Source organism: Streptomyces graminofaciens, from assembly GCF_030294945.1.
GTDB lineage: Bacteria > Actinomycetota > Actinomycetes > Streptomycetales > Streptomycetaceae > Streptomyces > Streptomyces graminofaciens.
The window spans coordinates 1,368,547-1,599,232 of sequence record NZ_AP018448.1 but is presented as its reverse complement, the minus strand read 5'-3'; the positions used below and the strand labels follow the sequence as shown (position 1 = coordinate 1,599,232).

Below are 230,686 nucleotides of genomic sequence, written 5' to 3'. Positions count from 1 at the left end.
TGGCCGGGTGAAGATCGCGCTCATGGACTCCGGTATCGGACTGCTTCCCGCCGCCGCCGCGGTACGCCGTCTGCGGCCCGACGCGCATCTCGTGATCTCCTCGGACCCCGACGGCATGCCCTGGGGACCGCGTACACCGCAGGACCTGACACAGCGTGCCCTGGCCGTCGCCGAGGCCGCCGCCGCGCACCGCCCCGACGCCCTCATCGTCGGCTGCAACACCGCCTCCGTGCACGCCCTGCCCGCCCTGCGGGCCCTCCTGGAACCCGTCCTGCCGGTCATCGGCACCGTCCCGGCGATCAAACCGGCCGCGGCCGGCGGCGGCCCCTTCACCATCTGGGCGACGCCCGCCACCACCGGCAGCCCCTACCAGCGCGGTCTCATCGAGGAGTTCGCCGGCGGCGTGGCGGTCACCGAGGTGCCCTGCTGGGGACTGGCCGAGGCGGTGGAGCACGCCGACGACGCCGCGATCGACGCCGCGATCGCCGCGGCCGCCGCGTTGACCCCCGACGATGTGACGACCGTCGTCCTGGGCTGCACCCACTACGAACTCGTAGCCGAACGCATCCGCGCGGCCGTGCAGAAGCCCGGACGCCCGCCGCTCGTGCTGCACGGCTCGGCGGGCGCGGTGGCCGCCCAGGCGCTGCGCCGCCTCGGTGAGAGCCCCGCCCCCGGCGCCCCGGCCGACGGTGCCCTGACCGTGCTGCTCAGCGGACGCGAGGGTTCCCTGCCCGCCGCCGCCCTGGCCTACGAGGAAGGCAAGCAGCTGGGGGAGGTCGGCCCGGCGCTGGTCGCGCGGCCGGAGCAGTAACGTTCCGCGACCTGGTGCTCGCGCTGCGGAACCTGAGTAGTCTCAAGACATGAGGGAGTATCCCCACGGCGAAGAGGGCAGCCCCGAGGCCCCCACGGACCCCGAGATCTGGACCGGCCGCGCCACCAACCGCGCCCAGTGGCTGCTGGCGCTGGGCGGCGCCGCCTTTATGGCCCTCGGTATCGAGCTGGCCGTCGACTCCGCGTGGGCGTCCGGCGTCGCCCCGCTCGTCATGTCGGTCGTCGGCTGTATCGCGGCCGGACTGCTCGTCCTGTTCGGCACACTGGCGTTCGTGCATGTGGCCGTGAAGGTCGACCACGACTCCCTCGAAGTGCGCTGCGGCCACATCGGTGTGCCGCGCCGCCGCATTCTCCTCTCCCAGGTCGCCGGCGCCGACTTCGCGCCGCGTGTCACCCCGCGTCAGTGGGGCGGCTGGGGCTACCGCTGGCGGCCCGAGAAGGGCACCGCCGTGATCGTCCGACGCGGCGAGGGCCTGGTGCTGCGGCTGTGGGACGGCCACACGTTCACGATCACCGTGGACAACGCGGAGGCCGCCGTACGCGTCATCCGCGAGCGGCTCAGCCCGGCGCCCTCCCGCGCCGCGCCCTGACGCTCAGGACCCCTCCGGCTCCTCCTCGTCCAGCAGCGGCCGTGCCGTCGCCGTCCCCGCCAGCAGTCCCGCACCCACCGTCACCGTCGTGAAGCTCAGCGCGTTGCCGACCGCTGCGATCGCCGCCAGGGCGGTCAGGGTCGCGGCCGCCGTGAGCACCACCGGAGTGGGACGCGGGGCGCGCCACAGGACGTACAGCACCCAGCAGAACACCGCGCCGAGCAGTACGACGCCCACCAGGCCAAGCTCGGCCGCCACCTGCAGCGGCGCCGAGTGCGGCTTGCCGTCGATCGGCAGCGACTGTGCGACCGTCGGGCTGAGCTCCCCGAAACGGCCCGGACCGGCGCCCAGCAGAGGGTCACCGTGGGCCAGGGCGAGCGCGTCGCGCCACAGCAGGACCCGGTGCTGGGTGAGCCGGCCCTCCAGCGCATAGGCCAGGCCCTCCGGCAGCGAGTTGTCGGCGACCGCCCAGGCCGCGCCCGTCATCAGCGCGGTGACCAGTGCGAGCCCCACCAGGCCCGGGCCGCGGCGGCGTGTCCGGGCCGCGGCCAGTGAGCACAGCAGGACCCCGGCACACGCGACGAAGCCGGTGGTCGAGCCGAGCACGGCCGCGGTCACCGTGATCCCGACGGCGAGGAGGCACAGGGCGAGCCGAGGCCCCGGCACCCGTGCCGCCCAGGCGGCGCAGCAGGCGGCCCCCGTGGACAGGGCGAGCAGCGCGGCCGTCGCCCCCGAGTGGCCGATCGGGGCGGTGAGCGGTGAGCCGTGCGGGGCGGTGACCGCGAGGCCCAGCCCGGCGAAGGCCCCCACGCAGGGCGCCGCGACCGGCAGCAGGGCCCCGCAGATCCGGCCCGCCGCGTAGCCGGCGGCCACGGCGAGCACCGCGAGCAGCACACCCTCCGGGCGGCCGCCCGTTGCGGCCGCCGTGATCAACGACCAGGCCGCGAACGCCCCGAGCGCGATTGCACCCGTGGCATCCGAAACGTTTCGTCTGACGTATGTGGCCGACGCTCCGGCCGCGGACCGCGTCCCCGTGGACCCCACCCCTAGCCCCCCGATTGCGACGGGCCCCGACCGCCCGGCCGCATCCGGCCGCACGTCAGAGGCTCGCGCACACCGTAACGGGTGATGCGCCGGTTTGTGGACGAGTTGCGCAGGAACGTTGTGGCAGATGTGAGAGGGAAGGCCCGGACGGGCCGGGCGGACCGTCCTGTCGGCGCCGGTGCGCCGCGCCGTACACTCGCCGGGTGACCGTCACCGCGACTCCCGTAGACGAGCCGGAACAGCTCGAACCCCAGGCCACGCCCGTCTCCCGTGGGGCCCGATGGGTGAACCGGCTCGTGCCGGCCGCCGCCGCGGCGCTCTCCGGGGTGCTGCTCTACGTCAGCTTCCCACCACGCACCCTGTGGTGGCTGGCCCTGCCGGCCTTCGCGGTCTTCGGCTGGGTCCTGCGCGGGCGCAGCTGGAAGGAGGGCCTCGGGCTCGGCTATCTCTTCGGCCTCGGATTCCTGCTGCCGCTGCTCGTCTGGACCGGTGTCGAGGTCGGCCCCGGACCGTGGATCGCACTGGTGGTCATCGAAGCCGTGTTCGTGGCGCTCGTCGGCGCGGGTGTCACCGTCGTGTCGAAGCTGCCCGGCTGGCCCCTCTGGGCAGCCGCGCTGTGGATCGCCGGCGAGGCGGCACGCGCGCGTGCGCCCTTCAACGGCTTCCCCTGGGGCAAGATCGCCTTCGGCCAGGCCGACGGGGTCTTCCTGCCGCTGGCCGCGCTCGGCGGCACCCCGGTGCTCGGCTTCGCGGTCGTGCTGTGCGGTTTCGGGCTCTACGAGGTCGTACGTCTGGTCGTCGAGGGGCGGCGCACCGGCGCCGCCGTGCGCCGGGGGACCGCGGCCGTCGCGGCGCTCAGTGTGGCCGTGCCCGTGGTGGGCGCGCTCGCGTCCCGCTCCCTGGTGAGCGACAAGGCCGAGGACGGCACCGCGACCGTCGCCGTCATCCAGGGCAACGTGCCGCGCCTGGGTCTCGACTTCAACGCCCAGCGGCGGGCTGTGCTCGACTACCACGCCAAGGAGACCGAGCGCCTGGCCGCCGAGGTCAAGGCGGGCAAGGCCGACCAGCCGGACTTCGTGCTGTGGCCGGAGAACTCCTCCGACATCGACCCCTTCGTCAACGCCGACGCGCGCGCGGTGATCGACAAGGCCGCCAAGGCCATCGACGCCCCCATCTCCGTCGGCGGGGTCGTCGAGCGCGACGGCAAGCTCTACAACGAGCAGATCCTGTGGGACCCGGAGAAGGGCCCCACCGAGACCTACGACAAGCGCCAGATCCAGCCGTTCGGCGAGTACCTTCCGCTGCGGTCGCTCATCGGCGCCATCAACAGCGAGTGGACGTCGATGGTCCGCCAGGACTTCAGCCGGGGCACGAAGCCCGGCGTGTTCACCATGGACGGCGCCAAGGTCGGCCTCGCCACCTGCTACGAGGCCGCGTTCGACTGGGCTGTGCGCGACAACGTCGTGGACGGCGCCCAGCTGATCTCGGTGCCGAGCAACAACGCGACCTTCGACCGCAGCGAGATGACCTACCAGCAGCTTGCCATGTCCCGGGTCCGCGCCGTCGAACACAGCCGTACCGTCACCGTCCCGGTGACCAGCGGCGTCAGCGCGATCATCATGCCGGACGGGAAGATCACGCAGAAGACCGGCATGTTCGTCCCGGACTCCCTGGTGCAGAAGGTGCCGCTGCGTTCCTCGGAGACGCCTGCCACGAAGCTCGGCATCCTGCCCGAGATGCTTCTCGTGCTGGTCGCGGCGGGTGGGCTCGGCTGGGCGATCGGGGCCGGCGTGCGCGGGAGGCGCGCCGGTGGCGTGTAGCCGTACGCCTCTCGTGCGCGTCCTCCAAGCGCGGGGGTGAGGGGACCGGCCCGTTAGGGTCGGTGCCATGCCTACGCCTGATTTCATCCGCGAGCTGCGGGTTTCCGCCGGTCATCAGCTTCTCTGGCTTCCGGGAGTCACTGCCGTCGTCTTCGACGACGACGGCAGGGTGTTGCTCAACCGCCGCTCGGACACCGGGAAATGGTCGCTGATCGGCGGCATCCCGGAGCCCGGGGAGCAGCCCGCCGCCTGCGCCGTGCGGGAGGTGTTCGAGGAGACGGCCGTCAAGTGCGTACCCGAGCGGATCGTTCTCGTCCAGGCGCTGGATCAGGTGCGCTACGACAACGAGGACGTCTGTCAGTACATGGACACCACGTTCCGCTGCCGGGCCGTCGGCGGCGAGGCCCGCGTCAACGACGACGAGTCGCTGGACGTCGGCTGGTACGCCCTGGACGCCCTGCCGGACCTCAACGAGTTCGGGCTGTTCCGGATCAAGCAGGCGATGTCCGACGCGCCGACATGGTTCGACCCCATGCTCTGACGCCGATGTGCGGGCACCTGCCCGGGATGCGTGGCGGGTCCCGAGGCGGGAACAGCCGCCCGGGCAGCGGTAACCGGTAATAGGGGTTACGGAAGCGGGGTACCGCCGAGGGGCGGCCCCCGCCATGGGCTGTCGTGCGGCCGGTCAGACCGATCCGACGGCCAGGGTCTGGAATTCGCTGGGGAGATCCGCGCGGCAGCTGACGTTGAGTTTGCGGTAGACGCGGGTCAGATGCTGTTCCACCGTGCTGATGGTGATGCACAGCTGGTCGGCGATCTCGCGGTTGGAGTTGCCCAGGGCGGCCAGGGAGGCGACCCGGCGCTCCGCCGCGCTGAGGGGGTCCTTGGGAACGACGGCCGTGTCGGCCGGTGTCTCCTCCCTGCTGCGGTGCAACAGGGAACGCTGGAGCCGCTCGGCGCCGCACAGATCGGCCAGTTGCAGCGCCTGGTACAGCGCCCGCCGTGCCTGTCCGGCCTCGCCGTTGGAGCGCTGCGCGCAGCTCAGCGCGGCGAGCGCTCTGGCCAGTTCCAGTCTGTCCCCGGCGAGCCGCAGGACGCTGACGGCCTCCAGCAGCAGGCTCGTCCGGCGGCGCGGCTCGGCGATCTCGGCGAGCAGACACATGGCGACGCCGCGACTGCGGGACTTGGCGCTGCCGGGGCGGGCGAGCTCCGCCTCCGCGAGCCGGCGGACCTGGTCGCGCTGCCCGAGGCGCAGATGGGCGGCCGCCGCGCCGCTGCGCCAGGGCAGGAACGCGGGCAGGTCCATGTCCCAGGCGCGGGCCTGTTCGCCGCAGCGCAGGAAGTCGTCCAGGGCCGCGTGCACCCGGCCCGCGGCCAGGTGGTGATGGCCCCGGGCGTACAGATACTGCAGGCCGTACCGCGACTGGAAGATCGCGTCGGGTACCGAGTGACGCAGATGCTCCTCGGCGACGTCGTCCGCGCCCATGGCGGTCGCGGCCAGGACGAGGGTGCTCAGCGGCGCCCCGACGGCGACTCCCCAACTCCGGGGTGAGAGATGGGTCAGGGCGGCATGGGCGAGGGCGTACGCCTCGCTCAGGTCGCCCTGCCGCAGGGCCAGTTCGGCGCGGATCCCGGTGAGCTTGGCCTGCCAGGTGGGCACCCGCCGGACGGTGGCCTCCTGCAGCAGCTTGCCCGACCACACGGACGCCCGGTCGAGCCGGTCCGCGTAGACGAGTGCGAGGAGCGCCGACTCCAGCGCGTACAGGTTGGTGTCGTCCAGGCGACAGGAGCGCAGCACCTGTTCGGCGCTCCAGGCGCTGGACTCGTCGCCGCCGTTGCGCAGGGTCGAGCCGAAGACGGTCTCGGCGAGCAGCAGGGGCCTGTTGGCCGCCGGTTCCCTGCCCTCGCGGGTGCCCGGGCCGTCCGGGACGGTGGCCAGGAGGGGCATCATCGCGGGGTAGCGGTTCCGCAGCCATTCATGGGCTTCCGAGAGCAGGCCGTGGGAGCCGGGGGCGTCCGGGCCGAGCGCGCGGATCACCTCGGCGGCCTCGTCGGGACGACCGTGCCACAGCAGGGCCCGGGAGAGCGGGACGGCGAGCTGGACGGGCAGGACGCCGGTCAGTAGCGCGTCGGACAGATGAGCCAGTCGGGGGGCCACGGTGGAGGGATTGAGCTGCCACTCCAGCCGGGTGAGCATCATCGTCATGAGAGCCCGCGCGGGCGCGTCGTCGGATTCGGCCAACGCCAGCTCCAGACACTGCAGGGCGAAGGTCAGGTCGCCGCACTGGCGGGCGTGCTCGGAGGCGTCCACCAGCACGGGGACGGCCCAGCACTTCGGTATGTGTCCCACCGCGACGAGGTGCCGGGCGACCGTGGGCGTCGGAACCCCTTCGTGGTGGAGCAACTCCGCCGCGTCGAGCCGCAGTTGCCCGAGGGTGTCGCAGGGTATGTCGTTCAGCACGGCCGAGCGTCCCGCCGGATGACGGAAGCCGTGGCCCGCGACGAGCCCGGCGGACTCCAGGTGTCGCAGCGCGTTGGCCACCGAGGAGGGGCTGATGCGCAGCAGTCGGCCGATACGGTCGGGGGAGGCGCAGTCGTCGAGCACCGCCATCGTGCGGGCCACGTCGAGGATCTGTGGCTCACCGCCGCGCAGACAGGCGAGCACCGCCTGCCCGAACTCCTCTCCCACGAACGGGACTTCGGAATCCGCGCTGTCCGCCGACCGGTCGCACCGGTCCCCGAGCAGCGCGCGGATCAGCAGGGGATTGCCTCCGCTGATGGAGTGGTAGACCGGGCCGAGGGCCTGTGCCTCCTCGGCGCCCAGGACCTTCGCCGTCAGCTCGGTCGTCCCCTCCGGCGTCAGCGGAGCCAGCCGGACGCGCCGGTAACGAGGGTGGCGGAGCAACTCGGCGCTCAACTGCGGAGGGCAGTGGCGGGCACTGTCCGGCCGGCTGAACACCAGCATCACGGGGGCGGACCTGCTGTGCGGGAGCAGTTGCAGCAGACAGCTCAGCGAGACGGCGTCCGCGTGATGAATGTCGTCGACGCAGAGCATCAGGCCGCCCGACCCGGCCGCACGCAGCAGCGCACGGCACAGGCCATGGGCGACACGGGCCTGTAGGGCGAGCGTCTCATGGCGGACGGGCGGACCTGCCGCGAGGCTGTTCTCCAACAGGTTCATCTGCGTACGGAGCGGCACGGGCAGCGAAAGATCCCGGACGAGTTGATGGACGAGACCGAGCGGGACGTCGCGTTCCTCTTCCCGGCCGGCAGCTCTCAGGACGAGGGAACCGGCCGCGGACACCGCCTCGGCAAGGGTGTACAGCAGCTCCGACTTGCCGCTGCCGGCGGCGCCGCTGACAAGTACGACGTGTCCATTGCCGTGGCGGCTTTCCGCGTGGAGGTCGTGTAACGCGGACAGCTCTTCTTCACGCTCGATCAGCATCATGCTTGTACTCATTTGCGGCACGACAGAATTCTATTCGTAAACTCATGAGTAGATCGCCGGGGGCCGTCAATACGCCGTTAAAATCCGGTCAATAGAGTCCCTCGGGGGACGACGACGTGGTTTGCAGCGGAGTTACGTTGGCCACTCCGTCGGATGGCCATTTTTCGCCGGTGTCGTAACGTAGCGCCTGGTCGCGTTCGAGGATGTTGGGGAGGAATAGGTCTTCGTGCAGCACGGTCAGTCGAACCTGTCCTACAGTGCCGTATTCCACGGTGGTTGACCAGTCTTCTTTGCGCACGACTGTCATTGTCACCTGGGGATAGTTCGGCACATAGGGCATCAGCTCGGCGTTCTGTTCGACGGGCAGCCCCGCCGCGTTGCCGAAGGTGTTGCCGTAGCTGCGGCCGCAGATCCCGTCGTCCATCGCGGCCACGAAGTCCCGGTACATGTCCGGGCTCATCTGGGTGCCGCTCAGTCGTACTCCCCGCAGTGGTGCGACCAGTTCGGGGCAGCGGCGCACCAGGGCCTGGAAGAGCGCGGGAGTGGTGTTGACGTAGTCGATCCGGCCGTGGACGAGCACGTCCGTGATCTGTTCCAGCAGGTGGGTGGTGTACTCGCCCGCGTCGGCCAGTCGTCCGGCCCGGATGAGCCGCTTGACCCAGCGCGGGTCCATGTCGATTGTGTACACCTGCCCGGCGTACAGCTCCGACACCTCCCACACGCCGTTGCCGATCAGATGCGGGCCCGTGGGGGTCGCCTGGAGCCAGGTACGTCCCGGGGTGAAGCCCTCGGTGACGAAGGACCAGCGGCGCCAGGCGCCCCGGTGCAGCAGCATGGCCGGCGTGTAGAAGAGCCGGCACGGCGTGCCGGTCGTGCCGCCGGTGTCCCAGACGCGGCCGGTCAACGGGCGCGGCACGTCCAGCGGCACCAGGTCGGCCGGGTCCTGGGAACGCAGGATCTCCACCGGAAACGGGCCGAACGCCGTGAGCTGCTCATAGCGGGTGATGTCCCGCGCGTCGAAGTCGAGCTCGGTGGCGCGCCGCAGCCAGTACGGGCTGCCCGTCTCGGGGTGGAAATGCCGCGCGACCACCTTCCGCGTCCATGCGTCGAGGTCGGTTTCGAGCCAGCCGTCGATCAGCGTGTCGTACTCCGTGCCCTGCGCGGCGGGCGGCACGGTGGCCGGGGGCGCGCTCATCGGGTCCGTGCCGGGGTGAGGTCTATGCCGAACTCGAACACGCTGGTCAGCACCTGCTGGATGTGCTCCGGCTTGTCGACGTGCACCATGGGGAACGGGAACCTCAGGATCCCGTCCGGGATGGAGCCGCCCATGATGAGGCCCAGGCGCACCCCCTGGTCCTTCATCTCGTCGCAGACGTCGACCAGGCTGATCGAATCCGTGGAGTTCCGGTCGAACAGGTCCCGTACGTCGTCGGCCGTGGTCAGTGTCCGGCGCTCCAGACAGGACACCAGGGGCAGCTCGGGTGCCTTGAAGGGCATCGCGTCGATGTACGGCGCCATGAACTCGCGGAAGTGACCGCGCAGCGGCGAGTGCACGGCGATGGGCCGGTCGGGCAGGGGGGCGACGGTGCCCGGGGGCAGGTCGGCAGCCAGCGCGTCCAGCGCCTTCCGCTCGCCCGACAGCATCAGGATCCGCATGGCCCCATCGGCCGTCGGACCGAAGTCGCCGGACAGATACACCCCGGCCCGGCCCTCACCCCGGTACGCCGCCGCCAGGTCGCCCTCGGTCGGCGCGAACGCCAGCGCGAGGCCCTGCTCCGGCTCCTCGGCGGGCAGTTCGGGCGTGTGGCGGGCGTGCGCCAGCATCTCGAACAACTCCCGCCGGCCGATCGAACCGGCGAGACAGCTCGCCGTCATGGCGCCGAGGCTCAGCCCGCCGAGAACCGCCGGACTCAGGCCCTGTTCCACCAGCACGTCATGGATCCCGAGGGCGAGTGCGGTCTCCCGGATCGTCCCGGCGCTCTGCCGCTCCTCCTGGGGCTCGGGCAGTTCCTCCTCCAGGATCTGCCCCACCGTGAGACCGGTCCAGGCCGATACCTGCTCATACAGATCCCGCATCACGGGATGGGCCCGGTACATCTCCAAGCCGTGCACTTCGGTGCCGACACCGCCGCCGAACAGAAAGCCCAATGCCATCACTGTCTCCCGTGTATCTCGAGTGAAAAAGGTATGAACAGGCCATGGTGCTCTAGGTTCGTCAACTGCATTCCACGACCGACGAGACCGCTGATGCGCAGCAACCGTACCGACGACCCGGCCTTGCGGAAAGGGTCACTTGCCACTGGTTTCCGGCCACCGTCGAGTGTCGCGGGCGGCGCTATCGAAACGATATGCCGGGCTGCGAGAGTTCCTCCGTGGCCCGAGTAATTCCCATTGCCCGGACGGCCGGGAAGCCGGAAGTGGAAGAAATGTCTAATCAGGACGAGGTCGATCCGCACACGGCGATAGCGGTCATCGGATACTCCTGCCGACTGCCCGGCGCACCCGACCCGGAGACCTTCTGGCGGTTGCTCGCCGCGGGTCGGCACGCCATCACCGAGGCGCCCTCCGAGCGCTGGGACGCGGACGCGATCGCCGCGGCCGCGGCCGCGCCGGACGCCGAACGCGTGCGCTGGGGCGGTTTCCTCGACCGGGCCGACCTCTTCGACGCCGCCTTCTTCGGCATCTCCCCGCGCGAAGCCACCGCCATGGACCCCCAGCAGCGCCTCGTACTGGAACTCGGCTGGGAGGCCCTGGAACACGCCGGCACCGTCCCCGGCACCCTGGCCGACAGCCCGACCGCCGTGTTCGTCGGAGCCACCGCCGACGACTACGCCACCCTGCGCGCACGCCTCGGCGCCGCCGGCATCACCCGGCACACGGCCGTCGGCACCCAGCGCACCATGATCGCCAACCGGCTCTCCCACACCCTCGCCCTACGGGGACCCAGCCAGACCGTCGACTGCGGGCAGTCCTCTTCCCTGGTCGCTGTCCAACTGGCCTGCGAGAGCCTGCGCGCGGGCGACTGCACGGCCGCCCTCGCCGGCGGCGTCAACCTCAACCTCGCCCTGGACGGCGCGCTCGTCGCCGCCAGTTCGGGCGCGCTCTCGCCCGACGGGCGGTGCCACACCTTCGACGAGCGGGCCAACGGTTATGTACGCGGCGAGGGCGGCGCCCTGGTCGTCCTCAAGACCCTCGACCGGGCGATCGCCGACGGCGACTCGATCCGCTGCCTGATCCTCGGCGGCGCCGTGAACAACGCCGGCAACGCCTCCTCCGGGCTCACCGTGCCCGACGAGAGTGCCCAGCGCGAGGTGATCCGGCTCGCCCACCGCCGCGCCCGGACGCGCCCCGACCAGGTGCAGTACGTCGAGCTGCACGGCACCGGCACGAAGGCCGGCGACCCCGTCGAGGCTGCGGCACTCGGCGCGGCGCTCGGCACCGAGAGGACACCCGGCCGCCCGCTGGCCGTCGGATCCGCCAAGACCAACGTCGGTCATCTGGAGGCCGCCGCCGGAGTCGTGGGCCTGCTCAAGGTCATCCTGTCCATCGAGTACCAGGCCCTTCCGCCCAGCCTCAACTTCACCACCCCGCCCCCCGCGCTGCCGCTGGACCGCCTCAACCTCACGGTGCAGCGGGAACTCGCCCCTTGGCCGTACGACGACCTGCCGAGGACCGCCGGGGTGAGTTCGTTCGGCATGGGCGGCACCAACTGCCATCTGGTGCTGTCGGACTGGCGCGGCCGGGGCACGCCCGCGGCGGAACCCGAGCCGTCCGTCGCCCTGTTGCCCGTCCCCGTCACCCTCTCCGGCCGTGACGAGCCCGCCCTGCGCGCCCAGGCGGCCCGGCTGCTCGGCCATCTCGCCGACCGCCCCGAACTCGCGCCCGACGAGATCGCGTACTCCGGCGCCACGACCCGCACCCACTTCGCACGACGCGCCGTCGTCCTCGCCACCGATCGCGACGACCTCCTCGAGTCGATCGCGGCACTAGCCGAAGGACGCCCCGCCCCGCGCGTGGTGGAGGGCACAGCACGCGAGGGCGGCCTCGCGTTCCTGTTCACCGGGCAGGGCAGCCAGCGGCCCGGTATGGGCGCCGCACTGTACGCCACGTACCCCGTGTTCGCGGACGCCTTCGACGAGGCGTGCGAGCACCTGGGCCGGTTCCTCGACCGGCCGTTGCGGGACCTGGTCCTCGACAGCGGGGGCACCCCCGACGCGGCCCTGCTCGACCGGACCCGCTACACCCAGCCCGCGCTTTTCGCCTTCGAGACCGCGCTGTACCGGCTGCTCGAACACTGGGGACTGACCCCGGACGCCGTACTGGGCCACTCCGTCGGCGAGCTGGTCGCGGCGCACGCGGCCGGCGTGCTGGACCTGCCCGACGCCTGCGCGCTCGTGACGGCCCGCGGCCGGCTGATGGAGCGGCTGCCCGAAGGCGGCGCCATGGTGTCGGTCCAGGCCTCCGAGGAGGAACTCCGTCCCGACCTGGCCGGCCACGAGGGCCGGGTCGCCGTCGCCGCGGTCAACGGACCCGCCTCGACCGTGCTCTCCGGCGACGAGGACGCCGTGCTCCGCCTCGCCCGACGCTGGCGCGGCCGGGGCCGCAAGACCAGGCGACTGCGGGTGAGCCACGCCTTCCACTCACCGCACATGGACGGCATGCTCGACGAGTTCCGCCAAGTCGCAGAGAACCTCACCTACCGGGCGCCGAGCATCCCCGTCGTCTCCAACCTGACCGGCCGGACCGCCACCGACGACGAACTCCGTTCGCCGGACCACTGGGTCCGCCACGCCCGCGACGCGGTCCGCTTCCTCGACGGCGTCAGGACTCTGCACGCCCGCGGCATCACCTTCCACCTGGAGATCGGGCCGGACGCGGTGCTCTCCTCCATGGCCCGCGACTGCGCGCCCGACGGTGCCGACCAGGTCTTCGTACCCGCCGTCCGGGAGGACCGCGACGAGGTGTCGACCCTGGTCACGGCACTCGCGGAGCTGCACGTCAACGGAGTCCCCGCAGCCCTGAGCCGAGTACTCTCCTGTCCGCGTGCCCGCCGTGTCGCCCTGCCCACCTACGCCTTCCAGCGGCAGCGGTACTGGCTCGACTCACCGCAAGGCGCTGCCGCACCGGAACTTCCGGCTGCAGAGCCCGACATGGACAGCCCTGCCGTTCGGACGCCGACCGGTGGCGGCCGCCTCGAACCGGCCGAGCTGGTGCGCACGCACGTCGCCCGCGTCCTCGGCCACCTCTCGGCCGACGCGGTCCCGCTCGGCACCTCCTTCAAGGAACTCGGCTTCAGCTCCCTGATGGGCGTCGAACTGAGCGACCTCCTCAGCCGGTCCACGGGCGCCCGCCTGCCCAGCACCCTGATCTACGACCACCCGACACCCGAGGCCCTGATCCGGTATGTGCGGAACACGGCGGAGGACGACGCGGCGGAGGGCGTGGAGGCTCTCACCTCGGCCGGTGTGGGGGAGCCGGTGGCGGTGGTGGGGATGGCGTGCCGGTTGCCGGGTGGGGTGGGTTCGCCTGCGGAGTTGTGGGAGTTGGTGGCGTCGGGGCGGGAGGGTGTGTCGGAGTTTCCGGTGGACCGGGGCTGGGACGTGGAGGGGTTGTACGACCCTGATCCGGATCGGCCGGGGACGTCGTACACGCGTCATGGTGGGTTTTTGCATGAGGCGGCGGAGTTCGATGCGGAGTTCTTCGGGATTTCGCCGCGTGAGGCGTTGGCGATGGATCCGCAGCAGCGGTTGTTGTTGGAGGCGTCGTGGGAGGCGGTGGAGCGGGCGGGTATCGATCCGCACGCGTTGCGCGGCAGCCGCACCGGCGTCTTCGCCGGCACCTTCACGTTCCGCGACTCCGACACCGGCGCCACACTGCCCGATTCCTCCGAGGGGCGACGCCTGACCGGTGGCGCGGCAAGCGTGCTGTCGGGTCGGGTGGCGTTTTCGTTGGGGCTTGAGGGTCCTGCGGTGACGGTGGACACGGCGTGTTCGTCGTCGTTGGTGGCTATCCATCTGGCTGCGTCGTCGTTGCGGGCGGGGGAGTGTTCGCTGGCGTTGGCGGGTGGGGTGACGGTGATGTCGTCGCCTGGGACGTTCGTGGAGTTCTCGCGGCAGCGGGGGCTGTCGGCGGACGGTCGCTGCCGGTCCTTCGCGGCGTCGGCTGAGGGCACGGGCTGGGCGGAAGGCGTGGGGCTGCTCGTGCTGGAGCGGTTGTCCGATGCCCGGCGCCATGGTCATCGGGTGTTGGCGGTGGTGCGCGGCAGCGCGGTGAACCAGGACGGGGCCAGCAATGGGCTGACCGCGCCGAGTGGGCCGGCGCAGGAGGGGGTGATCCGGGCGGCGCTGTCTGCGGCCGGGGTGACTGCGGGTGACGTCGATGTCGTGGAGGCGCATGGCACGGGGACCCGGCTCGGGGACCCGATCGAGGCGCAGGCGCTGCTGGCCACCTACGGGCAGGGCCGGGACGATGAACGGCCGTTGTGGCTGGGGTCGTTGAAGTCCAACATCGGGCATGTGCAGGCGGCTGCGGGTGTGGCCGGTGTGATCAAGATGGTGATGGCTCTTCAGGAAGGTGCGCTGCCGCGGACCTTGCACGTGGATGAGCCGACGCCGCTCGTCGACTGGGACTCGGGTGGGGTTGAGCTGCTGACGGAGCAGCGGGAGTGGGAGGCGGTCGAGGGGCGTCCTCGGCGGGCCGGGGTGTCGTCGTTCGGGATCAGTGGGACCAATGCCCACCTCATTCTGGAGGAGGCGCCGCCCGCTCAGTCGGTCGACTCCGCCCCCGTCCCTTCCCCCGGAACCGTCCTGTGGCCGTTGTCCGGCCGGACCGAGCCGGCTCTGCGGGCGCAGGCACAGCGGTTGCGTGCGCAGCTGAGCGCGGAGCCACGGGCCCGGCTCGCCGATGTCGGCTTCTCGCTGGCCACCACGCGTGCGGCGCTGGAGCACCGGGCGGTGCTGGTCGGCGACGAACCGGACCGGCTGCTCGCGGATCTGGCGGCGCTGGCGGACGGCGACCTGCCGTCGCGCGTCCCGTACGGCGTGCCGAGTGGCGGGAAGACGGCGTTCCTCTTCACCGGGCAGGGCAGTCAGCGCGTCGGCATGGGGCGTGCACTCCACGCGCGTTTCCCGGTGTTCGCCGAGGCGCTGGACGAGATCTTCGAGGAGTTCGACGACCTCCTCGGGCGGCCCCTGCGCGAAGTCGTCTTCGCCGAGGCGGACTCCCCGGAGGCCGCCCTGCTGGACCGGACCGTGTTCACCCAGGCCGGATTGTTCGCCGTGGAGGTGGCCCTCTTCCGGCTCGTCGAGCACTTCGGCATACGCCCGGACCGGGTGGCCGGACACTCGGTCGGCGAACTGGCGGCTGCCCACGCCGTCGGGATGATGTCGTTGCCGGACGCCGTGACGCTCGTCGCCGAGCGAGGCCGCCTGATGGAGGCGCTGCCCGAAGGCGGTGCGATGGTCTCGGTCCAGGCGCCCGAGGCGGAGGTCGCCGAACTGCTGCGCGGGCGCGAGGCGCGGGTGGCGCTCGCCGCCGTCAACGGCCCCCTCTCCTGCGTGCTCTCCGGCGACGAGGACGCCGTCATGGAGATCGCCGGTGCGCTGTCGGCGCGCGGACGCAGGACCAGGCGGCTGCGGGTCAGCCATGCCTTCCACTCGCCCCGCATGGACCCCATGCTGGACGAATTCCGCCGGGTGGCCAGGGGCCTCGACCTGTCGGCTCCCGCCGTACCACTGCTGTCGGACATGACGGGTCGGCCGGTCGCCGGGCCGGACGACGTCCCCCTGGATGCTGCGGACCAGGCGGTCTACTGGGCCCGGCACGTCCGGGAGACCGTGCGATTCGCCGACGTCGTACGGGCTCTTCGGGCGGACGGGGTGACGACGTTCCTGGAGATCGGGCCGGACGCCGTACTGACCGCCATGGGACGCGACTGCCTCCCCGAGGACGACGAGGCGCAGGCGGAGTTCGTCCCCCTGTTGCGGCGTGAGCACCCTGAGGACCGGACGCTCGCGGAGGGCCTGGCCCGGCTCCATGTGCGAGGCGCCGACGTCGACTGGACGGCCGTGTTCGCCGGTACGGGTGCCCGCCGCGTCGACCTGCCCACGTACGCATTCCAGCACAGGCGTTACTGGCCGGCCGTCAGCCCGCGCACCGCCGTGGACGCGCCCGCGCTGGGGCTCGGTACCGGCGGTCATCCCCTGCTCGGTGCCGCTGTGCGACCCGCGGACTCCGACACCCTCGTGCTCACCGGGCGGCTGTCCCTGGACACCCAACCCTGGCTCGCCGACCACACCGTCCTCGACACCGTGCTCTTCCCCGGCGCCGGGCTCGTGGAGCTGGCCCTGCACGCGGCCCGCCGTACCGGCTGCGAACTGCTGGAGGAGCTGACTCTGCAGGCGCCGCTGCGACTCCCGGACGAGGGCGCCGTCGAGCTCCAGGTCCAGGTGGCGGGGGCCGAGGACGATGGCCGACGGTCCGTCACCGTGCACACCCGGCCTGCGGCGACAACGGCTCGTGGCAGGGACAACGGCGAGGCTGACGCCGGAGACTGGACGCTGCACGCCGTCGGGGTGCTCGCCCCGGCCGCCGGAGCCGTCACCGATGCCGGTGCCTTCACGAACTGGCCGCCCGAGGACGCCGAGGAGGTGGACCTGACCGGGTGGTACGAGTCGCTCGCCGCCCAGGGCTTCGGTTACGGTCCCGCCTTCCGGGGGCTGCGTGCCGCGTGGCGTCGCGGTACGGAGGTCTTCGCGGAGCTGGCCCTTCCCGAGGAGCAGGCCGCCGACGCGGCCGGGTACGGACTGCACCCCGCGCTGCTCGACGCCGCCCTGCACGCCATCGAACTGGGCGCGCTGCCCGGCGGAGACGGCGCCCGTCTGCCCTTCGCGTGGAGCGCGGTACGCCTGGACACCGCCGGGGCCACCGCGGCCCGCGTCCGGCTGGCGCCCGCCGGCCCCGACGCGGTCACCCTCACCTTCGCCGACGCGGCCGGCCGTACGGTGGCGTCGGTCGGCACGCTGTCCCGGCGGCCGGTCTCCGCCGAGCAGCTCCGGACGGCCGGGGGCGGCGGGCGCGAACCGCTGTTCCGGGTGGAGTGGATTCCGCTGCCCGGCTCCGTCGGCGGCTCCGGTTCCGATGTGCTCCCCGGTCGGTGGGCGGTCGTCGGTGACACCGCCGACACGGCCGACCTGGCCGACCTGGCCGACCTGGCCGAATCGCCGACGGTGGCCGGTACCCACGCGGACCTCGCCGCGCCGGCCGAAAGCGGTGGCAGCGAGGCTGACGTCCCGGACGTCGTCCTGGCCCCGCTGACCGGCCCCGCCTCGGACGGTACGGACGCGGTGCACGCCGCCGGACGTGCGCTGGCCCTGGTTCAGGGCTGGCTGGCCGACGGGCGTTTCGCCGCCTCCCGCCTGGTCGTCGTCACCCGGGGCGCCATCGCCACGGGGCCGGACGAGGACGTGCCCGACCTGGCGCACAGCTCTGTCTGGGGTCTCATCCGCTCGGCACAGACCGAGCACCCCGACCGGATCACCCTGCTGGACCTCGACGACGAACCCGCCTCGCGGCAGACTCTCACGGCGGCCCTCGCCGCTGCGGAGGCCTCGGGCGAAGCCCAACTCGCCCTCCGTGCCGGGCGCGTACTCGTCCCCCGGCTGACCCGCTCCACGTCACCGGTGTCCGGCGAGGCACCGTGGCGGGCCGACGGCACCGTACTGATCACGGGCGCGACCGGCGCACTCGGCGCCGCCGTGGCCCGTCACCTGGTCACCGAGCACGGCGTACGCGATCTGCTGCTCGCCGGCCGACGGGGCGATGCGGCTCCCGGCGTCACCGAACTGCGTGCGGAGCTGGCCGAGTCGGGCGCCAGGGTCACCGTCGCCGCCTGTGACGTCGCCGACCGTGCGGCTCTGGCGGCACTGCTCGACAGCGTGCCCGCAGACCGTCCGCTGACGGCCGTGGTGCACGCCGCCGGTGTCCTCGACGACCGGGTGTTCGACGCCCTCACCCCCGAGAGCCTCGAAGCGGTCCTCCGACCGAAGGCGGACGCCGCCCGGCACCTGCACGACCTCACCCGCGAGCTCGACCTGAGCGCCTTCGTCCTCTTCTCCTCCGTACAGGGGCTCCTCGGGGGCGCGGGACAGGCCAACTACGCGGCGGCCAACACCTTCCTGGACGCCCTGGCACGCCGTCGGCGGACCAGTGGCCTCGCGGCCACCTCGCTCGCCTGGGGCCCGTGGGCGGAGGGCGGCATGGCAGCCGGGCTCGGCGACGCCGACCGCCGCCGGTTCGCCCGTGTGGGCATCCACGCGCTCACCCCCGATCAGGGCCTGCGGCTCCTCGACGCCGCGCTGGCCTCCGGCGACGCCTGCCCCGTGCCGCTGGCCCTCGACACCGCCGCACTACGGGCCGCGGGACCGGGCGTCCCCGCGTTGTTGCGCGGGCTGGCCCCGGTGTCCACCCGGGGTACGACGGGGCAGGGCACGCCCGCCGGAGCCCCCGGCGACCGTCTTGTGGCCCGGCTCGTGGAACTCGACGCGACCGCCCAGGAGAAGCAACTGCTCGCCCTGGTGCGGACCGAGGCCGCCGCCGTCCTGAACTACGACCGTGCCGAGACGGTCGACGCGCGCCGGAGCTTCAAGGAACTCGGCGCCGACTCGCTCAGCGCCGTCGAACTGCGCAACCGGCTCGGCAAGGCCACCGGCCTGCGGCTGTCCGCGACCGTCGTGTTCGACCACCCGACGCCCATCGCGCTGGCCGGACGGCTGCGGTCCGAACTCTTCCCCGCCGCCGGCACCGACACGGCTACGGACACGGCTTCGGACACGGAGGACGGGGGAGCAGGGGCCCACGCGGAGGCACTGGCCGCCGAGGAGGAACTGATCGACGCCATGGACGTGGCGGAGCTGGTCCGTATGGCCCGCGAAGGCATCGAGTCCTGAACAGCACCGGGAGAAGGAAGCTCATGACCCGAACGCCGTCTTCTTCATCACCGTCCTCACCTTCCTCGTCGTCCCCTTCGCCCGCCCCCGACGCGACCGTCGTGGCGGCACTCAGGGACGCCCTCAAGGAAACCGCCCGGCTGCGCCGCGAGAACCGGCAACTCCAGGCCGGTGTGGGGGAGCCGGTGGCGGTGGTGGGGATGGCGTGCCGGTTGCCGGGTGGGGTGGGTTCGCCTGCGGAGTTGTGGGAGTTGGTGGCGTCGGGGCGGGAGGGTGTGTCGGAGTTTCCGGTGGACCGGGGCTGGGACGTGGAGGGGTTGTACGACCCTGATCCGGATCGGCCGGGGACGTCGTACACGCGTCATGGTGGGTTTTTGCATGAGGCGGCGGAGTTCGATGCGGAGTTCTTCGGGATTTCGCCGCGTGAGGCGTTGGCGATGGATCCGCAGCAGCGGTTGTTGTTGGAGGCGTCGTGGGAGGCGGTGGAGCGGGCGGGTATCGATCCGCACGCGTTGCGCGGCAGCCGCACCGGCGTCTTCGCCGGAATCATGTACCACGACTACGGACCCGCACTGCACATACCCGCCGGAGGCGTCGACGGCCAGCGGCTGACGGGCGGCGCGGGAAGCGTGTTGTCGGGTCGGGTGGCGTTTTCGTTGGGGCTTGAGGGTCCTGCGGTGACGGTGGATACGGCGTGTTCGTCGTCGTTGGTGGCTATCCATCTGGCTGCGTCGTCGTTGCGGGCGGGGGAGTGTTCGCTGGCGTTGGCGGGTGGGGTGACGGTGATGTCGTCGCCTGGGACGTTCGTGGAGTTCTCGCGGCAGCGGGGGCTGTCGGCGGACGGTCGCTGCCGGTCCTTCGCGGCGTCGGCTGAGGGCACGGGCTGGGCCGAGGGGGTCGGGCTCCTGGTCCTGGAGCGGTTGTCCGATGCCCGGCGCAATGGTCATCGGGTGCTGGCGGTGGTGCGCGGCAGCGCGGTGAACCAGGACGGGGCCAGCAATGGGCTGACCGCGCCGAGTGGGCCGGCGCAGGAGAGGGTGATCCGGGCGGCGCTGTCGTCGGCCGGGGTGACTACGGGTGACGTCGATGTCGTGGAGGCGCATGGCACGGGGACCCGGCTCGGGGACCCGATCGAGGCGCAGGCGCTGCTGGCCACCTACGGGCAGGGCCGGGACGATGAACGGCCGTTGTGGCTGGGGTCGTTGAAGTCCAACATCGGGCATGTGCAGGCGGCTGCGGGTGTGGCCGGTGTGATCAAGATGGTGATGGCTCTTCAGGAAGGTGCGCTGCCGCGGACCTTGCACGTGGATGAGCCGACGCCGCTCGTCGACTGGGACTCGGGTGGGGTTGAGCTGCTGACGGAGCAGCGGGAGTGGGAGGCGGTCGAGGGGCGTCCTCGGCGGGCCGGGGTGTCGTCGTTCGGGATCAGTGGGACCAATGCCCACCTCATCCTGGAGGAGGCACCGCCCGCCGCGCCCGTCGACTCCGTCCCCGACACGTTCCCCGTGCCGCTGGTGCTCTCCGCCCGCACCCCGGACGCGCTGCGCGACCAGGCACGCCGTCTGCTGCCGCTCCTTCGGGACGCCGACGGGCCCGCCGCCCGCGACCTCGGCTACTCCCTCCTCACGTCCCGTTCGCTGTTCGACCACCGTGCGGTCGTCGGCGGGGACCGGCGGACGGTGGAGGAGGGGCTCGCGGCGCTGGCAGCCGGTGCGCCCGGCGCGGACGTGGCGGAGGGCGAGGCTTCCGCCACCGGACCGGTCGTGTTCGTCTTCCCCGGGCAGGGCTCGCAATGGGCGGGTATGGCGCGGGAGTTGCTGGACGAGTCGCCGGTGTTCGCGGCGCGGATGGAGGAGTGCGAGCGGGCACTGGCTCCCTTCGTGGACTGGTCGTTGCTCGACGCCGTGCGGTCGGGCAGTGCCTGGGATCGCGTGGACGTGGTGCAGCCGGCGCTGTTCGCGGTGATGGTGTCGCTGGCGGAGGTCTGGCGGTCGTTCGGCGTCGTGCCGGACGCCGTCGTGGGGCACTCGCAGGGGGAGATCGCCGCCGCCGTGGTGGCGGGTGCGCTGTCCCTGGAGGACGGGGCCAAGGTCGTGGCCCTGCGCAGCCAGGCGCTGGGGGTCCTCGCAGGACGCGGCGGCATGGTCTCCGTGGCCCTCCCGCACGACCGTCTGACGGACCTCCTCGCCGACCGCCCAGGGCTGTCGATCGCCGCCGTCAACGCCCCTTCCGCCGCGGTGGTGTCCGGCGACCCCGACGCTCTGGCCGCGTTGCTGACGGACTGTGAGGCCGAGGGCGTACGGGCCCGGCGCATCGACGTGGACTACGCCTCGCACTCCGCCCATGTGGAGGAGATACGCGGGGCGCTCCTGGAAGCCCTGGCCGGACTCCGGCCGACCGCCGCCCAAGTGCCGCTGTACTCCACGGTGGAGGGCGGCGGCTGGCTGGACACCGCGACCATGGACGCCGAGTACTGGTACCGCAACCTGCGGGCCACCGTGGCGTTCGCGCCGTCCGTCCGCGCGCTCGCGGAGTCCGGCTACACCGGGTTCATCGAGGTCAGCCCGCACCCGGTGCTCACCATGGGCATCGAGGAGACCGTCCAGGAGACGGGACACGACGCCGTCGTACTCGGTACGCTCCGGCGCGGCGAGGGGGGCCTGCGGCGCCTGCACCACGCGCTCGGCGAGGCCTTCGTACGCGGACTCCCCGTCGACTGGAAGCCGGCCTTCGCTGACACCGGCGCCCGGCTGGTGGACCTGCCCACCTATCCGTTCCAGCGCCGCCGCTACTGGCTGGAGACGCCGCAGGCGTCGGACTCCGCCGCCCCGGCCGACGACACGCTGTGGCAGGAGATCGAGAACCAGGACTCCGCTGCCCTCGCCGACGCCCTGGGCGTCGACCCGGACGCGGTGGGCGAGGTACTGCCCGCCCTGACCGCGTGGCGCTCCGAGCGGATACGGGGGCAGCGAGCCGACAGCTGGCGCCACCGGGTGGGCTGGCGCCCGCTGACGCCGGCCCACCCGGTGGCGCTGTCCGGGCGGTGGCTCGTCGCGCTTCCGGCGCCGGACAGCGGTGGCGGCGCCGACGTACTGGCCGCGCTGACGGCGGCCGGGGCGGAAGCGGTGCCCGTCGTCGTCTCCGCCCCCGACCAGGACCGGGAATCGCTCGCCGCCGCCCTGCGTGCCGCGTCGGCCGAGGAGCCCGTGGCCGGCGTGCTCTCGCTGCTGGCCGAGGAGGTCCGCCCGCACCCCGCCCACCCCGACGTGCCCGCCGGGCTCTCCCTGACCCTCGCCCTGGTCCAGGCGCTCGGCGACACCGGGACGGACGCCCCGCTGTGGTGCGCCACCCGTGGCCTGGCCGCCGTGGGCGGTGGCGAGCGGCCGGGAGCGAGCGTGCAGGCCGCGGTCGCCGGACTGGGCCGGACGGTCGCGCTGGAACGGCCCGACAGCTGGGGCGGCCTCGTCGACCTGCCCGACGTACTGGACGAGCGGGCGGGGGGCCGGCTCTGCGCGGTCCTCGCCGCCGTCGCCGACGAGGACCAGGTCGCCGTGCGTTCCGCCGGTGTGTACGGCCGCCGTCTGCTGCCGGTGAAGCCCGGTGGTCGGGCGGCCGACCGAGTCCCCGGCGGCACCGTACTGATCACCGGCGGCACCGGCGGCGTCGGCGCCCAGGTCGCCCGGGAGCTGGCCGGACAGGGAGCGGCCCACCTGTTGCTGCTCAGCCGTCGCGGACCGGCGGCCCCCGGCGCGGACGACCTGCGCGCCGAACTCACCGCGCTCGGCGCGCGGGTGACCATCGCCGCCTGCGACGCCGCCGACCGCGCGGAACTGGCGGCCGTCGTCGCCGCGATCCCCGCAGAGGAGCCGCTCACCACGGTCGTCCACGCCGCCGGCGTCCTCGACGACGGCACCCTCGACGCCCTCGACCCGACACGGCTCGCCACCCTGATGCGCGTCAAGGTCACCGCCGCCCGCGCACTGCACGAGGTCACCGACGGCCTCGGCCTGACCGACTTCGTCGTGTTCTCCTCCTTCATGGGCGTCCTCGGCAGCGCGGGCCAGGGCAACTACGCCGCCGCCAACGCAGCGCTCGACGCCCTCGTCGCCGAACGCCGGGCCGCCGGACTGCCGGGCACCTCCGTCGCCTGGGGCGCCTGGGCGGGCGGCGGCATGGTCGACGACGGGATCGCCGACCGGCTGCGCCGCCTCGGCATCAGCCCCATGGAACCCCGGGCGGCCGTGCGCGCCATGACCGCCGCCCTCGCGGACCGCGACGAACTCTGCGTCGTCGCCGACGTGGACTGGCAGCGCTACCGCGAGGCCGTAGGCCTGCGCTCCACGGCACTGCTGAGCGGCCTGCCGGGCGCCGTCGCTCCCGACGCGCGCATACCGGAGCGGGCCGAACAGGAAGGACAGGTGGGTGGGCAGCTCGCCGCGCTTCCGGCCGCCGAGCGGTCCCGCCACATCACCGACCTCGTCCGCACCCACGCCGCGACGGTGCTGCGCCACCGGTCCGCCACCGACATCGCCCCCGGCCGCGCCTTCGCCGAACTCGGCTTCGACTCCCTCACCGCGGTGGAACTCCGCAACCGCCTCGGCACGGCCACCGGACTGAGGCTGCCCACCACCCTGCTCTTCGACCACCCGACACCGCAGGCACTCGCCGCCCACCTCCTCGCCGAACTCGCCCCGTCCGGCCCGGACACACAGCCTTCCCAGGGCCCCGCCGCCCTCCCCGCGAGGCCGGCCGACGACGACCCGATCGCCATCATCGGCATCGGCTGCCGCTTCCCCGGCGCCGTGCACGGCCCGGACGCCTACTGGCAGCTGCTCTCCGAGGGACGGGACGTCATCGCGGACTGGCCACTGGACCGGGGCTGGGACACCGAGGGCCTCTACGACCCTGACCCGGACCGGCCCGGCACCACATACAGCCGACGCGGCGGATTCCTGCACGACGCAGGGGGCTTCGACGCCGCCTTCTTCGGGATCTCGCCCCGCGAGGCACTGGCCATGGACCCGCAGCAGCGGCTCCTCCTGGAGACCTGCTGGGAGACCGTCGAACACGCTGGCATCGACCCGACCGCACTGCGCGGACGCCCGGTCGGCGTGTTCGTCGGCACCAACGGCCAGGACTACCCCGGCGTCCTCGACGGCGCGCCCGGTGTGTCCGAGGGACACGTCATGACCGGCAACACCGCCAGCGTCATGTCCGGCCGGATCTCCTACGAACTGGGCCTCGACGGCCCCGCCCTGACCGTGGACACCGCGTGCTCCTCGTCGCTGGTGACCCTGCACCTGGCCGCGCAGGCGCTGCGCCGCGGCGAATGCGCGCAGGCCCTCGCCGGGGGCGTCACCCTCATGACCACACCCAAGCTGTTCGTCGAGTTCAGCCGCCAGCGTGGATTGGCCCCGGACGGCCGCTGCAAGGCGTTCGCCGCCTCCGCCGACGGCACCGGCTGGGCCGAGGGCGTCGGCATGCTCCTCCTGGAGCGACTCTCGGACGCCCGCCGCCAGGGCCACCGGGTGCTCGCGGTGCTCAGCGGCACCGCCGTCAACCAGGACGGCGCCAGCAACGGCCTCACCGCACCCAACGGACCCGCACAGCAGCGGGTCATCCGGGCCGCGCTCACCGACGCCCGGGTCACGGCCGCCGAGATCGACGCCGTCGAGGCCCACGGCACCGGCACCCGGCTCGGCGACCCCATCGAGGCCCAGGCCCTCCAGGCCGTGTACGGCACCGGGCGGTCGGCCGAGGGGCCGCTGTGGCTGGGGTCGGTCAAGTCCAACATCGGCCACACCCAGGCGGCCGCCGGCGTCGCGGGCGTCATCAAGATGGTGCTCGCCATCCGCCACGCCGAACTGCCCCGCACCCTGCACGCCGACGAACCCAGCACGCACATCGACTGGGACACCGCGGGTCTGCGGCTGCTCACCGAGCCCACCCCGTGGCCGGAGACGCGCCGGCCGCGCCGGGCCGGAGTCTCGTCGTTCGGCATCAGCGGGACCAACGCACACGTGATCGTGGAGCAGGCGCCTGTCTCCGGTGAGGATCAGCGGGAGGCCTCGGACCCGTCCGCGGGCGGTGCGGAGGCCGGCACGCACACGCCTCCGGCCAGGACACTGCCACTGCTCCTCTCCGCCCGTACCCCCGCCGCGCTCCGCGCCCAGGCCGCCCGGCTGCTCGACCACCTCGACACGCACCCCGGCACCCCGCTGCCCGACGTCGCCCTGGCCCTCGCCCGTGGCCGGGCCGCGCTGGAGCACCGGGCAGCCGTGCCAGGGCACGACGAGACGGCCGCGCGCCGTGCCCTGGCGGCGCTGGCCACCGGAACACCCGCGCCGGAACTGGTCACCGGGCTCGCGGCGCCCGGACGCACCGTGCTGCTCTTCCCCGGGCAGGGCAGCCAGCGGGCCGCCGCCGGAGCCGCGCTGTACCGCGACGAGCCGGTGTTCGCCGACGCCCTGGACGACGTACTGACCCACCTCGCCCCGCACCTCGACCTCCCGCTGCGCGACCTCCTGTTCGCCGCCGAGGGCACCGAGCAGGCCCTGCTGCTGAACCGTACCCGGTACACCCAGCCCGCGCTGTTCGCCCTGGAAGTGGCGCTGTTCCGGCTGCTGGGCCACTGGGGGGTCGCCCCGGACGTCCTGATCGGCCACTCGGTCGGCGAACTGGCCGCCGCGCACGTCGCCGGCGTGCTGGACCTGCCCGACGCCTGCGCCCTGGTCGCCGCCCGCGGCCGTCTGATGGACGAACTGCCCGAAGGCGGCGCCATGGTGGCGGTCGAGGCCGGTGAGGACGAGGTGCTCCGCGTCCTCGGCGCCCTCGCCGACGACGGCACGGTCGGCATCGCGGCCGTCAACGGCCCGACGGCCACCGTGATCAGCGGCGACGAGGACGCCGTACTCGGCGCGGCCGAGGAGTTCCGCCGCCAGGGGCGCCGGACCCGGCGGCTCACCGTGAGCCACGCGTTCCACTCCGCCCGGATGGACGGCATGCTCGACGCCTTCCGGGAGGTGGCCGAGGGCCTGTCGTACGCCGAGCCCCGGATCCCCGTGATCTCCGACCTGACCGGTGAGCCCGCCTCCGCCGCCGAGTTGTGCTCCCCGGAGTACTGGGTGCGGCACGTGCGCGGCACCGTGCGGTTCATGGACGGCGTACGGCATCTGGTGGCCGAGGGCGCGACGACCTTCCTGGAGGCCGGGCCGGGCGGGGTGCTCTCCGCCCTGGTACCGGCCTGCCTCCCGGAGGACACCCCCGGGGCGCCCGGCGTGGCGGCGATCCCCCTGCTGCCCAAGCAGCAACCGGAGGCGGCATCGGTCGTCGCGGCCCTGGCCCGGCTCCACGTCCGCGCGGTCCCCGTCGACTGGTCCGCCGGTCGCGGGGACGCGCCGGACCGCCATGTCGACCTGCCCACCTACCCCTTCCAGCACGAGCGGTTCTGGCCGCGCCCGGCCGAAGGCAGGAGCACGAGCGGTACGGACGGCTCCGACGCCTTCTGGGACCTCGTCGGCACGGCCGACGTCCCGTCGGTCGCCTCGCTGCTGGGCCTCGACGAAGAGGCGCCGCTGGGTGACGTACTGCCCGCGCTGTCCGCCTGGCGCTCGCGCCGGGACGACGAGTCCGCCGCCGCCCGGCACCGGTACCGCGTCGACTGGCAGCCCCTGGCGGTGCCCGCCCGCACCCGGTTGTCCGGCACATGGCTCCTCGCGGTGCCGGACGACCCCGCCGTCACGGAGACTTCCGACGCCGTCGAGCGGGCCCTCGCGGAGCATGGCGCCGAGACGTCCGTCATCCGGGTCGGCGTCGGCGTCGGGCGCGCGGAGCTGGCCGGGATGCTCCCGGCCGGGGCCACCGGAGTGCTCTCCCTGCTTGCCCTGACCGACCGCCCCGACCCGGACCACGCGCCGCTCGGCGCGGGGCTCGCCCTCACCCTGACCCTCCTCCAGGCCCTCGGGGACACCGGCAGCCGGGCCCGCCTGTGGTGCGTGACCTCCGGCGCGGTCCGGGCGGGCGGCGGCATGGACACGCCGCCGTCACCCGCCCAGGCCCGCGTGTGGGGACTGGGCAGGGTCGCCGCCCTGGAACACCCCGACCGCTGGGGCGGACTGATCGACCTGCCCGAGCGGCTCGACCCCGCGGCACTGCGCGGGCTGTGCGCGTGCCTGGGGGCTGCGGGCGACGCCGACACCACCACCGGGCTCGCGGGAGAGGACCAGATCGCCGTCCGCCCGTCCGGCCTGCTCGGTCGGCGGCTGGTCCCGGCTCCTCGCGTCACGGAGGGCACCCAGGCTGCCGGCGCGGGCGCACCCGCTGTCGAGGAGGACGCACCGGCCCCTGCGGAAGGCGCCCCCGCTGTGAAAGGCCGCGTCGCCTCCGACGACGCCGTACCGTCCCCCACCGGCTGGCGCCCCCACGGAACCGTCCTGGTCACCGGAGGCACCGGCGGAATCGGTCGGCACGTCGCCCGCTGGCTGGCCCGGGAAGGGGCCGGGCATCTGGTGCTGGCCGGGCGGCAGGGGCCCGCCGCGCCCGGGGCGGCGACGCTCATCGCCGAGCTGGAACAGTCCGGTGCCCGGGTCACCGTGGCCGCCTGCGACATCGCCGACCGTGCCGAAGCCACCGCGCTCGTCGAGCGGCTCCGGGCGGCCGGGGACACCCCGCGCGCGGTCTTCCACGCTGCGGGCACCGTCTCCGACACCCGCACCGAGCACTGCACACCCGAACGGCTCCACGCGGAACTGGCCGCCAAGGCCGACGGCGCCGACCACCTCGACGAACTCCTCGCCGACGAACCGCTCGACGCCTTCGTCCTGTTCTCCTCCATCGCTGGCACCTGGGGCAGCGGCGGCCAGGCCGCGTACGCCGCCGCCAACGCGCACCTGGACGCCCTCGCCGCCCGGCGCAGGGCCCTCGGGCGCACCGCGGTCTCCGTCGCCTGGGGCCCCTGGGAGGGCACCGGCATGGCCGACGGCGACGCCGGCGCCGGGCTGCGCCGCCACGGCCTCGTCGGCCTGCGGCCCGAGGAGGCGCTGACCGCGCTCCGCCAGGCGCTGGACGCGGGGGACACCCATGTGGTCGTCGCCGACGTGGACTGGGGGCGGTTCGTCCCGGTCTTCACCTCCGGGCGCCCCAGCAGGCTGCTACAGACGCTGCCCGAAGCCGCCGAGGCGTTCGCGGCGGCGCCGTCCGAGAACACCTCGGCCGCACCGACGGACCAGGCCGGCCAGTGGCGCGACCGGCTCACGGCCCTGCCCGAGGCCGAAGGCAACCGGCTCCTCGTCGAACTGATCACCACCGAGGCGGCGGCGATCCTCGGCCACACCTCGGCCGAGCGGGTCGACCCCGACCGCCCGCTGCGCGACATCGGCTTCGACTCCATCACGGCCGTCGAACTGCGCAACCGCCTCGTCACCGGCACCGGATTCGGCCTGCCCGTCACCGCGCTCTTCGACCACCCCACGGCGACCGACCTCGCCCGGCACATCCGTGACGGCCTCGCGGGCACCGCACAGCCCGCCACCGGCCCGGACACCCCCGCGCCTCTGCCCACGACCGCCGACGATCCCCTCGCCGTGGTCGCGATGGCCTGCCGCTTCCCCGCCGGGGTGCGCACCCCGGAGGACCTGTGGCGGCTGGTCGCCGACGAGGTGGACGCCATCGGCGCCTTCCCTGCCGACCGCGGCTGGGACCTGGACGCGCTGTACGACCCCGACCCTGGCCGGCCCGGCACCTTCTACACCTCCGGCGGCGGATTCCTCGACGGGGCGGGCGACTTCGACGCCGGCTTCTTCGGGATCTCGCCCCGTGAGGCGCTGGCCATGGACCCGCAGCAGCGGCTGCTCCTGGAGACCTCCTGGGAAGTCCTCGAACGGGCCGGGATCGACCCGCTGTCGGTCCGCGGCAGCCGGGGCGGAGTCTTCGTCGGCGTCGCCTCCCAGGGGTACGGCACCGGTCCCGGCACACCGTCCGACGGAGTCGAAGGACATCTCCTCAGCGGCAACGTCACCAGCGTGGCGTCCGGCAGGATCGCCTACACGCTCGGCATCGAGGGCCCGGCGGTCACCCTCGACACGGCCTGCTCCTCCTCACTGGTCGCCCTGCACCTCGCCGGCCAGGCGCTGCGCTCCGGCGACTGCTCCTTCGCGCTCGTCGGCGGCGCCGCCGTGATGGCCGCCCCGGACGTCTTCGTCGAGTTCAGCAAGCAGGGCGGCCTCTCGCCCGACGGCCACTGCCGCTCGTTCGCCGACGGCGCCGACGGCACAGGCTGGGGCGAGGGCGCCGGCATGATCCTGGTCGAGCGACTCTCCGACGCCCGGCGCCTCGGCCACCCCGTCCTCGCCGTCGTCCGGGGTACGGCGGTCAACCAGGACGGCGCCAGCAACGGCCTCACCGCCCCCAACGGCCTCGCCCAGCAACGGGTGATCCGCCAGGCACTCGCCAACGCGGGCCTCTCCACCGCCGACGTCGACCTGGTCGAGGCGCACGGCACCGGCACCGTCCTCGGCGACCCCATCGAGGCGCAGGCGCTGCTGGCCACCTACGGGCAGGACCGCCCGGCGGACCGGCCGCTCTGGCTGGGCTCGCTGAAGTCCAACCTCGGCCACACCCAGGCCGCGGCGGGCGTGGCCGGACTGATGAAGACCGTCCTGGCCATGCGTCACGCAACGCTGCCCAGGACCCTGCACGCCGACGACCCCACCACCCGCGTCGACTGGTCCGGTGGAGCCGTCCGACTCCTCGACCGGGCCCGCCCCTGGGAGACCCCCGACCGGCCCCGCCGCGCCGGAGTCTCCGCGTTCGGCATGAGCGGCACCAACGCCCATGTCGTCCTGGAGGAGGCGACCCCGGGGACGGGCTCGGAAGCGACCTCGAAGACGGCCCTCCCGGCGGCAGCCGCCCCGCAGGACACCGACAGCCGAGGCCCGCGCCCGGCCACCGCGCTGCCCTGGCTCCTCTCCGCCCGCTCCCAGGCGGCCCTGCGCGAGCAGGCCGCGCGCCTGCACGCCCATCTGACCGCGCGGCCGGACCTGGAACCGGCCGACGTGGCCCACGCGTTGGCGACCACCAGGTCCTCCTTCCCGCACCGGGCCGTCGTCGTCGGAACCAGCCGTACGGAACTGCTGGACGCCCTGGCCGACTTCGCCGACCGGGCGGCCGCGTCCGGCGCCGTCGAGGGACACGCCCGCGGCGGTGGCCGTACCGTCTTCGTCTTCCCCGGCCAGGGCTCGCAGTGGGCGGGCATGGCCGTGGGGCTGCTGGACTCCGCCCCGGTGTTCGCGGAGCGGATCGCGGAGTGCGAGCGTGCCCTGTCGCCGTACGTGGACTGGTCGTTGACCGGTGTGCTGCGCGACGAGCCCGACGCGCCCTCGCTGGACCGGGTGGACGTGGTCCAGCCCGCGCTGTGGGCCGTGATGGTGTCGTCGGCCGCGCTGTGGCGGTCGTACGGTGTCGAGCCGTCGGCCGTCGTCGGGCACAGTCAGGGTGAGATCGCGGCTGCGGTGGTGGCGGGGGCGCTGTCCCTGGAGGACGGTGCCAAGGTCGTCGCGTTGCGCAGCCGGGCCCTCGTGGCGCTGGCGGGGGCCGGTGGCATGGTGTCCCTCGCCGTCTCCGAGGAGCGGGCCCGAGCCCTGCTGACACCCCACGGCGACCGCGTCTGCGTGGCCGCCGTGAACGGCCCCGACGCGGTGGTGGTGGCCGGCGAACCGGAGGCGCTCGCGGACCTCCTCGCGGCCTGCGAGACCGACGGGGTACGGGCCCGGCGCATCCCGGTCGACTACGCGGCGCACTCGGCCCAGGTGGCCCGGGTCCGCGACGACCTGCTCGCCGCCCTGGCCGACGTACGGCCGCGCACGGGCGAGACTCCGCTGTACTCCACGGTGACCGGCGAGCCCGTCGACGGGGCGCTGCTGACCGCGGACTACTGGTACCGGAACCTGCGCGAACCCGTTCAGTTCGTGCGCGCCACCGACCGTCTGCTCGACGCCGGGTTCGACCTCTTCGTCGAGACGAGCCCGCACCCCGTCCTCACCGCCGGAGTCGAGGGAACCGCGGAAAGGGCGGGCCGGACCGTCACCGCCGTCGGGACGCTGCGCCGCGACGACGGCGGCCCCGCGCGGTTCCTCGCCTCGCTCGCCGAGGCCTGGACCACCGGAGCCGAGGTGGACTGGCCGGACGTCCTGGACCGGGCCGCGCCCGGCGCCCGCCCTGTCCCCCTGCCCACCTACGCCTTCCAGCGGACCCGTTTCTGGCTGCCCACCCCCGGCCGGACCGCCCCGGCGACGGCAGGTACCGACGTCGTACAGGACCGCTTCTGGGCCGCCGTGGACAGCGCCGACCCTGCCGGACTGGCCGCCGCCCTCGGCGCGGACGCCGACGCCACACCGGAAGGCTTCGCCCCCGCGCTGCGCGAGGTGCTGCCGGTACTGTCCGGCTGGCGCCGCGCCCGGCTCGACCAGGACGCCGTACGGTCCCTCGGCTATCGCGTCCGCTGGCAGCCGGTGGCCGACCCGCCCGCCGTGCCGCTCGACGGCGACTGGCTCCTCGTCGTACCGAAGCAGCACGCCGACGCCCCGCTCGTCGGCGCGTGCCAGGACGCGTTGCGGCTCGGCGGCGCGCGGGCCCGCACCGTCACCGTGGACGCGGGCGACGCGGCCCGGACGGCACAGGACGTCGCCGACGCCGTCGCGGACGCGCCGATCCCGGCCGCCGGTGTGCTGTCCCTGCTCGCCCTGGACGAACGCGCGGCCGCCGACGGGTCTTTGGTGCTCGCCGGAACCGCCGCCACCCTCGAACTGCTCAAGGCCCTGGACGCCCTGGGGCTCGACGCCCCGCTGTGGTGCGTGACCGGCGGCGCCGTCGCCGTCCACCCCGACGAGCGGCTCGCCCGGCCGGGCGGGGCCCAGCTGTGGGGGCTCGGCCGGGTCGTCGGCCTGGAGCAGCCACGGCGCTGGGGCGGTATCGCCGACCTGCCGCCTAGCCCCGGCCCCGACGAGGTGCGCCGCCTCGCCGCGCTCCTCGCCGGCGGCTACGAGGAGGACCACCTCGCCGTACGGCCCACCGGCGGCCACGCACGCCGCCTCGTCCACGCCCCGGCCCCCGACGCGTCGGCGGGCCGCGACTGGACCCCGGCCGGGGGCACCGCCCTGATCACCGGTGACACCGAGACCCTGGGCGCGGACATCGCCCGCTGGCTGGCCCGGCGAGGCGCCGTTCGTGTCGTCCTGGCCGGAGACCGGAGCGTGGATCGGACGGGCGCGGCAGCCCCGCACGGCGACTTGGCCGTGGATCAGGAAGCCGTGGCGGCCCTGCGCGACGAACTCGCCGAGCTGGGCGCCGAGTTGACCGTCACCGGACACGGCCCCACCGACCGGGAAGCGGTGGCCGCACTGGTGGCCGACCCGCCCCTGACCGCCGTCGTCCACCTCGCCCACGCCCACGACCCCGGTGCCTCGCTCGCCGAACTCACCCCCGAGGACCTGGACGGCACCCTGCGTTCCACCCTCGGCCCCGTGACGGACCTCGACGCGCTGCTCGACGGCCACCCGGCCCCGCACTCCGTCGCCCTCGCCGCGCTGTTCCCGCTGAGCGGCGTCTGGGGGGCCGCCCGCCGGGGCGCCGCCACCAGCGCGTACGCCGCCCTGGAAGGACTGGCACGCGGCCGCCGCGACCAGGGGTACCACTGCGTCACCCTCGCCCTCGGCGGCCAGGAACCCGCGCCCGCCGGAACCGAGGCGGCGGAAGGCCCGCTGAGCACGGACACGGTCGTAGCGGCCCTGCAAGAGGCGCTGGACCACGACGAACCGGCCGCGATCCTCGCCGACGTCCGCTGGGACCGCATCGTGGCCGCAGTGCCCGACCCGCGCGCGCTGCGGCTGCTCAGCGAACTCCCCGAGGCGGCCCCGGCCCAGGGCGGCACCGGCGAGGCCGCCGACGAGTCGGCCGCCGCGGCCGCCGAACTCGTCGGCCGACTCGCACCGTTGGACGAACCCGCCCGGCGCCGTCTGCTGCTGGACCTGGTGTGCGACCACGCCGCCGCCGTCCTCGGACACACCGGCCGTCAGGCCGTCCCGGCCGACCAGGCGTTCTCCGCCGTCGGGTTCGACTCGATGCTCGCCGTGCGGTTCCGCAACCGGCTGCGCACGGCGACCGGCGTACCCATCGCCGCGACCGTCGTGTTCGACCATCCCACCCCCACCGCCCTCGCCGACCACCTCTACGAGGGCCTGTACGACGGGGCCGGGCCCACCGCCCCCGCGCTGGCCGAACTCCAGGCGCTGGAGGCGGCCCTGACGGCCGCCGATCCCCGCGCCCGGGGCGCCGACGAGATCGGCGCGCGGCTGCAGAACCTCGTACGGACCTGGGCCCGGCGCAGCGCGCCGGAGACCGGACCGGCGGACGCCGACGCACTCGGCTCGGCCAGCGCCGACGAGCTGTTCGACCTTCTTGACAACAACTTCGGAATGGCCTGAGGAGCACTGCGAAGATGCCGGACGAACAGAAGCTTCTTGAGTACCTCAGGCGGGCGACCGCGGACCTCGGGCACGCGCGTCAGCGGCTGCGCGAGGAGGAGGACGCCAGGCACGAGCCGATCGCGATCGTCTCGATGAGCTGCCGCTTCCCCGGTGGCGCCGACAATCCCGAACTGCTGTGGGACCTGGTCTCCTCCGGCACCGACGCCATCTCCGAGTGGCCGTCCGACCGGGGCTGGGACACGGCCGCCCTCTACGACCCGGACCCCGACCGGCCGGGCACCTCCTACACCCGGCACGGCGGATTCCTGCACGAGGCGGGGGAGTTCGACGCGGCGTTCTTCGGCATGTCGCCGCGCGAGGCCCTCGCCACCGACCCGCAGCAGCGGCTGCTGCTGGAGACCTCCTGGGAGACGCTGGAGCGCGCGGGCATCGCCCCCGCGTCGTTGAAGGGCACCGCGACCGGCGTCTTCGTCGGCGCCATGACGAACGGCTACGGCGACGGCTCCCGCGACCAGTCCGACGTCCAGGGCCTCCTCCACACCGGCACCGCGGGCAGTGTGATCTCCGGGCGGATCTCCTACACCCTGGGCCTGGAGGGCCCGGCGGTGACGGTGGACACGGCGTGCTCGTCGTCGCTGGTCGCCCTGCACCTCGCGATCCGGGCGCTGCGCTCCGGCGAGTGCTCCCTCGCCCTCGCCTGCGGCGTCACCGTCATGCCGCACCCCGACCCCTACGTCGCCTTCAGCCGCCAGCGCGCCCTGGCACCCGACGGCCGCTGCAAGGCCTTCGCGGCCGGGGCCGACGGCACCTCGTGGTCCGAGGGCGTGGGCGTGCTGCTGCTGGAGCGGTTGTCGGACGCCCGTCGCAACGGCCACCGGGTACTGGCGGTGGTGCGTGGCAGCGCGGTGAACCAGGACGGGGCGAGCAATGGGCTGACCGCGCCGAACGGTCCTTCGCAGCAGCGGGTGATCCGGGCGGCGCTGGCCGACGCACGGCTGCTGCCCGGTGACGTGGACGCGGTGGAGGCGCACGGCACGGGGACCCGGCTGGGGGACCCGATCGAGGCGCAGGCGCTGCTCGCGACGTACGGGCAGGACCGTCCGTCGGACCGGCCGCTGCTGCTCGGCTCGCTGAAGTCGAACGTCGGGCACACCTCGGCGGCGGCCGGCGTGGGCGGTGTCATCAAGATGGTCCAGGCGTTGCGGCACGGGGTGCTGCCCCGGACGCTGCACGTGGACGCGCCGACCCCGCAGGTCGACTGGTCCTCGGGTGCGGTGGAGCTGCTGACCGAGGAGCGTTCCTGGGCCGCCGACCCCGACCGGCCCCGCCGCGCCGCCGTGTCCGGTTTCGGCGTGAGCGGAACCAACGCCCACGTGATCCTGGAGGAGGCGCCCGCCTCGGAGGACCACGCCCCCGCCGGGACCCCCGACGCCGAGACCACAGGGGCCACCGAGGCCGCCGACGCCACGGAGTCCCGTGACCCGCTGCCGCTGGTGCCCTGGGTGCTCTCCGCCCGAGGCGAGGAGGCACTGACCGAGCGGGCGCGGCAACTGCTCGCTCTCGTCGACGCCGAGCCCGGCCTGAGCCCCGGCGCCGTCGCGCGGGCCCTCGCCGGCGGCCGGTCGCCGTTCGAGCACCGCGCCGTGGTGGTCGCGGGCGACGCGGAGGGATTCCGTACGGGACTCACCGGCCTGGTGACCGGGGGCGAGGCCGCCAACGTGGTCCGTGGCCTCGCGGGACCCGCCGGCCGTACCGTGTTCGTCTTCCCCGGCCAGGGATCCCAGTGGACCGGTATGGCGCTCGAACTGCTCGACTCCTCGCCGGTCTTCGCCGCCCGCATGGCCGAATGCGAACGCGCCCTCGCCGCCCATGTGGACTGGTCCCTCACCGAGGTCCTGACCTCTGCCGCGGACCTGGAACGGGTCGACGTGGTCCAGCCCGCGCTCTGGGCCGTGATGGTCTCGCTGGCCGCGCTGTGGCGCTCGGCCGGTGTCGAGCCGGACGCCGTGCTCGGCCACAGCCAGGGCGAGATCGCCGCCGCGGTGGTGGCCGGAGCCCTGTCCCTGGAGGACGGCGCCAAGGTCGTCGCCCTGCGCAGCCAGGCCATCGTCACTCTGGCCGGACGGGGCGCAATGGCCTCCGTTCCGCTGCCGCCGGGGGAGTTGGCCGACCGCCTCGCCCAGTGGGACGGCAGGCTCTCCGTCGCCGCGGCCAACGGCCCGGCCGCCACCGTCCTGTCGGGCGACACCGAGGCGATCGACGGCATCGTGGCCCGGCTTCAGGCCGAGGACGTACGGGCCCGCCGCATCCCCGTCGACTACGCCTCCCACTCCGCGCACGTCGAGGAGATCCGCGAGCGGCTCCTGGAGTGCCTCGCGGACATCCGGCCGACGACCGGCCAGGTGCCCTTCTTCTCCACCGTGGATCTGCGCTGGCAGGACTCCGACGCGCTCGACGCCGAGTACTGGTACCGCAACCTGCGGCAGACGGTGCGGTTCGAGGAGGCCACCCGCACCCTGCTCGACCAGGGCTTCCGGTACTTCGTCGAGTCCAGCGCCCACCCGGTGCTCACCGTGGGCATCAGCCAGACCGCCGAGGCCGAGGAGTCCGACGCCGTCGCCGTCGGCACCCTGCGCCGGGACCAGGGCGGCCTGGACCGCTTCCTGCTCTCCCTCGCGGAGGCCCACACCGGCGGACTCGCGCCGGACTGGGACACCCTGCTCGCCGGGCACCCGGACGACACCGTGGACCTGCCCACATACCCCTTCCAGCGCCGCCGGTTCTGGCTGGAGCGGCCCTCCGCGGACACGCAGGACACTGTCGTCGACCCCGCGGACGCCGCCTTCTGGGAGAGCGTCGGCGGACAGGACCTCCCGGCGCTCACCACGACGCTCGGCGTCCGCGCCGAGGACCCGCTGACCGTCGTACTCCCCGCCCTCGCGGACTGGCGCAGGCGGCGCGACGAACGCGCGACCGTGGACTCCTGGCGCTACCGGATCGACTGGCGCCCCCTCGCAGACGCCCCGGCGGGCCGCACCGCCACCCCGACCGGCACCTGGCTGGTCGCCGTCACCGACGCCACGGACGACGACCCGGCGCGGGAGGCCGTCCTGCGGGCGCTCCGCGAGGCCGGAGCCGACCCCGTACCGGTCGTCCTGACCGAGGCCCACACCGACCGGGCCACGCTGACCGCACGCCTGTCCGAGGCCGCCGCCGCGACCGGGCCCGTCTCCGGCGTCCTCTCCTTGGTCGCCCTCGACGAGCGCCCCCACCCGAACCACCCCCACCTCCCCCTCGGCACCGCGCTCACCCTGACCCTCGTGCAGGCACTCGGCGACAGCGGTGTCACCGCCCCGCTCTGGTGCGCCACCCGGGGAGCGGTCACGACGGGCCGCGACGACGCGGTGACCAGCCCCGGGCAGCACCTGGTCTGGGGCCTCGGCCGGTGCGCCGCGCTGGAGCACCCGCAGCGCTGGGGCGGTCTGGTCGACCTGCCCGACACACTCGACGAGCGGGCCGCCGCCCGGCTGTGCAGCCTCCTCGCCGGCCCGGCCGGCCGCGACGACGAGGACCAGGTCGCCGTACGCCACTCCGGCGCGTACGGCCGACGGCTGGTCCGCGCCCGGCCCGCCGACCCCGCCCGCGCGGAGGCCTGGCAGCCGCGCGGCACCGTCCTGGTCACCGGCGGCACCGGCGGCGTCGGAGCGCACCTCGCGCGCTGGCTGGCCAAGGGCGGCGCCGAGCACCTCGTCCTGGTCGGCCGGAGGGGCGCCGACGCCCCCGGCGCGGCCGACCTGGCCGCCGAACTGACCGCGCTCGGCACCGAGGTCACCGTCGCCGCCTGCGACGTCGCCGACCGAGACCGGCTCGCCGAACTGGTCGCCGGGCTCGAACAGGACGGCACCCGGATCAGGACCGTCATCCACGCGGCGGGCACCGGCCTGCTCGTGCCGCTGACCGACACCGACCCCGACGAGTTCGCCGACATCCTCTACGCCAAGGTCGCCGGCGCGGAGAACCTCGACGCCGTCTTCGACCGGGACGACCTGGACTCCTTCGTCCTGTTCTCCTCCATCTCCGGCGTCTGGGGCAGCGGCGACCACGGCGCCTACGCCTCCGCCAACGCCTACCTCGACGCGCTCGCCGACCGGCGCCGCGCCCGGGGCCGCACCGCCACCTCCGTGGTGTGGGGCATCTGGGACCCCGAGGGCGGCGCGGGCATGGCCGCCAACCTCGTCGAGGAGCAACTGCGCAGCCGCGGCATCCCCTTCATGGCCCCGCAGGTCGCGCTGACCGGCCTCCAGCAGGTCCTCACCGACGACGAGACCGTCGTCCTCGTCACCGCCGTCGACTGGGACCGCTTCGCGCCCGTGTTCACCTCGGCCCGGCCCAGCCCGCTCATCGCCGACCTGCCCGAGGTCCGCCGCGCGCTCGCCGAGGAGACCGCCCCAGGCAAGGACGGGGACGAGACCGCCTCCACCCTGCGCGACCGCATCGCGGACCTGACCCCGGCCGACCGCGACCGCCTCCTCACCGACCTCGTACGCGGCCACGCGGCCGGCGTACTCGGCCACGGCTCCGCCGACGCCATCGCCCCCGAACGCGCCTTCCGCGAGCTGGGCTTCGACTCGCTGACCGCCGTGGAGATGCGCAACCGGCTCAACGCCGCCACCGGCCTGCGGCTCCCGCTCACCGTCCTGTTCGACTACGCCTCGGCCGCCGCGCTCGCCCGGCATCTGCGCGAGGAACTCCTCGGCCCCGACACCGCCGCCCCGGCCCTGCCGGCCGTCCCCGCCCATGTGCGCGCCGACGCCGACGACCCGATCGCCATCGTCGGCATGAGCTGCCGCTACCCCGGCGACGTACGCAGCCCGGAGGACCTCTGGCGGCTCGTCGCCGAGGGCCGGGACGTCATCTCCGGACTGCCCGCCGACCGCGGCTGGGACCTGGACGGCCTGTACGACACCGACCCCGACCGGCCCGGCACCACCTACAGCGCCGAAGGCGGATTCCTCTACGACGCCGGGCAGTTCGACCCCGCCTTCTTCGGTATCTCGCCGCGTGAGGCGCTGGCCATGGATCCGCAGCAGCGGCTGCTCCTGGAGACCTCCTGGGAGGCCCTGGAGCGGGCCGGCATCGACCCCGGCTCCCTGCGCGGCGGCCAGGTCGGCGTGTTCGCCGGTGCCGCCTACCAGGGCTACGGCGGTCTGAGCGACGTACCCGAGGAGGTGGAGGGCCACCTCATCGCCGGTATCTCCACCAGCATCCTGTCGGGCCGTATCGCCTACACCCTGGGCCTCGAAGGCCCGGCGGTCACCGTCGACACCGCCTGCTCGTCCTCGCTGGTCGCCGTGCACCTCGCGGCCCAGGCCCTGCGCTCCGGCGAGTGCACGCTGGCCCTCGCGGGCGGCGCGACCGTGATGGGCACCCCGCTCTCCTTCACCGGGTTCAGCAGGCAGCGCGGCCTCGCCGCCGACGGCCGCTGCAAGTCCTTCGCCGCGAGCGCGGACGGCTTCGGCATGGCCGAAGGCGTCGGACTGCTGCTCCTGGAGCGACTGTCGGACGCACGCCGCAACGGCCACCCCGTGCTCGCGCTGGTCCGGGGCTCGGCGGTCAACCAGGACGGCGCCAGCAACGGGCTCACCGCCCCAAGCGGTCTGGCGCAGCAGCGGGTCATCCGCAGCGCGCTCGCCGGCGCGGGCGTGCCGTCGGCCGAGGTGGACGTCGTGGAGGCACACGGCACGGGAACCCGGCTCGGCGACCCGATCGAGGCGCAGGCGCTGCTGGCCACCTACGGCCAGGACCGCCCGGCGGACCGGCCGCTGCTGCTCGGCTCGCTCAAGTCCAACATCGGGCACAGCCAGGCCGCCGCGGGCGTCGCCGGGATCATCAAGATGGTCCAGGCGATGCGCCACGAGGTACTGCCCCGCACCCTGCACGCCGAGGAGCCGACCCCCAACGTCGACTGGTCGGCGGGCGCCGTGGAACTCCTGACCGAGCCCAGGCCATGGACCCGCAACGGCCATCCGCGCCGGGCCGGCGTCTCCTCCTTCGGGCTCAGCGGCACCAACGCCCATGTGATCATCGAGGAGCCGCACGACGAGGAAGAGCCCGGCCGGCCGGCGGACGGGAGCGAGCTCGGGGCGGCCGTCCCGTGGCTGCTCTCCGCCCGTACCCCGGAGGCACTGCGTGAGCAGGCCACACGCCTGCACGCCCAGCTGACGGACCGTCCGGAGCTGCGGCCCGTCGACGTCGCCCACACACTGGCCACCACCAGGTCCGCCTTCGAACACCGCGCCGTCGTCGTCGGCACCGACCGCGACACCCTGCTGACCGGCCTGGCCGCACTCGCCGCCGGACAGAACGACCCCGCCGTGGTGCGCGGCACCGCCGCCACCCCGGGCCGTACCGCCTTCGTCTTCCCGGGCCAGGGCTCGCAGTGGGTGGGTATGGCGGTGGGGCTGCTCGATACAGCCCCCGTCTTCGCGGAGCGGATCGCGGAGTGTGAGCGTGCTCTGTCGCCGTACGTGGACTGGTCGTTGACGGGTGTGCTGCGGGACGATCCCGGCGCGCCCTCACTGGAGCGGGTGGATGTCGTCCAGCCGGTGTTGTTCTCCGTGATGGTGTCGCTGGCCGCGCTGTGGCGGTCGTACGGTGTCGAGCCGTCGGCGGTCGTCGGGCACAGTCAGGGTGAGATCGCGGCCGCGGTGGTGGCGGGGGCGCTGTCCCTGGAGGACGGTGCCAAGGTCGTCGCGCTGCGCAGCAGGATCCTGACCGCGCTGGTCGGCAGGGGCGCGATGCTCTTCGTCGCCCTGCCCGACGAGGACGTACGCGAGCGGCTGGCGCCCTGGGGCGCGAAGCTGTCCGTCGCCGCCGTCAACGGGCCCGCCTCCGTGACCGTCTCCGGTGACCCGGAGGCCCTGGAGGAGTTCGGCGAGCGGCTGTCCGAGGACGGCGTCATGCGCTGGACCATCCCGGGTGTGACCTTCGCCGGGCACTCGCCCCAGGTGGACGAGCTGCGCCGGGAACTGCTGGACGCGCTCGCCGGGGTGACCCCGCGCCGGACCGACATCGCCTTCTACTCCACCGTGACCGGGGGCGCCCTCGACACCACGGCCCTGGACACCGAGTACTGGTACCGCAACCTCCGCGAGCCCGTGGAGTTCCACCGGACCGTCGCCGCGCTGATCGACGCCGGGCACGACACCTTCGTCGAAGCCAGCCCGCACCCGGTGCTGACCGTCTGGATCGAGCGGAGCCTGGAGGCCGCGGACGTCGCCGGACGCGTCACCGGCACCCTGCACACGGACGACGGCGGCCCCGACCGGTTCCTGGCCGCCCTGGCCGGACCTCACGTCCACGGCGTCCCGGTGGACTGGCGGGCCGTGTTCGCGGGCACCGACGCCCGCCCCGTCGAACTCCCCACCTACGCCTTCCAGCGGCAGCGGTACTGGCTGGAGCCCACATCCGCGTCCGCCGACGGCTCCGCGCCCCAAGGCGGTGCGCAGCCGGCCGACACGGCGTTCTGGGACGCGGTCGAGCGGAACGACCTCACCGCCGTCGCCGCCGCGCTGAACCTGCCGGACGAGGACGAGACGGCCCGCACCTCCCTGGGCGGCGTGCTCCCCGCGCTCGCCGACTGGCAGCGCGGCCGCCGCGGCCGCACCACCATCGACGGCTGGCGCTACCGCGTCACCTTCAAGGCCCTGCACCTCGCCCCCGGCACCCCCGCCCTCACCGGCACCTGGTGGGTCGTCGTACCGGACGGCACGGCCACCGGACCGATCACGTCGGGCGTGCTGCGGGCCCTCGAACGGCACGGCGCCACCGCCGTACCCGTCGAGATCGGGAGCGCCGACACCGACCGCGCCGAACTCGCCGCCCGGCTGGGCGCGTCGACCGCCCCGGACGGCGGCGTGCTCTCGCTGCTCGCCCTCGCCGAGGAGCCGTACGCCGACGGGACCGCGCTGCCGACCGGGCTCGCCCTCACCACCACCCTGCTCCAGGCGCTCGGCGACGCCGGGATCAACGCCCCGCTGTGGTCCGCGACCAGCGGCGCGGTCTCCGTCGGACGCTCCGACGCCCTCACCGCACCGGCCCAGGCGACCCTGTGGGGCCTCGGCGCCGTGGCGGGCGTGGAATACCCGGAGCGGTGGGCCGGACTGATCGACCTGCCGGCAGACCTGGACGACCGCTCCGGCGGCCGACTCGCGGCCGTACTGGCCGGCCTCGACGGCGAGGACCAGATCGCCGTCCGGCCCTCGGGCGTCTACGGCCGCAGGCTCGTGAGGGCCCTGCCGGTCGAGGAGACGACCGAGGGCTCCTGGAAGCCCGACGGCACGGTACTGATCACCGGCGGTACCGGCGCCCTCGGCGCCCATGTCGCACGCCGGCTCGCCCGCTCCGGCGCCCGGCACCTGCTGCTCACCGGCCGCCGCGGCCCCGACACGCCCGGCGCCGCCGAACTGGTCGCCGAACTCGCCGACCTCGGCGCCCACGCGGAGGTCGCCGCCTGTGACGCCGCCGACCGGGACGCACTCGCCGCCCTGCTCGCCGGCATCCCCGAGGACCGCCCCCTGCGCGCCGTCGTGCACGCCGCCGGTGTCCTGGACGACGGCGTCCTCGACACCCTCACCCCCGAGCGGGCCGCCGCGGTCCTGCGCCCCAAGATGGACGCCGCCCGCAACCTGGACACCCTCACCCGCGACCTGGACCTGACCGCGTTCGTCCTGTTCTCCTCGCTCGCCGGGACCCTCGGCGGCACCGGACAGGGCAGCTACGCCGCCGCCAACGCCTTCCTCGACGCCCTCGCCGAGCAGCGGCGCTCACTCGGCCTGCCGGCCACCGCCGTGGCCTGGGGCCTGTGGGCGGGCGACAGCGCCGCCAACTCCGCCCGCGAACGGCTCGTACGCAACGGCCTGCCGCCCATGGACCCCGAACTGGCCGTCACCGCCCTCGAACAGGCCCTGGACCGGGCCGAGACCAGGCTGGTGCTCTGCGACTTCGCCTGGGACCGCTTCGCGCCCGCCTACACCGCGCTGCGACCCAGCGTGGTCCTGCGCGAACTGCCCGAGGCCCGCGACATCCTGGCCGCCGCCGGGGCCGACCGGCAGGAAACGGAAGCGGACTCCCTCGCCGGACGCCTCGCGACACTCTCCGCGCAGGAACGGCAGGAGGAACTGATCCGCCTGGTCCGCACCGAGGTCGCCGCCGTCCTCGGTTACGCCGACCCCGCCGACATCGACCCCGACCGGGTCTTCAAGGACCTCGGCTTCGACTCGCTCACCGCCGTCGACCTGCGCAACCGCCTCTCCGAGGTCACCGGACTGCGCCTGTCGGTGACCCTCGTCTTCGACCACCCCACCGTCACCGCCCTGGTGGACCACGTACGGTCCGAACTGGGCGGCACGGCACCGGTACCGGAATCGGTGCCGACGGTGCCCGCCTCCCCGGCCTCCCCGGCCGCTCCGGTCGACGACGACGCCATCGCCGTCGTCGCGATGAGCTGCCGCTACCCCGGTGGTGTCACCACCCCGGAGGAGCTGTGGCGACTGGTCACCTCGGGCGCCGACGCCATCACCGAGTTCCCCACCGGCCGTGGCTGGGACCTCGACGAGCTGTACGACCCCGACCCGGACAAGGTCGGCCGGACATACGCCCGCGAGGGCGGGTTCCTGCACGACGCGGACCACTTCGACCCGGCGTTCTTCGGGATCTCCCCGCGTGAGGCACTGGCGATCGACCCGCAGCAGCGGCTGCTGCTGGAGATCTCCTGGGAGGCGTTCGAACGGGCCGGTATCGACCCGGCGTCGCTGAAGGGCAGCCGGGCCGGGGTGTTCGTCGGCTCCAGCTACCGCGACTACGGCTCCCGCGTCCAGCAGCCCACCGAGGAGATCGAGGGCTACCTGGGCATCGGCAGCGCGGGCAGCGTCGCCTCCGGCCGGATCTCCTACACCTTCGGCCTGGAGGGCCCGGCGGTCACCGTCGACACGGCCTGTTCGTCCTCGCTGGTCGCCGTGCACCTCGCGGCCCAGGCGCTGCGCGCCGGCGAGTGCTCGCTCGCCCTGGCGGGCGGTGTCACGGTGATGTCCACCCCCGGCGCGTTCATCGAGTTCAGCAGGCAGCGCGGCCTCGCCGCCGACGGCCGCTGCAAGCCCTTCGCCGCGGCCGCCGACGGCACCGCCTGGGCCGAGGGCGCCGGCATGGTCGTACTGGAGCGGCTGTCCGACGCACGGCGCAACGGCCACCCGGTGCTCGCCCTGGTCCGGGGCTCGGCGGTCAACCAGGACGGCGCCAGCAACGGGCTCACCGCGCCCAACGGCCCCTCCCAGCAGCGCGTCATCCGCCAGGCCCTCGCGTCGGCCGGACTGAACAGCGCCGACGTCGACGCGGTGGAGGCGCACGGTACGGGCACGCGGCTCGGCGACCCGATCGAGGCGCAGGCGCTGCTGGCGACGTACGGGCAGGACCGTCCGTCGGACCGGCCGTTGCTGCTCGGCTCGCTCAAGTCCAACATGGGGCACGCCCAGGCCGCCGCCGGTATCGCGGGCCTGCAGAAGATGGTGCTGGCCATGCGGCACGGAGTCCTGCCGCGGACCCTGCACGTCGACGCGCCGACCCCGTTCGTCGACTGGTCGGCGGGTGCCGTGTCGCTGCTCACCGAGGACACCCCGTGGCCGGACAACGGCCACCCGCGCCGGGCCGCGATCTCGTCCTTCGGCGTCAGCGGCACGAACGCGCACACGATCCTGGAACACGTGCCGGACGAGTACGTTCCGGACGGTGTGGCGGAGCCGGAGAGCGCCGACGAGACCGCCGGTGCGGGCGACGACGGTGACGGGGTCGTCCTGCCGTGGCTGCTGTCGGCCCGGAGCCGGGTCGCCCTGCGGGCCCAGGCCCAGCGGCTGCTGGAGCACGCCGACGCCCGTCCCGGCCTGCGTCCGGCCGACATCGCGCACACCCTGGCCACCGCCCGCAGCGCCTTCGAGTACCGGGGCGCCGTAGTGGGCGACAGCCGCGAGGCGCTGATCGGCGGCCTGAAGGCGCTCGCCACCGCCGGGAGCGCACCCGGCGTCACCCAGGGCACGGCCGTGGCCGGCAGGACCGCGTTCCTCTTCGCCGGGCAGGGCAGCCAGCGCGCCGGAATGGGCGCCGAACTGTACGCCCGGTACCCGGTCTTCGCGGACGCCTTCGACGCGATCTGCGCCGAACTGGACCCGCTGCTGGACCGGCCGCTGCGCGACGTGGTCTTCGCCCCGGCCGGCTCTGACGCGGCGGCTCTGCTGGACCGCACCGAGTACACGCAACCGGCCCTCTTCGCGGTCGAGGTCGCCCTCTTCCGTCTGGTCGAGCACTGGGGCGTGGTGCCGGACCTGCTGCTCGGCCACTCGATCGGCGAGCTGGCGGCCGCACACGTGGCCGGGGTGCTGTCGGCGCCCGACGCCGCCGCGCTGGTCGCGGCCCGGGGCCGGCTGATGCAGGCACTGCCCGAGGGCGGCGCCATGGTCGCGCTGACCGCGTCCGAGGAGGACGTCGCGGCACTGCTGGCCCCCTACGAGGGCCGGGTCGCGGTGGCCGCCGTCAACGGCCCGGCCTCCGTCGTCGTCTCCGGCGACGAGGACGCCGTCCTCGACATCGCCGAGCAGTGGCGCGGCCGTGGCGGCAAGGCCCGGCGGCTCACCGTCAGCCACGCGTTCCACTCGCCGCACATGGACGCCATGCTCGACGAGTTCCGGCGGGTCGCCGAGAGCCTGGACTTCCGTGCGCCGCGCATTCCGCTGGTCTCCGACGTCACCGGCGAGTTGGCCACCCCCGAACAGCTGGGGTCGCCCGAGTACTGGGTGCGCCACGTCCGGGAGGCGGTGCGCTTCCACGACGGCATGCGGCGGCTCGCCGCCGAAGGCGCCATGACGTATCTCGAACTCGGCCCCGACGGCTCGCTCACCGCCATGGGACGCGACTGCCTCGCCGACGACAGCCCCTCCGGGTTCGAGGACCCGGCGGACCCGTCCGCCGCGGGTGCCCTCGTGCCGCTGCTGCGCAAGGACCGCACCGAGACCCGCGCCGTCACCGACGCCCTCGCCCACCTGTACGTCCGGGGCACGGCCGTGGACTGGCCCACGGTCATGGACACCGACGCCACCGGCACGGCCCGCCAGGTCGACCTGCCCACCTACGCCTTCCAGCGCGAGCGCTACTGGCTGGAGGCCACCGCGGCGGCCGGCGGGATGGCCGCCGCCGGGCTCCTCCCGGCCGACCACCCGCTGCTCGGCGCCGCCGTCCCGCTCGCCGACACCGACGGCGTCCTGTTCACCAGCAGGCTCTCGGTGCGCACCCACCCGTGGCTGGCCGACCACGGCGTCTACGGCACCGCCCTCCTCCCCGCCACCGCCCTGCTCGAGCTGGCGGTCCGGGCGGGCGACCAGGTCGGCTACGGCCAGGTCGAGGAACTCACCCTGGAGGCACCGCTGGTGATCCCCGCCCGAGGCGCGGTGGTGCTGCAACTCTCCGTCGGCGCCCCGGACGCCTCCGGCGCCCGGCCGGTCAGCGTGCACACCCGCCCGGAGGACACGGACGACGCGGCATGGACGTGCCACGCCCGGGGGCTGCTGATCCCCACCACCGAGGCGACGGAACCGGCCGAGTCCATGATCTGGCCGCCGACCGGCGCGGAGCCGGTGGAACTCGACGGACTGTACGAGCGGTTCGCCGAGGGCGGCTTCGGATACGGGCCCGCCTTCCAGGGACTGCGCGAGGTGTGGCGGCTCGGCGACGAGGTGTACGCGGAGGCGAGCCTGCCGTCCGAACAGCAGGCCGAGGCCGCGAAGTTCGGGCTGCATCCCGCGCTCCTCGACAGCGCCCTGCACTCGCTGATCTTCGGCGTGCTCGAAGGCACCACCCAGGGATGGCTGCCGTTCTCCTGGAACGGCATACGGCTGCACGCCTCCGGCGCCCGCGCCCTGCGCATCCGGCTGACGCCCGCGGGCAACAACGCCGTGTCCGTGCGGGCCACCGACACCGCCGGGCAACCGGTCGCCTCCATCCGGTCCCTGGTGCTCCGCCCGGTCAACCCCGACCAGGTACGCGCCGCCCGGACCGCACACCACGACGACCTGTACCGCGTCGAATGGCCCGTACTGCCCCAGCCGGCCGCCGCCGACCCCGACGGCTGGGCCGTCATCGGCGCCGAGGCACCCGACTGGGCGGCCCATGGCATCACCCGCTCCGCCACCGACCTCGAAGCACTGTCCCGCGAGATCGCCGAGGGAGCCGGGGCAATCGCCCCGCCCGCGGTCGTCCTCGCCCACGTCCCCGCCGCACCGGCCGGACAGGGGCAGGCCGACGCCGTACGGCACGTCACCGGCCGCACCCTCGCCCTCGTACGGGACTGGCTCGCCGACGACACGTTCGCCGACGCCAAGCTGGTGCTGGTCACCCGGGGCGGCGTGCCGTCGACCGCCGACGGCGACGCGCCGGACCTGACCCACGCCGCCGTGTGGGGGCTGGTGCGGTCCGCGCAGACCGAGAACCCGGGGCGCTTCGTCCTCGCCGACCTCGACGACGCCTCACGGGACGGTCTTGTCGCCGCCGTCGCCAGTGGCGAACCCCAACTCGCGCTGCGCGAGAGCCGGGCGCACATCGCCCGACTGGCCCGCGTGCCCGCCGCCGAGCAGCAGGCGACCCCCGACTGGGGGCGCCCCGGCACGGTCCTGATCACCGGCGGCACCGGCGCCATCGGCTCCGTACTCGCCCGTCACCTCGTGGCCGAGCACGGCGTGAAGCGCCTGCTGCTCACCAGCCGCCGGGGGCCCGCCGCCGAGGGCGCCGCCGACCTGGTCGTCGACCTCGCCGCGCTCGGCGCCCACGCGGAGGTCGTGGCCTGCGACGCCGCCGACCGGGAGGCACTGGCCCGGCTGCTGGACTCGCTGCCCGAGGCCCACCCGCTGACCGCCGTGGTGCACGCCGCGGGAACGATCGCGGACGGCGTCGTCGACGCGATGACGCCGGCCCAACTGGACACCGCCCTGCGGCCCAAGGTCGACGCGGCCTGGAACCTCCACGAACTGACCGAGGGCATGGACCTCTCCGCGTTCGTCGTGTTCTCCTCCATCGCCGGCGTCTTCGGCGGCATGGGCCAGGGCAACTACGCGGCGGCCAACTCCTTCCTGGACGCGCTGGCCCACCACCGCCGGACGCTCGGCCTGCCCGCCGCTTCGCTCGCCTGGGGACTGTGGGCCAACAAGGGCGGCATGAGCGGGGGCCTCGACGAGGCCGACTTCCGGCGCATCGCCCGCGGCGGCATCGTCGCCTTCTCCCCGGCCGAGGGCGCGGCCCTGTTCGACACGGCCAACGCCACCGGCGAGCCCGTCGTCCTGCCCCTGCGGCTCGACACCACCGCCCTGGCCGCCCAGAGCGGCACCGGCGGCGTACCGGCCCTGCTGCGCGGCCTCGTACGCCCGCCCGCCCGGCGCAGCGCGGCGGCCGGCGAGGCGGCACCGGACGCGGCCGACACGCTCAGGCGCACCCTGGCCGGCCAGCCCGAGCACCGGCGGACACGCACCCTGCTCGACCTGGTGCGCGGGCACGCCGCCACCGTGCTCGGCTTCCCCGGCCCCGCCTCGGTGGACGCCGAACGCGGGCTGCTGGAGCTCGGCTTCGACTCGCTCACCGCCGTCGAACTGCGCAACCGGCTCGGCGCCGCCACCGGCCTCAGGCTGCCCGCCACCCTGCTCTTCGACCACCCCACATCCGGTGCCATCGCCCGCCAACTGGCCGTCGAACTCGCCCCCGAGGGCACCGAATCCGACCCCGCTTCCGCCGACACCACCGGCCTGGCCGAACTGGGCCTGCTCGAAGGCGCCCTGGACAGCGGCACGGCCGCACCGGAGCTGATCAACCGGCTCCAAGAACTGATCGGCAGGCTGCGCCCGGGAACCGGTGACGCGGCTGAGGACCGCCTGGAGGAGCGGATGGACACGGCCAGCGACGACGAGCTCTTCGAGTTCATCGACAACGAACTCGGGATGTCGTGAACCTCACGCCCACATCCGCGACCCGGCGACTCCCCACGCCCGAGCCCGCCCGCTCGAAGGCCCCGAAGGTGACGGTGCACAGTGACTGACGGCACGCTGAACGACGACAAGCTCCGCGACTACCTCAAGCGGGTCGCGACCGACCTGCACCGCACCCGGCGGCGGCTGCAGGAAGTGGAGGCCCAGCAGCAGGAACCCGTGGCAATCGTCGGCATGAGCTGCCGGTACCCGGGCGGGGTCGAGTCCCCCGAGGAGCTGTGGCAGCTCGTCGCCTCCGGCACCGACGCGGTCGCCGACTTCCCCGCCGACCGCGGCTGGGACCTCGGCACCCTGCACGACCCGACCCGGGAGCGCCCCGGCACGACGTACGCCGCCGAAGGCGGATTCCTCACCGGCGCCGCCGACTTCGACCCCGGCTTCTTCGGCATCTCGCCCCGGGAGGCCCTCGCCATGGACCCCCAGCAGCGGCTGCTCCTGGAGACCACCTGGGAGGCCTTCGAACGCGCGGGCCTCGACCCGGGCGGGCTGCGCGGCAGCGACACCGGGGTCTTCGTCGGCGTGATGTACCAGGACTATGCCCTGCGGCTGAGCCAGGTCCCCGACGACATCCAGGGATACATCGGCAACGGCAACTCCGACAGCGTCGCATCCGGCCGCCTCTCCTACACCTTCGGCCTGGAGGGCCCGGCGGTGACGGTGGACACCGCCTGCTCGTCCTCCCTCGTCGCCCTCCACCTGGCCGCCCAGGCCCTGCGCCGACGGGAGTGCGGGCTGGCGCTGGCCGGCGGCGCCATGATCATGTCGACGCCGGTGCCGTTCGTCGAGATGAGCCGGCAGGGCGGGCTCGCCGCCGACGGCCGCTGCAAGTCCTTCGCCGCCGGGGCCGACGGCACCGGCTGGGGCGAGGGCGTCGGCATGCTCCTGCTGGAGCGCCTCTCGGACGCCCGCCGCAACGGGCACCCCGTGCTCGCCGTGGTCCGCGGCACCGCCGTCAACCAGGACGGCGCGAGCAGCCGCCTGACCGCCCCCAACGGGCCCGCCCAGCAGCGGGTCATCCGGCGGGCGCTCGCCGACGCCGGGCTCACCCCCGCCGACGTCGACGTGGTCGAGGCGCACGGCACCGGCACCCCGCTCGGCGACCCCATCGAGGCCCAGGCCCTGCTGGCCACCTACGGACAGGACCGGCCCGCCGACCGGCCCCTGCTGCTGGGCTCGCTGAAGTCCAACCTGGGTCACACCCAGGCCGCGGCGGGCGTCGGCGGCATCATCAAGATGGTCATGGCGATGCGCCACGGCACCGTGCCGCCCACCCTGCACGCGGAGCAGCCCACCCCCACGGTCGACTGGTCCTCCGGCGCCGTGGAACTGGTCACCGAGGCCGTGCCCTGGCCGGAGACCGGCGCCCCGCGCCGGGCGTCCGTGTCGTCGTTCGGCATCAGCGGCACCAATGGGCATGTAGTGCTGGAACAGGCGGGTACCGAGCCCGATGCGGCCATCCACGGAGAGGCTCTCCAGGGCGAGGCCGACGAGCCCGACGCCGCCGACGAGCCCAGCCTCCCGACCGCCCTGCCCTGGCCGGTCTCCGCCCGCAGCCGCGAGGCCCTCCGCGCCCAGGCCCGCCGCCTCGCCGCCCACCTCGACACGCACCCCGGACAGCGCCCCCTGGACGTCGGCCACGCCCTGGCCACCACCCGGGCCGCCCTCGAACACCGCGCCGTCGTGATCGCCGCCGACGAGGACGGGCTCCTGCGCGGCCTGCGGGCCCTGGCCGACGACACCCCGGAGCCCGGAGTGCCGCGCGGCACCGGCACCCCCGGCGCCGACACCGCGTTCGTCTTCCCCGGCCAGGGGTCGCAGTGGACCGGCATGGCCGCCGAACTGCTGGACTCCGCCCCGGTCTTCGCGGAGCGGATCGCCGACTGCGAACGCGCCCTCGCCCCCCACACCGACTGGTCCCTGACCGACGTACTGCGCGACGCCCCCGGCACCCCGCCGCTGGACCGCGTCGACGTGGTCCAGCCCGCGCTGTGGGCCGTGATGGTGTCGCTGGCCGCGCTCTGGCGGTCCTACGGCGTCGAGCCGTCCGCCGTCGCCGGGCACAGCCAGGGCGAGATCGCCGCCGCCGTGGTCGCCGGAGCCCTGTCGCTGGAGGACGGCGCCAAGGTCGTCGCGCTGCGCAGCAAGGCGATCGTCGCGCTGGCCGGGGCCGGCGGCATGGCGTCCGTACCGCTGCCGGTCGACGAGGTCCGTGATCTGCTGACCGCCTGGGACGGCCGCCTGTCCGTCGCGGCCGTCAACGGGCCCGCCTCCGTGGTCGTCTCCGGCGACCAGTCGGCGCTGGACGACCTGATCGACCGACTCACCGCCCGCGACCTCCGGGTCCGGCGGATCCCCGTGGACTACGCCTCGCACAGCGCCCACGTCGAGCGCATCCACGACGAACTGCTCCGACTGCTGGCCGACATCGGCCCCCGCCCCTCCGACATCCCCTTCTACTCGACCGTCACCGCCGAACCGCTCGACACCACCGGCCTGGACGCCGGCTACTGGTACCGGAACCTGCGCCGGACCGTCGAGTTCGAGCAGGCCACACGCGCCCTGCTCGCCGCCGGACACCACGTCCTCGTCGAGGTCAGCCCCCACCCTGTGCTCACCGTCCCGATGGAGGAGACCGCCAGGGCGGCCGGGGCCGACGAAGCCGTGGTCATCGGCACGTTGCGCCGCGACGACGGCGGCCGGGCCAGGTTCCTCGCCGCCGTCGGCGAGCTGTACGTCCACGGCGTACGCGTCGACTGGCGGGCCGCCTACGCCGGTTGGCGCACCCACCGGGCCGACCTGCCGACCTACGCGTTCCAGCGCAGCCGGTACTGGCTGGAGGACTCCGCCGCGCCCCAGGGCGACATGGCCTCGGCCGGGCTCGCCGCCGCCGACCACCCGCTGCTCGGCGCGGTCGTCGCCCTCGCCGACGGGGACGGCCTGCTCCTCACCGGCCGCCTCTCCACCCGCACCCACCCCTGGCTCGCCGACCACGCCGTGCGCGACGCCGCCCTGCTGCCCGGCACCGCCTTCCTGGAGCTGGCCGTGCGTGCGGGCGACCAGGTCGGCTGCGGCCAGGTAGAGGAACTCACCCTGGAGGCCCCGCTCGTCCTGCCCCCGGAGGGCGGCGTCGCCGTACAACTCGCCGTCGGCGCCCCGGACCGGGACGGACGGCGACCGCTGAGCCTGCACGCCCGTCCGGAGGGCACCGACGACGTGCCGTGGACGTGCCATGCCCGGGGGCTGCTGGTCCCCACCACCGAGGAGACGGAACCGGGCGAGTCGGCGGCCTGGCCGCCGGCGGGCGCGGAGCCGGTGGAACTGGACGGGCTGTACGAGCGGTTCGCGGAAGGCGGCTTCCGATACGGGCCCGTCTTCCAGGGGCTGCGTGCGGCATGGCGGCTGGGGGAGGAGGTGTTCGCCGAGGCGAGCCTGCCGTCGGAACAGCAGGCCGAGGCCGCGCGGTTCGGGCTGCATCCCGCGCTCCTCGACAGCGCCCTGCACGCGACCGGCCTCGGTGAGGCCGCCGAGGGCCGGATGCCGTTCGCCTGGACCGGTGCCGTCCTCCACGCGCAGGGCGCCACCGGTCTGCGGATGCGGATCACCCCCGCCGGACCGGACACCGTGTCACTGCGGGCCTTCGACCCGGCCGGACGGCCCGTCCTGACCGTCGCCGGCCTCGCCCTGCGGCCGGTCGCCGCCGGGAACTTCACGGCCCCGGCCGCCGGCCGCCACCACGACTCCCTCTTCCGTCTCGACTGGACGCCCGTCCGCGCGGTGCCCGGCCCCACGTCGGCCTCCTGGGCGATCCTGGGCCCCGCCGCCGACACCCTGGAGGTCGCCGGCTACGCGGACCTCACCGCGCTCCGGGACGCCGACGCACCCCTGCCGGACTTCGTCCTCGCCGACCTCGGCGCGGCCCCGGACGACCAGGCCGAGGGGCTCGCCGACACCACCCGCTCCGCGGTGCACGACGCCCTCGCACTTCTCCAGGACTGGCTGGCCGACGACCGGTTCACCGGGGCCCGCCTCGTCCTGGTCACCCGGGGCGCGATCGCGGCCCGGCCCGGCGAGGACGTACCGAACCTGCCGCACAGCGCGGTGTGGGGGCTGGTGCGCTCCGCGCAGACCGAACACCCCGACCGTCTCCACCTCGTCGACCTCGACCCGGACGCCGACCTGTCGGCCGCCCTGGCCGCCGTGCTCACCGCCACCGGCGAGACGCAGTTCGCGGTGCGCGGCACCGAGGTCCTCGTACCGAGGCTGGCCAGGATCCCCGTACAGGACGACCCGGCCCCGACGTTGGACCCCGAGGGCACCGTCCTGATCACCGGAGGCACCGGTCTGCTCGGCGCCCGCGTCGCCCGTCACCTCGTCACCGAACACGGCGTACGGCGTCTGCTGCTGACCAGCCGCAGCGGCCCGGACGCCCCCGGCGCGGACGAGTTGCGCGCCGAACTGGCCGTGCTCGGCGCGGAGTCGAGTGTCGTCGCCTGCGACGCGGCCGACGCGGAGCGGCTCGCCGAGGTCCTGGCCGACGTACCCGCCGGGCACCCCCTGACGGCCGTGGTGCACTCCGCCGGAGTCCTCGACGACGGAGTGGTCTCCTCCCTCACCCCCGAGCGGGTCGACGCCGTCCTACGGCCCAAGACCGACGCGGCCCTCAACCTGCACCGGCTCACCGCCGGTATGAACCTCGCGGCCTTCGTGCTCTTCTCCTCCGCCGCCGGTACCTTCGGCGGCCCCGGGCAGGGCAACTACGCCGCCGCCAACGCCTTCCTGGACGCCCTGGCCCACCACCGCCGGGCACAGGGCCTGGCCGGGCGGTCCATCGCCTGGACGCTGTGGGAGCGGCGCAGCGCCATGACCGGCCACCTCGGCGACGACGAGGTCCGCCGTATCGCCCGCTCGGGCCTGCCGCCCCTGACCGACGAGCAGGGCCTCGCCCTCCTCGACTCCGCGCTCACCGTGGACGAACCGCTCCTGGTGGCCCTCCGGCTGGACACCGCCGCGCTGCGCGCCCGGGCCGCGAGCGAACCCGTACCCCGTCTGCTGCACGGAGTGGTCCGGCTGCCCGCCCGCCGCCAGGCCGCCCTCACCACCGCTGCCGAGGACGACCGGAGCCCGCTGGCGGAACGGCTCGCCGCCCTGGACGCCCCCGCCCGCCGCCGCGAACTCCTCGACCTGGTGCGCGGTCAGGTCGCCGCCGTACTCGGCCACCCGACGCCCGAGGCCGTCGAGGCGGGCCGCGCCTTCCGGGACCTCGGCTTCGACTCGCTGGCCGCCGTCGACCTCCGCAACCGCCTCGGCAACGCCACCGGGCTGCGGCTGCCCGCCACCCTCGTCTTCGACCACCCGACCCCCGAGGTCCTCGCCGCCCACCTCGGCGGCGAACTGCTCGGCGCGGACACCGGCCGCCCGGCGACCGCCGGCCCGGCCGCCACCGGCGGCGGCACGGCGACCGACGAGGACCCGATCGCCGTCGTCGCCATGGGCTGCCGCTACCCCGGCGGAGTCCGCTCGCCCGAGGACCTGTGGGACCTGGTCTCCTCCGGCACCGACGGCATCGCCGCCTTCCCCGCCGACCGGGGCTGGGACCTGGACGCCCTCTACGACCCCGACACCGAACGCCACGGCACCTCCTACGCGCGGGAGGGCGGCTTCCTGTACGACGCCGGGGAGTTCGACGCGGGCTTCTTCGGCATCTCGCCGCGTGAGGCGCTCGCGATGGACCCGCAGCAGCGGCTGCTCCTCGAGACCTCCTGGGAGACGCTGGAGCGCGCGGGCATCGACCCGGCGACGCTGCGCGGCAGCGCGACCGGGGTCTTCGTCGGCGTGATGCACCAGGACTACGCCGCCCGGCTGCTGCCCCACATCCCCGAGGAGGTCGAGGGCTTCCTCGGCGCCGGCAACTCGGGCAGCGTCGTGTCCGGCCGCGTCAGCTACGTCCTGGGCCTGGAGGGCCCGGCGGTGACCGTCGACACGGCGTGCTCGTCCTCGCTGGTCGCCCTGCATCTCGCGGTGCGCGCGCTGCGCTCCGGCGAGTGCGCCCTCGCCCTGGCCGGTGGCGTCACCGTCATGTCCAGCCCCGAACTGTTCGTCGAGTTCAGCCGCCAGCGCGGCCTGGCCGCCGACGGCCGCTCCAAGCCCTTCGCCGCGGCAGCCGACGGCGTCGGCTTCGGCGAGGGCGTCGGCATGGTGCTGCTGGAGCGGTTGTCGGACGCCCGCCGCAACGGCCACCGGGTACTGGCGGTGGTGCGTGGCAGCGCGGTGAACCAGGACGGGGCGAGCAATGGGCTGACCGCGCCGAACGGTCCTTCGCAGCAGCGGGTGATCCGGGCGGCGCTGGCCGACGCCCGGCTGTCGCCCGGTGACGTCGACGCCGTCGAGGCGCACGGCACCGGGACCAGGCTCGGGGACCCGATCGAGGCGCAGGCGGTGCTGGCCACCTACGGCCAGGACCGTGAAGAGCCGCTGTGGTTGGGGTCGTTGAAGTCGAACATCGGGCACACCTCGGCCGCCGCCGGAGTGGGCGGTGTCATCAAGATGGTGGAGGCGATGCGGCACGGGGTGCTGCCCCGGACACTGCACGTGGACGCGCCGACCCCGCAGGTCGACTGGTCCGCGGGTGCCGTGGAGCTGCTGACCGAGGAGCGGTCCTGGCCCGCCGACCCCGACCGGCCCCGCCGCGCCGGAGTCTCCTCCTTCGGCATGAGCGGCACCAACGCCCACGTGGTGCTCGAGCACATCGACGAGAACATCGCGGAGCCGGAGTCCGAGGGACGGGTCCCCGTCCCCTGGGTCCTCTCCGGCCACACCCCCGAGGCACTGCGCGCCCAGGCCGAACGGCTCGCCGACCACGCCGACGCCCACCCCGGCCACGGCGCCGCCGCCATCGGCCTCGCCCTCGCCACCACCCGCACCCGGCACGACCACCGAGCCGTCCTGGTCGGCGACCGCGAGCAACTGACCGCCGGCCTGCGGGCCCTCGCGGCCGACGCACCACTCGCCACCGTCACCCGGGGCACCGCGACCGCCGTCGGCCGCACCGTGTTCGTCTTCCCCGGCCAGGGCGCCCAGTGGACCGGCATGGCACTCGAACTGCTCGACTTCTCACCGGTCTTCGCCGCCCGCATGGCCGCCTGCGAACGCGCCCTCGCCCCGCACGTCGACTGGTCCCTGACCGGGGTTCTGGGCTCCGCCACGGACCTGGAACGGGTGGACGTGGTCCAGCCCGCGCTGTGGGCCGTGATGGTCTCGCTGGCGGAGACCTGGCGGTCGTACGGCGTGGAGCCGGACGCCGTACTGGGCCACAGCCAGGGCGAGATCGCCGCCGCCGTCGTCGCCGGAGCGCTGTCGCTGGAGGACGGCGCCAGGGTCGTCGCCCTGCGCAGCAAGCTGCTGCGGGCCGTCGCCGGGCACGGCGGCATGGCCTCGGTGGCACTGCCCGCCGACCGCACCCGCGAACTGCTGGCTCCCTGGGGCGAGAAGATCTCGGTCGCCGCGGTGAACGGCCCGCGCTCCACCGTGGTCGCCGGCGAGACCGTGGCCCTGGCGGAACTCCTCGCCTCCTGCGAGAAGGACGGCGTACGCGCCCGGCGCATCGAGGTCGACTACGCGTCCCACTCCGCCGGCATGGACCCCCTCCGGGAGGAACTGGTCGGCGTTCTCGCCGACATCACCCCCATCACGGTCGGCACCCGGATGTTCTCCACCCTGGAGGCCGACTGGATCGAGGGGCCCGAACTCACCGCGGACTACTGGTTCCGCAATCTGCGCAACACCGTCGAGTTCGAGCCCGCCGTACGGGCCCTGACCGGCGCCGGATTCACCACCTTCGTCGAGTCGAGCCCGCACCCCGTGCTCGCCCCGGCCGTCCAGGAGGTGCTGGAGGACACCGAGTCCACGGGCGTGGTCGTCGGCTCCCTGCGCCGCGACGACGGAGGCCAGGACCGGCTGCTGCTCTCGCTGGGCGAGGCGCACGTCCAGGGCGTGCCCGTGGACTGGCCCGCGGCCCTCGGCCGCACGAGCAGGGCATCCCGGCAGGCGGCCACGGGATCCCGGCAGGTGGACCTCCCCACGTACGCCTTCCAGCGCACCCGCTACTGGCTCGACGCCCCGGTCCGCACCGGTGACGTGGCCGCCGCCGGGCTGGGCGCCACGGACCACCCGCTGCTGGGTGCCGCCGTCGATCTGGCCGACTCGGGGGAGCAGTTGCTCACCGGGCGGCTGTCGGCCAGGACGCACCCGTGGCTGGCCGACCACGTCGTCTCCGGGACGAACCTGCTGCCCGGCACCGCCTTCCTGGAACTCGCCCTGCGCGCCGCCGACGAGGCCGACAGCGCCCTGGTCGACGAACTGACCCTCCAGGCCCCGCTGATCCTCCCCGAACGGGACGGCGTCCACGTCCAGCTCCGCGTCGGACCGCCCGACGACAGCGGCCGGCGCTCCCTCGGCCTGTACTCCCGGGCCGAGACCGATCCCGGCGCGGACTGGACCCCGCACGCCACCGGAACCCTGGCACCCGGCGACCGCGCCGACGGCCAGCCCGCGCCCGCCGCCTGGCCGCCGGCCGGCACCGAGCCGGTCGACCTGGACGGCGTGTACGACCGCTTCGCCGAGGCCGGTTACCGCTACGGCCCCGCATTCCAGGGGCTGCGCGCCGCCTGGCGCAACGGCACCGATGTCTACGCCGAGGTCGCGCTCGAACGGCAGTCGGACAGCGCCGGCTATCTCGTCCACCCGGCCCTGCTGGACGCCGCCCTCCAGGCGTCCGCCCTGCTCGACGACCGGCCAGGCCCGGCCCGGCTGCCCTTCTCCTGGAACGGCGTCACCGCCCACGCCGCCGGTGCGTCCGCCCTGCGGATCCGGATCGGCCCGGCCGGCCCCGACGCGGTGAGCCTGGACGCCTGGGACCCGACCGGGCAGCCGGTCCTGTCCGCCGACTCACTGGTCCTGCGCCCGCTGGCCGCGAACCTGCTCGCCGCGGCCGTGGCGGGCCGGGACGGGCTGTACCGCCTGGACTGGACCCCCGCCCCCGGCGGCGCCGAGAACACCGCCCCGCTCACCGGCTGGGTGGACTACGACCACTCCGGCTCCGGCGCGCCCACAGCGGTCGTCTGGACCTGCCCCGCCGACATCGGCCCCGACGAGGCCGCCCGCATCCGAAACACCGCCGCCGCCACCCTCGATGTCGTCCAGCGGTGGCCGTCGGACATCCGCTCCGGCGACGCCCCCCTCGTGGTCGTCACCCGGAACGCGGTCGCGACCGGGCCCGGCGGCCACCCGGCCGACCCGGCGCAGGCCGCCGCCTGGGGCCTGGTCCGGGCCGCGCAGACCGAACACCCGGACCGTTTCGTCCTGCTGGACCTGGACGACACCGCCGGGTCGGCGGACTCACTGCCCCGCGTGCTCGGCTGGGCCCTCGCCGCGCGGGAGCCGCAGTTCGCCGTACGCGCCGGAAGCCCCCTCGTGCCCCGGCTGGCCAAGGCAGGCCGGTCCGGGACGCTCACACCGCCGCCCGGCGAAGCGGCCTGGCGGCTGGACACCACCGGGGACGGCAGCCTCGACGGCCTCGCGCTCGTGCCCTCCCCGGAGGCGAGCGCCCCCTTGGCCCCCGGCGAGGTCCGAGTGGCCGTCCGCGCCGCCGGTCTGAACTTCCGGGACATCGCGGTCAGCCTCGGCCTCGCCCCCGACCAGCGGATCCTTGGCAGCGAAGGAGCGGGCACCGTCCTGGAGACCGGCCCAGGAGTGACCGATCTCGCCCCCGGCGACCGGGTGTTCGGCATCTTCGGCGGCGCCTTCGGCCCCGTCGCGGTCGCCGACCGACGAACCCTCGCCCCGATCCCGCCCGGCTGGTCCTACGCCCAGGCCGCCGCTGTGCCCATCGCCTTCCTCACCGCCCACTACGGCCTGTTCGACCTCGGCGGCCTGGAGGCGGGGGAGACGGTCGTGGTGCACTCCGCGGCCGGCGGTGTCGGCATGGCCGCCGTCCAGCTCGCCCGGCACGCCGGGGCCGAGGTGTACGGCACCGCGAGCCCCGGCAAGTGGGACGTCCTGCGCGGCCTCGGCCTCGACGACGCCCACATCGCCTCCTCCCGAACCCTGGACTTCGCCGACCGCTTCCTCGACGCGACCGACGGACGCGGCGCCGATGTCGTACTCGACTGTCTGGCACGGGAGTTCGTCGACGCCTCCCTGCGGCTGCTGCCGCGCGGCGGGCGGTTCCTGGAGATGGGCAAGACCGACATCCGCGACGCCGACTCCGTGGCGGCCGCCCACCCTGGGGTCCGCTACCGGGCGTACGACCTGGCGGAGGCGGGCCCGGAGCGCGTCGCGGAGACGCTCGACCTGATACTCGACCTGTTCCGGCAGGGCGCCCTCACCCCGCTGCCGCTCACCTGCTGGGACGTACGCCGGGCCCCCGAGGCGTTCCGGTACGTCGGCCAGGCCCGGCACACCGGCAAGAACGTGCTCCTGCCGCCCACCACCCTCGACCCCGACGGCACCGCCCTCATCACCGGCGGCACCGGCACCCTCGGCCGACTGGTGGCCCGTCACCTCGTCACCGAACACGGGATACGGCACCTGCTGCTGACCAGCCGCAGCGGGCCGGAGGCCCCGGGCGCGGTCGAGCTGCGCGACGAACTGGCCGCGCTGGGCGCCGAGGTGAGCGTCGTCGCCTGCGACGCCGCCGACCGCGACCGGCTCGCCGAGGTCCTGGCCGGCGTACGGCGTCCGCTGACGGCCGTCGTACACGCCGCCGGACTCCTCGACGACGCCGTGGTCTCCTCCCTCACCGCCGACCAGCTGGAGCGCGTACTGCGCCCGAAGACGGACGCGGCGGTCAACCTGCACGAGCTGACCCGGGACCACGACCCGGCCGCCTTCGTCCTGTTCTCCTCCGCCGCCGCCCTGCTCGGCGGCGGAGGCCAGGCCAACTACGCGGCGGCCAACGCGGCCCTGGACGCGCTCGCCGAGCGCCGCCGCGCCGAGGGCCTGCCGGGACTGTCCATCGGCTGGGGCATGTGGGAGGAACGCAGCGGCATGACCGGCCACCTCGGCGAGGTGGACCTGCGGCGCATGAACCGCAGCGGTGTCACCCCGCTGGCCTCGGCGGAAGGGCTGGCCCTGTTCGACGCGGCCCTCCTCTCCGAGGACGCCTATCTGCTGGCCGCGCGGCTGGACACCGCCGCGTTGCGCGCCGGCGGCGGACAGGACGTACCGGCGCTGCTCAGCGGCCTGGTCCGGGCTCCGCGCCGACGGGCCGCCGCGGCGAACGGCGACGGCGGCGGGGAGGCCGCGGGCCTCGCGGACCGGCTCGCCCGGCTGTCCGAGGCGGACGCCCACCGCGCGCTGCTGGACCTGGTCCGCGGGCACGCGGCGGCCGTCCTCGGCCACCCCTCGCCCGAACTGGTCCAGCCCACCCGGGCGTTCAAGGAACTCGGCTTCGACTCCCTCACCGGCGTCGAGCTGCGCAACCGGCTGTCGTCCGCGACCGGCGTACGGCTGCCCGCGGGCATGGTCTTCGACCACCCGACCCCCGACGTACTGGCCCGCCACCTCGCGACCACCACCGGCCGGCAGCGCCCGGCCAGGGCTGTCGCGCCGCTCGCGGAACTGGACCGGTTCGCGGAACTGGTCGCCGGCCTCGCGCCGGACGCCCCCGACCGGGACCGGCTCTCCCAGCGGCTGCGCGAGGTGCTGGCCCGCCTGGAAGCCACCGAACCCGCCGGACAGAACGGCGGCCAGGTCACCGCGGACCACATCGAGTCCGCCACGCACGACGAGATTTTCGACCTCATCGACAACCAGCTGGGCATCTCGTGACGCCCCGGATCCATGTACGTCCGTTTCCAGGAGAAGGCGAGGATGCACAGTGAGCGACCAGACCGAGCAGAAGCTCCGCGACTACCTCAACCGCGTGACCATCGATCTGCAGCAGACCCGGCGACGGCTGAAGGACGTCGAGGAGCGCAGCCGTGAACCCATCGCCGTCGTCGCGATGAGCTGCCACTTCCCCGGCGGGGTGCACAGCCCCGAGGACCTGTGGAACCTGGTGGCGGACGGCCGCGACACCTACGCCGGGATACCCGCCGACCGGGGCTGGGACACCGCCCGGCTGGCCGGCGACGGCGTACCCGTCACCGGGGCCTTCCTGGACGACGCCGGCGGCTTCGACCCGGACTTCTTCGGCATCTCGCCCCGCGAGGCCCTCGCCATGGACCCGCAGCAGCGGTTGATGCTCCAGAGCTGCTGGGAGGCCGTCGAACGGGGCGGCATCGACCCCGTGTCGCTGCGCGGCAGCCGTACCGGCGTGTTCGCCGCCTCCATCGACCAGGGCTACATGTCCCTGGCCGACGGGGCGCCCGAGGGCGTCCAGGGCTTCCTGATGACCGGCAACGCCATCAGCGTCATGTCCGGGCGCATCTCCTACGTCATGGGCCTGGAAGGGCCGTCCGTCACCGTCGACACCGCCTGCTCCGCCTCGCTCGTCGCCCTGCACCTCGCCGCGCAGTCCCTGCGCAACGACGAGTGCTCGCTCGCGCTCGTCGGCGGCGTCAACGTGATGGCACTGCCGGGCGCCTTCGTGGAGATCTCCCGCCAGGGCGGCCTCGCCGCCGACGGCCGCAGCAAGCCCTTCGCGGCGGCGGCCGACGGCACCGGCTGGGGCGAGGGCGTCGGTGTGCTCCTGGTGGAGCGGCTCTCCGACGCCCGCGCCAACGGCCACCCGGTTCTCGCGGTGCTGCGCGGCAGCGCCATCAACCAGGACGGCGCCAGCAACGGCCTCACCGCGCCCAACGGCCCCTCCCAGCAGCGGGTCATCCGCGCCGCCCTCGCCGACGCCCAGCTCGCGCCGGCCGACGTCGACGCCGTCGAGGCGCACGGCACCGGCACCCGGCTCGGCGACCCCATCGAGGCCGACGCCCTGCTCGCCGCCTACGGCCAGGACCGCGCCGAGGACCAGCCGCTCTGGCTCGGCTCGGTCAAGTCCAACATCGGCCACACCCAGGCCGCGGCCGGCGTCGCCGGCGTCATCAAGGTCATCATGGCGATCCGCCAGGGCGTCCTGCCGCAGACCCTGCACGTCGACGCGCCGACCCCGCACGTGGACTGGAGCTCCGGCGGCGTACGGCTGCTCACCGAGCGACGCGACTGGCCCGAGACCGACCGGCCGCGCCGCGCGGGCGTCTCCTCGTTCGGCATGAGCGGTACGAACGCACACGTCATCATCGAGCAGGCGCCCGAGGTCGAGCAGGCGTCCGCCATCGCGGCGGAGAGCGCCCCGGAGACACAGCCCGCCCTGCCCTGGCTGCTCTCCGGCCGCAGCCCCGAGGCGCTGCGCGACCAGGCCGCCCGTCTCGCCTCCTGGCTCGCCGACCGGCCCGGCCTCCGCCCGGCCGACATCGGCCACTCCCTCGCGGCCTCCCGCTCCGCCTTCGAACACCGGGCCGTCGTCGTGGCCGACCGGCCCGACGGCTTCCTGCGCGGGCTCGCCGCCGTCGCCGCGGGCAGCAGCGCCGCCGAGACCGTCACCGGCCGCACCGGCGCGGGCGACGGCAAGACCGTGTTCGTCTTCCCCGGCCAGGGCTCGCAGTGGGTGGGCATGGCCCGCCGACTCCTGGACGAGTCACCGGTGTTCGCCGCCCGCATGGCCGAGTGCGAACAGGCCCTCGCCCCGCACCTGGACTGGTCGGTGTCGGCGGTGGTGCGCGGGGAGCCGGACGCCGCGCCGCTGGACCGCATCGACGTCGTACAGCCGGTGCTGTTCGCCGTGATGGTCTCGCTCGCCGCCGTGTGGCAGTCGTACGGGGTCGAACCCGACGCCGTCGTGGGCCACTCCCAGGGCGAGATCGCCGCCGCGTACGTCGCCGGCGCCCTGAGCCTCGCCGACGCCGCCCGTATCGTCGCCGTACGCAGCCGCGCCCAACTGGAGTTGTCCGGCACCGGCGGTATGGCATCGGTGGCGCTGCCGGCCGACACCCTGAGGGACCGTCTGCGGGCCTGGGACGGCCGCCTGTCGGTCGCCGCCGTCAACGGCCCGACCTCCGCAGTCGTCGCCGGGGACCCCGAGGCCCTGGACGAGTTCCTCCAGCAGTGCGAGGAGCGCGAGGTGCGGGTCCGGCGGGTCGCAGCCGACGTGGCGGGCCACTCCGCACACATGGACCCGCTGCGCGACCGCATGCTCGACGCCCTCGCCCCCGTCCGGCCGGCCGCCTCCGAGATCCCGTTCTGCTCGACCGTGACCGGCGGCCCGCTCGACACGACCGGACTGGACGCCGCGTACTGGTTCCGCAACATGCGGCAGACCGTCGAGTTCGACGCCGCCGTACGCGACCTCGTCCGGCGCGGCCACTCCGTCTTCGTCGAGATCAGCCCGCACCCCGTGCTCACCGTGCCGACCCAGGACATCCTCGACGACCTCGCCGACCCCGACGCGGCGGTCCCCACCCCGCCGACCCTGGTCACCGGCACCCTGCGCCGCGACGAGGGCGGCCTGCACCGGGTGCTCACCGCCCTCGCCCAGGTGCATGTGCACGGCGTACGGGTGGACTGGGCGGCCGTCTTCGCCGGTCACCGGCCCGAGCGGGTCGAACTGCCCACGTACGCCTTCCAGAACCGGCGCTTCTGGCTGGAGCCGCAGACCCGGCCCGGCGCCGCGACGGAGGTCACCGACCCGGCCGATGCCGCCTTCTGGGCCGCCGTCGAACGCGAGGACGTCGCCGCCGTCGCCGCGACGCTCGGGGTCGAGGCCGCCAGCTGGAGCGACGTCCTGCCCGCCCTCTCCACGTGGCGCCGCAACCGCCGGGACCGGGCCGTCCTCGACGGCTGGCGCTACCACGTCGACTGGCAGCGGCTCACCGCCCGCACCGCCGGACCGTTGCGGGGCCGCTGGCCGGTCCTCGTCCCGGACGGCCACGCCGACGACGAGACGGTCACCCGTGCCGTCGAGGCCCTCCGCGAGCGCGGCGCCGATCCCGAACTCGTCGTCCTGGACCACACCCACACCGACCGGACGCGGCTCACCGACCACCTGCGCGAGCTGCTGGCCGACACACCGGAGACACCGGAGACACCGGAGACGACCGGCACGGAAACCGCCCTGGCCGGAGTCCTCTCCCTGCTGGCCCTCGACGAGCGGCCGCACGACGGTCTGCCCGCCCTGCCCGTGGGCCTGGCGCTCACCACCGCGCTCGTCCAGGCGCTGGACGACCTCGGGGTCCGCACCACGCTGTGGTGTGTCACCACGGGCGCGGTCCCGGTGCACCCCTCCGACCCGGTGCCCCACCCGGTCCAGGCCCTCACCTGGGGCTTCGGCCGCACGGCGGCGCTCGAACACCCGAGCCTGTGGGGCGGTCTGATCGACCTGCCCGAGCAGTGCGACGCACGCGCCGGACAGCTGCTCGCCGACCTCCTGGCCGGGGCCGGCGACGAGGACCAGATCGCGATCCGGTCCTCCGGCGCCCACGCCCGCCGACTGGTCCGCGCCACCCCCTCCGCCCCCGCGCCGTCGGCTCCCTGGCGGCCCTCCGGCACGGTCCTCGTCACCGGCGGCACGGGCGGGCTCGGCGCACACGCCGCCCGCTGGCTCGCCCAGGGCGGCGCCGAGCACCTGGTCCTCGTCAGCCGCCGGGGCGCCGACGCCCCCGGCGCCGCCGAGCTGGAGGCCGAACTCACCGCGCTGGGCACCGGGGTGACCCTGGCCGCCTGCGACATCACCGACCGCGAGGCGCTCGCCGCGCTGGCCGACCGGGTCGCCGCCGACGGCCACCCCGTCCGCGCCGTCCTGCACACCGCGGCCGCCGCCCAGCTCTTCCCCGTACGCGACGAGAACCCGGCGAGCATGAACGCCACCCTGGCCGCCAAGGTCCAGGGCGCCGCCAACCTCGACGCCGTCTTCGCCGACACCGACCTGGACGCCTTCGTCCTGTACTCCTCCGTCTCCGGCGTGTGGGGCAGCGCCGACCACGCCGCCTACGCGGCGGGCAACGCCTACCTCGACGCCCTCGCCGCCCACCGCCGCGGCCGGGGTCTCGCCGCCACCTCCGTGGTGTGGGGCATCTGGAGCGCCGAGGGCGGCGGCCTCGCCACCAGCGACCTCGAACGCGCCCTGCTGGAACGCGGCATCCCCTTCATGGACCCGCGCCTCGCCATCACCGGACTCCAGCGCGTCCTGGACGACGACGAGACCGTCGTCGTGGTCGCCGACGTCGACTGGGCCCGCTTCGTGCCCGTCTTCACCTCCGTACGGCCCAGCCCCCTCATCGCCGACCTCCCCGACGTCCGCGCCCTCGCCGAGGACCGCAGCGAAGCGGAGCCGGGCGACACCGACGACGTCTCCACGCTGCGCCGCACCCTGGCCGGCCTGCCCGAGCCGGAGGTCCGCCGCACCCTGCTGGAACTCGTCCGCACCAACGCAGCCGCCGTCCTCGGCCACGAGTCCGCCGACGCCGTCCTGCCCGAGCGGGCCTTCCGCGAGCTGGGCTTCGACTCGCTGATCGCCGTCGAGCTGCGCAACCGGCTCAACACGGTCACCGGTCTGCGGCTGCGCGCCACCGTCGTCTTCGACTACTCCTGCGCGGCCCTCCTCGCCGAGCACCTGCGCGCCGAACTCCTCGGCGACACCGCCCCGTCGGCCACCTCGGCGGCCGTCGTCCCCGTCGCGGACCCCGACGAGCCCATCGCCGTCGTCGCGATGAGCTGCCGCTTCCCCGGCGGCATCGACACCCCGGAGCGGCTGTGGCAGCTGCTCTCCGACGGCGGCGAGGTGCTGTCCGGCATGCCCGCCGACCGTGGCTGGCCCCTGGACCGCCTCTACCATCCCGACCCCGACCACCAGGGCACCTCGTACGTCCGCGAGGGCAGCTTCCTGCACGACGCGGGCGACTTCGACCCGGCCTTCTTCGGCATCTCGCCCCGCGAGGCCGTCGCCATGGACCCGCAGCAGCGGCTGCTCCTGGAGACCTCCTGGGAGGCCATCGAACGGGCCGGCATCGACCCGGGATCCTTGCGCACCACCTCCACGGGCGTCTTCGCCGGCGTCAACTACCAGGACTACACCTCGCTCGCGGGCTCCTCACCCGAGGGCGGCGAAGGCCACCTGGTCGCGGGCGGCGCCGCCAGCGTCGTCTCCGGGCGCGTCGCATACACCCTCGGCCTGGAGGGCCCGGCCGTCACCGTCGACACCGCCTGCTCCTCCTCGCTGGTCGCCATGCACCTCGCGGCGCAGGCCCTGCGCGGCGGCGACTGCTCGCTCGCCCTGGCCGGCGGCGTCGCCGTCATGGCCACCCCGGGCGTGTTCGTCGGCTTCTCCCGGCAGCGCGGCCTCGCCGCCGACGGCCGCTGCAAGGCGTTCGGTGCCTCGGCGGACGGCATGGGACTCGCCGAGGGCGTCGGCGTGGTGCTCCTGGAGCGCCTCTCGGACGCCCGCCGCAACGGCCACCCGGTCCTCGCCGTCCTGCGCGGCAGCGCCGTCAACCAGGACGGCGCCAGCAACGGCCTGTCCGCCCCCAACGGCCTCGCCCAGCAGCGGGTCATCCGCCAGGCCCTCACCAACGCCGGGCTGACCGGCGCCGACATCGACGTCGTCGAGGCGCACGGCACCGGCACCACCCTCGGCGACCCCATCGAGGCCGACGCCCTGCTCGCCACCTACGGACAGGACCGCCCGCACGGCCGCCCCCTGTGGCTCGGCGCGCTGAAGTCCAACATCGGCCACACCCAGGCCGCCTCCGGAGTCGCCGGAGTGATCAAGACGGTGCTCTCCCTGCGGCACGGCGTGCTCCCGCGCACCCTGCACGCCGAGGAGCCCTCCCCGCACGTCGACTGGGCCTCCGGCGAGGTCGAACTGCTCACCGCGGCACGCGACTGGCCGGAGACCGGGGCGCCCCGTCGCGCGGGCATCTCCTCCTTCGGCTTCAGCGGCACCAACGTGCACGCCATTCTCGAACAGGCCCCGCCCGCCCCCGACGACGCACCGGAGCCCCGGCCCGCCGCCGCGCCGGTCCTGCCCTGGGTGCTCTCGGCCAAGTCACCGCAGGCCCTGGCCCACCAGGCCCAGCGGCTGCGCGACCACCTCGCCCGGGGCGGCGCCACCGACCCGCTGGACACCGGCTACTCCCTGGCGACCGGCCGCGCCGCCTTCGAACACCGCGCGGTGCTCTTCGGCACCGAGGGCGGCTCCCCGTCGGCCGCCCTCGACGGGCTGGCCGGCGGCGAGGACACCGACGCGGGTCTGATCCGTGGCGTGGCCGACACCGACGGCCGCCGGGTGTTCGTCTTCCCCGGCCAGGGCGCCCAGTGGGCCGGCATGGCGGTGGAACTGCTGGACACCTCACCGGCGTTCGCCGCCTCCATGGCCACCTGTGAGCAGGCCCTGCAGCCGTACGTCGACTGGTCGCTCGACGCGGTGCTGCGCGGCGCCCCGGACACGCCGCCCTTCGAACGGGTCGACGTGGTCCAGCCCGCGCTGTGGGCCGTGATGGTGTCGCTGGCCGCCCTGTGGCGCTCCTGGGGCGTCGAGCCCGACGCCGTACTGGGCCACAGCCAGGGCGAGATCGCCGCCGCCGTGGTCGCCGGAGCCCTCTCCCTGGACGACGGCGCCAAGGTCGTGGCCCTGCGCAGCCGCGCGATCCTCTCCCTCGCCGGGCACGGCGGCATGGTCTCCGTGGCCGTCCCGCGCGGGCGGGCCGTCGAGCTCGTCGACCGCTGGTCCGGGCGCCTCTCCGTCGCCGCCGTCAACGGACCGTCCGCCGTCGTCGTCTCCGGCGACTCCGAGGCACTGCGCGAGCTGATCGCCGCCTGCGAGGAGGACGGCGTACGGGCCCGGACCATCGCGGTGGACTACGCCTCCCACTCCGCGCACGTCGAACGCATCCGCGAGGAACTGCTCGGGGCGCTGGCCGACATCCAGCCCGTCGCCGGACAGGTGCCGCTGTTCTCCACCCTCACCGGGGACTGGCTCGACACGACCGCGATGGACGCCGGGTACTGGTACCGGAACCTGCGCGAGACCGTGGAGTTCGACGGAGCCGTACGCGCCCTCGCCGAGCAGCGCCACCAGGTCTTCGTCGAGGTCTCGCCCCACCCGGTGCTCACCATGTCCGTCCAGGACACCCTGGAGGACGCAGAGGCCCCGCAGACCGTGGTGACCGGCACACTCCGCCGCGACGAGGGCGGCCTCGCCCGCGCGCTCGCCTCGGCCGCCGAACTGTGGGTGCGTGGCGTCCCGGTGCAGTGGCCGGTCCTCTTCGAGGGCACCGGCGCCCGCCGCACCGACCTGCCCACCTACCCGTTCGAGCACAAGCGCTACTGGCTCCAGGGCGCCGAACCGACCGCTCAGGCGGGCGCCGAGGACGAGGTGGACTCCGAGTTCTGGCGGATCGTCGAGCGCGGCGACGTCGCCGAGGCCGCCGGCAACCTGGCCGTGGACGCCGAGACGCTCGGCACGGTGCTGCCCGCCCTGAACGCCTGGCGCCGCAGGCAGCGCGAGGGCGCGGCCGTCGACACCTGGCGCTACCGCGTCGACTGGCAGCCGGTCACCGACCCGCCCGCCGCCCCCCTGTCCGGCATGTGGCTCGTCGTCCTGCCCGAAGGACAGGACGACGAGCCACATGCCCAGCTCCTCCGGGACGCCGTCCTGACCGTCACCGAAGCCGGCGCCGAAGCCGTGACCGTGCTGCTCACGGACGCGGACGTCGACCGCGCCGCCCTCGCGGACCGGCTCGGCACCGCCCTGGACGGCCGCACCCCGCAGGGCGTCCTGTCGCTGCTGGCGGTCGCCGGACGGCCACACCCCGACCACCCCGCGGTCTCCGCGGGCTCGGCCCTCACCCTCGTCCTCGTCCAGGCGCTCGGCGACCTCGGCGTCGAGGCCCCGCTGTGGTGCGCCACCCACGGAGCCGTCTCCACCGGCGACACCGACCCGCTCACCGCCCCCGACCAGGCACTGATCTGGGGCACCGGCATGGTCGCCGGCCTGGAACACCCCACCCGCTGGGGCGGCCTGGTCGACCTGCCGCCGACCCTCGACTCCCGCTCCCGCGACCGGCTCCGCGCGACCCTCGCCGGTGCCACCGGCGAGGACCAGCTCGCCGTCCGCGCCGCCGGACTGCTCGCCCGCCGCCTGGTCCGCGCCCCCCGCCTGCCCGGCAACCGGCCCGCCTGGAAGCCCCGGGGCACCGTCCTCGTCACCGGCGGCACCGGCGCCCTCGGCCCGCACGTCGCGCGCTGGCTCGCCCGGGGCGGCGCCGAGCACCTCGTCCTCCCCGGACGGCGCGGCGCCGACGTACCAGGAGCGGACGAACTGCGCGCCGAACTCGCCGAGCTGGGCGCCCAGTTGTCACTGCCCGCGTGCGACGTCGCCGACCGCGAGCAGGTCGCCCGGCTGCTCGCCGGACTGGAGGAACAGGGCACGCCCGTCACCGCCGTCTTCCACGCCGCCGCCTACATCCAGCTCGCCTCCCTGGACGACACCCCGCTCGACGCCTTCGCCGAGGTCGTCGCCGCCAAGGCGGACGGGGCCCGGCACCTGGACGAACTCCTCGACCGCGAACTCGACGCCTTCGTCCTGTTCTCCTCCATCGCCGGCGTCTGGGGCAGCAGCAACCACGCCGCCTACACCGCCGGCAACGCCTACCTCGACGCCCTCGCCGAGCACCGCAGGGCCCGGGGCCTGAGCGCCACCACCGTCGACTGGGGCGTGTGGTCGGCCGCCAACCCCTGGGCCGTCCGCGAGACCGTCGACGAATCCGACTTCTACCGCGTGCAGAAGCAGGGTCTGCCGCTCATCGAGCCCGACCTCGCGCTCGCCGGACTCCAGCAGGCACTCGACGACGACGAGACGGTCATAGCCCTCGCCAACGTCGACTGGGAGCAATTCGCGGCCGTCTTCGGCTCCGTACGGCCCAGCCGTCTGCTCACCGGCGTACCGGAGGCCAGGCGTCAGCTGGAGGAGGCCGCCGCGCCCGGCACGGACGCCGCCACCCCGGCCGCCAACGTGCTGCGCGAGCGCCTGGACGGGCTGGCCGAGGCCGAGCAGCGCCGCGTCACCCTGGACCTCGTCCGCACCCACGCGGCGGCCGTCCTCGGGCACGACTCCCCGGAGGCGCTGCGGCCCGGCAAGGCGTTCCAGGAACTCGGCTTCGACTCGCTCACCGCCGTCGAACTGCGCAACCGGCTGCGCACCGCCACCGGCCTGCGGCTGCCCGCGACCCTCGTCTTCGACTACCCGTCCGCGGCCGTGCTCGCCGAGCACATCCGCGCCGAGGTACTCGGCGAGCGCCAGGCCCCCGCCGACCGGGAGCCCGCGCCCCTCGGCACCGCGGCGGCCGACGAACCGATCGCGATCGTCGCGATGAGCTGCCGCTTCCCCGGCGGGGTGCACACCCCCGAACAGCTGTGGCGGCTGCTGGAGGAGGGCGGCGACGTCGTCTCGGAGTTCCCGACCGACCGCGGCTGGCCACTGGAGTCGATGTTCGACCCCGACCCGGACCAGCCCGGCACCAGCTATGTACGGCACGGCGGATTCCTGTACGACGCCGGTGAGTTCGACGCCGACTTCTTCGGCATCTCCCCGCGCGAGGCCGTCGCCATGGACCCGCAGCAGCGGCTGCTCCTGGAGACCTCCTGGGAGACCTTCGAGCGCGCCGGCATCGACCCGGAACGCCTGCGCGGCAGCGACACCGGCGTCTTCACCGGCGTCAACTACCAGGACTACGGCGCCTCCGTGGCCCAGACCCAGGAGAACGAGGGCCACCTCCTCACCGGCAGCGCGGCCAGCGTGATCTCCGGCCGCATCTCCTACACCCTCGGCCTGGAGGGCCCGGCGGTCACCGTCGACACGGCCTGCTCCGCCTCCCTCGTCGCCGTGCACCTCGCGGCCCAGGCCCTGCGCGCCGGCGACTGCTCGCTCGCCCTCGCGGGCGGCGTCGCGGTGATGTCCAGCCCCGGCGCCATCATCAGCTTCGCCCGTCAGCGCGGCCTCGCCGCCGACGGCCGCTGCAAGGCGTTCTCCGACACCGCCGACGGCATGGGCATGGCCGAGGGCGTCGGCGTGATCCTCCTCGAACGGCTCTCCGAGGCGCGCCGCCGCGGGCACCCCGTCCTGGCCGTCCTGCGCGGCAGCGCCGTCAACCAGGACGGCGCCAGCAACGGCCTGACCGCCCCCAACGGCCCCTCCCAGCAGCGGGTCATCCGCGCCGCCCTCGCCAACGCCCGCCTCTCGGCGGCCGACATCGACGTCGTCGAGGCACACGGCACCGGCACCAAGCTCGGCGACCCCATCGAGGCGCAGGCCCTGCTCGCCACGTACGGCCAGGAACGCGCCGACGCCCGCCCGCTGTTGATCGGCTCCCTGAAGTCCAACATCGGCCACACCCAGGCCGCCGCGGGCGTCGCGGGCGTCATCAAGACCGTGCTGGCCCTCCAGCACGGACAGGTGCCGCCCACCCTGCACGTCGACCGGCCCTCGACCCAGGTCGACTGGACGGCCGGAGCCGTCGACGTGGTCACCGACCCGACCCCGTGGCCGCGCACCGGCCGCCCGCGCCGCGCCGGCATCTCCGCGTTCGGCATGAGCGGCACCAACGTGCACGCCATCCTCGAAGAGGCCCCGGAGGAGGCCCGGCAGCAGACACCCGATCAGGCACCGGCCCTGCCCGTCGCCTGGCCGTTGTCCGCGAAGTCCACGGACGCCCTGCACGGCCAGGCCGCGCGCCTGACCATCCACCTGACCGAGGCGCCGGGCGACACGCCCGCCGACATCGGCCGGGCCCTGGCCACGCGCACGGCGTTCGAGCACCGCGCCGTCCTCGTGGGCGACAGCACCCGCCTGCCCGCCGCACTGACCGCGCTCGCCGACGGTGGCACCGCCCCCGACCTCGTACGAGGCGTCGCCGACACCGTGGGCCGTACGGTCTTCGTCTTCCCCGGGCAGGGCTCGCAATGGGCGGGTATGGCGCGGGAGTTGCTGGACGAGTCGCCGGTGTTCGCGGCGCGGATGGAGGAGTGCGAGCGGGCACTGGCTCCCTTCGTGGACTGGTCGTTGCTCGACGCCGTGCGGTCGGGCAGTGCCTGGGATCGCGTGGACGTGGTGCAGCCGGCGCTGTTCGCGGTGATGGTGTCGCTGGCGGAGGTCTGGCGGTCGTTCGGCGTCGTGCCGGACGCCGTCGTGGGGCACTCGCAGGGGGAGATCGCCGCCGCCGTGGTGGCGGGTGCGCTGTCCCTGGAGGACGCCGCCCAAGTGGTCGCCCTGCGCAGCAAGACCCTCGACGCGCTGGCCGGACGCGGCGGCATGGCCTCGCTGTCCCTCCCCGCCGACCAGGCTCAGACCGCCCTCGCCCCCTGGGCGGGCGCCCTGTCGGTCGCCGCGCTGAACGGGCCCGCCACCACCGTGGTCGCGGGCGACTCCGAAGCCCTGACCGCCCTGCTCGCGGACTGCGAGGCCAAGGGCGTACGCGCCCGGCGCATCGACGTCGACTACGCCTCCCACTCCGAGCACGTCGAAGAGATCCACGGCGTACTCATGGACGCCCTCGCCGGCATCAAGCCGATGCCGGCCAAGGTGCCGCTGTACTCCACGGTGGACGAGGGCGGCTGGCTGGACACCACCGGCATGCACGCCGGTTACTGGTACCGCAACCTGCGGCTGACCGTCGGCTTCGACCCCGCCGTCCGCACCCTGGCCGACGAAGGGTTCACCTCCTTCGTCGAGGTCAGCCCGCACCCCGTGCTCACCATGGCCATCGAGGAGACCGCCGAGGCCGCAGGACGCGAGGCCGTCGTCCTCGGCACCCTGCGCCGCGACGAGGGCGGACTGCGACGCGTCCTGCTCTCGGCGGCCGAACTGTGGGTGCGCGGGGGAGTGGTCGACTGGACCGCCGCGTTCCCCGGCGAGACCACGGCCCAGCTGCCGACGTACGCCTTCCAGCGGCGCCGCTACTGGATCCAGCCGCCCGCCGCGACGCCCCGCGGGCCCGGCGCCACCGGGCATCCGCTGCTCGGCACGGCCGTCGAGGTCGCCGACACCGGGGACCTCGTGCTCACCGGCAGCCTGTCGACCCGCACCCACCCCTGGCTCGCGGACCACGCGGTCTCCGGCGTGGTCCTGCTGCCCGGCACCGGCTTCGTGGAACTGGCCGTACGCGCCGGCGACGAGGCGGACTGCCCCCGGGTCGAGGAACTGACCCTCCAGGCACCGCTGGTGTTCGACCGGGACGCCGCCGTCCAGATCCAGGTCCGGGTCGGCGCGCCCGACGACACCGGGCGGCGCACGCTCGGCGTGTTCTCCCGGGCCGAGGACGGCAACGGCACCCCGTGGACCGGCCACGCCACCGGCGTCCTCGCCCCCGTCGCGACCGACGACCCGACGGCCCACCCGTACGGTGCGGCCTGGCCGCCCGCCGGAGCCGAACCCGTGCCCGTCGACGGCCTCTACGAGCGGTTCGCGGACGCCGGCTACGGCTACGGCCCCGCCTTCCACGGCCTGCACGCCGCCTGGCGCCTGGGCCAGGACGTCTACGTGGAGGTCCGGCTGCCCGAGGACCAGCACACCAGGGCCGCCGACTTCGGACTGCACCCCGCGCTGCTGGACGCCGCCCTGCACGGCCTGTGGCTGGCCACCCCGGACGGCGCCGACCAGAGCGACGAGCCCGGCACGGCCCGGCTGCCCTTCTCCTGGGAAGGCGTACGCCTGCACGCCTCCGGGGCGACCGAGCTGCGCGTACGGCTGAGTTACGACGACACCGGCTCGGTGGCCCTGTCCGCCGCCGACCCGGCCGGGCGTCCGGTCGCCGACGTGGCCGCGCTCGCCATCCGCCCGATCGCCGTGGACGCCCTGCGCGGCGCCGCGGCCCAGGGACGCGACTCGCTGTTCCGGCTCGACTGGACCGCCCTGCCCACCACCACCGAGCCGCCCGTCGGCCGGTGGGCCGCGCTCGGCGCGGGTCAACTGCTGCCCGAGACCCACGAGGACCTCGACGCGCTCGCCGCCGCCGTGGACGAGGGCGCCGCCGTGCCCGACGTGGTCGTCACGGCCTGCCCGCCCGGCGGGAACAGCGCGGACGCGGCCCGCACCGCGCTCGCCGACACCCTGCGCCTGCTGCAGACGTGGCTGGCCGACGACCGCTGGGCCGACACCCGTCTGGTCCTGATCACCCGGGGCGGTGTCGCCACCGCGCCCGGCGAGGACATCGCCGACCTGGCCGACGCCGCCGTGTGGGGGCTGGTGCGCTCCGCGCAGTCCGAACACCCCGACCGGTTCGTCCTCGTCGACGCCGAGGACCCGGCCGACGCCCTGAGGGCCCTGCCCGCCGCCCTGGCCGCCACGGAACCCCAACTCGCGGTACGGGACGGGCGTACGCTCGCGCCGCGGCTGGTCAGGACAGCGGCGGCCGACACCGCCGCCGTCAAGCCGTGGGACCCCGAGGGCACGGTCCTCGTCACCGGCGCCTTCGGCGTCCTCGGCGGCCTGGTGGCCCGCCACCTGGTCACGCGGCACGGTGTACGGCACCTGCTGCTGACCGGGCGGCGCGGCGCCGACACCCCCGAGGCGACCGCCCTGGTCGACGAACTCACCGCCCTGGGCGCCCAGGTGGAGGCCGCGGCCTGCGACACCGCGGACCGCGACGCGGTGGCCGCACTGCTCGCCGGCATCCCCGACGCCCACCCGCTCACCGCGGTGGTCCACTCGGCCGGCACCCTGGACGACGGGGTCATCGGCTCGCTCACCCCCGAGCGCCTCGACCACGTCCTGCGCCCCAAGGCGGACGCCGCGCTCAACCTGCACGAACTGACCCGCGACCTGCCGCTGGCCGCCTTCGTGCTCTTCTCCTCCGCCTCCGGCACCGTCGGCAGCTCCGGGCAGGGCAACTACGCCGCGGCCAACGCCTTCCTGGACGCCCTGGCCCAGCACCGTCGCGCCCAGGGCCTGCCCGGCCAGTCGCTCGCCTGGGGCATGTGGGCCGAGCGCTCCACCCTGACCGGCACCCTCGACGAGGTCGACCTGCGCCGCATCGCCCGCGGCGGCGTCGGCGCCCTCACCTCCGACGAGGGCCTCGCCCTGTTCGACACCGCCCTGGAACGGGACGACGCCGTACTGGTCCCGGTCCGGCTCGACCTGGCCAGGCTGCGCGCCAGGGCGGGCACCGCCGCCGTACCCGCCCTCTTCCGGGCCCTGGTACGCGGCGCCGCCCGCCGGACGGCCGCCACCGGCGGCGACCTCGACGGGGCGGACGCGCTGCGCAAGCGGCTCGCGGGTCTGGCCGCCGACGACGCCCACGCCGTGCTCGCCGACCTGGTGTGCGCGCACGCCGCCGATGTCCTCGGCCACGCCGGAGCCTCGGCCGTCGACCCCGAACGCGCCTTCCGACAGCTCGGGTTCGACTCGCTGACCGCGGTGGAACTGCGCAACCGCCTCAACGCGGCGACCGGCCTCCGGCTCCCCGCGACCCTGGTGTTCGACTACCCGAGCCCGGCCGCCGTCGCCGGGTACTGCGCCGAACGCCTCGCCCCGGCCGGCTCCGCGTCGCAGGCCCCGGCGCCCACCCTGGCCGACGACGAGATCACCCGCGCACTGACCACCATCCCGCTGGACAAGCTGCGCGGCTCCGGCCTGCTGGAGGCACTGATGGCACTGGCCGGACCGGACCGGGACGGCGGCACGACGGAGTCGTCCGGACGGGCGGCCGACATCCAGGAGATGGACGTGGACGGCCTCGTACGGCTGGCACTGGGGAGCGAGAGTGCCTGACCGCGCAACGGCCCGGAACGGGATGTGAGGAGAGGAATGTCCACGGACAAGGTGGTCGAGGCGCTGCGCGCCTCCCTGCTGGAGAACGAGCGGCTGCGCGGCGAGAACGTACGGCTGCGCGACGAGTCCCGGGAACCGGTCGCCATCGTCGCGATGAGCTGCCGCTACCCGGGCGGGGTCCGCACCCCGGAGGACCTGTGGCGGCTGCTCGCAGAGGAACGCGACGCCGTCAGCGAGTTCCCCGCCGACCGGGGCTGGGACGTCGCCGACCTGTACGACCCCGACCCGGACACCCCGGGCACCTCCTACACCCGGGAGGGCGGCTTCCTGCACGACGCCTGCGGCTTCGACGCCGGCTTCTTCGGGATCTCGCCCCGCGAGGCGCTGGCCATGGACCCCCAGCAGCGGCTGCTCCTGGAGACCTGCTGGGAGGCCGTCGAACGCGGCGGCATCGACCCGCTGTCCCTGCGCGGCAGCCGCACCGGCGTCTACGCGGGCGTCATGTACAACGAGTACGGCGCCCGGCTGACCCGGATGCCGGAGGACGTCGAGGCGTTCATCGGCACCGGCACCGTGCCCAGCGTGGTCACCGGCCGGATCGCGTACACCCTCGGCCTGGAGGGCCCGGCCGTCACGATCGACACCGCGTGCTCGTCGTCGCTGGTCGCCCTCCATCTGGCCTGCCAGGCGCTGCGGGCGGGGGAGATCACCCTCGCCCTGGCGGGCGGTGTCACGGTGATGTCCACACCGAGCCTGTACGTCGGGTTCAGCCGCCAGCGCGGCCTCGCACCCGACGGCCGCAGCAAGTCGTTCGCCGCGGCGGCCGACGGCGCCGGGTTCGGCGAAGGCGTCGGCGTCCTGCTCCTGGAGCGACTGTCGGACGCCCGCCGCAACGGCCACCCCGTGCTGGCACTGGTCCGCGGCTCGGCGGTCAACCAGGACGGCGCCAGCAACGGCATGACCGCGCCCAACGGCCCCTCCCAGCAACGGGTGATCCAGCAGGCCCTGGCCGCAGCGGGCCTCTCGCCCGCCGAGGTCGACGCGGTGGAGGCACACGGCACCGGCACCCGCCTGGGCGACCCCATCGAGGCGCAGGCACTGCTGGCCACCTACGGCCAGAACCGCCCTGCGGACCGGCCGCTGCTGCTCGGCTCGCTGAAGTCCAACCTCACCCACACCCAGGCCGCGGCCGGGGTCGGCGGCATCATGAAGATGGTGCTCGCGATGCGCCACGGCGTGCTGCCCCGCACCCTGCACATCGACCGGCCCACCCCCCAGGTGGACTGGACCGAGGGCGACATCGAACTGCTCACCACTGCCACGCCCTGGCCGGCCAACGACCACCCGCGCCGCGCCGGCGTCTCCTCCTTCGGCGCCAGCGGCACGAACGCCCACGCGGTCCTGGAGGCGCCGCCCGCCGAAACGGAGGCACTCGCGGACGTCGAGCGCGCGGATGTCGAGGACGTGGCGGTCGAGGACGCGGCGGTCGAAGCCGAAGCCCCCAACCCCGTCGCCTGGCTGCTCTCCGCCAAGGGCGAGACGGCGCTGCGCGCCCAGGCCGCAGCCCTCCACACCCATCTGACGGACACTCCGCAGGCACGCCCCCTGGACGTCGGCCTCTCGCTGGCCACCGGCCGGTCCCGGTTCGCCGACCGCGCCGTCGTCGTCGGCGACGACCGCCCCGCCCTGCTGTCCGGCCTGGCCGCGCTGGCCGCCGGACGGCCCGACCCGGCGGTCGTCACCGCCCGCGCCCAACCCGGGCGCAAGGCCGTATTCGTCTTCCCCGGCCTCGGCTCCCAGTGGCCCGGCATGGCCGCGGAACTCCTCGACGAGTCGACGGAGTTCGCCGCCCGGATCGCGGACTGCGAACACGCGCTCGCCCCGCACCTCGACTGGTCGGTCACGGCAGTGCTGCGCGGCGCGCCGGGCGCACCGACGCTGGACCGGGTGGACGTCCTCCAACCCGTCCTGTTCTCCGTGATGGTGTCCTTGGCGGCGCTCTGGCGGTCGTACGGCGTCGAGCCCGCCGCGGTCGTCGGGCACAGCCAGGGCGAGGTCGCCGCCGCCTGCGTCGCGGGCGCCCTCACGCTGGAGGACGCGGCCCGGGTGGTGGCGCTGCGCAGCCGGGCCCTGGCCGGACTCTCCGGTGGCGGCGGCATGGCCACCGTCGTGCTCTCGCAGGCCGAACTCGCCCCGTACCTGGAGCGCCGCTCGGGCAAGGTCACGGTCGCCGCCGTCAACGGCCCCCGGGTGCTGGTCGTCGCCGGACCCGGCGACGAGGTCGGGGCCCTGGTCGACGAACTCGCCGCCGAGGGCGTCATGGCCTGGCGCATCCCCGTGGACTACGCCTCGCACTCCGACGACGTCAGCACCGTACGGGACCGGCTGCGCGAGGACCTGGCCGGTCTCACCCCCGGCGCCCCCGCCGTACCCCTGGTGTCCACGGTGGACGCCGACTGGATCGGCGCCGGTGATCTCACCCACGACTACTGGTACCGCAACCTCCGCCAGACCGTCCGCTTCCACGACGCGATCCGCCTGCTCCTCGACGCCGGGCACCGCACCTTCGTCGAGGTCAGCCCGCACCCGCTGCTCACCTACGGCATCGGCGACACCGCCGCCGACGCCGGCGCGGACGACGCCGTGGTGCTGGGCACCCTGCGCCGCGACGAGGGCGGCCTGAACCGGATGCTCCTGGCACTCGGCGAGGCACACACGAACGGCGTGACCGTCGACTGGCGGCACGCGTTCGACGGCACCGGCGCCCGCCGCACCGACCTGCCGACGTACGCCTTCCAGCGCACCCACTACTGGCTCGACGTGCCCGCGCACGCCGGGGACCCCGAGTCGGCGGGCCAGACGGAGACCGGACATCCGCTCCTGACCGCCGCCGTGGACCTGCCGGACGGCGACGGCGTCCTCTTCACCGGGCGCCTCTCGCCGCGCACCCACCCGTGGCTCGCGGACCACGCGGTCTCCGGCACGGTACTGCTGCCCGGCGTCGCCTTCGTCGAGATGGCCGCCCACGCCGCCGCCCACGTCGGCTGCACGACGGTGGAGGAACTCACCCTGGCCGCACCGCTGGTGCTCGCGGGCGACGAGGCGCGGCGGCTCCGGCTGACCGTGGACGCCCCCGACCCCGACGGCCGCCGGGCCGTGGCGCTGTACTCCCGCCCCGACGACCCCGACTCCGCCGAACCCTGGGTACGCCACGCCGCCGGCACCCTCGCCGAGACCCCCGTACCGGCGCCCGGTGACCCCGGCCGGTGGCCGCCCGGCGACGGCGCCGAACGGCTCGACCTCGACAGCCTGTACGCCGACTTCGAGGCGGCCGGGGTCCACTACGGCCCGCTCTTCCAGGGCCTGCGCGCCGCCTGGCGGATCGGCGCAGAGATCCACGCCGAGGTGGCGCTGCCCGAGTCGGCGCCGGGGACCCGCGAGAGCGGCTTCGCCGTCCACCCGGCGCTGCTCGACGCCGCGCTCCAGACGGTCGCCCTGCGCCCCGACGGCACCGACCCCGACCGTACGGGAGGCGTGCCGCTGCCGTTCTCGTGGCACGACGTCACGGTCGCCCCGGCGGCCGACCCGGTCCTGCGCGTGGTGCTGGCACCGGGTGAGCAGGGAGGCGACGCCGTGTCGGTGCGGGTCACCGACCGCACCGGACGCCCGGTCGTGACGGTCGGCGCCCTGACCCTGCGGGCGGCGGCGGGCGCCCCGGCCGCTTCCGAGCGCTCGCTGTTCCGCCTCGACTGGACGCCGCTGCCCGCCACCGAGCCGTCCACCGGCACCTGGGCCACGCTCGGCGCGTCCGACGGCGACCTGCTGCCGGCCGGCTTCAGGGCCGACCGACGCACCGACCTCGCCGACGTGCCCACGACCTCCGACGCGGTGCTGGCCCTGTGCCCGCCCGCCGAAGGCTCAGGACCCGAGGCGGCCCGCGCCGCTCTCGGCACGGCACTGGACCTGCTCCAACGTTGGCTGGCGGCGCCCGAGTTCGCCGACACCCCCCTCGTGCTGCTCACCCGCGGAGCGGTCGACCTCGACGGCACGGAGGCGGACCTGTCGGGCGCCGCCGTCTGGGGCCTGCTGCGCACGGCCCAGTTGGAGCACCCCGGCCGCTTCGTGCTGCTGGACACCGACGGCGGCGACGGCCTCGAAGCCGCCCTCGCCACCGCCCTGGCCGAGGACGAACCCCAACTGGCCCTGCGCGACGGCACCTTGTACGCCCCCCGCCTGGTCCGCCCGCCCCTCGCCCCGGACCGGGCCCCGGCGTTCGACCCCGACGGCACCGTCCTGATCACCGGCGGCGCAGGCACCCTCGGCGGACTCGTGGCCCGGCACCTGGTCACCACCCATGGCGTACGTCACCTGCTGCTGCTCGGCCGCCGAGGCACCGCGACCGAGGGCATCGCCGGCCTCACCGACGAACTGAGCGCGGCCGGAGCCCAGGTCACCGTCGCGGCCTGCGACGTCGCCGACCGGGAGATGCTGGCCGACGCGCTCGCGGCGATTCCCCCGGAGCACCCGCTGCGTGCCGTCGTGCACACGGCCGGCGTACTGGACGACGGGCTGCTGGAGTCGCTCACCCCGCAGCGACTGTCGGCCGTGCTGCGCCCCAAGGCCGACGGCGCCTGGAACCTGCACGAGCTGACCCGGGACCACGACCTGACGGCCTTCGTCCTGTTCTCCTCATCCGCCGGTGTCTTCGGCAGCCCCGGCCAGTCCGCCTACGCCGCCGCCAACGCCTTCACCGACGCCCTCGCCGCCGCCCGTCACCGGGCGGGGCTGCCCGGCACATCCCTGGCCTGGGGCCTGTGGGAGCAGCGCACCGCCCTCACCGCCGACCTCAGCGACACGGACCTGCGGCGGATGGCACGCGGCGGGGTGCGCGCGCTGTCCACCGAGGAGGGCCTGGCGCTGTTCGACGCCGCTCTGGCCGGCGACGATCCCGTACTGGCACCGGTGGGCCTCGACCTGCGGGCCCAGCGCGGCGGCCCGGTGCCGCATCTGCTGCGCTCGCTGATCCGGACACCCGCGGCCCGCCGCCGGGGCTCGGACCCCGACGCGTCGCTGCGGCCCCGGCTCGCCGCCGCCTCGGAGACGGAACAGGGCGAGATCCTGCTGCGGCTGGTGCGGACGCACGCGGCCGAGGTGCTCGGCCACAGCGACCCGGACGCGCTGTCCCCGAGCGACGCCTTCCTGGAGACCGGCTTCGACTCGCTGACCGCCGTCGAACTGCGCAACCGCCTCTCGGCCGCGCTCGACCTGCGGCTGCGCCCCACCGCCGTACTCGACAGCGGAACCCCGGCCCGGCTCGCCGAGCACCTGCGGGCCGAACTGGCCCGGAGTTCCGCTCCCGGAACCGGGCAGTCGGCCGGTGAACCGCCGCACGACCCGGTCAGCGCCCTGTTCCGGCAGGCGTGCGAGGTGGGCCGGATCCACGAGGGCATCCAGATCCTCCAGCAGGCCGCGAAACTCCGCCCCGACTTCGGGTCCGGCGCCGACCTGCTGCGCTCGTCCGGACGGCGGCCGGAGCTGCTGCGGCTGCACGTCCGCGACGACGCGCCGGAACTGGTCTGCTTCGCCTCCGTGGTGGCGCTCGGCGGAGCCCACCAGTACAGCCGCTTCGCGTCCGCCTTCGAGGGCCGGTTCGGCGTCAGCGCACTGGACGCCCCGGGCTTCGCCCCCGACGAGCCGCTGCCCGCCGACATGTCCGCCCTGCTGGACTTCCAGACCGAGGTCCTCCTGCGGCGCCTCGGCGACCGCCCGAAGGTCCTGCTCGGCTCCTCCTCGGGCGGCACCCTGGCCCACGCGGCCGCCGCCCGTCTCGAAGCACTCGGGGCCGGCCCGGCCGCGGTGGTGCTGCTGGACACCTATCTCTCCGACGACGAGGCGATGACCCAGTTCGACGACGTACTGGTCAGCGGCATGTTCGAACGCGAGGACCGGGCCGCCCCCATGGACGGCACCCGGCTGACCGCCATGGGCCGGTACTTCCAGCTCCTCGACGACTGGACACCGCCCCCCGTCAAGGCGCCCGTCCTGCTGGTCCGCGCCTCGCAGCCTCTCGCGGAACCGGCACCGGACAGCGGCATCGACTGGCGGGCCTCATGGCAGTCCGCGCATTCCGTCCTGGACGTTCCGGGAAATCACTGGTCAATGATGGAACAGCATCTGAAAACGACCGTGCAGGCCGTCACCGGATGGCTCGATTCGGCCGTTCCGGAATTCCCCCGGAGCCACTGAGGAATCCCGTCGGAAGCAACCTGTGAAAAATGAAGTGGAGTGAAATGTCCGGAAACAATTCCAGCGACGCGGAGAAGACGCCTCGGCTCACCGTCCTGGGCGCCGGCGTCATGGGCGTCGGTATCACCACCCTGGCGATCGGCCACGGTGTGCCGGTGACTCTGGTAGACGTCGACCAGGCAAAACGTGAGGCGGCGGACGCCCGCATCGAACACGAACTGCGGCTCGCGCGGTTGATGGGCGCCCTGCCGGACGACCTTCCCGCAGGGGAACTCGTCATCAGCGATTCGGTGGCCGACGCGGCCGGTTCCACCGCGGTCATCGAGGCAGTCACGGAAATGGCGGAGCTGAAGGAGAAAGTGATCGCGGAGGTTTCCGCGGCCGTTTCACCTGGTACTCTCCTGGTGTCCAACACGTCGTCCATTCCCATTGACGAACTGGCCTCGGCGGCCGTGCGTCCGGCGGACCTCGTGGGCACGCATTTCATGAATCCGTCCTATCTCATCCGCACGGTCGAGGTCATTCGCGGTGCCCGCACCGGCGAGGCCGCCATGGACGCCGTACGGGCCCTGCTCACCACCCTGCGCCGCCGGCCCGTGGTGGTGCGGGACGCCCCCGGCTTCGTGACCAGCCGGGTCCTGCACCCGATGATCAACGACGCGGCGCGGGTGGTGCAGGAGGGCACCGCGACCGCCGAGGACGTCGACGCCCTCATGCAGGGCTGTCTGGGGCACGCCACGGGTCCGTTGCGCACCGCGGACCTCATCGGCATCGACAACCTCGTCGACTCGCTGAACGTGCTCTACGAGCGCACCGGCGACGGCGGCTGCCGTCCCTGCGACCTGCTGCTGGAGAAGGTGCGGGCAGGCGACATCGGCCGGAAGTCCGGCCGTGGTTTCTACGAATACGAGGGGTGAAGGTCATGACCATGCCATCCGAGACCGTGGAGAAGGAACTCCTCGACTTCCTTCAGGTCCGCACCAAGACCGTCTGGGAGGCGGACACCGACCTCTTCGCGTCCGGCGGACTCTCGTCCCTGTTCGCCATGGAACTCGTCGTCCACCTGGAGAAGTCCTACGGCATCGCGATCCGGGGCGCCGACCTGCGACTGGACAACTTCCGTACCGTCACGGGCATGGCGGCCCTGGTCCGCCGGCTGCGCGCGGCCGCCGGGGACGGCGGTGAGTGACCGCCTCGCCGAGGCGACGGCCTCGGTCACCGGCCTGGTCGGTGACCGGGCCGGTGACTGGGACCGCTCGGGTCTGCTCCCCGCCGAACTGCTGAGAAAGCTCGGCGCCTCCGGACAGCTGTGCACCGGCGTGCCCACCGAGTACGGCGGCCTCGGCTGGGACAGCCGCACCGGCGGTGAGTTCACCGCCCACGTCGGCAGCCTGTGCAGCTCCCTGCGCAGCGTCATGACCTCCCAGGGCATGGCCGCCTGGACCGTCGAACGGCTGGGCAGCGAGGCACAGCGCCGCGATCTGCTGCCCCGCCTCACCTCGGGCGAACTGGCCGCCGTCGGCTTCAGCGAGACCCAGGCCGGCAGCGACCTGTCCGGCATCGACACCCGGATCACCGTCGACGGCGACACCGTCGTGGTCGACGGCCACAAGGTCTGGATGACCGCCGCCCACTACGCCGACCTGCTCATCGTCTTCGGACGGCTGGGCGACGGCGGCGCCGCCGTGGTCGTGCCCGCCCGGGCTCCCGGCGTCCACGTACGCCGGGTCGCCGACCCCCTGGGATGCCGCGCCGCCGGACACGCCGAGGTCCGCCTCGACTCCGTACGCCTCCCCGCCGACAGCGTGCTCGGCGGCGAGGGCCTGTCCCTGCCGCTGCTCGTGACCACCGCCCTGGCCTACGGGCGGATGTCGGTCGCCTGGGGATGCGTCGGAATCCTGCGCGCCTGCCTCACCGCCACCACCCGACACGCCTCGTCCCGCACCCAGTTCGGGCAGCCGCTGGCCGGCCACCAGTTGGTCGCCAAGCACCTGGCCGACCTGTTCGTCGCGGAACAGGTCGCCTCCCGCGCCTGCGAACACGCCAGCCACTGCTGGGACAACGGGTCCCCGGACATGGTGGTCGCCACCATCCTCGCCAAGCACGTCAGCGCCGGCCACGCGGCCCGCGGCGCCGCATCGGCCGTCCAGGTCATGGCGTCGGCGGGCGCCCAGGACGGCCACCCGGTGGCCCGTGCCTACCGCGACGCCAAGCTGATGGAGATCATCGAGGGCAGCAACGAGATGTGCGAACTCATGCTCGCCCAACACGCGTTGACAACTGTGGAGCGGACATGAGCGACAAGACCGGCGCCGACGCGCCGGCCATGGTGAAGTGCCTCGTCTGGGACCTCGACAACACCCTCTGGCAGGGCACCCTGCTGGAGGACACGGAGGTACGGCTGCCCGACGCGATCCGCGCGGCGATCGTGGAACTCGACTCGCGCGGCATCCTGCAGTCCGTCTGCAGCCGCAACGACCACGACCTGGCCTGGGCACGCCTCGAAAAGCTGGGCGTCGCCGAGTACTTCGTGCTGCCCGAGATCGGCTGGGGCCCCAAGTCCGAGGCGGTCAGGCGTATCGCCGACGGCCTGAACTTCGCCCACCGCACCATCGCCTTCATCGACGACCAGCCCGCCGAACGGGCCGAGGTGGCCTACCACCTCCCGGACGTCCGCTGCTACCCGGCCGAGGACGCCCTCACCCTCACCGGCCTGCCCGAGTTCAGCCCCGCCGTGAGCACGGTGGACTCCCGGCGCCGTCGCGAGATGTACCAGGCCGGTTTCCGCAGGGAGGGCGAACGGTCCGCCTTCGAGGGCCCGGACGAGGAGTTCCTGCGCTCCCTCGACCTGGTCATGACCATCGGCCGGGCCACCGAGGAGGAGATCACCCGGGTCGAGGAACTCACCCTGCGCACCAGCCAGATGAACGCCACCGGAGTGCACTACTCCGACCGGGCACTACGCGACCTGCTGGCGGATCCCGGCCACGAGGTCCTGGTCACCAGCCTCACCGACCGGTTCGGACCGCACGGAGCCGTCGGCGTCATGCTGGTCGAGAAGCACCCGGCCGTATGGCACCTGAAGCTCCTCGCGACCTCCTGCCGCGTGGTGTCCTTCGGCGCCGGATCGGTCATCCTCAGCTGGCTCGTCGACCAGGCCGCCGCGGCCGGGGTCCATCTCGTGGCCGACTTCCGCAGAACGGACCGCAACCGCATGATGGAGGTCGCCTACCGGTTCGCGGGCTTCGACGAGGAACCCTGCGCCTGCCGGGACGCCGTACCGACGGCACCCGCGCAGACCGGGGGAGCCGACGAGACGGCGGCCGAGGAAGGGGAGGGGCAGGTCGAGCGGCTGCATCTCGCTGCCACGCCTCGGCCCTCCTCCACGACCATCCGCCTGATCGCCCCCGACCTGGCCGCACGGCCCGCCGCCGACACCTCGGTGGCTGCCGGAGCGTGACCTCGCGACAACAAAGGGCCTCGCCGCGCCGGAGCGCGCGGCGAGGCCCTTGTCGTGCACGCCGTCAGGCGTCCTTGCGCCGGGCGAGCGTGATGCCGTCGGCCATGGTGAGCATGCTCAGCTCCACCCGCTCGTCGGCGCGCAGCCGGGCGTTGAGTTCACGCACCCCGGCCGTGTCGGCGTCCGTGAACTCCGGGTCGGCGACCCGCCCGAAGAAGAGGGTGTTGTCCACCACGACGAGGCCGCCCGGCCTGAGCAGTTCCAGGGACAGCTCGTAGTACCGCGGGTAGTTCGCCTTGTCCGCGTCGATGAACACCAGGTCGAAGCCGCCCGGGCCCTCGTCGGCGAGCAGCTTCTCCAGGGTCTCCGTCGCGTCACCGACCCGCAGGTCGATCACGGGGTCCACACCGGCCCGCTTCCAGTACTCCGCGCCGATCGACGGCCAGCGGTCGGTGATGTCGCAGGTCACCAGCCGTCCGCCGACCGGCAGGGCACGGGCCATGCACAGGGTGCTGTAGCCGGTGAAGGTGCCGATCTCCACCACCGACGCCGCCCCGGTGAGACGGACCAGGAACGCCAGCAACTGCCCCTCCTCGGCGGGCACCTGCATGGCGACGCCCGCGGGTAGCTCGGCGGTCACCTCGCGCAGCTCGCGCAGAAGGTCGTCCTCGCGGAGCGAGGTGTCCCTGACGTACTCCAGAAGTCGCGGCGTCATGCCGATCTGCTCAGCCATGGGTGAATCTCCGTCCCGGTGGGAGTCGGTGTGCGGACGACGCCGAGGGGCGGAAGCGCCGGACGACAAACCAGGGGCGTGCCCACGCACGGGCACGCCTCGACTTCGTCCGCGCGCTCAGAACCCGGCGTGCCCGAGGATGGGGGAAACCTGGGGGCGGTGGCCGCCCACGCCCTCGTCGTCGGCGCCGTGCCACAGGCCGGAGTCGTAGGGCATGTCGGACACGTGAACGGCGGGCCGCTCGCCCGCCGGCGCCGAGCCGGCCTGTTCACCGACGAGCGCGGAGACATTGACGCGCAGCCGCTCCACGTCGTCGGCCAGGTCGAGGAACGCGGTCGGCTCGCCCGGCCTCGCAGACCGCAGCGAGTCGACGCAGCGCGCCAGCCGGTCGACGGTACCGAGCAGTTCTCCGAGGTCAGATCCGGGCATCGCGCCTCCTCCGTGTCGGCCTAACAGGTGCCCGCCCCGAAGACCGGGAGCGAGCTCAGATGGTCGCGGACGGTGCTGTGCACCGCCTCCGGATGATCGTTGAGGAAGAAGTGACCGCCCTTGAACACATGCGTGGCGAACGGCCCCTCGGTGTACTCGCGCCACGCCTCGACCTCCGGCACGGAGGCGCGCGGGTCGGCGTCCCCCGTCAGCGCCACCACCGGGCAGCGCAGCGGCGGTCCGGGCACATGCACATACGTCTCCGCCGCGCGGTAGTCGCCGCGGATGGCCGGCATGACCATCTGGAGGATCTCCGGATCGGCCAGCGCCACGGCGGCCGAACCGCCCAGCAGCTCCAACTCCCGCAGAATTCCCTGGTCGTCACGTTGGTGGATGTACTCACTGCGCTCGAAGCGCGGTGCCCGGCGCCCGGAGAGGAACACGGCGACGGGGCTGTTCGCCCCACCCTCCTTCTCCAGCCGGCGCGCCACCTCGTAGGCGAGGGTGGCGCCCATGCTGTGCCCGAACAACGCCAGCGGCCGGCCGTCGGCCGACGCCGTCAGGACCGGCACCAGCCGGTCGACCAGCTCCGGTACGTTGTCGACGCAACGCTCGGCCCGCCGGTCCTGTCTGCCCGGGTACTGCACGGCCAGCACCTCCGCCGTCGGCGGCAACGCGGCCGCCATGGCGTGGAAGGCACTCGCCGATCCGCCGGCGTGCGGGAAACAGACCAGTCGTGTCCGGGCCTCGGGGTCGGCCACGAAGCACCGGAGCCACAGGTCCGGTTCCTCGGCGCAGCGATCCATCGTCCGCCTGTCCTCTGTTCGAGTAGGTCATGCGCCTGTCGGCAACGTAACGGAGGTTAGGCAGCCCGAACCGGCGGCGGCCACCCCTAGCCACCCCCTACAACCCCCAGAGATCTGCCGAGCCACCCCAGATCCGCTGCCTCGGTGCGGACAGCAGCCGGTAGAAAGTGCTGTATGAGATCTTCCGGACAGGCACCAGGCAGGCTCATGGCGACCAGCGATCTACATGTGGCCTATCCGGAGAACCGGCGGATCGTGGCCGGCATGCGTCCCCAGTCCGACGACGACTGGCTCATCGTGGCCGGCGACGTCGGGGAGATTACCGACGACTTCACGTGGGCGCTGACATTACTGCGCGAACGATTCGACACTGTTATCTGGGCACCCGGAAACCACGAACTCTGGACCCCGCCGAGCGATCCCGTCCAACTGCGCGGCGAGGAGCGCTACCGCCACCTGGTGGACATCTGCCGCGGGCTCGGCGTGCTCACCCCGGAGGACCCTTACGCCGTGTGGGACGGACCGGGCGGCCCCGTGACCGTCGCCCCCCTCTTCGTCCTGTACGACTACAGCTTCCGGACCCCCACCGCCACGACCAAGGAGCAGTCGCTGGCCGAGGCCTACGAGGCCGGTGTGGTGTGCACCGACGAGATGCTCCTGCACCCCGACCCGTACCCCAGCCGCGAGGCGTGGTGCCACGCCCGGCTGGCGGAGACCGAGCGCCGGCTCGCCGAACGCGACCCCGAGCTGCCGACCGTTCTGGTCAACCACTTCCCCCTGGTGCGGGACCCGACAAGGGTCCTGTTCCACCCCGAGTTCGCCCAGTGGTGCGGAACCGAACAGACCGCCAAGTGGCATCTGCGGTTCAACGCCGCGGCCGTGGTCTACGGGCATCTGCACATCCCCCGCACCACCTGGCACGACGGAGTCCGCTTCGAGGAGGTCTCGGTGGGCTACCCCCGCGAGCACCGGCAGCGCGGTATGCCCCGAGGCGTCCTGCGCCAGATCCTTCCGGCGGTGACCCCTTCATGATCGACCAACTGCTGCCCCCCGCCGTCGCCTCCGCCTGGGCCAGGGAGGACCGCACCGACGTCCCCCTGTACCCGGAGGAGGAAGCGGCACTCGGCGACGCCGTCGACAAGCGCCGCCGGGAGTACACCACCGTACGGGCCTGTGCCCGCAGCGCCTTCACCCAACTCGGCCTGGAACCGGCCCCGGTCGTCCCCGGACACCGAGGGGCTCCGCGGTGGCCGGACGGCCTGGTCGGCAGCATGACGCACTGCGCCGGCTACCGGGCCGCCGCCGTCGCCCGGGCGGCCGACATCGTTGCCGTGGGGATCGACGCCGAACCCCACCAGGCCCTGCCGGACGGGGTGCTCGAAGCCGTGGCCCGGCCCGAGGAACGCTCCTGGATCGCCGGGCCCGGCAGCGGCGCCGGCGTGTGGTGGGACCGGCTCCTGTTCGGCGCCAAGGAAGCCGTCTTCAAGGTCTGGTACCCGCTCACGGGCCGCGAACTGGATTTCGGCGAGGCCACTGTCACCTTCCACCCCCGGGAAATCGGCCCGGGGCACGCGTCGGGCGTCTTCGCCGTCCGGCTGCTGGTGCCGGCTCCTCGCAGACTCGACGAACTCTCCGGCCGCTGGCTGGTGCGGGACGGGTTGTCCCTCGCCGCCGTCGTGCTGCCGGCCGCGGCCCCCGGACAGGGCTGACGGGCGCGGGAAAGGGTTCCACCCACTGTTCGGTCGTGTGGTGCGCGCAGCGTGCCACGGGGGACCTCGCGATCGGCGGGAATCGCATCATGTTCTTCGTAGGGGTGAGGCAGTTATGGAGTTCTTGTTGCTAGGTCCCCTGGTCATCCGGTCGGGCGGGAACGAGTTGAGGGTGCCCGCCGCGAGGCAGCGCGTGATTCTCGCCGCCCTCGTGCTCAACGCGAACCGAGTGGTCCCGGTGGACAACATCGCGAGCTTTGTCTGGGACGGCACACCGCCGCCCAGCGCCGCCGCCACGATCCGCACCTATGTCATGAGGTTGCGTCAGGTCCTGGGCAAGGCCGGGAGAGCGAGGATCACCACTCGCGCCCCCGGCTATCTGATCGAGCTGGACGAGGACGAGACCGACCTCGGCCGGTTCACCGCCCACCGCAAGACGGCCGACGCGCTGGTCCAGGCGGGCCGGACCTCCGAAGCCGTCGAGGAACTCCGCAAGGCGCTCGCCCTGTGGCGCCACGATCCGCTGATGGACGTACCCTCGCGCACCCTCCATGACGTGGAGGCCTCCCATCTGCAGCGACTCCACCTGCAGACCCGTATCTGGCGCGTGGACCTCGACCTCGAACTGCAGCGCCACGCCGAGATCCTGCCCGAGCTCTGGCAGATGGTGCGGGAACACCCGCTCCACGAAGGGCTCATCGGCCGCCTCATGCTGGCCCTGTTCCGCTCCGGCCAGCAGCCGGAGGCCCTCGACCTGTTCCAGCGGACCCGCGCCGCGCTGATCGACCAGCTCGGCACCGAGCCCGGCTCCGAACTGCGGGCCGTCCAGCGGCGCATCCTGTGCGCCGAGGACGAACCGCCGCGGCACCGGGCCGACTCCGAGCAGCGCCCCGACGGATACGGCGGCCCCGGCAGGCCCTGGCCCGGCTGGCCCACCCCCGCCCAACTGCCCCAGGGCGTCACCGACTTCACCGCCCGCACCGACGAGACCACCGAGCTGGGACGGCTGCTGCGGGACAAGGCGCCCGCCGCGGGCCCGGCCACGACGGTGGTGATCACCGGCGCCGGCGGAATCGGCAAGACCGCACTGGCCCTGCACACGGCCCACTCGGTGCGCGGCGACTTCACCGACGGGCAGGTCTTCGCGGACCTGGAGGGCAGCACCGCACATCCCGCCGAACCCGCCGAGGTCCTCACCCGGTTACTCGTCGGACTGGGCGTGCCCGATGTCGCGGTGCCGAGGACCATGGCCAACCGGACCTCTCTCTTCCGCTCCCTGGTCGCCGACCGCCGGATGCTCATCGTGCTCGACGACGCCGTGAACGCCGCCCAGGTCCGCCCGCTCGTCCCCGGCACCGGCGGCAGCCGGGTGATCGTCACCAGCCGCCACCGGCTCGCGGACCTCGAAGGCGCGCACGACGTCACCCTCGACGCGTTCGACGAGGACGCCTCACTGGCACTCCTGGAACGGTTCACCGGCCGCCCGCGCATCGACGCCGAACGCGCCGCCGCCCGCCGGCTCGTCGAAGCCTGCGCCGGGGTCCCGCTGGCCCTGCGCATCGTCGGCAGCCGCCTGCGCTCACGACCCCGCCGCAGCCTCGGCGCCCTCGCCCACCGCCTGCTCGAACAGCGGAGCCTGCTCGACGAACTGCACCTCGGCGACCTGTCGGTGCGCACCGGCCTGGACGCCGCGTACGCCACCCTGCGCGACCGTTCCGTACACGGCATCGACCTCGCCGGGGCCTTCCGCAGACTCGGCGCCGGCAATCTGCCGTACGTCCGCGGCGAGACGGCGGCGGCGCTGCTGGGCTGCTCCGAGGAGAACGCCGAGGACGTCCTCGACGTGCTCGTCGACGCCCATCTGCTGCGCGAGCACGACCACTCCCGCTACCACCTGGACGCCCTGGTCCGGGCGTACGCCCGTGAACGCGCCGACGCCGAGGAGTGCCTCGAACACCGCGTGGACACACTGCGCTGCCTGCTCCGGTGGTACCAGCACACCCTCGACCGAAGCGGCCGCCCGTCCCGGCCGGGGGAACCGGAGCGGACGTACGTACTGCGTCCCTCGGCCATGGGGTGGACGGACGACGACCGCGCGGGACTCGTCGAGGCCCTCACCGAGGCGGACCGGACGGGCGCCGAACTGATCGGCCGCCAACTGGTCGCCGAACTACGAGCACGCCTACCACTGGTCGCCGCGCCCCGGGCCGCGGAGGTGACCCCGGACAGGCGTGAGTCGGCCTAGCGGGACGCAGGTAGGGGGCTGTCTTTAAGGGTTGGCAGCCCCCCACGGCCCCCCTAGCGTTGCTGTCCTTCCTTCACCCTCTTCCCCCCTTTTCTCCCGCAGCCGTCGTCCCGCGTCCGGCCGTTCCCGTCGGCCCGTCCGCGCCCGCCCGCGGGCCACCCAGCGATGACAATTGAGGAGCCTGATGGACCCCTTGGCCGAAGCGGTGCTAGCCGGCGCGCCCCCGGAACGGCTGGCGAAGGAACCCCTGCCCAGCGAGTACACCGCCGTCCACCTGCATGCCGAGGACCTGGACGTGTTCGGCGACGCCGCCGACAGAGACGTACGCCGCACCCTGCGGGTCGGCCCGGTGCCGATGCCGGAACTGGCCGTGGACGAAGTACTGATCGCGGTGATGGCCAGCTCGATCAACTACAACACCGTCTGGTCGGCGACCTTCGAACCGGTGCCGACCTTCAACTTCCTGCGCAAACTGGGCCGTCAGGGCGGCTCGGCCGCCCGCCACGACCTGCCCCAGCACGTCGTCGGATCGGACGCCGCCGGAGTCGTCGTCCGGACCGGTGAAGGAGTACGGCGCTGGCAGGTGGGCGACCACGTCGTCGTCAGCTGCGTCCAGGTGGACGACCAGGAACCCGCCACCCACGCCGACGGCATGCTCGGCGCCGAGCAGCGCATCTGGGGCTTCGAGACGAACTTCGGCGGACTGGCCCACTACGCGGTGGTCCGGGCCAGCCAGCTGCTCCCCAAGCCGGCCCACCTCACCTGGGAGGAGGCCGCCTCCACGATGCTGTGCGCCGCCACCTCCTACCGGATGCTGGTCAGTGACCGGGGCGCCCGTATCAAGCAGGGCGACATCGTGCTGATCTGGGGCGCCACCGGCGGACTCGGCGCCTACGCCGTCCAACTGGTCAAGAACGGCGGCGGCATCGCCGTGGGCGTGGTCAGCACGGAGGAGAAGGCCCGGCGGGCGCGGGCGCTCGGCTGCGACGTCGTCATCAACCGCGCCGACATCGGCCTGGACGGCGATCTCGGCGACGACCCGGACGCGAGCATCGAGGCAGGCAAACGCCTCGGCAGGATCATCCGCGCCGAGACCGGCGAGGACCCGCACGTCGTGTTCGACTACATCGGCAAGGCCACGTTCGGCATCTCCGTCTTCGTCGTCCGCCGCGGCGGGACCGTCGTCACCTGCGGATCGAGCACCGGCTATCAACACCGCTTCGACAACCGGTACTTGTGGATGCACCTCAAACGGATCGTGGGCAGCCACGCCGCGAACCTCCAGGAACAGGCGGAGTGCAACCGGCTGTTCGGCCTCGGCCACCTCGTTCCGGTCCTCTCCACCGTCCACCCGCTCACCGAGGCGGCCGAGGCCGCCCGGCTCGTCCAGACCAACCGGCACACCGGCAAGGTCGGCGTGCTGTGCCTGGCCCCCCGCCCGGGACTCGGAGTGACCGACCAGGCCATGCGGGACCGTGTCGGCGAGGACCGGCTGAACCTGCTGCGCGACACGGACGAACCGGCGAAGGGGACACGGCGATGAGCACCATCCAGAGGATCGGCGTCGTCGGCTGCGGCACCATGGGCTCGGGCATCGCCCACGTCTGTGCCCTCGCCGGAGTCGACGTCAGGGTCGCGGCGGCTTCACCCGAATCGCTCGCCAGGGGCAGGGCACGGCTCACCGGATCGCTCGACAAGGCGCTGGGCAAGGGCCGGATCACCGACCGGGACCACGAGAACGCCCTCGCCCGGGTGTCGTACACCAGCGACCTGGCGGATCTCGCGGACCGGCAGCTGGTCATCGAGTCGATCAGCGAGGACGAGTCCGCCAAACGCGAGCTGTTCGCACGGCTGGACCGGGTGCTCCAGGACCCCGAAGCCGTCCTCGCCTCCAACACCTCCTCCCTGTCGGTACTCAGACTGGCCCGGGCCACCGCCGATGTCGGCCGGGTGATCGGTGTCCACTTCTTCAACCCGGCGCCCGCTCTGCCGCTGGTGGAGCTGGTCCCCACCCTCCTCACCCACGAGAAGACCGCGGTCCGGGTCGAGGAGTTCCTGACGGACGTACTCGGCAAGCGCGTCATCCGGTCCCCGGACCGCGCGGGCTTCACGGTCAACGCCCTGCTCGTCCCGTACCTCCTGGCCGCGGTACGCATGGTGGAGTCGGGCCACGCCTCGGCGGAGACCGTGGACGACGCGATGACGCTCGGCTGCTCCCACCCGATGGGCCCGCTGCGGCTCGCCGACCTCATCGGACTGGACGTGGTCGCCTCCATCGCGGAAGCCCTCCACGAGGAGTTCCGGGAGCCGCACTACGCCCCGCCACCGTTCCTGCGACGCCTGGTCGAGGCCGGCCTGCTGGGCCGCAAGACGGGCAGGGGCTTCTACGACTACGCCCGGTGACCCCGCCCCGTAGGCCCGGGTTGATCCTCAGTGAGCCGGTGAGCGGCGGACGGTCAGGACGGCGACGTCGTCGTGGTGGCCGCCGTGGCCGGCGAACGCGCGGGAGTCCTCGTACAGGGCCTCGGGCAGTTCGGTGGGGGAGAGGTCGAGGTGTTCCGCCACCCGCTCGTCGAGCGGGTAGAACGTGCCGTCGACAGCGCGGGTCTCGGTGAGACCGTCGGTGCTCAGCAGCACCGTCGCGCCGTCGGGGAACGGGAACCAGCCGACGATCGTCGGTTCGACGGCGAGTTCGGCCAGCCCCAGCGGGACACCGGAGTCCAGTTGCGGCGTGGTGACGGCGCCCTGGTGCAGCACCTGGGGCAGGACGTGTCCGCAGTTGACGGCCTGTGCCTCGGCGCCGGCGTCGACGCCGATGACGAGGGCGGTGACGAAGCGTTCGTCGTCGCCGGTGTGTTCGGCGTAGGAGTTGTGGCGGACGACGGCGGCGTCCAGGGCGTCGACGAGCGCGGTGAGCGTCGGCTCCCGGTAGGCCGCCTCGCGGAAGGCCCCGATGACGGCGAACGCGGTGCCCACGGCAGCCAGACCCTTGCCCTGTACGTCGCCGATCAGCACCCGGGTTCCCCAGGGCGAGGCGACCACGTCGTAGATGTCGCCGCCGACCAGCCGGTCCTCGTGCAGGGGTTCGTAGACGCCGTTGACCAGGACGTCGTCGGTGACGAGGGGGAGCGGGTGCAGGATGTGCCGCTGCATCGCCACGGCGGTGGAGCGCAGCCGCAGCATCTCGTGCTCGCGTCTGACGCGCCGGTGGCAGGCGTAGACGGAGGTCACGGCCAGGGCCAGGGTGAACAGGACCAGGAGCAGACGGTCGAGCCAGTGGCCGTCGTCGACGTTCCGCAGCACCACGGTGACGGTGACGACGAGCGTGGTCCACGCGGCGACGAAGCGCGTCTGCCGGACGGTGCCGAGCGCCGACGCCGCCCCCGGCAGGAACACCAGGAGCCCGAGCAGCCACACCTCGGACCCGGAGAGGACCCCGAGGATCTCCATCAGGAACGTCACCGACACCACGGCGATGACCACTTCGGCGTCGCCCGGGGGCTCGATGGTCTCGAAGGCCTCGGCGGGTCTCGTCCGACGGGGTCGGCGGCTACCGGTCATGGGAACTCCCGGGCAGGTGATGATCTCCCCGTACGTTATGCCGCGCCCGCCCGGGGCCGAGAGGCGCCCCGCCGAAACGGCCTGCTCGGGGGCGTGCGTGGGCCCGGGGCGAGTCTGGGCCGACCGTCGCGAGCGAGCCCGGTGATGCCCGGTTCCGCGCCCAAACGGCCCTAGGGCGTGTTTCGAACGTCCCGTCTGCCCCGCGACGCCTGGCACGGCACCTCGCCGCGTTGTCGGGATCGTCCGCGTACACCCAGTACGCGGACGACCCTCCGCCTTGCGACGCACCGCACCAGACGCCGCGGGCCCCGCCCTCCGGGCGGACGACGCCACTTTCGAAACACGCCCTAGCCGAGCGCCGCACCCTGCCGACGGCGCCGGGGACGGACCCAGCGTCGCGGCACACGTCGTCGAGCATGACGGTGGTCTACCGATACGCCGTACCGTACGATGACCCGCATGCCCCGCCACTCCCCTTCCCTGGACCGCGCGACCCCGGACCGCATCGCCGAGACCGCCCTCACCCTGGTCGATGAGGGCGGACCCGAGGCGTTGACCTTCCGGGCGCTGGCCGCGCGGCTCGGTATCTCGCTGGCCTCCCTGCAGCGCCGGTGCACGGATCTGGCCGGTCTGCTGGATCTGTGCCTCGACCACCTGGCCGCCCGGCTGCCCGATGCCGAGCCGGGCGCGGACTGGGCGACGGCCACCGAGGCGCGGTTCACCGCCCTGTACCGGCTCCTCGTCGCCCACCCGGGCCTGCCGACCCTGCGCGGGACGCGCCCCTGGCTGGGCCCGAACCTGCTGGCCCGGCTGGTCGAGCCGCAGCTCGCCGACAGCCTCGCGGCAGGGATGAGCCCCCAGGAGGCGATCGCCGCGTACCGACGGATGTACCTGCTCACCCTCGGCAGCGCGAGCTTCGTCGACCACCGGGACCCGAAACCGGCCCGGGCGGCGACCCGTACCGCGCTCGCCGCGCTCGACCCGGACACGTTCCCCGTGCTGACCGGCCACCTGGCCGCGATCGTGCCCGCCGTGACCGACCACGAGATCTACTACGGCGCCCTGCGCCAGCTCATCCACGCGGCCGACCCGGCCGGGCCCACCGCCTAGCTCAAGGATTCCGACCATGAACACCACGAGTTCCGCAACGGCACGCGTCTTCAGCAGCGACAACGTCGCCGGCACCTCCCCGGAGATCATCGAGGCCATGGCTCGGGCCGCCTCCGGCCCGGCCCTGCCCTACGGTGCCGACGACAGCACGGCAGCGGTCCGGCGCCGCCTGAGCGACCTCTTCGAGCGCGAGGTCGACGTACTGCTCGTCTCCACGGGGTCCGCCGCGAACGCGCTGAGCCTGGCCGCGCTGACCCCGCCCTGGGGCAGCGTGCTGTGCCACCGCGACAGCCACATCAACAACGACGAGTGCGGGGCGCCCGAGTTCTACACCGCGGGCGCCAAGCTCGTCCCGCTCGGCGGCGACGACGCCAAGATCGACCCCCGTGAACTGCGGGCGGCCGTACGGCACAAGGCCGGGGACGTGCACAGCGTGGAACCCTCGGTGGTCGGCGTCACCCAGGCCACGGAGACCGGGGCTGTCTACAGCCTCGACGAGCTCGGCACCCTGGGCGGGATCACCGAGGAGGCGGGGCTGCGGCTGCACATGGACGGTGCCCGGTTCGCCGGCGCCGTCGCCTCCCTGGGCCGCACTCCCGCCGAGCTGACCTGGCGGGCCGGAGTCGACCTGCTGTCCTTCGGCGCCACCAAGAACGGCACGATGACCGCCGACGCGATCGTCGTCTTCGACCGCTCCCTCACCCCGGAACTCTCCTTCCGCGCCAAGCGCGCGGGCCAGCTCGCCGCCAAGATGCGGTTCCAGGCCGCCCAGCTCGACGCCTATCTCACCGACGACCTGTGGCTGCGCAACGCGTCCCACGCCAATGCCATGGCCGCCCGGCTCCAGGAGGGGCTGAAGGCGATACCCGAGGTCGGCCTGCTCGGCGCGACCGACGTCAACATCCTCTTCTGCCGCCTGCCCCAGCAGGTCACCGAAGGCCTCCTGGCCGACGGGTACGCCTTCTACCACGACCGCTGGGAGCCGGGCGTCGTCCGCTTCGTGACGTCGTTCGCGACCACGCCGGAGGACGTCGACGACCTGCTCCGGGCCGTCGTCCGACACGCCGCCCGACCGACCGTCAGCGTATGAGCCGGGGGTCGACGTGGATCTTGGGGCCGGGCCCGGCGCCGTCCGGGCGCTCGCCGGCGAGCACGGGGCCCACCTCGTCGAGGCCCACGGTGGCGGCGACGAGCGGCCGGGGATCGACCGACCCGTCGGCGTACGCGCGGACGGTGGCGTCGAGGCCGGGGGAGGCGGACAGGACGCCCACCGCCGTCACGTCCTTGAGGACGAGCGCGCGGGTGTCGATCCTGCTGGGCTCGCCGGCCAGCCCGATGTAGACGACACGGCCACCCGGCTCCACCGACGCAAGGGCCCGCTCCGGCAGCCGGGCGGCGTTCGTGGCGTCCACGACGGCGTCGAAGGGCAGGTCCGGGACGGCAGCCTCCGTCCACACGTGCGCGAAGCCCAGTTCGCGGGCGAAGGCGAGGGAGCTGTCCGTGGCGCCCAGTAGATGGACCTCCGCACCGGCGGCACGCAGGAACATCGCGACCAGCAGCCCGATCGTCCCCGGGCCCAGCACCAGGGCACGGTCCCCGGGGCGTGGCTCGGTGGCCTGCGCGGCGCGCAGGGCGTTGCCGCCCGGCTCGACGAGGGCGCCGAGCACGGCGTCGACGGAGTCGGGCAGAGCGTGCAACGAGGAGGCCGGTACCGCGAGTTGCTCGGCGAGGGCACCGGCCCGGCCCCCGCGTATGCCGACCTCCCGGCGTACCTCGCACACGTGCTGATGGCCCCGGAGACAGCGGCGGCACCGGCCACAGCCCAGCATCGTGTCGCCCATGACCCGGCGGCCGAGCCAGCCGGGGTCGACGCCGTCACCGACCGCCGCCACCCGCCCGGCCCACTCGTGGCCGAGCCGCATCGGGTAGGAGGAGTGCCCCTGGTGCAGATAGGCCATCGCGCCGGTGAAGAACTCCACGTCGGTGCCGCACACCCCGACCCGCTCCACGTCCACGACGACCTCACCGGGGCCCGCCACCGGCGCCGGGAGGTCCTGGACCTCGTACGCGCCGGGGGCGGTCAGGACGAACGCGCGCATGAGGCGACCGCTCACCGGGGCCCGAGCACGTGCTGGCGCTGGCTGCCGAGGTGCTTGATGCCCAGCTCCATCACATCGCCCGGCTGGAGATACACGGGCGGGGTGAGGCCCATGCCGACGCCGGGCGGGGTGCCCGTGTTGATCAGGTCGCCGGGCTCCAGGACGAGGAACTGGCTGAGGTAGTGCACGATGAAGTACGGGTCGAAGATCATCGTCTTGGTGCTGCCGGTCTGCCGGCGCACCCCGTTGACGTCCAGCCACATGTCCAGCGCGATCACGTCGTCGATCTCGTCGGTGGTGGCGAGCCAGGGCCCGGCGGGGTTGAACGTCTCGGCGGACTTGCCCTTGGCCCACTGCCCGCCCCGCTCCAACTGGAAGGCGCGCTCGCTGACGTCGTTGACGACGACATACCCGGCGATGGCGGCACGCGCCTCCTCCACCGAGTCCAGATAGCTCGTGCGCCTGCCGATCACGATGCCCAGCTCCACCTCCCAGTCGGTCCTGGTGGAGCCGCGCGGGATGCGTACGTCGTCGTTCGGGCCGATGAGCGTGTTGGGGGACTTGGTGAACAGGATCGGCTCGTCCGGCACGGCCATGCCGCTCTCGGCAGCGTGGTCGCGGTAGTTGAGGCCGATGCACAGGATCTGGTGCGGGCGCGCGATGGGGGCGCCGACACGTTCCCCGGCGAAGCGGGACACCTGCCCCGCCTCGGCCCGCTCGGCCACGAGGGGACGGACGCGCTCGAGCCCCTCCGATCCGAAGAACGCCTCGTCGAAGTCCGTGACGACGTCGGAGAGGTCGACATAGGTCTCGTCGTCGATACGGGCGACGGGCTTCTCGGCGCCGGGGGCACCGATGCGCATGAGGTACACGGGTCTGTCTCCAGGTTGGGTGACTTGGGAGCGGGCGGGGATCAGCGGTGCGGCTCGCCCAGCGGACCGAGGAGGGCGCGGATCTCCTCGAGGGCGTCGACGAGGGCGGCGAGCGGCGTCCGGTAGGCCAGCGCGCTGACGCTCACGGCACCGGAGGGAGCGGTCGGCGAGGTGAGATACAGGGGCAGGGCGAGGCAGTTGACCCCGGTCTCGTTCTCCTGGTCGTCGACGCCGTAGCCCCGTTCGCGGGTGGCCACCAGCTCGCGCCACAGCTCGGCCGCCGTGCACAGCGTCCGTGGCGTGCGACGCTCCAGGGGTGAACCGCCGATCCAGGCCTCGGCCTCCTCCAGGGCGCTCAACTCCCGGGCGAGCAGCAGTTTTCCGACGGCGGTCGTGTGGGCGGGGTTCCGCCCGCCGATCGTCGACGTCAGCCGGACCGCGCCGGCGGGCGGGTCGACCTTGGCGCGGTAGACGACCTCACGGCCGTCGAGCACCGCGTAGTGCGCCGTCTCGCCGAACCGGTGCGCCAGCGCCTCCAGCACGGGACGGACGCGGACGTGCTCGGGCCGGACCTCGTGGTGGGCGAACGCCATCCGCAGGAACTCGTCACCGAGCCCGTAGCGGCCGCGGGCGTCCTGGTCGGCGAGACCGGCCCGCCGCAGGGCACCGAGCGCCCGGTGCACGGTCGGCTTGGGACTGCCGATCGCCCGGGTCAGCTCCTCCAGCCCCACCCCGTCGGGATACCGGGCCAGCTCCTTGAGGACCGCGAGCACTCGGTCCGACCCCACGAGACGGTTGCCGTCGGCGCCGCTCGGACCGGCCTCGCCGGGGGCTGTCGAACCGTCGTACGTCTGCGTATGCTCCATGGCGTTCCAGACTGTAGACCGCTGTACCGACTACTGGAAAGAGCTGTCGATGGGGAAGCTCCGCAGCGATCAGTGGTACGCGGGTCAGGACCGCAACGCCTATATCCACCGGGCGTGGATGCGGCGGGGCGCGCCGGGCGACGCCTTCACCGGCCGGCCGCAGATCGCCATCGCCAACACCGCCTCGGACCTGACCCCTTGCAACGCGCATCTCGACGAGGTCGCGGCCTCGGTCCGAAACGGCGTGTACGAGGCCGGGGGAATCCCCCTGGACCTGCCCGTGGTGTCCCTCGGCGAGACACAGGTGCGGCCCACCGCGATGCTGTGGCGGAACATGGCGGCCATGGCCACGGAGGAGATGCTGCGGGCCAACCCCATCGACGGCGTCGTCCTGCTCGGCGGCTGCGACAAGACGATCCCGTCGCTGCTCATGGCCGCCGCCTCGGTGGACCTGCCCGCCGTCGTCATGCCCGGCGGCCCGATGCTCACCGGCACCTTCAGAGGCACACCGCTGGGCTGCGGCACCGACGTGTGGCGCCTGTCGGAGGAGGTCCGGGCGGGCACGCTCTCCCAGGAGCAGTTCACCCGCTCCGAGTCGGCGATGATCCGCAGCCGCGGCCACTGCAACACGATGGGTACGGCGTCGACGATGGCGCTGGTCGCCGAGGCCCTGGGCACGATCGTCCCCGGTACGGCCGGAACCCCCGCCCCCGACAGCCGGCTGCTGGAGGCCGCGCACCACACGGGCCGGCTGGCGGTGGACATGGTGGGCGCCGACCGACGGCCGGGAACCTTCCTCACCAAGGCCTCCTTCCACAACGCGATCGTCGCGCTGGCCGCCGTCGGCGGTTCCACCAACGCCGTCGTCCACCTGCTCGCGATCGCGGGCCGCCTGGGCGTCGACCTGTCCCTCGACGACTTCGACCGCGTCGGCTCCCGGGTACCGGTCCTGGTGGACCTCCAGCCGGCCGGCCGCTTCCTCATGGAGGACTTCCACCGCGCCGGTGGACTGCTCGCCGTCCTGCGCGAAGTACGCGACCTGCTCGACCCCGACGCCCTGACCGTCACCGGCGAGCCGCTCGTCGACTCCCTCGACGACGCCCCGATCTGGGACGGCGAGGTCATCCGCACCCGCGCCGAGCCACTGGTCGCCGAGGGCGGCATCGCCGTCCTGCGCGGCAACCTCGCCCCCGACGGCGCGCTCGTCAAACCGGCCGCCGCCTCCCCGCACCTGCTGCGCCATCGGGGCCGGGCCGTCGTCTTCGACTCCGTCGAGGACTTCCACGCCCGTGTCGACGACCCGGACCTGGACGTGGACGCCGACTCCGTCCTAGTTCTGCGCGGCTGCGGCCCCAAGGGCTACCCGGGCATGCCCGAGGTCGCCAACATGCCCCTGCCGAAGAAGCTCCTCGAACAGGGCGTCCGCGACATGGTCCGCGTCTGCGACGGCCGCATGAGCGGCACGGCGTACGGCACGGTCGTCCTGCACGTGGCCCCGGAGGCCGCGGCCGGCGGCCCCCTCGCCCTCGTACGGACCGGCGACCTCATCACCCTCGACGTCGAGGCCCGCCGCATCGACGTCGACGTACCGGACGACGAACTCGCCCGCCGGAAGCCGAACCAGGCCACCGTCGACGGCTTCGCCGCCCCCCGGCGCGGCTGGGAACGCCTCTACGTCGACCACGTCCTCCAGGCCGACACCGGCGCGGACCTCGACTTCCTCCTCGGCTCCAGCGGCTCCGAGGTGAGCCGCGAGTCGCACTGACCGAGCGTGCGGCGTGCGGGTCCCGGCCGCCCTCAGCCGGAGATCCGCAGCAGCAGCTTGCCCGTCGACGTACGCCCGCCCATCAGCCGATGGGCCTCGGCCGCCTCCGACAGCGCGAACTCCGCGGTGACAGGAAGGTTCACCGTGCCGTCGGCGACCGTGCGGAAGGCGCGCTCGGCGAGGGCGCGCAGCGCCTCGGGCGCGGACTGCGCGAGGCTCAGGACGGAGAAGCCGCCGACCGAACGGCCCCGCGCGTAGAGTTCGGGCTGGCCGACGTGCCACGGCTCGGACCCGCTCGCGTTGCCGAAGGACACCAGGCGCCCGAAGACGGCCAGTGTGTCGAGGCCGCGCTGCAGGGTGTCGCCGCCCACCGGGTCGAGCACCAAGTCGACGCCCCTGCCGCCGGTGACCCGGCGGACGTCGTCGGCGAACGTGTCGGTGGTGAACACCTCGTCGTAGCCGTGCTTGAGCGCGTGCTCGGCCTTGGCCGCGGAGGACACCACGCCGTACACCGCGCTGGCACCCGCCGCCCGCGCCAACTGCCCGGCCACCGTGCCGATACCGCCCGCCGCGCCGTGCACCAGCACGGTCTCCCCGGCCCGCAGCCGCCCCACCTCGTGGAGCAGGGCGTGCGCGGTCGGCACCACCGTGGGCAGTGTGGCGGAGGTCCGCAGATCCAGGCCCTCGGGGAGCGGGAAGACGGTGACGGCGTCGGCGACGACCACCTCCGCGTACGCGCCGCCGCCGACCAGGGCCGCGACCTCCTGCCCCGGGCGCAGACCCTCGACACCGTCACCGACGGCCCGGACCCGTCCGGAGACCTCCAGCCCCGGACGGTAGGGCAGCGACTCCACCCGGTACCCCTCTGCCCGCGCCTTGAGGTCGGCGAAGTTCACGCCGGCATAGACGGCGTCGATGGTCACCTGACCCGGCCCGGGCTCGGGGGTCTCGGCCTCCACGACCTTCAGCACCTCGGGGGCGCCGTACTCCTGGAACTCGACTGCGCGCATGACTCGGCGCACCCTTCGACGTAGTGGTTCGGGGGTGTTCAATGAAAAGCGAACACTCGGACTGTAAGATATCCATCGAACACTCGGCAAGTGGCCGGGGCAATCCGCGCGAAGCCCCGGAGGGGACGCGCGAGGCGAGGGGAGGGGCATGCCGAACCAGGCTGCGGGCGGAAGTCACCGCGCGGCACCGGTGCACACCGATCCCGAGGAGGTGCCCGTCCTGGCCGCGCTGTCGGCGGTCGCCGATCCCGTACGCATCCAGCTGATCCGCGAGTTGGCGGGCTCCGCCGACTGGACGCGCAGCTGCGGCAGCTTCGATGTGCCCGTCGGCAAGGCCGCGCTCAGCCACCACTTCTCGGTACTGCGCGGCGCCGGTCTGGTCGAACAGCGGGACGAGGGGCCCAAGCGCGTCAACCGCCTGCGCCGCGAGGAGTTCGACGCCCGTTTTCCCGGCCTGCTGGACCTGCTCCTCCGTGACGACGACACCGACGCCGGGTGATCCGGCCGGAGCGCGCCCCCTCACCCGGCCGAGCGCGTGTCAGCCGAGGACGAGCGGCAGTTTCGCGGCCGGCTCGCCGAGTTCGGCCCGCTCCGCGTCGGTCGCTGCCCGACGGCCCGTGCCGACGACAAGCGCGTCCTTGTCGGTGAACGACGCGGGGAACGCGACGCCGGCGATCCTCTCCAGCAGCGCACGGGATCGCGCCAGGCCCGCCGCGGGCGGTTCCGGCGCGTCCGGCAGATGCGCGATCAGGTCGAGGTGGTGCAGCCTCCACTCCAGCACGTACGCGGTGAGATAGTCGCCCACGGTGAGGACCTCGTCGCGCGTGCCCACCCGGACGCCGGGATCGGCGAGTTCGGCGGCGCGCCCGGCGGCCGAGCCGACGTCGTCGAGGTGGAACTTGAGCAGACGCGGTTCCTCGTAGGCGGCGGCCAGCCGGACGGTCAGCGCGTCGAGCGGGTCCTCGCCGGTCGGTGGCCGGTCCTCGACGTGCCAGTAGGTCACCGCGTCGACGGTCGGCTCCGCGTCGGTGGGCGTGGCGAGGGTGATCAGCACGTCCTGCGCGTCGATGACCAGATGACAGACGAGATCCCGCACCAGCCAGCCGACGCAACCGGACGGCCGCTCGAAGTCCTCGTCCGGGAGTCCCGCGACCGCCGTGCGCAAGGCCGACCAAGAGGCTGAGAAGAGATCCACGTCGGCACGGTAGTGCGGCGCCGACACGGCCGACAAGCGTACGCGGCCGACCACGCCGACACCGGCGATCACGACCGCCTCGCCTCCGGGCAAGCCGCCGACGGGCGCGGCTAGTTCGCCATCATGCGGCAGGACGCGCAGCAGGAGTTGGACGACCGTCCCGGGTTCGTTGATCCTCAGTTCGCGCCCGGTGCCGATGCCCCGGAGGCGGCCGGCCTCGCGGGCCGCCCGCGGAGGTGGGCGGCGTCGACTTCCGCGTGAGCCACGCGAACTGTCGGGGTCGGTCACGCCGTAGTGCGGGCATCGGCTCCAGGCCGGGCTGGAGGACGACTCGACGCCGTTCACGAACTCGACCTTGGTGTGCGCCGCCGCCGTCCGGGGCGCACGGAGGCGGTGGAGGAGGGGCGCCGGAGGCGGTCGCCGCATTGCGTACTCTTTCGTCGTTTGACCTCCCCGAACCGGTCGGGGACCCGTGACGGCCTGGGGGACGGGCCGTCGTGGAGCGGCGTGCATGTCCCGAGGTTGGTGACGATGGCCGGCAGGACGAGGCGGGACGAACAGGTCGGCGCGACCCGCGAGGCGCTCCTCGACGCGGCGGAACGGCTCTTCGCCGAACACGGCGTGCACGCGGTCGCCAACCGTCAGATCAGTCTGGCCGCCGGTCAGGGCAACAACGCCGCGGTCAGCTACCACTTCGGCACCAAGGCCGACCTGGTACGCGCCATCGTCCGCAGACACGCCGAGCGGATCGAGGTCGGCCGCAGCCGCATGATGGCCGACATCGGCGACTCCACCGAGCTGCGCGACTGGGTCGCCTGCGCGGTCCGCCCGGTCACCGAACACGTGGAGGCCCTGGGCGTCCCCAGTTGGTACGCCCGCTTCATCGCCCAGGTCACGGCCGACCCGGCACTGCGTGCTCTCACGACCTCGGAGTTCGCGGCAGCCTCGCCCTCGATACCCACGCTGCAGCAGGGCATGGGCCGCTGCCTGCCCGAGCTGCCGGCCGAGGTGCGCGACGAACGCGCGGCGATGTCCCGTCACCTGATCACGATGATGACCGCCGAGCGCGAGCGTGCTCTCGCGGACAACAGTCCGACATCCCGGGCCACTTGGCGCGGGACCGCGAACGGCCTGATCGACGCCGTCGTCGCCCTGTGGCAGGCACCGGTCACACGCGAGGACTGACGGGGGACCGGTTCGGCGGGGGCGCGGCGGCCCGGTGTGCGGGTCGTGCGAAGAATTAAATCAACCGATTGACTGAACTTATCGCCTGGTGTTTCCTCAGTCCCGTCGGCGGGTGCCCGACGAACAAGGAGGCGGCAGTGACCAGTGCGTTAGGCGAACCGGCGGACGGACCCACGGCGGACACCCCGGAGTACGACATCGCCAGGCCCGCGCGGTGCCCGCTGGACCCCGCGCCCGCCATGCGGGCCCGGCAGGCCGAAGGACCGCTGGTACGGGTCCGGTTGTGGGACGGGAGCACGCCCTGGCTCGTGACCGGTCATGACGCACACCGGGCGGTGCTGTCCGACCCGAGGGTCAGCGTGGACCCCTTCCAGCCCGGTGCGCCGAAGCTCTCACCGGGGGAGGCCGCGGCGACCGAGCATCTGCTGAAGCAGAACAAACGCTCGACCGGCACGAGCTTCATCATGCTGGACGACCCCGAACACGCCAGGCTGCGCCGGATGGCCACGTCCGCGTTCACCATCAAGCGCGTCGAGGCGATCCGCAGGCCCACCCAGCGGATCGTGGACGACGTGCTCGACCGACTGCTCGACGGCCCCAGGCCGACCGATCTCGTCGAGGCGTTCGCGCTGCCGGTGCCGTCGCTGGTGATCTCCGAACTGCTCGGCGTGCCGTACGACGACCACGACTTCTTCCAGTCCAACAGCAAGGCCCTGATCAACCGGGACACGCCCGCCGAGGAGCGGAGGGCCGCCCAGCAGCGGCTGGCCGACTACCTGGACGGCCTGCTGGGCGAGAAGCTCGCCCACCCCCGTGAGGACCTGCTCTCCGGGCTCGCCGGGCGCGTCAAGGCGGGCGAGCTGTCCCGGGAGGAGGCGACGGAGATGGGGGTGCTGATGCTGTTCGCGGGCCATGAGACCACCGCGAACATGATCACGCTCGGCACCCTGGCCCTGCTCCGGCACCCGGACCAACTGGCCCTCCTGCGCGACAGCGAGGACCCCAGGCTCATCGCCGGCGCGGTGGACGAACTGCTCCGCTACCTCACCATCACCCACGGCGGACTGCGCCGGGTGGCGCTGGAGGACATCGAGATCGCCGGCCAGGTCATCCGCGCCGGCGAAGGCATCATCCCGGTCAACGAGACCGCCAACCGCGATCCGTCCGTCTTCCCCGACCCCGACCGACTGGACCTCACACGCGACGCCCGCCGCCACGTGACCTTCGGCTTCGGCGTCCACCAGTGCCTCGGCCAACCCCTGGCCCGTATGGAACTCCAGGTCGTCTACCCCACCCTCCTGCGCCGGATCCCCACCCTGGCCCTGGCCACCGAACTGGACCGGATCCCGTTCAAGCACGACGGATTCGTCTACGGCGCCTACGAGCTGCCCGTCACCTGGTGAGGGCGCCCCCGTCGGCCGACCGACGGACGGGGAGCGCCGCGAGCGCAGGCTGCCGCCGAACGACCCCGCGGCCGGGCTCGCTCAGGAGGCATGTCGTGATTGAAGCTTCAAATGACAGCTCGCTAAAGTGCGATCATGGAAACGACGCCCCGCTGGCTGGATGCCGAGGAACGACGGGCCTGGCTGGCCTACATCGACTTCTCCACCCTGCTCGCCGACTATCTGAACCGGCAGTTGCGGCGGGACGCCGGCATGACGCACGCCGACTACGTACTGCTGGCCATCCTGTCCTCGGCGCCCGAGCGAAGCCTCGGTATGTCGGAGCTGGCCCGGCAGCTGAGGATCACTCGCAGCCGGCTGACCCACGCGGTGAACCGGCTGAGCGAGGACGGGCTCGTCGACCGGCGCGAGGACCCCGCGGACGGGCGAGGTCAGCTCGCCGTGCTCACCGACGCGGGGTACGCCCTGCTGGAGCAGGTCGCCCCCGGACATGTGGAGGCCGTGCGCCGAGCGGTCTTCGACGCGCTCACTCCGGAGCAGGTACGGCAGTTCGCCGAGATCGGCGAGGCCATCGGCGACGCCCTGCAGCGTGTCGAGACCGCCGGGGCCGACCCGGCGGTACTGCCCTGGCGTCGCCGGTAGGGCCGCCTCGGCCCGAGGGCTCCTGACGCACCCCTCCGCCATGGCTTGAACTTTCAAGTGACCTGCTGCAAGATTATGTTTGATTCTTCAAACGGCTGCGCGTCCGTACGCGGCCTTGTCCCCCTTGGAGTCACCATGTCCGCTGTTTCCCAGAGCACCGCCACCCGCCGAGGCCCGCTGGTCGTGGTGGGCGGTGTCCTGGTCGCCGTCGTGCTGTCCTCCCTGGTGAACGCGGTGATCGCCGTACTGGGGCGCGCGGTGGGCGCGCCGGACGACTTCCAGCCGCTCGACCCGGGCTCGTACATCTTCCTGACGACCGTCGGCGTGGTGGCGGGCGCGATCGGATGGGGGATCGTCCGCAAGGTGTCCGGGAACGCCGAGGGCGTGTTCCGGTGGCTCGTCCCGGTCGTAGTCGTGGCGTCGTTCGTGCCCGACTTCCTCCTCTTCGACGCCGGCGGCGTGACCGGGGTCGTCGCCCTGCTCCTGATGCACGTCGCCGTCGCGGTGATCGCGGTGACCGTGTACCGCAGGGTCCTGCCCCTGAGCTAGGGCGTGTTTCGAAAGTCCCGTCTGCCCCGCGACGCCTGGCACGGCACCTCGCCGCGTTGTCGGGATCGTCCGCGTACGCCCAGTACGCGGACGACCCTCCGCCATGCGATGCACCGCACCAGACGCCGCGGGCCCCGCCCTCCGGGCGGACGACGCCACTTTCGAAACACGCCCTAGGCCTGCGGCTGGGATCGGACCGGGAGCTCCTGCTCCACCCAGATGCACTTGCCGTCCTGGAGGTAGCGGGCGCCCCAGCGTCGGGACAGCGTGGCGACGAGCTGCAGGCCGCGTCCGCCCTCGTCCGTGTAGGTGGCGTGCTGGATGCGGGGAGTGGTGAGGCTGCCGTCGTACACCTCGCAGGTCAGAGAGGTGCTGCGCAGCAGGCGTAGCCGGATCGGGCCCTTGGCGTGCCGGACGACGTTGCCGACCAGCTCGCTCACCAGCAGTTCCGTCGTGAGCGTCAGATCGTCCAGCTTCCAGTCGGCCAGCTGTCGGCGGACATAGGCGCGAGCCTGGCCCGCCGCCCGGGGATCCTCCGGGAGGTCACAGGAGGCCACGTCACCCGCGTCGGTGCACCGGGTGTGGGCGATCAGCAGCCCGGCGTCGTCGGCCGTCTGCTCGCGGTCGGGCAGCAGGGCCGCGACGACCGTGTCGCAGAGCTCTTCGAGACGCCGGACGTCCCCCGCCTGATCGGCGGGTCCGAACTGGCCGGTACGGGCCGCCGCCCGGGACAGGGTCTGCCGGAGCTGGGCCAGCCCCTGCTCCACGTCCCGGTCGGCGGACTCGATGAGCCCGTCGGTGCACAGGACGAGCAGGCTCTCCTCTGGCAGGTCCAGATGGTGCAGGTCGAACGGGGGACAGGCCGCACCCAGCGGTGGATCGGGCGACGGGTCGGGGCTGTGCAGAGTGCCGTCGGGCAGAACGACGATCGGCGGCGGGTGCCCGGCCAGAGAGTACGAACACGTGCGCGCGACAGGGTCGAAGACGAGGTACAGGCACGTGGCGTACGAGTCCTCGCCCAGGTCGCGGACCATGTCGTTGAGACGGCCGAACAGCTCGTCGGGCGGCATGTCCAGATCGGCGAGGGTCCGTACGGCGGTGCGCAGCCGGCCCATGGTGGCCGCCTCGGTGATGCCATGGCCCATGACATCACCGATCACCATGGCGACCCGGTCCGCCGACAACGGAATCAGGTCGTACCAGTCACCGCCCACCTGCGTGTCCCGCCCCGCAGGCAGATAGCGGGCGGCGGCGCTGACGGCGGGCAGCCGGGGCAGTGTCCTCGGCAGCAGGCCGCGCTGGAGTTCCTGGGCGCGGGCGTGCTCGGCGTCGTACAGGCGCGCCCGCTCCAGGGCCTGTCCGACCAGACCGCTGACGGCGGTCAGCAGGGTGCGCTCCTCGTCGCTGAAGGGATGCGGTTCGCTGAAGGACACCACGCACACACCCACGACCTGCCCGGAGGCGACCAACGGCATGAACGACCAGGCCTCCTTGGGCGACAGCTCACTCAATGGGCTCTCGGTCGGATACCGCCGCAGGAAGTCCGCCTTCGATTCGATGAACTGGGGAACGCGCGTGCCGACCACGTCGAGGATCGTGGCGTGCGCGGAGACCGGGAGGACCTGGGCCGCTCTGAGGAATTCCCGCGGGTATCCGAGGGCACCCACCAATTGCAGTCGGTCGGCTTCCAGGGCGTAGAACACCAGCCCGTCGGCGCCGAACGGGGGCAGGACATGGCTCGCGAAGGCATCGATGACGTCCCGGGCTGTGACGGCCTCCGCGAGCGCGCTGGTCAGCTCGCCCATCTGTACGGGCCGCTCCGGCCCGAGCGGCTCATGGCCCAGCGGAGCGCCGGGCCTGCCGCTCAGATGCACGCCGGCCCACCGCGCGATCGTGCGCAGGAAGGACTGATGGACCTCGTCCGGCTCGCCGTCCCCCGCCGTCAGCACGGAGAGCACACCGACCAGCCGATCGGCACCGGGGAGGGACACCGAGAGCGTACCGGTCGCCCCGATGCCCAGCGGGTCCCCGCCCACCCAGACCGACACCGAGCGCCGCACGGCCACTGCGGGCGCCGCGTCATGCCCCTCGGGCAGTTCGGCCCACGGCCCGGCACTCGCCGCGCTGATCCCGTCGACCGCGATCAGGCGCAGTTCACCGTCCTCGCGGTGGTAGCCGTGCACAAGGGCGCCCACGCCGTCCAGGCCGGTCCTGGCCTGTTCCAGCACGAGGGACAAGGTCTCCCTGTCGGCCGTCTCCTCCGAGGTCGTCAGGGTGCCGGAGGACGCGGGTTCGGGCCGCTCCACGCGGCTTCGGGGCTCGACGTTCCGAGTCGCCACCTCGCCTCCTGCTCACCCGCAGGTCATGGGCCCCTCGTACAGCCGCTGGGCACACGGTCGCCTCTGCACGAGTCGGCCTACGTTCCCTCACGCTAGCACCGAGGACTCGTCCCGGCCCGGCCCCGGCAGCGGGGAAGGGCCGGGTGCCGGGGCCGTCGGCGCGGAGTCCGTCAGGGCACCAGGTCGCGGGCGAGGACCGTCAGCGCCATCCGCGTCTTGGTCTCGCCGGACGGCGGCGGCTCGATGCCGCGTCCACGCAGGGCCCGTTCGAGCAGTCGCCCGGTGTCGGCCGCCTCCGCCGTGCTCGATCGGACCGAGATCTCCAGAAAACGCAGGTCCTTGACCGTCCACTCCTCGATGGCCACGGCCAGTTCGTCCCACTCCTGCTTCCACTTGACGCTGTACACCGGGCCCAGCGCCCTGAGGTCGGAGAGGTCGCCCTTCTTCAGACCGGCGGCGTCCTCGAGAAGGCCGTGGTGCGGGTCGGTGAGGAGATGGTCCAGGGCGCCGCGTTCGGACGCGAGCGCCGACCGGAGGAGCGCCGCCTCGAACTTGCGGTCGGCCTGGAGCGAGGCGGCCGGCACGGGTACGAAGGAGGGGCCCGCCCGGTCCTCCTCGATCGTGAACTCCCAGTCGTCGTCCTCGTTCTTGATCTCCTCCTGCCAGTCGGACGGCAGCGGGGGACACGGCCGCAGCTTGACGGTCATGTCCCCCTTGCGCTTCGCCCCGTGGTCCGCGTCGTCCAGCCGCAGCCGGAGGATGACCCCGCGTTCGAGGAAGGGCAGCACGATGCCCTCGGAGCCCTTCCTCGGCGCGTCCCAGAAGTGGATCGTGCGACTGCGGCCCGCACTGCTCTGCAGCCCGAGCGCACAGGCCGCCTTCCGTGCCTCGTCGCCGGAGAAACTGATCTTGAGTTCAGCGGCCTTGGCCGTGGGAATCTCTGCCATGGTGCCGTTATCGCACGATGCGCGGGCCCCCGCAGCCGGAGGCCCTCCATCAGCCGTAGGCGCCACTCGGCCGGGCCCGCGTCACCATGTCGCTGATTCCGGTGGTGTCGTCCAGCGGCGGGCCGGCCTGCACGCCCGAGACGCGCGTGCTCCACGCCTGACGCTCCCTCGGGGAAATGACCGACCACGGTGGGAGTGACCTGAAATGATCTGTGACCGGGCTCACATTTGTGGTCTGGACCACTGGCGATCGGTCCGGCGGGCCCACGCGGTCCGCCGGTGCGTCCCGAAGGGCCCGGACCAGCGCGCCGGGCCCTTCGGGGGCCATCCGGCGCAAAGCTCCTGGACGATGGAAAAAACGTCAATTCGGTTCCAGGTCACCCCTGTTGGACACCTGCGCTTTTTCGTCATGTTTCGCTGCATCACCACGAAAGCTGCACAGAGCCACCACTATGTGACGCGACGGATGCGTCGACGACCGACTTCTGAGGGGGGAGCCGGCGTCGCGCAAGGGGGTGCGTCCGCTCTGCGGGAGCCGCGCTCACCCCTGCCCGGGGAGGGGACTGCACCGCATGACGCGGACCTTACGCACCACCATGCTCACGGTGGGCGCGCTCATCGCCGCACTCGGCCTGCCGACCGGCGCCGCACACGCCGATGGCACCACGCCCCGCATCGATCTGCGCGTCCTCATAGTGAGCGACGGCGGCCCTTCCACCGACGCGATAGCCGCCGAACTGACCGCGGCCGGCACGCCGTACACCGAGATCGACCTCAATGACTCCGGCCGGACCGTGATCGACGCGGGCTTCCTCGCGGACACCGTCGACGGCAGGCCGCGCGCGAGGTTCCAGGCCGTGGTGCTGCCCAACGACAACCCGTTCCCGGCCGGTTCCGCCGAGATGGCGGCGCTCGCGGCGTACGAGCAGACGTACGCGATTCCTCAAGTCGACGCCTACACCTACGCGCGTCCAGAAGCCGGTTTGCAGTATCCGGTCCACGGTGGCTACTCCGGCAGCCTCGACGGCGCCGAGGCCGAGGTGACCGCCGCCGGCAAGTCGGGCCCCTTCGGCTATCTCGACGGGGCGGTGCCCTTCGAGGACAACGACCCGGCGATCGGCGAGAGCTACGCCTACCTGTCGACCCCCGTCGCCGGAGCCGACTTCACCCCCTACGTCGAGGCGACGGTCCCCGGGCAGTCCACCAAGGGCACGCTCGTGGGCGAGTACAAGCACGACGGGCGGCGCGAGCTCGTCGTCACCTTCGTCTACAACCGGTACCAGCAGCAGTTCCGGCTGCTGGCCCGCGGCATCGTGGAGTGGATGACCGGCGGTGTGCACCTGGGCGCCTCGCGGAACTACTTCGCCGTGCACGTCGACGACGTGTTCGCCGCCGACGACCGCTGGAACACCGAGCTGAACTGCACCCCCGGTGACGTCGACTGCACGGACCCGAACGCCGAGCCCGACCCGATCCGTATGACCACGGCCGACGTCGACCACGCCACCGCCTGGCAGACCGAGAACGACTTCACCCTCGACCTCGCCTACAACGGCGCGGGCAGCGTCGGTCACCGCGGGGACAACAACGGCGACGACGCGCTCGCCGACAAGCTGATCGCGGACCGCGCCGAGTTCCGCTGGATCAACCACACCTACACGCACGCCTTCCTAGGCTGTGTCCAGGACACCTCGGTCGTGCCCTGGAGATGCGCGACCAACGCGGACGGCTCCACCCAATGGGTCGGCCGCAGCGACATCGCCGACGAGATCGCCACCAACCGCGTCTGGGGCGCGAGCGCCGGACTCCCGCTGGAGAACGGTGAGCTGGTCACCGGTGAGCACTCCGGCATGAAAGTGCTGCCGCAGCAGACCGAGGACAACCCCAACCTGGCGCTCGCCCTCGACGACAACGACATCGACTGGCTCGGCTCGGACAACTCCCGCGAGCCCGACCAGCGTCAGGTCGGCCCCGCCACGACCGTGCCCCGCTACCCGATGAACGTGTTCTACAACGCGGGCAGGGCGGCCGAGCAGGTCGACGAGTACAACTGGATCTACACCAGCCGCGCCCAGGGCGGCAGCGGCATCTGCGAGGACAACCCCGCCACCGCCACCTGCCTGTCGGCCCCCCTCGACACCGCCACGGGCTACGCCGAGGTCATCGTGCCGCTGGAGAAGCGCATCGCCCTCGGCCATGTCCTCGCCAATGATCCCAAGCCGCACTTCATCCACCAGTCGAACCTGGCCGAGGACCGCATCGCCTACCCGGTGCTCGACGGCGTCCTCGACGGCTACACGGCGCTGTTCGCCACCAACACCCCCGTGGTCAACCTGAGAATGAAGGACATCGGCGCCGAACTGCGGCGCAGAGCCGCCTGGAAGACGGCCGTCCAGGCCGGTGACGTCACCGCCTACCGCATCGGCGACACGGTGACCGTCGAGGCACCGGACGAGCTGGCGGTCACCGCGACCCTGCCCACCGGGACGACGTCGGCCGGCGCCGCCTTCGGCGAGGCCTACGCGGGCGCGGTCTCGGGCTGGACACCCTCCGCGGGCGCCCCGCTCGACTTCACCCTGCCGGCCTCCGCCGCGCTGCCGGCCGACGAGTCCGCCGAGACGGCCCCCGCCACGAAACCCGCGCCGGACACCAAGGTCCCCGACGGCGTGAGCGAGCCCGTCCCGTACACCGCGGAGAGCTGACCGCCGTACGGCACCGGGGGCCGCCACCGGCACCGACCTCATGACCACCGATCCCAGGCGTGACCCAAGGACGGACCACAAGGCGGTTCCCAGGACCGACCCCAGGACCGCCCTGCGGTCCCGTCCGCCCGCCGGCGGCCGGGACCGGCACGAACCACCCCACTTCTCGGCCGTGGAGCACAACCATGCCCGTTCCTCACGGAGCGCGAAACAGTGACGCGACGCGCGTCACACTGCTTACCGAAGGCACCTACCCACACAGTCACGGCGGCGTCAGCGTCTGGTGCGACCAGCTCGTACAGGGCATGCCCGACCTCGACTTCGACGTCATCGCCGTCACCGGGACCGGACGCGAACCCGTCGTCTGGGACCTGCCCGCACATGTGACACGCGTCCTGTCCGTCCCCATGTGGGGCGCCCCGCCGGATGGCCGTCCGCCCCGGGGCCGCGCCCGCAACCGACTCACCCACGCCTACGAACAGTTCCTCACCGCCCTGCTCGACCCGCACGCCGAGTCGGCTTTCGCGCCCGCCCTGTACGCCATGGCGCGGGCCGCGGCGGACGGAACACTGAGCCCCTTCCTGCGCGGCGACCGGGCGATCGCCGTCCTGACCGGCATATGGAACCGCCCGGGCCTGGCCGTACGCGAGGCCCGCCCAAACCTGCACGACGCGCTCACCGCGACCTCCCTGCTCGAACACGCCCTGCGCCCGCTGGCCGCGCCACCTCCCGAGTACGGGGTCGCGCACGCGGTCAGCGGCGGCGTCGCCGTCCTGCCCGGCCTCGCCGCCCTCGAACACCACGGCGTACCCCTACTGCTCACCGAGCACGGCGTCTATCTGCGCGAGCGCTACCTCGGCTACCGCACCGCCCCCTACCGCTGGCCCGTCAAGGCCGTCGTCCTCGGCTTCTTCCGGCTGCTCGCGGAGGAGAGCTACCGCAGGGCCGCCCTGATCACCCCCGGCAACCGCTACAACCGGCTCTGGGAGGAACAGGGCGGCGCCGACCCGGAGTCCATACGCACGGTCTACAACGGCGTCGACCCCGCGGCCTTCCCGCCCGCCGGACCGGAGCCGGACACGCTCACCCTCAGCTGGGCGGGCCGCGTCGACCCGATCAAGGACCTGGAGACCCTCATCCGGGCCTTCTCCATGGTCCGCGCCCAACTCCCGGACACCCGGCTGAGATTGTTCGGCGGCACCCCGCGCGGCGGCGAGGCCTACCGGGAGCGCTGCGAGGCGCTCGCCGCCGAACTCGGGCACGCGGACGCCGTCACCTTCGAGGGCCGCGTCGACGACATCAAGGACGCCTACGCGGCCGGGAACGTCGTGATGCTCTCCAGCATCAGCGAGGGCTTCCCCTTCACCCTGATCGAGGCCATGTCGTGCGGCCGGGCGACCGTCTCCACCGACGTCGGCGGCGTACGGGAGGCCGTCGGCGACACCGGGCTCGTCGTACCGCCGCGTGACCCGGCGGCGATGGCCGCGGCCGCGCTGGCACTCCTGGGCGCCCCGGCGCGGCGCGCGGCGATGGGCGAGGCGGCCCGGCTGCGGGTGATCGAGCAGTTCACCCTCCGCCAGACCATCGACACCTTCCGCGCCATCTATCTCGAACTTCCCAAGCCGGAGCACCGGTTGGCGGTCCCGTCGGCCCCGCTCGCCCCGATCAGCACGGTGGCCGGATGAGCGGCCCCATGTCACTGGAACCCGGCGGCGACCAGGACACGCTGGCGATCCGGCTGGCCGACCGGCGCCTCATACACCGCCGCCCGAGCTGGGCCCTCGACGACACCACCCTCGTCATCCGCCTGCCCCGGCGCGGCCCCGACGAGGAGGCGGTCAACGGTCTCGCCGCCGAACTCGCCGACCGCATCGGCCCGGCCGTCCACCCCTACGAGGTGGCCGCACTCCTGGAGGCGGAGGGCATGCCCGCCTCCGTCATCAAGGAACGGTACGGCCACCCCAATCTGTTCTCCCTCGCCGCCGCGCTGTACGAGAAGGTGCCGCGGACCTTCCCGGACCCCCCGCGGGGGCCGGACCCCTGGCGCCCGGACACGGTGCGCTGCCTCCTGCGCGGTGTGCTGTTCGCCCTGCCGGGCCTCGCGTATCTCCTCACCACCCCGCTGTGGAACGCCGGAGCACACATCCCGGTCCTCGTCCTGGCGGGACTCGTCTCCTGGGCCTGGGGCCAGGCGCTCGGCCACCGCGCGCATCTGCGGATGGCGACCGGGCGACGCGAGGCGGGCCGTACGCTCCTCGTCGGCGCGCCCCTGGGCGCGGCGGTCGCCACGGGGGTCGCGGCACTGCCCGCCGAGAGCGGCGCCGTGATCCTGATCGCCGCCGGACAGTCCGCCTACCTCGCGGCGGCGGGCGTCCTGCTGGTGTTCGGCAGAGAACGGCTGCTGCTGGCCGCGCTCAGCCCCCTGATCGCCGGAGCCGCGGTCCTGCCCTGGTGGGAACCGGGCCCCCAACTGCGGGCCGGACTGCCCCTGCTCGCCCTCCTCGCCACGCTCGCCGTCACCGGCCGGGCCCTCTGGACCGCCCGCAGCGCCCCGGCCGCGTCCGGCGCCGCCGGACCACACCTGCTGTGGTCCCTGCCGTACGGCCTGTTCGGCCTGGCCGCCGGGGTGCTCGTACTGCTGGAGGGACGCGAGGAGCCGTACGCCGTGATCGTGCTGACCGTCAGCATGGGACCGGCGGAATGGCTGCTCTACCGCTACCGGGGTCTGTCGGTGTCCGCGCTGCGGTCCACCGCCACACCCGTCGGGTTCCTGCTGCGCTCGGCCGGCATCCTCGGTCTCTGTCTGCTCGGCTACCTGGCGCCGCTGCTGCCGGCCGCCCTGCTCACCGGCTCCGAACCGACCGCACTGCTGCTGCTCGCGGCCGTGCTGTGGACCGCGCTGCTGCTCCAGGCCTTCGGGGCGGCCTGGCCCTCGGCCCTGATCTGCCTCACGGCGGCGGGCGGCGCCGCGGCGGTCACCGGCCTGGGTCTCCCACCCGGCCACGCGGCGCTGCCGCTGGCCTGCGGCGCGGCCCTGCTGTGTCTGTCGGCGTGCACGCTGCGGCTGCTCGGCAGGCCCGCGTCGCACGCCTGAACTCTCCCCGAGATCAACGATCCCGCAGTGATCCATCACCGATCCACCGCTGATCACCCCGACATCCAACCGACCGGAAGGACCCACCAGTTGACCTCCGCACCGCTCGCCGCCGTCACCGGAGCCGAGGGCTTCATCGGCTCGCACCTCACCGAGGCACTCGTCGCCTCCGGACACCGGGTGCGGGCCATGGCCCAGTACAACTCCTTCTCCTCGTACGGCTGGCTGGAGACCCTCCGGCCGGACGTCCTCGACCACGTGGAGATCGTCCTCGGTGACGTCCGCGACCCCGGTTCCGTGCGCGGTCTCCTCGAAGGCGCCGACACCGCCTACCACCTGGCCGCGCTCATCGCGATCCCGTACTCCTACCAGGCGCCCCACAGCTATGTGGACACCAACGTCACCGGCACCCTCAACGTGCTGGAGACCGTCCGCGCCCTCGGCACGCCCCGGCTGGTGCACACCTCCACCAGCGAGACGTACGGCACCGCGCAGACCGTACCGATCACCGAGGACCACCCCATCAACACCCAGTCCCCGTACGCCGCCTCGAAGGCGGGCGGGGACCGGCTGGCCGACAGCTACCACGCCAGCTTCGGCACCCCGGTCGTCACCCTGCGGCCGTTCAACACCTTCGGGCCGCGCCAGTCGATGCGCGCGGTCATCCCCACCGTCATCGGCCAGGTCGCGGCGGGGGAGCGCACCATCACCCTCGGCGATCTGCGCCCCACGCGGGACTTCACCTTCGTCAAGGACACCGCACAGGCGTTCCTCGCGGTCGGCACCGCGCCCGCCGAGCAGGTCGTCGGACGCACCTTCAACGCCGGTACCGGCGGGGAGATCTCGGTCGGCGACCTCGTCGCGCTGATCGGCAAGGTCATGGACACCGAACTCGACGTCCGCGAGGACGAGACACGCATCCGGCCCGCGGGCTCCGAGGTGATGCGGCTGGTCGCGGACGCGACCCGGCTCGCCGCCGCCACCGACTGGCAGCCCGCCCACTCCCTGGAGGAGGGGCTCGCGCACACCGTTGAGTTCTTCCGCGACCCGGCCAACCTGGCCCGCTACAAGACCGGCATCTACAACATCTGACCCGCCCGACACGACCCTTCATCCGAGTACGAAGAGGAGTCCCATGCACGCAGTGATCCTGGCGGGAGGCAAGGGTGTCCGGCTGCGGCCCTACACCACCGCGCTGCCCAAGCCGCTCGTGCCCATCGGCGACCAGCACGCCATCCTGGAGATCGTGCTCCGCCAGCTGTCCGCGGCCGGCTTCACCAGCTGCACCATTGCCATCGGCCACCTCGGCGAGATCATCCGCGCCTACGTCGGCGACGGCTCCCAGTGGGGCCTGACCGTCGACTACGCCACCGAGGACAGCCCGCTCGGCACCATGGGCCCGCTGCTCAACCTGCGCGACCGGCTGCCCGAGACGTTCCTGGTCATGAACGGTGACGTCCTCACTGACCTCGACTACGCCGACGTCCTGCACCAGCACCGCGCCTCGGGCGCCCCGCTGACCATCGCCACCTACGCCCGCAAGGTCCACATCGACTTCGGTGTGCTGACCACCGACACCAACAAGGTCGTCGCGTTCACCGAGAAACCCAGCATGGACTACCACGTCTCCATGGGCGTCTACGGCCTGTCCCGCTCGACCCTGGACGGCTACACACCCGGACTGCCGCTGGGCTTCGACGAACTGGTCCTCGATCTGCTGAGGGCCGACAACCAGCCACATGCCTACGAGTTCGACGGGTACTGGCTGGACATCGGCCGCCCCGACGACTACGACCAGGCCAACGCCGAGTTCACCACCCGAAAGTCGCTTCTGCTCAAGGGGGCCTGAGCACCACATGCGCATTCTCGTCCTGGGCGGCACCGGCTATCTGGGCGCCCACATCGCCGAGCGACTGCGCGCCCTGCCGGGCGCGCTGGTCCTCGGCGGCGGGCGCGCGCCCGCCGCCGAGTTCCCCGTCGACCTGGCCTCGGTCCACCCCGAAGAACTGGCGAAGACCCTCGCGTCGGCCGCCCCCGACACCGTCATCAACTGCGCCGGCGCCACCGGCGGCGACGCCGTCACCCTCGCCGAGGTCAACGCCAGAGGCCCCGCCGTGCTGTGCGCGGCGCTGCGCCAGGCGGCACCCGCCGCCCGGCTGGTCCATCTGGGCTCGGCCGCCGAGTACGGCCCCGGCGTCCCGGACGTCCGGGTGACGGAGTCGGCGGCCGTCCGCCCGGTCGGCCCGTACGGCGCGACCAAACTCGCCGGCACGGTCGCCGTCGCCTCCTCCGGCCTCGACGCTGTCGTCCTGCGCGTCGGCAACCCGGTCGGGCCGGGGGCACCGGCCACCGGTCTGCCCGGCCGCATCGCCGGACTGCTGCGCGCGACCGGCTCCGACCCGGCCGCCGTGCTGCGCCTCGGCGACCTGTCCGCCTACCGCGACTTCGTCGACGTCCGCGATGTGGCCCGGGCGGTGGTCCTCGCGGTCACGGCCTCCGGCCCGCTGCCCCCCGTCCTCAACATCAGTGGGGGGCAGGCGGTCCAGGTGCGCGAACTCGTCCGCGGCCTCGCCGACAAGGCCGGCTTTCGGGGACGGATCCAGGAGAACGCGGGAGGCTCGGCCTCGGTCCGCTCGGCAGAGGTCTCCTGGCAGTGCTCCGACATCACCGCCGCCGAGGCGGCCCTCGGCTGGCGCCCGGCCCACACCGTCGACGACGCCGTGGCCGCGCTGTGGCGCTCCGTGGGGGAAGGCGACGGTTCGCCGTGAGCCTGCTGATTCCGCTCTACGTCCACCCGGCCGAGGACCCGGGCGCCTGGCACCGCCTGATCACCGCCGCCGACCGCACCTACGGGGTGATCCTCAACCCCGCGAACGGGCCGGGCGAGAGCCCCGACCCCGCGTTCACGGCGGCGGCCGGTGCCCTCCGCGAGGCCGGGGCGCGGCTGCTCGGCTACGTCGACACCGACTACGGGGTGCGCGACCGCGCCGAGATCGCCGACGAGTTGCGCCGACACCAGGAGTGGTACGCGGCCGACGGCTGCTTCCTCGACCGGGTGACGGCGACACCGGAGGGGTTGTCGGCCTGCCGCCGCCTGGTCAAGGCCGTGCGCGGACTCGGCGCCGGGACGGTCGTCCTCAACCCCGGCGTCCATCCGGCGCCGGGGTACGCCCGCCTCGCCGACCTGACCGTCACCTTCGAGGGCCACTGGTCGACGTACGTCTCGGCGTTCAGCAGACCGGCCTGGACCGACCGGCATCCACCTGAGGCACTGTGCCACCTCGTGTACGGCGTGCCCGAGGCGCTCGTCCCGCTCGCCGTCCGCACCGCGCACGAGCGCGGCGCGGCGGTGTGCGGCCCCGTCACGGGTGAACCACCCAATCCCTGGGCCGAGTTGACGCCCGCGCTGACCGGGACGGCGGAGCGATGAAGAGGAGCACGGCACTGGTGTGCGGAACCCTGCTGGCCGTTGCGCTGCTGGCGGGCTGTTCGAGCGGCACGGGCGGATCCGGCGGCCCGAGCGGCTCCCCTTCCCCGGCGGCCACCGCGGCCCGGTGGAAGCCGAAGCCGGGTCTCGCCTGGCAGTGGCAGCTCAGCAGCAAGGTCGACCCGTCGGTGGACGTACCCGTCTACGACATCGACGGCTTCGAGAACACCGCGGCGGACGTGGCCCGGCTGCACCGCGACGGCCGCAAGGTCATCTGCTACATCAACGTCGGCGCCTGGGAGGACTACCGGCCCGACAAGGACGACTTCCCGCGCTCGGTGCTCGGCGAACCCGACGGCTGGGCGGGGGAGCGATGGCTGGACATCCGCGAACTCTCCGTGCTGCGACCGATCATGGAGCGGCGTTTCGACATGTGCCGGGACAAGGGCTTCGACGCGGTGGAGCCCGACCTCGTCGAGGGCTACGGCAACGACACCGGCTTCCCGCTCACCGCGCGCGACCAGCTGAGGTACAACCGCATGATCGCCGAGATCGCCCACGCGCGCGGACTGTCGGTGGGCCTGAAGAACGACCTCCCGCAGATCCCCCAGCTCGTGGCCGACTTCGACTTCGCGGTCAACGAGGAGTGCGCCCAGTACGACGAGTGCGCCGAGCTGAGTCCGTTCGTCGAGGCCGGAAAGGCGGTGTTCCACGTCGAGTACAAGGAGCCGAGGAGTAGCTTCTGCGCGGAGTCCCGCCGCCTGGGACTTTCGTCGATGGTCAAACGTCTGGAACTCGGGGTGTGGCGCCAACCCTGCTGAAGGAGGGGTTCATGAGGATCGAGGACATCGAGGGGATCGAAGCGGCCGTCACCCGGGTCGACACCGCTCTCCGCCCGATCGCGGAGCGGCCGGTGGACGTCAGCGATCCCGACTGGGCGGAGAAGATGCGGCTGAGACCCGCCCCGATGGACGAGGCGGGCGTCCGGACGGAGGCCGAGGCCGCGCTGCGGGCCCTGCTCAGCGCCTACGAACACGGCGACGAGCCGCTGCGCGCGTCCGTCCGCGCCCTCCTCGCCCACCGCACTGCGTTCCGCTGGGCCGTGCACCTGCCCTTCGAACCCACCCCCGAGGGATTCCGGCAGCGCCTGCTGCACATGTCGATCGTCGACCAGGGCTCGGACACCCGCGACGAACTGCTCACCCTGCACGACCTGTGCGCGGAGGCCTGCGACGCGGGGGTCGACATCGAGCCACTTCTGCGCGAGGTGGCGGAGCTGTCCAGCCGGGAGGACAAGTACGGCATGGGGTCGATGCGCGACATCCTGCTCCGGACCCGGTGAACTCGGCCGGCCGGTGCCGCGCATCGACCCGGCCCGGCACCGCCGCGGCGACTCTGCGCTCCGTGACCGTGCACGTAGTGTGACCTGCCGTTCTCCTGGCCGCACGGTCCGCGCCCTGTCCGGTTCCGGCTCGTATGGTGGGTTCACAGAACGGCGACGGACGCTGAGGCGGCGCAGCATGGCTGATACGGCGATCGACTACGCGGAGGTCTTCCAGGCCCTGCCCGGCATGGTGGCGTTGCTGACACCCGAACTCGTGTACGCGGACGCCAACGAGGAGTTCCTGCGGGTGGCGGGGCGCACCCGCGAGCAGGTGATCGGCCGGTACCTCTTCGACGTGTTCCCCGAGAACCCCGACGACCCCGGCGGAAGCGGGATGCGGAACCTCGCGTCCTCCCTGGAGCGGGTGGTGGGCGCCGGCGAGCGCGACGCGATGGCCCTGCAGCGGTACGACGTGCAGTCGACGGAGCGGCCGGGGGAGTGGGAGGAGCGGTACTGGAGCCCGGTGAACGCCCCCGTCGTCGGCCCCGACGGGAAGGTGGTGCTGGTGATCCACCGGGTGGAGGAGGTCACCGAGCTGATCCGCGCCCGCTCCCGCCCGCTCGGCGACCGGGACCGCGTCCTGGAGGCCGAGCTGTACACCCGCGCCCGTGAGCTGCAGGAGGTCAACGAACGCCTGCGCGAGGCGCACGCCCGGGAACGCGAGGTCGCCCTCGCCCTGCAGCAGGCCATGCTCCCCGCGCCCAGCCCTGTAAGGCACCATCGCGCGGCTGTGCGCTACCAGCCGGCCACGGGCGCGCTGAACGTGTGCGGCGACTGGTACGACCTGGTCGACCTGTCCGGCGGCGACCGTATAGGCGTAGCCGTGGGCGATGTCGTCGGGCACGGGCTGGCCGCCGCCGGAGTCATGGGCCAGCTGCGCAGCGCGCTCGGCGCCGCGTCCCTCGTGGCGGACGGCCCCGCCGAGGCGCTGGACGCCCTCGGTCTGTACGCCCGCTCCGTCGACGGCGCGGAGAACACCACCGTCGTCCAGACCCGGATCGACTGGGACACCCACACGATCGTCTACAGCAGCGCCGGTCATCTGCCGCCCGCGCTGCTGTGCCGCGACGGCCGGGTCGTCTTCCTCGACCAGGCCACCGATCCGCCGCTCGGCGCACGCCCGGAACACACCCCCCGGCCACAGGCAACCGTCGACTTCGCCGAGGGCGACACCCTGGTCCTCTACACGGACGGGCTGATCGAACGCCGGGACGAGGACATCGACGCCGGGCTCGCCCGTCTCGCCGACGCCCTCACCCGCCACCGCGGCGTCGTCCTGGAGCCCCTCGCCGACGCCCTCCTGCGTGACCTGCTCCCGGCCGGCGGCGCCACCGACGACACTGCCCTCGTCATCATCCGGCTGTGACCCACGAGCGACGGGGCCATGGGCGCGATGCGCGTCGACACGCTACAGGACCGACTTGTCTGTTTCGTCCTCCACGGGCAGGCTGGGACAGTGAGTGACATCACCGGCGTGAAGTGAGCGGGAATGACCGCTTCTGATCAGGGCCCTGGTCGCAGTGGGTGGTCAATGGATGCAGCAACGGCAACGGTCAGCCTTGAAGGTGTCGTCACCGGGTGGAGTGAGGAGGCCCGGCGGCTGCTGGGCCACCGGGCCCCCGAGATCGTGGGCCGATCCGCCACCGATCTCCTCCTCGCCCCGGAGTCCACCGACGCGATCGGGTTCGCCCCGGTCACGGCCGAGGAATGGAGTGGCACGGTGGCGCTGCGCCACAAGGACGGCCACCGCGTCGAGGCGACCCTGCGCGCGAGCCCCTCACTGGACGGCGACGGTACGGTCCAGGCGTTCGTCCTGACCGCCACCACGGGCGCGGCCGAGCGGGAGCACGACCGCAGGATGGTGGAGTGGGCCTTCGCCCAGTCGTCGGTCGCGCTCTCCACCGTCCCCGTCCCCCAGACACGCTCCGGCAGGGGCCGCGGCGACGCGGGGTTCCTGGAGTGCGTCCGCCAGGTCGCCGAGGAGGGCGAACCGACGCGCTACGAGTTCATCGGCCAGGCCACGGAGTCCGGCCGCGGGCGGGCCTGGATCGTCGAACTGTGGCCCGTAAGGGACCCCGCCTCCGGCCGGGTCGTCGGGGTGGGCACGGCGACCTTCGACAGCAGCGAACAGCACCTGGCCGAGGAACGGCTGGCGCTCCTCAACGAGGCGGGCACCCGCCTCGGCACCACCCTCAACGTCACGCGCACCGCCCAGGAACTCGCCGACCTGGCCGTGCCCCGGCTCGCCGACTTCGTCAGCGTGGACCTCCTCGACTCCGTGACCCGCGGCGAGGAACCGGTCCTGCGGACCGTCGAGGCCGCAGTCGTACTGCGCCGCATCGCACACCAGTCCTCCATCGAGGGCGTGCCGGAAGCCGTCGTCCCCCTCGGCGAGGCCGACACCTATCCGCCTTACTCACCGCCCGCGCGCTCCCTGGCCGACGGGCACCCTGTGCTCAGCGGCACGGCCGACCCCGGCTTCGCGCGCTGGATCGCCGGGGACATGGCGCGGTCCGCCCGTGTGGAGGAGCACGGCTTCCACTCGGTCATCGCCGCCCCGCTGCGCGCCCGGGGCCTCACCCTCGGGGTCGTGGTCTTCGCCCGCCGCGGCGGCTCGAAGCCGTACGAGCAGGACGACGTGATCCTCGCCTCGGAACTCGCGGGCCGCGCGGCCGTCGGCATGGACAACGCACGCCGCTACACCCGCGAACGCGCCAACGCCCTCACCCTCCAGCGCAGCCTGCTCCCCCGCGACCTGCCCAGACAAGCGGCCGTCGAGGTCGCCTACCGCTATCTCCCCGCCGGCACGGCCGCCGGCGTGGGCGGCGACTGGTTCGACGTCGTCCCCCTCTCGGGCACCCGCGCCGCCCTGGTCGTCGGCGACGTCGTCGGTCACGGCATCCACGCCTCCGCCACCATGGGACGGCTGCGCACCGCCGTGCGCACCCTCGCCGACGTGGACCTCCCCCCGGACGAACTGCTCACCCACCTCGACGACCTCGTCGCCCATCTGACCTCGGACGACGGCGTGGCCGCCGACGAGTCGGCCACCGGTGAGATCGGAGCGACCTGTCTGTACGCCGTCTACGACCCGGTCTCGCGTATCTGTACCTTCGCCAGCGCCGGCCATGTGCCCCCCGCCGTGCTGTTCCCCGACGGCACGGTCAGCATGGTCCGGCTCACCCCGGGCCCGCTGCTGGGCGTCGGCGGTCTGCCCTTCGAGGCCACCGAACTCGAACTGCCCGAGGGCAGTGTCCTCGCCTTCTACACGGACGGCCTGATCGAGGCCCGCGACCACGACATCACCTTCGGCATCGACCGGCTCTGCGAGGCCCTCGCGGAGCCGGTGCCGTCGCTCGAGTTCACCTGCGACAGCATCCTCAAGGCCATGCTGCCCGCCACCCCCGCCGACGACGTTGCCCTCCTCCTCGCCCGCACCCGAGCCCTGCACGCCGACCAGGTCGCCGCCTGGGCCCTGCCCTCCGACCCCGCGATCGTCGCCGACGCCCGCGCCCAGGCAACCCGGCAGCTGGAGAAGTGGGGGCTGGACGACGCGCGGTTCGTCACGGAACTGGTCGTGAGCGAACTGGTCACCAACGCCATCCGCTACGGCGACGTACCCATCGGCCTGCGTCTCATCAGGGACCGCACCCTGATCTGCGAGGTGTCCGACGCCAGCAGCACCGCCCCGCACCTGCGCCGGGCCCGCACGTACGACGAGGGCGGCCGAGGGCTGCACATGGTCGCCCAGCTCACCCAGGGCTGGGGCACCCGGCAGACCGCCACGGGCAAGACCATCTGGGCCGAACAAGCCCTACAGGTCGGCTGATCATGACCGAGCACATGAGCGACCCGACAGCGCCGCGTGCCCCGGACGGCGACGCGGGTCTCCTGTACGGCGGCCCGGCCGATCCGGGAGAGGAGACGCGCACGCTCGGACTGCTCTACCCTCCGGCCGGACGGCACCAGGACTACACGAGCATGCAGCTGGCCTTCGTCGGCGGAGTCGCCGAGGCCGCCACCGCGCACGGCTACGACCTGCTGCTCTCGCCCGCCCGGTCCGGGACCGACCCCTCCTTCCGGCGGATGATGACCGGTCTGCGGCGGGTGGACGGCGTGGTCGTCATGGAGATCCGTCGCGAGGACGACCGCGTCGACCACCTCGCCAGGACGGGCTTCCCGTACATCGCCATCGGGCGGAACCGTACGGCGGACGAGGCGGGCTGGGTCGACCTCGACTTCGCCGGCCTGGCCGGCAGCTGTGTGCAGCACCTCGCCGACCTGGGCCATCGCAGGATCGCCTTCGTCAACCGGTCGGAGGAGTTGTTCGACAGCGGATACGGCTTCGCGCGGCTCGGACAGGAGGGGTACACCCAGGCGATGGCGGATCTGGGGCTGGTTCCGCACGCGTACCTCTGCGGGGACGACCTCGCCTCGGGGGAGGCGGCCCTGGAGCGGATCCTGAACGAGGAACCGGCCACCACCTCGCTCGTCACCATGAACGAGGCCGCCCTGGAGGGCGTCTACCGGGGGCTCAACCGGCACGGCCGCAGCGTGCCGCGCGACTTCTCCGTCGTCGGCGTAGCCGCGAGCCCCTGGGCGGAACAGGTGACCCCCCAGCTCACGGCGGCGGAGATCCCCGCGAAGGAGATGGCCCGAATAGCCGTCGACCTGATGATGAAGCGGCTCACCTCACCCGGCTCACCGCCTCGGCACATCCTGCTGAAGCCGCTCATCACCCTGCGGGCCAGCACGGGTCAGTGCCGACCGGTGCCGGGTTCGGAGCCGGAGCCGGAATTCCCGGAGTTCCCGGGTCTCGACGTCGACTTCTGATTCTGACACCACCTGGGTTTCTGCTTTCTTTCTCCGTTCATTCCTTCCTGCTTTCTTGCCTTCTCACTGGGAGTGGAGCATGTCGTACACGGTCGACCGCCGCGGTTTTCTGCGGGCCGCAGGCGCCGGAGGGGCCGCACTCGGCCTCGGCGGGACCCTGGCCTCCTGCGGCTCCGACGAGCCCGACACGGTCACCCTCACCTGGTGGGACTACTTCACCCTGGACAACTTCCAGCCCGGCATGGAACGCCTCATCAAGGACATCGAGGAGAACGTGCCGAACGTGAACATCCAGCGGCGGACGTTCCCGTTCGCGGAACTCGACCGGCAGATCACCCTGGCCGCGATCGCCGGTGAACTCCCGGACATCGCCATCGTGGACAACGTCGCCATGAACTCCCTGGGCGGCGGGAAACTGCTCGCCGATCTCACCGGCAGGGTGAAGGAATGGGGGCAGGCCGACGAGTACTACAAAGGCCCCTGGGAGGGCTGCCAGGTCGACGGGAAAACCCTCGGCATCCCCAACAACAGCAACTGCCTGGCCCTCTACTGCAACACCCGGATGCTCGCGGACGCCGGAGTCGAACCGCCCACCACCTGGGCCGAGTTGGCGTCGGCGGCAGAGAAGCTGACCAGCGGGAACCGGTTCGGGCTGGCGCTCAGCGCGATCAGGACGGAGGAGGGAGTCTTCCAGTTCCTGCCGTTCCTGTGGCAGGCGGGCGGTGACCTGGACACCTTCGCCACCTACGGGGCGACGGCGCTGGAGTTCCTCGACGGCCTGATCGCCAAGAAGTCCCTGTCCGAGCAGTGCGTGGGCTGGACCCAGCAGGACGTCAACATCCGGTTCATGGACAAGCGGGCCGCCATGCAGATCAACGGGCCCTGGCAGATCCCCACCCTCAAGAAGGCGGACTTCGACTGGACCGTGGTCGCCCTGCCCCGGGACAAGGAGACCGCCACCTGTCTGGGCGGCGAGAACTGGGTCCTCACGGCGGACGGCAAGCACCTCGACAAGGCATGGGAGGTCCTCGAGTACACGCAGACCCCGCAGGCCCTCGTCCCGTACCTGGTCGCGTTCGGCAACCTCCCTGCCCGCAAGGACCTCGCCGACCAGGGCACCTGGGCCTCCGACCCGGCCCTGCGGCTCTTCCTCAACCAGCTGGCCTTCGCCCGCCCGCGCCAGTACGGGCCGCACTACGCCGACGCCTCCCAGGCCGTCGCCGAGGCCGAGCAGGCCGTGCTCACCGGGTCCGCCTCGCCCTCCGCAGCGGCCCGGACGGCAGCCGCGAAGATCGACAAGGCGCTGGCGGAACAGTGACCCCGGACCACCGGTCCCCGGCGAACGGCCACCGGTCCCCGGCCGCCCGGCGCCGACGCCAGGGCTACCTGTTCTGCCTGCCCGGGTTGGTCCTCCTCGCCCTCTTCCTGGCCTATCCGCTGTTCTACAACCTGTGGACCTCCGTGCACGAGGTGCAGCTGAGCACCCTGCTCGGCGGTCCGCAGCGCTTCAACGGCCTGGCCAACTACCGGGCCGTCGTGTCCGACCCGGGCTTCTGGCACTCCGTACGCCTGTCGGTGGTGTTCACGCTCGGATCGCTGCTCTTCCAGTTCACCCTCGGCTTCGCGCTGGCCCTGCTGTTCGCCCGGCCGTTCCCGCTGAACGGTCTGCTGAGGTCGCTGCTGCTGATCGCCTGGCTACTGCCCCCGGTCGTCAGCGGCACCCTCTTCCGCTGGTTGCTCGACGCGGAGTCCGGCGCCTACAACGCCCTGCTCCGCGCGGTCGGCCTGGACACGCTGACCCACGACTGGCTCACCGACCCGGGCACCGCCCTGGCCGGGGTCATGTTCGCCAACATCTGGGTCGGCGTGCCCTTCAACATGCTTCTGCTGCTGGTGGGGCTGCACACCATCGACCCCGAGCTGTACGAGGCCGCCGCCATCGACGGCGCGGGTGCCTGGCAGCGCTTCCGCCGCATCACCTTGCCGCTGATGCGACCGGTGTCGGTGACCGTGCTGCTGCTCGGCCTCATCTACACCTTCAAGGTGTTCGACACGATCTTCGTCATGACGGGCGGCGGCCCCGTCGACGCCACCCGAGTGCTGTCCCTCTACGTCTACGAGGTGTTCTTCGCGTTCTTCCGGTTCGGCCGGGGGAGCGCGGCGGGCGTGCTGCTGCTCGTCGTACCGCTGCTCGCGGGCGCCCTGTATGTGCACCGGCTACGGAAAGAGACCGTCGAAGGGGGCCCGGCGTGAGGCCACCGCGGCACCCCTGGCTGCTCACCCTCCTCGCCGGTGTGACGACCGCCGTGTTCCTGCTCCCGGTGTACTGGATGGCCAAGACCGGTCTCACCGAGCCGGACCGGATTCTGACCCCGTCCCCGCAGTGGGTGCCCACACCGCTCACCGGGGAGAACTTCGACACCGCGCTCGGGTACGAGGGGCTGACCCGGGCCCTGCTCAACAGTCTGGTGATCGCCGGCGGAGTGGTCGCGCTGACCCTGCTGCTGGGCCTGCCGCTCGGCTACGCGCTCGCCCGGGTGCGGATGCGGGGCTCGGGGACCATGGTGTTCGCCCTGCTGGTCGCCCAGTTGCCGCCGGCGATCGTGCTGGCGGCGCCGCTGTTCATCCTCGAACGCCGCGCCGGGCTCGACGACACCTACCTGGGCCTGATCGCGGCCGACACCACGCTCACCCTGCCGTTCACGGTGATCGTGCTGCGCCCCGTGCTGCGCGCCTTCCCGCCGGAGCTGGAGGAGGCCGCGCTGGTCGACGGCTGCGGGCTGCCCGGGGTGCTGCTGCGGGTCGTCCTGCCGCTGACGGTGCCCGGCGTGGTCGCGGCGGCCGGGCTGTCGTTCCTGCTGGCCTGGGGGGAGTTCCTCTTCGGGCTCACGCTCGCCGGTGACTCCGACGTCCAGCCCGTGACCGTACTGCTCAACGCGTTCATCGGCCAGCACGGGACCGCCTGGGGCGCCCTGATGGCCACGGCCACGCTCATCAGCCTGCCCGTGGTCTGTGTCTTCGCCCTCTTCCAGCGGTTCATCGTGGGAGGGCTCACGGCGGGTGGTGTGCGGGGCTGACGAGGCGCCGCGCACCACCCGCCGGTGGTGGGATCAGACCGCCGTGGCCGGGTAGGTCGGGTACTCCACGCCGGAGACGTGCTGCACGACCCGGATCACCTGGCACGAGTAGCCGAACTCGTTGTCGTACCAGAGGTAGAGGATCGCGTTGTCGCCGTCGACCTTCGTGGCGCCCGCGTCGACGATCGAGGCGTGGCGCGAGCCGATGAAGTCGCTGGAGACCGCGTCGGGGGCCGTGGTGAAGTCGATCTGACGCTTCAGCGGCGAGGTCAGCGAGACATCGCGGAGGTAGTCGAGGACCTCCTCGCGGTTCGTCTCGCGGCCGAGGCGCAGGCTGAGGATCGCGATCGAGACGTCCGGCACGGGCACCCGGATCGAGCTGCCGGTGATCGGCGCCTTGAGGTCGGGCAGCGCCTTGGCGACGGCGGACGCGGCACCGGTCTCGGTGATGACCATGTTGAGCGGCGCGGAGCGGCCCCGGCGGTCGGCCTTGTGGTAGTTGTCCAGCAGGTTCTGGTCGTTGGTGAACGAGTGGACGGTCTCCACGTGACCGCGCAGCACCCCGTACTCGTCGGCCATCGCCTTCAGCGGCGGGACGATCGCGTTGGTGGTGCAGGAGGCGCAGGACAGGATCTGCTCGTCCGGCTTGATCGTGTCGTGGTTGACGCCGTGCACGATGTTCGGGACGTCGCCCTTGCCCGGCGCGGTCAGCACGACCTTGTCGATGCCGGGGCGCAGGTGCTCGGACAGGCCCTCGCGGTCGCGCCACTTGCCCGTGTTGTCGATGAGGATGGCGTCCTTGATGCCGTACGCCGTGTAGTCGATCTCGGACGGGTCGTTCGCGTAGATGACCTTGATCTCGTTGCCGTTGGCGTTGATCGTGCTGGTCGCCTCGTCGACGGTGATCGTGCCCTGGAACTGGCCGTGGATCGAGTCGCGGCGCAGCAGCGAGGCGCGCTTGACGATGTCCTGGTCGCCGCCCCCGCGGACGACGATGGCGCGCAGCCTAAGGCCGTTGCCCGAGCCCGCCTTCTCGATGAGGAGCCGTGCGACGAGGCGGCCGATGCGCCCGAAGCCGTAGAGGACGACGTCACGCCCCTCGCCGCCCTCGATCTTGTTGGCGCCCGTGGCACCCGCGACGGCCTCGGCGGTGAACGCCTCCACCGACAGCGCGCGGTCGTCGGCCTTGTACATCGCGGCGAGCATGCCGATGTCGATCTGGGACGGGCCGAGATCGAGCGTGGTGAGAGCCTGCAGGAACGGCAGGGTGTCGGTGACCGACAGCTCGTAGCCGGCGATCTGCCGGGCGAAGCGGTGGGTCTTGAGGATGCTGACGACCGACTTGTTCACCAGGGAACGGCTGTGCAGCAGGACCGTCACGTCCCGCTCCCGGTGGAGCTTCCCGATCATCGGGATCATCGACTCCGCGATCTCCTCGCGGTTCTTCCAGTTGGTGAACGAGTCCTCGTTGACAGTCACAGAAATATCTTTCGAGCTAGGCGGCGCTCATATGGGGCGCTCATATGCTAACCACCCCGCTCGGGAGTGCTGCACCGAGGGGGGTGCCTCACCCGCCCCTTGACGCGACCGTCGCCACCCCTCTACTCCTGTCATGTCTATGCCAGTTCAGCATTCTGCTCGATGTTCGACATACCGAATTCTTGTGGAGAGGTGAAAGGGATGACGATGAGGCAACGGCGGGTCTCGCGGCGCCGGGCGCTGCAGCTGGGCGCGACGGCCGCAGGCGCGATGGCGGTGTATCAGTCGACGCCCGCCGCGGCGGACGCCCGGGGCGGCGCGGGGCGGGCGCGCGATCAGTCGTTCGACGAGGGCTGGCTCTTCTTACGTGGCGACGCCACCGGGGCCGAGCAGCCGTCGTACGACGACAGGGCCTGGCGCGTACTGGACCTCCCGCACGACTGGAGCATCGAGGACCTGCCGTACGCCACCTCCGACGACGGCGGCGCGACCAGCTACTCCTCCGTGCTGGTGCCCAAGGAGCCCGACCCGGCGTGGCCCGAGGCCCCGCAGGTGATCGGGCCCTTCGACACCCGGAACAGTCAGAACGGGGGCTCGACCGGGTACACGGTCGGCGGCGTCGGCTGGTACCGCAAGCACTTCGGGACGGGGGAGGCGACCGGCGAGCTCGGGTCACATATCGAGCTGCGGTTCGACGGGGTGTACCAGAACGCGGATGTCTGGCTCAACGGAGTCCACCTCGGTTTCCACCCACACGGCTACACGTCGTTCGCCTACGACCTGACCCCGTACCTCGACCCGTCGGGCACGAACGTGCTCGCCGTCCGGGTCGACAACAGCGGGAAGAACAGCCGCTGGTACTCGGGCTCCGGCATCTACCGGCACACCTGGCTGACGGTGACGGGGCCCGTGCGGATCCCCCTGTGGGGTGTGCACGTGACGACGCCCGAGGTGGGCGGACGTCGGTCGGTGGCCCGGGTGGAGACGCGGGTCGCCAATCTCGGCGAGCGATCCGCGTCGGCGTACGTACGGGTCACGGTCCTCGACGCACGGGGCCGTGCCGTGACCACCCGGCGGGCGCCCGCGCAGAGTGTCGAGCCGGGGGAGACGGCCGTCGCGTCGCTCGACCTCCCGGTGCAGGACGCGGCCCTGTGGTCCATGGACACACCGAGCCTCTACACCGCCCGCACGGAGGTGCTGGTGGGCGGCAGGGTCGTCGACACGGTCACCACCACCTTCGGGTTCCGCTCGCTGCCGTGGAACGGCGAGGTCGGCTTCCTGCTCAACGGCGAGCCCGTCGAGGTGATGGGCGGCAACGTCCACCACGACCACGGCCCGATGGGCGCCGTCGCGCTCGGCCGTTCGGAGGAGCGCCGCGTCGAGATCCTCAAGGAGGCGGGCTTCAACTCGATCCGCACGGCCCACAATCCGCCCACGCCGGAACTGCTCGACGCCTGCGACCGGCTGGGCATGCTCGTCATGGACGAGTTCTTCGACATGTGGGACACCGGCAAGAACCCCGACGACTACTCGGTGCACTTCGCCGAGTGGTGGGAGAAGGACTGCGGAGCACAGTCCTCCGCGACCGCAACCACCCCAGTGTGGTGATGTGGTCGGTCGGCAACGAGATCACCGACCGCACGAACGGCCACCGGGGCGCCGAGCTGGCGGCGGTCCTCCGTACCCTCGACACCACCAGGCCCGTCACCCTGGGCGGCGGCTCGACCCACTCGGCGCACGACCCGTCCTGGAACTACGTCGACGTCGGCGACGTGCACTACAACGCCAACGGCAAGACCTACGGGCAGATGCACGAGGCCAACCCCGACAAGGCGATGACGCACAACGAGACGTTCCCCGCGACCATCCACCAGGACATCACCTTCGCCGCCGAGCACACCTGGGCCACCGGGACCTGGATCTGGGCCGCCTGGGACTATCTCGGCGAGTCCGGCATCGGCAAGACCCCCATCCCTCCCGTCGGCACGGCGGAGACCATCGGCGACCAGAGCGTCATGCCCGGCTGGTCGATCTCCCGCGAACTGCACCACAACTGGGGCGGCTTCGGCTACGCCTACCCCTACTTCCAGGCGAACTGCGGCGACTTCGACCTGATCGGGCAGCGCAAGCCACAGAACCACTGGAGGGCCGCCGTGACCGGCCGGAGCCAGGTCGAGCTGCTGGTGGAGCGCCCGACCCCGCCGGGCACCGAGCAGGTGGCCCTCTGGTGGGGCTACTACGACGAACTGCGCAGCTGGACCTGGGAGGTCGACCGAGGCCACCCGATGAAGGTGCACGTCTACACCCCCGGCGACAGCGTGCGGCTGCTCCTCGACGGTCAGGACTTCCCCGGTGGTGCCGCGACCGCCCCCGAGCGGTCCATGGCCACCTTCACCGTGCCGTACGCACCGGGGGAGTTGACGGCCCTCGCCTTCCGCGACGGGGAGGAGATCGGCCGGACCACCCTTCGCACGGTCGGAGCCCCGGCATCGCTGCGCCTCGTCCCGGACGTCACCGCGCTCACCACAGGCCGCGACGACCTCGCCCACGTCCTGGTCGAGGTCGTCGACCGCCACGGCCGGGTCGTCCCCGACGCCACGCTGAAGGTGACGTTCGAGGTGGACGGCGCGGGCGAGCTGGTCGGCGTCGGCAACGGCAACCCCCACAACGTCGACAGCTTCAAGCGGCCCCGCCGCCACACCTGGCACGGCAAGGCCCTCGCGATCCTGCGACCGGCGAAACGCCCGGGCCGCCTGAAGCTCACCGCACGGGCCGACGGACTGCGGCCCGCGACCACGGAGTTGCGGGTACGAAAGGCGTGAGACCGTCTACTTGTCGGCCACCGTCCGCAGATATGTGCCCAGGCGGGCGATGGCCGACGGGTTGCGGGGGCTCTCGACCAGATCGACATAGTCGAGGACGAAGATCCGCTTGTGCTTGACGGCGGACACGTTCCGCAGCGGGGCGTAGGACAGCAGGAACTTCTTCTTCTGCTCGGCGCTCACATCTCCGTAGTCGCAGATCACGATGACGTCCGGGTTCCGCTCGACCACGCTCTCCCAGCCGACCGTGGTCCAGGAGTCGTCGACGTCACGCATGACGTTGACGCCACCGGCCTCGCTGATGATCTGCTCGGGCGCGGCGTAACGGCCCGAGGTGAAGGGCTGGTCCTGCCCGCTGTCGTAGAGGAGGACCTTCGGCTTCTCGGCCGGTGCCTCGGCCCGTACGTCCGCGATCTGCTTCTTGAAGTCGGCGACCAGTGTGGCCGCCCGCTTCTCCACGCCGAACAGCTTCCCCAGATTGGTGAGGTCGGTGTACAGGGCCTCCAGCGGCGGCATGATGCCCCGCGAGGTCTTCGTACGGCCGTTGCGGCAGGACTCGGTGAGGATGTACGTGGGGATGCCGAGCTTCTTCAGGGCGTCGGGGGTGAAGCCGTTGTCGTCGCGGAAGCCGTAGTTCCAGCCGGCGAAGACGAAGTCGCCCTTCGCGTCGAGGACGTTCTCCTTGGTGAGCTGGTCCTTCGACAGCCACTTCACCTTGTCGTAGCCGCCCTTCCAGGGCACGTCGCTCAGATCGCCCTTGTCGTCGGGCATGGCGAACCCGGCCATGCGGTCCTCCAGACCGAGGGCGAACATCAGCTCGGTGATCCCGACATCGTTGGTCACGACACGTTCGGGGACCTTGTACGTGACCTTCTTGCCGCAGTTGGTGAGGGTGACCGTGGAGGCGTCCTTCGACGGGGTCTTCTCCACCGAGGCGCCGCACCCGGTGGCGGTCGCGGCGAGACAGACGGCGGCGGCGAGCAACTTGCGCATGGGGGGTCCTCAGGGGGTGGTGGGCGGAAGGCGGTCGAAGAGGAGTTGGACGGCGCCGGTCTCCGGATGCCGTACGGGGTGGGCGCGGACGCCGAACACCTCGGCGAGCAGGGCGGGTTCGAGGACGTCGCGCGGTGGCCCGGAGGCGACGACCCGGCCGCCGGCGATCACGTACAGGAGGTCGCAGTGCGCGGCGGCCAGGTTGAGGTCGTGCAGTGCGGCGAGCACGGTCAGGCCGTCGGCGCGGACCAGGGACAGGACGTCCAACTGGTGGGCGATGTCGAGGTGGTTGGTCGGCTCGTCGAGGACCAGTACGCCGGGCTGCTGAGCGAGGGCCCGGGCGAGCAGCACCCGCTGCTTCTCACCGCCGGAGAGGGCGAGGAAGCCCCGGTCGGCGAGATGGGCGACGCCGGTGCGGTCCATGGCGGCGGCGCAGATCTCTCTGTCCGACGCGGCCGTCCGGTCCCGGTGGGGCAGCCGCCCCATGGCGACGACCTCGGCCACGGTGAAGTCGAACTCGGCCGACGACTCCTGCGGCAGCGCGGCCAGCACCCGGGCGGCGGCCCGGGGCGCCATGGCGTGCACGTCCTCGCCGTCCAGCCGCACCACGCCCCCGGCCGGGCGCAGCGCCCGGTACACACAGCGCAGCAGCGTGGACTTGCCGCTGCCGTTGGGGCCGACCAGCCCGACGAACGTGCCGGCGGCCACGGTCAGCCGGATGTCGTCGACGATGCGGGCCCCGGCCGCCTCGACCGTCACCCCGTCGATGTCGAGCCTCATGGTCACCGGCCTCCGAACGCATAGCCGCCGCGCCGCATCAGCAGCAGGAACGCGGGCACCCCGACCACGGCGGTGATCACCCCGACGGGCAGCTCGGCGGGCGCGAGCAGCAGCCGGGAGAGCAGATCTGCCCACACCAGCAGGACGGCTCCGGCGAGCGGGGCCACGGCCAGCACCCGGCGGTGATCGGCGCCGACCAGCATCCGTACGACATGCGGCACCATCAGCCCGACGAACCCGATGGCCCCGCTGACCGCGACGACGGTCCCGGTCACGGCGGCGGTGACGAGGAACAACTCCCGGCGCAGGCGGCCGGGTTGCACACCGAGCGCGGCGGACGTCTCGTCGCCCATGGCGAGGGCGTTGAGTGCCTCGGCCCGCAGGCGCAGCCACGCCCAGCCGGCCGCCACGGTCACGGCGGCGAGCGGCACCTGCGCCCAGGTCGCCCCGCCCAGACTCCCCAGCAGCCACATCATCGCCGAGCGGGCCGCCTCACCCCGGGCGGCGCCGAACACCATGACGGTGGTGACGGCCTCGAAGCCGTACGCCAGGGCCGTGCCGGTGAGCACCAGCCTCAGCGGGGTCAGCCCGTGCTGCGATTGGGCCACGGTGTACACCAGCACCATCGCGGCCAGCGCCGAGGCGAACGCGGACACGGACAGCGCCCACACCCCGAGCCCGGCGAACGCGCCGAGCAGGATGACCGCGTTGGCGCCGACCGCGGCCCCCGACGAGATGCCCAGCACGAACGGATCGGCGAGCGCGTTGCGCACCATCGCCTGCACGGCGACGCCGACGGCCGACAGCCCCGCCCCGACGACGGCGCCCAGCACGACGCGGGGCAGCCGGATCTCCCACACGATGGTGTACGAGGCGATGTCATCCGCGTGGATGCTGCCGCCGGTGAGCCCCGCCCAGAGGAACCGGAAGACCTCCGCCCAGCCGAGTCCGGCCGCCCCGAGCCCGACGCCGCACACGAGCGAGACGATCAGTAACACCGACAGCCCGACGACCAGCGGCGGGAGGGGTGTTCGGCTGGGGGTGGCGGGGCGGTGGCGCACGGTCGGGGCGGTCCTTCACCTGGGGCCGCCTGATGAACGTCAAGCAGGGAGGCAGCCCGTACGGCCCACCGGCCGCGCGGTCCCCTCTCGCAGTCCACGGCGAGCAGTCAACGGGTCGCACACCTCCCATGGGCAATCGGGCTCGCGCGACGGACCACCAGGTCCCCACGCACACCGCTGCGGGTCAGCGCCGGAATCTCACCGGACTTCCCCCACGGGAGGCTCGGGGAGCGTAGCAAACGGGGCCGAACCGCTGTTCGGGCAGGTTGGCGCCCGCGACGGTCAGCCGAAGCTCATGGTGGGCGTGGCCGGGTCCAAGGTGGGCAGCGGGAGCGGGTCGTAGCCGTAGGGGTCCGACGTGGGCTCGGGCTCAGCTGTGGGGGCGGGCACCTTGTCGGGGTCGGCCGTCGGCTTGCCCTCGGGATTGCAGACGTGCGCCGCCTTCGGGCGCGTGAGTTCGTAGACGGCGACGCGCTCGGTGCGGAACTCCACGGTGTCGTTGTTGCCGTAGGCGGCGTCCGACAGCTTGATCGACTCCGGCAGTTCCTTCTCGCTGAGCGGCTTGCCGGCGGTCACGGTCACCAGCGCGCCGACACAGACGCTGCGGTCGTCGGCGTACAGTTTCTTCGGTGCCGTGACCTGCTGTTCCCCGCTCCCGTCGGTGCGCAGCCGGGTGCGCTTCGCCCGTTCCATCGCGAAGTAGAAGTCCGGGGTGCCGGGGTCGCTCTTCTCCTTCTCCGACGGCGAGCCGTAGGTGAGTTTCCAGAACTCCACCTGAACGGTGACCGGTTCGCACAGCGGGCCGTCGAACCCTTCCTGGACCGGACCGACCGCCACGTCCTTCGACGTCTCGACGTCGGAGGCCCTGGCCTGAATCTGCAGCCAGGTCCTGACCTCGTCCGACGTCCAGCCGCTGTTGTCGTGGCAGCCGTCGGCGCCGGTCGGGTACGGGGGTGTGACGGACGGGGTGGGCGTGGGGCTCGGGCTGTCGGTCGCCGAGGGGGACTCCGAGGCCGAGGCGTCGGAGTCGCTGCCGCCCGTGCAGCCGGACGAGAGCAGGACCGCGCCGACGACCGCGGCGGCGACCGGCAGCCTTCGTCGGCCCCGGCGCTCCGGTGGTGGGTCGCTGTCGTCCCCTCTACGACAGCGACCCGCACCGACCGCGGCGGCCTGCACGCCTGCGGCGATCATGGCTTTGGATTCCGGCGCGCCGGACTTCCCCCGCATGCTCGTCCCCGTTTCCGTCTCGCTTCCGGTTCCGCCTGTTCTCGTGGTCTAGAACGGATAGTTCCGGATGGGGCGTGGGAGCGGTATCAGGGAGATTACGTAATCACGCCGTCCCGTCGGTCAGTTGGCCGCTGGCCTGCAGCGCGGCCAGGGCGGCGCGCGAGGTCACCCCCGTCTTGCGGTAGATGCGGGAGAGGTGCGTCTCGACCGTCCGCGGGCTGAGGAAGAGACGCTCGGCGATGGCGGGGCTGGTCAGACCCTCCGCGACGAGGGCGGCGATCTCCTGCTCGCGGGGGGAGAGCGAGGGCAGCTCCGGGGGAATGGGGGCGGGATGGTCCGTGAGGGCTCCGGTTTCCGCCGGCGCCTCAAGCGTGTCGGGCTCCCTGCGCGACACCAGCTCCCCACGCGACGCCGTCTCCGTCTGCGGGACGGCCTCCTCCTCCGTGAACACCAACGGCCGCAGCAACTCCGCGTAACCGGACAGCAGTTCCGCGCCGCCGTCGACGCTCAGCCGCCGGGCCCGCTCCCACATGGCGCGGGCCCGGGTGGTCCGACCGACGGACGCCGCGAGCGGCGCGCCCAGCAGCAGCGTCTGGACCTCCCACAGGTGCGTTCCGCCTCGGGCGGCCTCGACGGCGGCCTGCTCGAACAGTTCCGCGGCCGTCGCCACATCACCCTCGCCGAGCGGTACGTGCGCCCAACTGCGCAGCGCGGAGGCCCGCTGGGCGGCGAGGCCGAGCCGCTCCGCCTCCTTGCGGGCCCGCTCGGCCCACAGCCGCGCCTCCTCCTGGTCCCCGGCGGCGACTGCGGCCGTGACGAGGATCTCCAGGAACAGCGGTCGCATACTCGGCTGGAGCCCGCCGAGATCCTCCCCGCCCGCCCGTAGGACAGCCGCCCGGGCTCGCGCCGGATCACCGGCGTGGATCGCGGCGTACCCGAGCATGCACCAGGCGATGGACGCCCACCAGCGGGTGCCCGAACCGGCCCGGGCGACGGCCTCCTCGGCCACGGCGAGCGCACCGCCGTCGCCCGGCGGGAGCGAGGGGATCAGCGACTGGGCCTTGGACGCCAGCACGAACGCGAGCAGCTCGTCGCTGCCGATGCCCCGGGCGATCGCCTCCGCCTCCTCGGCGAGTTCCACGGCCGACCGCAGTCGCAGCATCAGGACCTGGACATGGGACTTGCACAGCAACAGATGGGGCACCACATACAGTCGGCCGCCCCGGCGGGCGATGGCCAGCCCGCGCTCCGCGTGCCGCTCGGCGTCGGCGTACCGCTCCAGGAACGCCTCCGCCCAGCCCAGCCGGGCCAGCGGCTCGCACAGCCCGGCGAGATCGTGGTCGGTGAGGGAGTCGATGAGCGCGGCGGCCCGGTCGGCGGCCTCCGCCGCCGCGGCCGTGTTCCCCTCGTACGCCTCGCCGAGCGCGGTGACCGCGAGCGCGCCCGCCTCCGCCACCTCGTCGCCCAGCGACCGGGCCAGCTCCAGCGTCCGGACGACGTCGTCGCGTACGTCGGGGTAGGAGCTGGCGTGTGGGGCGGAGGAGCCCAGTTCCAGGCCGAGTTCGACGGAGTCGGCGGGGGAGAGGTCGCCGCCACGGGCCAGCTCGCGGCGGAGCAGGGCGACGGCCTCGGCGTAGCGGCCCAGGTGACGTTCCATCACCGCGCACAAGGTGACCGCCGAGGCCCGGACGCGGTCGTCCGTGCCCGGCGGTGACAGGCTGATCACCTCGTGCAGCAGGTCCCGGCTCTCCCGCAGACCCCCGCACACCCCCAGCGCCTGGGCCCGGCGCAGCATCAGGTCGCGTCGCAGCGCGCCGTACACCGTGCGGTCGGGCAGATGGGCGAGGGCGACGCCGAGCCAGTGGGCGCTGCTCGCGGGCGCGGTGGCGGCGGCCTGTTCGGCGGCCTCGGTGAGCACGGCCACGGCGTGCGGGTCCCAGCCGGTCAGGGACCGCTCGACGTGGTGCGCCCGCTCGGTGAGCGGCGCCTGGACCCGGGCCAGTTCGGCGGCGGCCAGGCGGTGCATCCGGGTGCGCAGGGCCGGGTCGGTGGCGTCGTGCACAAGGGCGCGCAGCACCGGGTGGCGCAGCGCCCAGCGACCGTCCGGCCCCGGACGCGCCAGATCGCGTGCGGCCAGCTCCCTGGAGTCGGCTTCGAGTTCGGGCTCGCTCCGGCCGGTGACGGCGGCCAGCAGGGCGGGCGCCGCCTGGTCGCCGAGGACGGCCATGGCTTCGGCGGTGCCGCGCTGGGTGTCGGTGAGCGGGGTCAGTTCGTCCAGCAGCAGGGAGCTGAGCCCCGCGGGCCTGCGGGCCTGGAGCAGCGCGAGGAAGTACAGCGGGTTGCCCTCACTCGCCGCGTACAGCTCGGCGGCCAGCCCGGCCGGGAGGTCGGCGGCCAGCGCCGCGAGACACGCGCGCTCGTCGAGCGGCCCCAGTTGCAGCCGCAGCACCGTCCCGGCCTCCACGCCCCTGGTCAGCGAGGCGACGAACGGGGCCGCTGTCTGCCGCTCGCGCCGGGCCACGACGATGACGACGGGGGCGCGGCGCGGGGGATGCCGGACGAGATGGTCGAGCAGTTCCAGGGAGGCCGGGTCCGCCCAGTGCACATCGTCCAGGGCCACCACCAGGCCCCCGCCTGCCGTCGCGATCCGGGCCAGGAGATCGGCGACGGCGCGTTGCAGAGCGAAACGGTCGGTGGAGCGACCGTCGGCCAGCAGCGAGACCTCCTCGGGTTCGTCGTCGAGGTCCGCGAGCGCGTCGGCGAGGGGCTGGTACGGCAGATGCCGCTCGTACTCGGTGGCCCGGCCGCGCAGCACCGTCACGCCCCGCTCCCGGGCCCGCGCGCAGAACTCCGACATCAGCCTGCTCTTGCCGATGCCCGCGGCCCCGGTGACATCGACGACCGCCGGGCCACGGCTTCCGGCGCCGTTCCCTTCGCCGGTCAGCCGGTCGAGCACGTCGTCCAGGCGCGCCAACTCGCGCTCCCGGCTCACCAGCGGAGCCACGTCCCACGGCACTGCGTTCCCCCGAATCCCTCGAAGTGTCGAACCTTCGGTCGAATATTGAGGATTGTACGTAGGTCAGACATGTCGGGGAGCGGGTGGCCCGAACCGCCCCGACGCCTTCTTGACGCCTCTGACCGGCACATCTACGGTCCCCTGGACACGATCGGCGAGATCGGACAGACAGGTCGACGATGACGGACTTCCCCACCGCACACGACACCGCCCCGGTCCGGCCCCTCCAGGTGGAGACCCACGGCCTCGACGTGATCGCCGACGCCGACCGCAAGGGCACGCCGCGCACGCTCTTCTGGCCCTGGTTCGGCGCCAATGTCTCCATCCTCGGCCTGAGCTACGGCGCCTTCGCGCTCGGCTTCGGCATCTCCTTCTGGCAGGCACTGGTCGCCGGAGTGCTCGGCATCGTCTTCTCGTTCCTGCTGTGCGGCTTCGTCGCGGTCGCCGGGAAACGCGGCTCGGCACCGACGATGGTGCTCAGCCGGGCGGCGTACGGGGTGCGCGGCAACCGGCTTCCGGCGGTCGTCTCCTGGCTGCTCACCGTCGGCTGGGAGACCGTGCTGTGCGCACTCGCGACGATGGCCACCGCCACGGTGTTCGACCGGCTCGGCACCGGCGGCGGCACCGGCACGAAGGTCATCGCCCTAGTCCTGGTCGCCTCACTCGTCGTCCTGGTCGGTGTGATGGGCTTCGACCTGATCATGCGTTTCCAGACGGTGATCACCGTGGTGACCGGCGTCCTCACGGTCGTCTACGTCGTCCTCGTCGCCGACCACGTCCACTGGGCCGCCGTCAGCGCCGTACCCGCCGGTTCCGCCCAGGAGTTCATCGGTGCCCTTGTCTTCATGATGACCGGCTTCGGCCTCGGCTGGGTCAACGCGGCGGCCGACTACTCCCGTTATCTGCCGCGCGACTCCTCCGGTCGGGGCGTCGTCGGCTGGACCACCTTCGGCGCCTCGCTCGCCCCGCTGCTCCTGCTGCTCTTCGGCCTGCTCCTCGCGGGATCCTCGACCGAACTCGACGAGGCCGTTGCCGCCGACCCGATCGGCGCGCTGACCACGATCCTGCCGACCTGGTTCCTGATCCCGTTCGCCGCCGTCGCCGTGCTCGGTCTGGTCGGCGGCGCGGTCCTCGACATCTACTCCTCGGGCCTGGCCCTCCTCGCGGCGGGCCTGCGCGTGCCCCGCCCGGTGGCCGCGCTCGCCGACGGCGTCCTGATGATCGCGGGCGCCGTCTACATCGTCTTCGTCGCCGACGACTTCCTCGGCCCGTTCATCGGCTTCCTCACCACCCTCGGCGTCCCCATCGCCGCATGGTGCGGTGTCATGCTGGCCGACCTCCTCCTGCGCCGCCGCGACTACGCCGACGAGGACCTGTACCGCCCGGACGGCCGCTACGGCGACCTCCCCCTGCAACCCCTGCTCCTCACCCTCGCCGCGACCGCGTTCGGCTGGGGCCTGGTCGTCAACACCTCGGCGAGCTGGCTGAAGTGGCAGGGCTATCTCCTCGGCCCGCTCGGGCTCGGCGGCAGGACCGGGGCCTGGGCGTACGCCAACCTGGGGGTGCTGCTGGCGCTGGCGCTCGGGTTCGCCGGCACTCTGGTCCTGGGGCGCGGACGGGTAAGGGCACAGGAGAACGCGCAGGTATGAGCAGACGGGTACCGGGCCTGCTCGCCGTCATCGACATGCAGCGCGTCTTCGCCGAGCCGGACAGCCCCTGGGCGTCCCCGCGCTTCACCGAGGCCGCGACCGGCGTACGACGCCTGCTGCCCGCCTTCGCCGACCGGACCGTCTTCACCCGCTTCGTCGCCCCGGCCGAACCCGAGGGCGCCTGGCGCGCGTACTACGACCAGTGGCCCTTCGCCCTCCAGCCCCCGCACGCACGGCTCTGGGAGTTGGTAGATGAATTCGCGGCCACCGCACGGGACGTGATCGCCGCCCCCACTTTCGGCAAATGGGGCCCGGAGCTCGCCGCCCGCCTCGGCCCGGACGGGCGGCTGGTCGTCGCCGGGGTCAGCACCGACTGCTGTGTCCTGTCCACCGCCCTCGCCGCCGCCGACGCGGGCGTCGAGGTGCTGGTGGTCGCCGACGCCTGCGCGGGCGCCGACGACGAGTCCCACGCCAAGGCCCTGGACGTACTGGACCTGTACCGGCCCCTCGTCCGGGTCGTCACCGTGGACGACGTGCTCGGTCAGTCGCGCCCCGCGCCCCGGTAGAGGTCCAGCTCCCCGTCCAGTTCGACGGCCAGCACGGTCGCGTACGGGTCGAGATCGGCCTCCCCGGGCGCGTCGATCCAGGTCACACCGGGTACGGCGTCCAGGCCCCCGGTGACGTGGTGACCCAGCTCGGCGCCGGTGCCCAGGACGGTGACCCGCTCGACCCGATTCCGCAGGCCCCGTACGGACACGGTCTCGCGTGGCGTGTCGAAGCACATCAGATACAGGGTGCGCCGGTCGGCGGACAGGGTGCTGGGGCCGTAGTGGTGCCCGGCGGGCAGCCCGCCGACCGTGGCGTACACGGCGTCGGAGTGCCGGGCGATCCATGCGCCGAGGCCCTCCATGCGTTCGATCTGCTCCTCGGGGATCGTCCCGTCCTCGCGCGGCCCGGCGCCGAGCAGCAGATTGCCGCCCATGCCGATCGTCTCGGCGAAGTACCGCACCAGCTGACGGACCGACTTGAAGTCGCGGTCCTGCGGGCGGTGGCTCCATGAGTCGTTGATCGTGAGGCACAGCTCCCACGGGCCGTCAGGAGCCTGCAACGGGGCGCCCTGCTCCGGTGTGGCGTAGTCGCCGTGGCTCAGCATGCGGCCGTTGAGGATGGTGTCCGGGTTGCCCGCGAGGATGAGCTCGGCCAGCTCGTCCATCCGCCACTGCTCCTCGGTGCGCTCCCACTCGCCGTCGAACCACAGGATGTCGGGGCGGAACCGCTCGACCAGTTCGCGGACCTGCCCGTCCCGGTAGGCGAGGTAGCGCGCCCAGGCCTCGGGGTCCTCCTTGCCGGGCTCGGCGTGCGAGTAGTGGTTGGGCGGGACGATGTGCGGACCGGGGTGGCGTTCGGTCGCGTACTCCGGGTGGTTCCAGTCGGAGTGCGAGTAGTACAGACCGACCTTGAGGTCCCGGGTGCGCAGCGCGTCGACGAAGCCGGTGACCAGGTCACGGCCCGCCGGGGTGTCCCGGACCACGTCGAGATTGCGGTGGTCGGTGTCCCACAGGGCGACCCCGTCGTGGTGCCGGGCGGTGAGCACCGCGTACCGGGCGCCGACCCGGGCGAACAACTCGGCCCAGGCGTCCGGGTCGTAGCGCGATGCGGTGAAGCCGTCGAGCTGTTCCATGTACTGCTCGTGTGTCATCTCGCCCGTGTAGAAGGACCAGGACTCGGCGGCCCCGCCCACGGCGTACACGCCGTAGTGGATGAACACGCCCAGCTTGGCGTCGGGAAACCAGGGTTGCATCGGCATGCGCCCACGCTAGGCGCGCGCCCCGCCCGACGCGTGGGCCCCGGTCACCACTGCTGGTCGATTCTCACCATGGCTCCGCCGAACTGTGAGATCCCTTTACGTGGCTGTCATGTCCCTGTAGCTTCCGCGCTGCAAGGGCTTTCAGGAATTTGCCGGTTTTTCTTGCAGAGTCCGTGCAGAGCCCGCTGTATCGCGCAACTCCCCACACCCCGGCCCGCATTGGAGACGCCCATGAGATCCGTGAGACGTAGGACACCGCCCTGGCTGCGACGCCCGTTCGTGGCGTTCGTGGCGGCGACCGGGCTGCTCGGCGCGCTCGCGGGGACACCGGGAACGGGCGCCGACCGGATGGCGACGGCCGCCGACACCGCCAACACGGCGACCGTCTTCTACTACACGAAGACCAAGAACTGGTCGTCGACGTACCTGCACTACGCCCCCGACGGCGGCTCCTGGACCACCGTGCCCGGCACCAGGATGGAGGCCGCCTGTACGGACTGGGTGAAGAAGACCGTCGACCTCGGCTCTGCCACGGGCCTCGCGGCCACCTTCAACAACGGCAACGGCACCTGGGACAACAACGGCGGCGCCAACTACGCGCTCGGCACGGGCGACATCACCGTCAAGGACGGCGTGATCGCCCACAGCGACCCCTGCGCGGACACAGGCCCCGTCGAGGGCAACAAGGCGACCGTCTACTACTCGACCGCGACGACCGGCTGGACCACCGCCAACATCCACTACCAGCCCGCCGGCGGTTCCTGGACGACCGTACCCGGCGTCGGCATGGAGACCGCCTGCACCGGCTGGTGGAAGAAGACCCTCGACATCGGAACGGCCGGCTCGCTCAAGGCGGCCTTCAACAACGGCAACGGCGTCTGGGACAACAACAACAGCGCCGACTACACCATCCCGACCGGCACCACCACCGTGAAGGACCGCACGGTCACCAAGGACGCCAAGGACCCGTGCGCCGTCGAGGCCCCGGACACCGAGGCCCCGACCGCCCCCACCAAGGTCACCGCGAGCGCCACCGACACCTCGATCGTGGTGGGCTGGGAGGCGTCCACCGACAACAAGGGCGTCACCAAGTACCAGGTCACCCGCACCGGCGGCACCAAGGGCACGGTCGTCACGGACGTCGGCTCAACGGTCCTCTCCGACACGGGACTTGAGGAAAAGACCGCCTACACGTACACGGTGAAGGCCGTCGACGCGGCCGGCAACACCTCGCCCGCCTCCGCCGAGGCCAAGGCCACGACCGGCGAGAAGGCCCCCGCGCCCGCCACCGGCACCCCCCTCGGCACCGACCCCCGCAAGGACCCCATCTACTTCGTCCTCACCGCCCGCTTCCACGACGGCGACACGAGCAACAACCGGGGCGGCAGCCAGCACACCAAGTCCGGCAACGCCGCCGACAACGACCCGATGTTCCGGGGCGACTTCAAGGGCGTGGTCGACAAACTCGACTACATCAAGGCGCTCGGCTTCTCGGCGGTCTGGATCACCCCGGTGGTCCTGAACCGCTCCGACTACGACTACCACGGCTATCACGGCTACGACTTCTACAAGGTCGACCCCCGCCTGGAGTCGGCCGGTGCCAGCTACCAGGACCTGATCGACGCGGCCCACGCCAAGGGCATGAAGATCTACCAGGACGTCGTCTACAACCACAGCTCCCGCTGGGGCGCCAAGGGCCTGTTCACCCCGACCGTGTACGGCGTCCGGGACTCCCAGTGGAGCTGGTACTACGACGAGAAGAGCGAGGGCTTCGAGTACGACGGCCTGACCGTCGAGCCCAAGTCCGGGAAGTCGTACTACAACGGCGACCTGTGGTCCACGGCCGAGCCTTCCGGCAACACCTGCGTCAACTGGGGCAAGCCCACCGGCGGCAAGAGCGCCGAGGGCTACACGCTCTACAACTGCCAGTGGCCGAGCCCCACTTCGGGCATGTTCCCCAAGGCGTACTACCACCAGTGCTGGATCGGGAACTGGGAGGGTGAGGACGCGCGCTCCTGCTGGCTGCACGAGGACCTCGCCGACTTCAACACCGAGAACACCACCGTCCAGAACTACCTGATCGGCGCCTACAACAAGTACATCGACATGGGCGTCGACGGCTTCCGCGTCGACACGGCCGTCCACATCCCGCGCGTCACCTGGAACCGCCGCTTCCTGCCCGCCATCCAGGAGCGCGTCACCCAGAAGTTCGGCGCCGAGGCGGCCCGGAACTTCTTCGTCTTCGGCGAGGTCGCTGCCTTCGTCAACGACAAGTGGAACCGGGGTTCGGTCAACCACTCCGCGCAGTTCTACACCTGGAAGGAGCGCAAGGAGTACAGCGCCGACGACGAGAAGGCGGCCATCGAGCAGTTCGACTACGAGAACGGCCAGGGCACCGGCAACCAGCCGACCTCCACCAACGCCTTCCTGAACGGCAACAGCTACCACACGCCCGACCACAGCCGGTTCTCCGGCATGAACATCATCGACATGTCGGTGCATGACGGTCCGAACCGGTCCTGAGCTGGGGCTACTTGCCGTCCAGTTCCCCGGATGGGAGAGGGCTGGGAAAAGGAGGCTGCCACATGCCCCGCTCCGGCCCCATGAACTTCTCCCAGCGTTCCTGCAACGTCTCCACGATCCGCAGCTCCATGCCCGGAGTCAAGTTCCCGTACAAGCCCTCCAGGCCGGCCACCTCGTGGCCCATGCGCGTCTCGACCGCCACCCGGCCATGGCCGTCCTCGTCGAGCCACTCCTTGTGGCCGTGGCGCAGCAGATAGATCCGCTTTCCCGCCATCGCCTCGACCTTGGGAATCTCCGCACGGCGGAAGTCGTGACGCCCCGCCCTCTCCTTCGCCCCGTCGCGCATCGGCTTCCAGTAGTCGCGGGTCCACTGCGACCCCATGGCCTCGCCGCCCAACGCCGGGAACATCCACGGCGAGTCGTGCGAGCGCAGGAGCGCGCAGTGCATCTCGTGGAGGAACGGCGGCAGCACCAGGTTGCGGTAGGACTCGTACTTCGGCTCGATGAGACGCCTGGCCCCGTCCACGTACTGCATCTGGTTCTGCACCCGCAGGGCGGGCATCTTGCCGTACCTGTCGAGCAGCTCTTTACGCAGCTCCGGGTCGGGTTCGTTCGCCGGCCAGTTCACCGAGGCGTACTCGCGGCGCATGCCCCACATCTCGCCTGGCGGGCGCATGGCCGTGAAGGCGATGGTCCAGATGTACGTCCAGCCAGTGAAGCCCCACACCGTGTAGGCGTTGGAGGCCAGCTGGTGCAGGACCGCCATGTCCAGGGGGCGCTTCTTCTCGCGGCTCTTCTTCTTGTACCGTCCGCGCCGCGGCTGTGCGACGACCGGCGACTCCGTGCGCAGCTTGTACTTGGTGACGGCGTCCTTCATGAGGAGGCTGAACAGGCTGAGCAGTGAGTTGCAGTGGTACTCGGACAGGCCGCCGGCTGCCACCTCGGCGCGGAGGCTCTTCTTCCATGCCTCGTATTCCCAGGTGGTGATGTCGCCGACCGCGTGACGGCCCCAGTAGGGGATGATGCGGGCGTTGAGGCGGGTCTTGTATCCCTTCATGGAGATGGGCCGGAGATCTTGTGCCTCGTGCCAGAGCCAGCAGTACCTCTCCATGAGGGTCTTGCTGTCCGCCCGGCGGATGTGCTTGCCGTGGCGGACTTCGTACTCGCGGTCGAGGCCGTAGTTGTAGGCCTCGTCGTCGTCGTCGAAGGGGACGCCCGGGGCGGGGCCGGAGGCGCTCTCGTACTTCTTGCGCCGGGTGGCCTTGCCCGTGCTGTCGAGGTGGTACTCGCCGCTCCACCACTTCACGCGGATCGAGTTGCCGCGCATCTCGACGTAGGGCATGGCTTCTCCCTTGGGCTGGTGCTGGCGCGGGTCCGGCAGGTACCCCTACCGCCGGGACTCCGCGGCCGGTTGTTCAGGTGCCGAGCCAGCAGCCCCGGCATCCTTCACAGTCTCCTCCTGCACGCTTCACGATCTCTCGCATCGAGCGTCTGGCTTCGTTGCTCGTCTCGATCTCGGGAGGCGCTACACAGATCATTCTCCCATCGGCGGGTCCGGCCCATCCTGCAAACTCAGGTCCGACATCGACTATGGACAGAGTGCTCCGCACAACTGGTCCCCCTTCCGGGCTGGGTGGGGAACCCCCAAGGTGTGGCGAAAATTTTGCCACGATCAGGGCCGGTTGGGACCTTGTGGGACCGAAGTGATGTGGGGAAATTCGCTGCCGTGGCCGTGAAAGCAAAAGGTTGTACGCCTTTCGGCTGAACTTCCCTTAGATCACGCCTCGCTCACGGAGCTGCTCTGCTACGCGCTCGTTGAGGTCGAGGATTTTCTCGGCGGTGAGCTCTCCCTTGATGCCCAGAGCGGCGTGGGTGACGGCATCGCCGACCACGCGGGCCAGTTCCGTCTTGGGCAGGATCGCGATCGCCACGTCGGGTGCTTCGTCGGCCCGCTCGACCGGGAGTGGGTCGTTGCCGCTGAGGATGCGCTGACAGCTTCCGACGGCCCACTGGAGCGCGGTGTCGATTCCGGCGTAGGAGCGGTCCCATACTTTCAGGCCCGCCTCGACGCGTTTCCATGTGTCCTTGGAGATGCCGCCGAGCTTGGCGGCAGGCTCAACGCCGAGCCGTAGCTCGGTCCGTCGCTTCTGTACGAGTACCGCGAGGTGCTCGTGGCCGGGGCTGGTCATGCGCCCATCTTCGCAGGACCCGCTAGGACCAGCTAGGACTGGGCCAAAGGAGTCCGGAACGTGGCGCCTTCGGTGCACAGAGTGACCGAAACGCCGAGGTCGCCCCACCCTGACCGCAGCGGCCAACTTGCGCGCACATCCGCTAACTTTCGCTAGACATGGTCGCGAACTTCCGCTAGCTTCGAGGCATGGAACAACCCCCTCCCACCTTCCAGGTGAAAGGGGCGGAAATCCGCAAGCTCCGCATGCAGGCAGGGCTGAGCACCGACGAGATGGCCAAGAAAGCGCTCATAAGCAGGCGCTACCTCAACCACCTCGAAAACGGATACCGCACCCGCATGAGACCCGGTCCCTACCAGCGGCTCCGCACTGCGCTCGGCCTGCCGGCCGACTCCACCCGACTCCTCGGACCCCCAGAGGACCCACCGCAAGAGAGGTGACATGTCCCCCCGACGGACTGCTCCCCCCAGGCAGCTGGATCGCTTCTACACCGTCAAGCAGGCAGCCAAGTGGCTCATCCCGCCTGACCCGGACAACCCCGACGAAGAGAGCAGCGAGGCCGGTGAACGCTGGCTCCGCGACGGCGTCAACCACAAGGGCTGGCCGCACCACCGCTTCGGCCGCCGGCTGATGTTCAGCGAGTCCGACCTCGCCGAGATCGCGCAGTGCCACCGCAACGCCCCCACCCGCGCCGGACGCCCGCGGCGCCTCGCCGCCTAGTGCGGCTTGAGCCCCAACCGTCGGCCGTCACCGGCAGCCGGGGCCCCGCGGCCTAGCCGCAGATCCACCCCTCACCACTCCGAAGAGAAGAGGCAGATCTATGCCTGACATCATCCCACCCGCCACGTCGAGCGTCAGCAAGCCGACCGCCTTCGACACGCTGATGTCGCTGCTGGAGTCGGGCGTCGAGTCCCGCCAGCAGGCGATCGTGGCGGTCGCCGAGTTCCGCAGCCAGGTAGAGCGCGAGGAGCGCCACCGGGTCGCGAAGGACGCGCTGATCCAGCTGCACGAATACGACGAGCTGATCTTCGGCGGCTTCTACTGCATGTACTGCACGCCGGACGACGCGGACGACCCGGACCAGAACGTGTACTGGCCGTGCCCGCCACTGCGGGAGATCGGTGTCACGGAGGTCGACGCGATCGTCCTGATCAGCGGTAGCCGCGCGATGATCGAGACCCGCCACCGCGTCACCCCCAAGGGGGATGCGGCATGAGCGAGCACGCAGAGATCGCCCGCCACTTCAGCAACGACTTCGCCGAGGCGACCCTCACGGTTCAGCGCGAGGACGGCCTGCACCGGCACATCGAGTTCGCCGCCCCCAAGTCGATGAACCGCCTCGTCCTGGTGACGTGGCCGTACAACCTGCTGGTCGCCGGGAGCCACGGTTCTTACCACTTCGAGCGGTACGGCCAGGACACCGAGGACATGTTCGCCTGGCTGCGAGGCCTGCGGGTCGACGCGGATTCGTGGTCGTCGAAGCTGGTCAACGGCCACTACTCGGTGCGCGAGTACGACCGCGACCGGCTGGTGGGGCAGGTGAAGGAGCGCGTCGCCGAGGCGATCCGGGACGACTGGGCGCCGCACGGTCTTCGTGCCGCCGTCCGCGAGGAGATCCTCGACAGCCACCTCCTCGACAACGAGGGCACCGCCCTCCAGCTGGTCAGCGAGTTCGAACACGGCGTGAAGTACCGCTCCGAGTGCTCGTGCGGCAAGGGCGCGGACCACGACGACTACAGCTCGGCCGTGTGCTGGAACGCCCTCACACACAAGGGCAAGGGCGACGACCACAAGGTGAGCATCCGTCGCACCGCCGGCTTCGACTTCGACGACTTCACCGAGTGGCACATCCACAAGCTCGGCTACCACTTCGTCTACCAGTGCCACGCGGTCGTGTGGGCCATCGGCCAGTACGACGCCGCCCGGAAGGCGGTGGCCGCGTGAACGCCGCCGAGTTCAACGCCCTCTACCCGGTCGGTACACCGGTCCTGGCTTACCCGGGCGCCCGCCCCGAGGACGACTCGAACGATGAGCGCCTCATCACCCGCACCCGTAGCCGTGCCTCCGTGCTCGGCGGCCACACCGACGTCGTCTGGGTCGAGGGCCACAGCGCCTGCATCGCCCTGAGCCACGTGGATGTGGTGTCGGAGTCGGTGTTCGAGGCGGCGCTGCTGGCAAACGCGGTGGCTGCGCAGGGCGCTTTGCCGATGCCCACGCGCCCGGCGCGGTCAGAGCTGGAGCAAGTCTCCGAAGAGATCGCGCGCTTCGGGATCTACGGCGCTGCGCTGCCTGCGGCAAGGGCGTTGGTGAAGCGGGCCGACGAGTTGGTAACCGAGAACGCTCAGCTGCGGGCCCGTCTCAGCGCTGTCCTCGATATCTGCGACCGCGAGCAGCGGAACGCGATGCGGTGGGAGAACCCGATCCCGGTTCCAGATTGGGTGGGGCCGGTACAGCGTGCCGCGCTCGGCGACGACAAGCGGCAGGCGGTGGCCCGGTGACCCGCCCGATCGAGCAGCTGGACGTGGACCTGCACGCCCTCATGGCGAACATCGCCGCCGACACCCTGCACGCCGCCGCGGCCCGCAGCAACTCCCCGTCGGACCGGATCGCCTACGCCCTCGACGAGTGGCTCGTCCAGCACCCCGAGGCGCCGGTCAGCACGAACGCGGACTACCCCGGATGGACCCCCACCACGACCGCGCCGAAGGAGGCGTCGTGACAGCGACCGTCATCGAGGTACTGCCCGTCCGTCCGCGCAAGGCATCCGCGGCCCGACGCCGACGCCACCAAGCCCGCCTGTACCACCGGCTGAACCAGATCGTTCCCGGCGCGGCCACCATCCTCATCACACCCCTGTGGACCGACGGCACCGGCCGCGAAGAACGCCACTACCTGGCCCGCGCCCTCACCCCCGACGGGCGGGTCCTCAAGTTCCAGGCTGGTGGGTCCAGGCAGATCACCGCGCTGCTGCAAGGCGCCTACCCGGCTGCGGACTGGGACCACCCGCAGACGTGGACCGCGGCCACGAACCAGCTCACCGACCGCACCAGCCCGGACGCGGCGTGATGGGCGGCCGGGACGTCACCGTCGCAACCCTCGGACCGTGCCTGGTCAGCATCACCCAGCAGCGGGCCGCAGCTCTGCACGTCGCCGACCGCATCGGCGCCCAGCACCCGGATCAGACGGCGGCCGAACTCGCCGCCGACCCCGACACCCAGACCGAACTCTGTGACGTCCTGGCCGCCCTCGGAATCCGCACCGACCTGATCAGCAAGGAGCCCGTGACGTGACCGGCATCCTGCGCCGCCGGCGCGGCACCGGCAGCCACCGAGCCGATGACCGCATCGCCGAACTCAAGGCGGCCTACGAGCAGCAGCTCGCCGAACTCCGCGAGGAGAACGTGGCCATGCACAACCGGCTCGCTGGCGCAGACGACTTCTTCATGATCCAGGACCAGTACCTGACCAACCTCGAGGCCGACGTCCGCCAGCTCACCGCGCAGGTCGCCGAAGAGCAGGGCGCGCACGCCGCCACCCTGGCCGAACTCGAAACCCGCGACCGGTGGATCGGCGACCTCCAGCGACAGGTCGCCGAGGTGAAGCGGCGACTGGAGATCCGCGTCCTCGCCGAGAACGTCATCGGTCAGACGCAGGAGATCCCCGTCGAGGAGATCCGGCGGCACTGCGCCCCGGTACCGCTGCACCAGTCGCCGATGCCCCGCCGCGACCCGGCACACGTACCCGCCTGGGCACACCGCGACGGGCCCGAGCCAGCCGCCTGACCGGCTGGCGTGCGGTGCACCGTCCCGCACCGACCAGCCCACCAACGCACGAACCCCCGAGCGCTCACAACGCCCGGGGATCCGACCACCAGCATCCCACGAAGGAGCAGCAGTGCTGCACACCGAAGAACTGCCCACCTGCCCGATCCTCGGCGCGCCCGACAACTACCACTTCGAGGGCCACTGCGAAGACTGCGACATCAAGACGCTGTCACGCCTGAACCTGGGCCAGGTTGAAGACCGCTACCACGACGGGCGCACCGGGCAGGGCCAGTTCGAGGCCTACATGCACGTGTGGGCCACGCTCTCCCCGCACAAGGGCCGCGCCGAATGGCGCGAGACACCGAAGGACCCCGACGTGCGCCGCATCGCCCGCAAGTTGCTGGCGGCCCGCCACTTCGAGATCCCTGCAGACCTCATCGACGTGCAGCCCGCCTCGTTCCGCCCCGCCGCCTGACCGCCACTTCCTGGAGACCACCATGCAGCAGCTCGCCCTGTTCCCCGACAGTGACGTGAAGACCGACGGCTACGCCCAGCCTGAACCCCGCGACAACGAGCAGGCCGTCGAGGACACGGACACGATGCTGGAAGAGGCGGCGTAGTGAAACTCCGCATCGACCAGAGGCAGTTGGCTGAAGCCGCCAAGCGCGCCCACCGCCGCCTGCCCAACAACCCGCTGCAACCCATCCTCGGCGGCCTCCTGCTCGAAACCGACGGCGACTCGATCACCCTGTCCGGGTTCGACTACGAGACCAGCACCCGCGCCGCTCTGGCCGCCGACGTACTCGAACCGGGCCACGTGCTCGTGTCCGGCCGGCTGCTCGCGGACGTCGCCGCAGCTCTGCCTGCCGGGCCCGTCGACCTGATCGCCGACGGCAACGAGGCCATCCTGACCGCGCCGGGCACCACGTTCACGCTGCCGACGATGGACCGCCGGGACTACCCGGCACTCCCCGAAGCCCCGGCGCCAGCAGGCACCGTGGACGGCAGCCTGCTCGCCGCGGCCGTGGTGCACGCCGCGCAGGCCTCCATGCCGGACAAGGAAGCCGCCGGCAAACTTGAAGGCCTCCGAGGCGTGCATGTGGCAGCTGACGGCGACCGCCTGACAGTGTCCGCCACCGACCGGTACAGGATCGTGCGGCACCAGATGCCGTGGACGCCGGACGGTGACGCAGAAGGTGACCTGCTGGTGCCCGCCGCCTACCTGGCGGCCACCGCCAAGCAGCTGTCCGGTGGTCCGGTCCGAGTTTCCTTCGCCAGCGACATCGCCGTCGCCGCCCTCGCCAACGACACGCTGACGGTCACCAGCCGCACCATCGCCACCCCGTTCCCTGACATCGAGCGCCTCTTCCTCGACCCGGCCGCGGCCTCGGGCTGGATGCGGGCCGATGCTGGCGAACTGGTGGAAGCCGTCAAGCGAGTGGCTCTCGTGAACGACAAGGACGACCAGACGGTGGTCCTGTCCTTCGACAGCGACCAGGTGACGGTGCAGGCCGGCATCAACGGCCCGCAGGGGGCATCCAGTATCGGCGTCGAATCGGCCGACCTGGACGGATTCACCGCCAGCTACCGGGCCGAGTGGCTGGCCTCGGTGCTGGCCCCGATCGGCGGCCAAGTGCAGGTCTGGTTCACCACGCCGACGAAGCCGGTGCTGATCCGGCCCGTCGACGACGACGGCGCCGCCACCGACAACTACCGGGCCGTGTGCATGCCCGTCCGTCTTTCTCGCTGACCAGGAGCCCACACGTGATCACCATTGCTGACCGCACCCTCAGCCGCCTCGTCGCACAAACCCGGCCGCACGTCGGAAACCTCATCGACGCCGAAGCCGTCCAGTGCATCACCTTCGACCACGACGGCCGCCACTTGTACGCCATGGCCACCAACCGGTTCACCATCGCCGTCTCCCGCACCCAGGTCACTGGCGGCGGCGACGAACCGTGGTCGGCCATCGTGCACCGCACTCAGCTGCCCGAAGTGGCCGCTGCGGTCAAGCTCCTCGACACGGACACCGTCCAGTTGGAGCGCACCGAAGACCGGTTGATCCTTTCGGGGAAGCGCGGCCACCGCGTCGCCGTCGACCTCAGCACCTACGCCAAGGAGCCGCTGGACTGGCGGAAGCTGCTGCTGCCCGCCTTGGAGAAGCCCGCGGCCGACGCGCAGATGGCGATGGACCCGAGGTTCTTCGGTGCCTGGAAGAACTTGCCGAAGCCCGTCCAGATGTGGTCGACCGGCGAGGGCCGCATGTCGCTGATCGTCGCTGCGGACTTCCTCGGAGGGCAGATGCCGCTCCGCCGCGAGGGTGCAGATCTCGAACTGCGCCGCGAGTTGGACGCCTGGGCTGCGGCCAAGCGCGAGGAAGAGGAACCGGAGACCGCCCAGCCGGCCGCCGCCTGATCCACAACCGAAGACCAGCGCCCGTCGAGCCTTCCCCCAACTCCGGGCGCCACCAAGGGCCGCCAGCCCTGCACCCACCCCCCCGGTCGGGGCTGGCGGCCCGCCCATCAGCACACCCTGAACACCCTCAGGAGAGCCCCATGAGCACCAGCAACCCCACCATCAGCAGCGAAGTCGCCGCCCACGTCCTCTCCCACTTCGGCCGACCCGGCGGCTACCCGGCCGGCGACTGGACCGAATCCCTCATCAGCCTCATCGACCGCGCCGACATGACCAACCGGGCCAAACTCCTCGGCGCCTACCCCGACTACGGGGCCGCCATCACCCTCGCCAAGTACGACGAGGCCGGCATCGACACTCTCCAGGCCATGGCCACCGGCATCACGCTCCGCTGCACCCGCTGCCGCGACGAAGACGGCCCGTTCACCGCGGCCGGGCTGTGCGAGGCGTGCGCCCGCCCGATGCCCCTCGGTGGCGCCGCATGACCGACCCGAAGTACGCCAAGGACACCGACAACGGCCGCTACTACACCGACCCGGCCGGCGGCCCCGACCTCGTCTCCGTCACCAACGTCCTCTCCGTCGGCGTCGCCAAGCACGCCATCCCGCCGTGGGCCGTCAAGCTCACCGCCGAGTGGGTGCTGGAACACCGCATCGAGGTCGCCCGCCGCGCCGTCAAAGACCGCGAGCAGCTGCTGAAGGACATGAAGGCCGTTCACCGCAACGCCAGCGACAAGGCCAAGAACCTCGGCACCCGCATCCACTACCGCGCCCACATGATGGCCCTCGGAGCGCCCTACCCCGAGGACCTGGAAGTCGACCCCTACGCCCGCCAACTGGTCCTGTTCTGGCAGCGCTGGGACGTCGACCTCGCCGAGGACATCCTTGCCGCAGAGATGACGTTCCTGCACCGCCGCCTCGGCTACGCAGGCACCGGCGACGTCGTGATGCTGCTGCGCACCGGATGGCGCCGCATCCGGGGCCGCCGAGTGAAGCAGTCGTGGCTCGTCGACTACAAGACGTCGGCAACCCGGCCCGCCTCCTCGGTCTACCCCGAGTACACCCTGCAGCTCGCGGCGCTGAGGTTCGCCGAGACGGTGCTGCTGCCCGACGACACCGAGCACCCCGTGCCGGCCGTGCAGCACACCGGGATCCTCAACCTCCGCTCCCGCTCCCACGCCCTCGTGCCAATGCCAGGCAACCGGCGCGCCCACCGGGCCTTCCGCGGCGCTCTGGAGACCACCAAGTGGCTGCACGCCGCGCCGACCGCCTACCCCGCGCTGCTGCCCCCGGCAGCCGACGCGCGGCCCACCCGAAAGGCAGCCTGACCATGGGCTCCCGGATCATCACGCTGCAGCGCCAGGCCCGCGAACTCGGCCGCCTGCGCACCGGCTACAGCATCCCGAACGACGACCCCAACAAGCGGCCCCGGCCCGTGAAGTCGAAGACATGGGTCGTCACCTCCCACGCCGAGCACTACGTGCAGGCCGCAGTCGACGCATGGGGCGGCAAGATCGAACGCTGGCAGCCGCAAGGCAACGGCGTCCCCCAGTTCCGGGTCATCACCGAGGCCGAGCAGATCGAAGCGCTGCTGCCGCACGGCGACCCGCTGTCCCAGTACAACGAGATGTGGAACAAGGGCGGTTGCGCCCGCCGCTGCGACGGCCAGACCGAACAGATCTCGCGCCGCCCCTGCCTGTGCCTCGCAGAGTACGGCGAGGAATGGCACCTGCTGCGGCAGGACCAGTACCGCAAGGACAAGGTCTGCGCGGCCACATCCCGCCTGAACGTGATCCTCCCCGACATGCCTGACATGGGCGTGTGGCGGGCGGAGACCCACAGCTTCTACGCCGCGAACGAGATGGCGGGCACCGTCGACCTGGTCCTCTCCGGGACTGGCGGAAAGGGTCTGGTTCCGGTGACGTTGCGCATCGAGCCGCGCACCCGGGTGGCGGGCGGGCAGACCAAGCACTTCCCGGTGGTCGTCGTCGAGGTCCGCGGGGTCACCCCGCGCCAGGCCCTCACAGGACCGCTGCCGACCGCGCTCGCCCTCGACCCGGCAGGTGGCGGCCAGGCGGTCGCCGCAATCGAGGCGCTCCGCCCTGACTACCTCGCAGAAGCCGAGGGGGCGCTCACCTCCGACGACGTGCGCGACGTGTGGCGCAAGGCCCGCAACGCCGGCCACGTCGACAAGGGCGGCAGCGACGAACTGTCCAAGCAGCTCATGGCGATTGCCGAACGCATGGACGCCGAGGCCAACGACACCGGCGATGAACCCGTCGAGGGCGAGCTCGTCGACTAACCAACCCATCCGGGCTCCCGCCCGCCGCAAACAGGCGGGCGCCCGGCTCACCCCAAGGACACCACAGCCGTAAGGAGCTCGTCATGGCCCGCAAACTCAGCCCCGCGGAACGCCTCGCCTCTGCCGAGAAGGATTTCCTGCTGGAGGAGATCGCCGATCAGTCCTCGTGGGACCAGTTCATCGTCGAGCAGGCCGTTTTCCACTTCGGCCAGCGCCATAACGAATGGTCCTGCAACGACCTCCGCGACGTGCTGCCCGAGCTCGGCCACGGATTCCTCGGCGCCGCAATCAACTCGCTGCGCACCGCCGGGATCATCGAGCACACCGACCGGACGGTGCCGTCCACGCAGGCCAACACGCACGCGCACCGCATCGCCGTCTGGACGCTCACCGACAAGGGCCGTGCCATAGCCGCGCAGCGCCAGGCCGCCCGCGCCGAGCAGTCGAAGGCGGCGGCAGCGTGACCGGGCGCCTCATCACCGCCCTCCCGGCCCTCATCTACGCCGCAGCCATCCTCGCCCTCGCCATCAGCGCCATCATCCGCAGCCTCCGCAACGCCAACCAACTCATCGACGACATCTGCAACCAGCCGGGAGAGGAGAACCCGCAGCCATGACCGCCACCGATCGCGAAGCCCCCCACCACCGCAACCTCACCTGCGTCAAGCAGTACCGCTGCCGCCTCCCCGAATGCGTCGCCCGCATCCAGGCCTACGAGCGGCGCCGCTACCGGCAGAAGGGATACGGCACCTGGCAACCCCTCGTCGACGCCGAACCCGCCCGCCAGCACATCGCCGCCCTCCGCGCCGCCGGCCACGGTCTCACCAGCATCCAGAAGGACGCCAAGGTGAGCAGTGCCACCATCGCCCGAATCCTGTACGACGGTGTCAACCCGCGCGCCGAACGCATCCGCCCCGAGGTAGCCGCCCGCATCCTCGCCGTCCGCATCCGGCCCGCGGCCGTGACCGCGCACACGATCGTCGACGGCACCGGCACACGGCGCCGTTTGCAAGCCCTCATCGCGATGGGCTGGACCTGCCGTGCGCTCGCCCCACGGCTCGGCATCCACGCCCGGCAGGTCGACAGCCTGGTGTGGTCCGAGCGAGTCCTGGCCTCCACCGCGGCGCGGGTCGCGGAACACTACCGGGTTCTGCAGACCTGTCGGCCGGGCGACCACGGCGTCCCGAGCCGGTCGCAGAACCTGGCCCGCAACACCGCCGCCCGCAACGGCTGGCACGGGCCGCTCGCCTGGGACGACATCGACGACCCGAACGCCGAGCCCGAGACCGACACGGACGACACGACCACGCCCCGGCGGCGCAAGGTCAACGCCGACCCGGCGCGCGTCGCCCGCCTCACCGCGCAGGGCATGACCGCCGAACAGATCGCCCGCGAGATCGGCTGCCACAAGCGCACCGTCGTCCGCGCCCGCGGCCGGGCAGAACTGGCGGTGGCGGCATGAGCGCCGAGCAACGCGCCCACATCGAGGCACTCCTCCGTGCCGGACTGAGCAACCTCGAGATCCACCGCCGCACCGGGGCCGCCCGCACCACCGTCGCACGCCACCGACGGCGCCTCGGCCTCCCCGGCTACCACACCACCCCCGACAGCCCGAACTGCCGCCACGGGCACCCCTTCCCGCTCAACCTCGGCAGCAGCGAGAACGGGCATCTGATCTGCCTCGAATGCCGGCGCCGACGGCAACGCGAGCAGGCTGCCCGCGCCTACGTCCCGGCACAGCCGGACGTGGCCGCCATCGAACGCACTGTCGCCGGGGATCCGCCCGCCCGGCTGACGCCGCGGGAACGTCACGCCGCCATCCACCGGCTCGACCGCTGGGGCCTGTCGGCCGCGGTCATCGCCGAACGCGTCCGCTGCTCCAAGCGCACCGTCCACCGGGCCAGGGCCGCCGCGTGACCGGCTGCTGTCGGCCGCGCGCCGGACCCTAACCCGCCGCCCTCCGCCCCCGATTCATCCGCTCCAGCCGAAGGACAAAGCCGTGACCTTGGACGCCATGCACTGGGTGTGGAACCACTCCCAGTCGAAGGGGAACGCCCGGATCGCGCTGCTCTACGTAGCCGACCAGGTGCGCACTCCCAGGTGCGTGGTGCGGCTGAGCTATGCCGACTTCATGGAGGCTCTCAATGCCCCGCGGTCGACGGTCAAGGCCGCCGTCAAGGCAGCCGTGCTGTCCGGGGAACTGGAGCTGCAGGAGCTCGGCAAGGGGACGCGGCCGTCGCAGTACCGGCTCCCGAAAGCGGTCGGGTACGTCCGGCCGTCCACCTCTAGTGGGCCGGATTCTGACCCACTAGAGACTCACGAGACCACCTCTAGTGGGCCGGATTCTGACCCACTAAGCCCGAACCATGATCACGCTAGTGGGCCGGATTCTGACCCAGAGAGGGCCGGATTTCGGCCCTCTAGTGGGCCGGATTCTGACCCACACTCCCCAACCCACTCACCCAGCAAGCACGAGGGAGAGCCGGAGAGGCAGCAGCAGGACGATTACGGCATCCCCGACGCCGTCCGCCCGCTCGTCGACAGCATGACCGCCAGCGGCGTCATCGTCCGCTGGCCCTTCACCGGCGACCAGTGGTTCCCGCTCATCGCACTCATCAGCAAATGCGGCGTCCCGGCGCTCGTCGCCTATGCCCGCCGCACCGCCGACCGCACCCACGTCGACTCCGCCCGCTACTTCATGCGCGGCTGGAGCGAACTCCCGCCCAAGCCCGCGGCCGGCAGCCCCATCCACACGCCCCGCCCGCACCTGCGCGCCGTGGGCCAGAGCCCTGAAGACAGGGGGATCTTCTAAGTGACCACCGACCTCGAGCCCGACTACACGGACATCCCGCTCGAGCGCGTCCCGCCGCAAGACTTCGAAGCCGAGCAGGGCGCCCTCGGAGCCTGCCTGCTCTCCAAGACCGCCCTCGCCGAAGTCCGTGACGCCGTCGAAGTAGCCGCGTTCTACCAGCCCCGCCATCAAGTGATCTTCAGCGCGATCCTGCACATGGACTCCCGGGGCCTGTCCGTCGACCAGATCACCCTCGGCAAATACCTCGCCGACACCGGCGACCTCATGCGCGTCGGCGGCGCCGCCTACCTGTACACGCTCGTCCGCGCCGTACCCACCGCCGCCAACGGCGAGTACTACGCCGAGATCGTCCAAGACCGCGGCCTGCGCCGGTCCCTCATCGAACTCGGCACCCGCACCGCCCAAGCCGGCTACAGCACCACCGGCGAAACAACCGACCTCATCGAACGCGTCGTCGCAGAATCCCGCGACCTCCGCGACCGCGGCATGGCCTCCGAAGACCTCCCCGTCGAAGACATCCTCGACTTCGTCCAGCACGAGGACACCTACGACTGGGTCGTCCCCGGACTCCTCGAGCGGCAAGACCGGCTGATCCTTACGGCGAGTGAGGGAGGCGGCAAGGCGCTCGCACTGGACACGCCCGTTCCCACGCCCAAGGGGTGGACGACGATGGGTGAGCTCACCGTCGGACAGGAAGTCTTCGCCCCCGACGGGACCATCACCCGGATCATCGCCGCCACCGAGCCGATGCTCGGCCGACCCTGCTACCGGATGCAGTTCTCCGATGGCGCAGAGATCGTCGCCGACGCTGCACACCTCTGGCTCACCGAGACGCTGCTCTCTCGAGAAGCGACCGCCCGTCACGCCAAGCGCGGGCCGCTCAAGCCGCACGGCACCGACCAGGCTCACAAGCGCAAGTACTTCCCGCAGGTCGTCACCACCGAGCACATCGCCCAGACACTCACGGCCAGGGGCGGCCACGCCCTCAACCACTCCATCGAGACCTGCGCGCCGTTGCAGTACCCGGCACAGCAACTGTCGATCGACCCCTACGCCCTCGGCGCCTGGCTCGGCGACGGGCACTCCGCCGGAAGTCGCATCACCTGCGACCCCGAAGACGCGGAGATCATCGAGAACATCCGTGCGGCTGGCATCCCCGTGCGCAAGATGACCACTCCGTTCCTGTGGACGCTTGGCGACGGAACCGGGAAGGGCAAGCGAGGCGACGCCACCATCGCTGGGAAACTGCGTGCGCTCGGCGTGCTCAACAACAAGCACATCCCGACGATCTACCTGCGGGCTTCGGCAGAGCAGCGTCTCGCCCTGCTGCAGGGCCTCATGGACACGGACGGCACCGCGCTCGGCAGCAACAAGTGCGAGTTCTCCGTCACCAACAAGGCCCTCGCCGACGGCTTCCTGGAGCTGGTCCTCGGGCTCGGCATCAAAGCGACCCTGCGTCAAGATCCTGCCACCCTCAACGGGCGGATTGTCGGCATCCGGTACCGCATTCAGTTCATCACCGCACTGCCGGTCTTCCGTCTCGCCCGCAAAGCGAACCGGATGCGGCCCCTGAGGACCCGCCGGGCCGAACTGCGCTACATCAAGGCAGTTGATCCCGTGGACCCCGTGCCCGTGCGGTGCATCCAAGTGGACCGGGCGGACGGCATGTTCGTCGTCGGACGCGAGTGCATCCCCACGCACAACAGCACTCTGCTTCGGCAGATGTCCGTCACCCTCGCCGCCGGCATCCACCCGTTCCGCACCTGGGAGGTCATCGACCCCGTCAAGGTGCTTACCCTCGACTGCGAGAACGGTGAGGCCGCCTCCCGCCGCAAGTTCCGGCCCCTGCTCGCCGCCGCCGAGGGCCTCGAGCAGCCGGTACGCCGCGGCCAGTTCCACATCGAATGCCGCCCCCAGGGCCTCGACCTGACCCGGCCGTCCGACCGGGCGTGGGCGATGCGCCGCGTCGAAAAGATCAAGCCAGACGTACTGATCATCGGCCCCGTCTACCGGCTCCACGCAGGCAACCCCAACGACGAAGAACTCGCCCGCAAAGTCTCCGTCGTCATCGACGAAGCCCGCGCCACCGCCGGCTGCACCGTCCTCATGGAGGCCCACGCCCCCCACGGCAACAACATGGGCCCGCGCTCCCTGCGCCCCCTCGGCTCCAGCCTGTGGATGCGCTGGCCCGAGTTCGGGTTCGGCCTGCGCCCCGTCGAAGACGAGAAGTCCGCGCAGAACGTCGAAGGCGCCCGCGGCCGACGAGTTGTCCCCTGGCGAGGCAGCCGCGACGAACGCGACTGGCCTCAATTCATCAAGCAGGGCGAGAAGTGGCCCTGGATCTCTTACAAGCCCATCGACGCCGACCAGTACAGCGGCTACTCCGAGACGGGAGCGATCTGGTGAGTTTCGAAGAGCTCTGCGACGCCATACCCGAGGACAACCCCTTCGGCGTCTACTTCCGCCAGGTGCACGTCCGCGCCGGGCACGAGAGTGGCCAGCCGGGCGCACTCGCTGGCGACATGACCCACGAGGCGCTGCCCAGTTGGTATGGCGGGATCACGTTCCGATCCAAACTCGAAGCCGACTGGGCCGCCACCCTCGACACCTACAGGGTTCGCTGGGAGTACGAACCCGAGACGATCACTCTCGACTCCGGGGCCAAGTACATACCCGACTTCCGGCTCCCCGACATCGGTGCGTGGCTAGAGGTCAAAGGCACTGGCGTCCCGCGAATTGAGAAGGCCATCGAGCTGGGCCAGATGCTCGCCTGCCGCTGCGGTGGCGACTGCGTGTGCGAATGGCCCGGCGGCCAGTTGGTCGTCATAGGGCGCCCGCCGAAGCCCTACAACCCATGGCTGGACCCCGAGTACGACGACAGGCCGTGGGCCGCAAGTCGCGTCCGAACCTGGCGCGAGGAGGGTCATCCCGTGTGGGAGCCGGCCTGCGGGCGCGGCGCCTGGTTCACCCTCTGCCCGGACTGCCTCTGCGGCCAGTGGACCGCCGACTTCCGGTGCCGTGCCTGCCGTGGCCGGCTTGCCGGCGGCCACGCCTACCAGTCCGGCGACGTGGGGCTGCGGTTCACCAACTCCGACTGCCACGTCGCCCCGCCCCGCACCGCCTGATCTACCCCGCCACCACCTGAAAGGGACCCGCCCCATGGACGCCATCCACGACCACGACGGCCCCGAAGTCCGGATCTTCCACCGCCCCGCCGGCTGGGTGCTGCCCGACTACACCGACCTCGCCGACTGCACGACCAACTACCACCGCGCCCAGGACGGCCGCCCAGCCTGCACTGGCATCGCCGTCTGGAAGGTCGTCGAGGACCACGGCATGCACCTGACCATCGGCTTCTACTGCGACGCCGACCTCCCCGCCGAGCACCAGCCCGCCACCACCCCCGCCGTTTGAGCCCCCGCCCACCACAGGAGACAACCGTGAACACCACGCCCGAGCCCCGCGCGCTCGCCTGCACCCAATGCGGAGCGCCGGTGACCATCGCCGAGGACATCACCGGCTACCTCGACTGGGGCCTTGCCGTGATCGGCGACGACGGTGTGGTGCGCCGCGAGGAATGGGACTGCGAACCGCGCGTCCTCATGGCCGACAACTCGCGCACCGTCGGCCGCCCGCGCGCCTGCTGCACGAACCGGGAGTGCGGCCACCAGTGGCGGCTTAAGCGCCCGTTCGACCCCGCGGCCGAGCCGCCTACCTGACCGCGCCCGTGGCGTCTTCCCGCCATCGACACGAACCGCACCGTCTCGCCAAGGGTGGGACGGCAACCAGACAGGACACCACCATGACCGCCGCCGCCGCCGAAGCCGCCGAACTCCGAGCCGCCGCCGACAAGCTCCGCCAACTCGTCGCCGCGATCAGCCCGCCCAACCCCGTCGCCGCCCGCTTCCACGCCGACGACCGCCACGTCACCCAAGGCGACCACGGCCTCTACGACGTCGCCACCGCCGAAACCCCCGAGTGCGCCGCCTTCATCGCCGCGATGGACCCGCCCCTCGCGCTCGCCCTCGCGGACTGGCTCGGCTGCCTGGCGATGCTCGACCCGTCCGAGCGTGACGCCGAGACCTGCGGCTGGTGCAGCGCCAACCACCCGGCCGCTGTGGCCCGCGCCCTCAACCCCGTCGTGTAGCCCGCGCCCAGCCGACGATCACCCACGCGGGGACCGGTCCGCCCACCCACGAAAGGCCACCCGATGACCGACCAGCACGAGCCCGGCACCTACTACTGGTCCGCCGACACCGACCACTGCCCCCACAAGCCGATCCCCGAACAGGGCACCGACGCCTGGGACCAGTGGATGTGCAACCACCAGCCCTACGACGACGGCATCCTCTGCCTGTCCGCCCCCGCCGGATCCGCCTGTCTGGCCTGCTCCGCCGAGGAGGGCGACATGGTGCCGTGGGAGGCGTGCCGGGTACGCGAGCACGCCCGACCCAAGCACGGCATCGTCCCCAGCATCGACACCGCGCACGAGCCCGTCACGGTTCTCGTCGGCACCTTCGAGTGCCTGGACCGCGAGTGCGACGAGTACTTCGACGACGACGGCCGCGAGGACCCCGGCATCGAGCGCTGCTCCCACATCCGCGAAGAGCAGGTCTGCTCCTGCCAGCGACAGGACAACGGCGAGTACAGCAGCGAGCCCTGCCGCGCCGCCGCCGCGGTCTGACGCATCCGGCTACCCCGCCAGAACGCCGGCCGCCGGTATTCGACCTACCGGCGTCCGGCCCCCCTGATCATCCCCGAGGAGAAGCTGTGACCAACCCCGAGACCGACCGCCGCGAGACGGTGGAGTACTTCGTCCAGTGCCAGCAGCCTGACGGCACGTGGGAGCAAGCCAGCAGCACGGCCACCGATCTGGACTTCGCGACCGAGCGTCTTGCAGCGCGCCGCAGGATGCGGCCGGAGTTCGTGTACCGGATCGCGCAGCGGACCACGGTCGTGGTCGTCGGGCCCGCTCCTGCTGCCGTGTCTGTCCCGCCGCCCGCGACACGAGCGGACGCTGAGGCCGTCGCCCGAGTCCGCGCCCTGCACCAACCCGTCGAGTGCGTCAACGTCCGCTGCAAGCTCAAGCAGTGGTGCATCGGCTGCGACCCCGACGGCATCGAAGGCTGCGACGAGAACCCTTGGCCCTGCCCGACGATCCGCGCGCTCGACGGCGAGCAGCCGTCCGGCGGCCCGTGTGTGGCTGGCGAGCAGCAGAACGAGACACCGGAGCACGTCGGCGGACGCGTGAACGCAGAGGACTGCCCGGCCTGTGAGGGCACGAACCCGCCGTACCCGTTCATCTGCCCCGGACCCTCGGCCGTCGAGGAGCCGCAGTCGTGAGCCACGACTTCCAGCCCGGCCGTCGTAGCCGGAAGGGCCGCCCGCAGATGCCGCCGGAGGTGCAGGCGGTCGCCGACGAACTGTCCCGCAGGGCCGCGCAGATGTGGGCGGAGTCGGACGGGGAGCTGTCGATCGCGGAGGCGGTGGAGTTGGCGGCGTTCCGCATGGGTGTCGAAATGCCGCAAACCGTGACGGAACCTCGGGAGGGGCCGTGAGTGCAGATCCTCACCCCGGCAACTTGGGCCCGAGAAAGGCCCTGACGGCCCCTCTCGCGGCCTCAACCCCGCTCGCCGGTGCCTCGCGACGCTGGAGCCGCCTCCAGGGGCCGCAGGGCGCCTCTGAGGGCCACGCTTCCGCCCCGCGACCCCAACCCGAACCCCAAACCCGCACAAACCACACCGACATGGAGACCCGATGAACCTCGCAGCGATCACCATCACCAGCCTCACCCGCAACGAGACCTACGCCGCCATCGACGCCGCACCCCACGGCGCCCACGTCGAACTCGCCATCACCCAGCCCGACGACCGCCACGCCGGACGCCGCTACGACGCCACCATCACCGGCCTCACCGTCACCGGAGCCCGCGACCTGATCAACGCCGTCCACCAGCACATGGACGCCGTGATGGAAACCGGCAAGCCCCCCGCCTGAGCCCCTGCCCGTGCCACACCAACACACGGAGACCGACGTGCGCACACCGCCCCGCAAACCCACCCCCCGCGCCGGAACCCTCCGCTGCGGCGCACGCACCTGGCCCACCGACCCCGAATGCCCCAACACCGCCACCTGGCACATCGCCTGGCTCCTCGCCCCACGAGGCCACTTCTCCCTCGTCTGTGACCACCACCACTCAGGCGTCACCAGCAGCTACGACTACGTCGACTCCCACCCCGCCGAACTCAACTGCGACATGCCTGGCACCGGATGGCTGTCCGGCGACCCGAGCCGCTGCGTCATCGCACCGACCGCCGACCCCGTGGCCCGCGCGGCCAACTCACGGGAGCAGCCGTGACGGCCCCGCCGATCGACTGGCACGACATCTGCACCAACGCCAGCGACTACGACGACTACCAGCCCGGCGACCACGCCCCCACCCCGTTCGACCTCCGCCAACACGAGATGCGCGACCTCCGCGACCAAGGCGTCGGACGCGTCGCCCTCTGGACCGCCGACACCGTGCCCACCGGGAGGTACCTGTGACCCAGCCGCCGACCATCGCCCAGCTCCGCAACCTCACCGACCGGGCAGAGGCGGGTCTCACACCGGACGAACAAGCCCGGCTGCGGGCAGGCGTCGACCGGCTCGAACAAGCCGAAGCCGCGATCGACCGCGTCCGTGCAGCACGTGACCGCATCGCCCACGCCCCCGCCTATGTCGACGCCATCTGGTGCCTGGACCAGCTCGACGCCGCCCTCGCCGAGCAGCCGGCCGCCCACAACGACGGGCCCACCGTCCGCGAAGCAGCCGCAGACGACCGCCGCTGGCCCCTCCAGAAAACCGGCGAATGATGCCCGACCTCCACACCTGGATCACCCAGCAGATTGCCAACGCTGAGCGAGTAGCCCGCCAAGCACGCGAGGACATAGCCGCACTCCTGGCCAGCGGAGAAATCAACTCCCGGATTGCCGAGCGCCACATCGCCCTCAGCGACCCGGCCAACGTCCTACGCCGCTGCACCGCCGACCGGAAGATCCTCGCCGAGCACCAGCCCTTCGGCAGCCAGTGGGAGCCCTACGCCTGCGTTGGCTGTGGCCTCGGCGCCGGCGACTGCGGCGACTGGGTCACCGAACACACCAACGACTGCCCCACCCTCCTCGCACTCGCCGAGGGCTACGGACTCACCGAACAGCAGCGCGCTGGCCTCGATCGGCCCGCACCCGACCCGCCCGCCCACAAACCACACGGGCCCGCACCCGACACCAGCAGAGTCCCCGCCGCGCTCCGCGGACCCAACTGGCGCCCCAACCGCTGACCCAACTGCACCGCAGCAAGGAGCCCCGCATGACCGCCACCTGCACCGCCCCGCACTGCAGCCGTTCGTTGCGTGATCACGAGACCACGGCCGCCCACCAGTTGTGTGACCCGTGCATTCACCGGGCCCGCGACATCCTCCGCAGCATCCCGGCCGCCCTCACCGTCCTCCACGGCAGCCTCCAGCGGGAACGCAGCGGCGACACCGGACGCGCCGGGACGCGGGAAGCGCCGTTGCCGTGCCGGTTGGACACCATCAACCTGATCGGCCCGGCCGCCAGCGGCACCGTTCGCGACCTGCACGGCGACCAGATCGGACAGCAGCCCATCGCGGGAGTCCTCGGCTCGTGGGTGCGGCTCGTATGCGAAGAGCGTCGGATCAACGGGCCCATCCGGTACCGCGTCGAGGACTTGGCCTCCTGGCTCTCCAACCAATTGGGTTTTGCGGCGACGAAGCCGTGGGGCGCGGAACTGGTCAGCGAGTTGAACGACCTCATGTGGCAGATTCGCGGGATTGCTCGAATTGAAATCCGCACCCGCGCGATATCGAGGCCGTGTCCACGCTGTCAGTTGATGGCGCTCAGCCGCACAGACCACGACATGTACACGCGGTGCAGCGGATGCGGAAGCTCCTGGACTGATGCGGAGTTGAATGCCGACGCCGTGGCGAGGAATGCGGCCTGAATTGTCAGTCACCGCCGCTATATTGGTGGTATCAAACACGGCGCGGCCCCGGCGGTGGTGGTGCACCGGCCGGGGCCACTTCGGAGACTATGAAGGAGTCCCCGCGTGACAACTGTACAGAAGCTCTCGCCGAAGGCTCAGGCGGCATGGGGTAAATTCCGGGAACGGGTCGCCCGGATGGGCGGCGAAGTCATCGAGCCGACCTGGCGAGGAGCGACCGTCAAGCACCAAGTGACGTGCTCCGCAGGACACAGCGGCCACGCTATCCCGCACACGCTTCGACACCGTCGCCGGTTGTGTCTTGAGTGCCCTCTCTCCATATCCACCGCAGCCTGGGAGAAGTTCCATGAACGGGTAGCGGAACTGGGTGGGGAGGTTCTCGATACGGAATGGCGAGGGAGCCGTCAGATGTATGCCGTCAGGTGCTCCGTCGGGCATCTCGGCAGGATCTGGCCCATCGGGCTCCATCAGGGTCGAGGCATCTGCAGCACTTGCACCGGTCAGAGTCCGCAGATGGCGTGGGAGAACTTTCGATCCCTCGTTGAGCAGCTAGGCGGGATCGTTGTAGAGGAAGCCTGGAAGGGCAATGGCGAACCCCACGCCTGCCTGTGTTCCAAGGGGCACGAATGCCGACCTCGTCCAGGACACCTGCGTAAGGGTATTGGCATGTGCCGCACGTGTGCGGGCAACGACCCAAAAGCCGCCGAGGAGGCGTTCCGAGCGCGCGTTGAAGAACTCGGCGGCGAAGTCCTTGAGCCGACATGGCGGGGCAACAATAAACCCCATCGGGTCCGCTGCCCGAAGGGCCATGAGTGCTCGCCTACCCCGGGCGCTGTACAGCAAGGGTGTGGCATCTGCCGCATGTGCGCTGGCAAGGCGTGGGACGTGTTCTATGTCGTTGTTGACGAGATCAATGACACCATCAAGTTCGGTATCACATCGGGAGATCCGCGCCCTCGGCTCGGCATGCACGCCCGTGACGGTTTCGGCGACGTCGTTCGCCTCGTAGAGGGCCTGCCCGGTGACCTGGCGCCGCGGCTGGAACGGGCTGTCCTCGCCGCGTTACGGGATGCTCGTGAGGCTCCCGTGCGTGGCCGCGAGTACTTTCCCGCACACGTCCTCCCATTGGTCCTCGACTTGGTCGACGGATGGACGGCAGGGGCACCAGCGCCAGTTGGCGAGCCGGTACAACTCGCCCTCAACATCGCTGCATAGGACACGACTAAGCCCCCCACCTCCACGGTGGGGGGCTTAGTTGCGTTCTTCAGTGCGCCAATGCTTCGTCCAGGTACTCCTGCACGGGCTCGAACAGCCCGTAGGGCACGTACTCGGAGATTTCGCCGTGTGCGACCCAGGAGATCGCGTCGAGCTCCTCGTCATCCGCGACGTGAGCCTCGCCCTCGACGACCTCGCACGCGGTGTACGACATGGCGCGACCGGTCTTCGGGTGGACTCGCTCGCCGATCAGCTTGACCGCCTTTACCGTCAGGCCGGTCTCCTCCAGCGTCTCCCGGACAGCCGCCTCCTCTGGGGCCTCACCCGGCTCGATGCCGCCAGCGGGGAACTGCCACATCAGCTCGCCCTCCTTCACGGCCCGGCGGACCATGAGGACGCGGCCCTCGCTGACGATGATCGCGGCGGAGATGCCGGGCTTCTGGGTAGTGGTCTCGGTCGTCATGCGGCAACCTCCAAGGCGCTCAGGACGGGCGGGAAGATCTGATCTGCGGGAATGAAACGGGTCAGGGTCGAGCGCGGAACCCACGTGACGTCGACATTCTCCAGCGGGTCCCTGTTGGAGGCCTCTCCGGCGAGATGGTCGGCGAGGTAGTACGACGCCACGACCCCGGTCACCGGGTGGACGCGCTCACCCAATCGCTCGCGGACTGCGCAGTGCACACCCGTTTCGCCGTGCGTTTCCTGGGCTGCGACCGTGGCCGGGTCCGCGCCGGGCTTGACCATGCCGGCCGGGAACTGCCAGCGCAGTTCACCATCCCCACGCCTGCATACGAGGAGGACGTCATCCCCTCTGAGGACGATGGCGATGGCCACACGCAGGGCCTGCGCCTCGACCGCTGCCGGCCGGGGGCGAGTCTGGAGACTGAAGCGTCGTTGCACCGATGCGGTCGACCTTTCGTATGCGGTGTCCAGGGCGGATTGAATCTCGGTACGCGGCACGATCTCCGGTGAGGAATGCCAGTTGGCCACCGTGCGGACGGCGACGCCGAGGTGGTCGGCGAAGTCGTCATTCGTCATGCGGAGGGCCTGCTGCAGGGCGCAAGCTTCCCGGCCCGTCCACGTCACGATGTCCACACTGGCGCCCCTGCCTGATCGTCTTGGGCGTACTGCATTACGGCTGCACTCCTGCTGCATCGACACTGCATCAGCTGGTCATGGCGACCCGGTCACGGCGCGGATTGACTCGGAGTATGAATTGGCAACCTCAAGAGCGGTCGGAATGCGGTCGCTTCTTTTCCGGCTTGGGCGGGCGCTCCGGTAGCTCGTCCGTGTCGTGCACCAGCCAGAGCAAAAAGGCCTTGATGTGCTCGTTCATGGTCGAGTCCACGGCTTTGACCGCCGCCTGGGCCCGCTCGTACACGTCGGGGTCAGGGCGGAAGGTGCGGGCTCGATTGAGGTGGACTCCGGCTGGCATGGAGGAATCTTCCCACAGTGGATTGCCACGGTCTAGGGAAGGCGCTACGTTAGTGGAGTGCCACTCGGAGCCGCTCCACCGGCCCGAAGGGGACATCTGTGCCGCTCCACCGGCACACACAAACGAATTCGGCCCCAGCTCAGGGACTCCACTCCCTGGCCAGGGCCTGACCAATCAGGTTCTCTGAAGGGACCCCTGATGGCTACACCGCAGCTTACCGGTGCGTCCATGCGCACCGATCACCCCGCCCTCGCTCCGGGCTTCAGTCTGGTGCCGATGCTGATCGGCCGCCCGGACAACGCGCAGTACGTGTGGGGCCCGTGCCCCACGACGTGGTGTCACATCAAGCACGACAGGGACCGCCAGGTCGCCATCGAGGACGTCTGGCATTCCGGTGACTACATCGACCTGGAACTGCCGCACCGCGACGGCACCGAGCTGCTGGCCTACTTCCGGCTCGGCCTCGACCCGTACAGCGCGGACGAGAGCAAGCGGCGCCCGTTCATCTTCGCCGAGGACGGCAACACGGCCATGGGCTACTACATGGACCCGGAGCACGTCGAGGCGATGTGCGACAAGGCCGAGAAGTCCATCGCGCGGCTCCGCGCCATGGCCGCCGCCTGCCGAGAGGCCGCGACGGAGGTGGCGGCATGAGTGCCACCACCGCCCCGCTTCCCGCCGCCGCGGTCGCCGCGATCCACGGCCTTGAGGCTCGTCTGGCGGGTCTGCGCCGCGGCGAGTCGACGGTGGTCAACGGCACGGTGTGTACGGCCGTCAGCCTGCGGGATGCGGATCTGCTGGACCGGTACGACCGGGTCGCGGCCTGCTGCCGCCGGAAGTCCGCCACCGCCGTGTCGGCTGCCGACTTCGACCGGCTGCTGTGTCTGCAGGATGAGCTGGCGGCGTGCCGCCGTGAGGTCATCGAGGCCGGCCTGCTGCACCTGATCGAGGTGGCAGCGTGATGGCCCGGAACCTGCACCGTGTCGATCAGGCTCGTGAGTCGCTGGCTCTGGCTGCCTCTGTGGATGCGGAGGATGGTCGGGCGGTTGCCCGCCTGGTTGGCCGGCTGGAGTACGACGTCGAGGTTCTGCTCGAGGGGGCTGGCGCCGAGTCTGCGGCCGTTGTGCGGGCCCGGCGCGTGCTGGAGTCGGCGAAGCGGCTGGATATGTCCCAGCGCGGCAGCGTCGCCCGGGCTCTGGGCCGGCTCGAGACGATCCTTGCCGAGCTCGTCGAATTGCTGACGGGGGGTGGCGAGTCGTGACGGAGCAGCAGGCCGCTGACGCCCTCGCCCAGCAGCGGATCGTGGAAGCCATGGCTGCAGCGGCAGCCGCCGAGCGCGCCGCCGCCGAGGCCGCCCGCCTCGCCGCACAGCAGCAGCACTAACCCCCCTTATCGCCGCAGGCGGCGGGATGACCACATCCCCCGCGGCCCCGCCGCCTGCGGCTCCCCACCCCACCCGAACCAACCCGAGAGGGCTCACCAGCCATGTCCCCGTACCTGATCTCCGCTGACCTGGGCGCCACCGAGCTGGGCCGGAAGGCCCGCGCCAACACGACCGTGGCCGAGGCCACCGTCCTCAGCATCAGCGACCTGTTCGGCGAGTACGCCAAGGCCCGCGCCGACGGCGACCTGGCCCGCATGCGGCAGATCCGCCAGGTCGCCGACCCCGAGCTGGCCGACGAGCTGAACGGCTTCGACTACCCGGCCGCAGCCTGATCCGGCCCCGAGACGCCGTGGCGGCGGTACATCCCCCGGCCGCCGCCACGGCCCAGCCCCGCCAGGCCGAACCAGGGCCTACGCCTCGACAGCAGACCAGGGCACTGCACCATCCCCTATTCGCCGATCGGAAGGATCTTGTTATGCCGCGTGCGACCAGCAACAAGCCGGGCTGGAGCGACGAGCGGATCGCCCGCTACGCCACCGCGATCACCGTGCAGGTGAAGGTGAGCGGCCAGCGGGAGGCGGCCATCGGTAAGGCGCTGGACGAGGAGTTCACGGCCGAGGAGCTGGAGCGCGGTCTCCGCCACCTGAACTCGATCAACAAGCGCTGACCGGCTGCCCGCCCGGCCCGTCTCGCACGGGCGGTGAGGGGAACCGCAACAGCGCCTCCAACCCCAACCCGAAAGGAACCCTGATGGGCCTGTTCAGCAAGGCTGCCGATTCTGCCGCTTCGACCGTTGCCCGCGTGGGTCAGAAGGTCGCCGGCGACCAGGGCGTCCAGGCCGCCAACAAGATCACCGGGCCGCTCCTGGGGGTCCGCTTCGAGAAGTGCTCCGACAGCTGCGACCACGCCAACGCCAACCACAGCTGACCGGCTGTCCGCGCCGCCCGACCCCACCAGGTCGGGCGGCAAGGAGAACTGGCGCAGCACCACCCACCCCATCCGATTCGACCCCGAGTGAGGTCGTCATGTTCCGCATCCTCCGCTGGGCGCTTCTTGCCGCGTTCCTGATCGTCGTCGGCTTGTGGCCCGCCGTGGCCGCCCCGATCGGTCTTGCTGCCGCCGGCTTGGCCGTGGTCGTCGGCATGATCCCCGGCCCTGTGCTCGCCCTCGGCGCCGTCGCGCTCTGGCTGCGACACCGGCCCGCCACCGCCTGAACCCGTACCGAAGCATCGAAGGGACTGATCCGCTGTGACCGCCACATCCGTCGAGAAGGTCAACGGCCGCGCCGTGGCCTCGCCTGAGCCCCGGTTCGAGTACGACCCGGTCGCGCACGCCGAGGCGGAGGCGATCCGAACCGAGGCCGCCGCCAAAGCCGAAGCCCTCCGCATCCAGGCCGAAGGCGACGCGAAGGCCACCCAGATTCTTGCCCGAGAGCAGGCCGAGAAGGACCGCATCGCCAACGAGCGTGCCGCCATGCGCCTGGAGAAGGACAAGGTCGACCACCAGGCCTACGTCGCTAAGAAGGCCGCCGAGACCGCCAAATCGAAGGCGGAGGAGAAGAAGGCCGCCGACGCGGAGAAGGAAGCCGCCGAGCGTGAGGCACAGCAGGCGGCCGAGCAGGAGCGCGCGGAGCGGTGGTGGAAGTGGGGTGCGCGCGGCATCTACGCCGTCGGTCTGATCATCGCTGCTCCGGTGCAGTTCATGCACTTCTGGGACCCGCAGAGGCCGTTCCTCGTCGCCGCCCCCGGACTCCTCGAGGGCCTCGCCTTGGTACTCGCCTTCGGCGCCACGTGGGCAGTCGCTCACCGCCGTGACGTGATGCCTTACCGGATCGGCATCATGATCGGCGCGGCGATCGCTGCGGCAGTGAACCTGTACGGCGGACTCACCGACGCGGCCATCGGATTCAACGCCGGCCTCATCGGTGCGCTCGCCTCGGTCGGCGGTCCGGTCGTGCTGATGGCTTATGAGCACGGCATCGCGCAGCGGGCTGACGGCATCCCGTCGCTGCGCGACCGCCGTGCCGCCTCCCGGGCCAAGGCCGAGGCGGACGCCGCCCGCAAGAAGGCGGCCGACGAGAAGAAGGCTGCCGACGCGAGGGCAGCCGCCGAGAAGGTCGCTGCGCAGAAGCGTGCCGAGGAGGAGCAGGCGCGTAGGGACGCTGACCGCAAGGCCAGCCACGACGACGTGTGGCATGTCGCCGACGCACTCCGCGCGGCCCGCGGCTCCCAGTACGTCACCGAGCAGATCTGGGGCGAGGCCTGGTTCCTCGTCACTGGCTGCAAGACGGTCGGTATCCGTGCCGAAATCGAGGCGCAGTCGCGGGCAGCGCAGGCCCACATGCGGACCGTCACCGACGCCCCGGTTTTGGGCTCGATGTCGCTGGTCAATTCCCAACGACCTGCCAAGCCGAAGCGCGACCCGAACGCCCCCGACGGGCGCCGCAACAACGGCGGAACCCCGCCCCGCCGCACGCCCGGCGACAGCCAGCCCAACCACCCCATCGCCCGCTCCCAGGCCCGCGCCGAGCGCACGCCTACGCCCGCTGAGAACGCCAGCTAACTCACCCCATTGGAGACCCCGTCATGAACCAGACTCTTCGCCGGATTGCCGTCTCGGGCGGCGCGGCCATTGCCCTCCTCGGCGGGCCCGCGGTCATCACCGCGAACGCCGAGGAGCACCACGCCACCGTCGTCGCGGTCGCCGAGAAGCAGCCCGTCCCGAACCCGTCCGGCCTCACCACCGACCCGGGCTCCGGCGCCCAGCTGCAGAACCCGGTCGGCGGCCAGCCCGCTGGTGTCAACGGCGAGCAGATCCAGACGCAGGCCGGTGGCGGGGCGATCGGCGCCGGCATCGTCGCCATCCTCGTCCTCGGCGTCATCGTTTTCGTCCGGGTCAAGAACGGCCCCATGCGGGTCGGCGACGCGGTCCTCGTGACCCTGTTCGGCATCGCCATCTCGGGGACGGTCGTCGGCGCCATGGGCGACAGCCTCACCGAGTCCGCGATCAGCTCCCTCGGCAACGTCCTCAGCGGCCTGTAGCCACTCGTCGACGCGGGGCCCAGCCCGGGCCCCGCCCCCACACGGAAGGACCAGGCCAGTGGCCACCGAAATTCAGCAGCCCGGCCAGCCGGTCGCAGCCCAGACCACCCAGGACGGCGGTCGCTGGGACGAGCACAAGGCGAAAGCCAAGACCGCCTTCGACGGGCAGAAGCAGAACGCCGGCCGCCGACTCCGCGACTGGTTCGCCACCGCCGACCTCGACGACCACGAGCTTGCCGAGCGCGTCGTCGACGCCAAGCGGCGCAAGGCCCAGCAGCAGGACGACCACCTGCTGCGTGAAGTCGGCCGCGTCAACGGCCGTCTCGCAGAGGCCCGCGTGGACGCCGCCCGGCAGGGCAAGGAAACAACCCCGCAGGTGGAACGCATCCGGGGAGAGCTCGCCGCGCTGCAGGCCCGAGTCGAGACCCGGGCCACCGAAGGCCCGATGATCGCCGTCACCCCGCCCACAGGTAAAGAGGTCGACCAGGCGCGTTGGATGAAGAAGGCGACCCGTGTCGGCGCTGTTCTGGCCGGCGGCTACGCCTACCTGCACGGCGTTTCCACCGAGCCCGGCCTGCTCCTGCTGTCGATTCCCGCGGCCGGGTTCGGCTGGTGGTTCCTGTCCCGCCCGCATGTTGAGGACCAGGAGGCCGCGGCCCCTTTCGCCCAGACCCCGGCCCTGCCCGCCACGTTCCTGGCGGAGCCGGCCGGGGGTGCGGCGCCGATCGTCGGCGGGAACGTCGTCATGTCCGTCGAGCAACTGCCCGAAGGCGCCAAGCCGTTCCCCATCCGTAACGTGCGCACCCCTGACCAGGCCGCTCAGTGCGTGCTGCTGGCGGCCCGGGCGGAGAATGTGCCGATCGTCGAGGTGTCGGACGTGCAGCGGCAGCCGTGGGGCTGGCAGTGCACCGTCCGTGTCAGCGAAGGCACTCCCGAGGCCATCATCGTGAAGAGCGGTGACCTGGAGACCAAGTTCGACCTGCCGGCCAACGGAGTCCGACCGCAGCCGATCAAGGCCCGGCGGGCGTGCGCCATCCTGCGACTCGTCGACGGTGACCCGTTCGCCACCGCGCCCGGCCTGCCCTACCGCGCCCCCAAGTCGATGTCGATCACTGACAAGTTCCGTATCGGAACCTCCGTCGGCGGTGACCCGCTGGAACTTTCGCTGGCCGGCGTCATGGGCCTGTGGGTGGCTGCCTCGGGTGGCGGCAAGACCGGCATCCTCCAGGGGCTGGCCGAGGGTACGACGGCCTGCTACGACAACATCACCATCGACCTCGACCCGCACGGCGACGGCCTCGAAGACCTCGGCGACTGCGTGCGGATCACCGCCCGTACCAACGAGCAGATCGAAGCTGTCCTGCTGTTCTTCCTGGTCATGTCGAAGGCCCGTGCCCGACTGCGGCAGAAGCTCGGCATGGGCAAGAAGTGGAAGGCCAGCGCCCAGCATCCCGCCGTGACGATCTTCTTCGACGAGTTCCCGAAGGCCACCGAGCTGGCGAAGAAGCTTGCGTTCGACCTGCTGCTCGTCGGCCGCAAGGAACTCATCGAGGTCGAGATCGCCTCACAGGGCGGTCAGAAAGGCTACCTCGGCGAGAACTTCGCGCAGATGGTCGCCCTCAAGGCGGTCGGCCCCTGCAAGGTCGGCGACACCCGCGCCGTGTTCGGCGACGGCTCCGTCAACGAGGGCTACCTGCCGCACAAGCTGTCCCCGGCCACCGACACCGACCCCAAGGACGCCGGTCACATCTACATCCAAGGCGTCCCCGGCCGGCCCGACGAGCCGATCGAGTACGCCATCCACGAAACCCCGTCCGCCACCCTGCGTAAGCTCGCCGAGGAGCGCCTGGAAGCCGGGCTGGTCGAGCCCGACCAGGACAGTCTCGACGCCATGCGTGGCGTGGACCTGCCCGAGTATGTCGAGGCGGTCTACGACAACGACGGCAACATCAAGAAGGACGCCCCGGTCAAACTGCTCACCTGGGATGCGCTGCTGAGGCTGTGCGGAGCTCAGCCTGCCGAGGCCGACCCGCTGACGGACGGCGCTGCTCGTACCGCCGTCGAGGACGCGGTAGCCGTCATGGAGAAGGCCGGGGTCGACCGGATGAAGACCGAGGTGCTTCTCCGGGCGCTCCGCGAGTACGACCCCGAGGCCTACGGCGAACTGCCGGTCGACCAGTTGAAGGCGCTGCTGAAGGATGCGGGCGCCGGCGCCCCGATCACGCTCGGCCAGATCGGCGAGGAGGCCAATCCGCGCGGCTTCAAGCGTGATCGTCTCCGCCACCTGCTGTGACCGTTACGCGAAGTATGCACCCCTGATCAGGACCTGCTCAGCCCTGCTCACGCCGCAAACCCGCAGGTCACAGCCGCTCAGGCTGCCGCTCAGGGCCTGCTCAACAACTGCTCTGAGCGGCACGTGAGCAGGAACCTGAGCAGCCCTGACCTGCACCTTTAGCCGCTGAGCAGCCCCGAGCAGCAAGAACAAACCACCACAAACCCGAAACGGAGAAGATCACCCATGTCCAAGTGCTGGCAGCCCAACGAGGCCAAGAAGTTCGCCCGACAGGCGCAGATCGGCAAGTCCTACTACGTGCTGTACGAAATGGCCACCAACCTCGCCCCCTACGAAGACTCCCAGCTGTACAGCGAGATCACCTTCACGCAGCGGCGGCCGTTCACCGGCACCCCCTGCACCAACGGGAGCATGGACGCCGTCCAGCTCTGCCAGAACTGGGGCCCCGTCTACGAGCAGCCCCCGGCCGGCGTCCGCAACGTCGCCACCCCGCCGCGGCAGGTCGCCGGGCCCCTCGGTAGCAACGACTACGAGGGCGTCCTTGACGAAGCCGAACTCCGCGGACTGGAGAAGCGGGCCAACCAGGGCAGTGACCCGCGCAAGCGGCGCCCCCTCGGAACCTGGCGCGTCTGACAACGACTGAAAGGACACGAAATGGATCGACAGCAGGCAATCGAAGAAGCCGCCCGTGAAGTGCTCGCGCACGGCGGCCCGGACTGCCTCACCGACCCGCGCGAGGTGATGCGCGCGGTCGGCCGCGCCCTCGACGCGGGGGCGTCCAACGAGGACATCAAGGCCGAGATGCGCCGCCAGCGCGGCTAACCAAGCCGGGGCGCCCCACCAGCCTGCCAGCAACCAGGGGCGCCCCACCCACCCAGCCCGAACCAGCGAACCAGGAGACCCCCATCATGCCCCGCGCCATGACAGACCAGCAGTGGGATGCGCAGAACGGAACCGTCTCACCCGCCGAAGCGCAAGCACGAGGCCCGTGTTGGTGCTGCACCGGAAACGGCGTCCTCTACAGCGCATTCGGCGGCAAGCAGATCAAGGCCAACTGCGGCGAATGCAAGGGCAGCGGAAAGGCCCAGCCGTGACCACCAAGACGCTCGCCCCGTCCGCTCCGAGCGCCACCGCGCTGAGCTTCGACGAGCGGCTCGCCCTCGCCGCCCTCGCCGTCGACGCCCGCATCAACACCCAACCGCTCGACCTGGCCGACGTCATCCGGAACCCCGTCAACACCCCGCAACCCGCACCGTGCCCCTACACCACCCCCGTCGCGGCCACCCTCCACAAAGCCCGCCTCCGCCTCGAAACCGGCGGCTGGTGCACCGGAGCACTCCGCGACGAACAAGGCGCCAACTGCCTCATCGGAGCCATCCGCGCCGAAGCACCCACCGGCGGGGCAGCCGACGACGCCTGCCGCATCCTCCTCGAAACCATCCGGAGGGACTTCTCCGGCGCCGAATCCATTCCTAGCTGGAATGACGCCCGGAATGGCCCGCGCCAGCCCCTCCTCTACCTCGACCGCGCCGCCGCACTCGCCCACGCCCGCACCCTCTGACCGCTCACAGGGAGTCCGCATGGCATTCGAACGCATCAGCAAAATCCTCGAAGCCCCGGACGGCTCATTCGTCTACGCCCAAGCCGACCACACCGCCGACGAGTTCCGCGTCGTCTGCTCCGGCTGCCCCAACCTCCAGAACACGCCCTACAACAGCGGCACCGGAGCGATCCTCGCAGCCTCCTACCACGCCGAACACGACCCCGATCAGCGCCACGTCCCCACCAGGAAGTAGCCACCCCAGCAAGGGAGAAAGTAATGCCCCAGCCCGACATCGAGTGGGACGTCTTCCAGTCCTACGGCCGCATGCCCGCAAACCTCGACCGCGGCCTCGCCGTACCCGCCAACACGTGGGTCGCCGCCGCCATCCACTCGGCCACCGGCAACACCCTCGCCCAATCCGACCCGCAGCCCACCGAGGCCGCGGCCCGAGCCGACGGCGAACGCAAACTCGCCGCCTGGCAGCAGAAGCAGGCCGCCTGATGGGAATCAGCATCAGCCACGGCGTGCCCTCCACCCGATCCGCACTCACCATCAGCAACCTCGGCACCCACCTCGCCCACGCACTCACCGGGACGGAATGGCGCGAGGTCGCCCACCTCTTCGACGGACACCTCAGCGTCCCCGTCTACACGCCGCCCGCCGAGGCCGGCCGGATCGGTGAACTCCTCACCAAAGCCGCCAACAGCCGGGCCATGAACCCCGAATGGGGCCAGCTCGCCACCCTCCTCGCCGGATCAGCGCGCCGAGCCGCAGCAGCCCGACAGACCTGGGAATGGACCTGACCGCCGTTCCCGATCCGACCTGACACCGGATCTCCTTGCAATGCCCTGACCTGCAATGCATACTCGGAGTCACCTAGGGACCTCTGTGCCCACAAGCACCACGGAACCCCCGCCACATGCGCGGGGGTTTCCGCATGTCAGGGGAGGTGCCATGCCCCGCCCCGACGACCACCGTGACGCAGACGGACGCGAAGCAGCCGGGATGTTGTGGTTCACCGTCTCCCAAGCCGCCGCATTCATCGGCGGCAGCCGACAGACCATCTACGGCTGGGAACGCCGCGGCCTGCTGAAGGATCCGCGCACCGACGAGCACGGCCGCCGCATCTACAGCCAGCAGCAGATCGCCGAAGCCCACAAGCAGGCCCGCGACAACGCCGACGCCGTGCGACGCGCCGCCTGAACCGTCCCGCCGCCCGCCGGACCCCACCCCGGGCCGCGGGACACCCAACCCCTGGAGGTGACCGTGCCCTTCCCCGTAGGCGCCTCCACGATCACCGTCACCGGCACGTTCCCCGTCCCCGTGGCAGGCGCAGCACGCGCGGGCAGTGTCGTCTTCACCCCCTCCACGGTCCTCGTCGACTCCACACAGCACGCCATCTACAGCGGCGCCGGCACCGTGACACTCAACGGATCAGGGCAGCTGAGCACCACCCTGCTCTGCAATGACGACACCGACGTACAGCCGACAGGCTGGCGGTGGCGGGTCGACGAGCAGCCCACCGGCGGGCAACGCCGCACCTACTGGATCGACCTGCCGTCCACGCTCGGCCCGACCGTCGACCTGTCCGTGCTCGCCCCCGTGTCCGCGCCGGGCGGCAGCGGCCAGTCGCTCCCGCCGAGCGGACCGGCAGGCGGAGCGCTCACCGGCTCGTACCCGAACCCGGCGTTGGCCGCCGCTACGATCGCCCTCTTCGACGCGGGTGGTGCCGCCGCAGCAGCCCAGGCCGCGGCAGCCGCCGACGCCACCAGCAAGGTGACCGCACACTCGGCGGACACCACCGATGTGCACGGCATCCCGAACACGGCGCTTCTCGAGACCATGGCAGGCGCAACCGCCAAGGTCACGACCCACACGGGGGCCGCGGACCCACACGGTGACCGGGCCTACGCCGACGGCCAGTTCGCGACGATCACCGTCGTCAACACCCTCACCGGCACAGTGACCACACTCAGCGGCACCGTGACCGCGCTCAACGGATTCGTAGACGACTGCCTCGGCCGCGTCGCCGCCATCGAGAACGGAACCGCGTTCCTTGCCGCGCTCAACGTCACAGGGAACGCCCTCATCTCCGGCGGAGACCTCACCGTCAAGGACAACGCCAAGGGCTACCGCTTCCGGCGAGGCGGCGGCGCACTGGACTTGGAAGCCACCGGCGCGGACCTGATCGTCTCGAACTGGTCCGGGACCGGCTTCAACGGCACTCAGCGCAGCTACGACCGTTACTCGGCCGACGCCCTCAACGTGCAGCACGCGGGTAAGCGCGAGTTCGTGGCAGCCCTGTACGGGGCCGTCGTCCACGTCATCGACCCCGACGCCAATCGGCTCGGCTTCCACGGCAAGAACCCCGTCACGCAGCAGGCCGTCACCGGATCGCGTGGTGGCAACGCGGCTCTCGCCAGCCTGCTGACCGCACTCGACACCCTCGGGCTCATCGACGATCAGACCACGGCCTAACCGTCAGCCTGCCCACGGTCACGCCACGGCCGATCCCGCCCGTGCTCCCGGTCCACACGCATGTGCCGGCCGAACCCCACGAACACGGCGATCAGGACCAGCACCGCGGCCACCATCAACCACGGCAGACGACCAACCCAGCCGAACACCAGCGCACACATCGCCACCACCAGCACACCGGCAGCCACATTCCCCTGCATCAAACCCCCACAAGTCGAGGGCGACACCGTACCGGGACGGAGGCGGCATGGGCAGACGAAACGGATGGCGAGTCTGCTCAACACCCGGCTGCCCCGAGTACACGCAGGGCGGCAGATGCGACGGATGCCGGGCCAAGGCAGAGAAGCAGCGCGGTACGGCACGGCAGCGCGGGTACGGCGGACCAGGATGGCAGGCAGCACGACGTGCGGTCCTCGAACGTGACCGGCTCTGCGTCTGCACTGATGACGGGCACGCGCACGACGGCCCATGTCGACAGCCGGCCACCGTCGCTGACCACTACCCCGACGAACGCCGCGACCTCGTGGCCGCCGGCGTACCCGATCCGGACTCCCCGCACCGCCTGCGGGGCATCTGCGCTGGGTGCCATGGCCGCAAGACTGCGGTCAGCACCCCGGGCGGCTGGAATGCGTGACGGCGAGTGGCCGGCCGCGCGGTCGATGGTCACTCAGGGTAGGGGGATGGCCCCCTCCGGGCCTCTCTGGCGGACCGCCGGGGAGGGCTGCGGAAGGCCGGTCAAGATCAGAACTTCCATGATCGCGTACAGAGTGACGCATTGTAATCATCAGTCGGGAGCCCTCTTCGGCAAGATCTGACTTGGTGTCAGTGCCTCGCCCTACCCTGAGAGCACCATGGATGAATTGCGTACATGCCCTGGTTGCGGGCAGGCGATCACCCCTAGCCCCCGTGAGCGGAACCCTCGGCGATGGTGCAGCGAGCGTTGCCGCGCATGGGCTCGCCTGCATCCTGGGATCCTTCGCCAGCTCGCTCGAGCCTGTCCAGGTTGCGGCGCTGATATGTCGGAACGGAGCGCCCAGGCGAAGTACTGCACGACGCGCTGTGGCGAGATCGCGCGCGGTGAGCGGTTGCCCGATCCACTACCGACTCGCAGCTGCGCCCTCTCAGAGTGCGGCGAGGAGTTCCAGCCCTATCGCGAGGGCCAGCGCTGTTGCTCGGAGAAGCACGGGAAGCTGCTGTACAACCGGGAGTCGCGGGCGGACGGCCGACAGAAGCCGGAGCCGTGGAACGACAAGCGCCGCGACCGCTACCACCGGCGGCGCGCGCAGAAGAAGCAGACGTCGACTGGCGAGCCGGTCCTGCTCGCAGACATAGCTGAACGCGACGGCTGGCGCTGTCACATCTGCGGTACTCGGGTCGGCAAGAAGATCGCTTGGCCGCACCCGAGAAGCGCGAGTCTGGATCACGTGGTCCCGCTCTCGAAGCAGGGCCCACACACCCCGGCGAACGTCCGCCTGGCCCACTTGGGTTGCAACAGCTCAAAGGGCAATCGGGGCGGTGGCGAGCAGTTGTTGTTGATCGGCTGAGCGCAAGGCTTGGCCGGGTTCTACGCCGCGCAACGCGGCTAGTTGGAGTGATCGATATGCCGAAGGGTGGTGCACGCACTCGGTCTGGTCCTCCGCCTGACCCTGAAGCGCTGCGGCGTGAGCGGGATGCTGGCGAGTGGACGATTCTGCCCGCCGAGGGCCGTCAGGGCGCAACGCCCGAATGGCCGCTCATCGAGCTGACCGACCGCGAAGCCAAATTGTGGGACCGGCTCTGGGAGATGCCGCAGGCCCTGATGTGGGAGCGATACGGCCAGGACATTGAGGTCGCCCTGTACGTCCGGCGCCTCGTCCAGGCTGAGCAACCCGACGCATTCGTCAACCTGGGCACCCTCGTGCGGCAGATGGCCGACAGCCTGGGACTGACGACGCCCGGCATGCGGGCTAACCGGTGGCGCATCGAGCGTCCCAACGAGGAACGCGAGATGTCGGCCGGGCCTTCGCCGACCATCGCGCCGACCTCGGCGCGTGCCCGGCTGAGGGCGGTGGCCGGTGGTAGCGGCTGACGACGGAACCTGGTCCACCGACTTCCCGACCTTGTTCGTCGTCCCCGACTGGATCACGCGACACTGCCGTCTCCAGTCGGTCGGTGGCCTAGACGACACGCCCTTGCCGTTCGAGATGTATGACTGGCAGCTCCGCATCACGGCCAACCTCTACCGGGTCAGGCCGGAAGCCGAGTTGGGGCAGTTGTCGACGGCCTTTCATTTCCGGCGTGCGCAGGCAGTCGCACCGCAGAAATCCGGCAAGGGGCCCTGGGCGGCGAGCATCGTGGCTGCCGAGGGTGTAGGCCCGGTGCTCTTCAACGGATGGGCGCGCGGAGGTGAGCGCTACCGCTGCACGGACTACCGCTGCGGTTGCGGGTGGGTGTACGAGTACGAGCCTGGCGAGCCGATGGGCCGGCCCTGGAACAAGCCGCTGATCCAGATCACGGCTACGTCCGAGGACCAGACGGACAACACCTACCGTCCGCTCCAGGAGATGATCCGAAACGGGCCGCTCTCCGAGCTGATGCGAGTGGGCGAGCAGTTCATCCGCCTGCCCAACGACGGCCGTATCGACGTTGTTACTTCAAGCGCACAGTCCCGTCTGGGCAACCCGATCACGTTCGCCTCGCAGGACGAGACCGGTATTTGGACCGACGGCAATGGCATGACCAAGGTCGCCACGACGCAGCGCCGGGGTCTGGCCGGCATGTCGGGGCGCTCCCTTGAGCAGACGAACGCCTGGGATCCCACTGAGAACTCGGTGGCGCAAAAGACGGCAGAGACCAAGGTCAAGGATGTCTACCGGTTCCACCGGCTGCCGCCTAAGGACCTCGACTATGGCAAGAAGGCGGACCGGCGGAAGATCCACGCTGCCGTCTACCAGGGCAGCACGCACATCGACCTCGACGCCATCGAGGGCGAGGCATCTGAACTGCTGGAGAAAGAGCCTGCTGAGGCTGAGCGCTTCCACGGGAACCGCATCACGGCTGGCATGGGTGCATGGCTGCAGCAGGACCGTTGGGATGCTCGGCGTGCTCTTGAGGATGTTCCGGACGGTACGCGGATCGTGCTCGGCTTCGATGGCTCTGAGGTGGACGACTGGACGGGCATTCGTGCGGAGACGCTGGAAGGTTTCCAGTTCACGCCGCTGTATGGGCCAGACAGGCGTCGCTGCATTTGGGATCCGGTGGAGTGGGACGGTCAGGTGCCGCGGCTTGAGGTCGATGCCGCGGTGGATGAATTGTTCGATCGGTACGACGTGATCCGTATGTATGCGGATCCGCCGTACTGGACGAGCGAGGTGGCTCAGTGGCAGGCGCGGCACGGCGAGAAGCGCGTCACGGAGTGGCACACGTCCCGGCCGGTGCAGATGCATGCTGCGTGCGAGCAGTTGCTGACGGATGTGGTGAAGGCCGACACGGTGTTCCGGCACGACGGGTGCGAGACGACGTCAATCCATGTACGGAATGCCCGTAAGGCGGCCCGGCCGGCGAACCGGTATGTGCTCCGGAAGGCTGCCATCCACCAGAAGATCGACCTTGCTGTCTGCTCGATCCTGGCGCACGAGGCGGCCAGCGATGCCATCGCGGCCGGCCTGGCCCGCCCTCGGAAGTCGTCGAAGATGCTGATTCTGCGGTGAGGGCGAGGTGGGCTGGTGGAGCGCACTGAGCTGGAGTGGTTGAAGCATCTGATCGACTGCCATGACCGGGAGAAGCCGGATCTGAGGCTGCTGGACCTGTACTACGAGGGTGAGCAGCCGCTGTCGTATATGGCGCCGGAGTTGCAGGCGGAGATGGACGAACGGGTCCGCCAGGTGGTGGTGAACTGGCCGCAGTTGGTGGCCGACTCGATTGAGGAGCGCCTGGACGTCGAGGGTTTCCGTTTCCCTGAGGAGGCGGAGGCGGACGAGGATTTGTGGCGGATCTGGCAGGCGAATCGGCTGGATGCGGCGTCGCATCAGGGGCATTTGGATGCGCTGGTGATGCGCCGCAGTTACGTGATCGTGGGCGCCCGGGAGAACGATGCCGAGACGCCGTTGATCACGGTGGAGTCGGCGCTGGACGTGTTCGCCGAGCATGATCCGCGCACGGGCGCGGTGGCTGCTGCGGTGAAGCGCTGGTGTGAGGAGCCGGGGGGTGAGTCGCCGGTCGACTACGCCACCTTGTATCTGCCGGACTCGACGTCGTGGTGGGTGAGGGACCGCTCGGGTTCGTGGATTTCGGATCCTGAGCACGAGATGGACGAGCACAATCTGGGCGAGGTGCCGGTGGTTGTGCTGGCGAACCGGCCGCGGTTGAAGCGTCCGGGTGGGGTGTCGGAGTTCAAGGCGGTCATTCCGATCTCTGACGCCTGCTGCAAGATCGCCACGGACATGATGGTGAGCGCGGAATATCACGCGACGCCGCGCCGGGTGGCGTTCGGGTTCGGCGATCAGGACTTTGTCGACGAGCAGGGCCGCCGGGTGTCGGCGTTCTCGCGGATCATCGGCCGGATGTGGGCGACGTCCCGCAACCGCAAGGAGGACGGCGCGGACGTCGTGCAGTTCCCGGAGGCGTCGCTGTCGAACTTCCACGACACGATCAACCAGTTGGCCCGGCTGGTGGCGTCGCTGGCTGGTCTGCCGCCGCACTTCTTGGGCTATGCCACGGAGAACCCGGCGAGCGCGGATGCGATCCGCTCGAGCGAGTCGCGGCTGGTGAAGCGTGCGGAGCGTAAGCAGCGGGAGTGGGGCGAGGCGTGGGAGCGGGTCATGCGGCTCGCACTGCGGTTCCGCGACGGCGCTTTCGATCCGCGGGTGTTGGCGCTGGAGACGATCTGGCGTGACGCTTCGACGCCGACGGTGGCTCAGAAGGCGGATGCGGCGGTGAAGCTGCACACGGCGAAGATTGTGCCGCTGCGGCAGACCCGGGAGGACATGGGCTATACGCAGGCCCAGATCGCCCGCATGGAGGCCGCCGACGAGGAGGCCGCCGAGGACGCGATGAAGCGAATCCTCGCTGGCGATTTGGCGGCGCTGGAGGCGGGTCCGAAGCCGCCGCCGGAGGAGGAGGCGGACGACCCGGTGCCTGAGCCTGCGGGTGTGTCGTGACGACGGCGCCAGCGCGTCTGTCGTCTGTCGATCTGGCGGAGGCGTACTACGTGGCGCAGGCCCGCCTGACGCGGTCTGCGGTGAACCGGGTGCAGACGTTGTGGCGGGAGTTGGACTCGCGGGATCTTACGGGCTCGTGGGAGACCCTGGTGGGGCCAGGGGTGGTGGAGGCGGTGGCGGTTGGGCAACTGGCCGCCGCCGCCCAGGCCGACCCTTACCTCGATGCGATCGAGACTGCGGATGGCGACGGCCCGGATGGTTCGGCCCGGCTCAGGGCGGCGACGTTCGCTGGGCACGCCTCGGACGGGCGGGCGCTGGACACGCTGCTGTACCTGCCTGTGATCACCACGAAGCAGGGGATCGCGGCTGGCCTGTCGGACACCGAGGCGATGATGCGGGGCCTCAACCAGATGCTGCGCATGGCGGCCACGCAGGTCACGGATGCCGGTCGCACGGCGGTCGGCGCGGGCATTGCGGGCCGGCGCACGATCCGGGGCTACATCCGGATTGCTACGGCTCCCTGTTGTGCTCGTTGCGCGATCCTGTCCGGCAAGGAGTTCGGGTGGAATGCTGGGTTTCAGCGGCACCCGCGCTGCGACTGCATCCACATGCCGGCCACGCTCGTCGCCCGGAGCAGCCTGCGGCGGGGCTTTCTGGAGCATCGCGAGATGGCGCCGACGGTGGGCGCTCGCGGCCCGCGCGGGTTTGTTGACGCGCAGACGTACTTCGGTTCGCTGTCTCGGCGGGAGCAGGACCGCATCTTCACCATCGCGGGTGCGCGGGCGATCCGTGACGGCGCGGATATCACGTCGGTCGTGAATGCCCGCCGGGGCATGTACACGGCGTCTGCCTACGGGCAGCGGCTGAGGGCGACCCGCGAGGGCGTGACGACCCGGGGCGCGTTCTTCCGTTCGGAGCGGGCCCGCGACATTGCGCGCGGGCGGGTCCCGGCGAACATCGGCCGGGCATACCGGCTGCGGACGCCACGTCTGATGCCTGAGCAGATCTATCAGCTTGCCGGGTCGCGCGATGAGGCCATCGCGATGCTCCGGCGCTTCGGCTATCTGGATTAGCCGATCTTTAACCGGCCGCGCGCAAGGCGTGTCCGTCCGATCCCGCAACGGGAGACCCATCACATGCACAGCACCCGTAACCGCTGGCTGTCTGCTGCCCAGAGCGCGGACTGGTTCCAGCTGGACCGTCACGACGACCCCGAGCCCAGCCCGGACCCGGCCGATCCGCCGGAGCCGGAGGGAGACCCCGACCCTGAGCCGGACCCGGAGGGCGCCGACAAGCTCGGCGACGCCGGAAAGAAGGCTCTCGACAAGATGAAGGCGGACCGCGCGGAGGCCAAGAAGGCCGCGGCGGCCGAGAAGAAGCGCGCTGACGAGCTGGCCCGCAAGGTGGCCGAGTTCGAGGACCGCGACAAGTCCGAGCTGGAGAAAGCCACCGGCCGGGCGGAGGCGGCGGCGAAGCGCGCTGAGGCCGCCACGGCGCGCGCGGTGCGCGCGGAGGTCAAGGCCGCGGCGGCCGAGTTCGCCGACCCGGACGATGCGCTCGCGCACCTCAACGGCAAGTTCGCGCAGTATGCCGACGACGGCGGCGAGATCGACACCGAGGCGATCACCGCGGACCTGGCCGACCTTCTGGAGCGCAAGCCGCACCTGCGCAAGCAGACCACGCCTGCAGCGGACCCGTCGAGGGCGCCGAAGCCGGACCCGTCGCAGGGGCCGCGCAAGGAGCCCGCACCGAAGGACTACCGCAACGCATCGCGCGAGGAGATCCAGAAGGGGCTCGCCGCGCTCGGGGTCCGCCTGCGCTGATGATCCGTATCCGTGCCCGACTGGGCGAGGGCCGGACCTCGATCGAGGTCGACGGCCACGAGGGCCATGTCGAAGACGGGCGGGTCTGCGCCGCCATCACGGCAATCACCCAAACCGCGCTGCTGGGGCTGGAGCAGTACGCCCAGCAGTTCCCGGACCTCGTGTCCGTCGAAATCACAGAGGAGAACTCATGACCACCCTGACCGCTCGCCGGTCGTGGTTCCGGCTGACCCGGCACGATGTCCGGTCCACCCTGCCGGCTGCGATCCGCGCCATCATGCAGAACGGCCTGCTCGACGGTATGTTCCGCGAGTCGCTGATGCCGGAGCTCCTGTTTCCGCAGATCGCGGACATCGAGCCGTGGCAGGGCGCCAAGGGCGACACGAAGATCATGACCCGGAACGGGCTCATGACTCCCGACCCGACTCCGACCACCGGCTCGGACGCGTCCACGGGCTCGTACAGCATCGAGCAGTGGACCGTGACGATGGACCAGTACGGCAAGTCCATCGACACCGACCTGCTGCAGTCGTCGATGACGCAGGCGTCGAAGTACCTCAACGACGTCAGCAGGCTCGGCATTCACGCCGGGCAGACCATCAACCAGCTCGCGAGGAACAAGCTGTACAAGGGCTACGCGGGCGGGCGCACCTACTGCCGTACCGCGGGCAGCTCGGACACGTCGATCGAGGTCGCCTCCACGGACGGCTTCACGCATGTCCTGGTCAACGGCGTGCCGACCGCGGTGTCGGCGTCGACTCCGCTGACGGTGTCGATCGAGGGCGTCGCGAACACGGTGACGGGCGTGAACACCTCTACGGGCGTTCTCACGCTCGGCACTGCGCGCGCGGATGTCCTCGGCGATTCGGTCGTGTCGGCCCAGGCCCCGTACTCGGTGCGGGCGGGTTCCTCGAACGACTCGGCGTTCGACCTGGCGGCGGGCGACCTGATCAAGTTCTCGCACTTCCGGGCGGCCGTGGCCCGTCTGCGCCGCATGCACGTCCCGTCGGCTGAGGGCGGCAACTATGTCGCGCACATCGACTCGGTGACGGAGTCGCAGCTGTTCGAGGACACCGAGTTCCAGAACCTGTACCAGGGGCGCGCCGACTCGCAGACGTACCGGGATCTGGCGATCGGCGTGTTCGGCGGCATCGTGTGGGTCCGCAACGAGGTCGTCCCCTACCTGACGACCGCCACCACCGGCTACGAGGATCTCGCGACGACGGTGCACCGCCCGATCGTGGTGGGTGCGGGTTCTCTGATCGCGGCCCCGTTCGAGAACCCGGCCGGCCTGCTGCGTGAGACGGGTGTGTCCGACGTCCCCGAGATCGCGATGCTCAACGTGGCGCCGGGTGTGGACGTGGCGCGGATCGTGCGCCCGCCGCAGGACCGCTACCAGCAGAACGTGTCGACGACCTGGTCGTGGGTCGGCGACTACGGCGTTCCCTCGGACTCGCTGGCGAACGGCGACAACGCTTTGTTCAAGCGGGCCGTGATGCTGGAGCACAGCGCGAACTGATCGCACGCCCCGCCTGGCGCGTCCGGGCGGGGCCTTCCGATGGGAGGCTCTCGTGCGCGTTCGCGTCAACGAGACCATGAAGGTGTTTCACGGGCACGTGCCGACCCAGCTCGCCGAAGGCCAGGAGGTGTCCGGCGAGCTGGCGGCGATGCTGTTGGAGCGGGCGGCGGCGAAGGTGACCCGCCTGGACGCCGAGCCGGATGAGGACGGGGGAGATGGCGGCCCGAAGGAGCCGCCTGCTTCCCTGGCGGATGCTTCTACGGCCGCCGAGGTGCTGGCCTGGGTCGGTGAAGACCCGGATCGTGCCGCCGAGGCGCTGGCCGTCGAGGAGGCTGCGGAGAAGCCGCGGTCGACGCTGGTGAAGCAGCTCAAGAAGCTCGCCGAGGGCTGAGGGGAGGCTGCCGTGGCTTCTCTTCCCCCGCTGGCGACGGCGGCCGATCTCGGCACCGTGCCGGCCTCGGCGTCCAGCGCAGACATTGAGTTGGCGCTGCGGTGGGGGTCTGCCCGCGTCCGTCGTTTCACGGGGCAGGTTTTCACGTTCGTGGAGAACGAGACGATCGAGTTGGGTGGCGGGGACCGGGTGCTGCAGCTGCCGCAGCGGCCACTCGTGGTCGATGCCACGCATCCGCTGACGGTGGTGGAGATTCCCGGCTATGCCGGTGTCGAGATCACTCTCACGGAGGACACCGATTTCACGCGGCTCGGAAACGAGCTGACCCGCGGGGATCCGCGCTATCCGGTGGGCCGCCTGATGGGATGGCCGTGGAGCCGCGTGCAGGGCGTGTGGGCGCCCAAGGTGCGCGTCACGCACAGCCACGGCTACGTCGACGAGATCCCGGACGATGTCGTGGAGATCGTCGTGGACCTTGCGAAGATCAACCTGTCGAACCCGGAGAACCTGAGGTCCGTGGCGATCGACGACTACAGCCGGACTTTCGCCGCCGAGACCATCGGCGGAGCCCGGCTGTCACGGGATCAGAAGGACGACCTGCGCCCGTACCGGCGGACCGCATTCTCGGTGAAGTCGTCGTGACCGCCCTTGAGGCGGCCCTGGCCGCAGGGCGTGCTGAGGCTGAGGCGCTGATGCGGGACACGGTGACGGTGTTCCGGCCGGGCCCGGATGTGTTCGACCGGGTGACGGGTATTTCGACGCCTGGCCCGCCCGAGGTGACGTTCTATTCCGGCATGGCGCGGGTGAAGCCTGACCAGCTGGCCGACTCGGAGGTGCAGGCGGGGGAGCGGGAGGTGGCGTTGCGGCAGTACAAGGTGTCGCTGCCGTTCTCGTCGCTGCTTCCGGCGCCGGGTGTGCGGCCGAGGCCTGGGGATGTGGTGGATGTGTCGGCGTCTCCGGACCCGCGTCTGGTGGGTGTGCGGTTGTGGGTGACGGGTGTGCAGTACAGCGGCACGGCGACGGCGTGGCGGATCATCGCGGAGGACCGGTCATGAGCATTAACGCCAACACGCGGCAGTTGGACGAGTTGGCCAGTGTGTTCCGGGTGAACGCGGTGCGGGCTCAGGTGCAGGCGCGGGCGGTCGTCGCACGCGGAGCGCTGAATGTGAAGAACGGCTGGCGGGCCAACGCGGTCGCGTCGTCCGGTCGGCACGCGCGTCTGTACCCGAACAGCATCAGCTACGACATGCGCCCGCACCCGACTGGGGCGTCGGCGGAGATCGGGCCGGACAAGTCCCGGCCGCAGGGGGCGCTGGGGAACCTGCTGGAGTTCGGGTCGGTGAAGAACCCGCCGCACAACGATGGCGGCCTGGCGCTGGCGGCCGAGGCGGCAGCGTTCACGGCGCATGTCGCTGCGATCGGCGCGCAGATGGGCCGCGGGTGAGTACCCCGCCGGCGGTCCTGCCTCACCGGGACGCGGTCAAAGCGGCCTTGGAGGCGGGCGGCCTGACGGTGGGGCTCGGCGGCGCTCCGCCGACGGCGCCACCGAACGGCACGACGACCGAGTATGTCGCGCTGTATGTCGCTCCGGGCCGTTCGGTGCCGGAGTCGCTGGCCGACGCCCGCCTGGACTTCGACACGGTCTTTCAGGTGACGTGCGTGGGGAAGACCGAGGAGCGCTGCCTGTGGGTCGCCGACAAGGCCCGTCGGGCGTTGCACGGGACGCTGACGGTCGACGGGCGGCGGGCGTGGCGGCCGGAGGAGCTCGGCGGCCCGCCTGTGCAGCGTGACGACGATGTGTCTCCGCCGCTGTATTTCGTGCCGGTGCAGTACCGGCTGATGTCCACCCCAGCCTGATTGGAGCTTTCTCATGGCGCTTCTTGCCCAGCAGGTCATCGCACGGTCGGGCCTGACTCCGACCTATTCGGCGGCGGCCGGGTCGACGACGGTGACGTGCGGCGACCGCTCGTTCCTGCACGTGAAGAACACGAACGGCAGCTCGATGACCGTCACGGTCACGGCGACCGCCCAGGTCGACGGCCAGGCTGTCGCTGATCTGGTCGTCACGGTTCCGGCGACGACCGGCGACAAGATGATCGGCCCTCTCCTCGGCCGCCTCTTCGCGTCGACCGCCGACGGGACGAGTGCCGCCATCACCTACTCGTCGACCACCGGTGTCACCGTCGCGAGCCTCGTCATCTGACGCACTGCCTGCCCTGTCCCGCCCCGTCCTCGGGGCTTTTTTCATGCCCTGAAGGAGGCACGTCATGTCCGACGTGATCAACGACGGTAAGACCCGGGTGTACTGGGTGAGCACCATCGCCAACATCGCCGCGCCGACGGCCGCCGAGCTGAACGCCGGCCTGGACTTCACGACCCGGATCACCCCGGACGGCCTGAACATCCCGGCCGAGACCGCGGATGTCGACAACAGCTCGCTCGCGTCGACGTTCACCACCAACCGCGCCGGCCGCCGCAGCTTCTCGCCGGAGGTGACGTTCAAGCGGGGCGACTCGGCGGGCGACGACCTGCCGTGGACGACGCTCACCTACCAGACCATGGGCTACCTGGTGGTGCGCCGCATCCTCGCGTACACGACCGCGTGGGCGGCCGGGCAGAAGGTCGAGGTGTATCCGGTGGAGTGCGGCGAGCGGAACAGCATCCCGCCGGCGCCGAACGAGGTCGCCAAGTTCACCTCCAACATGAAGCTCCGGGAGGAGCCCAACACGGCGGCGACGGTGGCCTGATGCCCAACATCAAGGACATCCTTGCCAAGGCGAAGCCGCGGGAGCACACGATCCGCCTCTGCCTGGCCGGGGATGTGGCCGCCGAGGTGGAGCGGCTCGAGGCGGAGCTGGCGGCGACGCAGTCGTGGGTGCAGCAGTCGATCGCTGATGCTCATCCGGGGATTGCGCTGGCGGAGAAGATCGCGGCGGCGCGGGAGCGGATGCAGGGCTCCGAGGTGGAGTTCACGTTCCGGGCGCTCGGCGCGAAGGCCTGGTCGGATCTGGTGGCGCAGCATCCGAGTGACAAGGAGGGCGAGTCGTGGGACGACGAGTCCCTCGCCCCGGCCCTCATCGCGGCATCGGCCATCAACCCGGCGATGACGCCGGACGATGTCGGCGAACTGTTCGAGCAGCTCAATGCCGGGCAGCGGCAGCAGTTGATCGATGCGGCGTGGACGGTGAACGGGGAGGCGACGGCTGTCCCTTTCGCGTTGCACGCCTCCGCGATCCTCGCCTCCCGCACCGACGGGAAGTAGAGGCCGCCCGGGCGTGGGGCGTCCCGCGCAGCATCTTCCTCGGCCGTTCGTGGCCGCAGGCGGGCGAGCCGCTGTGGACCGACGAGGACCGGGAGTGGGCGCTCGCCCTTCACCTGGTGGAGCAGGACGTGTGCCCGGACTGCCGCCAGCCCTGGAGCGACGCCACCGACGCCAAGAGTGAGGGCCAGTGGGATGCGCACCTGGTGCGCTGCCACGCCTGCCATGCGGCGGCGCGCACGGTGGCCCAGTTCGAAAACGGCGGCGGTGACATGCGCGGCCTGCACGTCAACCTGACCAGGGGGTGAGCCGTGGCGGTTCGTACCGTCTCCGTCATCCTCACCGCGGACATCGCAGCATTCCGGGCACGCATGGCGGACGCCTCGCGCACGGCGACGCGGACGTCGACCAACATCCGCACGAGCATGCGGAACGCAGGCCGCACTCTGACCCAGGTCGGCGAGAACCAGAAGAAGACCCTTCAGGCCATCCAGGGCGCCTCGGTTGGCCTGGTGGCGGTGTTCGGCCTGGCTGTGGCGGCGGCGGCGCGGTTCGAGAAGGCCATGTCGAACGTGAAGGCCGTCTCGCAGGCTTCCGCGGGCGAAATGGCGACGCTCCGGTCGGCGGCCCTGGAGGCGGGGCGCACGACGGCGTTCAGCGCGGTGGAGGCGGCTGAGGCTCAGCACGAGTTGGCGAAGGCCGGCGTGTCTGTGTCGGACATCGCCGGGGGTGCCCTGAAGGGCGCCCTGAACCTTGCGGCGGCAGCGGAGATCAACGTCGCAGAGGGCGCGGAGATCGCCGCGAACGCCATGACCGTGTTCGGGCTGAAGGGCCGGGATGTCGGGCACATCGCCGACCTGCTCGCCGCGGCGGCGAACAAGAGCACCACCGACGTGCATCAGATGGGCATGTCGCTGCGGATGGCCGGGCAGGTCGCCTCCCAGACCGGGCTGTCGCTCGAGGACACCGTCGGTGCGCTGACCCTGTTCGCGGCTGAGGGCCTGAAGGGTTCCGACGCCGGCACCAGCTTCAAGGTGATGCTGCAGCGGCTCACCCCGCAGTCCAAAGAGGCGCAGGCCGCGATGGACAAGCTCGGGTTCACCGCCTACGACAGCACGGGCCAGTTCGTCGGGTTGCAGGAGATGTCCCGCCGGCTGAAGGACTCGTTCGCGGGTCTCACTCCCGAGGCGCGTAACGCCGCCATGGGTGTGATCTTCGGCTCGGATGCGGTGCGGGCGGCGAACATCCTTTACAAGTACGGCGCCGAGGGCGTCCGCACGTACACGGACGCGGTCAACGACCAGGGCTATGCGCAGGCCGTCGCGATGACCCGCATGGACAACCTGATCGGCGACTTCAAGCTACTGAAGGCGGCGGTGGAGTCCGCACTCATCGAGACCGGGAGCGGCGCCAACTCCGCCTTGCGCGACATGGTGCAGTGGGTGACCCGGCTGGTCAACGTCTACAACAACCTGCCCCCGGGGATCCAGCAGTCCGTCGGCATGATGACCGGGCTGGTCGGCGTGATCGGCCTGGCGGGTTCGTCGATGCTCCTGCTGCTGCCGCGCATCATGCTGGTGCGCCGCGAACTGATCGCCATGGGTGTAACGGCGCAGGTGGTACGTGGCCAGTTGATGACGCTCGGCAGGCTCACCATGGTCCTGGGCGCGCTGACCGCGGTCGCCTGGGGCGTCTCCACCCTTGCTGAGAAGATGCGCGGCGCGGGCCCGGACGCTACCAAGATGGCCAACGCGCTGGTCGACCTGGGCCAGAAGGGCAAGGCTGCTGGGGAGCTCACGAAGACGTTCGGGAAGGATCTGGACGGCTTCGGTGAGGCGGTGGCCCGGATCGCTCACCCGGACGTCCTGGACCGGACGGAGGACTTCTTCTCCACGTTCGATCCGATGGCCGAGGGCGGCCCGACGCTGGAGGCTGCCCGCGAGAAGGTGGCGGCGCTGGACGAGGCGCTGGCGTCGCTGGTCAACTCTGGTGCGACGGACAGTGCCAGCGAGGCGTTCAAGCGTATGGCGACGGCGGCCGAGGAGAACGGCACGTCGCAGGAGAAGCTGCTCACGTTGCTGCCGCAGTATGCGGAGGCGCTGACTGGCGCGGACACTCAGGCGAAGATCACGGCCGAGTCGCAGGGTTCGCTGGGTGATGCGACGGCGACGACGGCTGATGAGATGCAGGATCAGCGCACGGCGGCGGAGAAGCTGGCCGATGCGTTGAACGTGCTGAACGGCGTGGCCATCAGTGCGGCTCAGGGGCAGATCCAGTTCGAGCAGTCCCTCGACGACCTCGCGGCGGCCGTGAAGGAGAACGGCACAAGCCTCGATGTCACCACCGACAAGGGCCGCACGGTCAAGTCCGCGTTCCTGGACGCGGCGAAGTCGGCGCAGGACTATGCCCAGTCCGTCGCTGATCAGAAGGGCTCGGTCGAGGCCGGGAACGCGGTCCTGGAGACGAGCATCGCCGCGCTGAAGCGGACGATGAAGCAGGCCGGGTTCACCGACAAGCAGATCAAGGATTTGATCGGCACCTACGCGCAACTCCCGCCGAGGACCGACACCGAGGTTCGCGCCGAGATCGGCAACGCGATGCGTGACCTGGAGACGGTGCAGGGCAAGGTCAAGAAGACCAAGGGCAAGACGATCACCGTCGACACGCTCACCAAGGAAGGTGAGAGCGCCCTCGAGCGGCTCGGCTTCAAGATCAAGCGCACCAAGGGTAAGAAGATCGTCATCACGGTTCCGACCGGCGCCCAGAAGCGGAACGTGGACGCTCTGGCAGCCGCCATCAGGGCCCTGCAGAACAAGTCCGTCACCGTCACGATGACCACGGTCCGCCGCACCATCGCCGAGAGCAACGTCAGCGGACGGCCGGGGCGGGGCGAGGGCGGCTTCTCCAAGAACTCCTTCGGCGGCATCGTCGGCCGGGCCCGCGATGGCTTCTACATCCCTGGTTACGCGCCGCGCATCGATGACCAGCTGATTTTGGCCTCCAAGGGCGAGGGCGTCCTTGTGCCGGAGGCTGTCCGCAAGGGAGGACAGCGGTCCGGTCTCGGACCAGCAGGCTTCATCGCCGCCCTCAACAACTGGGGCCGCTTCGGCACCCGGATGACGATGTTCGCCGATGGCGGCATCGTCGGCTACGCCAACGGCGGCACCGTCAAGAAGAAGGCGACACCCCAGTCGGTCATCAACGCACGCCGCGAACTGCCCGGTGACTTCGGCGACTTCACCCGTTCCCTCACCAAGTCGGCCTCCGAAATCCGCACGGCCTCCAAGGCCATGGCCACGGACCTGAAAAAGTTGGGCAACGCCGGGTGGAGGCTCGCGGGCCAGGTCGACAGGACCAGCCGCAAACTGCAGTCGCTCGCCAACCAGCGGGACGACGTCCGGGAGAAGATCGCTGAGGCCCGCCAGTTCGCGAAGGACCAGACGTCCAGCGGCAAGGAGTTCATGGCGCTCGGCAAGGGCGGCACCGCCGCCGAGCTGATCGCCGGGCTGCGCGAGCAGCAGGCCGAGGCCGCCGACTTCCAGAGGGACATCACCTACCTGCGCAAGCGCGGCCTGAACAAGGATTTGTTGAGGCAGGTCATCGAGGAGGGTCCCGGCAGCGACCTCGCCGAGCGGATCATGACCGCGTCGTCCGCCGAGTTCCAGACCCTCAACCAGCTCGCCGGTAAGGGCGCCAAGCTGGCCACGAGTATCGGCCGCACCACCGCCGACGCCCTGTACGACGCAGGCAAGAACGCCGGCAAGGGCTTCCTCGCGGGGCTGATCTCGCAGGAGAAGGCCCTGCAGAAGCAGATGGACAAGCTGGGTAAACAGCTCGTCTCCTCGATCAAGAGGGCCCTGAAAATCAAGTCGCCAAGCGCGGTGATGCGGGATCAGGTCGGCAAGCAGCTCGGCGCCGGCCTTGTCCAGGGCATGGACCGGTCCCTCGTCGACGTGCAGGCGGCAGGCGCGCGCATGTCCGCCGCGGCCATCAGCGCCGCATGGGGCGGCCCTCCCGCCGCCACGACAGCAGGCGCGGGCGGCGGCGCCTTCACCGGCGACCTGTACCTCGACTCGGGCCAGTTCCTTGGCGCGGTGCGAGGCACTGTCACGCCGATGATCCGGGACTCCGAGCAGCGGCAGGCGTACCGGGCCAAAGTGGGGAGGCGCTGAGTGGCCATCTCCTACATCGGCATCGGGGCCCTGTCGACCCACGCCGACACCATCACCCCCGCCTACCCGGCCGGCGCCACAGCTGGGCGGCTCGCTGTCCTCCAGGTCGTCTCGGCACACACCGACGAGTCCGTCCCCACCACACCGTCCGGCTGGAACCTCGCAGGCACCTTCTCCGGTGGCGGCGGCGTTTTCGGCGCCGCAGCAGGACCGCGCCGACTGACCTTTTTCACGCGGGTACTGGCCGGGTCGGACGCGGTCCCGTCGACGCGGATCCCATCCGGGTCGACGGGCTCGCTGGTGGCGGGCCGTGTGCTGGTGCTGGACCGCAGTGCGGGCACCGGCTGGAGGTGGGCGGCCAGCTTCGGCGAAGACACATCCTCCGGAACCGGGTTCTCGGCCGTGGCGTCGACGGCGCTGACGTGGGCGGCCGGGGACTTCACGGTGCTCGGCTACGGCGTGTGCGTGTCCACTGCGTCCGCGACAGCCGAGGCCATCACGGCGACGGGCATCACGTTCGGCACGGTGACCGAGCGGGCCGACGACTCCGTCACCGACGGACACGACGCCCGCCTCATATCCGCGACGTGCTCCGTGTCGTCGGGCAGCGGCACTCAGGCCCCCACGATCACGGCCACCCTGGCCGCCGCAGCAACCGGCGTGGCCGGCGCGCTGCGGATCCGTGAAGCGTCGGCGGCCATCGCCGCCACAGCACAGACCGTGTCCCCGCCCCGCAACCTGGTCAGCGTCACGGGCATGACCGCGGAGAACATCGTCGCGGCAACCATGTACCGGGTCATCGGCGCCACCCGTACCGCGGTGCGGGCGGCCGACTCAGTCGACGTGACCGGGCAGGCCGCGTTGCTCCGCGTGGATGCCGAGCAGCCGTTCGGCGTCGCCGTCTCCTACTCGGCAGACCTCGAGGACGTCAACGGCAACGTGTGGACCGTGAACACGGCCAGCACGATCACCTCAACCGTGACGGGCGACGTGATCAGCGATGCCATCCGTGGTCTGGGCGCCGTCGTGACCATCGCCTCATGGCCGGAGAAGAAACGCGACCGCGACAGCAGCCAGTTCAACGTGGGCGGCCGGATCGTCGTCGTCAGCAGACCCCGGTCCAGCGCGTCGGCCACCATCCTGGTGCGCACATCGACCGCGGAGGAGGGCGACGCCCTCCACGAGGTGCTCGGCTCCGCCACCGAAGGCGTCGTCCTCATCCGCAAGCAGACCACCATGCCGGGCGTCGACGGCTACCTGGTGGTGCTCTCCGACACCGAGGACCGCAACTGGTATGACGCCCTGCGCCGCTGGTCGCTGGACGTCGTCGAGACGGAAGCGTGGCCGTCGATCCTGGAGGCGGCTGGGTTCACACTCCAGGACGTCGCCGACAACTACACGACCCTCGCCGACCTGTCCGCCGAGAACGCCACGCTCCTCGACCTGGCGCTTCGCGACTTCGGGGCGTGAGCGATGCTGGAAATGTCCGATGCGGCGCTCGCCGTCGTACAGCGCTCCCACACCGTCGTGGTGCGTGCGGAGTCGTGGCGGGCCGGTGAACTCCTCGCTGATGACATTCCCGTGGCCGGGGGCGGCGAGGACCGCGACCGGTCCCTCACCGTGCCCGAGCGGGTCACCCTCACGGTGCCGCGCCGGGACCGCGGCGTCGACTGGGACCCCATCAGCCCCGACCATGCGCTCGCCGCCTACGGGCAGCAGCTGCGCGTCTCCTACGGCATCGACGTCGGCGGCAGCACCGAGTGGATCGACCGCGGCTGGTTCCTCATCACGACTGCGGAGACCGACGGCGACACCGTCAACGTCCAGGCCGAAGGACTCCTCAGCCTGATCGAGGAGGCCAAGTTCGTGGCCCCCTTCCAGCCGTCCGGGACGCTCGCCTCCACGGTGCGGTCCCTCGTCGAACCGGCGCTGACCGTGGAGTTCGACGGCGCCCTCGTCGACCGGTCCGTGCCGGTGGGCATGCAGTGGGACGAGGACCGCATGGGCGCCCTGTCCGAAGTGCTCGACGCGTGGCCGGCCGTGCCGCGCGTCACCGAGGACGGCTTCCTGCGCGTCGAGCCTCTCGACGACAGCGGCGACCCTGTCCTGGCCATCACCGACGGGACGGGCGGCACCGTGGTGCGCTGGCAGAGCGCCAGCAGCCGCGACGGCGCCTTCACCGTCGTCGTCGCCCGCGGCGAAAGCTCCACCGGCGACCAGGTACAAGGCGTCGCCTACGACCGCTCCGGCACCAGCCCCCTGCGAGCCGACGGCCCCTTCTCGCCGCTGGCAGTTCCGTACTTCTTCTCCTCGCCGCTGCTCACTTCGGTGACGCAGTGCAGGGCCGCGGCCCTGACCACGCTGGCCCGGCTGCGCCGCACCGCGTCCCGCATGCTCACCGTCACCATGGTTCCCCACCCCGGCCTCGTCCCCGGCGACATCGTCTCTGTGACCGGCGCCGGGCTGATCAGCCAGCCGTGTGTGATCGAGAAACAGGGGCTGCCCTACTCGCCGGGCGAAATGACCCTGACGGTGAGGACCATCGATGCCTGACCTGCGAGACTTCAAAGCGTCCCTCGCCCGCAGTGGCCCACTGATCGGGTACGCCGACTCCACCGTTTCTTCCGGCGCCTGCGTCGCCACGGTCGGCGGCATCCAGACCACCGTCCGCGTCGTCACCGGCCTCACGGTTGCTGTCGGCGACCGGCTCATCATCCAGCGCGTGGCCTCCACCTACGTGGCCACCAACGTCCTTCCCGCGGCCCCTGCTGTGCCGCCGCCGACTCCGACGCCGCAGGAAGAGGCCCCGGACACGGGTGACGCGGCCCCGGCGCCGAAACCGGTGACGACGACAGGCACGCTCACCGTCACCCCGGTCGCCACCGCCACATACCGGGACGGCAAGTGGCGCACGGACATCGGCAGCGTCAACTCGGCGGACACCTTCCAGGGCCGCTATTCCGGCTCCAGCTACGGCCGCAACACCGGTGTCGCCTTCTACGGTTCCAAGCCTCGCTCCCTGTCCGGGGCGACGGTCACCAAGGCCACGATCCGTGTGAAGCGGCTCGCCGCCGGCGACTTCGCCGCACGCACGGCCACGCTCCGCCTCGTGACCCAGGCGACCCGTCCGAGCGGTGCACCCACGCTGAATGAGACGACATCCGGCCCGAGCCTGAAGGTCAACACCTCCGGCACCTTCACGATCCCCGACGCGTGGGCACAGGCCATCGTCAACGGCACCCGAGGCGGCATCGCCATCAGCATCAGCAGCGACAGCCCATACATCCAGTTCGCCGGCCGCAACTCGTGGTCCGCTGCATGGACGTTGACGATCTATTGGAGGCGTAGTTCATGAGCCAGGAGACCTCCAAGGGGATCACCTACCCCGAGTCGACGGACCATGCCCGCCTGTGGGAGCACCTGCAGAACCTGGCCGAGGACGTCGACGGCATCGTCCCCGCCAGCATCGACGTGCAGACGTTCACCTCCTCCGGCACCTGGACCAAACCGGCCGGGGCCCGGCTCGTCATCGTCGAGGTGCAGGCGGGCGGCGGCGGCTCCGGGGGCTGTCCGGCCACCAGCGCCGGGCAGGGTGCCGCGTCGCCGGGTGGCGGGGGCGGCGAGTATGCGCGCGGCTGGTTCGCGGCCTCCTCCCTCGGCGCGACGGAGTCCGCCACCGTCGGCGCCGGCGGCACAGCGGGCGCGGCCGGGGCGAACGCCGGCGGTAACGGTGGCGCGTCCTCGTTCGGCTCGCACATCACCTGCAACGGCGGTGGCGGCAGCCAGGCAGGGACAGCATCGTCAGGCAGCAGCTCCAGCCTCGCGGGCGCCGACGGCGGCACCGGGGGAACAGGTGGAAGCGTCCGCATCCCCGGCAGCGACGGCGGATGCTCCCAGACCGTTTCCGGGTTTCCGATCAAGATGAACAACGGCGGCGGCTCGGCGCTGGGCGCCCTGCAGCGGTCCAGCGGTATCTCGGTCGGCTCGACGGGCGGCATCGCCGGGAACCTGTACGGCGGCGGCGCGTCCGGCTCATCCAACGGGCCGAGCAACTCGTCGGCGGCCGGGGACGTGGGGGCCGCGGGCATCGTCATCGTCACCACGTTGAAGGCGTGACCGTGGCCACCGTTGAGGAGCCGCCGCCACCCCCGACAGGGAATCCGGGCCTGCCGTTCACGTCTGAGCGCCGCGACGGATCGATCGCCGAGCAGTGGGATGTGCCGTCCCGCACCTACTGGCGGCTCGATGGCGGCGAGGTCGTCGAGTCCCGGCCGTTCACGGCGGCCGAAGAGGCGTGGGCGCGGCAGCAGTCGACGGACGAGGCACGCCGAACCAACCGTGACCTGCTCATCGCCCGCGCCCGGGCGGCCCTCGCCAGCAACGCCGCATACCTGGACCTGGTGGCCGCGGGCACGGCGACGAACGCACAGCACCTGGCCCAGGTTCCGGCGCTGACCCGGCAGATGCAGGGCCTGATCCGGCTCCTCCTCGGCTCTGATCTGCTCGATTCCACAGGAGGATGACATGACGGGTGTCCGCGTCGTCTCGCTGAAGACCGATGACCCGCAACTGATTCCGGCGGACGGCGAATACCACGTGCTGCGGTTCCCGTACACGGCATCCGCCGAGTCGTATGACGCGTGGGGCATGCACGAGCCGCTGCAGCGGGACGGCTATGAGGTGCGGGACTGGGCCCGCGACGACCGATCGGGCCTGATCTGGCCGGTGTCGTCCGGCTGGGGCGCGGTGCATGGGCTCGTCTACTGGGATGCGGGCGACTACACGGAGGTCCGGTCCCGGTTCGTCCGCGACCCGCTCGGGCTGGCCGGCGGCTACGACTCGACGTGCACCGAGGACCATGCGCCGACGCCGGGCGGCCAGTACCGGGCGAAGACGTGGGGGCTGTTCGTCCAGCCGGGGACGCCGGTCGCTCTGATGGTCCGCCACAACGCCTCGTCGGCCCGGGCTGTGACCCTCGCCGAGTGCAAGCTGATCATCCACCCTGTAGAGGAGCCCTGACATGGCCCCACCTCTGACCCACGACCGGTTCATCGCGATCCTCAAGGCGGAGGGTGTCAAGGTCGCCGAGTACCCGGGCTGGCGGGATCGCGAGCGAGACGACGAGACCGGCCGGCCGTTCGGGCCCGTCCACATGGTCCTCAACCACCACACCGCGGGCGCGGACTCGCTGACGGCGGTGGCGAAGAACGGCATCGCCGGGCTGCCGGGCCCGCTCGCCCACATCCACCTCGCGAAGTCGGGGCTGGCGACGCTGTGCTCGGGCGGCCGGGCGAATCACGCCGGGCTGATGGCGCTGAACGCCTACGAGTCGTTCCTCAACGAAGCGTCCACGCACCCGGCGCCGAACAAGGCATCGGGCACGGTCGACGGCAACGACGTCGCCTACGGGATCGAGACGGAGAACCGCGGCAACGGCACGGACGTGTACCCACGGGCGCAGTACGACGCGTGGGTGCGGATCAACGCCGCGTTCTGCCGCGAGTACGGCTGGTCCGCGGACTCGTGCGGCGGCCACAAGGAAACCAGCATCGAGGGCAAGCCGGATCCGCTCGGCCCGGTAGAGGGCTACGGGGCGCGCGGCGGGTTCGCGTTCAGCATGGGCCAGTTCCGCAAGGACGTGGCCGAGCGGCTGTCACACGCCGCCGACTGGTCGCCGGGCGCGACTCCGCCGGCTCCGAAGCCGACCACCGAGGAGCGGCTGACCGCGCTGGAGAAGCGCGTCACCGCGCTGGAAAAGGGCGCCGCGTGACCGCGATCGACTACGACTTGGAGTTCCTGGAGGACGGCCGCACCATCGAGCTGATCTCGATCGGCATGGTGTGTGACGACGGCCGCGAGTACTACGCCGTGAGCTCCGACATGCCAGTGGACCGGATTCTCAACCACCAGTGGCTGAAGGCCAACGTGTGGCCGCACCTGCCGCTGCGCGGCTACAAGCCCCCGCCGCAGATCAACGCCCTGCAACAGAGCGACGGTGCCCTCGACAAGACGGACATCCGGGTTAAACCCAAGTGGGTGATCGCGAACGAGGTCCGTGAGTTCATCCAGGCCGCCGGACCGGACGTCCAGCTCTGGGCGAACTACGGCGCCTACGACCACGTCGCCCTCGCCCAGCTGTGGGGCCCGATGATCACGCTCCCCGACGGCGTGCCGATGTTCACCCACGACATCCAGCAGGAGCGATCCCGACTCGGTCTGTCGTGGGACGACCTGCCGAAGCAGGAGGGCAGCGAGCACAACGCGCTCGCGGACGCCCGTCACAACCGAGTCGTCCGGCGCTGGCTCGCCGAACAGGAAGCGAGAACCTCATGAAGATCTTCGGCCGTGAACCGGCGCTTCTCCTCGGCTTTGCCGCAGCCGCCCTCAAGCTGCTCGCCGCGTTCGGTCTCGGCGTCAACGAGACCCAGCAGGCCCTCGTCAACACCGTCCTCGCCGCCGGTGTCGGCGTGTGGCTGGCCGCTGTCGCCCGCGACGGAGCTGTCGGCGCCGCACTGATGCAGGCCGCGCAGGCGGTCATGGCCGCGTTCGTCGGCTTCGGCCTCGACTGGTCCACGGAGAAGCAGGCCACTGTCATGGCGAGCGTGGCCGCGTTCCTCGCCCTGTGGGAGCGCACGCAGGTGACGGCGCCGGTGTCGACGACGTGGCTGGAGCAGCACAGCCCTGTGGCGCCGTCCTCGCCGCGAGGGGTGTAGGTGCCGGGCCGGGTCGTGCGGCGGCTGGGGCGGATACTCGGCCGGCGGGGCGCGATCCTCCTGTGCTACGGCGCCGTGTGGGCGCTGTACGGGTACGCGCAGGTCGCCTCGCCGCCACCGGACCAGCGCGGGCTGCAGCCGCTGCTGGAGCTGTGGCCATTGTCGGTGTGGGGCTGTCTATGGATGGCGGCCGGCCTGCTCGCGATGGTCGCCGCGTGGCTGCCGCAGGGCATGGACTGGCCCGCCTACCCGGCGCTGCAGCTGGTGGTGTTGCCGTGGATGGGCTGCTACCTGATGACGTGGCTGATGGGTGATTTTCCAAGGGGGTGGATTGCGGCGGCTGTGTGGGGGCTGATCTCGGTGCCGGTGTGGGTGGCGGCGGGTTGGCCCGAGCCGCCCCGCATCAAGAGAGTGAGCAGCGCATGACGGTGGACACCTGGATTCAGGCCGGGTTGGCACTGGTGGGTACGGCGGGTGGTGTGGTGGCCGCGCGGTCGGCGCGCAGGACGAAGCGGCAGGAGAACCGCGACGACTTCACCGAGATCAAGAAGGCGTTGAATGAGCGTATCGACGAACTGAAGGTGACGCAGGCCGGGCAGCAGGAGCAGCTCACCGGCCAGGGCGCGGCGATCTCGTGGCTCGTCGTCGACCGCCGCAGCATGGTCAGCTACATCCGTAGCCGTGGTCTTGAACCGCCGGCTCCGCGTCCTATCCCCGAGCGGGCGCGGCCGTACCTCGACCACCTCGACGTGTGAGAACTGGAGTACGAGTCATGGCTGATGTCCCCGAGGATCCGCCGCCGTTCTGGCTGTCGCCCCGCCCGTTCCTCGAACCCGACCTTCCGCCACCCGACGACGATGACGCCGAATGACCGACGCCCCCTGCTCCTCGCCGCAAACGCGGCGGGGGAGCAGGGGGCGTTTCAATGTGCGCGGGCTAGCTAAGCCAGCGCACTCGGGGGTTCTGGGGGACCTCCACTTCGCAAGGCACAACCCAGTCCTTGAAGCCGTCCCGCCTGCATGTGAGGACGAGTCGCATCGGCGTGTTCAGTCACTGGTCGCGCCACCGGGCGTCCCGGTCGTTGCCCTCTTGCCATTGCGGGGGGCGGGTCCGCCCGTTCCCCACGGCCGGGGCGCAGGGGACGTCGCGGTGCCGATTCGTCTGTGGCCTCGTTTCCCGGGCATGACCGAACCCTTCTGCATGACGTGCGCCGAGGTGCGCCTCGGGCCGGCCGCCTGCGCGACCGTCGATCGCATTGTGGCGAGCGCTCCACCCCTTAGTCCCGAGCAAGTGAGGCAGCTTCGCGCTGTGTTTCAGCCAGCCCGCACCTCGTCAGGTGGCACCCCAGAGCCCCGCCGCAAAACCTGCGGGCACGGGGAGGCGACTGGCAGCTAGCGCATAACGTTCCCTGAAGCGTGCCCGGTTGGGCGGCAGCACTCTCGATAACATGCCATATCGCGGGCGTTATTTGGGGTGATTGTCCGACTCGACTGACGGGGCTTCTGGCCTCTCGGGTAGCTCCGCTCCGGGGCGTCTGGCGTACCACTCCCACAGTCGTCGGGTGATGTTGCTGCGGTCGCCGCCTGCGGCGTGCGCGGCGGCGTCGAAGTCCGCGACCAGCTCGTCATCGATTCCGCGCACGACCCGCTGCCTGTGTCGGTGCCGGTGCTGGCGACGGCGTTCCTCTTCGCTGGTCATGGCCTGAAGTGTGACAGGTGGCTTGCCACCGGTCAAAGGGTGCGGGATGATGGTGGCAAGCCACCAGGGAGGAATGACGATGAAAATCTCAACCGCTTGGCCCGAGGGCGTGATCGCCCGCTACCTCACCGTCGGAGGCGCCACCGTCGACATCGCCGACGACAGTGGGCGCGGCTATATCGTCGCCACCTGCACCGGAGAACGGTGCGGCTGGCGTGAGCGCACCAGCATCGAGGGGTACGTCTACGACACTCCGGAGCAGACGCAGGCTCGCATTGAGGAGTGGCTGCCGGAAAGCCAGCGGGAAGCGCAGGCCCACGCCGAGACCTGCCGCGCCATGCCCCGTCCGAACGCGGCTTGACGGAGGGCTAGACCATGGCCGCCCATGCAGACCGCCGCGATGCTTTCGCCCAGCGGATCTACGAGTACTGGAACCCCGGCAGCCGATGGAGCGAGGCGCACCCCGACGACGTGATCGCATACCGTGCGGACGCCGACATCGCGATGACCGCCGCCGACGCGCTCTCGGGCATCACCTACACGCCACCTGAACGATCCGACATCTACCGCGAGGTGGCCGACCGGCTCGGCGCCTACGCGGGCACACAGAAAGACGATGCACCCATCGTTGCCCGCATGGCAGACGCAGTGCGCGAATGGGCCGACTGGGCAGACAGCTTCCACGCTGGAGACGCATGACCGCCTACGAAGTCACCGCCTATCGGGGTAAGCGCAACTGGTACCTGAAGATCGCCGACTACCGGAAGACCGTTCGTGACGGCGAGGGGAAGCCTCCAGCCCAAGAACAGGCTGAAGCGCTCCGAGTGGAGTTGGCGGAACGGTCGCACCGAAACCGGTTCGGCTGGACGCACATCGACATCCAACCCAAGAATGAGGACGCCCCATGACCGACCGGCCCACCCGCCCCGAGGTCGACGACCCTCGCGTCCTCGTTCTCGCGCAAGCGCGGCAGCAACTCGCCCACAACAACACCTTCGGCCTCCCCTGCCCGGCATGGGATGGCCTCACTCGCCAGGAGCAGGACCTGTCGCTGGCGGAAGCGCGGAACTGGCTACACGCTGCGCTCGACGCCGGACTGGTTGCAAACGAGCAGGCCTAGGGCCGGTAATCCCTACATCCGAGAGCGCCCCGCCTGAGGAAAGCAGGCGGGGCGCTCGCCCGTACCGTACCCGATCGGAGACCCCGTGACCGACCTCGTCCCGCGCCAGCCGGACGCCACCCCCGCCGTCTACGACGCTGCGACGCTCGCCGTCCTGCACGCCATGGAAGAGGCAGCCGAGAAGCACCTCGACGCCATCCGCCCCCACAACACGAAGCGCGGCTACGCCAACGACTGGAAGCTGTGGGAGGAGTTCCACGACTGGCTCGGGGAGCGGACTGGGCACCGGATCGCCTCGACCAACATCACAAAAGGCACGCTCGTCGGGTTCGTCGTCTGGCTCGACACCATCAAGCTCGCCGCGCCTAACAGCATCGACCGGAGGATCACCGGCGTCACCGTCACGGCAAGGAACGAACACGGCATCGAAGTCCCCAAGGCCGCCACCGTCGCAGCCCGGCAAGCCCTCAAGCCGCTGAAGAACGACCCCGAACGGCAAGCACGCGGCAGGGGCAAAGCTGCTGCCGCCACCCCCGAGCAGTTGCGGCAGATGAACGCCAACGTTGCCGATGGACTCACGGGCCTCCGCGACCGCGCTCTCTGGCTCATGGCCTTCGGGGTCGCCGGGCGTTCCGCCGAAGTCGCCGCGTTGCGAGCCGAGGCCATCGTCCACGTCAGTCAGGGCCTCGACGTCCACGTGCCTGCGGTGAAGGGTCGCCCGCCCCGAGACGTCGTCGTCGGCTACGGCAAGAACGTCGACACCTGCCCCGTCCGCGCCTGGCTCACTTGGCGCACCGCCGCAGGCATCACCACCGGACCCGCCTTCCTGCCCATCACCGCCCACGGCCACCTCGGAGACCGAGCGCTCTCCCCGGAAGCCGTCCGCGAGATCATCGCCCGGAACGCCGAACGCGCCGGACTCTCCGTTCGCCTCACCGGCCACAGCATGCGGGCCGGATTCATCACCACCAGCCGCCGAGCCGGGAAGCGCGAAGAGAAGATCCGCGCCCAGTCCGGGCACGCCGAGAACAGCCCCGCCTTCTGGGGCTACATTCGCGAAGCCGACAAGTGGACCGATGCTGCATCCGAAGACATCGGCCTGTAGGGATAGATGCCATGAGCGATACCCCGCCCGAGGAGCCTCGCAAGGACTGGATGGAGATCTGGTACGAGAGGGGGGCCCAGGTAGCGCGCCACCGGGTCGCCGAGGGTGAGGTGCCGCCTGCGTCGCGCCCGGTTGTCGCGAGCCTGGCCCAGTTCCGGGAAGGCGCGCGGCGGCCGGTGGAGGCGTGGCCTGTGGGCGAGTACGTCCTGTCGTCGCGTCGCCGCGTTGTCAGTGGCGGTCGTTAGCCTGGAATCTCCGGCAGTCCTTCGATCAAGCCGGGTTTGTTGAGTTGCTGGCGCCTCGCTCGAGCGTGGAACCCCGGGCGAGGCCGCACTCTATTCCTGCCCGTGCCTGACGGCCCGCTTCACTGCCATCTCGAGGTCGTACCGCCCGATCCCAGCCTCGGCCGCGTGCCGGGTGATGGCGTCTTGGACGGCGTTGGCGGTGTCGAGGGTGAGCCGTCCGGCCTGGATCTCGTTCCAGGCGGCGGTTTCGAGAGCGAGCAGGTCGTCAGGGAGTTCGATCGTTGCCACGCGGAAAGGTTACGCCGCCTCCACGATCTCCCCGCACGCGCGTTCCGCCGCGGTGGCCGTCGCCCACTCCGCCACCAGCACCTCGTACCGGGCCCGCGACTCCCCATACAGCCAGCCACCCATACTGCGGATCAGCGCACGAATCTCCGCATTCACCACGACAGACGGGCGCACCGGGCCACGCGGCAGAGGAGTGGGGGACATGCCGCAAAGCCTACGGCCACCCTCTGACAGTGGTCAGCCGTCGCCCGGCGCCTGTGGCAGCTCGGTGACGAACGTGCCCACGCCCGGGTACATGGCCGCCAACCCGGCCTCCCGCAACTCCTTCAGCACGCGCTTCGCAGTCACCTGACTGATCTCGAACTCGTCGCAGATCGCTACGAACGAGGGCAGCTTCTGCCCGGGCGCGTATGTGCCGTTGGCGATCCTGCCCCTGAGGGCTGCGTAGACCTGCCGCCACCTAGGGGCATTGGGTATGTCGTGGGTAGCCACACCGCCCTGGGCGGGGATAAATGGCAGCGTCTCGGCAAACCACACCACACTGCTGAACTCAAGCCCGGCGAAGTACTCCCGCGAGTTGACCCGTGCGGCGTGGAAGCGGCAGAACTTGATCAGTTCCGCTTCGTTCTTCTTCGCCTGGGCGTGAGGCTTGGAAACCCACTGATCCGTCACCGAAATGCCCAGCCCCCGTGAGTAGCCGTGATGGGCGTGGAGACGGTTGGCCGGGGCGACGCTCATCCCGACCTTGACCACGTCAACGCTGAACCTGATGACGTACAGGTAGCCGCCGAGCGGCGATTTGCGCGGCACCCCGCGAAGGGTAGGCTGACTGACAGCCATGAGGATCACTACTCCTCTGGTCAGGCCCTCGTTCGGTGTTCACAGCACCATCGAGGGCCGCACTGTTTCCCTGGATTCTACCTTTCAGTAGGGGCACGTCGCCGTCTTCGACTGATCGCCATCAGTCCTCGTCGGTCTGCATGCTGCGGTCAACCACGTAGATCCCCATGCCTCGAACGGTCTCCACCAGGCCCTCGTCCTTCAATACCTGGGTGGCCTTCCGCAGCGTGTCCCGGGCAACCCCGTAGGCCTGCTCCATCTCAACCATCGTCGGGATGCGCCGACCAGGAGGAATCGTCCCGTCCTCGATCTGCCGTCGCAGATGGTCGGCGATCTGCCGGTACGGGGGCACAGGCCCTTCCCTGTCGATGATCACCATTCGGACGCTAGCCCGCCACCCATACCGTGCCATAGCTACCCACCGGGGTAGTCAGGGGTAGTACGGTGCAACGGAGCAACACAAAAGCCTCCCGGACGCGGCGCAGCATCCGGGAGGCAGCCGACGAACGGAGCGTCGACGATGAGCGAGCCTACGAGGCCAGAGCCGCCACCCGAAAGCGGCCCGGACGCCATAGCTGGGGCCAGCCGGCTCAGCCCCGTACAGCAGGCGTGGAGCGACTACGTCGGCCACTCCCTCCGCTGCGGCACCTGTCGAAGCATCGACGGAGGGAAGTGCGGCACGGCGGACATGTTGTACGGGGCCTATCAAGAGCAGGGTGCCAACGCCTACGGGCGGCTGGCCGAAGAAGCACCCTGACCTGTCGGCCGGACGGCGGCCGAGGGTTACCGGCAGAAACGTTTGGCCAAGGCTCCACCTGCGGTTACAGAAACGCACAACCCATGAACTAAAAGTCAAAGAATATGCATGAGACACCTTCACTCACGGCCGAAAGTCGGCTTTACTCGTGACACCCGGCGCCCCCCAACGCCAGGCGGGAAACGCTCGCCGCTACCTCGCGGGCGCCAGGCGGATGAGCCAGCGATCCATCGGCAAAATCAGGTCAGCAGTCTCCAGGGGGCGACCGTCATGGTCGAAACGAGTGCGCACCACACGGAACGCCACGGCGTCCACCAGCAGGCCCAGCGCGTGCGCCTGCTCCTCGGACAGCTCCACCGAACCCAACTCGGCCACGAACGAGTCGTGCGGCCGGCGCTGCCCTCGCCACCACGACGACACCAGCATCGCCGACCTGCCACCGGGATCCAGACACTCCACCGTCTCGTGCTGCAAGGTCGCACCTGCATGGACGCCAAGGCGCGCGGCCAGCTCCACCGTGGCGGGGCGTGGGCGGGTGTCGGTGGTCTCGCTGGAGAACGGCCAGTCGGCATCCGGGTCGGTGAGGGTGCGCATGGCAGGAGCATGCGCGACGTACACACTTTTGCGCTCCTCGCCTTCGAGGACGCCTGTGCGGCGCAGGAGATCGTATGCGAGTCGCATGGTCTGCGGGTGGATGTGGTACTCGGCAGCCATGCGGGTGCGGGACGGGAGTGTCTGGCCAGGGCGCCATTCGCCGGCGTTGATGCGGTGGCGGATGTCAGCGGCGATGCGGCGGAAGCGCGCTTCTGACATCGGGACCCCTGGCGTCGATCATGACGTGAGGCCTGAAGGTACGAAGGTGCTGCCGCACTGGATATATCCAGCAGGCGCAGGCGGCCATCGAGGGCCATTGGTAACTGAAGAACGCGAGATGTCGGCACCGCGGGGTTCAGTTCTTGAGGTGCCGATTGGGCCGCATCCCTGGCGCGTACCCCCTACTGGCGCCAGCGCGGCGGCCTGCGTATACCTGGCAGCGCGTGCCGGGTATCCACCCGAACGAGTTAGCCATTCCGCGACATCGGGAACGGGGGCGCTCGTTGGGCAGAGTGCCGAAGCCGGAGTCGATCCATACCCCCAAGGTGTGCAAGACGACTCCGGCTTCGGTCTGTCTATGTACACGGTCGTCGGCTCGGCCGCGCTCACCGGGGATGGGAGATGGGAGACGAATGGGAGTGGATCATGATGACTTCCCGCGCGGACTCGCTAGGTTCCACCAACTTCCGCTAGGTGCGGACCGCGTCTCGGCAGGTCAAAGCACTGATCAGCAGGTCAGGACCACAGCCGGTTCTCCGGCATGAACATCATCGACATGCGCATGCACATGAACTTCAGCGACGCGCAGAACGCCTTCGGCAACGGCAAGGACTCCGACGACAGTGTCAACGACGCCACGTACAACGTCGTCTATGTCGACAGTCACGACTACGGCCCCAACAAGTCCGGCAACCGCTACAGCGGCGGCACCGACGCCTGGGCCGAGAACATGTCCCTGATGTGGACCTTCCGCGGCATCCCGACGCTGTACTACGGCTCCGAGATCGAGTTCCAGAAGGGGCAGAAGATCGACTGCGGGCCGACGTGCCCGCTGGCCACCACCGGACGCGCCTACTACGGCGACCACCTCGCCGGATCCGTCACGGCCTCCGACTTCGGCAAGGCCGACTCGGCGAGCGGCCAGGTCGCCACGACCCTCTCCCAGCCGCTGGTCAAGCACCTGCAGCGGCTCAACCAGATCCGCCGGGCGGTTCCCGCCCTCCAGACGGGCCAGTACTCCACCGACGGCATCAGCGGCCGGATGGCGTTCAAGCGCCGATTCACCAGCGGCTCTACAGACAGCTTCGCCCTGGTCACGGTCACCGGCGACGCCACCTACACCGGCATCCCGAACGGCACCTACCGGGACGCCGTGACGGGCGACGCGAAGACCGTCTCCAACGGCACGCTGAGTGTCGGGGCACCCGGCAAGGGCAACCTGCGGGTGTACGTACTGAACGGGCCCGGGAAGATCGGCGCCGAGGGACCGTACCTGAAGTGATGCTGCGGTGAGGCATGCCCCGGCTTGGATCGGGTACGCGCAGGTCGTCGCGTCCGGGGCGGATCATGTCCCGGGCGGTCCGTCCGCCACTACCCGGGATCAGCCATGGACATACCTACGAACAACCACATCGGGCCCTGGGCCGCCTCGCCGGCGCAGCAGGCGCTGAACGCGCTCGCCCTGGACACGGCCGACACGGCCGCCCTGGACACACTGGCCGACAGCGACGTCCTGGTCCCCGTGCCGGACGACGCCGACGAGGCGGCCGTCACCGACCCCACGATGGTCGCGCTGCCGGTCCTCGAGCAGCCCGGCGCCGCCCCGGTCGTGCCCGTTTTCACCTCCGAGCCCGAGATGGCCGAACTTCTGCCGTTCGTGTCCCGGTACCGCCTCGTGCCACTGGGCGCCCTCGCCTCCCAGTGGCCGGACGAGAACCTCGACCTCACCATCGACGCCAGCTCCCCGCACGGCGTCACCTTCGCAGCCCGGGAGGTACGCACCCTGCTGGGGCGCGCTGCGAGCTGACGGCGACAGGCAGCCAGAGACACCCCGGGTCCTCAGAGACTCAGCCCGGGGTGAGGATCCCCTGCGGACCGAACACGTCCTGGTTCCGCCGCCGCAACCGCGTGCGCCCGAGGCCCCAGCTCCTTTGCGATCCATTGCCGCTTGAGCACACCCACACCGCGCGCGCCGGTCGGCGTGCCTCCCAGCCGCAGGTCCAGGACGAAGATCTCGCCCGCCGCCTCCCGGGCCGCGTCGGGCAGCTCGGGCCGCGCCGGGTCGACGACGGGCGCGGCCACGGCGGAGTCCGAGTGGAGGACGTCAGCCGTTCAGCATGCGGGCCAGGACGTCGCGCTGCAGGGGCAGCACCTCGCTGTGCAGCTCGCGGCCCTTCCGGGTGAGGGAGACCCACACCCCGCGCCGGTCCTCCGCGCAGACCGTGCGCTCCACCAGGCCCTCCTTCTCCAGGCGCCCGATCAGTCGAGAAAGGGCGCTCTGGCTGAGGTGGACCTGCTCGGCGATGTTCTGCACCCGGCACTGCTCACCGGAGTCCTTGGCAGCCGCCGTACCCGACACGAGAACATCGAGCACCTCGAAGTCGCTGGCGCCGAGGCCGTGCGGATGCAGCGCGCGATCGATCTCGCACATCGTGCGCGCGTGCACGGACAGGATGCCCCGCCACTGCTCCTCGAGCCGTGCACCGGCCGTGTTCGCTGCCATACCCGCACGGTAACAGAGGGTCGGAGCCTTGTTGCCGGTGCAACTATTGCGGGTGCACAGGCGAGCGGGACCGTGGCGGGTGGGGCGCCCGCGGGCTACTCGGCGGGGGAGTCCTGGAGGAGCCCGATGAGATTCCCGTCCGCGTCCTTCGCAGAGGCGATCAGCCTGCCGCCGCCGACGTCCTGCACATCCTGGAGCGTCTCGGCGCCCGCGCCCACCAACGCCGTCAGCGACGCGCGGATGTCGGAGACGTGCCAGTAGGGGACCGGCCCCGTGATCCCCTTCGCGTGCCCGTTGGGGTCGAGCCCGATGTCCTGCCCGGCGTCCTTGAACCCGACGTAGTACGGGGTGTCCGCATAGGGCTCGGCGCCCAGCAACGCGCTGAACAGGGCCTTCGCCTGGGCGAGGTCCTTGACGGGATAGATGACGGTCTTCACGCCCGCGGTCATGACGTACTCCTGCTCTCGTGTGGTGTCGGTTGTCCGACGCCGGTGTTTTCACGCTAGGGCCGGGGAGGGGGAAGCGGCTTCTCGAATTCTGATCGGTCGGCTGCGGCCCGGTGGGGGACGGGACGGCGACGGGTAGGGGCGGCGGGGGCGAGAGAAAAGTCAGGCGGGCCGGAGCCAGACCGTGGCCAGCGGCGGCAGCGTGAGCCCGATGCTGGCCCCGCGCCCATGCCAGGGCCGAGGCTCCGGTTCCACGGCGCGAGGGTTGCCGACACCGCTGCCCCCATAGCGAACGGCATCGGTGTTGAGGACCTCGGACCACCCCGAGACGCCCTCCGTCACCCCCAACCGGTACTCCTGCCGTACGACCGGCGAGAGATTGCAGACCGCCAACAGCGGACTACCCTTCGCGTCGTACCTCAGGAACGCCAGCACATTGTCGTCGGCCGCGTCCCCGGTCACCCACTGGAACCCGTCCGGCTCGGTGTCCCGCTCCCACAACGCAGGGGTGTGCCGGTAGACCGCGTTGAGGTCCCGGACGAGGTCCCGAACCCCCCGGTGGTCCGCCTCCGCCCCGTACGCCGGATCCAGCAGCCACCAGTCCGGCCCGTGCGCCTCCGACCACTCCGCCCCCTGCGCGAACTCCTGCCCCATGAAGAGGAGTTGCTTGCCGGGATGGGCCCACATGAAGCCCAGGTACGCCCGGTGGTTGGCCCGCCGCTGCCACCAGTCACCCGGCATCTTCGACACCAGGGCCTGCTTGCCGTGGACGACCTCGTCGTGGGAGACGGGCAGGACGTAGTTCTCGCTGTACGCGTACACCATCGAGAACGTCATCTCGTTGTGGTGGTACTTGCGGTGCACGGGCTCCTTGGCCATGTACTCCAACGAGTCGTGCATCCAGCCCATGTTCCACTTCAGCCCGAACCCCAGGCCGCCCCAGTCCGTGGGTGAGGTCACCCCGCCCCAGTCGGTGGACTCCTCCGCGATGGTCACCACCCCCGGCATCCGCCGGTACAGCGTGGCGTTCATCTCCTGCAGGAACCGCATCGCGTCGAGGTCCTCCCGCCCACCGAACACGTTCGGCGACCACTGGCCCTCCTCACGCGAGTAGTCCAGGTACAGCATCGAGGCGACCGCATCCACCCGCAGCCCGTCGATGTGGAACTCCTCGCACCAGTACACCGCGTTCGCCACGAGGAAATTGCGAACCTCGGTGCGCCCGAAGTCGAACTCGTACGTCCCCCAGTCCGGATGCTCGGCCCGCCGCGCGTCCCCGGGTTCGTACAGCGGATCCCCGTCGAAGCGGGCCAACGCCCAGTCGTCCTTGGGGAAGTGGGCCGGCACCCAGTCCATGATCACGCCGATCCCGGCCTGATGCAGGGCGTCCACCAGATACCTGAAGTCGTCGGGGGTACCGAGCCGGGCCGTGGGCGCGTAGAAGCCCGTGACCTGGTAACCCCACGAGCCGCCGAACGGATGCTCGGCGACCGGCATCAGCTCCACATGTGTGAAGCCGAGGTCCTTCACATACGCCGGTAGCTGCTCAGCAAGCTGACGGTACGTCAACCCTGGTCGCCAGGACGCCAGATGGATCTCGTACACCGAGAAGGGGGCCTGGTGGACGGGCACGTCCCCGCGCCTCGCCATCCACTCCGCGTCGCCCCACTCGTGGCGCGACGCGGTCACGACGGACGCCGTCTCGGGCGGTACCTGCGCACGGCGTGCCATCGGGTCGGACTTGAGGAAGCGGTCGCCGTACCGGGAGGTGATCTCGAACTTGTACGTCGTGCCCTCGCCGACACCCGGCAGGAACAGCTCCCACACCCCGGACGAACCCAGGGATCGCATCGGGAACGCCGTCCCGTCCCAGAAGTTGAGGTCTCCGGCCACCCGCACGCCGCGTGCGTTCGGCGCCCACACCGTGAAGCGGGTGCCGGTCACGCCCTGGTGGGTCATGGGCTCGGCACCGAGGGCCTTCCACAGCTCCTCGTGCCGGCCCTCGCGGATCAGATGCAGGTCCAGTTCCCCGAGAGCGGGCAGGAACCGGTACGGGTCCTCGGTCTCCTGTACGGCCCCGTCGTACGCCACCAGCAGCGTGTACGCGGGGATCGCGTCCAGCGGCAGTACCCCGGCGAAGAGCCCGCCCCCTTCCGAGGTGAGACTCCAGTGCTCCCCGTCGACGACGACGTTCACGGCACGCGCGAACGGGCGCAGGGTCCTCACCGCGATGCCGCCCGGGACCGGGTGCGCCCCGAGCAGGGCGTGCGGGTCGTGGTGGGAGCCGGACAGGAGGCGGTCGCGGTCGGCGGGGGCCAGGGGAGGGGCCGCCTCGCACGGCGTCGGTGCCGGGTGTGGACCGGCCGACTCCAGGGATGTGATGTCGCGCAGGGCCACGGCTTCAGTCTCCTCTCACGGCGAGTCGTTCGATCGCCGCCATCGGTACGGGTAGCCAGTCGGGTCGGTGCCGCGCCTCGTACAGCACCTCGTACACGGCTCTGTCGGTCTCGTACGCGCGCAGCAGACCGTGTTTCTTGCGCGGGTCCCAGCCCGCGCGGGCGGCATAGCCCGCGCAGTAGGCCTCGCGGCACCGGCGCGCCCACTCCGGGCGCCAGGGGCGGCGCTGGCGGGCCGCGTAGTCGAAGGAGCGCAGCATGCCGGCGATGTCCCGGACCGGGGACTCGGTGCCGCACCGCTCGGTGAGCGGACGGGACGGCTCGCCCTCGAAGTCGATGACGAACCACTCCCGGCCCGCCCGCAGCACCTGCCCCAGATGCAGATCGCCGTGGATGCGCTGGGCGGGTGGCCCGGCATCGCAGTGGACGAGCGCCCGGAAGGCGCCGCGCAGACCGGGCACGAACGGCCTGAGCGCCGGTACGCAGTGCGCGGCGGTGTCCAGCCGCTCGGTCATGGCCTCCGCTATCGCCGCACCCGTCCGGCCGTTGTCGCCGTGTGCCCCGGCGGTGAACGCCGAGGCCAGCGCGAGGTGCACCTCCGCAGTGGCCCGCCCCAGCTCACGGGCCTGAGCGGCGAAGTCGTCACCCGAGGCGAGCGCCCCCAGGGCCAGGGTCCAGCCGTCGGACGCGTCCCGCAGGAACGGCTGGAGTACGCCGAGGGTCGCCGCGTACGGATGCTTCGTCCGGAACCACGCCACGGGCGCGGGCACCCGCCCGCAGCCCTGCCCGGCCAGGGCTCCCGGCACCTCCAGATCGGGGTTGACACCGGGCTGGATCCGCCGGAAGACCTTCAGGATGAAGGCGTCGCCGTACACGAGCGAGGTGTTGGACTGCTCGGCGTCCAGCAGCCGTGGCGCGAGCCCGGCGGGCACCGAGACGGACGGATCCGCCTCGAAGCGCAGGGGGCCGACGGTGCCGGGGTGCCGCAGGCGTTCCAGGAGCAACTGCGCCGACCGGGGGTCGTACAGCGCGTCGTACACCGTGAGACCGGCAAGTGGACCCTCGTGCGCCCGCCCGATGAGGGCCCGGCCCAGACGCGGCGCGAGATGCTCCCGTATGCCGAGCAGCAGCTGGTAGCAGTCGCCCGCCGGGCCCGCCCCGACCGGGCTGGGCAACCCCGAGTGACCGGCGTGGATCAGCAGGTGCAGACAGCCCGGGTACAGCTCGGTCATGGACAGCAGCGCGAGATCCGTGACGGGCCTGTCCTTGCCCGCGAACCAGCGCTGCCGGGGCAGCCAGTCCCGCAGCAACCCGGCGAGCGAGGTCATGAGGTCGGTGGCGTCCCCGGCACTGCTCGGGCGGAGGGTAGCGGTCTTCGGCATGGTGACGCGTCCTTTCGCGAGCACACGCTCAACGCCGTCGGGCGGCGGCGCGGGAGAGGACTCGGGAGAGCCGGAACCAGTAGAAGCCGTGGCCCGCGAGGGTGAGGAGGTAGGGCAGTTCGCCGATCGCTGGGAAGCGGACGCCGCCGATGAGTTCGACGGGGTGGCGTCCCTCGTAGGCGCGCAGGTCGAGTTCGGTGGGCTGCGGGAAGCGGGAGAAGTTGTTCACGCAGAGCACCAGGTCGTCCTCGTACTCGCGGAGATAGGCGAGGACGGCGGCGTTGGACGAGGAGAGTTCGGTGTAGGAGCCGAGGCCGAACGCGCAGTTCTGCTTGCGGATCTCGATCATGCGCCGGGTCCAGTGCAGCAGGGACGAGGGCGAGGACATGGAGGCCTCGACATTGGTGACCTGGTAGCCGTAGACGGGATCCATGATGGTCGGGAGGTAGAGCCGTCCCGGGTCGCTCGTCGAGAAGCCCGCGTTGCGGTCCGGGGTCCACTGCATCGGTGTGCGGACTCCGTCGCGGTCGCCGAGCCAGATGTTGTCGCCCATGCCGATCTCGTCGCCGTAGTAGAGGATCGGCGAGCCGGGGAGGGAGAGCAGCAGGGCGGTGAACAGTTCGATCTGGTTGCGGTCGTTGTCCAGGAGTGGGGCCAGGCGCCTGCGGATTCCGATGTTGGCGCGCATACGCGGGTCCTTCGCGTATTCCGCGTACATGTAGTCGCGTTCTTCGTCGGTGACCATTTCGAGGGTCAGCTCGTCGTGGTTGCGCAGGAAGATGCCCCACTGGCAGCCGGACGGGATCGACGGGGTCTTGGCGAGGACTTCCGAGACCGGGTAGCGCGATTCCCGCCGCACCGCCATGAAGATGCGGGGCATGACGGGGAAATGGAATGCCATGTGGCATTCGTCGCCGCCGCTCGGAAATTCGCCGAAGTAGTCGACGACGTCCTCCGGCCATTGGTTCGCCTCCGCCAACAGCACGGTGTCCGGATACTGTGCGTCGATATCCCGGCGGACGCGTTTGAGGAACTGGTGGGTGGCGGGCAGGTTCTCGCAGTTCGTGCCTTCCCGCTGGTAGAGGTACGGCACCGCGTCCAGTCGGAAGCCGTCGATTCCGAGGTCGAGCCAGAACCGCAGCGCGGCCAGGATCTCCTCCTGTACGGCCGGGTTCTCGTAGTTGAGGTCCGGCTGGTGGGCGAAGAAGCGGTGCCAGTAGTACTGCTGCCGGACGGGGTCGTAGGTCCAGTTGGAGGCCTCGGTGTCGACGAAGATGATGCGGGCGTCCTGGAACTGCTTGTCGTCGTCGGCCCAGACGTAGTAGTCGCCGTAGGGGCCGTCGGGTTCCTTTCTCGACTCCTGGAACCACGGGTGCTGGTCGCTGGTGTGGTTCATGACGAAGTCGATGATGACGCGCATACCGCGTTGGTGGGCGGCGTCGATGAATTCCACGAAGTCGGCGAGGTCACCGAATTCGGGGAGGACGGCGGTGTAGTCGGAGACGTCGTAACCGCCGTCGCGCAGGGGGGATTTGAAGAAGGGCGGGAGCCAGATGCAGTCGATGCCCAGCCACTGGAGATAGTCGAGTTTGGCGGTCAGGCCCTTGAGGTCGCCGATGCCGTCGCCGTCGCTGTCCTGGAAGGAGCGGACGAGGACTTCGTAGAAGACGGCGCGTTTGAACCAGTCCGGGTCCCGGTCCTTCTGCGGAGTGTCCTCGAAGGTGTCAGGGATGGGCTTGTTCATGGTCATGGCGTTCTTGACCCTCCGTTCCGTGGCGAGAAGGACGACCGTTCGACATGGGGGACATGCAGGATGTGCGCGGGCGCCCGCCCGGGTTCCAGACGCACATGGTTGCTGTGGCCCCAGTGATAGGTCTCACCCGTCAGCTCGTCCCGCACCGGCACGATGTCGTGCACGTCAAGACCGAGCCGCGGCATGTCCAACGAGACCTCGCCCTCCTGGGCGTGGTGGGGGTCGAGGTTGACGACCATCAGAACCGTGTCCGACCCCGTGCGCTTGCTGTACGCGATCAGCGCGTCGTTGCCGGTCCGGTGGAAGTGCAGATTGCGCAGGCGGCGCAGCGCCGGGTGGCGTCGTCTGAGGTGGTTCAGCGAAGTGATGAGGGGGGCGATCGTACGTCCGTCGCGTTCCGCCGCGTCCCAGTCGCGGGGCCGGAGTTGGTATTTCTCGGAGTCCAGGTACTCCTCGCTGCCGGGTTTCAGTGGGGTGTTCTCGCACAGTTCGTAGCCGGAGTAGACGCCCCAGGTGGGGGAGAGGGTCGCGGCGAGGACCGCGCGGAGTTCGAAGGCGGGGCGGCCGCCGTGCTGGAGGAACTCGTGGAGGATGTCGGGGGTGTTGACGAAGAAGTTCGGCCGCATGTAGGCGGCGGCCTCCCCGGACAGTTCGGTGGCGTAGTCGGTGAGTTCCTGTTTGGTGTTGCGCCAGGTGAAGTAGGTGTACGACTGCTGGAAGCCGGCCTGGGCGAGGGCGTGCATCATCGCCGGGCGGGTGAAGGCCTCCGCCAGGAACACCACGTCCGGGTCGGTGCCGTTGACCGCGGCGATCACCTGTTCCCAGAAGACGACCGGTTTGGTGTGCGGGTTGTCCACGCGGAAGATCCGCACGCCGTGGTCCATCCAGTGCCGCAGCACCCGCACGGTCTCGGCGATCAGGCCGGGCATGTCCGCGTCGAAGGCGATGGGGTAGATGTCCTGGTACTTCTTCGGCGGGTTCTCCGCGTACGCGATCGAGCCGTCGGGGCGGTGATGGAACCACTCCGGGTGCTTGTGCACCCAGGGATGGTCCGGGCTGCACTGGAGGGCGAAGTCCAGCGCCACCTCCAGACCCAGGCCCCGCGCCTCACCGACGAAGAAGTCGAAGTCCTCGATCGTGCCCAGGCCGGGGTGGACGGCGTCATGGCCGCCCTCGGGCGAGCCGATCGCCCACGGCACGCCGACGTCGTCGGGGGTCGGGGAGAGGGTGTTGTTGCGGCCCTTGCGGAACGTCGTCCCGATCGGGTGGACCGGCGGCAGGTAGATGACGTCGAAGCCCATCTCCGCGATCGCCGCCAGCCTGCGCGCGGCTGTGCGGAAGGTGCCGTGGGGCTGCTCGGGGGTGCCCTCGGAGCGGGGGAAGAACTCGTACCAGGAGCCGTACAGGGCCCGTTCCCGCTCCACCAGCAGCGGCAGTGGATCGCTGCTGGTGACCAGTTCCCGCAGCGGATACAGGGCCAGGACCTCGTCCACCTCCGGCGTCGACGCCGCCGCCAGGCGTGCCGCGGCCGGCGACGAGCCGTCGCCCAGCGCGCCCGCCGCGGCCAGCACCACCTCACGGGCCGGCCCCTCCGGCACTCCGGCGGCGGCCCGTGCGTACAGCTCGGCGCCCTCCTCCAGCACCAGCCCCACGTCGATGCCCGCCGGGACCTTTATGCTCGCCGTGCGCCGCCAGGTGGCGACCGGGTCGCCCCATGCCTCGACCTGATACGTCCACAGACCGACCGCGTCCGGCGTGACCATCGCGCCCCAGCGGTCGGTGCCGGGGGCCAGCTCGCGCATCGGCGTCCAGGGGCCGGGGCGGCCCTCGGTGTCGCGGAGGACCACATTGGCGGCGACCGCGTCATGGCCCTCACGGAAGACCGTCGCACTGACCTCGAAGGTCTCGCCCACCACCGCTTTCGCAGGGCGTCCGCCGCACTCGACGAGTGGGCGGACCTCCTTGATGGGGACACGGCCGATGGCCGGGGTCGGGCTCACGGTCTCACCTCCGCCACATTCGAGATCGGCGCTGCGCCGAACGGCTTCCTGCAAAAGAACGAGTGGGTTCACCCGGAAGGCCGCTCTCTCCCCGAAGCGACCGCCGTCTTCCCGGAGGGACCGCTGTACTTCCCTGCCGGCACCCACCCCGCGCGCTATCTCCCGCCCGCGAACCGGGACTCCGGCGGTGGACGGCGTCTTACGCGGCGGTCCTGCCGACCCTGACCGGGCTGTTCGAGCGGGGACTCCTGCTGGGGGTGGCCGCCGTGCTCCCGGAGATAGGTGAGCAGGTTCGTCTGGAGATAGCGCTCGGCCGCCGCCACCGCCTCCCGGGCACAGCGCTTGCCCATCAGCACGCACAACGTGTAGCCCGAGTCCTCGAAATGACCCCGCGCGGCGAGGTCGCTCGGGGCCGCGAGCATGACGCGTTCCCACGTCCGGTAGCGCCGCAGATGTCGGGCCACCTCGTTCTTGGCGGGCAGCAGCATGGTGCCGGTCACCTCCCAAGGACTCTCGGAGGGGTACGACCCCCCGCGCGGAGTCGTGCACGGAGGAGCACCGGCCCCTGATGAGCCGATGCCTGCCCTCATGGTGCACGGGTGACGACCGAGCGTCTTGTTGGTGCTTCAACTACCCCATGAGTCGCTCGTGTTGCACGAATGGCGTAGCACTCCCACTCTGGGATCTGACTCAGAAGCGATCAGTGCTCACGCTTCGTGATCGGATTTCGTCCGTGAGGACGAGCGGAGGCGGGAGCTTCGCCGGTGAGGAGCCAACGACGATGAAGACTGCAGTGCCCTGTTACTACCACCTCGACGTGGAAGTCGGTCCGGAACGGGTCCAACAGGTCAGGCGCATCCTGGCCGCGCACCTGAGGCTCTGGGACCTGGAAACCCTCGTCGGACCCGTCTGCCACAGCGCCGAGCTGCTGCTCCGCGCGATCGACGAACACGCGACGGACAAGAACACGTCGATCGAGATGTGGTGGAACGGCCAGCACCTCATCTCCGCCGTCGGCCAGAACGACCGCGGGGTACGCCCGGACCGGGAGCTGCGCCCCTGCCTGGCCTGGATCGCCGCGCTGAGCGACGGCTGGGGCTGCTGCACCACGGCCAGCGGGAGCACGGTCATCTGGTTCACCCAGCGGGCGCCGGTCGACGAAAGCGTGCCCCGGGTCCCGACGGTACCCGCGCCGACCCTGCGGGAGGTGCGGCAGGTGCCCCGCGAGATGCCGACCGCCGCGGTGCTCGCCGGTCCGCTGAGCGCGGTGTGCTGCGCCGAAGCGGCGCTGTGACCGCGCGGCCGCGCAGGACAGGGGTGCCCGTGTGGAGTGGGCACCCCTATCCGCTGGGCGCCTCCTTCGACGGCACGGGCACCAACTTCGCCCTCTTCAGCGAGGTCGCCGAGGCCGTCGACCTGGTCCTCGTCGACGGGGACGGCGGGCACCGCCGGGTCCCCCTCACCGAGGCCGACGGCTTCGTGTGGCACGGCCACCTCCCCGGCGTCGGCCCCGGACAGCGCTACGGCTACCGCGTGCACGGGCCCTGGGACCCGGCCGCCGGCCACCGCTGCGACCCGGCGAAGCTGCTCCTCGACCCGTACACCAGAGCCGTCGACGGGCAGGTGGACAACCACCCCTCGCTCGTCGAACCCGGCGCCGACAGCGCCGGGCACACCATGCTCGGCGTGGTCACCGACCCCTACTTCGACTGGGGCGACGACCGCCCGCCCCGACGGCCGTACGCCGAGAGCGTGATCTACGAGGCCCATGTACGCGGCCTCACCCGCACCCACCCGGACGTCCCCGCCGAACTGCGCGGCACCTACGCCGGGCTGGCGCATCCCGCCGTCGTGGAGCACCTCACCTCGCTCGGGGTGACCGCGATCGAGCTGATGCCGGTGCACCAGTACGTGCAGGACGGGGTGCTCCAGGGGCGGGGCCTGTCCAACCACTGGGGCTACAACACGCTCGGCTTCTTCGCGCCGCACAACGCCTACGCCGCCCACGGCACCCGGGGACAGCAGGTCACCGAGTTCAAGGCCATGGTCAAGGCGCTGCACGCGGCCGGACTCGAAGTGATCCTCGACGTGGTCTACAACCACACCGCGGAGGGCAACGAGAAGGGCCCGACCCTCTCCTTCCGAGGCATCGACAACGCCTCGTACTACCGCCTGGTGGACGGCGACTGGGCGCACTACTACGACACCACCGGCACCGGCAACAGCCTGCTGATGCGGCACCCGTACGTCCTCCAGCTGATCATGGACTCGCTGAGGTACTGGGTGACCGAGATGCATGTCGACGGGTTCCGCTTCGACCTCGCGGCCACACTCGCCCGGCAGTTCCACGAGGTGGACCGGCTGTCGGTGTTCTTCGACCTGATCCAGCAGGACCCGGTGATCAGCCGTGTGAAGCTCATCGCCGAGCCGTGGGACGTCGGCGAGGGCGGCTATCAGGTGGGCAACTTCCCGCCGCTGTGGTCGGAGTGGAACGGCAAGTACAGGGATGCCGTACGGGACTTCTGGCGCGGCCGGCCGCACACCCTCGGCGAGTTCGCCTCCCGGCTGACCGGCTCCTCCGACCTGTACGAGCACAGTCGGCGCCGCCCGCGCGCCAGCGTCAACTTCGTGACCGCGCACGACGGTTTCACCCTGCGCGACCTGGTGTCGTACGACGACAAGCACAACGAGGCCAACGGGGAGGGCAACCGGGACGGGGAGAGCGTCAACCGGTCCTGGAACTGCGGGGCCGAGGGCCCCACGGACGACCAGCAGGTCCTCGCCCTCCGCGCCCGCCAGCAGCGCAACCTCCTGGCCACCCTGCTGCTGTCCCAGGGCATTCCGATGCTCTGCCACGGCGACGAACTGGGCCGCACGCAAGGCGGCAACAACAACGCCTACTGCCAGGACAACGAGGTCTCGTGGGTCGACTGGCGGCTCGACGAGGAGCAGTGCGCCCTGCTGGACTTCACCCGACGGCTCATCGCCCTGCGCGCCGCCCACCCCGTCCTGCGCCGCCTCCGGTTCTTCCACGGCGACACGCCGACCCACGAGGGCCAGCCGCTGCCCGACCTGGTGTGGCTGCGGCCGGACGCCCGCGAGATGACCGACGCGGACTGGGAACGCTCCGACGCGCATGCCGTGGGCGTGTTCCTCAACGGTGACGCCATCGCCGAGCCGGACCCGTACGGCCGCGCCGTCGTCGACGACTCGTTCCTGCTGCTCCTCAACAGCCACTGGGAGCCGATGCCGTTCCGCCTGCCCGGGGCCACGTTCGGGGAACGCTGGACGGTGTGCGTCGACACCGCCGCCGAGCCGGACAGCACCCCGGACGAGTCGGAGTACAAGGCGGACGCGACGGTCGCCGTGGAGGCCCGTGGACTCGTGCTGCTGTCACGGCCGTCCAAGGCCATGTGAAGCGCCCGCCCCTGGCGGATCGGGCTCAGCGGTCCCGGCGTGAGGTGATCGTGAACTGGGCGCCGTCCGGGTCGCGCAGTACCGCCTCGTCCGGGCCCTGGCGCAGGACCGTTCCGCCGTGGTGCTCGGCGGCCTCGACGCAGGCCGCCACGTCGGAGACCGAGAAGTGGATCTGCCAGTGGGGCCGGATGGTGGGGTCGGGCGCCGCCTCCAGCGCACCGGAGCTGATCCGGGCCACGATCTCGCCCTCGCTGCGCAGGACGACCTCGTTCGCCTCGTAGCGGACCTCGCAGCATCCGGGCTTCTCGGTGGCCCACTCCAGGACCTCGCCGTAGAAGATGGCCGCGTCGAAGGCGTCCCGCGTGTGGAGCCTGATGAAGGCGGGGGCGGCCCGGCGCCAGGTGTCCCAGTCGGTGAACAGCTCGCCCTCCCAGATCCCGAAGGTGGCCCCGTGGCGGTCCGCCAGCAGGGCCGCCCGGCCGGGCGGGAAGGAGAGCGGTCCTACCGCGACCGTGCCGCCCCGCTCCCGGGCCCGCGCGGCGGCCGCGTCCGCGTCGGACACGGCGAAGTACGGCGTCCAGGCGACCGCCATCTGCCACAGCGCGGCAACCGCCGCGATCCCGGCGACCGGCACACCGTCCGCGAGCGCGATCCGGAAACGGTCCCCCATCTTGCCGGTGCGCCATCGCCAGCCGAGTACGGCCGCGTAGAAGTTCTCCGTGGCCGCGAGATCGCGGCTGGTCAGGCTGACCCAGCAGGGGGCGCCGAAAACGGAATGGCTGGAGACGACGTTCGCCGCGCCGCTTTGCTTCGTGTCGTGATTCATGGCAGTCGCGTCCTGGTCTCGTCCGCCGGCACACACCAGTGGGACACACGGGTGGGGACACCAGTCTCCAACCGAATCCGGGGCCGGTGCCTGCCGAGTACCCCCGCGTGGCGCTCCGACCCCGGTGCTCGCATGCCCTTCGGACAACGATCCGGACGACCGTTCGGGTGATGACGGCCCGCCCGCGCCCTTACGCGGGGCACGGGCGGCACCGCTCACACCACCATCACGACGACGATCGGAGCCGTCGAAGCGGTCAGAGCCGTTCGAGGATGCTCTTGAGCTGCTTCACCTCGGCGGACTGGCCCGTGACGATGTCGTCGGCCATCTCCTTGGCGTCGGCGTTCCTGCCGTTCTTCAGCTCTTCCTGAGCCGTGGCGATCGCGCCTTCATGGTGCTCGATCATCATCTCCGCGAACATCTTGTCGAACCCGCTGCCCTTCATGGCGTCGAGTTCCGTCATGTCCTCGTCGGACATCATGCCGTCGCCGCCACCGCCGTGGCCGTGGTCCATGCCCGGCATGGACTCCACGGCCGTCGGCTGCTTCCAGGACTTCAGCCAGCCCGTCATCGTCCTGATCTCGGGGTCCTGAGCCTGCTCGACCTTCGCCGCGATCTCCTTGATCTCGGAGTCGGACGCCCGGCCGTCGGCCAGCTTCGCCATCTCCAGGGCCTGCTCGTGGTGCGGGATCATCATCTGCGCGAACGCGACGTCCGCGTCGTTGAAGTCGCCGCCCGTTGCGGCGTCGCCGTCACCACCACAGGCGGTGAGCAGGATGACGCCGGCGGCCAGAGCGCCGAGGGCGGACGTGCGGCGCCGGGCGCGCGTGGAAGAAGACATGGTGATTTCACCTCGTACTGATCGTTCTCGGAATGCTTTCGGGCGTACGTCGATGCCGTGGGGCCGCACACGAGGGCGCGCCCACGGGAGGGCGTACGGCCTAAAGCCGTAGAACCGACAGCCGGGTGAGATCAGGGGGACGGGGCGGCGGGGGATTGGGCCGCAGACCCATCGGCATCCGCGCGAGGAGGGAGGCCGAGCGGTCCGTGCGGCGGGCCAGCGCGGCACGGACGAGCGCGGCGAGCACCCACACGGCGAGCAGGACGGCCACGCACAGCGAGGTCATGTCCATGGGTACGGCAGGGCGGTCGGTGGAGGGAGAGGTCTCCGCCCCATGGGCTGCCGCGGGCGGGTCGGCCTTCGTGGTGCCGGGCGCGTGGGCACTCAGGGCCCTCCCGGAGTGCTCCTCCGGGTGCCCGACCGTGTGCATCACGAAGACACCCAGCGCGAGCACGACGACGAGCAGCAACTGCCCGAGGGCACCTCCTGCTCGTACGACACGGCTCACGCCCACGACCGACGATCCTCCTCCAGCGAGTGGAACCGCGAAGCTCCTTCGCAGCGATGCTGTGCGGTGTAGTACGCGGGGATCGTCAGCGGGGTTCAATCGCGGGGACGGCTTCCGCGTCACGTCGACTCCCGGCGCACCAGATCCGTCGGCAGGATCACCGCGGCCGGGTCCTCGCCGCCGATCTGCGCCAGCAGCACCCGGACCATCTCGGCGCTGATGCGGTCGTAGGGCTGGCGGATCGTCGTGAGGGCGGGGACGGCCTCCGTCGCCGCGGCGGAGTCGTCGAAGCCGCCCACGGCCACGTCCTCGGGGACGCGACGGCCCGCCCGGCGCAGCGCCGCCAGGGCGCCCTGCGCCATCAGGTCGGAGGCCACGAACACGGCGTCCATGTCGGGTGCCTGCGCCAGCAGCCGTTCGGCGCCCGTCTCACCGCTGGCCCGGCTGTAGTCGCCGGAGACGATGAGCCGCTCGTCGATCTCGACGCCCGCCTCCCCGAGCACCTCCTTGTAGCCGGCGAGGCGGTCGACACCGCCCGGGGTGTCCAGCGGACCGGTCACGACGCCGATGCGGCGGCGGCCCAGCGACAGGAGGTGGCGCACCATGTCACGGGCGCCGTCCCGGTCGTCCGCGGCCACGTAACTGACCTTGGAACCGGGCGCCATCGGCTTGCCGCACTGGACGAGGGGAATCCCCGCCTCGCGCAGTTCCTGGGCGACCGGGTTCCCGGAGTGGCTGGACACCAGCAGCACACCGTCGACGTGGCCCGCCGTGATGTACCGCGTGATCCGGCGCCGCTCGTCCTCCGTGCCGGCCACCATCAGGAGCAGTGGGATGTCGTGCGCGGCCAGTGCCTGGGTGCAACCGCGCAGCAGGACGTTGAAGTTGGGGTCCTCGAACAGCTTTTCCTGCGGTTCCGTCAGCAGGAAGCCGATCGAGTCGGAGCGGCCGGTGATCAGCGAGCGGGCGTGCCGGTTCACGACGTAACCCGTCTTGCGGATCGCGGCGTTGACGGCCTCGGCGGCGCTCGGGCTGACGTAGTGACCGCCGTTGAGCACGCGTGAGACGGTTCCCCTGGAGACTCCCGCCTCGCGCGCCACATCGTGAATGGTCGGCGGTTTGCGCCTGCCCCCCGTGTTGCTCATGGTCATGACTTTACGGCCCCGGAGAGCAGATCGAGGCTCCAGAAGCGCTGGATGACCAGGAAGAGCGCGATCAGCGGGATCACCGCGAGCAGCGCACCCGTGATCACCAGGGTGTAGAGCGCCGGAGTGTTGGAGCCCTGTTCGAGGAGCGTGAACAGACCCAGCGTGATCGGGAACTTCTCGTCGTCGCTGAGCATGATGTACGGCAGCAGGAAGTTGTTCCACACGGCGACGAACTGGAACAGGAAGACCGTCACCAGACCCGGCACCATCATCGGCAGCGCGATCCGGGTGAAGATCCGCCACTCGCTCGCCCCGTCCATCCGCCCGGCCTCGACCACGTCGCCGGGGACGGCGGCGGCCGCGTAGATCCGGGACAGGTACACGCCGTACGGGGAGAGGACCAGCGGCAGCAGCACCGACCAGTAGGTGTCCGCGAGGTCCGCCTTGGCCATCAGCAGGTACTGCGGGATGGCGAGGATCACCGGCGGCATCAGCACGCCCGCCATCAGGACACTGAAGATGGTCTCGCGGCCCTTGAAACGGTAGATCGCCAGCGCGTAGCCGCTGACCGCCGAGACGGCGGTCGACAGCAGGGCGCCGACGCCCGCGTACAGGGCGGAGTTGCCCATCCACTTCCAGTAGACGCCGTCGCGGTAGGCGTTCAGGTCGGACACGTTGTCCGCGAAGCCGGTGCCCGGGAAGAAGGTGAACGTGGAGAACAGCTCGCTGCCCGACTTGGTGGCCGCGATCAGCACCCAGGCCACGGGAAGCAGACAGTAGATCGCGCCCAGCAGCAGAGTGAGCGTCGGGACGAGCGCGATCCGGCGGCCCAGCGGCGGGCCCTGTGCGGTGCCGGGCGTGGTGCTGGCCGCCGGGGCGGTCTTGCGGACGGCAAGAGAACTCATCGTACGGCTCCTTGACTGTCGTCCCGCTTGTTCCGGGAGTTCGCGGCCCTCAGGAAGCCGAAGGACAGGACCAGCGTGGCCACGGCGATGATCACCGCGCCGGCGGCCGCCGAGTAGATGTCGCCCTCGCCGAACGCGTCCCGGTACACCTTCATCAGCGGACTCCACGTCGTGGAGACCGAGTTGGTGAGGGGCTTCAAGGTCGTCGGCTCGCTGAACACCTGGAGTGTGGCGATGATCGAGAAGAAGAAGGTCAGCACCAGCGAGGGCGCCACCATCGGGATCTTGATCCGCAGCGCGATCTGTAGCGGCGTCGCGCCGTCCAGCTTGGCCGCCTCGTACACCTCGGTGGGGATCGCCTGCAGCGAGGTGTAGATGACGATCATGTTGAAGCCGGTGCCGCCCCAGACCGCGATGTTCGACAGCGCCGCGTACAGGCCGCCGCCGTCCAGCAGGTCCGGCTGCGGGAGCCCCAGCTTCTCCAGCACGAAGTAGAAGGGGCTGACGTCCGGGAGGTAGAGGAAGCCCCAGAGCAGGGCCGCCACGACGCCAGGGATGGCGTACGGCAGGAAGATCGCCAACCGGGTGAAGGGGGCCAGCTTCACCTTGTCGCTGTCCAGCATCAGGGCGAAGACCAGCGCCAGGCCGAGCATGACCGGGACCACGATCGCGCCGTAGCCGAGGACGCGCAGCGCGCCGTCGAGCAGTTCGGAGTCGGTCAGGGCGTCGGCGTAGTTCTCGAAGCCCGCCCAGACCTCCCGGCGCGCGCCCGATCCGAGGCCCAGGCCGTTGACCTGCACCTTGTGCAGGCTGAGCCAGACCGCGTAGCCGATGGGCAGCGCGAAGAAGAGGGCGAACAGGACTGTCGCGGGGAGGAGGAAGAAGTAGGGGGCGCTTCGCGCTCGTTTGAGGGTGGTGGTGGGAGACGGGTGGGCGTACGGGGCCCCCTTGACCCCGTACGACCTCCGGCGTGCACTTGTCACTCCGCGACCTCGAAGCCCTGCTTCTTCATGTCGGCGACCGTGTCGTCCTGCATCTTCGTCAGGGCGTCACCGAAGTCCGACTTGTTCTTGGCGGCGGCGCCGAACGCGTCCTTGAAGGTGGTGTACGCGACGTTCACGTTCGGGCCCCACGCGGAGGGCGCCGTGGTCTTCGCGATCTCGGAGGCCGTGGTGTAGAAGTCGGCCTGGTTGGAGAAGAAGGCCGGCGGCTCGGTGAACGCGTCACTGGTCTGCGCGGTCGTGGCGGCCGGGTAGATACCGCCCTCCTTCGCCAGCGCGGTCAGCGCCTCCGGGTCGGTGTTCAGCCAGGCGGCGAACTTCGCGGCGGCACCCTTGTTGTTCGAGTCCGTGGTGACGGCGGTCGAGGAGCCGCCCCAGCTGCCGGTCGTGTTCTCGGACGACGACCACTGCGGCAGCGGCGCCACCTTCCACTTGCCCTTGGTGTCGGGCGCGGCGGTGGTCAGCGTGCCCGGCGCCCACACGGCGCTGACCCAGGCGATCTGCTTGCCGGTGTTGAGCGCCTTGTTCCAGGCCGGGGTGTACATCGGCTGGTTGTCGATGGCGCCCTCCTTGACGAGGCCGCCCCAGAAGTCGGCGACCTTCTGCGTCGCCGCGTCGTCTATGCCGACCTTCCACTTCTGGCCCTCGGTGGTCCACCACTTGGCGCCCGCCTGCTGGGCGAGACCGGCGAAGAGGCCCGAGTCGTTCGCGGAGAAGGTGGTCAGATCGACGTCCGAGTCCTCCTTCTTCAGCTTCCGCGCTGTCTCGGCGAACTCGTCCCAGGTCTTC

At 71.7% G+C, this 230,686-nt stretch carries 189 protein-coding genes, 3 pseudogenes and 1 riboswitch (1 of these 193 cut by a window edge); of the genes and pseudogenes, 143 read left to right on the top strand and 49 right to left on the bottom strand.

Annotation, left to right across the window (positions count from 1 at the left end):
• Window positions 1-7: 7 nt before the first annotated feature.
• Together SGFS_RS06930 and SGFS_RS06925 are read left to right on the top strand one after the other, a co-directional pair.
• Window positions 8-811: a glutamate racemase gene (locus SGFS_RS06930; protein WP_286248516.1), complete on the top strand. Its 804-nt coding sequence runs from the start codon at window positions 8-10 to the stop codon at window positions 809-811.
• A gap of 49 nt (window positions 812-860) precedes the next feature.
• Window positions 861-1,421, top strand: coding sequence for a hypothetical protein (locus SGFS_RS06925; RefSeq protein ID WP_286248515.1), 561 nt, complete (start codon window positions 861-863; stop codon window positions 1,419-1,421).
• A gap of 3 nt (window positions 1,422-1,424) precedes the next feature.
• Here SGFS_RS06925 and SGFS_RS06920 read toward each other — a convergent pair whose 3' ends face one another.
• Complete coding sequence (locus SGFS_RS06920) at window positions 1,425-2,354, bottom strand: O-antigen ligase family protein (RefSeq protein WP_286248514.1); 930 nt, start codon at window positions 2,352-2,354, stop codon at window positions 1,425-1,427.
• Window positions 2,355-2,668: 314 nt separating this feature from the next.
• On the opposite strand from SGFS_RS06920, the gene lnt reads away from it, so the two are divergent.
• Window positions 2,669-4,285: an apolipoprotein N-acyltransferase gene (lnt, locus tag SGFS_RS06915; RefSeq protein WP_286248513.1), complete on the top strand. Its 1,617-nt coding sequence runs from the start codon at window positions 2,669-2,671 to the stop codon at window positions 4,283-4,285.
• A gap of 67 nt (window positions 4,286-4,352) precedes the next feature.
• Window positions 4,353-4,826 (top strand): NUDIX hydrolase, encoded by a 474-nt coding sequence (locus SGFS_RS06910; protein ID WP_286248510.1) that lies wholly within the window; start codon window positions 4,353-4,355, stop codon window positions 4,824-4,826.
• 144 nt (window positions 4,827-4,970) lie between these two features.
• Here the strand turns inward: SGFS_RS06910 and SGFS_RS06905 are convergent, their stop codons facing one another.
• The 3 genes from SGFS_RS06905 to SGFS_RS06895 form a co-directional block, all read right to left on the bottom strand.
• Entirely contained in the window at window positions 4,971-7,745 is a 2,775-nt protein-coding gene (locus tag SGFS_RS06905; RefSeq protein WP_286248508.1) for a helix-turn-helix transcriptional regulator, read from the bottom strand.
• A 76-nt stretch (window positions 7,746-7,821) separates the two neighbouring features.
• Window positions 7,822-8,928, bottom strand: coding sequence for an arylcarboxylate reductase (locus tag SGFS_RS06900; RefSeq protein ID WP_286248506.1), 1,107 nt, complete (start codon window positions 8,926-8,928; stop codon window positions 7,822-7,824).
• Window positions 8,925-9,887: an ACP S-malonyltransferase gene (locus SGFS_RS06895; RefSeq protein ID WP_286248504.1), complete on the bottom strand. Its 963-nt coding sequence runs from the start codon at window positions 9,885-9,887 to the stop codon at window positions 8,925-8,927. Before SGFS_RS06895 ends, SGFS_RS06900 begins: the two co-directional genes overlap by 4 nt.
• A 272-nt stretch (window positions 9,888-10,159) precedes the next feature.
• On the opposite strand from SGFS_RS06895, the gene SGFS_RS06890 reads away from it, so the two are divergent.
• From SGFS_RS06890 to SGFS_RS06845, 11 genes and pseudogenes are all read left to right on the top strand, one after another.
• Window positions 10,160-18,679, top strand: a complete 8,520-nt coding sequence (locus SGFS_RS06890) for a type I polyketide synthase (protein ID WP_286248502.1) — start codon at window positions 10,160-10,162, stop codon at window positions 18,677-18,679.
• Between the two features lie 101 nt (window positions 18,680-18,780).
• Window positions 18,781-33,156, top strand: a complete 14,376-nt coding sequence (locus SGFS_RS06885; protein ID WP_286248500.1) for a type I polyketide synthase — start codon at window positions 18,781-18,783, stop codon at window positions 33,154-33,156.
• A 14-nt stretch (window positions 33,157-33,170) separates the two neighbouring features.
• The gene (locus SGFS_RS06880; protein WP_286248499.1) at window positions 33,171-48,191 is read left to right on the top strand and encodes a type I polyketide synthase; all 15,021 of its coding nucleotides are present in this window, start codon (window positions 33,171-33,173) and stop codon (window positions 48,189-48,191) included.
• A gap of 81 nt (window positions 48,192-48,272) precedes the next feature.
• A pseudogene (locus SGFS_RS51765) lies at window positions 48,273-48,335 on the top strand (polyketide synthase docking domain-containing protein); the annotation flags it as partial.
• A 30-nt stretch (window positions 48,336-48,365) separates the two neighbouring features.
• Window positions 48,366-60,056: an SDR family NAD(P)-dependent oxidoreductase gene (locus SGFS_RS06875; RefSeq protein ID WP_434028185.1), complete on the top strand. Its 11,691-nt coding sequence runs from the start codon at window positions 48,366-48,368 to the stop codon at window positions 60,054-60,056.
• Window positions 60,057-60,105: 49 nt separating this feature from the next.
• Window positions 60,106-74,976 carry a type I polyketide synthase gene (locus SGFS_RS06870; protein WP_286248497.1) on the top strand — a complete coding sequence of 4,957 codons (14,871 nt, stop codon included), beginning with the start codon at window positions 60,106-60,108 and terminating at the stop codon, window positions 74,974-74,976.
• Between the two features lie 36 nt (window positions 74,977-75,012).
• Complete coding sequence (locus tag SGFS_RS06865; RefSeq protein ID WP_286248495.1) at window positions 75,013-81,222, top strand: type I polyketide synthase; 6,210 nt, start codon at window positions 75,013-75,015, stop codon at window positions 81,220-81,222.
• Between the two features lie 44 nt (window positions 81,223-81,266).
• A complete protein-coding gene (locus tag SGFS_RS06860) occupies window positions 81,267-82,139 on the top strand; it encodes a 3-hydroxyacyl-CoA dehydrogenase family protein (RefSeq protein ID WP_286248493.1) in 873 nt (290 codons plus the stop codon).
• 5 nt (window positions 82,140-82,144) lie between these two features.
• On the top strand, window positions 82,145-82,411 hold the full coding sequence (locus tag SGFS_RS06855) for an acyl carrier protein (protein ID WP_286248492.1): 267 nt from the start codon (window positions 82,145-82,147) through the stop codon (window positions 82,409-82,411).
• Window positions 82,404-83,519, top strand: coding sequence for an acyl-CoA dehydrogenase family protein (locus SGFS_RS06850; RefSeq protein ID WP_286248491.1), 1,116 nt, complete (start codon window positions 82,404-82,406; stop codon window positions 83,517-83,519). Before SGFS_RS06855 ends, SGFS_RS06850 begins: the two co-directional genes overlap by 8 nt.
• Window positions 83,516-84,682: an HAD-IIIC family phosphatase gene (locus SGFS_RS06845; protein WP_286248490.1), complete on the top strand. Its 1,167-nt coding sequence runs from the start codon at window positions 83,516-83,518 to the stop codon at window positions 84,680-84,682. The genes SGFS_RS06850 and SGFS_RS06845 overlap by 4 nt, the downstream gene beginning before the upstream one ends.
• A gap of 64 nt (window positions 84,683-84,746) precedes the next feature.
• On the opposite strand, the gene SGFS_RS06840 is transcribed toward SGFS_RS06845, so the two are convergent.
• The 3 genes from SGFS_RS06840 to SGFS_RS06830 form a co-directional block, all read right to left on the bottom strand.
• Window positions 84,747-85,415 (bottom strand): O-methyltransferase, encoded by a 669-nt coding sequence (locus SGFS_RS06840; RefSeq protein WP_286248489.1) that lies wholly within the window; start codon window positions 85,413-85,415, stop codon window positions 84,747-84,749.
• Window positions 85,416-85,532: 117 nt separating this feature from the next.
• On the bottom strand, window positions 85,533-85,844 hold the full coding sequence (locus SGFS_RS06835) for a hypothetical protein (protein WP_286248487.1): 312 nt from the start codon (window positions 85,842-85,844) through the stop codon (window positions 85,533-85,535).
• A gap of 20 nt (window positions 85,845-85,864) precedes the next feature.
• Complete coding sequence (locus SGFS_RS06830) at window positions 85,865-86,650, bottom strand: thioesterase II family protein (RefSeq protein ID WP_286248486.1); 786 nt, start codon at window positions 86,648-86,650, stop codon at window positions 85,865-85,867.
• 174 nt (window positions 86,651-86,824) lie between these two features.
• Between SGFS_RS06830 and SGFS_RS06825 the strand changes: the two genes are divergently transcribed.
• The 5 genes from SGFS_RS06825 to SGFS_RS06805 all read left to right on the top strand — a co-directional run bounded on the left by SGFS_RS06825 (window position 86,825) and on the right by SGFS_RS06805 (window position 93,007).
• Complete coding sequence (locus tag SGFS_RS06825) at window positions 86,825-87,682, top strand: metallophosphoesterase family protein (protein ID WP_286248483.1); 858 nt, start codon at window positions 86,825-86,827, stop codon at window positions 87,680-87,682.
• Complete coding sequence (locus SGFS_RS06820) at window positions 87,679-88,359, top strand: 4'-phosphopantetheinyl transferase family protein (protein WP_286248481.1); 681 nt, start codon at window positions 87,679-87,681, stop codon at window positions 88,357-88,359. Before SGFS_RS06825 ends, SGFS_RS06820 begins: the two co-directional genes overlap by 4 nt.
• A 172-nt stretch (window positions 88,360-88,531) precedes the next feature.
• Window positions 88,532-90,604 carry an AfsR/SARP family transcriptional regulator gene (locus SGFS_RS06815; protein WP_350283983.1) on the top strand — a complete coding sequence of 691 codons (2,073 nt, stop codon included), beginning with the start codon at window positions 88,532-88,534 and terminating at the stop codon, window positions 90,602-90,604.
• A gap of 184 nt (window positions 90,605-90,788) precedes the next feature.
• Window positions 90,789-92,147, top strand: coding sequence for a crotonyl-CoA carboxylase/reductase (ccrA, locus tag SGFS_RS06810; protein ID WP_286248478.1), 1,359 nt, complete (start codon window positions 90,789-90,791; stop codon window positions 92,145-92,147).
• Window positions 92,144-93,007 (top strand): 3-hydroxybutyryl-CoA dehydrogenase, encoded by an 864-nt coding sequence (locus tag SGFS_RS06805; RefSeq protein WP_286248476.1) that lies wholly within the window; start codon window positions 92,144-92,146, stop codon window positions 93,005-93,007. Before ccrA ends, SGFS_RS06805 begins: the two co-directional genes overlap by 4 nt.
• A 27-nt stretch (window positions 93,008-93,034) precedes the next feature.
• On the opposite strand, the gene SGFS_RS06800 is transcribed toward SGFS_RS06805, so the two are convergent.
• Window positions 93,035-94,165, bottom strand: coding sequence for a PP2C family protein-serine/threonine phosphatase (locus tag SGFS_RS06800; protein WP_286248474.1), 1,131 nt, complete (start codon window positions 94,163-94,165; stop codon window positions 93,035-93,037).
• Window positions 94,166-94,624: 459 nt separating this feature from the next.
• On the opposite strand from SGFS_RS06800, the gene SGFS_RS06795 reads away from it, so the two are divergent.
• Both SGFS_RS06795 and SGFS_RS06790 read left to right on the top strand, forming a co-directional pair.
• On the top strand, window positions 94,625-95,275 hold the full coding sequence (locus SGFS_RS06795; protein WP_286248473.1) for a TetR/AcrR family transcriptional regulator: 651 nt from the start codon (window positions 94,625-94,627) through the stop codon (window positions 95,273-95,275).
• Between the two features lie 16 nt (window positions 95,276-95,291).
• Window positions 95,292-96,365, top strand: a complete 1,074-nt coding sequence (locus SGFS_RS06790) for a threonine aldolase family protein (protein ID WP_286248471.1) — start codon at window positions 95,292-95,294, stop codon at window positions 96,363-96,365.
• Here the strand turns inward: SGFS_RS06790 and SGFS_RS06785 are convergent.
• Genes SGFS_RS06785 through SGFS_RS06775 form a run of 3 tightly spaced genes read right to left on the bottom strand, consistent with a single transcriptional unit; the run spans window position 96,355 to window position 99,112 of the window.
• Window positions 96,355-97,374, bottom strand: coding sequence for a zinc-dependent alcohol dehydrogenase (locus SGFS_RS06785; protein WP_286248469.1), 1,020 nt, complete (start codon window positions 97,372-97,374; stop codon window positions 96,355-96,357). The two genes, SGFS_RS06790 and SGFS_RS06785, sit on opposite strands and share 11 nt — an antisense overlap.
• Before the next feature lie 11 nt (window positions 97,375-97,385).
• Window positions 97,386-98,246, bottom strand: coding sequence for a fumarylacetoacetate hydrolase family protein (locus SGFS_RS06780; RefSeq protein ID WP_286248468.1), 861 nt, complete (start codon window positions 98,244-98,246; stop codon window positions 97,386-97,388).
• Window positions 98,247-98,287: 41 nt separating this feature from the next.
• Complete coding sequence (locus tag SGFS_RS06775) at window positions 98,288-99,112, bottom strand: IclR family transcriptional regulator (protein ID WP_286248467.1); 825 nt, start codon at window positions 99,110-99,112, stop codon at window positions 98,288-98,290.
• A 49-nt stretch (window positions 99,113-99,161) separates the two neighbouring features.
• On the opposite strand from SGFS_RS06775, the gene SGFS_RS06770 reads away from it, so the two are divergent.
• Window positions 99,162-100,877, top strand: coding sequence for an IlvD/Edd family dehydratase (locus tag SGFS_RS06770; RefSeq protein WP_286248466.1), 1,716 nt, complete (start codon window positions 99,162-99,164; stop codon window positions 100,875-100,877).
• A 32-nt stretch (window positions 100,878-100,909) separates the two neighbouring features.
• On the opposite strand, the gene SGFS_RS06765 is transcribed toward SGFS_RS06770, so the two are convergent.
• On the bottom strand, window positions 100,910-101,887 hold the full coding sequence (locus SGFS_RS06765) for a quinone oxidoreductase family protein (protein WP_286248464.1): 978 nt from the start codon (window positions 101,885-101,887) through the stop codon (window positions 100,910-100,912).
• Window positions 101,888-102,035: 148 nt separating this feature from the next.
• On the opposite strand from SGFS_RS06765, the gene SGFS_RS06760 reads away from it, so the two are divergent.
• Window positions 102,036-102,386 (top strand): ArsR/SmtB family transcription factor, encoded by a 351-nt coding sequence (locus SGFS_RS06760; RefSeq protein ID WP_286248462.1) that lies wholly within the window; start codon window positions 102,036-102,038, stop codon window positions 102,384-102,386.
• A gap of 39 nt (window positions 102,387-102,425) precedes the next feature.
• Here SGFS_RS06760 and SGFS_RS06755 read toward each other — a convergent pair whose 3' ends face one another.
• Window positions 102,426-103,082, bottom strand: coding sequence for a maleylpyruvate isomerase N-terminal domain-containing protein (locus SGFS_RS06755; RefSeq protein WP_286259827.1), 657 nt, complete (start codon window positions 103,080-103,082; stop codon window positions 102,426-102,428).
• Between the two features lie 531 nt (window positions 103,083-103,613).
• Here SGFS_RS06755 and SGFS_RS06750 point away from each other — a divergent pair.
• From SGFS_RS06750 to SGFS_RS06735, 4 genes are all read left to right on the top strand, one after another.
• Window positions 103,614-104,267, top strand: a complete 654-nt coding sequence (locus tag SGFS_RS06750; RefSeq protein ID WP_286248460.1) for a TetR/AcrR family transcriptional regulator — start codon at window positions 103,614-103,616, stop codon at window positions 104,265-104,267.
• Between the two features lie 137 nt (window positions 104,268-104,404).
• The gene (locus SGFS_RS06745) at window positions 104,405-105,670 is read left to right on the top strand and encodes a cytochrome P450 (RefSeq protein ID WP_286248459.1); all 1,266 of its coding nucleotides are present in this window, start codon (window positions 104,405-104,407) and stop codon (window positions 105,668-105,670) included.
• Between the two features lie 135 nt (window positions 105,671-105,805).
• On the top strand, window positions 105,806-106,312 hold the full coding sequence (locus SGFS_RS06740) for a MarR family winged helix-turn-helix transcriptional regulator (protein WP_286248458.1): 507 nt from the start codon (window positions 105,806-105,808) through the stop codon (window positions 106,310-106,312).
• 135 nt (window positions 106,313-106,447) lie between these two features.
• The gene (locus SGFS_RS06735; RefSeq protein ID WP_286248457.1) at window positions 106,448-106,861 is read left to right on the top strand and encodes a DUF6069 family protein; all 414 of its coding nucleotides are present in this window, start codon (window positions 106,448-106,450) and stop codon (window positions 106,859-106,861) included.
• Between the two features lie 173 nt (window positions 106,862-107,034).
• Here the strand turns inward: SGFS_RS06735 and SGFS_RS06730 are convergent, their stop codons facing one another.
• A complete protein-coding gene (locus tag SGFS_RS06730; protein WP_286248456.1) occupies window positions 107,035-109,200 on the bottom strand; it encodes a SpoIIE family protein phosphatase in 2,166 nt (721 codons plus the stop codon).
• A gap of 170 nt (window positions 109,201-109,370) precedes the next feature.
• Window positions 109,371-110,147 (bottom strand): hypothetical protein, encoded by a 777-nt coding sequence (locus SGFS_RS06725; RefSeq protein ID WP_286248454.1) that lies wholly within the window; start codon window positions 110,145-110,147, stop codon window positions 109,371-109,373.
• Between the two features lie 572 nt (window positions 110,148-110,719).
• Between SGFS_RS06725 and SGFS_RS06720 the strand changes: the two genes are divergently transcribed.
• The 15 genes from SGFS_RS06720 to SGFS_RS06650 all read left to right on the top strand — a co-directional run bounded on the left by SGFS_RS06720 (window position 110,720) and on the right by SGFS_RS06650 (window position 128,664).
• Window positions 110,720-112,849: a hypothetical protein gene (locus SGFS_RS06720; protein ID WP_286248452.1), complete on the top strand. Its 2,130-nt coding sequence runs from the start codon at window positions 110,720-110,722 to the stop codon at window positions 112,847-112,849.
• A gap of 185 nt (window positions 112,850-113,034) precedes the next feature.
• The gene (gene pelF / locus SGFS_RS06715; protein ID WP_286248449.1) at window positions 113,035-114,534 is read left to right on the top strand and encodes a GT4 family glycosyltransferase PelF; all 1,500 of its coding nucleotides are present in this window, start codon (window positions 113,035-113,037) and stop codon (window positions 114,532-114,534) included.
• Window positions 114,531-115,943, top strand: a complete 1,413-nt coding sequence (locus SGFS_RS06710) for a hypothetical protein (RefSeq protein ID WP_286248448.1) — start codon at window positions 114,531-114,533, stop codon at window positions 115,941-115,943. The genes pelF and SGFS_RS06710 overlap by 4 nt, the downstream gene beginning before the upstream one ends.
• Window positions 115,944-116,033: 90 nt before the next feature.
• The gene (locus tag SGFS_RS06705) at window positions 116,034-117,035 is read left to right on the top strand and encodes a GDP-mannose 4,6-dehydratase (RefSeq protein ID WP_286248446.1); all 1,002 of its coding nucleotides are present in this window, start codon (window positions 116,034-116,036) and stop codon (window positions 117,033-117,035) included.
• Between the two features lie 43 nt (window positions 117,036-117,078).
• Window positions 117,079-117,792 carry a nucleotidyltransferase family protein gene (locus tag SGFS_RS06700; protein WP_286248444.1) on the top strand — a complete coding sequence of 238 codons (714 nt, stop codon included), beginning with the start codon at window positions 117,079-117,081 and terminating at the stop codon, window positions 117,790-117,792.
• Window positions 117,793-117,799: 7 nt separating this feature from the next.
• Window positions 117,800-118,711: an NAD-dependent epimerase/dehydratase family protein gene (locus tag SGFS_RS06695; protein ID WP_286248442.1), complete on the top strand. Its 912-nt coding sequence runs from the start codon at window positions 117,800-117,802 to the stop codon at window positions 118,709-118,711.
• Complete coding sequence (locus SGFS_RS06690; protein WP_286248440.1) at window positions 118,708-119,373, top strand: spherulation-specific family 4 protein; 666 nt, start codon at window positions 118,708-118,710, stop codon at window positions 119,371-119,373. Before SGFS_RS06695 ends, SGFS_RS06690 begins: the two co-directional genes overlap by 4 nt.
• A complete protein-coding gene (locus SGFS_RS06685; RefSeq protein ID WP_286248437.1) occupies window positions 119,370-120,191 on the top strand; it encodes an endo alpha-1,4 polygalactosaminidase in 822 nt (273 codons plus the stop codon). Before SGFS_RS06690 ends, SGFS_RS06685 begins: the two co-directional genes overlap by 4 nt.
• Before the next feature lie 11 nt (window positions 120,192-120,202).
• Complete coding sequence (locus SGFS_RS06680; protein ID WP_286248435.1) at window positions 120,203-120,712, top strand: hypothetical protein; 510 nt, start codon at window positions 120,203-120,205, stop codon at window positions 120,710-120,712.
• Between the two features lie 178 nt (window positions 120,713-120,890).
• Entirely contained in the window at window positions 120,891-122,120 is a 1,230-nt protein-coding gene (locus tag SGFS_RS06675) for a PP2C family protein-serine/threonine phosphatase (protein WP_286248433.1), read from the top strand.
• A 165-nt stretch (window positions 122,121-122,285) separates the two neighbouring features.
• Complete coding sequence (locus SGFS_RS06670; protein ID WP_286248431.1) at window positions 122,286-124,583, top strand: ATP-binding SpoIIE family protein phosphatase; 2,298 nt, start codon at window positions 122,286-122,288, stop codon at window positions 124,581-124,583.
• 14 nt (window positions 124,584-124,597) lie between these two features.
• On the top strand, window positions 124,598-125,587 hold the full coding sequence (locus SGFS_RS06665; protein ID WP_286248429.1) for a LacI family DNA-binding transcriptional regulator: 990 nt from the start codon (window positions 124,598-124,600) through the stop codon (window positions 125,585-125,587).
• Between the two features lie 79 nt (window positions 125,588-125,666).
• Entirely contained in the window at window positions 125,667-126,905 is a 1,239-nt protein-coding gene (locus SGFS_RS06660) for an ABC transporter substrate-binding protein (RefSeq protein ID WP_286248427.1), read from the top strand.
• Window positions 126,902-127,840 carry a carbohydrate ABC transporter permease gene (locus SGFS_RS06655; protein ID WP_286248425.1) on the top strand — a complete coding sequence of 313 codons (939 nt, stop codon included), beginning with the start codon at window positions 126,902-126,904 and terminating at the stop codon, window positions 127,838-127,840. The genes SGFS_RS06660 and SGFS_RS06655 overlap by 4 nt, the downstream gene beginning before the upstream one ends.
• Window positions 127,837-128,664, top strand: a complete 828-nt coding sequence (locus tag SGFS_RS06650; protein ID WP_286248423.1) for a carbohydrate ABC transporter permease — start codon at window positions 127,837-127,839, stop codon at window positions 128,662-128,664. Before SGFS_RS06655 ends, SGFS_RS06650 begins: the two co-directional genes overlap by 4 nt.
• Before the next feature lie 33 nt (window positions 128,665-128,697).
• On the opposite strand, the gene SGFS_RS06645 is transcribed toward SGFS_RS06650, so the two are convergent.
• Window positions 128,698-130,143, bottom strand: coding sequence for a glyceraldehyde-3-phosphate dehydrogenase (locus SGFS_RS06645; RefSeq protein ID WP_286248420.1), 1,446 nt, complete (start codon window positions 130,141-130,143; stop codon window positions 128,698-128,700).
• Between the two features lie 201 nt (window positions 130,144-130,344).
• On the opposite strand from SGFS_RS06645, the gene SGFS_RS06640 reads away from it, so the two are divergent.
• Both SGFS_RS06640 and SGFS_RS06635 read left to right on the top strand, forming a co-directional pair.
• Window positions 130,345-131,751 (top strand): sugar-binding domain-containing protein, encoded by a 1,407-nt coding sequence (locus SGFS_RS06640; protein ID WP_286248418.1) that lies wholly within the window; start codon window positions 130,345-130,347, stop codon window positions 131,749-131,751.
• Window positions 131,691-132,965: a glycoside hydrolase family 2 TIM barrel-domain containing protein gene (locus SGFS_RS06635; protein WP_286248417.1), complete on the top strand. Its 1,275-nt coding sequence runs from the start codon at window positions 131,691-131,693 to the stop codon at window positions 132,963-132,965. Before SGFS_RS06640 ends, SGFS_RS06635 begins: the two co-directional genes overlap by 61 nt.
• Window positions 132,966-132,971: 6 nt before the next feature.
• Here SGFS_RS06635 and SGFS_RS06630 read toward each other — a convergent pair whose 3' ends face one another.
• From SGFS_RS06630 to SGFS_RS06610, 5 genes are all read right to left on the bottom strand, one after another.
• Window positions 132,972-133,958 carry an ABC transporter substrate-binding protein gene (locus SGFS_RS06630; RefSeq protein ID WP_286248415.1) on the bottom strand — a complete coding sequence of 329 codons (987 nt, stop codon included), beginning with the start codon at window positions 133,956-133,958 and terminating at the stop codon, window positions 132,972-132,974.
• Between the two features lie 9 nt (window positions 133,959-133,967).
• Window positions 133,968-134,738: an ABC transporter ATP-binding protein gene (locus SGFS_RS06625; protein WP_286248413.1), complete on the bottom strand. Its 771-nt coding sequence runs from the start codon at window positions 134,736-134,738 to the stop codon at window positions 133,968-133,970.
• A 2-nt stretch (window positions 134,739-134,740) separates the two neighbouring features.
• Window positions 134,741-135,799, bottom strand: coding sequence for a FecCD family ABC transporter permease (locus SGFS_RS06620; protein ID WP_286248411.1), 1,059 nt, complete (start codon window positions 135,797-135,799; stop codon window positions 134,741-134,743).
• 110 nt (window positions 135,800-135,909) lie between these two features.
• A riboswitch (cobalamin riboswitch) is annotated at window positions 135,910-136,034 on the bottom strand.
• 47 nt (window positions 136,035-136,081) lie between these two features.
• Window positions 136,082-137,026 carry a hypothetical protein gene (locus tag SGFS_RS06615; protein ID WP_286248410.1) on the bottom strand — a complete coding sequence of 315 codons (945 nt, stop codon included), beginning with the start codon at window positions 137,024-137,026 and terminating at the stop codon, window positions 136,082-136,084.
• A 103-nt stretch (window positions 137,027-137,129) separates the two neighbouring features.
• Window positions 137,130-140,042: a helix-turn-helix transcriptional regulator gene (locus tag SGFS_RS06610; RefSeq protein WP_286248409.1), complete on the bottom strand. Its 2,913-nt coding sequence runs from the start codon at window positions 140,040-140,042 to the stop codon at window positions 137,130-137,132.
• A gap of 179 nt (window positions 140,043-140,221) precedes the next feature.
• Between SGFS_RS06610 and SGFS_RS06605 the strand changes: the two genes are divergently transcribed.
• Both SGFS_RS06605 and SGFS_RS06600 read left to right on the top strand, forming a co-directional pair.
• Window positions 140,222-141,691 carry a purine-cytosine permease family protein gene (locus SGFS_RS06605; RefSeq protein ID WP_286248407.1) on the top strand — a complete coding sequence of 490 codons (1,470 nt, stop codon included), beginning with the start codon at window positions 140,222-140,224 and terminating at the stop codon, window positions 141,689-141,691.
• Complete coding sequence (locus SGFS_RS06600) at window positions 141,688-142,257, top strand: cysteine hydrolase family protein (RefSeq protein ID WP_286248405.1); 570 nt, start codon at window positions 141,688-141,690, stop codon at window positions 142,255-142,257. The genes SGFS_RS06605 and SGFS_RS06600 overlap by 4 nt, the downstream gene beginning before the upstream one ends.
• On the opposite strand, the gene SGFS_RS06595 is transcribed toward SGFS_RS06600, so the two are convergent.
• Complete coding sequence (locus tag SGFS_RS06595) at window positions 142,233-143,498, bottom strand: alpha-L-fucosidase (RefSeq protein WP_286248402.1); 1,266 nt, start codon at window positions 143,496-143,498, stop codon at window positions 142,233-142,235. The two genes, SGFS_RS06600 and SGFS_RS06595, sit on opposite strands and share 25 nt — an antisense overlap.
• Window positions 143,499-143,729: 231 nt before the next feature.
• Between SGFS_RS06595 and SGFS_RS06590 the strand changes: the two are divergent.
• Window positions 143,730-146,000 (top strand): annotated as a pseudogene (locus tag SGFS_RS06590) (carbohydrate binding domain-containing protein); the annotation flags it as partial.
• Between the two features lie 28 nt (window positions 146,001-146,028).
• Here the strand turns inward: SGFS_RS06590 and SGFS_RS06585 are convergent.
• Both SGFS_RS06585 and SGFS_RS06580 read right to left on the bottom strand, forming a co-directional pair.
• Window positions 146,029-147,363 carry an integrase gene (locus SGFS_RS06585; protein ID WP_286248401.1) on the bottom strand — a complete coding sequence of 445 codons (1,335 nt, stop codon included), beginning with the start codon at window positions 147,361-147,363 and terminating at the stop codon, window positions 146,029-146,031.
• Window positions 147,364-147,793: 430 nt separating this feature from the next.
• Window positions 147,794-148,210: a hypothetical protein gene (locus SGFS_RS06580; RefSeq protein WP_286248399.1), complete on the bottom strand. Its 417-nt coding sequence runs from the start codon at window positions 148,208-148,210 to the stop codon at window positions 147,794-147,796.
• 188 nt (window positions 148,211-148,398) lie between these two features.
• Here SGFS_RS06580 and SGFS_RS06575 point away from each other — a divergent pair, with 188 nt between their 5' ends.
• The 36 genes from SGFS_RS06575 (at window position 148,399) to SGFS_RS06400 (ending at window position 168,716) form a co-directional block, all read left to right on the top strand.
• The gene (locus SGFS_RS06575; protein ID WP_286248397.1) at window positions 148,399-148,650 is read left to right on the top strand and encodes a helix-turn-helix domain-containing protein; all 252 of its coding nucleotides are present in this window, start codon (window positions 148,399-148,401) and stop codon (window positions 148,648-148,650) included.
• A gap of 1 nt (window position 148,651) precedes the next feature.
• Entirely contained in the window at window positions 148,652-148,930 is a 279-nt protein-coding gene (locus SGFS_RS06570; RefSeq protein ID WP_286248395.1) for a hypothetical protein, read from the top strand.
• Between the two features lie 100 nt (window positions 148,931-149,030).
• Window positions 149,031-149,426, top strand: a complete 396-nt coding sequence (locus SGFS_RS06565) for a hypothetical protein (RefSeq protein ID WP_286248393.1) — start codon at window positions 149,031-149,033, stop codon at window positions 149,424-149,426.
• Window positions 149,423-150,154, top strand: a complete 732-nt coding sequence (locus SGFS_RS06560) for a hypothetical protein (RefSeq protein ID WP_286248392.1) — start codon at window positions 149,423-149,425, stop codon at window positions 150,152-150,154. The genes SGFS_RS06565 and SGFS_RS06560 overlap by 4 nt, the downstream gene beginning before the upstream one ends.
• Window positions 150,151-150,708, top strand: a complete 558-nt coding sequence (locus tag SGFS_RS06555; RefSeq protein WP_286248391.1) for a hypothetical protein — start codon at window positions 150,151-150,153, stop codon at window positions 150,706-150,708. Before SGFS_RS06560 ends, SGFS_RS06555 begins: the two co-directional genes overlap by 4 nt.
• Window positions 150,705-150,929: a hypothetical protein gene (locus tag SGFS_RS06550; protein ID WP_286248390.1), complete on the top strand. Its 225-nt coding sequence runs from the start codon at window positions 150,705-150,707 to the stop codon at window positions 150,927-150,929. The genes SGFS_RS06555 and SGFS_RS06550 overlap by 4 nt, the downstream gene beginning before the upstream one ends.
• Entirely contained in the window at window positions 150,926-151,276 is a 351-nt protein-coding gene (locus SGFS_RS06545; protein ID WP_286248389.1) for a hypothetical protein, read from the top strand. The genes SGFS_RS06550 and SGFS_RS06545 overlap by 4 nt, the downstream gene beginning before the upstream one ends.
• Window positions 151,276-151,500, top strand: a complete 225-nt coding sequence (locus SGFS_RS06540) for a hypothetical protein (protein ID WP_286248387.1) — start codon at window positions 151,276-151,278, stop codon at window positions 151,498-151,500. Before SGFS_RS06545 ends, SGFS_RS06540 begins: the two co-directional genes overlap by 1 nt.
• Entirely contained in the window at window positions 151,497-151,991 is a 495-nt protein-coding gene (locus SGFS_RS06535; protein ID WP_286248385.1) for a hypothetical protein, read from the top strand. The genes SGFS_RS06540 and SGFS_RS06535 overlap by 4 nt, the downstream gene beginning before the upstream one ends.
• A 112-nt stretch (window positions 151,992-152,103) precedes the next feature.
• On the top strand, window positions 152,104-152,448 hold the full coding sequence (locus SGFS_RS06530; RefSeq protein ID WP_286248381.1) for a hypothetical protein: 345 nt from the start codon (window positions 152,104-152,106) through the stop codon (window positions 152,446-152,448).
• Between the two features lie 22 nt (window positions 152,449-152,470).
• Entirely contained in the window at window positions 152,471-152,593 is a 123-nt protein-coding gene (locus SGFS_RS06525) for a hypothetical protein (protein WP_286248379.1), read from the top strand.
• On the top strand, window positions 152,593-153,723 hold the full coding sequence (dnaN, locus tag SGFS_RS06520) for a DNA polymerase III subunit beta (protein WP_286248377.1): 1,131 nt from the start codon (window positions 152,593-152,595) through the stop codon (window positions 153,721-153,723). The genes SGFS_RS06525 and dnaN overlap by 1 nt, the downstream gene beginning before the upstream one ends.
• 14 nt (window positions 153,724-153,737) lie before the next feature.
• Complete coding sequence (locus SGFS_RS06515) at window positions 153,738-154,388, top strand: hypothetical protein (RefSeq protein WP_286248376.1); 651 nt, start codon at window positions 153,738-153,740, stop codon at window positions 154,386-154,388.
• Window positions 154,389-154,528: 140 nt separating this feature from the next.
• Entirely contained in the window at window positions 154,529-154,873 is a 345-nt protein-coding gene (locus SGFS_RS06510; protein WP_286248375.1) for a hypothetical protein, read from the top strand.
• The gene (locus SGFS_RS06505; protein WP_286248374.1) at window positions 154,870-155,715 is read left to right on the top strand and encodes a hypothetical protein; all 846 of its coding nucleotides are present in this window, start codon (window positions 154,870-154,872) and stop codon (window positions 155,713-155,715) included. The genes SGFS_RS06510 and SGFS_RS06505 overlap by 4 nt, the downstream gene beginning before the upstream one ends.
• 2 nt (window positions 155,716-155,717) lie before the next feature.
• Window positions 155,718-156,689 (top strand): recombination directionality factor, encoded by a 972-nt coding sequence (locus SGFS_RS06500; RefSeq protein ID WP_286248372.1) that lies wholly within the window; start codon window positions 155,718-155,720, stop codon window positions 156,687-156,689.
• A gap of 83 nt (window positions 156,690-156,772) precedes the next feature.
• The gene (locus SGFS_RS06495) at window positions 156,773-157,153 is read left to right on the top strand and encodes a hypothetical protein (RefSeq protein WP_286248370.1); all 381 of its coding nucleotides are present in this window, start codon (window positions 156,773-156,775) and stop codon (window positions 157,151-157,153) included.
• Window positions 157,150-157,305: a hypothetical protein gene (locus SGFS_RS06490; RefSeq protein WP_286248368.1), complete on the top strand. Its 156-nt coding sequence runs from the start codon at window positions 157,150-157,152 to the stop codon at window positions 157,303-157,305. The genes SGFS_RS06495 and SGFS_RS06490 overlap by 4 nt, the downstream gene beginning before the upstream one ends.
• Entirely contained in the window at window positions 157,302-158,150 is an 849-nt protein-coding gene (locus SGFS_RS06485; RefSeq protein WP_286248366.1) for a helix-turn-helix domain-containing protein, read from the top strand. Before SGFS_RS06490 ends, SGFS_RS06485 begins: the two co-directional genes overlap by 4 nt.
• Window positions 158,147-158,605, top strand: coding sequence for a helix-turn-helix domain-containing protein (locus tag SGFS_RS06480; protein WP_286248365.1), 459 nt, complete (start codon window positions 158,147-158,149; stop codon window positions 158,603-158,605). Before SGFS_RS06485 ends, SGFS_RS06480 begins: the two co-directional genes overlap by 4 nt.
• A 628-nt stretch (window positions 158,606-159,233) precedes the next feature.
• A complete protein-coding gene (locus SGFS_RS06475) occupies window positions 159,234-159,500 on the top strand; it encodes a hypothetical protein (protein ID WP_286248364.1) in 267 nt (88 codons plus the stop codon).
• Window positions 159,501-161,906, top strand: a complete 2,406-nt coding sequence (locus SGFS_RS06470) for a DnaB-like helicase N-terminal domain-containing protein (protein WP_286248362.1) — start codon at window positions 159,501-159,503, stop codon at window positions 161,904-161,906. It abuts the gene before it with no gap.
• Window positions 161,903-162,625, top strand: a complete 723-nt coding sequence (locus tag SGFS_RS06465; protein ID WP_286248360.1) for a PDDEXK family nuclease — start codon at window positions 161,903-161,905, stop codon at window positions 162,623-162,625. Before SGFS_RS06470 ends, SGFS_RS06465 begins: the two co-directional genes overlap by 4 nt.
• Before the next feature lie 34 nt (window positions 162,626-162,659).
• Complete coding sequence (locus SGFS_RS06460) at window positions 162,660-162,914, top strand: hypothetical protein (protein ID WP_286248358.1); 255 nt, start codon at window positions 162,660-162,662, stop codon at window positions 162,912-162,914.
• Between the two features lie 26 nt (window positions 162,915-162,940).
• Complete coding sequence (locus tag SGFS_RS06455) at window positions 162,941-163,219, top strand: hypothetical protein (protein WP_286248357.1); 279 nt, start codon at window positions 162,941-162,943, stop codon at window positions 163,217-163,219.
• Window positions 163,220-163,302: 83 nt separating this feature from the next.
• On the top strand, window positions 163,303-163,647 hold the full coding sequence (locus SGFS_RS06450; protein WP_286248354.1) for a hypothetical protein: 345 nt from the start codon (window positions 163,303-163,305) through the stop codon (window positions 163,645-163,647).
• Between the two features lie 63 nt (window positions 163,648-163,710).
• Complete coding sequence (locus SGFS_RS06445) at window positions 163,711-164,184, top strand: hypothetical protein (protein WP_286248351.1); 474 nt, start codon at window positions 163,711-163,713, stop codon at window positions 164,182-164,184.
• An 86-nt stretch (window positions 164,185-164,270) separates the two neighbouring features.
• Window positions 164,271-164,843 (top strand): hypothetical protein, encoded by a 573-nt coding sequence (locus SGFS_RS06440; RefSeq protein WP_286248349.1) that lies wholly within the window; start codon window positions 164,271-164,273, stop codon window positions 164,841-164,843.
• Window positions 164,840-165,058: a hypothetical protein gene (locus tag SGFS_RS06435; protein WP_286248347.1), complete on the top strand. Its 219-nt coding sequence runs from the start codon at window positions 164,840-164,842 to the stop codon at window positions 165,056-165,058. Before SGFS_RS06440 ends, SGFS_RS06435 begins: the two co-directional genes overlap by 4 nt.
• A gap of 199 nt (window positions 165,059-165,257) precedes the next feature.
• Complete coding sequence (locus SGFS_RS06430; protein WP_286248345.1) at window positions 165,258-165,497, top strand: hypothetical protein; 240 nt, start codon at window positions 165,258-165,260, stop codon at window positions 165,495-165,497.
• Window positions 165,498-165,534: 37 nt separating this feature from the next.
• Window positions 165,535-165,858 (top strand): hypothetical protein, encoded by a 324-nt coding sequence (locus SGFS_RS06425; protein ID WP_286248344.1) that lies wholly within the window; start codon window positions 165,535-165,537, stop codon window positions 165,856-165,858.
• Entirely contained in the window at window positions 165,855-166,046 is a 192-nt protein-coding gene (locus tag SGFS_RS06420; RefSeq protein WP_286248343.1) for a hypothetical protein, read from the top strand. The genes SGFS_RS06425 and SGFS_RS06420 overlap by 4 nt, the downstream gene beginning before the upstream one ends.
• Window positions 166,043-166,354, top strand: a complete 312-nt coding sequence (locus SGFS_RS06415) for a hypothetical protein (RefSeq protein ID WP_286248342.1) — start codon at window positions 166,043-166,045, stop codon at window positions 166,352-166,354. Before SGFS_RS06420 ends, SGFS_RS06415 begins: the two co-directional genes overlap by 4 nt.
• Window positions 166,351-166,818 (top strand): DUF6221 family protein, encoded by a 468-nt coding sequence (locus SGFS_RS06410; protein ID WP_286248341.1) that lies wholly within the window; start codon window positions 166,351-166,353, stop codon window positions 166,816-166,818. The genes SGFS_RS06415 and SGFS_RS06410 overlap by 4 nt, the downstream gene beginning before the upstream one ends.
• Before the next feature lie 29 nt (window positions 166,819-166,847).
• The gene (locus tag SGFS_RS06405) at window positions 166,848-167,501 is read left to right on the top strand and encodes a hypothetical protein (protein ID WP_286248340.1); all 654 of its coding nucleotides are present in this window, start codon (window positions 166,848-166,850) and stop codon (window positions 167,499-167,501) included.
• Window positions 167,502-168,362: 861 nt separating this feature from the next.
• Window positions 168,363-168,716, top strand: a complete 354-nt coding sequence (locus tag SGFS_RS06400; protein WP_286248339.1) for a GIY-YIG nuclease family protein — start codon at window positions 168,363-168,365, stop codon at window positions 168,714-168,716.
• 49 nt (window positions 168,717-168,765) lie between these two features.
• On the opposite strand, the gene SGFS_RS06395 is transcribed toward SGFS_RS06400, so the two are convergent.
• From SGFS_RS06395 to SGFS_RS06385, 3 genes are all read right to left on the bottom strand, one after another.
• Complete coding sequence (locus tag SGFS_RS06395) at window positions 168,766-169,179, bottom strand: NUDIX hydrolase (protein ID WP_286248338.1); 414 nt, start codon at window positions 169,177-169,179, stop codon at window positions 168,766-168,768.
• Window positions 169,176-169,811, bottom strand: coding sequence for an NUDIX hydrolase (locus tag SGFS_RS06390; protein WP_286248337.1), 636 nt, complete (start codon window positions 169,809-169,811; stop codon window positions 169,176-169,178). The genes SGFS_RS06395 and SGFS_RS06390 overlap by 4 nt, the downstream gene beginning before the upstream one ends.
• A gap of 130 nt (window positions 169,812-169,941) precedes the next feature.
• Window positions 169,942-170,151, bottom strand: a complete 210-nt coding sequence (locus SGFS_RS06385; protein ID WP_286248336.1) for a hypothetical protein — start codon at window positions 170,149-170,151, stop codon at window positions 169,942-169,944.
• 198 nt (window positions 170,152-170,349) lie between these two features.
• Between SGFS_RS06385 and SGFS_RS06380 the strand changes: the two genes are divergently transcribed.
• The 20 genes from SGFS_RS06380 to SGFS_RS06285 all read left to right on the top strand — a co-directional run bounded on the left by SGFS_RS06380 (window position 170,350) and on the right by SGFS_RS06285 (window position 180,890).
• The gene (locus SGFS_RS06380; protein ID WP_286248335.1) at window positions 170,350-170,805 is read left to right on the top strand and encodes a DUF6907 domain-containing protein; all 456 of its coding nucleotides are present in this window, start codon (window positions 170,350-170,352) and stop codon (window positions 170,803-170,805) included.
• On the top strand, window positions 170,802-171,113 hold the full coding sequence (locus SGFS_RS06375; protein WP_286248334.1) for a hypothetical protein: 312 nt from the start codon (window positions 170,802-170,804) through the stop codon (window positions 171,111-171,113). The genes SGFS_RS06380 and SGFS_RS06375 overlap by 4 nt, the downstream gene beginning before the upstream one ends.
• Window positions 171,113-171,412: a hypothetical protein gene (locus SGFS_RS06370; protein WP_286248333.1), complete on the top strand. Its 300-nt coding sequence runs from the start codon at window positions 171,113-171,115 to the stop codon at window positions 171,410-171,412. Before SGFS_RS06375 ends, SGFS_RS06370 begins: the two co-directional genes overlap by 1 nt.
• A complete protein-coding gene (locus SGFS_RS06365) occupies window positions 171,409-171,534 on the top strand; it encodes a hypothetical protein (RefSeq protein ID WP_286248332.1) in 126 nt (41 codons plus the stop codon). The genes SGFS_RS06370 and SGFS_RS06365 overlap by 4 nt, the downstream gene beginning before the upstream one ends.
• 102 nt (window positions 171,535-171,636) lie before the next feature.
• Window positions 171,637-171,867, top strand: a complete 231-nt coding sequence (locus tag SGFS_RS06360; RefSeq protein WP_286248331.1) for a hypothetical protein — start codon at window positions 171,637-171,639, stop codon at window positions 171,865-171,867.
• A 143-nt stretch (window positions 171,868-172,010) separates the two neighbouring features.
• Entirely contained in the window at window positions 172,011-172,202 is a 192-nt protein-coding gene (locus SGFS_RS06355; RefSeq protein WP_286248330.1) for a hypothetical protein, read from the top strand.
• A gap of 134 nt (window positions 172,203-172,336) precedes the next feature.
• Window positions 172,337-172,462, top strand: a complete 126-nt coding sequence (locus SGFS_RS06350) for a hypothetical protein (RefSeq protein WP_286248329.1) — start codon at window positions 172,337-172,339, stop codon at window positions 172,460-172,462.
• Window positions 172,463-172,560: 98 nt separating this feature from the next.
• Window positions 172,561-172,749, top strand: a complete 189-nt coding sequence (locus SGFS_RS06345; protein WP_286248328.1) for a hypothetical protein — start codon at window positions 172,561-172,563, stop codon at window positions 172,747-172,749.
• A 34-nt stretch (window positions 172,750-172,783) separates the two neighbouring features.
• On the top strand, window positions 172,784-174,097 hold the full coding sequence (locus SGFS_RS06340) for a hypothetical protein (protein ID WP_286248327.1): 1,314 nt from the start codon (window positions 172,784-172,786) through the stop codon (window positions 174,095-174,097).
• 23 nt (window positions 174,098-174,120) lie between these two features.
• On the top strand, window positions 174,121-174,576 hold the full coding sequence (locus SGFS_RS06335) for a hypothetical protein (RefSeq protein ID WP_286248326.1): 456 nt from the start codon (window positions 174,121-174,123) through the stop codon (window positions 174,574-174,576).
• A 58-nt stretch (window positions 174,577-174,634) separates the two neighbouring features.
• Window positions 174,635-176,869, top strand: coding sequence for a hypothetical protein (locus SGFS_RS06330; protein WP_286248325.1), 2,235 nt, complete (start codon window positions 174,635-174,637; stop codon window positions 176,867-176,869).
• A 225-nt stretch (window positions 176,870-177,094) separates the two neighbouring features.
• Window positions 177,095-177,502, top strand: coding sequence for a hypothetical protein (locus SGFS_RS06325; RefSeq protein ID WP_286248324.1), 408 nt, complete (start codon window positions 177,095-177,097; stop codon window positions 177,500-177,502).
• Window positions 177,503-177,523: 21 nt separating this feature from the next.
• Window positions 177,524-177,691 carry a hypothetical protein gene (locus tag SGFS_RS06320; protein WP_286248321.1) on the top strand — a complete coding sequence of 56 codons (168 nt, stop codon included), beginning with the start codon at window positions 177,524-177,526 and terminating at the stop codon, window positions 177,689-177,691.
• Between the two features lie 98 nt (window positions 177,692-177,789).
• Window positions 177,790-177,963, top strand: a complete 174-nt coding sequence (locus SGFS_RS06315) for a hypothetical protein (protein WP_286248320.1) — start codon at window positions 177,790-177,792, stop codon at window positions 177,961-177,963.
• Complete coding sequence (locus SGFS_RS06310; protein ID WP_286248318.1) at window positions 177,960-178,430, top strand: DUF6197 family protein; 471 nt, start codon at window positions 177,960-177,962, stop codon at window positions 178,428-178,430. The genes SGFS_RS06315 and SGFS_RS06310 overlap by 4 nt, the downstream gene beginning before the upstream one ends.
• Before the next feature lie 19 nt (window positions 178,431-178,449).
• Window positions 178,450-178,665, top strand: a complete 216-nt coding sequence (locus SGFS_RS06305; RefSeq protein ID WP_286248316.1) for a hypothetical protein — start codon at window positions 178,450-178,452, stop codon at window positions 178,663-178,665.
• A gap of 23 nt (window positions 178,666-178,688) precedes the next feature.
• The gene (locus tag SGFS_RS06300; RefSeq protein WP_286248314.1) at window positions 178,689-178,913 is read left to right on the top strand and encodes a hypothetical protein; all 225 of its coding nucleotides are present in this window, start codon (window positions 178,689-178,691) and stop codon (window positions 178,911-178,913) included.
• Window positions 178,913-179,215: a DUF7739 domain-containing protein gene (locus tag SGFS_RS06295; RefSeq protein WP_286248313.1), complete on the top strand. Its 303-nt coding sequence runs from the start codon at window positions 178,913-178,915 to the stop codon at window positions 179,213-179,215. Before SGFS_RS06300 ends, SGFS_RS06295 begins: the two co-directional genes overlap by 1 nt.
• Window positions 179,216-179,366: 151 nt before the next feature.
• Window positions 179,367-179,615 carry a MerR family transcriptional regulator gene (locus SGFS_RS06290; protein ID WP_286248311.1) on the top strand — a complete coding sequence of 83 codons (249 nt, stop codon included), beginning with the start codon at window positions 179,367-179,369 and terminating at the stop codon, window positions 179,613-179,615.
• Between the two features lie 63 nt (window positions 179,616-179,678).
• On the top strand, window positions 179,679-180,890 hold the full coding sequence (locus tag SGFS_RS06285; protein WP_286248309.1) for a hypothetical protein: 1,212 nt from the start codon (window positions 179,679-179,681) through the stop codon (window positions 180,888-180,890).
• Here the strand turns inward: SGFS_RS06285 and SGFS_RS06280 are convergent.
• Window positions 180,887-181,078, bottom strand: coding sequence for a hypothetical protein (locus SGFS_RS06280; protein ID WP_286248306.1), 192 nt, complete (start codon window positions 181,076-181,078; stop codon window positions 180,887-180,889). The genes SGFS_RS06285 and SGFS_RS06280 overlap by 4 nt on opposite strands.
• Before the next feature lie 828 nt (window positions 181,079-181,906).
• Between SGFS_RS06280 and SGFS_RS06275 the strand changes: the two genes are divergently transcribed.
• The 29 genes from SGFS_RS06275 to SGFS_RS06135 all read left to right on the top strand — a co-directional run bounded on the left by SGFS_RS06275 (window position 181,907) and on the right by SGFS_RS06135 (window position 204,660).
• On the top strand, window positions 181,907-182,434 hold the full coding sequence (locus SGFS_RS06275) for an HNH endonuclease (protein ID WP_286248305.1): 528 nt from the start codon (window positions 181,907-181,909) through the stop codon (window positions 182,432-182,434).
• Between the two features lie 47 nt (window positions 182,435-182,481).
• Complete coding sequence (locus tag SGFS_RS06270; protein ID WP_286248303.1) at window positions 182,482-182,958, top strand: hypothetical protein; 477 nt, start codon at window positions 182,482-182,484, stop codon at window positions 182,956-182,958.
• Between the two features lie 103 nt (window positions 182,959-183,061).
• Window positions 183,062-184,579, top strand: coding sequence for a hypothetical protein (locus SGFS_RS06265; RefSeq protein WP_286248301.1), 1,518 nt, complete (start codon window positions 183,062-183,064; stop codon window positions 184,577-184,579).
• Between the two features lie 15 nt (window positions 184,580-184,594).
• The gene (locus SGFS_RS06260) at window positions 184,595-186,028 is read left to right on the top strand and encodes a phage portal protein (RefSeq protein ID WP_286248299.1); all 1,434 of its coding nucleotides are present in this window, start codon (window positions 184,595-184,597) and stop codon (window positions 186,026-186,028) included.
• Window positions 186,025-187,101 carry a hypothetical protein gene (locus SGFS_RS06255; RefSeq protein ID WP_286248297.1) on the top strand — a complete coding sequence of 359 codons (1,077 nt, stop codon included), beginning with the start codon at window positions 186,025-186,027 and terminating at the stop codon, window positions 187,099-187,101. The genes SGFS_RS06260 and SGFS_RS06255 overlap by 4 nt, the downstream gene beginning before the upstream one ends.
• A 63-nt stretch (window positions 187,102-187,164) precedes the next feature.
• On the top strand, window positions 187,165-187,851 hold the full coding sequence (locus tag SGFS_RS06250; protein WP_286248296.1) for a hypothetical protein: 687 nt from the start codon (window positions 187,165-187,167) through the stop codon (window positions 187,849-187,851).
• Entirely contained in the window at window positions 187,851-188,045 is a 195-nt protein-coding gene (locus SGFS_RS06245; RefSeq protein WP_286248294.1) for a ribosomal-processing cysteine protease Prp, read from the top strand. Before SGFS_RS06250 ends, SGFS_RS06245 begins: the two co-directional genes overlap by 1 nt.
• A complete protein-coding gene (locus SGFS_RS06240) occupies window positions 188,042-189,370 on the top strand; it encodes a major capsid protein (RefSeq protein WP_286248292.1) in 1,329 nt (442 codons plus the stop codon). Before SGFS_RS06245 ends, SGFS_RS06240 begins: the two co-directional genes overlap by 4 nt.
• A 52-nt stretch (window positions 189,371-189,422) precedes the next feature.
• Window positions 189,423-189,761, top strand: a complete 339-nt coding sequence (locus SGFS_RS06235; RefSeq protein WP_286248290.1) for a hypothetical protein — start codon at window positions 189,423-189,425, stop codon at window positions 189,759-189,761.
• A 12-nt stretch (window positions 189,762-189,773) separates the two neighbouring features.
• On the top strand, window positions 189,774-190,403 hold the full coding sequence (locus tag SGFS_RS06230; RefSeq protein WP_286248288.1) for a hypothetical protein: 630 nt from the start codon (window positions 189,774-189,776) through the stop codon (window positions 190,401-190,403).
• A complete protein-coding gene (locus SGFS_RS06225; protein WP_286248286.1) occupies window positions 190,400-190,816 on the top strand; it encodes a DUF6093 family protein in 417 nt (138 codons plus the stop codon). The genes SGFS_RS06230 and SGFS_RS06225 overlap by 4 nt, the downstream gene beginning before the upstream one ends.
• Window positions 190,813-191,205, top strand: a complete 393-nt coding sequence (locus SGFS_RS06220) for a hypothetical protein (RefSeq protein ID WP_286248284.1) — start codon at window positions 190,813-190,815, stop codon at window positions 191,203-191,205. The genes SGFS_RS06225 and SGFS_RS06220 overlap by 4 nt, the downstream gene beginning before the upstream one ends.
• Window positions 191,202-191,618 carry a hypothetical protein gene (locus SGFS_RS06215; protein ID WP_286248282.1) on the top strand — a complete coding sequence of 139 codons (417 nt, stop codon included), beginning with the start codon at window positions 191,202-191,204 and terminating at the stop codon, window positions 191,616-191,618. The genes SGFS_RS06220 and SGFS_RS06215 overlap by 4 nt, the downstream gene beginning before the upstream one ends.
• A gap of 13 nt (window positions 191,619-191,631) precedes the next feature.
• A complete protein-coding gene (locus SGFS_RS06210; RefSeq protein WP_286248280.1) occupies window positions 191,632-191,964 on the top strand; it encodes a hypothetical protein in 333 nt (110 codons plus the stop codon).
• A gap of 64 nt (window positions 191,965-192,028) precedes the next feature.
• On the top strand, window positions 192,029-192,508 hold the full coding sequence (locus tag SGFS_RS06205) for a phage tail tube protein (RefSeq protein ID WP_286248278.1): 480 nt from the start codon (window positions 192,029-192,031) through the stop codon (window positions 192,506-192,508).
• Complete coding sequence (locus SGFS_RS06200) at window positions 192,508-193,023, top strand: hypothetical protein (RefSeq protein ID WP_286248274.1); 516 nt, start codon at window positions 192,508-192,510, stop codon at window positions 193,021-193,023. The genes SGFS_RS06205 and SGFS_RS06200 overlap by 1 nt, the downstream gene beginning before the upstream one ends.
• 116 nt (window positions 193,024-193,139) lie before the next feature.
• Window positions 193,140-193,328 (top strand): hypothetical protein, encoded by a 189-nt coding sequence (locus SGFS_RS06195; protein WP_286248272.1) that lies wholly within the window; start codon window positions 193,140-193,142, stop codon window positions 193,326-193,328.
• Window positions 193,329-193,331: 3 nt separating this feature from the next.
• Window positions 193,332-197,192 (top strand): phage tail tape measure protein, encoded by a 3,861-nt coding sequence (locus SGFS_RS06190; RefSeq protein ID WP_286248271.1) that lies wholly within the window; start codon window positions 193,332-193,334, stop codon window positions 197,190-197,192.
• A complete protein-coding gene (locus SGFS_RS06185; RefSeq protein ID WP_286248270.1) occupies window positions 197,193-198,662 on the top strand; it encodes a hypothetical protein in 1,470 nt (489 codons plus the stop codon).
• Between the two features lie 3 nt (window positions 198,663-198,665).
• On the top strand, window positions 198,666-199,745 hold the full coding sequence (locus SGFS_RS06180) for a DUF5047 domain-containing protein (RefSeq protein WP_286248268.1): 1,080 nt from the start codon (window positions 198,666-198,668) through the stop codon (window positions 199,743-199,745).
• Window positions 199,738-200,547 carry a hypothetical protein gene (locus SGFS_RS06175; RefSeq protein WP_286248266.1) on the top strand — a complete coding sequence of 270 codons (810 nt, stop codon included), beginning with the start codon at window positions 199,738-199,740 and terminating at the stop codon, window positions 200,545-200,547. The genes SGFS_RS06180 and SGFS_RS06175 overlap by 8 nt, the downstream gene beginning before the upstream one ends.
• Window positions 200,544-201,308: a glycine-rich domain-containing protein gene (locus SGFS_RS06170; RefSeq protein ID WP_286248264.1), complete on the top strand. Its 765-nt coding sequence runs from the start codon at window positions 200,544-200,546 to the stop codon at window positions 201,306-201,308. Before SGFS_RS06175 ends, SGFS_RS06170 begins: the two co-directional genes overlap by 4 nt.
• A gap of 2 nt (window positions 201,309-201,310) precedes the next feature.
• Window positions 201,311-201,715 carry a hypothetical protein gene (locus SGFS_RS06165; protein ID WP_286248263.1) on the top strand — a complete coding sequence of 135 codons (405 nt, stop codon included), beginning with the start codon at window positions 201,311-201,313 and terminating at the stop codon, window positions 201,713-201,715.
• A 1-nt stretch (window position 201,716) separates the two neighbouring features.
• Window positions 201,717-202,211, top strand: coding sequence for a hypothetical protein (locus SGFS_RS06160; protein ID WP_286248260.1), 495 nt, complete (start codon window positions 201,717-201,719; stop codon window positions 202,209-202,211).
• A 1-nt stretch (window position 202,212) separates the two neighbouring features.
• Window positions 202,213-202,962, top strand: a complete 750-nt coding sequence (locus SGFS_RS06155) for a peptidoglycan recognition protein family protein (RefSeq protein ID WP_286248258.1) — start codon at window positions 202,213-202,215, stop codon at window positions 202,960-202,962.
• Complete coding sequence (locus tag SGFS_RS06150; protein ID WP_286248256.1) at window positions 202,959-203,525, top strand: 3'-5' exoribonuclease domain-containing protein; 567 nt, start codon at window positions 202,959-202,961, stop codon at window positions 203,523-203,525. The genes SGFS_RS06155 and SGFS_RS06150 overlap by 4 nt, the downstream gene beginning before the upstream one ends.
• A complete protein-coding gene (locus tag SGFS_RS06145; protein WP_286248254.1) occupies window positions 203,522-203,905 on the top strand; it encodes a hypothetical protein in 384 nt (127 codons plus the stop codon). The genes SGFS_RS06150 and SGFS_RS06145 overlap by 4 nt, the downstream gene beginning before the upstream one ends.
• On the top strand, window positions 203,906-204,331 hold the full coding sequence (locus SGFS_RS06140) for a hypothetical protein (RefSeq protein ID WP_286248252.1): 426 nt from the start codon (window positions 203,906-203,908) through the stop codon (window positions 204,329-204,331). It begins immediately after the preceding gene.
• A complete protein-coding gene (locus tag SGFS_RS06135) occupies window positions 204,328-204,660 on the top strand; it encodes a hypothetical protein (protein ID WP_286248250.1) in 333 nt (110 codons plus the stop codon). Before SGFS_RS06140 ends, SGFS_RS06135 begins: the two co-directional genes overlap by 4 nt.
• A 709-nt stretch (window positions 204,661-205,369) precedes the next feature.
• Here SGFS_RS06135 and SGFS_RS06130 read toward each other — a convergent pair.
• Window positions 205,370-205,603, bottom strand: coding sequence for a hypothetical protein (locus tag SGFS_RS06130; RefSeq protein ID WP_286248248.1), 234 nt, complete (start codon window positions 205,601-205,603; stop codon window positions 205,370-205,372).
• 79 nt (window positions 205,604-205,682) lie between these two features.
• Here SGFS_RS06130 and SGFS_RS06125 point away from each other — a divergent pair, with 79 nt between their 5' ends.
• The 5 genes from SGFS_RS06125 to SGFS_RS06105 all read left to right on the top strand — a co-directional run bounded on the left by SGFS_RS06125 (window position 205,683) and on the right by SGFS_RS06105 (window position 207,828).
• Entirely contained in the window at window positions 205,683-205,964 is a 282-nt protein-coding gene (locus SGFS_RS06125) for a hypothetical protein (RefSeq protein WP_286248246.1), read from the top strand.
• 14 nt (window positions 205,965-205,978) lie between these two features.
• On the top strand, window positions 205,979-206,302 hold the full coding sequence (locus SGFS_RS06120; RefSeq protein ID WP_286248244.1) for a hypothetical protein: 324 nt from the start codon (window positions 205,979-205,981) through the stop codon (window positions 206,300-206,302).
• Window positions 206,299-206,511 (top strand): hypothetical protein, encoded by a 213-nt coding sequence (locus tag SGFS_RS06115; protein ID WP_286248243.1) that lies wholly within the window; start codon window positions 206,299-206,301, stop codon window positions 206,509-206,511. The genes SGFS_RS06120 and SGFS_RS06115 overlap by 4 nt, the downstream gene beginning before the upstream one ends.
• A complete protein-coding gene (locus SGFS_RS06110) occupies window positions 206,508-206,723 on the top strand; it encodes a hypothetical protein (RefSeq protein WP_286248242.1) in 216 nt (71 codons plus the stop codon). The genes SGFS_RS06115 and SGFS_RS06110 overlap by 4 nt, the downstream gene beginning before the upstream one ends.
• Before the next feature lie 85 nt (window positions 206,724-206,808).
• Window positions 206,809-207,828 (top strand): site-specific integrase, encoded by a 1,020-nt coding sequence (locus tag SGFS_RS06105; RefSeq protein ID WP_286248241.1) that lies wholly within the window; start codon window positions 206,809-206,811, stop codon window positions 207,826-207,828.
• Window positions 207,829-208,163: 335 nt separating this feature from the next.
• Here SGFS_RS06105 and SGFS_RS06100 read toward each other — a convergent pair whose 3' ends face one another.
• The 4 genes from SGFS_RS06100 to SGFS_RS06085 form a co-directional block, all read right to left on the bottom strand.
• The gene (locus tag SGFS_RS06100) at window positions 208,164-208,361 is read right to left on the bottom strand and encodes a hypothetical protein (RefSeq protein WP_286248240.1); all 198 of its coding nucleotides are present in this window, start codon (window positions 208,359-208,361) and stop codon (window positions 208,164-208,166) included.
• 9 nt (window positions 208,362-208,370) lie between these two features.
• Window positions 208,371-208,565: a hypothetical protein gene (locus SGFS_RS06095; RefSeq protein ID WP_286248238.1), complete on the bottom strand. Its 195-nt coding sequence runs from the start codon at window positions 208,563-208,565 to the stop codon at window positions 208,371-208,373.
• Between the two features lie 33 nt (window positions 208,566-208,598).
• Window positions 208,599-209,201, bottom strand: a complete 603-nt coding sequence (locus tag SGFS_RS06090) for a winged helix-turn-helix domain-containing protein (RefSeq protein ID WP_286248234.1) — start codon at window positions 209,199-209,201, stop codon at window positions 208,599-208,601.
• 121 nt (window positions 209,202-209,322) lie between these two features.
• A complete protein-coding gene (locus tag SGFS_RS06085; RefSeq protein ID WP_286248232.1) occupies window positions 209,323-209,580 on the bottom strand; it encodes a GntR family transcriptional regulator in 258 nt (85 codons plus the stop codon).
• 141 nt (window positions 209,581-209,721) lie between these two features.
• Here SGFS_RS06085 and SGFS_RS06080 point away from each other — a divergent pair, with 141 nt between their 5' ends.
• Window positions 209,722-209,958 carry a hypothetical protein gene (locus SGFS_RS06080; RefSeq protein WP_286248229.1) on the top strand — a complete coding sequence of 79 codons (237 nt, stop codon included), beginning with the start codon at window positions 209,722-209,724 and terminating at the stop codon, window positions 209,956-209,958.
• A 192-nt stretch (window positions 209,959-210,150) separates the two neighbouring features.
• Here SGFS_RS06080 and SGFS_RS06075 read toward each other — a convergent pair whose 3' ends face one another.
• Window positions 210,151-210,771, bottom strand: a complete 621-nt coding sequence (locus tag SGFS_RS06075) for a GntR family transcriptional regulator (protein WP_286248227.1) — start codon at window positions 210,769-210,771, stop codon at window positions 210,151-210,153.
• A gap of 520 nt (window positions 210,772-211,291) precedes the next feature.
• Here SGFS_RS06075 and SGFS_RS06070 point away from each other — a divergent pair.
• Both SGFS_RS06070 and SGFS_RS06065 read left to right on the top strand, forming a co-directional pair.
• A pseudogene (locus SGFS_RS06070) lies at window positions 211,292-212,053 on the top strand (alpha-amylase family protein); the annotation flags it as partial.
• A gap of 105 nt (window positions 212,054-212,158) precedes the next feature.
• Window positions 212,159-212,578 (top strand): SseB family protein, encoded by a 420-nt coding sequence (locus SGFS_RS06065; protein ID WP_286248226.1) that lies wholly within the window; start codon window positions 212,159-212,161, stop codon window positions 212,576-212,578.
• Window positions 212,579-212,610: 32 nt separating this feature from the next.
• On the opposite strand, the gene SGFS_RS06060 is transcribed toward SGFS_RS06065, so the two are convergent.
• From SGFS_RS06060 to SGFS_RS06025, 8 genes are all read right to left on the bottom strand, one after another.
• Window positions 212,611-212,853 carry an FAD-linked oxidase C-terminal domain-containing protein gene (locus SGFS_RS06060; protein ID WP_286248225.1) on the bottom strand — a complete coding sequence of 81 codons (243 nt, stop codon included), beginning with the start codon at window positions 212,851-212,853 and terminating at the stop codon, window positions 212,611-212,613.
• Window positions 212,854-212,875: 22 nt separating this feature from the next.
• Window positions 212,876-213,274: a MarR family winged helix-turn-helix transcriptional regulator gene (locus SGFS_RS06055; protein WP_286248224.1), complete on the bottom strand. Its 399-nt coding sequence runs from the start codon at window positions 213,272-213,274 to the stop codon at window positions 212,876-212,878.
• Between the two features lie 95 nt (window positions 213,275-213,369).
• Window positions 213,370-213,723, bottom strand: coding sequence for a VOC family protein (locus SGFS_RS06050; RefSeq protein WP_286248221.1), 354 nt, complete (start codon window positions 213,721-213,723; stop codon window positions 213,370-213,372).
• A 159-nt stretch (window positions 213,724-213,882) separates the two neighbouring features.
• Window positions 213,883-216,117, bottom strand: coding sequence for a 1,4-alpha-glucan branching enzyme (gene glgB, locus SGFS_RS06045; protein ID WP_286248219.1), 2,235 nt, complete (start codon window positions 216,115-216,117; stop codon window positions 213,883-213,885).
• 4 nt (window positions 216,118-216,121) lie between these two features.
• Window positions 216,122-217,498: a maltokinase N-terminal cap-like domain-containing protein gene (locus tag SGFS_RS06040; protein ID WP_286248217.1), complete on the bottom strand. Its 1,377-nt coding sequence runs from the start codon at window positions 217,496-217,498 to the stop codon at window positions 216,122-216,124.
• 28 nt (window positions 217,499-217,526) lie between these two features.
• Window positions 217,527-219,248, bottom strand: coding sequence for a maltose alpha-D-glucosyltransferase (treS, locus tag SGFS_RS06035; RefSeq protein WP_286248216.1), 1,722 nt, complete (start codon window positions 219,246-219,248; stop codon window positions 217,527-217,529).
• Window positions 219,245-221,251 carry an alpha-1,4-glucan--maltose-1-phosphate maltosyltransferase gene (locus SGFS_RS06030; RefSeq protein WP_286248214.1) on the bottom strand — a complete coding sequence of 669 codons (2,007 nt, stop codon included), beginning with the start codon at window positions 221,249-221,251 and terminating at the stop codon, window positions 219,245-219,247. Before SGFS_RS06030 ends, treS begins: the two co-directional genes overlap by 4 nt.
• 155 nt (window positions 221,252-221,406) lie before the next feature.
• On the bottom strand, window positions 221,407-221,739 hold the full coding sequence (locus SGFS_RS06025) for a DUF5133 domain-containing protein (protein WP_286259824.1): 333 nt from the start codon (window positions 221,737-221,739) through the stop codon (window positions 221,407-221,409).
• A gap of 293 nt (window positions 221,740-222,032) precedes the next feature.
• Here SGFS_RS06025 and SGFS_RS06020 point away from each other — a divergent pair, with 293 nt between their 5' ends.
• Window positions 222,033-222,545 carry a pep a2 gene (locus SGFS_RS06020; RefSeq protein ID WP_286248213.1) on the top strand — a complete coding sequence of 171 codons (513 nt, stop codon included), beginning with the start codon at window positions 222,033-222,035 and terminating at the stop codon, window positions 222,543-222,545.
• A 23-nt stretch (window positions 222,546-222,568) separates the two neighbouring features.
• A complete protein-coding gene (gene glgX / locus SGFS_RS06015) occupies window positions 222,569-224,668 on the top strand; it encodes a glycogen debranching protein GlgX (protein WP_286248212.1) in 2,100 nt (699 codons plus the stop codon).
• A 25-nt stretch (window positions 224,669-224,693) separates the two neighbouring features.
• Here glgX and SGFS_RS06010 read toward each other — a convergent pair whose 3' ends face one another.
• From SGFS_RS06010 to SGFS_RS05980, 7 genes are all read right to left on the bottom strand, one after another.
• Window positions 224,694-225,494, bottom strand: a complete 801-nt coding sequence (locus SGFS_RS06010; protein WP_286248211.1) for a VOC family protein — start codon at window positions 225,492-225,494, stop codon at window positions 224,694-224,696.
• 256 nt (window positions 225,495-225,750) lie between these two features.
• Window positions 225,751-226,335, bottom strand: coding sequence for a DUF305 domain-containing protein (locus SGFS_RS06005; RefSeq protein ID WP_286248209.1), 585 nt, complete (start codon window positions 226,333-226,335; stop codon window positions 225,751-225,753).
• 100 nt (window positions 226,336-226,435) lie between these two features.
• The gene (locus tag SGFS_RS06000) at window positions 226,436-226,849 is read right to left on the bottom strand and encodes a DUF6153 family protein (protein ID WP_286248207.1); all 414 of its coding nucleotides are present in this window, start codon (window positions 226,847-226,849) and stop codon (window positions 226,436-226,438) included.
• A 113-nt stretch (window positions 226,850-226,962) separates the two neighbouring features.
• Entirely contained in the window at window positions 226,963-227,994 is a 1,032-nt protein-coding gene (locus tag SGFS_RS05995) for a LacI family DNA-binding transcriptional regulator (protein WP_286248205.1), read from the bottom strand.
• On the bottom strand, window positions 227,991-228,896 hold the full coding sequence (locus tag SGFS_RS05990) for a carbohydrate ABC transporter permease (RefSeq protein WP_286248203.1): 906 nt from the start codon (window positions 228,894-228,896) through the stop codon (window positions 227,991-227,993). Before SGFS_RS05990 ends, SGFS_RS05995 begins: the two co-directional genes overlap by 4 nt.
• Entirely contained in the window at window positions 228,893-229,879 is a 987-nt protein-coding gene (locus tag SGFS_RS05985) for a carbohydrate ABC transporter permease (RefSeq protein WP_286248202.1), read from the bottom strand. The genes SGFS_RS05990 and SGFS_RS05985 overlap by 4 nt, the downstream gene beginning before the upstream one ends.
• On the bottom strand, window positions 229,876-230,686 hold the 3' portion of the coding sequence (locus SGFS_RS05980) for an extracellular solute-binding protein (protein ID WP_286248200.1). Its footprint extends 512 nt past the window's final position; 811 of the gene's 1,323 nt are visible here — the last part of the coding sequence; its start codon lies off the right edge, out of view; it ends in the stop codon at window positions 229,876-229,878. The genes SGFS_RS05985 and SGFS_RS05980 overlap by 4 nt, the downstream gene beginning before the upstream one ends.

Coding starts and splice junctions, on each gene's coding strand:
- SGFS_RS06835 (WP_286248487.1), bottom strand. CDS start 85,844: ATGCCCGGATCTGACCTCGGAGAACTGCTCGGTACCGTCGACCGGCTG.
- SGFS_RS06395 (WP_286248338.1), bottom strand. CDS start 169,179: ATGACGACCGAGACCACTACCCAGAAGCCCGGCATCTCCGCCGCGATC.
- SGFS_RS06320 (WP_286248321.1), top strand. CDS start 177,524: ATGGATCGACAGCAGGCAATCGAAGAAGCCGCCCGTGAAGTGCTCGCG.
- SGFS_RS06665 (WP_286248429.1), top strand. CDS start 124,598: ATGAGCGACCCGACAGCGCCGCGTGCCCCGGACGGCGACGCGGGTCTC.
- SGFS_RS06290 (WP_286248311.1), top strand. CDS start 179,367: ATGCCCCGCCCCGACGACCACCGTGACGCAGACGGACGCGAAGCAGCC.
- SGFS_RS06510 (WP_286248375.1), top strand. CDS start 154,529: ATGAGCACCAGCAACCCCACCATCAGCAGCGAAGTCGCCGCCCACGTC.
- SGFS_RS06020 (WP_286248213.1), top strand. CDS start 222,033: ATGAAGACTGCAGTGCCCTGTTACTACCACCTCGACGTGGAAGTCGGT.
- SGFS_RS06895 (WP_286248504.1), bottom strand. CDS start 9,887: ATGGCATTGGGCTTTCTGTTCGGCGGCGGTGTCGGCACCGAAGTGCAC.
- SGFS_RS06205 (WP_286248278.1), top strand. CDS start 192,029: ATGTCCGACGTGATCAACGACGGTAAGACCCGGGTGTACTGGGTGAGC.
- SGFS_RS06505 (WP_286248374.1), top strand. CDS start 154,870: ATGACCGACCCGAAGTACGCCAAGGACACCGACAACGGCCGCTACTAC.
- SGFS_RS06720 (WP_286248452.1), top strand. CDS start 110,720: ATGACGCGGACCTTACGCACCACCATGCTCACGGTGGGCGCGCTCATC.
- SGFS_RS06500 (WP_286248372.1), top strand. CDS start 155,718: ATGGGCTCCCGGATCATCACGCTGCAGCGCCAGGCCCGCGAACTCGGC.
- SGFS_RS06670 (WP_286248431.1), top strand. CDS start 122,286: ATGGATGCAGCAACGGCAACGGTCAGCCTTGAAGGTGTCGTCACCGGG.
- SGFS_RS06275 (WP_286248305.1), top strand. CDS start 181,907: ATGTCGGAACGGAGCGCCCAGGCGAAGTACTGCACGACGCGCTGTGGC.
- SGFS_RS06250 (WP_286248296.1), top strand. CDS start 187,165: ATGCACAGCACCCGTAACCGCTGGCTGTCTGCTGCCCAGAGCGCGGAC.
- SGFS_RS06300 (WP_286248314.1), top strand. CDS start 178,689: ATGCCCCAGCCCGACATCGAGTGGGACGTCTTCCAGTCCTACGGCCGC.
- SGFS_RS06170 (WP_286248264.1), top strand. CDS start 200,544: ATGAGCCAGGAGACCTCCAAGGGGATCACCTACCCCGAGTCGACGGAC.
- SGFS_RS06925 (WP_286248515.1), top strand. CDS start 861: ATGAGGGAGTATCCCCACGGCGAAGAGGGCAGCCCCGAGGCCCCCACG.
- SGFS_RS06820 (WP_286248481.1), top strand. CDS start 87,679: ATGATCGACCAACTGCTGCCCCCCGCCGTCGCCTCCGCCTGGGCCAGG.
- SGFS_RS06130 (WP_286248248.1), bottom strand. CDS start 205,603: ATGACCAGCGAAGAGGAACGCCGTCGCCAGCACCGGCACCGACACAGG.
- SGFS_RS06625 (WP_286248413.1), bottom strand. CDS start 134,738: ATGAGGCTCGACATCGACGGGGTGACGGTCGAGGCGGCCGGGGCCCGC.
- SGFS_RS06790 (WP_286248471.1), top strand. CDS start 95,292: ATGAACACCACGAGTTCCGCAACGGCACGCGTCTTCAGCAGCGACAAC.
- SGFS_RS06125 (WP_286248246.1), top strand. CDS start 205,683: ATGAAAATCTCAACCGCTTGGCCCGAGGGCGTGATCGCCCGCTACCTC.
- SGFS_RS06430 (WP_286248345.1), top strand. CDS start 165,258: ATGAACCTCGCAGCGATCACCATCACCAGCCTCACCCGCAACGAGACC.
- SGFS_RS06735 (WP_286248457.1), top strand. CDS start 106,448: ATGTCCGCTGTTTCCCAGAGCACCGCCACCCGCCGAGGCCCGCTGGTC.
- SGFS_RS06040 (WP_286248217.1), bottom strand. CDS start 217,498: ATGCCGAAGACCGCTACCCTCCGCCCGAGCAGTGCCGGGGACGCCACC.
- SGFS_RS06890 (WP_286248502.1), top strand. CDS start 10,160: ATGTCTAATCAGGACGAGGTCGATCCGCACACGGCGATAGCGGTCATC.
- SGFS_RS06750 (WP_286248460.1), top strand. CDS start 103,614: ATGGCCGGCAGGACGAGGCGGGACGAACAGGTCGGCGCGACCCGCGAG.
- SGFS_RS06825 (WP_286248483.1), top strand. CDS start 86,825: ATGAGATCTTCCGGACAGGCACCAGGCAGGCTCATGGCGACCAGCGAT.
- SGFS_RS06335 (WP_286248326.1), top strand. CDS start 174,121: ATGAACCAGACTCTTCGCCGGATTGCCGTCTCGGGCGGCGCGGCCATT.
- SGFS_RS06355 (WP_286248330.1), top strand. CDS start 172,011: ATGCCGCGTGCGACCAGCAACAAGCCGGGCTGGAGCGACGAGCGGATC.
- SGFS_RS06405 (WP_286248340.1), top strand. CDS start 166,848: ATGACCGCCACCTGCACCGCCCCGCACTGCAGCCGTTCGTTGCGTGAT.
- SGFS_RS06110 (WP_286248242.1), top strand. CDS start 206,508: ATGACCGACCGGCCCACCCGCCCCGAGGTCGACGACCCTCGCGTCCTC.
- SGFS_RS06175 (WP_286248266.1), top strand. CDS start 199,738: ATGCCTGACCTGCGAGACTTCAAAGCGTCCCTCGCCCGCAGTGGCCCA.
- SGFS_RS06145 (WP_286248254.1), top strand. CDS start 203,522: ATGAAGATCTTCGGCCGTGAACCGGCGCTTCTCCTCGGCTTTGCCGCA.
- SGFS_RS06795 (WP_286248473.1), top strand. CDS start 94,625: ATGCCCCGCCACTCCCCTTCCCTGGACCGCGCGACCCCGGACCGCATC.
- SGFS_RS06805 (WP_286248476.1), top strand. CDS start 92,144: ATGAGCACCATCCAGAGGATCGGCGTCGTCGGCTGCGGCACCATGGGC.
- SGFS_RS05990 (WP_286248203.1), bottom strand. CDS start 228,896: ATGAGTTCTCTTGCCGTCCGCAAGACCGCCCCGGCGGCCAGCACCACG.
- SGFS_RS06220 (WP_286248284.1), top strand. CDS start 190,813: ATGAGCATTAACGCCAACACGCGGCAGTTGGACGAGTTGGCCAGTGTG.
- SGFS_RS06160 (WP_286248260.1), top strand. CDS start 201,717: ATGACGGGTGTCCGCGTCGTCTCGCTGAAGACCGATGACCCGCAACTG.
- SGFS_RS06865 (WP_286248495.1), top strand. CDS start 75,013: ATGTCCACGGACAAGGTGGTCGAGGCGCTGCGCGCCTCCCTGCTGGAG.
- treS (WP_286248216.1), bottom strand. CDS start 219,248: ATGACCATGAACAAGCCCATCCCTGACACCTTCGAGGACACTCCGCAG.
- SGFS_RS06880 (WP_286248499.1), top strand. CDS start 33,171: ATGCCGGACGAACAGAAGCTTCTTGAGTACCTCAGGCGGGCGACCGCG.
- SGFS_RS06155 (WP_286248258.1), top strand. CDS start 202,213: ATGGCCCCACCTCTGACCCACGACCGGTTCATCGCGATCCTCAAGGCG.
- ccrA (WP_286248478.1), top strand. CDS start 90,789: ATGGACCCCTTGGCCGAAGCGGTGCTAGCCGGCGCGCCCCCGGAACGG.
- SGFS_RS06050 (WP_286248221.1), bottom strand. CDS start 213,723: ATGACCGCGGGCGTGAAGACCGTCATCTATCCCGTCAAGGACCTCGCC.
- SGFS_RS06055 (WP_286248224.1), bottom strand. CDS start 213,274: ATGGCAGCGAACACGGCCGGTGCACGGCTCGAGGAGCAGTGGCGGGGC.
- SGFS_RS06710 (WP_286248448.1), top strand. CDS start 114,531: ATGAGCGGCCCCATGTCACTGGAACCCGGCGGCGACCAGGACACGCTG.
- SGFS_RS06095 (WP_286248238.1), bottom strand. CDS start 208,565: ATGTCCCCCACTCCTCTGCCGCGTGGCCCGGTGCGCCCGTCTGTCGTG.
- SGFS_RS06770 (WP_286248466.1), top strand. CDS start 99,162: ATGGGGAAGCTCCGCAGCGATCAGTGGTACGCGGGTCAGGACCGCAAC.
- SGFS_RS06025 (WP_286259824.1), bottom strand. CDS start 221,739: ATGCTGCTGCCCGCCAAGAACGAGGTGGCCCGACATCTGCGGCGCTAC.
- SGFS_RS06860 (WP_286248493.1), top strand. CDS start 81,267: ATGTCCGGAAACAATTCCAGCGACGCGGAGAAGACGCCTCGGCTCACC.
- SGFS_RS06305 (WP_286248316.1), top strand. CDS start 178,450: ATGGCATTCGAACGCATCAGCAAAATCCTCGAAGCCCCGGACGGCTCA.
- SGFS_RS06570 (WP_286248395.1), top strand. CDS start 148,652: ATGTCCCCCCGACGGACTGCTCCCCCCAGGCAGCTGGATCGCTTCTAC.
- SGFS_RS06760 (WP_286248462.1), top strand. CDS start 102,036: ATGCCGAACCAGGCTGCGGGCGGAAGTCACCGCGCGGCACCGGTGCAC.
- SGFS_RS06315 (WP_286248320.1), top strand. CDS start 177,790: ATGACAGACCAGCAGTGGGATGCGCAGAACGGAACCGTCTCACCCGCC.
- SGFS_RS06560 (WP_286248392.1), top strand. CDS start 149,423: ATGAGCGAGCACGCAGAGATCGCCCGCCACTTCAGCAACGACTTCGCC.
- SGFS_RS06830 (WP_286248486.1), bottom strand. CDS start 86,650: ATGGATCGCTGCGCCGAGGAACCGGACCTGTGGCTCCGGTGCTTCGTG.
- pelF (WP_286248449.1), top strand. CDS start 113,035: ATGCCCGTTCCTCACGGAGCGCGAAACAGTGACGCGACGCGCGTCACA.
- SGFS_RS06180 (WP_286248268.1), top strand. CDS start 198,666: ATGCTGGAAATGTCCGATGCGGCGCTCGCCGTCGTACAGCGCTCCCAC.
- SGFS_RS06370 (WP_286248333.1), top strand. CDS start 171,113: ATGGCCCGGAACCTGCACCGTGTCGATCAGGCTCGTGAGTCGCTGGCT.
- SGFS_RS06575 (WP_286248397.1), top strand. CDS start 148,399: ATGGAACAACCCCCTCCCACCTTCCAGGTGAAAGGGGCGGAAATCCGC.
- SGFS_RS06065 (WP_286248226.1), top strand. CDS start 212,159: ATGGACATACCTACGAACAACCACATCGGGCCCTGGGCCGCCTCGCCG.
- SGFS_RS06360 (WP_286248331.1), top strand. CDS start 171,637: ATGTCCCCGTACCTGATCTCCGCTGACCTGGGCGCCACCGAGCTGGGC.
- SGFS_RS06200 (WP_286248274.1), top strand. CDS start 192,508: ATGCCCAACATCAAGGACATCCTTGCCAAGGCGAAGCCGCGGGAGCAC.
- SGFS_RS06135 (WP_286248250.1), top strand. CDS start 204,328: ATGACGGTGGACACCTGGATTCAGGCCGGGTTGGCACTGGTGGGTACG.
- SGFS_RS06005 (WP_286248209.1), bottom strand. CDS start 226,335: ATGTCTTCTTCCACGCGCGCCCGGCGCCGCACGTCCGCCCTCGGCGCT.
- SGFS_RS06085 (WP_286248232.1), bottom strand. CDS start 209,580: ATGGTGATCATCGACAGGGAAGGGCCTGTGCCCCCGTACCGGCAGATC.
- SGFS_RS06685 (WP_286248437.1), top strand. CDS start 119,370: ATGAAGAGGAGCACGGCACTGGTGTGCGGAACCCTGCTGGCCGTTGCG.
- SGFS_RS06675 (WP_286248433.1), top strand. CDS start 120,891: ATGGCTGATACGGCGATCGACTACGCGGAGGTCTTCCAGGCCCTGCCC.
- SGFS_RS06075 (WP_286248227.1), bottom strand. CDS start 210,771: ATGTCAGAAGCGCGCTTCCGCCGCATCGCCGCTGACATCCGCCACCGC.
- SGFS_RS06540 (WP_286248387.1), top strand. CDS start 151,276: ATGGGCGGCCGGGACGTCACCGTCGCAACCCTCGGACCGTGCCTGGTC.
- SGFS_RS05995 (WP_286248205.1), bottom strand. CDS start 227,994: ATGACCATGAGCAACACGGGGGGCAGGCGCAAACCGCCGACCATTCAC.
- SGFS_RS06680 (WP_286248435.1), top strand. CDS start 120,203: ATGAGGATCGAGGACATCGAGGGGATCGAAGCGGCCGTCACCCGGGTC.
- SGFS_RS06410 (WP_286248341.1), top strand. CDS start 166,351: ATGATGCCCGACCTCCACACCTGGATCACCCAGCAGATTGCCAACGCT.
- SGFS_RS06630 (WP_286248415.1), bottom strand. CDS start 133,958: ATGCGCAAGTTGCTCGCCGCCGCCGTCTGTCTCGCCGCGACCGCCACC.
- SGFS_RS06080 (WP_286248229.1), top strand. CDS start 209,722: ATGAGCGAGCCTACGAGGCCAGAGCCGCCACCCGAAAGCGGCCCGGAC.
- SGFS_RS06525 (WP_286248379.1), top strand. CDS start 152,471: ATGCAGCAGCTCGCCCTGTTCCCCGACAGTGACGTGAAGACCGACGGC.
- SGFS_RS06660 (WP_286248427.1), top strand. CDS start 125,667: ATGTCGTACACGGTCGACCGCCGCGGTTTTCTGCGGGCCGCAGGCGCC.
- SGFS_RS06245 (WP_286248294.1), top strand. CDS start 187,851: ATGATCCGTATCCGTGCCCGACTGGGCGAGGGCCGGACCTCGATCGAG.
- SGFS_RS06380 (WP_286248335.1), top strand. CDS start 170,350: ATGGCTACACCGCAGCTTACCGGTGCGTCCATGCGCACCGATCACCCC.
- SGFS_RS06615 (WP_286248410.1), bottom strand. CDS start 137,026: ATGCGGGGGAAGTCCGGCGCGCCGGAATCCAAAGCCATGATCGCCGCA.
- SGFS_RS06385 (WP_286248336.1), bottom strand. CDS start 170,151: ATGCCAGCCGGAGTCCACCTCAATCGAGCCCGCACCTTCCGCCCTGAC.
- SGFS_RS06565 (WP_286248393.1), top strand. CDS start 149,031: ATGCCTGACATCATCCCACCCGCCACGTCGAGCGTCAGCAAGCCGACC.
- SGFS_RS06600 (WP_286248405.1), top strand. CDS start 141,688: ATGAGCAGACGGGTACCGGGCCTGCTCGCCGTCATCGACATGCAGCGC.
- SGFS_RS06445 (WP_286248351.1), top strand. CDS start 163,711: ATGACCGACCAGCACGAGCCCGGCACCTACTACTGGTCCGCCGACACC.
- SGFS_RS06845 (WP_286248490.1), top strand. CDS start 83,516: ATGAGCGACAAGACCGGCGCCGACGCGCCGGCCATGGTGAAGTGCCTC.
- SGFS_RS06775 (WP_286248467.1), bottom strand. CDS start 99,112: ATGGAGCATACGCAGACGTACGACGGTTCGACAGCCCCCGGCGAGGCC.
- SGFS_RS06480 (WP_286248365.1), top strand. CDS start 158,147: ATGAGCGCCGAGCAACGCGCCCACATCGAGGCACTCCTCCGTGCCGGA.
- SGFS_RS06605 (WP_286248407.1), top strand. CDS start 140,222: ATGACGGACTTCCCCACCGCACACGACACCGCCCCGGTCCGGCCCCTC.
- SGFS_RS06840 (WP_286248489.1), bottom strand. CDS start 85,415: ATGGCTGAGCAGATCGGCATGACGCCGCGACTTCTGGAGTACGTCAGG.
- SGFS_RS06580 (WP_286248399.1), bottom strand. CDS start 148,210: ATGACCAGCCCCGGCCACGAGCACCTCGCGGTACTCGTACAGAAGCGA.
- SGFS_RS06120 (WP_286248244.1), top strand. CDS start 205,979: ATGGCCGCCCATGCAGACCGCCGCGATGCTTTCGCCCAGCGGATCTAC.
- SGFS_RS06295 (WP_286248313.1), top strand. CDS start 178,913: ATGGGAATCAGCATCAGCCACGGCGTGCCCTCCACCCGATCCGCACTC.
- SGFS_RS06785 (WP_286248469.1), bottom strand. CDS start 97,374: ATGCGCGCGTTCGTCCTGACCGCCCCCGGCGCGTACGAGGTCCAGGAC.
- SGFS_RS06495 (WP_286248370.1), top strand. CDS start 156,773: ATGGCCCGCAAACTCAGCCCCGCGGAACGCCTCGCCTCTGCCGAGAAG.
- SGFS_RS06695 (WP_286248442.1), top strand. CDS start 117,800: ATGCGCATTCTCGTCCTGGGCGGCACCGGCTATCTGGGCGCCCACATC.
- SGFS_RS06240 (WP_286248292.1), top strand. CDS start 188,042: ATGACCACCCTGACCGCTCGCCGGTCGTGGTTCCGGCTGACCCGGCAC.
- SGFS_RS06595 (WP_286248402.1), bottom strand. CDS start 143,498: ATGCCGATGCAACCCTGGTTTCCCGACGCCAAGCTGGGCGTGTTCATC.
- SGFS_RS06460 (WP_286248358.1), top strand. CDS start 162,660: ATGGACGCCATCCACGACCACGACGGCCCCGAAGTCCGGATCTTCCAC.
- SGFS_RS06210 (WP_286248280.1), top strand. CDS start 191,632: ATGGCGCTTCTTGCCCAGCAGGTCATCGCACGGTCGGGCCTGACTCCG.
- SGFS_RS06800 (WP_286248474.1), bottom strand. CDS start 94,165: ATGACCGGTAGCCGCCGACCCCGTCGGACGAGACCCGCCGAGGCCTTC.
- SGFS_RS06725 (WP_286248454.1), bottom strand. CDS start 110,147: ATGGCAGAGATTCCCACGGCCAAGGCCGCTGAACTCAAGATCAGTTTC.
- SGFS_RS06585 (WP_286248401.1), bottom strand. CDS start 147,363: ATGCCCTACGTCGAGATGCGCGGCAACTCGATCCGCGTGAAGTGGTGG.
- SGFS_RS06700 (WP_286248444.1), top strand. CDS start 117,079: ATGCACGCAGTGATCCTGGCGGGAGGCAAGGGTGTCCGGCTGCGGCCC.
- SGFS_RS06475 (WP_286248364.1), top strand. CDS start 159,234: ATGACCGCCAGCGGCGTCATCGTCCGCTGGCCCTTCACCGGCGACCAG.
- SGFS_RS06640 (WP_286248418.1), top strand. CDS start 130,345: ATGACGATGAGGCAACGGCGGGTCTCGCGGCGCCGGGCGCTGCAGCTG.
- SGFS_RS06910 (WP_286248510.1), top strand. CDS start 4,353: ATGCCTACGCCTGATTTCATCCGCGAGCTGCGGGTTTCCGCCGGTCAT.
- SGFS_RS06375 (WP_286248334.1), top strand. CDS start 170,802: ATGAGTGCCACCACCGCCCCGCTTCCCGCCGCCGCGGTCGCCGCGATC.
- SGFS_RS06765 (WP_286248464.1), bottom strand. CDS start 101,887: ATGCGCGCAGTCGAGTTCCAGGAGTACGGCGCCCCCGAGGTGCTGAAG.
- SGFS_RS06450 (WP_286248354.1), top strand. CDS start 163,303: ATGACCGCCGCCGCCGCCGAAGCCGCCGAACTCCGAGCCGCCGCCGAC.
- SGFS_RS06900 (WP_286248506.1), bottom strand. CDS start 8,928: ATGAGCGCGCCCCCGGCCACCGTGCCGCCCGCCGCGCAGGGCACGGAG.
- SGFS_RS06485 (WP_286248366.1), top strand. CDS start 157,302: ATGACCGCCACCGATCGCGAAGCCCCCCACCACCGCAACCTCACCTGC.
- SGFS_RS06905 (WP_286248508.1), bottom strand. CDS start 7,745: ATGAGTACAAGCATGATGCTGATCGAGCGTGAAGAAGAGCTGTCCGCG.
- SGFS_RS06400 (WP_286248339.1), top strand. CDS start 168,363: ATGTGCGCTGGCAAGGCGTGGGACGTGTTCTATGTCGTTGTTGACGAG.
- SGFS_RS06345 (WP_286248328.1), top strand. CDS start 172,561: ATGTTCCGCATCCTCCGCTGGGCGCTTCTTGCCGCGTTCCTGATCGTC.
- SGFS_RS06090 (WP_286248234.1), bottom strand. CDS start 209,201: ATGGCTGTCAGTCAGCCTACCCTTCGCGGGGTGCCGCGCAAATCGCCG.
- SGFS_RS06115 (WP_286248243.1), top strand. CDS start 206,299: ATGACCGCCTACGAAGTCACCGCCTATCGGGGTAAGCGCAACTGGTAC.
- SGFS_RS06740 (WP_286248458.1), top strand. CDS start 105,806: ATGGAAACGACGCCCCGCTGGCTGGATGCCGAGGAACGACGGGCCTGG.
- SGFS_RS06325 (WP_286248324.1), top strand. CDS start 177,095: ATGTCCAAGTGCTGGCAGCCCAACGAGGCCAAGAAGTTCGCCCGACAG.
- SGFS_RS06855 (WP_286248492.1), top strand. CDS start 82,145: ATGACCATGCCATCCGAGACCGTGGAGAAGGAACTCCTCGACTTCCTT.
- SGFS_RS06010 (WP_286248211.1), bottom strand. CDS start 225,494: ATGAATCACGACACGAAGCAAAGCGGCGCGGCGAACGTCGTCTCCAGC.